Origin of the sequence: Exiguobacterium sp. s157 (assembly GCF_018618205.1) — a bacterium.
GTDB classification, from domain to species: Bacteria; Bacillota; Bacilli; order Exiguobacteriales; family Exiguobacteriaceae; genus Exiguobacterium; species Exiguobacterium chiriqhucha.
Genome location: NZ_JACSLQ010000003.1, coordinates 110,942 through 306,398, shown reverse-complemented (window position 1 = coordinate 306,398; position 195,457 = coordinate 110,942). Strand labels below are relative to the sequence as shown.

The following is a 195,457-nucleotide window of genomic DNA, read 5'->3' as shown; positions in this document are numbered from 1 at the left end:
ACTACTCTATCGGAGTTCTGTTCTGATTTTTCGGCAATAGTGTAAAATCGTATCGAGCAAAAACTGTCAATTTTATTTTAGCGTTCACAGAGAGTTAACTTTGAAAAAAACAGTTTTAATCAATGCATCTTTTTTGGTGGAAGTAGACGAAACGGAAGTACGTAAAGATTTTGGGATGATTGATCAAATTGCGAATGAGCTGTGTCATGATCAAAAAATCAGAATAGATACGAATGAAGTGAATGTGGAATGGAAAAGTTCCTCCACGGTTGTCTTGGACCCAGGTTTAATGAATTGTGGACAATGCTCAACTTGTGGACGATGGACAACAGACAGAGAAAAAAGTGATCCATTGTTACAGTTGTGTAATGGAGCAACTTTCGAAGGGAAACTGCTGTGTGATGACTGTTTACCAGAAGATCACAGGTGGTCTTTTTAGTATGGAGGTAATTTAATAATCTATTTTAATTTATCGAAATTTATATTATTAAATAAAAGATAAAAACGTATAATAAATCCAAGGATAAAAATTACATATTTTTTAAGGGGATGCGACTGTGAAAAAGCTGATGATATCAAGTCTGATTCTAGTATTAGGAACTGTGATGGTTGGCGCAATTATTTTATTTCAATTCAAACCGTTTGAATTCACAACTAATAAGAGTTCAGATACAGCTTTAGTTCAAGATAGGATTGTAGAGTTGTCAGAGCTAGCAACATTGAAATATGAATATAGCCATGTCATTGTGAGTCGCACTAATAGAGAGGTCTCTTTAATAGGATTATCGGACATCAAATTCGCTGAAGCAATCAAACTAATCGAGTATTCCGGATATTTGAAAGCCGGAACTGACTTTAGCAATATTAAATTATCTTACGATGACAAAGATGAACGTATGTTGGTGCAAGTGCCAAAGTCTAAAATTCTCGATAATGTTGCTGAAACGGAAAATACTAAAGTAACAGACATCAAAGGAAACATTTTTTCTGACTACCCTTCCCAAACGATTATGGACGAGATTACAAAGGATAAAGAAAAAGTTGAAGAGAAGAAAGTAAGTCAAGGCTTTTTAAAAGAAGCAGACAAAGCAACGGAAAAATTGTTGATTTCATTTTTGAACTCTAATGGATATGAGAATGTTACCATCGAATTTTATTGAATAGATCAAAGAATTGAGTCATCGATTATTGATGACTCAATTCTTTTTAAAATTCGCTGATGTACTCAAAATCTAGCCTCATATTTTTAGAATTGAGTAAATTAGTTAGAAAAATGAATGATTCGATGTCTTATTGCTGTCTAAAAACCGATGTGATAGAATCACATAGCAAATGATTATCATTATCAATTATCGAAAACGGGGAGACTTCAACCAATGAACAATATCGAATTATATAAAACAGCCTTTATTAACGGACTCGATGTCGAGCCAGACGCGTCATTCGAAGAATTGAAGCTCGGTGTCACGAAAGAGTGGGATTCGATTGGCCACATGACATTGATTGCAGAACTCGAGGACGCGTTTGACGTCGATCTCGATGCGGATGTGATTACAGATTTTAACACGTATCAATCCGGCATCGACTTATTGAAACGCTTGGGTGTGGACTTCGGACAATGAAGCGCTTCGACACGATCGAGCAATATGGAGAGCGTACCGCGATCTACGCGGATCGCGCATATTCCTACGAAGAGATGATCGAGGCGGCCGACGCAATCGCGCGTGAGGTCAGCGATCGAACGCTCGTCTTTTGTTTATGTGCCAACAAAAAAGAGTCAATCTTCGGCTACGTCGGGTTTCTCCGCGGACGCATCGTGCCACTCCTGTTGGATGCAGCGATTCAATCGGAACAGCTGCAGCACTTAATGGATTGCTACCGACCGACGCACATCTGGGCGAATCGGGAGCATGATTTATTAGCGCAGGAGATGGACACGACTTACGAATACGGGGACTATGCGCTGTTCGCCTGTCCTCAAGTAATGGAGCATGAATTGCATGACGAGCTCGCGCTCCTGTTGACGACATCCGGCAGCACGGGCAGTCCGAAACTGGTACGCCTCAGCTACGACAACCTGCTCCACAACGCGGCATCGATCGTGTCGTACTTAAATATCAATGAAGACGACCGTCCGATCACGACGCTGCCGATGAACTATTCGTACGGTCTTTCCATCATTAACAGCCACCTCGTGTCTGGGGCGACCATCGTGGTGACGGAAGCGTCCGTCATGCAGAAGGAATTTTGGCAGTTGTGCCGCGATCAGCACGTGACGACGTTCGGCGGCGTCCCATTCATCTATGAGATGTTACGCCGGCTCAAGTTCGAGACGATGGAGCTGCCGAGTTTGACGAAACTGACGCAAGCCGGAGGGAAGTTGAATCCGGATGTAGCGAGTGCGTTTACTGACATCTGTGAACGAAAAGGCATTCAGTTTTTCATGATGTACGGTCAAACGGAAGCGACGGCACGCATGTCGTATTTGCCTCCTGACCAGAATCGCGAGAAGGCGGGTAGCATCGGTATCACCATCCCAGGCGGTGAATTGACACTTCGAAATGAAGCAGGTGAACGTATTTCTTCCCCGAACATCGTCGGAGAGTTGATGTATCAGGGAGTAAACGTGTCGCTCGGGTATGCCGAGGCGTTATCCGATCTCGCGAGCGGAGATGAGAACGAGGGCGTCCTGCAGACGGGTGATTTGGCGTATATGGATGAAGACGGCTATTTCTTTATCGTCGGCCGCATCAAGCGGATGATTAAGATGCATGGGAACCGGATTAGCCTCGATGAAGTGGAGGACCTGTTACGAGCACACGGACATGAGTGTGTCTGTACAGGGACGGATGATGAGCTGTACGTGTACACGTTGCACGATGACCGTCCCGCCATCAAACAAGTCATCAAGGACATGATGCATACAAGAGGGGTGACGATTCTACAAATCGATGCCATTCCCCGGAACGAATCCGGAAAGATTCTGTATGCCGCATTACCGAAACGAGAGCTCGTCACCACCTGAACAAGCAAGTGAGTGAAGCCTTTGTTGAAAGCTGTATAAGTTTAGAATAATCAGGTGAAGATATGACGTTTATTTCAATCGAGTTTTTACTGTTTCTCGCCATTTTAGTGGCGGTATATTATGTGGTGCCGCATCGCTTCCGATGGGTACTGTTACTGGCGGCCAGCTATTTGTTTTATGCGACGCTCAGTATCCAGTTCATCCCGTTGTTGCTCGTGAGTACAGCCTTTACGTTCGTCACGGGACTCCTGATTGAACGACAAGACGAGAAGCGACAGAAGAAACGCCTCATGATGATCGGGGTCTCTACCCTGGTATTGTTCCTCGGCTGGTTCAAATACTTTAACTTCGTGAACGACTCGTTGCGCACGATGGCGACATCGATGGGGTGGAACTACGACATCCCGTATCGAGATGTCGTCTTGCCGCTGGCGATTTCGTTTTATACGTTCCAGGCCATCAGCTATCTCGTTGATTTGTATCGCGGGAAGCTGAAGGCCGAGCGGCATTATGGCTATTTCTCGATTTACTTCGCCTTCTTCCCGCAGCTCGTGGCGGGGCCGATCGAGCGGGCCAAGAAATTGCTCCCTCAATTCAAAGCGGAGCAACGGTTCGACAATGAACATGTCAGCTATGGAATGAAGCGGATTGCCTGGGGCTTCTTCAAGAAGACGCTCATCGCCGACCGGTTGGCGCCGATGGTCGCGAGCGTGTTCAGTCAGCCAGACCCGACCGGCTCCGAAATCGTGCTCGGGACGATGCTGTTCTCGCTTCAATTATATGCCGACTTTTCAGCCTGCAGTGATATCGCCATCGGGACAGCGAGACTATTTGGCATCAAGTTGACGGAGAATTTCCGACAGCCTCATTTCGCGGTATCAATCGCCGACTTTTGGAACCGATGGCACATCTCGCTCTCCATGTGGCTCCGAGATTATATCTTTATCCCGCTATGCAAAGGGAAAAAGAAACGACATCAAATCTATGTCGCCATCATCATCACATTTTTGGTGAGTGGTATCTGGCACGGGGCCGCCTGGAGTTTCGTCTTATGGGGTCTGATTCATGGCCTGTACCGCGTGTTCGGGGACGCGACGAAACATCAGCGGGAACAGATGGCGTCCTTCGTTCGATTGGACCGGACGCCCGAGCTTCATAAATGGCTGAAGATTGCGGTCACGTTCCAGTTGGTCTGTTTCTCGCGCGTCTTTTTCGTATCTGACTCGGTCGCCCAAGCGTTTCACCATGCCCGGTTGTATGTGACACCTTCGTCATGGGCACCGGTCGACATGCTGAAGGCACTTGAATTATTCTCATTACTCGATTTACTCGTGTTCCTTTTCTTCTTTACGACCGTCCACGTGTTTCAGTACATCGAACGGAAGAAAGGATCGACGTGGGATTGGTTGGCCGAGCGTTCGGCTCTCACGAATGTGGCGATTCAACTGTTCGTGATCGTATCGGTGCTCGTGTTCGGTGTGTCGAGCGAAGGCTTTATTTACGGTGGGTTCTAAGTGAAAGGAATGGCTATGAGAAGTGTATGGATGAAAATAGCGGTAGTCATCGGGATTGTTGTCATCTTGTTGATTCCGCTCAACAACTTTGTCAAACAGTCGTGGGCGTACAATAACAACCGCGGTGTGTTGGCGTTCCAAGACAATCCGTCCTCGTTGGATATCATCAACTTAGGGACGTCTCACGCGATGTTCGGCTATGCGTTCAAACCGCTCGGTCTATCGCATCTCGATTTAGCGTTGCCGAGCCAAACGATTGAATACGACTTGAAGATGTTGAAACAGTACGACGAACATCTGCGTCCGGGTGGGGTCGTCATCGTCTCGCTCTCGCAAATCACGTTTAGCAATGCGGAGATTGGCCGGAAAGAAAACTATTATCAGGTGTTGGACCGGGAAGACATCGAACCGGTCAGTACGTTTGATTACTATACGTACACGTCGATTCCTGCATTGAACAGTGGGAGCGTGTATACGGCGCTGTCGCGAGAGATTCGCGATTTCAGATGGGAGTCTCATAAACCGTGGGTGAACAATGGCCAGAATTATTCGGAACGAAAATACGAGATGGTCGAAGCGCAGTATAAACAGGCTGTGGAGAATCGTGACATCGAGCAGAATATGGAACGATTGAAAGAAATCATTGCGTATTGTCAGGCGAAAGACTATCGCGTCGTGTTGGCGATGGAGCCGGTCCACGCATCCTACAACGCCTATTTTGATCAAGTGGTCATGGACCGACTCGTTTATCAACATCTGGCCTCGCTCGAGTTGGACGTCCCGTTCTTAAACTATATGGATGACGAACGGTTCATCCATCAGCGTGAGTACTTTCATAATCCAGATCATTTGAATGGGAAGGGGAGAACGCTCCTATCTTCTCTCGTCTATGAGGATTTGAAACGACTCGGCTATCTATAAGAAAAGGAAATCTACAGCAGCGTAGATTTCCTTTTTATGTGGTCGCAGATCACGTGTGGATCTCGCTTATCAATGGATGCGTGTTGCCCTTAAGCCATATATGTCGTGCACCGGCCGTCGATTTTGCTGATTTGTTGAACGAGATTCAAACACTCTCCTTCCTTAGCGCGTTTTGCGAATTCGTTGAACGGTGAACATCCCAATCGCTAGGACGATGGCAAGACCAATCCATGTGAAGACGTAGATCAATGGCGACCCAGTCGTCCCGAGGGTCACCTCGTTTTGAAGCATAGTGACGTTATCCGCCTCGGCGATGATGTCGGGTGTATAATTGAGCGTGCGGATGAAGCCGATTCCGAACGTGGCGACAACATAAATCACATGGAGTGCTGCGGATAGAAGAAGAGCGAGTCTGATTGTTTTCAAAATGGTGCTCCTTTTTGGATATAATCATGTACAACGATAGTATAACTAGAATTGCCTAAACCTGACAGACAAGGAGTGAGACTGATCGAAACCGTTTATTTAGCAGGTGGCTGCCTCTGGGGCGTCCAAGCGTTCATCAAGACGTTACCCGGTGTCATCGAAACAGAGGCCGGACGGGCGAACGGGGCGACGGATACGCTTGACGGAGCATATGACGGCTATGCCGAATGCGTCAAAACGACGTTCGATCCGAGCGTCGTCACGATGAAGGAGTTGATGAATTACTTATTTGAAATCATCGACCCGTATAGCGTCAATCGCCAAGGCGAAGATGTCGGCGAAAAGTATCGGACCGGCGTCTATAGTGCAGACCCACGTCATTTGGAAGTCGCACGCACATTGATCGACAACCGAAGCGATGCGGACCGAATCGCGGTCGAGGTATTGCCGCTCACGAACTACATCCGAAGCGCGGATGAGCATCAAGACCGGCTTGAGCGATGTCCGGACGATTACTGCCATATCCCGAAGACGTTATTAGACAAGTACAAACAATAAGCCGACACGATGCCGTGTCGGCTCATTTGTTATGCCCGCTCGAGGACGTTCACGAGCAAGCGATGCACGACCTCATGGTCGCGCACATCATGCAGTTTGTAGTCTTTCCCGGGCAATGTGTACCACTCGGCCGCACCGACGTACGTGATGGCGAGCTCGAGCGTGCCGTCTTCCTGGCACGTCGTCCGTAATTCAAGTTCTCCACTGATGACGCCGACTTCCTCGGTCATGACGCCGTGAGTAGCTTTAAATACTGAAGATTGCTGGTTCATCGTAGACTCCTTTCTGAATCAATAGACGCAAGCATTGATGGCCGTTTGAAGGGCCGTCTTTTCTGTAGATTGGAGGCTGAGATCCCAGCGGCTCTTCGTCTCGACCCACATCTTCGCATAAGCGCAACGTGCACCGGTGCGTGTCGGTTGCCATGTTGACGGGTCTTGGTCCCCTTTTGAACGGTTCGAGCTGGCCGAGACGGCAATCAGCTGTGGTCCGGTCAAATCGTTGGCGAAGCTTTGACGTTTCGTCGTCGTCCAGCTGTTGGCACCTGAACGCCACGCTTCGGCCAACGGTACGACGTGGTCGATATCCAAATCAGATGGTGACGTGAACGTGATGCCGTCATAGTAACTGTACCATGACCCTGATGTGACCGGACAGTCACCGACGTACGAATCGGCGTCGCGTTTCAAGACGACTTGACGCGTGTCGCAGCCGTTCCCTTGTCCGCTCCAATGCGGGAACAAGTCACGGCTATAGCCGGTCATCGTTCCTTCAGTTTTAACGGTCAACGCGTTCAACTTCGTGAGCGCACTCGATTTCGATGGAATATTGGGCGGGAGTGCCGAGGCGGTCGGCGTCGTGAAGTGGAGCGACGTGGCGACCAAGATGATGGCGAATAAAGAACTGATGCATTTTTTAAGCATGTGTGTGCCTCCTATTATGTATGACGACTGAACGACGCGCATCGTAAACGCACGATGCACATCGACTATACATGGCAAGGAAGTGAGAAATACGCAAATTTACAAAAAATGAATCCAAAGATTATAAAAGTTGAGGTCAGGGACATGATACATGACATCAGACGTCCCGGCTTTAGCACTACTGGCATACGCGCAGGCACCAACTATTGGTATAATGAAGGCGGTTTGTAGTAAAGGACGAAGGAGTTGGGATGAATGAATCAAAAAGACATCGCGGCGATCCGCAAGCATTTCAAGTTGAATGCGGAAGCGGTCAAAATCGCTGACATTTATAATATTTATATTCGCCAAGACAGCAACGAGATTTTTTACGAGGAGTTACGCTCGTTCCCGTTTGTCGAGCAGGAGCACCAAGAACTGTTCCTCGCCAACTTCAAGAAAGTGCTCGGCGGCAAAATCGACGAGAAGCTATTCGAAGTGAAGTTCCAGCACCCTGAAACCGGGCAGGCCGATCATACGCAGACGTTGCTCTATGAGGCGCTTCGGACCGACGACATCGAAGAGTGGGCCGGTATGATGCAGCGGATCGCGCTCAAGATGGTCCAGGAGGCACCGTTTGAGAAAGATATGGTCGTCACGTTCATTCGCTTCAAATACAATAAGCCGACGCGTCGTCATTCTGAAGAGACAGAAATCGATATGCGTGACGAGGTATGGACGTCACGATTCATCCTATGCAGCATCAATCAGACCGAGCTCCCGAAACAGTCGCTCGTGTTCGACTATATCGAGCGGGAGTTCAAGTCGAATATCTTCATCAATCCGGTCATCAAGCTCGACGCCCCGATTGGTGGTTTCTTGTTCCCATGCTTCACGGACAATGCGGCCGACGTCAACCACATCTTATATGCGGCCCAGAAGGCACATCAACCGGACTTCGGCTTCATCGAGAACGTCTTGAACGGGACCGAGATTGTGACGGCGGTCGAAGAGAAGGCGATGTTCGAGGAGGTCGTCAAAACCGTCATCGGTGAAGAAGTGAACGTCGGGACGCTCGCTACCGTCTACGATGAAATCAACCAGATGATCCTGGCCGAAGCAGAGCGTGAGGATGAGGACGAGAGCGTTCCGATGATTGACGCCCGCACCGTCGAAATCGTGTTGAAAGCGAGCGGGATCGAGGACGTGACGACTGAGAAGGTCGAGCAGGCGTTCCAACAAGTCGTCGACGACCGTCAATATGAGATGAAGGCGAGTAGCGTCGTCCCCAAATACACGTCAAAGTCGATTAAAATCAATACAAAAGTGGCCAATATCTCGATTAGTCCGCAAGACTTGAAGTATGTGAGACAAGTGAACGTGAAAGGGAAGCGCTGCTTGTTAATCGAACTAGAAGAAGACACGGAAATCGAAGGGTTCAAATTGATTTCGGAAGAACTGTTGGACTGACGCGAAGCGGATGGGGAAGAGCGTGTACCCGTTAGGATGGCGGCGATTGCTGTCATCCAGTCGAGCCATCAGAGGATAAGCTTGCTTTTCTTCAGCTAGAAGACCGAGGTTCAGACAATTGTCTGAGCCTTTTTTTGTCAATCACGTGAGGATGGTTGAATTTCGGAACGGTTATCGGTATGATGCTCTTGAAAGCGTTCTCTCGGTGAGCCTTATTTTTTTAAAACTTATCGAAAGCGCTTTCGGTATGGGTGGGTACAACAAAAAAACCTCAACCCGGCTCCGCGTGGAGAGGTGTTGAGGTTGGAGTGATGATTATTTTTTTGCCTTGCTCACTTTCAACTTCTTGCCTTTGATCGGTGTCGATTCCATCGCCTGAAGGACGAGTGAACCTTTTCCGTTCAAAATGTCGACGTACGTCATCTGATCGTTGATTGTGATGATGCCGATATCGTCTGCCGTCACACCAGGGATTTTGGCGATCGTACCGACGAAGTCGATGGCGCGGAGTTTCTTCTTCTTCCCGCCGCTGAAGTGAAGCTTCATGATGTCTTGGTTGATGCGGGCCGTCTTGTTGTTGCGAACGACGCGTCGTCCGCTCAACTTCTCTTCGAACGCGGCTTGGTTGCGCGCGACTTGAGTTTCGGTCGGGGCATCCATCTCCGGGATGTCGAACTTGATGAACGCTTCGATGGCGCGAACGAACTTGCCTTCATGAGGCGTCGCGAGCGTGATCGCTTTTCCGGCGTTGCCGGCACGGCCTGTGCGGCCGGTCCGGTGCACGTAGCTCTCTTTTTCCATCGGCACGTCATAGTTGATGACGAGGTTGACGTTATCGACGTCAATCCCACGTGCTGCGACATCGGTCGCGACGAGATAGCGGAAGTTCCCCATCTTGAAGCCTTCCATGACGGCGAAGCGGTCTTCTTGCTCGAGGCCGCCGTGGAGGCGTTCGCACGAGTAACCGGCTTGGTCGAGTTTGCTGTACACCGTGTCGACATGTTCTTTCGTCCGGCAGAAGATGAGGCAGCTGTCCGGATTCTCGACGACCGTCACATCTTTCAGCACGGCGAGCTTGTCTTCGCGATGAACTTCAATCAGACGGTGCTCGATCGTCGAGGCGGTGACACCGCTCGATTCGATGGCGACACGGACTGGTTCGTTCATGTGCTTTTGGCACAAGCGCTCGATGTCGTTCGGAAACGTCGCCGAGAATACCATCGTCACGCGCTCGCGTGGCAATTCTTGAAGAATCGCCTCGACGTCAGCGAGGAAGCCACGGTTCAACATCTCGTCGGCCTCATCGATAATCAAGTAATCGATTTTATCGAGGACGAGCGTCTCCCGTTCGATGTGGTCCATGACGCGTCCCGGTGTCCCGACGACGATGTGCGTCTTCTGCTTCAATTCTTCACGTTGTTTCGAGAACGGTTCTTTCCCGTAGACGGCAGTCGCCTTGATGCGTTTGAAACGACCAATGTTCGTCATATCCTCACGGACTTGGACGGCGAGTTCGCGCGTCGGTGTGAGAATCAGCACTTGCGGCTTGTTCTCTTCCCATTCGATGAGTTCCGTTACCGGAATCCCGAACGCTGCCGTCTTCCCGCTGCCGGTTTGGGCTTTGACGACCAAGTCTTTGCGCTCAAGTGCGAGCGGGATGACTTTCTGTTGGACTTCGGTCGGTGATTCGTATTTCATGATGCCTAGTGCGCGTTGGATATCTTCGCTTAGGCGATAGTCAGAAAATTGTTGTTTACTCATAGTTAACCTCATTCTTTAGTGAAAACTTCTGCTTTAGAAAATTTCAATAGCATATTTGAATACAGTCCATTATAGACCGAATCCATGAAGGAAAGCGAATCGAAGTGGTTCAGCCAAAGTCCGGCTCCATCGGATTAGGCTGGATGATATACAAAATGAGTTCATCGTGTGAATCCCACAATCGTTCAATATCCGTTTCGTTTTGTTGAAGAAAAGCTGCCTTAAGTTCCGGACAGACGTAATGGACCAAACCTTCTTCTTGGGCGAGCGAAAACGTTTCTTCATCATCATATTGTAGAACAAGGGATTGCTGGCAAGCCGTACACTCACCGATTTCGTACCGGTGAAAACCGGATTTCACCTCATGAACGAAACATTCGGCACAATACGATTTAACTGGATCGCCGAAGTGACCAAATTCATCAGTTTGAACACATTCACGATTTTTTTGACAACGTACACATTGAGACATTACAGAACACGCTCCTTAACTCATCTACGTTCAAACGTAGCATGGGTAGAAGGTGGGTGCAACTACCACCTTGTAATATTTATATATGGGTATAAGAGAGGGTGAAGATGAATCATGGAAAATAAGCAGGATATGCTCGTCACAACACTGGGCCAAATGAGAAACATCGTCTTACATGACGGCATCGAGACAATCATCAAACCGATTCCCGATTCGGATGTCAGCGGGGATTTGGACCCGCGCGTGTTGGCCGTCATCAAGGGCTATGCCGCAGCCGAGCCAGAGACGTCATTCGACTTGGCGTCTGCCCGTGCCAGCATGGGCTGGCCGAACCGGGATGTGACGACGATGGACATCACGACAGACCACGTCATGATTCCGAGCGCTGACGGTGACATCCCGGCACGCCTGTATCGGCCGCGCACGGAAGAGGCGTTACCGGCCATCGTATTCTTCCACGGCGGCGGGTTCTTCGGCGGGACGCTCGATACGGTCGAGAACCCGTGTAAGTTACTGGCGGAGAAAGCGAACGCCCTCGTCGTCTCGGTCGACTACCGGCTCGCGCCGGAGCATCCGTTTCCGGCCGGATTGAACGACTGTTATCAGGCGGTCGAATGGGTATACGAGCAGGCCGACGAATTGAACGTGTTGCAGGATCGCCTCGCGGTCGCGGGCGACAGTGCCGGTGGGAACTTGGCGACGGCCTGTTGTCTGCTCGAGCGCTCGAAAGGGTTGAATCGGATTCACTATCAAGCGCTCGTCTATCCGGTCGTCAATCTAGGATCGATCCCGACAGACGATTATGAATGGAGACTCGACGACTATGAGATCAAGCAACACCACGACTTGATTCGTGGCGTCATCATGGCGCTCGGTGATTCGGACGGTTTGCTCAACCATGTGTACTTACAAGGCAAGACCGAGCTGACCGACCCGCTCGTCTCCCCGTTGTTCGCTGAGGATGTGGCGGGTCTTCCGCCAGCGCTCCTCATCACGGCCGAGTACGACTATCTGCGCCTTGAAGGCGAGGCGTATGCACGGAAACTGGCGCGCGCCGGTGTGAAGACACGATTGATTCAATACTGCGGGATGGACCACGCCTTTATGGACAAGCTCGGCGACTTCCCGCAAGCCGAAGACTGCATGACCGAAATCGCAAACGGAATGAAGGAGATGACATGATGAAAACTTACACATTGAACTGGGATACATATAAACAATTGGCACGGACAGCCGTCGCGGAAGGGGCCGTCCTGTTAAAGAACGAGCAGGCGACGCTTCCGCTCCAACATGGGACGACCGTCTCTGTCTTCGGACGGAGTCAATTCAACTACTATAAGAGCGGCACGGGTTCAGGTGGGATGGTCAACGTCTCGCACGTGACGAGTCCGCTCGAGGCGCTTCAGGCGACAGAAGGGATTCAGTTGAACGACTCGCTTCTCAAGACGTACGAGACGTGGGTCGAGGCGAACCCGTTCGACCAAGGCGTCGGCTGGGCCGGCGAACCGTGGTCACAGCCTGAGATGGCGGTGACGGATGAACTCGTCAAAGAAGCGGCGGAGCAGTCGGACGTGGCCCTCATCTTTATCGGGCGCACAGCGGGGGAAGACCGGGACAATACGGCCGACCCGGGCAGTTACTTGCTGACGGACATCGAACGGGCGTTGATTGAGAAAGTATCGAAGACGTTCACGAAGACAGCGGTCATCTTGAACGTCGGCAATATCATCGACATGGACTGGGCGTATCAACCGAGCGCGATCCTCTATGCGTGGCAAGGCGGACTGGAGGGTGGAACCGGACTCGTCGACGTGTTGACGGGCGCGGTCACGCCATCTGGGAAGTTGACCGATACGATTGCCAAATCGATTGAGGACTATCCGTCGACGAAAAACTTCGGACATGCCGACAAAGGGATCTATCAAGAAGACATCTATGTCGGCTACCGCTATTTCGAGACGTTCGCCAAGGACGCGGTGCTCTATCCGTTCGGCTTCGGCTTGTCATACACGACGTTCACGACCGACGTCGTGAGCGCGAGCGAACAGGACGGCGTCATCGACGTGTCGGTCGATGTCATGAACACCGGTGACGTGGACGGGAAAGAAGTCGCCCAGCTCTACGTCGAGAAGCCACAAGGCGTGCTTGGCAACCCGGCCCGCGCACTCGTCGCCTTCAAGAAAACGGGCTTACTCACACCAGGCGCGCAGGAGACGCTCACGCTCAGCGTCCCGGTCACGGACTTTGCGAGCTATGACGACAACGGGGCGACCGGGCACGCATCAAGCTTTGTTCTCGAGGCCGGCACTTACACGCTTCACCTCGGGACCGACGTTCGTTCGGCCCAACCGGTGTTCGCGTATGAAGTAAATGCCCAACAAGTCGTCGAGACGCTTAGTGAGAACATGGCCCCGGTCACTCCGTTCGACCGGATCAAGCCGGTCGTCGGCGAGCATGGTTATTTGGTCGAGTACGTGCCGACGCCGCTCCGAGCGGTCGATGTCGAGGCGCGCTACCTCGCCGAACGTCCGGTCACGCGCGACTACGCCGGTGACAACGGCTTTACACTGAAGGACGTTTATGCGGGCAAGGTCGAGCTCGATGCGTTCCTCGATCAATTGACGGATGAGGATCTCGCCTGCATCGTCCGGGGACAAGGGATGAACTCGCCGCGCGTGACGCCGGGGACGGCCGCCGCGTTCGGTGGCGTATCGGACCGCTTGAACGAGCTCGGCATTCCAGCGGCATGTTGCGCGGACGGTCCGTCCGGCATCCGGATGGACATCGGGACGAAGGCGTTCGCCCTTCCGAACGGGACGCTCCTCGCTTCGACGTTCAACGTCCAATTGGTGGAAGACCTGTTCGAGATGACTGGACTCGAGATGCGGAAAAATCGCGTCGATACGCTCCTCGGACCTGGGATGAACATTCACCGCAACCCGCTCAACGGCCGGAACTTCGAGTACTTCTCGGAAGACCCGCACGTGACCGGCAAGATGGCGATCGCCCAATTGAACGGGATGCATCGCGTCGGTGTGACAGGAACGCTCAAGCACTTCAGCGCCAACAACCAAGAGGCGCACCGTCACGATATCGACTCCATCGTCTCGGAGCGGGCGCTGCGTGAGATTTACTTGAAAGGGTTCGAGATGGCCGTCAAAGAAGGCAAGGCCACATCAATCATGACGACGTATGGCGCCGTCAACGGCGTCTGGACGGCCGGATTGTATGACCAGAACACGCGCATCCTCCGTGACGAGTGGGGCTTTGAAGGCATCGTCATGACCGACTGGTGGGCGAAAGTGAACCACCATGAAGACGAGCCGGCGAACCGTCAGAACACGGCGGCGATGGTTCAGTCGCAAAACGACTTGTATATGGTCGTCGACCGTCCGGACACGAACTCGTTCGATGACAACACGGGCGCGGCACTCGCTGCTGGGACATTGACGCGTGGTGAACTGCTCCGGAGCGCGGCGAACATCTGCCGTTTCGTCTTACAGTCACCGGCGATGGAACGCGAGCTCGGCATTCACGACGGCACGGTCGAGGTGATCGGTCTCGACGAGGAAGCCGGACAGGCTATCGACTTCGATGTGACGTATCGCCACCTTGAGAGCGGTGAAGCTGTCAGCCTGAGTGACGCCGACACATCGACAGGGAATACGCACGTCTTTGCCGTCTCGGTCGATGAGACGGGCACGTACGACGTGACGATTACGGCGAAATCGGACGCGGGTGAACTTGCCCAGATGCCGGTCACGTTGTTCGCCAACAACATCCCGGGCCCGACGTTCACGTTCAACGGGACGGACGGGGAATGGGTGACGCAGACGAAGCAAGTGTTCTTCTTGAACCAGCACAACTACTTGCAGCTCTACTTCGCACTCGGCGGTCTCGACGTGAAAGACATCACGTTCACGCTCGTCGACTCGTTCAGCATGAAAAACGGATGACCAACAAGAGCTCTTCATCGTATATGTTCGCCTGTCTTTCAAACATCACGAGATATTTTGTATAATGAGGTCAACATCTTGTGATTGGAAAGGGGGGGCGCATATACGTGGAAAATCGTTTGAGATTTTCTAAGTCTTCAATCACTCATGCAAAGCCAGTTGTCACAAGGGCGATCGTTTGCATGGGGCAGAACGGTTTATTTGATCGCTAGGTAATCTTTTACAACAATGGCTTTGCTTCCTTATTGTCGGATTTTCTATAAGGAGCGAGCAGATATGAAGTACGTAAATGCGCAACAGATTCTTCCGGAGAAGTTGCTTCAGGAAGTTCAACGATACGTCCAAGGGGAAACGCTTTACGTCCCCCGGACCGGTCAAGAAAAGAAGCGCTGGGGAACAGTCAGTGGTGGCAAACAGCTGCTTGAACAGCGGAATGAAGCGATTCGAACATCCTATGCGAAGGGGACTCGGGTTGACCAGTTGGCGGCTGACTATCATTTGGCTGTCACGACCATTCGAAAAATCGTTTACTCTTCAAATTAATCAACGGCACGTCGCATAGTTGCGACTGTGCCGTTTTTGTATAAAACAGTTCTAACTTGAAGTCGGTGCAATCTTGTCTTGTAAAATCCTTTACACTAAAAGAAGTCAGGATGGAGAAAGGATGACTGAACATGCTAGAGCGATTTATTGAAAACCACCAATTTAATTACATTCGAGAACAAGTCGAGACGATTCGAGATAGTCGAAAGAAAAGTTTACCGTCTTCCGTGTTACAAGCCGTCATTGATTTGGCCAATGCCAAAATTGCTTTTCTGTTTCCTGAAGCGACATCAGCTCAGCTTGCCATGTTGGATGTATCAAAGTTACAAACCGACGAAGCCTATGATGGGTTTATAGATGAGTTAAGACCTCACGTCCGGTCGTTTCCGCAAGTGTCGGAACAGCAAGTGAAAAAAATGTTTCCCAAACAGAAAAAACTAAGACTTCCAGACGCAGCGGAACTTAATGTGAATCGTATGTCCTACATGAGCTGGAACGACCTGCGTTCCAATCGGAAATATATCCTTTGCGAAAAGAATCATCAGCTGATTGGGATCGAGCTTAAGGCCAGCTCAAATGCGAAGAAAAATATTTGCGCTTTCTGTAATCAGTTGGCAGAAGTCTCGTATTGTGTCACCATCACAAAAGCAAAACAAGCTAAAAATCCTGACTATTATAAAGCGATTGGGACGTATATTTGTACAGACAGTGCCTCATGCAACGAGAACATGACGAATCTTGACGCCTTGATGACGTTCGTCGAAACGGCGTTGAAAGAGTAAACGGAGAATCGACCATGCGTCGATTCTTTTTTGTGGAGCTTAAAACCAAGCGCACTTTGTTGTCTTTACAAAACATATACAGGATTGACTCGGTGTTGAAAAAGCTTCTTAACAAATTTCCTTTAGTCTACAAAAGTCTAGAAACGCAGTACATATTCGGGAGGGACTAAGGAAATGAAGAAATCGATGAAAAAAGTGATTCCATTGGCGGTCGTGTCGACACTTGCATTTGGTGGGTTGATTGGGATGCAACAAAACGAGGACGAAGTACAGGCGAAAGAAGGAAAGAACGGCAAGGCGAAAAACGTCATCTTTATGATTGGTGACGGGATGGGTGTGCCATATACGACGGCACTCCGCTATATGAACGATACAGAAGGGGCAGATATGCCACAGACGGCATTCGACCCTCACTTGGTCGGATTACAGTCGACATATCCTGAAGATGAAGAAGAGAACGTGACGGACTCAGCGGCAGCGGCCACGGCGATGAGCGCCGGGGTGAAGACGTATAACAATGCCATCGCAGTCGATAACGATAAGACGGATGTGAAAACCGTCCTCGAGCAGGCAAAAGAGAACGGCATGTCGACGGGAATCGTCGCAACGTCTGAAATCACGCATGCGACACCGGCCTCGTACGGTGCCCACGAAGAAGAGCGCAAGAGTGAGAACGCCATCGCTAACGATTATTATGATGAGTTGATTAATGGGGAACATAAAATCGACGTCATGTTGGGCGGCGGAACCGACTTCTTCGAACGCTCGGACCGCAATATCGCGAAACAGTTCCAACAAGATGGATATAGCTATGTAAAATCGGCGGACGAGATGAAGCAGGATGACAATCAACAAGTGCTCGGTCTATTCGCCGAGGTCGGACTCGATAAGATGATCGACCGGGACGACAGCCAACCGAGCCTGGCGGACATGACGATGTCGGCGCTCGACCGCTTAGAGGACGACGAAGATGGATTCTTCTTGATGGTCGAAGGCAGTCAAATCGACTGGGCCGGTCATGACAACGATGTTGTCGGCGCGATGAGTGAGATGAAAGACTTCGAGAATGCGTTCAAGAAAGTCGAGGAGTTCGCGAAAGAGAACGGAGAGACGTTGGTCATCGTCACGGCGGACCATTCGACCGGCGGCTTCTCGATTGGCTCGGGCGGCAACTATAACTGGGATGCGGCTCCAATCCAAGCCGCGAAACGCACGCCGGACTTCATGGCGAAACAAATCGAGTCAGGAAAAGACGTCGAAGCCGTCTTGAACGAATGGATCGACCTCGACTTGACGGATGCGGAAATCAAATCGGTCCAGCAAGCTGCCGAGACAAAAGACGTGACGAAGATTGACAATGCGATTGAAAAAATCTTCGACGTCCGCTCAGGAACGGGTTGGACGACGGACGGTCACACTGGGGACGACGTGCCGGTCTATGCGTACGGTCCTCAAAAAGAGCAGTTCACGGGCATGATCGATAACACGGATCAAGCTGCTCACATTTTTGAGCTGTTAGAAAATCGTGGGAAAATCAAATAATAAAATCGGATTTATAGACGACGCGGACAGTTGCCGCGTCGTCTTTTTGGTTAGATTTAGCTTGTATGTAGCACTTTGATTGCGTGTCGCAACGTCTCGACGTCCTCGTTTCTCCAGCCGAGTCGATCCACGGCATTGATGAACTGACGTGTCGCTTTGATGAGGGCATCTTTCAATTCCTCAAGCGATACAGTCCCCATAGGCGTCTTAGCATGACCATCTTCTACAAAGGTGAGCTCAACTTCTGTGGCGGTCACCTTTTTAGTGGCTATCCGGATCGGGCCGTCCATGAATTGAAACGAGTATGTCTCATGCAATGGGGCGAATAAGAGGGCGCGGGCATTAGCAATCCACCAGTTCAAGACGACGGCGACGAAATCAGACCATCCTTGTCCCGGGAAATAAGCATAAGCATCGATGACGAAGGCAATATTGCCGATGATATGTGTCTCATAAATTAAAGAGTCGAGATCCACTTCGATTGAAACTTGACTGTTCATAAAAACTCCTATCAACGATCAGCACAGAAAAATACAATGAACTGAACCATAGTTGGGTAAATACTCGTATACATGGTATCACGACCAAATCGGAGGGATGACGATGAACACGCTCTACATGAAACAAAAGGTTTTCAGCCTGCGCGGACGTTTCACGATCAAAGATGCGGATGAGAACGATTTGTACTTCGTTGAAGGGAGCTTTATGAAGCTGCCGAAATCGTTCACAATCTCGGACAAAGACGGCCATGAGATTACGACGATCACGAAAAAGACGTTCAGTTTCTTGCCGAAGTTCTATGTCGATGTGGAAGGCCAAGAGACGGTCACGATTTCGAAAGAGTTTACGTTATTCAAACCGCGTTATACGATTGATGCGGTCGGAATCGATGTGCAAGGCAACTGGTGGGACATGGACTTCCAAGTGATGCAGAACGGCCAAGTCATCGGCAGCGTCCAAAAGAAATGGTTGTCATGGGGCGATAGTTACGAGATTCAAGTGATGGACGAGACGATGGAGCACATGCTCATCTCGATCGTCGTCGCCATCGATTGTGCGAAGTCAGACCAAGCCGCAGGTGCGAGCGCGGCGACATAAAGGGGATGGAACGATGGAGTTTTGGGATGTGTATGACGTGGACCGCAAGAAGACAGGGCGGACGTGGCAGCGGGGCAACCGTCTCGAGAACGGCGATTATCATCTCGTCATCCACGTCTGCATTTTCAATAAGGACGGACAGATGTTGATTCAGCAGCGCCAACCGTTCAAAGACGGTTGGGCGAACATGTGGGACATCACGGTCGGTGGTAGCGCCACGGTCGGCGATACGAGCCAACAGGCGGCGATGCGCGAGCTCGAAGAAGAAATCGGGCTGAAACTCGATTTATCGCACACAAGGCCTCATTTGACGGTCAACTTTGACGAGGGGTTCGATGATATCTATCTTGTCGAGGCAGAAGTCGACCTCGACGAGTTGACGTTACAGGAATCAGAAGTGAAGGCCGTAAAGTGGGCGGATGAGGCGACGATTCTCGACATGATCCGTTCAGGTGAATTCATCCCGTATCACGAACCGATGATTCCATTGTTGTTCGCGATGCGAGGCCAGTGGGGAGGAATCAATCATGTGGCAGCCGTACACGTGGATCAATGAACCAGACGAAGTAAATGCAAGTGAACACCTGACGTTCCAGACAGCACCCGACACCGACTTTTGGCGGAACACTCATTACGGATTCAACCGGATGACCGCACATGCTTTGGTGAAGAGCGTGTCGACCGAGCGGTTCACGTGCCGGGCGACGATTGAAATGGAGCCGAGCCATACATACGATCAGGCCGGCATCCTGCTATACGTCAACGACGACCATTGGCTCAAGACGTCCGTCGAGTATATCCCGGACGGACCATCACACCTCGGGGCAGTCGTTACATCCTTTGGTTATTCGGATTGGTCGACGCGTGATTTCCCGAACAAGGACATTCACGGACGGTTGACGTTCGAACTCGTCTATACAGATGGCGATGTTGAGGTGTTCTTTGAATACGAGGATGGTACACGTGAACAGTTGCGGATTGCTCATCTCCATGACGTGTCGACGTTACGCGTCGGACCGTACGCTTGCAGTCCGGATACGGAGGCACCTGGGTTCAAAGTCACGATTTCAGATTGGACCGTTACGGAAGCATCGACTTGAGTCATCGGTCGATGCTTTTTATCAAAATTAGGCGAGAATGCTCCCGCTTCTAAACGTCGCGGGCGAAGCCCTAGTGAAAGTGGGCTATGAATCGCCAACCTCTCTTTTGGGTATAAATACCTAAGGGAGGTGAACATCTTGTTGAAGCATAAAGCGTATAAATTCCGGATCTATCCGACAACGGAGCAGGAGATTCTGATTGCCAAGACGATCGGTTGTTCACGCTTCGTCTTCAACCACTTCTTGACGAAGTGGGAAGAGACCTACGAGGCGACAGGAAAAGGACTGTCCTACGGTTCCTGTTCGAAAAAAATCCCTGTACTCAAGCAAGAGTTCGACTGGCTGAGGGAGGTCGATAGTACATCTGTCCAAACCAGCGTCAAACACCTCGCCGAAGCGTTTGACCGCTTCTTCAAGAAGCAGAACGAACGGCCCCGGTTCAAATCGAAACGGAACCCCGTCCAATCCTATAAGACGAACATCCAAGGCAAGTCTCAACTTCCTGAGGTGTCGATCGTCGGCAACCGGCTTAAGCTGCCGAAGTTGAAGTGGGTCCGGTTCGCCAACTCGAAACAAGTCGAGGGCCGAATCCTCAGCGCCACGATCCGACGGAACGCGACGGGCAAATACTTCGTCTCCCTGTGCGTCGAGCAGGAGATCGACGAACTGCCAAAGACCGGCTCAACCGTCGGCGTCGACGTCGGACTGAAGCATTTCGCCGTCCTGTCCGACGGCACGGTGTACCAAAACGACCGCTATTTTCGCACGCTCGAGAAGAAACTGGCGCGCGAGCAACGAAAACTCTCCCGTCGTCAGCTCATCGCCCTGAACAAGAACATCAAGCTGTCCGAGGCGAAGAACTACCAGAAACAAAAACGCAAGGTCGCCCGCATCCATGAGAAGATCGCGAACAAACGTACCGACTTCCTGCACAAAGTGTCGACCGAGATCGTCAAAAACCACGACGTCATCGGCATCGAGACCCTGCAGGTGAAAGACATGCAACAGGACCGCAAGTTCAGCAAAGCCATCTCCGATGTCAGTTGGTCGGCGTTCTTCCACATGCTCGAGTACAAGGCGGACTGGTACGGCAAGACCGTCGTGAAGGTCGGGAAGACCTTCGCCTCGAGCCAGCTCTGTTCAAGTTGCGGCCATCGACATAGAGACGTGAAGCATCTCGGTCTGCGTGAGTGGACATGCCCGGGTTGCGGGACCCACCACGACCGCGATGTGAACGCAGGACTGAACCTCAAACGAGAGGCCGAACGCATCCTCGCCTCTTCAACCGTCAGGACGACGGGGCTAGCCTGATCAGGTTTCGACTGTTAGGTCGGATCACTCAGGAATCCTCCACCCCCAAGCGAAGCGTAGGTGGGGGTAGTTCAAGTCATTTTCATTTCACTTTAAGAAAATGGTTGAATCGAGACATGGAAAAAATTTATAATAAGATTAACGAAAGCGCTTTCGGAAAGCGGTTTCAATTTGTACGTCACTAAAAGAGGCAAGGTCGATTGCGTCGTCCCTGCCTTCATTCATGCCAAGGGAGGAAATGTAATGAAGAAATGGGTCGCACTTGCACTCGGGACCGGTCTTGTCTTGTCAGCCGCACAAGGCGCATCTGCCGAAAAGCCTGAGAAAAAAGACAACACGAAATGGAAGCTCGTCTGGTCGGATGAGTTCAACAAATCAGAAATCGATCAGACCAAATGGAACTTCGATACGGGGAACTGGTTGAAGGATCAAGACGGTACGCCGGTCACACCGGGTTGGGGAAACAATGAGAAGCAATTTTACACGGACAAAAACGAAAACGCTTTCGTAGAAGACGGGAATCTCGTCATCCGTGCGAAAAAAGAACAAGTGACAGACGAACTTGGGTCATACGATTACACGTCAGCGAAGTTGACGACCAAAGGTAAGTTCAGTCAAACGTACGGCCGTTATGAGATGCGTGCGAAGCTCCCGACCGGCAAAGGGCTATGGCCGGCGTTCTGGATGTTGCAGGAACAGGACCGTTACGGCGCCTGGGCCGCGTCTGGCGAAATCGACATCATGGAATCATGGGGCAGTCAGCCTGACAAGGTCGCCGGAACGATTCATTACGGCGAGAACTGGCCGAACAATAAATATACCGGTAAAGACTACCACTTTGAAGAAGGCGACGGCATCGACAAATGGCATACATATGCGGTCGAGTGGGAGCCAGGCGAGTTGCGTTGGTACGTGGACGGGAAATTGTATCAGACACAAAACGATTGGTACTCGAAAGGGTTGAACCAAGCGACGAAATACAGCTATCCGGCACCGTTCGACCAAAACTTCTATTTGATTATGAACTTGGCCGTCGGCGGCTGGTTTGATGGAGACGTCGATGCGACGACACCATTCCCGGCTGATATGAAAGTCGATTACGTTCGCGTCTTCGATTTGAAGAACCGCGACTATCGCGAAGCAGTCGAACCGGTGTATACGGATGAAACGATTGTGCTTCCGGATGGAGCGAAACAACCGTCTGAAGACGGCAACCTCGTCTACGATCAAGACTACACAGAGCCAATCACGACCGTGACAAACGGTTCGCAGGCGCTTGACCCTGTGAATTGGAACTATGTGGCGCTACCGGACTTCGGTGGGGCTGGATCCATCGACGTGATTGAGCAAGCTGGTTCGCGCTTCGCGGATATCTCGATCACGCAAGCGGGCAGTCAGCCTTACTCGCACCAATTGATTCAAAACGTGTCACTCGGCAAAGGCGGTCACTACAAAGTGTCGTTCGACGCGAGTGCCGACTCGGCCCGCTCAATCGCTGTCAAAGTCGGCGGTGGACCAGACCGTGGTTACGCTAAATATTCGGATGAAGGTTCGTTCGATTTGACGACCGACGTCCAGACGTACTCGATGACGTTCGACATGACGGAAGACACGGACCTCGCGGCACGCCTCGAGTTCAACGTCGGCCTCAGCACGGCAGGCGTTCAAATCGGGAACGTCCGCGTCGAACAGACACCGCGCGAAGCGCTCGACCCGAACGCGACGAAATCGGCGCTCGGAGACGGCAACCATGTCTATAACGGCACGTTCGATCAAGGGGCAATGGACCGCTTGACGTACTGGCAGTTTGACCCAGGCGCAACGAAAGGCACAGGTACGGTTGATGAGGAAGCTCGTCACTTCGAGTTCGTGACGAACGCGAAGAAAGGGCAACCGGCAACGCTCGTCCAAAACGGCATTCAATTGACGGAAGGCCGTGAGTACGTGCTTCGGTTCAACGCGAAGTCGGAACGCATCAAATCGCTTCAAGTCGGCTTGAATGGATTGGACGGACAAGCGTATCTCCCGCTCCAAGACGTGGCGTTGACGCGCGACTTCCAATCAATTGAAATCCCGTTCACGATGGAACAAGAGTCGGATTTGTTGAGCCAACTCCAATTCGTGCTTGGTTCGGCTAAAGGTGAAATCACACTCGACGATGTGCAATTACTGGATGTGACACCGGTCGATGTTGATCCATCACCTCTCAAGAACGGTTCATTCACTGAAGGATTGACGCATTGGGGCTCGTACGTCCACTTTGACGCTCAAGCGGCGGTCGAAGCGGTGAACGAGGCGGCTCAATTGTCAATCACGCAAGAAGGACAAGAGCCGTGGAGCGTGCTCATGGAGCAGGGTGGTCTCGAGTTGCATGCAGGTCAAACGTACGTCGTGCGCTTCGATGCTTCGTCGACAGTAGCCCGTAACATGGAAGTGACGATCGAGAACGCGGCGTACACACGTTACTTGAGCGAAATCGTCCAAGTTACTCCTGAGACGAACACGTATGAGTTCGAGTTTGTCATGGGCCAGACAGACATGACAGCTATGAAATTCTTGCTCGGCCGCACGGAAGGCTCGCCGCTCGGCGCGCACGATGTGACGATCGACAACGTCAGCGTGACCGTAAAATAATCGAAAGCAAGAGCGCCTCGCATGCGAGGCGCTCTTTGACGTTTTAAGATTCTCGTTTCCGGCTGATCAACCGTGCCGTCCTGAGCAAGGACGGGAGCAGTTTCCGACGCTTGCGGATGGCCAAATATCTGGCTTCCCACGTCGGTGTGAACTTTCGTTTGAATTGACGGAGCCCGCTGAACGGATAGATGTAACTGATGTTCTCGAAGATGTCGGCCGCAATCCGCTCCGGCCAGTACGCGAACGGTTGCTCCCCGACCGAAGCGAGCGGCGCCATGCCGAGGCCGACATGGGCGTAGTTGTTGGCCCGTGCCCACTCGATCACGTGCAGAATCAGCACTTCAATCGAGCCGGGCGGAGCGTCAGCCCCAGAGCGCATCAAATCGATGGAGACGGTGTCGCGGCCCCGTAGCAAGGTGATGAAGGCGACGACGGCACCCGTCTCATCCCGGAGGAGCGCCAGCGGATAGTGCGCGAGCGCCTGTTCATGAAAGAACCCGAGCGAGAAGCCTTTCTCGCTTCGATTGCCGAGCCAGTCGTCCGAGATGCGGCGCAGTGACGCGATCAGCTCGGGCGACGGGTCCATGACGATATCGGCCGTGTAGCCCCGCTTCGTGAATTGGTTATGGAGCGAGCGCATGTTGGCGCGTTTTTTGCCGGTGAGCGAGAACGTGGCGACGTCGACCGTCGCCTCTTCACCGAGCTTGAAGAACGTGAATCCGGCGTCGTGCAGGCGCGGCATCCAATCCGGAGTGACTTGATAAAAGAGCGGGATATAGCCGAGGCGATCCGTCTCTTCGATAAAGGCGAGCAAAAGGTGTGACGCGGCGTCTCGCGCGCCTTGCACATCTCCGAGGACGATAGCGTGATTGCCGGACACGGCGAACAAGAGACACGCCTCGTCGTCCGGGCCATAATAGACGAGCTTGTCGTTCATATAGGCCAAATCGAACGCGCTCGTCGTCGCATGGGTGGCTTGAAACGCTGCGAAGCGGGACGGTTCGAACGACGTGCCGAGCTTCGGACGTTTCAACCGGTTGAACAGGGTGAGCATGCCGATCAACAACAGTCCGGACAAGACGACGGCAGCGATACTCAATCCGGCGGCTGCGTCCGGGTCGAAGAAAATCGTGTCGGTCTGACTGAACGACTGCAGCAGGAACGCGTGCGTGCCGACGTAGAGGCCGACATAGGCGATGTTGCGCACGAAACGGCTGACGGTCACGATAGAGCGATAGCGCTTGTGCTGGGTCCGGGTCAACCAGACGAACAGGGCGAACCCGCCGACGACGAACGCTTCAAACAGGTTGAAGCCGCGCGCGATGACACCGATACCGGCGACGACACAGGCGACCCCGACGAGCCAGAGCACACGCTTCGTCCGAATGTACATCCCGAACGTGGTCAGTAGCGTCAACAGACCGGCCGTGAACAGCGCGAGCGTGCCAATCCACTGTAACCAGAGGGCGGTCGAATAGAGCGGTGACACGCTCGGTAACAGCGTCTGGAACCACAAGACGAGGCTCGTCATCAATGCGATCAGGCTTCCGGCGAGCCGTCCGGTCTTGGCGAGTGTGCGCGACACGATGCGCCAGACGACGGTTCCGATTTCATAAGACGACCCGATGATCGGCTTATACTCGATCTGTTTGACGACCTGGTCCCCGAAGACGAGAGCCGCCAAGAACAGGCCGATCATGAACGGGACGATGAAGTAGACAAAGCGATAGACGATCAAAGAAGACAAAACAATCTCTTGGTCGATGCCGAGCTGGGTCATCCCGACGAGGTATAATAGATCAAACGAACCAACACCACCCGGGACGAGCGAGACGACCCCGACGATAGTCGCGACGATGAAGACACCCATCATGGCTGTGAGCGGTGCTTCGCCTCCGAGCAAATGCAGGGCATACAAGGCGACGAGTCCGGCCGTCACCCATTCGGCGAGCGACGTCGCGATATAGCCGAGCAATGTCGTCCAATCTAAGTTCGAGCGTTTCCGCGTCACGTATATGTAGAGCGGCAGGACGGCGAGTGTCGCGAGGAGCACGGGCCAAATCCATTGTTTCGTTCCGGTGAGCACGCCGGCCGGGAAAAGTCCGATGAGCACTCCTGCGGCAAGCAGCGACAAGCCGCTGATGAGCGTCGGGGTCATCCAACCGATGGCCCGGAGCAAACGCTTCGTATCCGTATACGGTCGATACAGCGACGTCCGGAGCGCGATGCCGATGACGCCGCCAAACCCGATCATGCCGTTCATCGCGTTAGTGATCCATGCCGCGCGAAGCAGCTTCGAGAGCGGGAGCTGGACGTCGAGCGAGCGCAGTAGAAAGTAGTCGTATCCGGTCATCGTCAAAACGGCGACGAGTCCGAGTCCGATCAAGGCAATCTGTTCGAAGCCCGTCAACGCCTCTAACGTTTGAAACGCCGCGGCGAGCGACAGGTTTTGGAGCTCCTGACCGCTCTGATAAAGAATCAATCCAATCAATAGGAATGGAAGCAACCATTTCAGTTGTTTCCAGGAAAATCGCTTTTGCATCGTATGTGCTCCTTCTGACAAACTCTCGAAATCTTGATTAGCTAAAGTGTACTCAATTGAGTCGTGTAATCATAGTACGAGTCAGACGGGAAGACGGATTCAAAATAAATGAGATTCGTGAATCGCGGGAATGTAGACTGTAAACGCAAGAAATAGGATGAGTGAACGAAAATCAATCTGATACAGTGGAACAAAGGGGGTGACGAGATGCTGACGTTTGAAGAGAAGTGGGAGAAAGTGCTCGCCTGTGACGCGACATATGACGGACAGTTTTATACCGCGGTCAAGACGACCGGGATTTACTGTCGGCCCTCGTGCCGCTCGCGGAAGCCGAAGCGGGAGAATGTCGATTTTTATGAGACGAAAGCGGAAGCGGAGTCGTCTGGCTTTCGGCCGTGCAAACGATGTCAGCCCGAGGTCGACCGTAGTCCGGCGAGCGCGCTCGTCCATGACGTGACGGCGTTCGTGCTCACGCATTACAAATGGCCGCTCAAGCTTGAGGAGATTGCCGAGCACGTCAGCTTGAGCCCGTTCTACGTCGAGCGGACGTTCACGCAAGCGACGGGCGAGACGCCGCGCCGTCTGCTCGAAAAGGTTCGCATCGACAAGGCGGCCCATCTGTTGCGGACGACGGACATGAGCAATCTCGCCATCTGTTATGAGGTCGGCTTTCAAACCCCATCCAACTTTTATCGCGTCTTCCGACGGCTAAAGGGTTGTTCACCGAGCATGTATCGAAAGGGGGGAGCCGATGAGTCGCTCATCGTTCGAGATTCACGTCACCGCTCCGTTTGATTTTCAACAATGTCTGCAGTTTTTGCGACGCTCCGACGATGAAGTGATGCATGTCGCCCGCGAAACGTCCGTCTCCAAGCTGTTCGACGTCGACGGACGGTTGCTGCTAGGGGATATCATGGAGACGGCTCATGGCCTAGTCATCGCGTTCCCGGAAGACGACATCACGAGCTCGGAACAGGAACACGTGGAACGATACGTCCGCGACTGGTTCGACCTCGACCAAGACGTCGCAGCGTTCGTGCGAATGGCCGAGACGGATGAACTGTTGCGTCCGCTCGTCCGAGAGTACGAGGGGCTACGTCTGATCGGCTTCCCCGATTTGTTCGAGGCGCTCACGTGGGCCGTCATCGGCCAGCAAATCACACTGTCGTTCGCCTATACGCTGAAACGACGGTTCGTCGAGAAGTACGGACAATCCCGGGAAGTGGACGGCATGACGTACTGGGCGTTTCCGAACCCTGAGACGATTGCGCTGCTTGAGTCGAGCGACCTGAGACAGCTCCAGTTCAGCACCCGCAAAGCAGAGTATATCATCGGCATCGCCCAGGAAATGACGGACGGACGATTATCGACACGACAGTTGCGTAACGAGTCATCCGACGTAATACATGGACGGCTGCTGAGTTTGCGCGGTGTCGGGGAGTGGACGGCCTCGTATGTCCGGATGAAGTGTTTCCAAGATCCGACGGCGTTCCCGGCTGCGGATGCTGGTCTGCATCAGGCGTTGAAGCATCATCTTGGGCGAAGCGACAAGTTGACGGCAGACGAAGTGAGGCAGTACGGGGAACGCTTTGCCGGGTGGGAAGCGTATGCCACATTCTATTTATGGAGGTCATTGTATGGAGACGTATAGACTGGACTATGTGAGTCCGATTGGGATTCTGGAGATTGTCGGGACAGAGATGGCCATCCGTTCCATCCTGTTCGTCGAACGTACTGACGTCTGCTTTGAAGCGGGTGAGACGACACCGGACGTGTTGAATACGTGTTACCGAGAAATCGAGGAGTACTTCAACGGACGTCGCCAATCGTTCACGTTCTCGTTTGAAGTCGAGGGGACGGTGTTTCAACAGGACGTGTGGCAGGCGCTGGTCATGATTCCATACGCCGAGACGACCTCGTATCGCGAACTGGCCGTGACACTCGGCCGGGACCGCGCCGTGCGGGCCGTCGGCAGTGCCAACGGGCGCAATCGATTGAGCATCGTCATCCCGTGCCATCGCGTCATCGGATCGAACGGGACGTTGACGGGCTATGCGGGCGGCCTCTGGCGAAAGGAATGGCTGCTTCGACACGAGCAAACAAACGCATATCCGAGCCTGGCAAAAAAACATCTACCCCTCCATATCTGATACAATGGAGAAGTCCTATCGTGACGTCTGAATCGACGTAGTGGTCTAGGACGATTCTCGTCATTTAAGGGCGATTATTTGGAGGGTACCATGATAAAATTACTAGCAGATTCAACTTGTGATTTATCCGATGAGATTTTAGCAAAATATGAGATTGGCGTCGCGCCGCTCATCATTACGATTGACAATAAATCGTACGAGGACCGTGTCGACATCCAGCCCGATGAGTTTTACGGAATGTTGGAAGCGCTACCGGAATTCCCGACGACGGGGATGCCGAGCCCGGCGACATTTATGAAGTTGATGGAAGAGGCCGTCGAGAGCGGACATGATGAGATTCTATGTATCTGTATGTCGAGCGGGACGAGCGGGTCGTATCAATCGGCCGTGCTCGGAAAAGAATACTTCGAAGAGGCGCATCCGGATTCGACGGTGAAGATTCATATCGTCGACTCACGTTCGATGAGCCACGGGAGCGGCTGGTTGTTAATGAAGAGCGCCCAGATGCGTGAAGCTGGGGCGACGTTCGAGGAGCTCGTAGATTTCAACGAGAAGTATAAGCTGAAAGTGAAGCACTTCTTGTCGGTCGACGACTTGGACCACTTGATTAAGAGCGGCCGCATCTCGAATGCGAGCGCCATCATCGGCAAGCTGTTGATGGTCAAGCCAATCATGAGCATGAAGAACGGCAAAGGGGCCATCGTCGCGAAAGAACGGGGAACGCGTAAAGTGCTCAAGCACTATACGGACGAGTTCATCAAACGTTGCGATAAGGACATCACCAATTTCGTCATCATCGGCTATACGTCAGATCAAAAGATTGCAGAGAACTTGAAGGCGAAGATTCAAGCCGAATCCGACTTCAAAGGTGAGATTTACCTCATGCAGATGGGCGTCTCGGTCGGGACGCACGTCGGCCTCGGAGCCATCTCAATGTTCTTCGTAGAGAAATAAAACGAAAGCCGTCTCATCTGCGAGACGGCTTTTTCTGTGGATAACGTTATCCACAGGTAGGGACGGACCAGACACGTTCCACGGACCAAGAGTTATCCACAATATCGAGGCGATAGACGTCGGGATTGCTGAGATTGCGCCACGTGTCGAAGTCATAGCGGTTATCCACATGTTGAAGAAGCAACGCGAGCAGGTTTCCGTGCGTCACGAGGACGGTCGTGCCGTTTATGTCGTCGAGAGGGTCGATGACGCTCAAAATCCGGTCCGTCGCATCTTGACCCGACTCGGCGCCCGGCAAACGGAACGAGGTGTCGGTGAACGAATGGCGGAGCAGTTCGAACCAATCGTCGCGCGGTTCAAGCGAGAGGATGCGTTCGCGCAACTTCGGATTCGTCTCGATGGTCAGCTGCTTGGATGTGGCGAGCGGTGCGATCGAGGCAGTAGCTCGCGTATAGTCGCTCGAGATGATGCGGTCGACGGGAATGTCTCGAAAGAAGTCAGCGAGGGCGAGTGCTTGTTGTTCGCCGGCTTCGGTGAGTGGGGCGTCCGGCTCTTGGCCAGTCGCCGAGCAATGACGGATGAGATAGAACGTAGACATGGAGTTCCTCCTTGATCATTTTTATGCAGAAGATAATAATGAAATATATGTAAAATAAAATACTGGTATTGAAATTATTTGAATTTAGTATAAATCATGTTGGAGGTACATATGACTCATTTTACAGAACAACTCAAAAATTCGTTAGAAAAGGGGTTCATTGATAAGCATCATCATCACGTGAGTCCATTTAAACCTGAGTTATTAATGAATGAAAAACATAAACGACAAGATGTACTCACTTCGCTTCTAGACGAACTAAAGGGATGCCAATCTTTCTTATTCTCTGTTGCGTTTATTACGGAAGCTGGCTTAGCTACGTTAAAATCTACGCTTTCCGACTTACATGACAAAGGTATCCGTGGAAAAATCATGACCTCAACGTACCAATACTTTAATCAACCTAAAGTCTTTAAAGAACTATTAAAACTGAAGAATGTAGATATTCGCATTTCAGAAGTTGAGGCATTCCACTCTAAGGGATACATTTTTCAACACGAAGAGTACTACTCATTAATTGTTGGAAGCTCTAATTTGACGTCTGGAGCGTTAAAGACAAATTACGAGTGGAATCTGAAGTTGACCTCTCACGAGAATGGAGAAATTGTCGGACACTTCCTCGATCAGTTTGAAGAAATGTGGAGTGTTTCAGTTCCATTGACACTTGAATGGATTTCAGCTTACGAACGTTCGTATCGTCCAGTCTTTGGAGAACGTGTAGCTGAGTTTCCAGACTCGTATGGAGTAAATCGATTAAAAGAAGCGTTACAAGTAGAACCTAATTCGATGCAACTAGCAGCTTTAAGTGGGATTGAGGCCGTTCGTGCGCATGGAAATACAAGAGCGCTCGTCGTATCAGCGACGGGCACGGGAAAAACATATTTAGCCGCTTTTGATGTTCGTCGCTATCGACCGAAGCGAATGCTATTCGTAGTGCATCGCGAACAGATTTTGCAAAAAGCAAAGAATGATTTTCATCGAGTCATTGGTGGTGATGAAAGTGATTTTGGTATCCTGTCAGGTTCGAGCCGAGCAATGGGGGCCAGGTATGTCTTTGCAACGATCCAAACAATTTCTAAACAAGAAACATTAGATCAGTTTGACCGAGACGCATTTGACTACGTATTGATTGATGAGAGTCACCGAGCAGGAGCGGTTACATATCAACGAATTATAGAACATTTCACACCACAATTTTTATTAGGAATGACAGCAACTCCTGAACGTTCAGATGGATATGATTTATTTAAGTTGTTTGATTACAACATTGCATATGAGATTCGGTTACAAGAAGCGCTTGAAGAGGACATGTTGTGTCCTTTCCACTATTTTGGAGTGACAGATCTTGAAGTGAGTGGAAATCAAGTTGAGTTTGATGTATTCACTCAGCTCGTGTCAGAGGAACGTGTAGAACGGATTATCGAGAAGATTGATTACTATGGTTTTTCTGGAGAGCGTTTATGTGGTTTGATGTTCTGTAGTTCAAAACGAGAAGCGAAACGACTTTCTGAGGAATTGAATCATCGAGGTTTTAGAACATGTGCTTTAACGGGAGATGATTCGCAAGAAAAGAGACGAGTTGAAGTGACTAATTTGGAAGAGGGTCGTCTAGATTACATTTTAACAGTTGATATATTCAACGAAGGTATTGATATTCCAAGCATTAATCAAGTCGTCATGTTGCGACAGACAGAATCAAGTATTATTTTTATTCAACAACTAGGACGGGGATTAAGAAAACACAGCTCAAAACAATACGTGACCGTTATCGATTTCATTGCTAACTACAAAAATAACTATTTGATTCCAATCGCTTTATCCGGAGACCGCTCTCAAAATAAAGATTCGATTCGGAGAAAAGTAATCGATCGTAGCTATATTTCTGGCACGTCGACCATTAATTTTGAGGCCATCGCAAAAGAGCGAATTTACGAATCGATTAATCAAGCAAAACTAACGGACTTAAAAGTGTTAAAAGAGGCTTATCACAATTTGAAAAACCGTTTAGGCCGACCTCCGATGCTAAGTGATTTTGTTGAACATTATTCAATGGATCCAATTGTTATTGGAACAAAGAAGGGTCATTACGGTGCCTTTTTGAATATAGTGGAGCCTGATCTCCCTGATCTTCCTTCCATTCATTCGAAAGTTCTGTTGATGGTGACCCAAGAGTTATTATCAGGAAAACGAGTACATGAGGCATTGTTAATGCAACTTCTGTTGGAGCAGGAAAGTTTGAACAAACAAGATTTTATTCATCGCTTGCGTGAGCAGGGCATACGAAGTGATAAAGCTACCATTCACTCTTTAGAAAACGTATTATCACTAAACTTCTTTAAAGATGCTGATCGATTGAAATATGGAGGACACGCCTTAATTTCTTGGGAAGGTGAGGTGTATAGATTCTCATCTCATATGCACTCTTTACTAAAAGATGAATGGTTCACTCAGCTGTTTAAAGATGTATTAACAGCTTCCTTAGCTAGAGGTCAACGATACGATCAAACAAAACCATTAACCCGACTTGAAAAGTACACGAGAAAAGATGCTTGCCGCCTATTAAATTGGGATAAAGAAGAACAATCGACGATATATGGCTACAAAATAAAACATCAAACTTGTCCGATTTTTGTCACATACCATAAGGGTGAAGACGTTGAAGCTAGCGTCAATTATGGAGACTCCTTTATTAATCCAGAAGTGTTTCATTGGTATACGAGAAGCAGAAGAACGACAAAATCGGAAGAAGTACGTAAAATCATTGAAGCACAGGAAAGAGAAATCGATATTCATCTCTTTGTGAAAAAGGATGATGATGAAGGCGGAGATTTCTACTATTTAGGTGAAGTCAAACCGGATCGCGAATCTGTTCAAGATACGACAATGCTGAATCAAGACGGACAGGAATTGTCTGTTGTTACGATGAACTTACTCCTCCAAGAACGTGTCGATCAGCAAATTTACGACTACTTACACGAACAAACGCATTAATAAAAGCCGAGACGTGATGGTTACACGTTCTCGGCTTTTATCGTTTGATTGATGACGTCGTTGACGGCAGGAATATCTGCTGGGGCCCACACAAGGGAATGTAAGTTATCGCGTTTTAACCAAATTAACGCATCGTGTTCTGTCGCGGTAGGCGTTCCTGATTTTAACTCAGCACGCAATGAAATCAATTGAATGATGAACGTTTCATATTCATGTACATGTTCATTAATCACTTCGTGCGCAGTGATTTCGCAAGCTAACTCTTCAGAAATCTCACGTTCAAGTGCTTCTTGCAAATTCTCACCGTCTTCAACTTTTCCACCAGGAAACTCCCACATGTTTGGAATCATCATATTTGTTGAGCGAAGGGCGCAGAGAATTTCTTGATTTTCATTTTCAATCACTGCTGCAACTACTTTTACTTTCTTTTTCATTATAGCTACCTCATTCTCTTAAGTATTGATTGTATTCATCATAACATCTCTAGTTCCGCGAGATGACTTCGTTAGAATCTCTAAAAGTTTTCCGTACTTAACCCTTATCAAACATCACAAAAGCGTTATAATCAATATAACAATTATAAACGGGGCGAGTCGGCGAATGGGGATTTACCGAATCGTCTCATACACAAATCCAGGGGAGAAGGATGGGGTTTTCATGAGCAGTGTTCAAAAGAGAACAGACGTCATTTTGATTGGTGCAGGCATCATGAGTGCGACGCTCGGGTCGCTCTTTAAAGAGCTCGTACCAGAGTGGGAAGTCAAAGTGTTTGAGAAGCTCGGAAGTGCAGGGGAAGAAAGTTCGAATGAATGGAACAATGCTGGGACGGGGCATGCCGCCCTCTGCGAGTTGAACTATACGACCGAGAAGCCGGATGGCACGCTCGACATCTCGAAAGCGATCAACGTGAACGAGCAGTTCCAAATCTCGCGTCAGTTTTGGGCGCATCTCGTCAACAAAGGCTTGATTCAAAATCCGGAAGCGTTCATCCGTTCGATTCCACATATGAGTATGGTCCAAGGCGAGAACGATGTCCGCTTCTTGAAGAAACGTTTGGAAGCGCTAACAAATAATCCGTTGTTTGAAGGGATGGTTTTGTCGGATGACCCGGAACAACTCCGTGACTGGATGCCGATTGTCATGGAAGGACGTTCCGTCGATGAGCCGATTGCGGCGACGAAAATCGATTCGGGTACCGACGTCAACTTCGGTGCGCTTACACGTATGCTGTTTGACCATTTGACCGGCCAAGGCGTCGAGGTCAACTACAAGCATAGCGTCGAGGACGTGAAACGGTTGGCGAACGGATTGTGGGAAGTGAAAGTGAAAGACATCGAGGCGAACACGATCGAGACGCACACGGCGCCGTTCCTGTTTATCGGCGGCGGTGGCGGCAGCCTACCGCTCCTTCAAAAGACAGGCATCCCGGAGTCGAAGCACATCGGCGGATTCCCGGTGAGCGGTCTGTTCCTCGTCTGTAAGAACCGTGATGTCATCGAACAGCACAACGCGAAAGTATATGGCAAAGCGAAAGTCGGCGCACCGCCGATGTCGGTGCCGCACCTCGACACGCGCTTCATCGAAGGGCGCAAAGAGTTGTTGTTCGGACCGTTCGCCGGCTTTACGCCGAAGTTCTTGAAGACGGGCTCAAACCTCGATCTCATCCAATCGGTCAAACCATACAACGTCGTGACGATGCTCGCGGCTGGGGCGAAAGAGATGCCGCTCACGAAATATTTGATTGAGCAGGTGCTCTTGTCGCACAACAAACGGATGGACGAGCTCCGCGAATTCATTCCGACCGCGAAGAATGAGGACTGGGAAATTGTCGTCGCCGGACAACGCGTCCAAGTCATCAAAGACACGCCAGACGGTAAAGGGACACTCCAGTTTGGAACGGAAGTCGTCAGCGCCGAAGATGGGTCGGTCGCAGCACTTCTCGGTGCGTCACCGGGCGCATCGACGGCCGTGCACGTCATGTTAAAAGTACTCGAGCAGTGCTTCCCAAGCCGGATGCCGGAATGGGAACCGAAAATCAAAGAGATGGTGCCGTCTTATGGCGTATCACTCTCCGATCACCCGGAACTGTTCAAGACGATTCACGAATCGACAGCGATGGCGCTCGGCCTGAAAGAGAAAGGCGTCGTCCACAATTAAGCGAGTACAAGCGAGGATATGTTCATATTCTCGCTTTTTCTTTGTGATTGTAAGACAATTAATCCATATATTGGTTAATAGTAAGTAGGGGTCTACATAAAAATAGGAGGTGCTACATGAATAAAATCATTCTTTCTGAATGGGAGCGTATGAAATACGGTGATTATGTCGACAAACTTCGAGAGTACCCGGACTGTTTCGAGTATTGTGTGGTTCCCAACTACGAAGACCATATGGAGATCGCACAGACGGAATGTATCCAGTTGGGCGATTGTTTCGCAGTCTTGATGAGGCGTGCGGATCACTATATCCTTGTTGCCATCCTGTTCGATGTCGAATGGGAAACGAGACAAGTGTTAGAATGGCTTGACCGCTGGGAAGTGCGTTGCATGAGACCGACAACAGAGACGCTTCTAATCTCACACGCGAATGATGTGATTGAACAAATCAAATTCAAAGACCATCCACTTCTCTTGATTGAAAAAGGATTGAAGACATTGCTTGTGGATCCCGAAGAGCTCGTTGATGTGGCGGATGTGTATGATCAGTATAAGAAAATCAATAACACAGGGCTCGCGGAAGATGTCATTGTCGAGAAGAAATGAGGAGGGGGATTAGTGATGCAGAAGAACATTGAGGAACTGGTTCAGTTAAAAGGGGAAGACTCCTATTTTAGACCATTTGTGGTGGAGTCTCCGGATTCAAAAGGGAATGTGTTTATCGTCGGCATCAACCCAGCCACACCTATGGAAGTGACAGACTTCGAAGATACTAACGAATATATCGACCTGATTTATAATCGAAGTCAATTCATGGAACGGATGCAGAAGCTTCGAATCCGAGACGGAAAATCACGACTCTCTAAGACGCGGGTCGGTTTGAACGCATTCGTGAAAGATTTGGAAGCCAAATCTAGTGGAGTGATTAACGTGGTTGAAACGAACATGAATGCATTGCCTACAAAATCTGCAAAATGCTTGTCTTTACCAAAAAACAAACAAGCAGCAGTATACGGTGCACAAATCTTCAAAAAGGTTTTCTTCCACTACAAACCTAGCGTAGTGATTGTCCACAGCAAGCAAGCACTTGGCGAATTGATGGCGTTATTGGAAACAGAAAAGCTGAACCCCTCTGTAACCTTCAATCCTAAAGTACGATTGGTGGATTGGATTTCAGCCGGGCCAATCACTTTCACATATGAAGATGGAACAAGCGGAACGATTTTCTGCTCCAAGCACTTTATGTACCACGGACATGCGGGACAAAGCTTCCAGCCGCTGAAAGAACAGGTGCTGGCCGTCTTTAAACAATAAAAAAAGACCTCTTCGCACGGAAGGGGCCAATCAAGTAGTGGCGACAGGTTCTTCGCTCAAATAAGCAGCAATTTGTTGATCGATAATTTCTTCCGATAATTCAAGCGCGAGCGAAAGTTCTTTCACGAGGATCGTTTTAGCGTTCTCTAGAATCTTACGGTCCTGTTCATATAACTTTTTGTTCAACAAGAGAGCTTCGCTTTGGCGGCGAGCAAGCGTGTTGATGACTTGAGCGATGTCGTGACGGTTACCCGAGTGCACGACGTTCAAGAATTCGCGATTGCGGTTGTTCGGATGGGGATTCCATTCGACACCCGGCGAGCGGAACGATTCGAGGATCTCTTTTGCTTCTTTCGCTTCAAGGAGCGTCAACATCATCACTTTATCACTATCGACGGGGATACTGATTTGCAACTTCTGTGCGTTATTGATGGGATGGAGCGTGTAGTACGACTTCGTCTCACCCGCGACCGTCATGTCGGAAATGTCGTCAATGCGGCAAACTCCGTGGGTCGAATAGATGATTAAATCACCAGTTTTGAACAAATCGATCACCTCTTCCTTTCATCAAGTATAGTAGTTCATGACACGAAATGTCAACTCGGTTGACATTTGAGGTGAGATATGACACAAAAAAATCTCTCCCAATCGTTAGGAGAGATTACAAATTCCAGTCGGCTTTCAACAACATTTTCAGTTGTCGGAATGCGTCGTCACCGAGTGATTCGGCTATTTTTTGTTCGAGTTCGGCTTTCAGTGCCTCGTTCTGTTCGTAGCAACGGACTCCGAGCTCGGTCAGCTCGATACATTTATCTTTTCGACTCGTCGGATGATCGGTCACCGTGACGAGGTCTTTGGCTTTCAAGTTCTTGATGAGCTTATGGATCGCTTGGCGGGAGATGTGGACGTTGCGTGTCACTTCGGCAATGGTCGGCTTCGTCTTATAGATGCGGGCGAGCACGTACCATTCGGAGTTGGAGATGTAGATGTCATGTTGCTCGTTCCAAGCCCGTTCGCTGATGCGACGGATTTGGTCGTGACGCTCGCTTAGGAGATCGAGAAGTCGTGTCGTCGGTTCTGTTGGAGTCAAATTGGTCACTCCTATTCGTTTTTGTCGTTCCTAACTATACAAAAGCCGATGTGTCGCGTCAATGCGCAAACGAGATCGTCATCCTCCAATAAGATTTACTGATTTAGGGAACAGAAAAACAGAGGAGGGACTTTCATGCCGACACGTACTGACTTGTTTCAACGCTATAAACAACATATTCTCGAACTGCCCGACCTGGAGGAAGCGACACTGAAGAGTGAACCGTTCTTACTCGAGGAGGACCCGAACAAGCAACTCACGATTTACTATGCACCGTTCGAATACGTTAACGCGCAGGCCAAAGTCGTCATAGCAGGGATTACGCCAGGACTGTATCAAATGCGGCAATCATTCGAGGCCATCCGCGATTTGGCGGACGCGCCCGACGAGGAAGCGCTCCGAGCCGTCAAACAACGGGGCAGTTTCTCGGGACCGATCCGCAAGAACTTGGTGACGATGCTCGACGACTTGGAGTTGCATCACCACCTCGGTCTCCCGACGACGCTCGACTTATTTGGCGAGGCGAACCATCTTGTGCAGAATACGGCGGTGCTACCGTATCCCGTCTTCTATAAAGGGAAGAACTACAACGGGTCGAGTCCAGACATGTTGAAGACGGACTTGTTCCGGTCTTATGTCGAAGGCAGCTTCGCCGACGAGATGGCCGTCCTCGAGGACGCACTCATCTTGCCGATGGGCATCAACGTCCGTCGGGCCGTCGAGACGCTCGTCGACAAGGGCATCATCGCGCCAGAACGCGTCGTGAGCGGATTTCCCCATCCATCAGGGGGGAACGGCCATCGGCATCGCATCTTTGCCGAAAATCGTGAATCGATGCGGCGCCATATCGCTGACCATTTCAAACAGCACCCGTTAAAGTGAACCGCCCCGTGCGGTTCTTTTTTTGTGAAGCACCTCACCTGACAAATTTGCTTTAGTTCGCTAAAATGGGGTACGAGGTTGACCCAGTTTTCCCATAAGAGAAAGGAACCGTCTATGATCACGTTAACGAATGTCAGCAAACAGTTCGGCCGCGACGCAGCCGTCCGTGACGTCTCGCTTCAGATCGAGCGGGGCGAGGTCTACGGCATCATCGGCGCGAGCGGGGCCGGCAAGTCGACGCTGCTCCGGTTGATGAACCTGCTCGAGACACCGGATACAGGGCAAGTCACGGTCGATGGGGACGAATTGACGAGCTTATCGAGTCGACAGCTACGCGAGAAGCGCCACGTCATCGGCATGATTTTCCAACAGTTTAATCTCGTCGCGAACAAGACCGTCTATGACAATGTGGCCGCTTCACTGAAGCTGGCTGGCCGGCCGCGCTCGACGCATGAGGCCCGGGTGCTCGAGTGCCTTCGTTTCGTCGGGCTCGAGTCGTTCAAAGATAAATACCCGGCACAGTTGAGCGGCGGGCAGAAACAGCGCGTCGCCATCGCGCGGGCGCTCGCGAACGAACCGCACGTCTTGTTATGTGATGAGCCGACGTCGTCGCTCGACCCGAATACGACGGCTGAAGTGCTCGGCGTGTTAAAGTCGATTAACGAGCGGCTCGGCGTCACCATCGTCATCGTGACACATGAGATGGACGTCATCAAACAAGTGTGCGACCGCGTGACCGTCATGACGGACGGTTCGGTGTATGAGACGATTGATGTCATTCCGAGTGGGGTCGCAGACATCGATGACAATCCGTCCTGGTTCGTCGATCAACTGAAGAAGGCAGGTGAACCACATGCCTGAGGTGCTCCTGCAATATCAGACCGAGATTTGGCAATCGATCGGCGAGACGTTCATCATGGTCGGCGTCTCGATTCTCGCGGCCGTCCTCCTCGGCCTGCCGCTCGGGACGTGGCTCTATTTGTCACGAAAAGGGCAACTGCTCGAAAATCGGGCCGTCTTCTCCGTGCTCAACTTGATCGTCAATATCGTCCGCTCGTTCCCGTTCCTGTTACTCGTCGTGTTTTTGATTCCATTTACGCGGCTCATCATTGGAACGGCCATCGGGACGGCGGCGGCAACCGTGCCGCTCGCCATCATCGCCATCGCCCATTACTCACGACTCGTCGAGCAGTCACTCCTTGACGTACCGCGTGGCGTCGTCGAGGCGGCCGTGTCGATGGGGGCGTCCATCAAAGACGTCATCTTCAAGTTCTTGTACGTCGAGGCTCGTTCCGGTCTCGTCCTCGGGCTTACGACGTCAATCATTAGCTTCATCTCGTACTCGACCATCATGGGGGTGGTCGGGGGCGGTGGCATCGGCGACTTTGCCATCCGCTACGGCTATCAACAGTTCAAGACGGAGCTGATGATGTACATGATTTTGATCATGCTCGTCTTCGTCCAGATGATTCAGTTCACCGGTACGACGGTGGCTCGGCTCATCGACAAACGCTAATTACCTAAAGAAAGAAGGAGAACTTTATGAAAAAATTATTGGCGCTTTTCGCCTCACTCACACTCGTCCTCGCGGCGTGTGGGAACGATTCCGAAACGAACACGACGGAAGCCCCGTCAAACGAGCCGCAGACGCTCAAAGTCGCATCGCTCATCCCACCGATGACGGATATGCTTGAAATCGCGAAAGAGCAACTCGCAGAAGACAACATCGAGCTCGAAATCGTCGTCCTCGGTGACAACGTCCAACCGAACACAGCGCTCGCAGCAAAAGAAGTCGACGCGAACTTCTTCCAACACGTCCCGTACATGGAAGAGTTCAACCGCAGCAATGACGCTAACCTCGTCCCAATCGAACCGATTTACTTCGCCAACTACGGTGTCTACTCGAAAGAGTATGACAACATGAACGACATCCCGGAAGGCGCGACAATCGCCATCGCGAACGACGTGTCGAACATCGACCGCTCGCTCTCATTGCTCGCGCAACACGATGTGATTAAGCTCGGTGAGAAGAACGGGTCGTATTACACGCAAGCCGATATCACAGAAAACCCGAAGAACCTCAAGTTCGAGGAAGTCGATTTGCTCATGCTCGCGCGTGCGTACGATGACGTCGATGCGGTCCTCATGACGCCGGCCTATGCGGCGCCACTCGGCTTGACGCCGAAGAGCGATGCCCTCTTGACGGAAGGTGTCGAGAACGACTTCGCCATCACACTCGTGGCCCGTGAAGACAACAAAGACGAAGAAGCCATCCAGAAACTCGGCGAAGCACTCACAAGTGACGAAGTCCGTGCGTTCTTGGAAGAAAATTACGAAGAAACGGCGATTCCGGCGTTTTAACGAGAAAAGATTGAGCCCAGACGGCTCAATCTTTTTTAGTATTCCTCGTATTCTCTCGGGTCTTGATTATCGATGCGGCCGTCTTGCTTCGTCAGGGCGTTGAGCGTCTCCATCTCGTCCTCGGTCAATTCGAAGTTGAAGACGTCGAGGTTCTCTTTTTGGTGCAACTCGCTCGACGAACGAGGGAGCGGGATGACACCGAGTTGGACGTGCCAACGCAGAATGACTTGGGACACGGTCTTGCCTTTTTGTCTTGCTAGTTCCGCGATCGTCTCGTCATGCGTGACAGTCCGGGCTCGGCTCAACGGACTCCATGCCTCAGTGATGATGCCGCGCTCTTTGTCAGCTTGACGCTGTTCTACTTGGGAGAAGTATGGGTGGAGCTCGATTTGGTTGATGACCGGTGTCTCACCCGTCTCCTCAATCAAACGGTCGAGGTGCTCAGGCATAAAGTTCGAGACGCCGATGGAGCGGATCCACCCGTTCTCTTTCGCTTGGATGAGTGCGCGCCACGCCTCCACGTATTTGTCTTGTTTCGGGTTCGGCCAATGTAACAGGAACAAGTCCCAATAGTCGAGGTTCGCCCGGTAGAGCGACTCACGAATCATCTCGAGCGCATCGTCGTAGTCGAAGTATTGGGCGCGAAGCTTCGACGTCAAAAACAGTTGCTCGCGCGGGATGCCGGATTGCCGGACGGCTTCGCCGACCGTTCCTTCATTGTCATAGCGAATTGCCGAATCGATGAGACGATAGCCGTTGCGGATAGCGCTCGTGATGGCGTCGACGCCCGGTTCACCTCGTAAATAAACGGTGCCGAGCCCGATTGCCGGAATCTCGTAGCCGTCATGTAGTTTGATGGTTGGGATGTTCATGAAATGCCTCCTCATTCAAAATCCGTTCTCTTGTCCGATATTCCACTTTCCCGGGGAATCAAACGTTTGAATCGGTCGGAGTTAATTAAAATGGAGTTGCCTATTTTCCTGTTTTTGGGGTAATTGGCATGAGGTGATGGGGATGAAGTGGTGGTGGATGTTCGGGATATTGGCCATTGGAGGAATGATGTTCGTCAATGAGGCTTGGTATGGAAACTCGGCGGCGTTTGGAACGGCGACCAGTATGATTATCGTGGCGTTGATTGGCCTAAAGAGTTTAGAAAACCGATATCGGATAAGAATGGGAGTCATCTTTTCATTATTGATTGCTGAAGCGATTTACTTTGGGTTGCCGAGTTATTCAGTCGCCGAGGCGGAACATACTTTGAAACATTCACACTGATACGGAACAAAGCCCGAAAACACGCTATCTTACGCGCTTTTGATTTTGAGTTGGTGTTTGTTTGGTGTTTAAAGATAATAAACGAAAATTAATGATGAAATACAAAACGGCCCTTTTTACACTTTCTGTTAGTGTTTGGATGAGCACCATTTTTTTATTATAGCTTGGAGGGTTTCGTTAAATAGTTGAGTTATTCACACATTCGCGACAAAATGTTAAACAAAACTACCTGTTTAGGTGATTAGGATGATAGCTGTTTGTTAAACAAACTATTTGAGCCTATGGCGGATATTCCAAAAAAAAACGGTAACTGGATCATGTTGTTCCATAATCTTCATTAGCTTTTGTTTAGTAATTGGAGCAAATTCTGAGTAACGCCAATGGATAATGTGAAAGAGTACACTTAAACTAACTACTTTTCTAAAGCCTGCTGAATAAAGAATGTACAATATAATGAATTTTTGTGATTGTATGTCGATGTTCGATAATATATAAGAGTTATTCCGTAAAACAGTTGGTTTTGTTTTGCTGTTCTTTTATAATTTTTCACTTTTACAATAGAACTTGATTCGAATCAATTTTTATTTCATAGAAACATCCTAGACTAGAGTCATCAACAAGGAATACAAATGAAAATGAAATTGGAGGGAATCAACATGCAAAGATATATATTAAGTAAAAAGAATTCCATTACACTGATCAGTGCAATTTTGATTGCACTTGCATTCTTCGGACGATTTTCCTTAGACAACATGGCCATTTTCAATTGGTCGCTCATCATTGCATCCATTCTTGGTGTGGCGCCGATTGCAATCCAAGCCTATCAGGCATTAAAAGTAAAAGTTGTCAGTATTGATGTTTTAGTTACCATTGCAGTTATTGGAGCAGTATTGATTCAAAATTATGAGGAATCAGCCATCGTTACTTTCTTATTCTTATTTGGTTCTTACTTGGAGCAGCGTACCTTGAACAAAACACGTTCTGCCATTAAAGAATTAACAGAGCTGGCACCAGAAAGTGCTTTAAAGCAAATGGAAAACGGAGAATTTGAAGAAGTAGATGTCGATGATGTAGACGAAGGTGATATTTTATTAGTTAAAACGGGTGCAAAAGTTCCGCTAGATGGAACAGTGTTAACTGGTGAAGGTCACATTAATGAAGCAAGTATTACTGGAGAATCTCTACCTGTAAGTAAAAAGGTTGATTCTGAAGTATTTGCAGGATCTATCTTAGAAAATGGAACGATCCAAATTCGAGCTGATCGTGTTGGAGAAGATACAACATTTGGTAGAATTATCGAATTAGTGGAAGAGGCACAGGATTCCAAATCAGAAGCAGAACGTTTCATTGACCGATTCTCAAAATACTATACACCAGCTGTGTTAGTCCTTGGTTTTATTGTTTGGTTTTTCTCAAAAGATATTGAACTAGCTATCACGATTCTTGTTTTAGGATGTCCAGGTGCATTAGTTATCGGGGTTCCTGTATCCAACGTTGCCGGTATCGGAAACGGTGCACGTAATGGTGTCCTCTTAAAAGGTAGTGAAGTTATCAATGACTTTAGCAGAGTAGATACTATCGTTTTTGATAAAACAGGAACATTGACAGTAGGAAACCCTGAAGTTGCCGAAAAAGAATTTTACGGAAAAAATACTGAAGAGGTTCTAGGATATTTAGCAAGTGTGGAGCGTGAATCGGACCACCCACTAGCGAAAGCTGTCCTACAGGATATTGGCGAGATAACTTTCTCTACTGTTGAAGAAACCGAAGTCGTTAAAGGTGGCGGAATTGTAGCAAAAATAGGTGTTCATCGTATAGCCGTTGGTAACGTAGCTTTAATGGAAAAGAAAAATGTGAAATTAAGCGAAAAAGCTAAAAAAGACGTCGAACGCTTTGAGAAAAATGGGAATTCTCTTGTGTTAACTGCGGTCGACGGAGAATTAAACGTTCTGATGGGTATTCGGGATCAAATCCGCCCAGGTGTTAAAAAAGATCTTCAAAAACTGAAAAAACTAGGGGTCAAAAACCTTGTCGTTCTTTCTGGGGACAACCAAGGAACCGTAGATTTAGTTGCTCGAGAACTTGGGTTAACAGAAGCACATGGTCATATGCTACCGGAAGGAAAATCTGCTTATATCGAAAAAATGCAAGCAGAAGGCGGGATCATTGCCTTTGTCGGTGACGGAGTGAATGATAGTCCTTCACTAGCCTTAGCAGATATCGGAATTGCCATGGGAAGTGGAACAGATGTTGCAATTGAAACATCCGATGTTGTTTTAATGAATTCTGACTTTAGTCGTTTACCACACGCATTAGGCTTAACAAAATCAACTTCAAGAAACATGAAACAGAACATTACCATAGCAGTTGGTGTGGTATTAGTCTTACTTGCCAGCCTACTATTTGGTGAATGGATGAATATGTCAATCGGGATGTTGGTTCACGAAGCAAGTATCTTAGTAGTCATTTTGAATGGTATGAGATTGCTTCGATACCGTTTGAGAGAATAATTTTAATAGAAAGCAGTCTTGATGAATGATAAAGGGGAAGTATTCAGGTAGGAAGAACAAAATACTCCCCTACTTTTTCTTAAAACTTGATTTGCATCAAATTCATTTCGTTGAACCTGAACTATACTTAAATTGTAAAGAAGAAGAGGGAAAACAAAAAAATAAAAGATAAGATGAAAGGAGAAATAATTCATGCAAAAAGCAGTTATTCAATTAGAAACATTATCTTGTCCATCTTGTATGCAAAAGATTGAAAATGCGGTGAAAGGATTAAACGGGGTTAATCACGATAGCTTAAAAGTATTATTTAATGCCAGTAAAGTAAAAGTAGATTTTGATTCAGAAACGATCACCATTAACGATATCGAAAAAGCCATTGAAGACTTAGGATATCCAGTCGTCAAATCAAAAGTAAAATCGGCCTAAGACCAAAAAACCACAAGAAAGAGGGAACGAATAATGTCTGAACAGACATTTAACGAAGTAATAACAAACCATTTTGAAAAGCTGGATTTATACACCACTGCAATTACACGGGCCCATGGTAAGAATCACCCAGAAGCCTTTGAAGTACGTGAATTGTTTGAAACAATTAGTGGAAAAGTAAAAGACGCAGGTACGAACAAACCTGACTTAGATGCTGAATTTGCTCAATTACGAAAAATCACAGACAACTACACCATTCCTGGAGATGTATGTGAAACGTATGGAGGCACATTCGAGATGTTATCAGAAGTAGATAAAGCATATCAGGCTTAAAGTAACTCAAAAACAAAAGAATAGATTGGTTTACGGTCGTTAAAAAATGAAGGGGGAAATGATTTATGCAAAAAGCAACGATTCAATTAGAAACCTTATCTTGCCCATCTTGTCTCCAAAAGATTGAAAATGCGGTGAAAGGAATAAACGGTGTGAATCAAGATAGCTTGAAAGTAATGTTCAATGCAAGTAAAGTAAAAGTAGATTTTGATTCAGAAGCAGTCGCTATTAACGATATCGAAAAGGCAATTGAAGACTTAGGATATCCTGTTGTCAAATCAAAGGTAAAACCTGCTTAATCGAGTGAATAGAAAGGAAGCCTAGGATGCCCTCTTAGGCTTTTTATAAAAGGAAGAGGTTATTTTGGAACAAAACCAATGTTGTCATCACCAACATGGACATGCAGAATGTATTCGTATTGTCCCCATTTTCAACCATTTGGAAGACTCACAAATGGATTTGATTGCGGAATCTGCCAAGACACTTCATCTTAAAAAAGGGGAAATGTTATTCCGTGCAGATGAGGAAGATGATACCTTATATATTATCAATTCAGGTAAGGCTCGGATTTACCGCTTATCGGATTCTGGAAAAGAACAACTTGTTCGCATTTTAAATCCTGGTGATTTTACAGGTGAAGTCGCCATTTTCCAACCTGGAAGTATTCATGAGAATTATGCGGAAGCACTACAAAATACATCTATTTGTTTAATTAAACGAGGTGATTTACAGAAGTATTTGGTGGAATATCCGCAGATCTCATTAAAAATACTGTCAGAAGTAACGATGCGTTTAAAGGATTCTGAAAAACAAACCACACAAGTAGCGATTGAAAATGTAGAAACCCGCATTATATCCTTTTTAGCTGAGAATATTGAAAAGGGAAGTGGCAATAGTCCAACGATTATCTTACCAATGTCCAAAAAGGATTTAGCCTCGTATCTTGGTACCACACCAGAAACAATCAGCCGTAAATTTACTACTCTAGAAGAACTTGGATTGATTAAACAGTTACCGAAAAAGAAAATTAAAATAATGGATTTAGATCAATTGTTACTTCATACTAAATAAATATAAGCAGAGTAGCGTGCCATCATTAACGTGTTAAGTTTAATAGTACAAAACATAAAATAACAAACATTTTAGCAATCCAATTAGCATATAAAATGGATTGCTAATTTTTGTTGATTTAACAATGTTTATCTACAAAAAGAAAGAGAAATGGCTACTTATTTGGCACTTAATTTTATAATTCATCCCATAAAATATCACCTCCATACAAATTAGTTTCCCCCATTTGTTGGAAAATATTATAGTGTGCTGCAAACGGGTACACGAGGCAATTTCGAGTGTGCTGTAAGGTTAGAAAAATCCTTGCAGTACATTTTTTATAGAAAAGTGTACTTTAAGAGAAATAGTTGGTGTTTATCCGGTGTTTTAATTTGCAAAAAGGGTCCAAACGAAAATGTACAATACACAATCAGATTGCAACAAAACCCCATTTCATGCGGGTTTGAGGCACGTTCTTAAACAATACGAAACTACTTTTTACGGTTTGAAAAAGAGAACACAAGAACGTGACATATGTGAATGATCTCGGTGTATCGGACAGGGGATGGAACCCATTTCGACCGAATCGCGTCTACTTGTTTGAAATCGATTCTGGAGACAAAATCTTGTTTCTACCAGACTCGGGAGAAATTATAAAAACGCGTCCTCCAATATGAGGACGCGTTTCCTATTAGTTGCGAATCATATAATCGAAAGCACCGAGTGCGGCAGTCGCACCAGATCCCATCGAGATGATGATTTGTTTGTAGGCGCTGTTCGTGCAGTCGCCTGCTGCGAACACGCCTGGGATGTTCGTCGCACCGTGACGGTCGACGACGATCTCACCGAAGTTGTTGCGTTCGACCGAGTCGAGCCAGTCCGTGTTCGGGACGAGTCCGATTTGGACGAAGACACCTTCGAGTTCGACGTGATGCGTCTCGTTCGTCTCACGAGACAAGTACGAGATGCCGTTCACTTTGTCCGTACCCGTGATTTCTGTCGTCTGTGCGTTCGTGACGACGGTCACGTTCGGGAGGCTGTGGAGACGGTCTTGAAGCACTTGGTCGGCTTTGAGTTCAGAAGCGAACTCGAGCACCGTCACGTGTTTAACAATCCCAGCGAGGTCGATCGCTGCTTCAATTCCAGAGTTGCCGCCACCGATGACTGCGACGCGCTTGCCTTCGAAGAGAGGGCCGTCACAGTGCGGGCAGTAGGCCACACCTTTGTTTTTGAACTCAGCTTCACCTGGGACGTTGACGTTACGCCAGCGTGCACCAGTCGACAGGATGACGCTCTTACTCTTCAAGACGGCACCATTCTCAAGTTCGACTTCGACGAGGTCAGTTTTCTCAAGACGCTTCGCGCGTTGGAGATTCATGACGTCGATGCCGTATTCTTTCACGTGCTCTTCCAAGCTCGCGACGAGTTTCGGGCCTTCCGTGTAAGATGTGCCGATGAAGTTCTCAATCCCCATCGTGTCCATCACTTGACCACCAAAGCGTTCCGCGACGATGCCGGTCCGGATGCCTTTACGAGCCGCGTAAACCGCTGCGCTCGCACCAGCTGGGCCGCCACCGATGACGAGGACGTCATACGGGTCTTTGTTGTCAAACGCCGAAGCGTCAGGACCAGTTCCGAGTTTCGCCAAAATCTCTTCAAGTGACATGCGTCCGTTGCCGAACGCCTCACCGTTCAAGAAGACGGTCGGGACAGCCATGATCTCTTTCGCTTCCACTTCTGCCTTGAACGCGCCACCGTCGATCATCGTGTGTGAGATGTTCGGGTTGAGGACGCTCATGACGTTGAGTGCCTGGACGACGTCCGGGCAGTTGTGGCAACTGAGGCTGATATACGATTCGAAGTGGTACGTGCCTTGAATGTTTTGAATCTGTTTGATCGCATCCGCGTCCACTTTCGGCGCCCGGCCGCTCACTTGGAGCAACGCGAGGACGAGTGACGTGAACTCGTGACCGAGCGGGATTCCTGCGAAGACAATCCCTGTCTCTTCAGACGGGCGGTTCACGCTAAAGCTTGGTGTGCGTTCGAGTGTGACATTCTCGACCGAAATGCGTGACGACATGCTCGCGAGTTCGTTCACGAGGTCGAGCATCTCTTTTGAGACCGCGTCGTCTCCAGCGCTGACACGGAGGACGACATCGCCCTCCATGAGCTGGAGATATTGGTCCAACTGTTGTTTAATATCTGCTTCTAACATGAAATCCGCTCCTTACAACTTGCCGACGAGGTCGAGGCTCGGGCGAAGTGTTGCAGATCCTTCTTCCCATTTCGCCGGGCAAACTTCGCCTGGGTTGTTGCGGACGTATTGTGCCGCTTTGACTTTGTTAACGAGTGTGCTCGCGTCACGGCCGATGCCGCCTGCGTTGATTTCAACTGTTTGGATGACGCCGTCTGGGTCGATGATGAACGTACCACGGTCAGCAAGGCCATCTTCTTCGTTCAAGACGTCGAAGTTACGTGAGATTGTGTGTGATGGGTCACCAATCATGATGTACTCGATTTTACCGATTTTCTCAGACGTTTCGTGCCATGCTTTGTGCGTGAAGTGTGTGTCAGTCGATACTGAGTAGACTTCGACGCCGAGGTTTTTAAGTGTCGCGTATTCGTTTTGAAGGTCTTCAAGTTCAGTCGGGCAGACGAATGTGAAGTCAGCTGGGTAGAAGCAAACGACGCTCCATTGACCTTTGAAGTCGTTGTCCGATACTTCGAGGAATTCACCTGTTTGGAATGCTTGTGCTTTGAAAGGTAAGATTTCTTTGCCGATTAATGACATGGGATATGTCCTCCTTGGTTTTTTACTCTAGTGGGATTCTATCTCTACTAGAATAATTATAATGTAATACTAACTTCATATAACCCGCCAAAAATGTCAAGGCGTTTGCATGGTTGGTAAAAAGTTGATATATCAACGGTAAATGGATAATACGCATGGTAAAAGGGAAGAAAACGGTTACAAAATAAATGTGAGTTTTTTTCAATAACCTATGCAAAAAAAATAAAACCTTACTCATAGACATAGATTTGCTGAAGAAATGAACACATGATTCTCGTAATAAATCGTCATATTATCAATTACAAATAAAAAACCTCAATCTAAAGCAGATTAAGGTTGTTGAATCTTATTGATGATATGTTGATTAAATCCTACTCTGTCTATACCTTTATGCAGGCGAGCGTGACAGTTCGGACAAACTGCTACAACCTGGTCCGGTTGCGACAAGCCGTCATCGGATTCTTTGTAGAGCGAGTGGGGCTCGAGATAAGGTCCGTTTTCCGTTTCAAACGGAGCTGGTTGCCCACAAGCTTCGCAACAGTTATTGGCACGAGCCAGCACATAATAATGAAGCGCTGCTGTTTGTTCGCGAACTTGTAACTTTCGAGCGGACATACTTAAACCAGTTGCTCGTTTTGGGTCGCGAGATGCAATTTCCTCTAACTCTTCAATTGATTTATAGCGCATCGTCGATGAGAACTGATGGGCTTCTTCCTGAATTACATGCAGTGGTTCAAACGCAAAGACGATCACTTCTCGTTGATTGTGATATTTATCAATTCCAAATTGAATATCGAATCCAATTAAAATGAGTTGATCGACAAAGCGATAAGTCCCTCGTCCGAGTGATTCAAATAAATAAACGTCTTCACCATTTTCTACATGGTTAAGGAGCGCTTTATTTCCGAAAGAAAACGATTGATTCCCTTCCTGTCCTTCTCCGCTGTAATAGTAGAGACCGTCATCTTCATTCCAGCCATTTTTATAGCCAAACTCTTTGTCCATTCCACTATCGAATATAAAGATGAGTTTATGTTTGTTTGGGGTACTAATCCCTCGTTGTCGACTTCCACCATAACGATCGTGAAGTTCAGAGCGTTTATACAACTTATTTTTTTCGAACAGCATATGACACCTCATTCCCAAGAATTTCTTCTACGTTAAATTGTATCACGTCTCCATACGAATAAATGAAAAAGACAGAGGTCGCCCTCTGCCTTTCCATTATTCAGCCATCAACGCACACACCGCATTCGAATAGGCGACCGGGTCTTCAATCGGTAGCCCTTCGATAAGGAGCGCTTGCTGATAGAGCAAATCGGTATACTGTTTCGCTTTCGCTTCATCTTCCTTGTAGATGCGCTGTAACGTCTGGAAGATGGCGTGGTCGGCGTTCACTTCAAGCACTTTTTCCGCTTTCATGCCGCCGCCGTTCGGCATCGTGTTCAAAATCTTCTCCATCTCGATCGAGACGTCGCCGGCGACCGTCAAGCAGACCGGATGTGACTTGAGGCGTGTCGAGGCGCGCACTTCTTTAACACGGTCGCCCAGTTCTTGTTTCATGAAGGCGAACAAGTCCTTGTTGTCCTCGTTAAGAGAATGGGCCGCCTCGTCATCGAGCCCGAGGTCACCGCTCGCGATCGACTTGAACTCTTTGTCGTCATACGACTGGAGCATCTTGATGGCGAACTCGTCGATTTCTTCGGTGAAATAGAGAATCTCGAACCCTTCTTCTTTCAAGCGTTCCGCCTGCGGCAACAGTTCGATCCGATGAATCGATTCACCCGTCGCGTAATAGATGTACTTCTGGTCGTCTTTCATGCGTTCGACGTATTCTTTAAGCGTGACGAGCTTGTTCTCGTTCGACGAGTGGAACAGGAGCAAGTCTTTCAACTCGTCCTTGGCGGCACCGAACTGGTCGTAGACGCCGAACTTGAGCTGACGGCCGAACGACTCGAAGAACTTCTCGTAGTCTTCGCGCTCGTTTTGGAGCATCTTCTCGAGCATGCCTTTGATTTTCGACTTAACGTTCTTGGCGATGACGCGGAGCTGTCGGTCCTGCTGTAGCATCTCCCGGGAAATGTTGAGCGACAGGTCTTCCGAGTCGACCATCCCTTTGACGAAACCGAAATAGTCCGGGAGCAGGTCAGGCGACTTCTCCATGATCAAGACGCCGTTCGAGTACAGCTCGAGTCCTTTCTCGAACTCTTTCGTGTAATAGTCGAACGGGACCGTCGATGGGATGTAGAGAATCGACTGATACCGGATGGAACCGTCGACGTTCAAGTGGAGGTGTTTGAGCGGCTCGTCGAAGCCGTAGCGTTTCTCGTGATAGAACGCCTTGTAGTCCTCCTCCGAGAGCTCGCTCTTCCGTTTGCGCCAAATCGGCACCATGCTGTTGACCGTCTCTTCTTCGACGTAATCCTCGTACTCGTCCGAGTCTTCTTTTTGACGGTGCTTCGTCACGTCGAGCTTAATCGGATAGCGGATGAAGTCCGAATGCTTCTTGATGAGCGAACGGATCTCGTACTCTTCGAGGAACGATGAGTACGTCTCGTCGTCCGTGTCAGCTTTCACGTGCAACGTGATCTCAGTCCCGATATCGGTCTTATCCGTCGGCTCGATCGTGTAACCGTCTGTGCCTTCCGACTCCCACAAGTAGCCTTGTTCACTGTCGACCGAGCGGGTGCGGACCGTCACACGGTCGGCGACCATGAACGCCGAGTAGAAACCGACCCCGAACTGGCCGATGAGGCTGTGGTCTTCTTCCATCTTCGTCGCCTGCTTCATCGCGAGCGAGCCGCTCTTGGCGATAATCCCGAGGTTCGACTCGAGCTCGTCGGCCGTCATCCCGATTCCGGTGTCGCGGATGGTGATCGTGCGGGCATCTTTATCGAGCTCGATTTTAATGAAGTAGTCGTCCTTGTTGAAGTCGATTGCCTCATCCGACAGGGCCCGGTAATACATCTTGTCGATGGCGTCACTCGCGTTCGAGATGAGCTCACGGAGGAAGATGTCCTTATGCGTATAGATTGAGTGGACCATCAACTCTAAAATTCGTTTCGATTCGGCTTGAAACTGTTTCTTTGTCATGATCGTTCTCCTTTTTGTTTTTTCATTTTTGGCACTCTAGATATAGGAGTGCTAACACTATTGATTATCCTAATTTTTAGGAAGATGTCAACCCGGTACAAACAAAAGATTGACGCGGGGCTCGGATTCGCCTATAGTTGAGTACATGCGATGAGCTGGTCTATGTAAGACGGCGGACATTCCTTCGGGAGCACGTTGTGGAGCGTGGTTCGACGCGGTAGACTTTTCGAGAGCACCTCTAGTGAGAGGTGCTCATTTTTTTGTATATGGGGGATTATGATGCAACTACATACCATCCATCACGTGGCGATTATCGCCTCAAATTATGACGAGGCGAAACGGTTCTACATCGATATCCTCGGTTTCGACGTCATCCGCGAGCATCATCGTCTGGACAAAGGCGACCACAAGATCGACCTGCGGCTCGGCGCGTACGAGCTCGAGCTGTTCATCAAACCGGATAGCCCGAAACGGCCGAGCTTCCCGGAGGCGTGCGGATTGCGTCATCTCGCCTTTAAAGTCGACGATATCGAGGCGGTCGTCGCCGAACTGAATACGCACGGTGTCACGACGGAACCGATTCGGTATGACACGTTCACGGGCGAGAAGATGACCTTCTTCTTCGACCCGGACGGTCTGCCGCTCGAACTGCACGAATAAAGCCCCTTCACGCGAAGGGGCTTTTGTTATGAGCGCACATACGACAAGAGCATCTCTCGCAACACCCGTTGTTGGATGTGCGGTTCGATATCGTCCTCTAAATAACTGATGTGAGACTTCAAAATGATATTGTTGCCGAACGTCCCGAACGCGTTGATGATGGTGACGACGGTCGTTTTCACATCGATGTCGCCTCGAAGCGAGCCGTCCGTCTTCCCATGCTCAATGAGCGGTTCGAGCGTCTCCATGATCTCGCGCTGTAGTCCGATGTAGTTATCGATTCCGGGAAGGGGACTTACGACGAACGAGGCATAACTCTCGAACGCCTCACGGAAGCGAGAGTGACTCGTCCGTTTCATTTGTTGGTCGAGCAAGTAGTCAATGATCGCCTCGAGTCGCGAGTACGCATCTCCCGTCCGGCTCGTCAATTCCTTGAACGCGTCGAGCGTCGGTGCCAAGTTACGGACAGCCGCTGCGACAATCAATTGATCTTTTTTCGGGAAATAGCGAAACAGTGTCGCGACCCCGATTTCGGCGGCATCAGCGATATCCTGCATTTGGACGCGCTCGAATCCGTCTTTCAGAAACAGGGTTTCAGCCTGACTGATGATGCGATTTAATCGTTCTTCTTTGTTTTGTTGACGTTTACTCATATCATCACCTCTTTGTTCTCTTGTCATTATAACGCTTTGAAGCAGTTTCGTTGAGAATCGAATGTGCATCGACTACTATTATGATAGTTAGACTATCATAATTTAAGATTGGAGCTGGAACAATGCGGTTAACGGGGAAAGTAGCGGTCATTACGGGGGCAGGCAGCGGTATGGGTGAAGAAACGGCCAAACTGTTCGCACGCGAAGGAGCGACGGTTGTCGCGACAGACATCAATGTAGACGCGGTGACACGTGTCGTCGAAACGATCCGGGCGAACGGAGGAGAGGCGCTCACGCTTCAGCACGACGTCACTTCGCGCAGTGATTGGGAGAGAATTTATGATGAAGTGCAATCGGTGTGCGGGAAGCTCGATATTCTCGTCAACAATGCGGGCATCGCGCTTGCAAAACCGTTCTTGGAACAGACCGAGGACGACTGGTCACGGACGTATCGAATCAATATCGATGGCGTCATGCTCGGGACGCAGTATGCCATCCCGCTCATGGAGCAAAATGGCGGCGGTTCAATCGTCAACATCTCGTCAATCTCGGCGCTCACCGGTATGGCCGGGGCAGGTGCCTATACGGCTTCAAAAGGGGCCGTTCGCTCACTTACGAAGGCTGCGGCCGTCGATTACGGGAAGCACAATATTCGCGTCAACTCGGTCCATCCGGGCTATATCGTGACGCCGATGAGCGCGCCGCACATGGAGCACCCGGACTATAAACAGCATTTCCTGAATCAAATCGCTTTGCCGAATCTCGGTCGGGCTGAAGAAGTGGCGACGGCCGTCCTCTTCCTCGCGTCGGATGAAGCAAATCACATCACGGGAATCGAACTTCCGGTCGATGGGGGCGTCACAGCAAAATAAGCTATACCACTCGTTCAGGTCGGAGGAATTTTCCTCTGACCTTTTTTTAAATTATTTTTCGAAAAAACCATATTAGAGATAGACAAATCGAGAGTTTCCTAAAATAATGAAATGAAGTGATTTTTTGTAGTTAATTGTTGGAACCTTCAAGCCATTATCACGTATACATGAATTGACGGATCCGTCGGTTGAAGCTTTGGACATATAGAAATGAGGAGAACAGATGAAAGCAACATGGAAACAAGTTTTATCATTCGTCACGGTGCTCATGCTCGTATTGGCATTGATTCCACCACAAGCGAGTGCGGACGCTGGAGCGGGGATGCAAGAGGCGAAGACGCTCAGCCCAGGAGTAGAAGTCACGTTCGAAACCGGGACAGACGCCACGAATACATACTGGTTCAAAATGGAACGGGGGACTCCATCGGCGATGACGCATATGGAAGTTCAGTTCGATTCGACGAAGCTCGCGAACATCTCGGTCTATCCAAGCGCCGATTTGGCCGCAAAAGATGAAACGTTCGAGCAGTATCGTTCGAGCGCGACACAAGAAGAGGGACAGCAAACGGCGACGATTCGTTTCCCGTATGCATGGGAAGGCCCGTACTACATCAAAGTGGAGTATCTCCCGATGATGGAAGAAGAAACGGTGTCGCCTTCAGACATCAAACTCGTCTACAACCCGGTCAAATTGCCGGTCAAGTATGAAAACATTGAGACGGAGGCGGGCATGTGTGCCGTCGAATCGATTTTAAATCCGGCACCAGAGCGCGACTCGATGTTGAAACTCATCCGTCGCATTCAGACGGAAGTGTTGGCACAATCGGAGTCAGGCAACGATTTGGCCGCCTTGTACTATCGGACGTCGCCATACCTCATCAAAGCGATGGTGAAAGACGGCGCGAAACGCCAACAAGCGTACAACGATTTGAAGGCATTACAGCCACTCATGAACGCGCTCGTCGACCGGAAATCATACACGCTCACGCAAGCGGATGAAGCGGCCATCGAACGGTTACAGACGCTCGTGACGTCAAGCGTGCCGACAGCATTGCAAGCAGAAGTCGACAAGGTAGCAGCTAAGCTTGGAACGGGTACGCTTGCCGGAACACCGCTCCAAGATGTAATGGGTAAATTCGGGGTATCGATTGAAGTCGATGACGCGCCGCGTTATATCGTCAAATACAAATCGTCACCGAGCAAGTCGCTCGGTAAGATGAACGCTTTATCGAACGTCTCAGCAGAGAAAGTCGATCTTGGTCGCCCAGGTGACCACTTCGCGGTCGTCGACGTTGAAGCGGCGAGCACGAAAACGCAAGCGACAGCCAAGTCGACGCTCGAGCGTGACGCGAACGTCGAGTTCATCGAGCCAGTCCAGACGTATCAAGCGTTCATGGCCGACACGAGTTATGACTATCAATGGTCACTCAATTCAAAATCGGTATTGGCGCCGTTCCAAGATGCTGGAATCGGTATTGACGCTTACGAGGCACTCAACTTACCGGCTCGGTCAGTCAAAGTGGCCGTGCTCGATACGGGTGTCGATTATCGCCTCCTGGACTTTAAAGGACGTGTCGATATCGCCAACGAGAAGAACTTTGTCGACCCGAACGGGGAAGGCAGTGCCATCGATGACCACGGCCACGGGACACATGTCGCCGGCGTCATTGGTGCGATTCAAAACAACGGGACATCGATGCGCGGCATGATGCCGGCCGTTTCGATTCTCCCGGTCAAAGTGCTTGACGCGAGCGGTTCTGGAGACACAGAACAAATCGCGCTCGGCATCAAGTATGCGGTCGATGCGGGTGCCAAAGTCATCAACATGAGCCTCGGCGGCAGCGAAAGTCGGACAATCGGCTACATGTTGAAGTACGCATATGACCGTGGTGTCGTCGTCGTGGCGGCAACCGGGAACGACGGCGATTCAAGCCTGTCATACCCAGCTTCATCGAAATACACGATCTCGGTCGGTGCGACGAACACGTTCGGCATCGTCTCGGATTACTCGAACCACGGATACGGCGTCGACGTCGTGGCACCGGGAACGAAAGTCGCGAGCCTCGTGCCAAACGGTAACGTCGTCTATATGGACGGAACGAGCATGGCGACACCGCACGTCTCGGCCGTCGTTGGTTTGTTGTTATCGACGCGTCCGACACTCAAAGTGGAAGAAGTACGTCAATTGCTCCATCGCACAGCGGAACCAGTCGCCTTCTCAGGCGGCGATGCGACCGAAGGTATGAGCTATGAAGACGGACTTGACTATTTCATGGAAGATTCGGAAGAAGAGCTTCCGTTCAACTATGATTACATCAGTGGCTACGGCAAAGTGAACGTGCATTATGCGGCTTCGATGCTACGTCTCTACGCCAAGCCAGGGATCGTCCGTGACAATTCGACCGTGTTTTCCGCTAGCGTGCAGAGCGGGACGAACGTGACGGTCTATAACGGCGAGAAACGTCTTGCGACAGGAACGTCGAAACAGGCTCGTGTCGCCTTGAACATCGGGGCACAAAAAGCAGGCACGACACTCCGTGTCGTCTATAGCAACGGCAAGCTCGTTTCGAGCGAACGTCTCCTTGTCACAACAGGAGCTCGTCCGAAACAGCCGGTCGTCACGACACCGCGTGCGAACGCGAAACAAGTGACCGGTCGCGCCGACGCTGGAATGACGGTCATCGTGCGTGATGCGAAGCGCCGCGTCATCGGGAAAGGGACGACTGGACTCACAGGATCGTTCGTCACGAAGACACGCACGCTCAAAAAAGGAGAGCGTCTCTCGGTTCATATCGAAGATGCGAAAGGCCGCGCCAGCCAGATGAAGCAAGTCATCGTCAAATAAGTGCGCAAGCAACAAGGAGTTCGCCGCGGCGAACTCCTTGTTTTGTTTTCTACTCGAGGATGCCGAGGAGCTCCATGACCAATAAAACGAACAGTCCGGAACCGAGCACGGCCGCGAAGAAGACGAGCACGGCGTACTCTTTTTGTTTCAAGATGGCCCACCATCCGGTCACAAACGCTCCGAGCCCGAGGACGGAGAACGTGGTCATATAGCTGAGCCGAAGCATGTTCGCAGCGTTGTCGCTCCAAAGCGCCGAGTGGAAGGCCGTATCGAAGTTATCGAGCAGGAGGAACGGCACGTACATGGCCAGGAACAAGCCGATGAGGATGATCGACCACTTGCCGACTGAGGTACGAGGGAACAAGGCGCCATTCATGACGATTCACCTCTTTTCGTTGCGAAATCATCTGTACAGAACTATTCCCGTTTTGACGAAAAGTTGACGGATTTCGCTGAAACGCCATGATATAGTCGAAATGAGAGAGCGAGGGGACGAGGTTGGAACAGTTCAAGCTGAGACGAATTTGGGAAGACGTGTTGGAAATAGAAGTCGTATTGACGCTGAAAGGGAAATGGTGCGAGGTCACGGTGGACGAGTATGTACCCGCATCCGACATCGACACGCTGATCTCCACTTTATCCGTGTTCAATGTACACAATGGGAAGTCGCCCCAGACGTGGACACTCGATGTCCCGCAAGTCCACGTCTCCTTGACGTTCGAACTTGCGAATGGGCGAGGCACCGTCCAAGTCAACGCCGTGGTCGAACAAATGAAAGGCGATGGCGGGGACATGAAGGCGACCTTTTCGTTCGAGACGACGATGGGGCAGATGGATGATTTGCAGCGACAACTGTCTGTTTTCTTGGCGCGCGAAACCGACCTGGTCGAATCGCTTCGTCCGGAGTAAGTAGCCAGATCAAAGTGAGAAAGCGGGTGCAAAAAGTGAAAACTCAATTCGAGATGGAACGGATTTGGATGGACGAGACGGAGCTGTTCTATCAGATTAGGCTTCAGCTCCATACATCTGTCTGTTCGAGCAATCAAGATGTATATATGCAGGACGAGACACCGCAAGAACTGATTGACTCGATCGTTGGCTTCAATAACACTTGGGGGAAGGAACCCGTGATTTGGCAGTTATTGGACCCGGATGCGGTTTATCAAAAAATCAACCTCACGTTCACGCTGATTGATCGGACAGGCACGATTCAAGTCGACGTCTTCATCCATGACGAGTGGCCACACGATCCGTTCGACCACTTTCATGCGACCTTCAAGTTCAAGACGACAATGGGGCAGCTCGATGATTTAAGCGCCCAACTCAAACGTTTCATCCATCGTGAGACCGACCATGTCGCATCGCTCTATGAACGATGACAAGCCCAGACAAAAGCGTCTGGGCTTGTTTTAATACCATTCTTTCGGTTCGTAATTCAATTCGCGGAACAACTGCTCGCGCTCTTTCTTCGACAGGTCGCGCCATTGTCCGGGCGGGAGCTTGCCGAGCGTGATGTTCATGACACGTACGCGCTGAAGCCGGTACACCTCGTAGCCGAGCGCTTCACACATGCGACGGATTTGGCGGTTGAGTCCTTGCGTCAGCGTGATGTTGAAATCGAACTTCGACAGTTGGTGGACTTTACACGGCAACGTCTTCTGGCCGAGGATTTTGACGCCGGCTTCCATCTGTTCGACGAACTCCGGGGTAATTGGCTTATCGACCGAGACGATGTATTCTTTCTCGTGCTCGCCCTCGGCGCGAAGGATTTCGTTGACGATATCACCGTCGTTCGTCATCAAGATGAGCCCTTCCGAGTCTTTATCGAGACGGCCGATATTGAAGATGCGTAGCGGGTGGTTGACGAGGTCGACCAAGTTGCCCTTGACCTTCTTCTCGGTCGTGCTCGTGATCCCGACCGGTTTATGGACGGCGATATAGACGTTGTTTCGTGCGACACGGGCGGCCGAACCGTTGACGAGCACTTCGTCTCCTGGGTTCACTTGGTCCCCGATTTTCGCTTTCTTCCCGTTGATGGTGACCCGTCCTTCTTCGACGAGACGGTCGGCTTGACGGCGGGACGCCTTGCCGGATTCACTGATGAATTTGTTGATACGCATAGATCCACGTCCTTTTTTTGGCTTCGTCCTCTCACTATAACGTATTTTACATGTGCCTGAAAGCGGGAAACGACCGAGTAGAGAGGATGTGGCACGATGGATCAGGCATGTGTGCTATTGCAAGACGCAATTCGATTTCAACAAGCGCTCATGACGTCGTCGTTTCAGGCGGAACTGATTGATGGCGCCTCGCCGATCTTATGGTACGGGCGGCCGACGGAGCAACAGTGGCTTACCGTCGGGACGAACCCGTCGCGCGGCGAATTTTATGAACAGGACGGCACCGTCAGAAGTGGGGAATCGCAAAAGTTCTATTGGCGTGACGAATCACTCGATACCTACTTGCAAGATGAAAGTGCGCTCGAAGCGACGCTTGACTATGCTGCGACTTACTTTGAGGGCGGACGGGCGACGACGAGTTGGTTCGGCAAACCGGGCGGGGCGAAGCTCGAGGCTCTGCTTGAGGGCATGGGACGCTCATTCTACGATGGGTCGGCACTCCATATCGACTTCTTCAAATATGCGACGTCGCGTCAGATGGGCCAATTGCAGACGGGACGCCAGTGGATGGAGCACCCGACATCGCTCGATTTGCTCGAACGGACGATTCGTTATGTGACCCCGTCCCGTTTGATCGTCCTGGGGCGGGATAACTGTGCGGCATTTACTGGGTTCACGCACAGTGAACGGCTCGACGCGTATCCGAGTGCCCGGTTCGAACTCGGTTATCACATGACGCTCGGTATCCCGATAATCGGGTTACATTTCAAACCGTCTGAAGTGTTCGTCGGTCTCGGGAACGGTCGAGACGCGTTCGGGCTTCACCATGGCTCGTATGCGAAACGGGAGCATCTGATGCAAATCGGGGCGGCCATCGAAGCGAGCGCTCGTCGTTATTTTGGCTGAACGTCAAGCTTTGGCGGCTGGACGCGTGTGATACTGCCCCAAAAGTTGAACTCGTTGAAATCGATATAGCGGATGTCGCGGGAGCGGTTATCGAGCACCTCGAGCAAGATGACGTCTGGAAAGCCGGGCTTGTGGAAGATGATGTACCCGATTCCGGTCACGGAGTGATTTTTATAAAATCCGTTCGCCATATTCAAGATGAAGGGGCGGTCGGCCGCGAGTTCACGCTCGAATGTCGACCATTTCCATAGATAACGTGAGCTGCTGTGCCCTTTGTAGCCGTAATGGGCCCATAGTTTCGTGACGATCGTACTGATTCGAGTCGGCGGTGTGCCTTTCTCGTCTTTGAACTGATGGGCGAGCGCAATCTCACGCGCGTCTCGTTGAATCTCGATTACGTCCTCTGGGATGCGCTCATAGCCAAGGTCATGGTAATAGCGGAAAATGGCCGTCATCGAGGTGAGCGTACAATTGTTCTTGCCCCCGCTGAACGCTTTTTGAAGCAACACTGGAACCCCGCTGATGCGCTTCTCGCTTTTGACCGTCCAATGGCCGTGATAGCGGTCGTTCACGTAGGCCTTAGGGTCGATGATTCCAGCGTAGCCTTTCTTCGCTACTTCGAGCTGTCCGGCATAATGTTCGTCCATGACGCACCTCCCTTTTTCTTTATTATACAAACAACGCCCGTCCTCTGGAATGAGAGAACGGGCGTGTCGTCGTCAAAAGATGAGATGGGCGATCCCGACGATAATCGGTAACGTGATGATCGTCCGCAACAAGAAGATGAGAACGAGATCGAAGAACGAGATTGGCAATTTTGAGCCGAGCAACAATCCACCGACCTCAGTCATGAAGATGAGCTGGGTGACGGACACACAGGCGATGACGAATCGCGTCAACTCACTCTCGATGCCGCTGCCGAGCACGGCTGGTAAGAACATATCGGCGAATCCGACGACCATCGTTTGGGCCGCGGCCTCTGCTTCTGGCACTTGCAACAGCATGAGAATCGGTTCGAACGGTTTGCCGAGAATCGTGAACAACGACGTGTGTTCGGCGATGACGAGCGCAATCGTTCCGACGGCCATGACGACCGGCAAAATGCCGAGCCACATGTCGAGCACGTTTTGGAACCCGTCCTTGAACGTGGCGCCGGCGCCTTTACTCGATTTTGATTTGAGCAACGCTTGACGCAGTGCCCAGACGCGCATCGGGACGTTCGCCGGCACCGGTTCTTCCGGTTTCAACTCCGTCTTCTCATACGCCGTGTCAGGCTTGCGAGACAACGGATAGATGCGCGGCATGATGAGCGCGGCGACGATGCCGGATAGGATGATAGTTCCGTAATAATGCGGGAAGTAGGCGTCGAGCTCCATGTACGACAAGATGACAATCGTGAACGTGATCGAGACGACAGAGAACGTCGAGGCGATAATCGAGGCTTCTCGTTCATTATAGAGAAGTGAACATCCAGCCGGCAACAACTCGTTGTAATTTTCTGAAAAAAAGAAAGCGTTCTCAAGAGCGAACTATTCGTATTCTCCGGCTCACTTTAGTATGATGACGGCGAGTCTTACAAAATCGAGATATTCACCATATATACTTTAGGAACGGAGCGATACAGATGAGATTAAGTGTATTGGATCAAGCGCCGGTGACATCCGGACATACGTCAGAACATGCGTTACAAAGTGCGGTCGAACTGGCCCAATTGGCAGAAGAGCTCGGCTATTACCGGATGTGGATGGCCGAACATCACGGTGGCATGTCGTTTGCCAGCTCGGCACCGGAAGTCGTCGCGGCTTATATTGCGGCCAAAACAGAACGAATTCGTCTTGGGTCAGGTGGGATTATGATGATGCACTATTCACCCCTCAAAATGGCCGAAGTGTTCAAGACGCTCAGCGCGCTCGCACCGGGCCGCATCGACTTCGGAGTCGGACGGGCACCGGGTGGGGACGCCAACGCCATCTACGCGATGTCGCAAGGGCAAAAACCGATGATGGACGGCCTGTATGAAAAGCTCGGGGCGACGCTCCAACTCATCAACGATGAGGCGCCGGAAGAACGATGGTATAAGAATACGCCGGCAGCGCCGACGGGTGTGAAGCTCCCTGAGGCATGGCTCCTCGGGTCGAGCGGGAACAGCGCCATCCAAGCAGGACGGATGGGGCTCGGCTATTCCTTCGCTCAATTCTTCAATGGGGAGCTGAGTGTCGCGGCGCTTGACGCGTATCGTCAGCACTTCACCCCGTCCGCTTTCATGGAGAAGCCGGACATCAACGTCACGTATCTCGTCACGACGGCCGAGACGGAAGAAGAGGCCGAGTATTTGGCACGTCCATCCGATCTATCGCGCCTGTTCTTGATGAAAGGCCAGCTCCGCCAATTGATGAGTCCGGAGGCGGCACACGACTATCCGCTCACCGAAATCGACAAGATTCAAATCGCCAACAACCGAAAAATCCATCTCGTCGGGACACCGAAGCAGATTGCGACGCAACTGCAGGAAGAATCAGCCCATTATGGATTTGATGAGGCGATGATTTGCAGCATCCAGCATACACAAGAGAGCCGCTTGAACGTCTATCGGTTGCTCGCCAAAGAACTTCTATGACGAACACTGCACCGGTCCTAACGGGGACCGGTGCAGTTTTTGATTAGAGGAACAGTTGCATGAGCACGAACAAAGCGACAAGCCCGCCAAGCGAGAAGGTAAAGAAAACGGCGACCGAACGTTCGTGATTGCGTAAGATCGTATACACCCCCACGACGAACGCACCGAGTGTGGCGGCGATGGCCAACATCGATACGATAGCCGCCCACGTGTTGTCGAATAACGTGTCGAAGTTGAACGGTTGAGCGGATTGGACGATGAGAGCAGACACGAGTAAGAGCACGAACACCGCAAGCAACAAGAGGACCGACCATTTTCCGGGCCGTGTCTGTGGATAGACGTTTCGACTGAGCATGATGGTTCACCTCATTTTTGCGACTTTTACTTATCTATACCCGATTATGGCCGGCTCATTGAAAATATCTTTCCCTTTTTTTAAACGGTTTCGTGAACAAGACCGGCTAAAACCACTAAACTAGAAGAAACGGAGATTGCCTGGAGGTACAGTATGCAGCAGATGAAGATCGACCCGCACTATTTGTTTGATGTGTTCGTTCACTTATACCGGATGGTGTTTTTGATGGAAGTGATGCCTGAGGGATATCGTTACGCACGCGTCAGTGAACAGGGGAAACTGGCGTCCTCGCTCCCGGACGATGTGAGTGGCTTGTATTTACATGATATGTATGCGGTCGATGTCGCCAACGAGTTAATCGTGCATTATGACGAAGTCGTCGCGACGCACGCACCGGTCTATTTCATGTCACAAATGAATATCGAGACCAATACCGCCCGTTTTGCTTCCTCGGTTCTCATGCCGCTTGAAGATGAGGCGGGTAACGTGCGCTATGTATTAGGGCTGACGACCGATTTGTCGGAAGAGGCAGAAATGAAGCTATTGAGTAGCATCGAGAACATCGATTATTTGACCGGGATGCCAAACTTGATGAAAGTGAAGCTCGAACTTGAGAAACTGTTCGTGCAACAAGAGGCCGCGGAAGCGACGAGTGTCATGCGCTTGCACATCAATCGCTTTAAAATCATCTTATCTCTTCAAGGTGTGGAACAGTCCCATCGCCTGATTAAAGAGATGACGCGGCACTTATCGGACCTGTTGCCGAAAGGATCGATTATCGGACGCGTAGACGGTGAAGATTTTATCGCTGTGCTGCCCCACACCTCAATCGAGACAGCGACGATACATGGGGAACGATTGCTTGCCGCTATCGCGGCATACACGTACCAAGTGGCCGAGACCGAGTTCGCTTTATCCGGTTGTCTCGGAATCAGCGCGGGGAGCGAGGACGCCGACCGGGTCATCATGAATGCGTCAACGGCGCTCCTCGAAGCGAGACAAGCGGGCAAGCAAATTATCAAAGTGTACGAAAAGGACGATTATGTCCAACATTATATCGATGAGATGACGATTGAGATGGAACTCATCAAGGGACTGAAAGCAGATGAACTGAGCGTCGTCTATCAACCGAAAGTTGGCTGTCAGGACGGGATGGTTCATTTTGAGGCGCTCGTGCGGTGGCATAGTGCGGCGCTCGGTAACGTCTCACCGGAAACGTTTATTAAGATTGCCGAAACGTCGCTCTTGATTGAAGACATTACCGGGTTCGTTTTCGACCGCGTCTGTCGTGACATGATCGAGCAACCGGACCTGTTTGCAGGGCGACGTGTCGCGGTCAACGTATCCCCGGTGTTGTTTCGGCAAGACTATATCAAACAGTTATTACAGGTGCTCGCGACATACGGGTTGAGACCAGAACAGTTCGAGTTTGAGATCACGGAACATACGCTTATGCAAGAACCGCTCCTTGGCATTCAGACGGTCGACTATTTGAAAACGAAAGGCTTTCGCGTGTTGATTGACGACTTCGGCGTCAGCTACTCTTCCCTCAATTACTTGAAGATGTTTGAGATTGACGGCATTAAAATCGACCGCTCATTCATCAGTCAATTAGATAAAGACAACGGCCTGAAAGAATATGAAATCGTCAAATTGATTGTCTCACTCGCTAAAAAATTGAATTTAGAGGTCACGGCCGAGGGGGTCGAGACGGAAGCACAGTATCGGGTGATGGAACAGCTCGGGTGTGATGAGATTCAGGGGTATTTCTTCAGTCGTCCGCTCCCGCTGAATGAGCTCCAACAGGCACTCGATGCGCTCGTCTATCAACATGCGGCGCTACGGCAACTCGAGTTGGCCACGACTTCTCCGTCGACGGTACTTGATGAACAAGAAGCTGAGCGATTGAAGACGATTCTGCGCCTTGAGATTTTAAACACTCCGCGAGAGGAGCGCTATGATCGGATTACGCGACTTGTCGCGCGCACGCTGAACATGCCGGTCGCGCTCATCTCGATTTTGACGACAGACCAACAATGGTTCAAGTCCTGTGCGGGTCCCTTGCTTGAGAGCCCACACGTGGACCGGGAATGGACGCTGTGTGATCGAGTCGTGACTGGCCAATCGTCGGTTGTCATCGAGGATGTGCAGACGTCTGAGGCCGGGACAAACAATCCGTTGCTTGAAAACCTCGGTTTTTATGCCGGTGTTCCGCTCACGACGCGAAGCGGACATGTCATCGGCACGCTTTGTGTGACGGACGAACGAGCTCGCACGTTTGACGAGGCAGCGTTGCAGTCGCTTGAAGATTTCGCGCGTTGGGTCATGGCTGAAATCGAATTGACGGAACAGGCACGGGCCCAGGCCCAACGTCAACAGACGCTCGAGTCACTTTATGAGGTGACGGCACTTCATGAACCGTTCGGCAATAAACTAAAACGGATTCAGACGGTGCTCCGCGGCTGGATCGGCTATTCCCATGCCGTCGTCTTCTCGACGGAGTCGAAACATCGCGTCTTATCCGAGGACGGGGAAGGCAAGCTCGACTGGACGAGTGATGCCCTGCAACAACTTCATGCTTTGACGACAATCGGGCACCAAAAATTAGGTCGTGCCGAACTTGTGATCGATGGAATCGAGTTTAGCTCGATGATCAGTCTGCCGTTGTCCAATGATGGCAAGACGTTCGGCTGGGTCGTGTTCTTGGCTGAACAGGGCAGCTTGAACGACGTGGTCGACACCGCGACAATCAACGAGATGACGGATACGGTTTTGCTCGTGACCCGGTGGATGGAGAACGAGATTCGGCGCGAGCGGAAGCATCAAGAAGTCATCGAACTCATCACGCAAGACAGTCTGACGAAACTGGCGAACCGTCACTCGTTCATGACCGACTTGCGACAAAAGATGAACCGGAAGCAATCGGTCGTGCTGTTGTTCATCGATTTGGATGACTTCAAACAAGTGAACGATTCCTACGGTCATCTGATTGGGGACGAAGTGCTCATCGAGACGGCACGACGCATTCGCTCGTTCAGTCAAATGCATGACGGGAAGGCGTATCGCTTCGCAGGCGACGAGTTTTTAATCGTCATCGATGCCGAGCAAGAAGGGATTGCCACAGACCGTTTTGACGAGTTGAATCGCCTCATTTCCCAGGAAATGAACGTCGGAGATGGCTTGTCCTTGCGGTTGTCGGCCAGTATCGGCGTCGCTTGCTCACAAGACCACGCTTCGCTCGATGCGATGATCCATCACTCGGATGCGGCGATGTATGTCGCCAAAAAATGCGGGGGAGATGGCTATTACGTGTACGACTCACATCAAGAAAATTGATACGGAGGCATTTAAAGTATTACAGATGAAGGAGGGGGCCAATCATGCAGTCACTTAAACAGCATTCGGACCGATTTTGGTATATGGACCCGGTCGCGGAGACCGACCGTCCCATTTTAGGGGCTGTCGTCGGCGACGCCCATACGCTCATGATTGATGCGGGGAACTCTGAGGCGCACACGAATTTATTTCTAGACGCCTTGACCGAACGGGGCATCAAACGACCGTCAATCGTCACGTTGACGCATTGGCATTGGGATCATATCTTTGGATTGTCGGCGCTAACCGACATTGTCTCCGTCGCAAGCACGGCGACAAAAGCCGGGATGGAACGGTTGCTGCCCTATGCGTGGGACGATGCTTCCTTAGCCGACCGGGTCGAAGACGGACGAGAGATTGCGTTTTGTGCGGAAGCGATCAAACTCGAATATGGTGCGGAGCGGTCGATGCGCGTCGTCTTACCGACGCTGACGTTCGATGATACGCTCACCCTCGACCTCGGCGGGGTACACGTCATTCTGAAGCACGTTGGTGGAGATCACGCTGCTGATGCGGTCGTCGCTTATGTGCCAGAGGAAAAGGTGCTGTTTTTAGGGGATGCCCTCTATGCGAACTTGTACGCGCCGTCTTGGAGGATGACCCCGGCACGGACATTGCGTCTCTTAGAACTACTCGATCAGTTTGAGGCCGAGGCGTACGTCTGGTCGCATGGCCAAGTCGTGACCCGTCCCGAATATGAGAAAGACCGAGACGTTTTACGCCATTTGGCCCGAATCACCACTAATTTCCCAGGAAATAAAGAAGCGATAACCGCTCAGTACGAGCGTTTGACAGGTCGGGCCGTCGACGAGGAAGTGCAAGAGCTGATCTCGTTCTTCGTGAACGGTTCGAGCGAGGGACGGTGATGGACATCATACGGATTCACGACGAGGCCGAAGCATTTCAACAGTTTTTGACGAGTCGATTGCGGATGTTCAATGACACCCACTCGGTGCACCATCGTGAGATCCGCAACGCGGACGTGCCGGTCGTCCAGCTGAAAGTGGAACAGGACGGGGACGTAATCGCAGGATTGTTCGGGAGCGTCTATTGGGGCTGGTTCGACTTGGACCGGCTCTGGGTCGCGTCAGAACATACGGGGACCGGCCTAGGGAGCCGTCTGCTCGAGGAAGGGGAGCGGTTTGCCCGTGACCTCGGAGCGACGCGTGTCAAGTTGACGACATTCTCGTTTCAGGCGAAGGCATTTTATGAACGCTTCGGCTATGAAGTCGCCGGTGTGCTCCGTGATTATCCGCCGGGTTCGGACTACTATATGATGACGAAACGGTTATAAAAAAGGCGACTCGCGCGAGTCGCCTTTTTCAATATACTTTATCCCCGTTAAAGATTGAGTTTTTCACCATGACGTAATCGACAGTGCGCAATGCATCGAGATTGTCCCCACCCGAGTAAGAGATGGCCGATTGGAGGTCTTGTTCCATCTCGGTCAACGTGTCTTGGAGCGCCCCTTTATGCTCGACGAACACTTTCTTGCCTTCGACGTTTTTCCGTTCCCCTTTTTGGAATTCAGAAGCCGACCCGAAGTATTCTTTGAGCAATTTTCCGTCTTGTTCGAACGCCTCACCCGGAGACTCGTCGTGTCCGGCGAACAGCGAACCGATCATGACCATCGATGCCCCGAAGCGAATCGATTTGGCGATGTCTCCATGTGTCCGGATGCCCCCATCCGCGATAATCGGCTTTGTCGCCGCCTTGGCACACCAACGGAGCGCGGCGAGTTGCCACCCGCCAGTGCCGAAGCCCGTCTTGATTTTCGTGATACAGACTTTACCTGGTCCGATGCCGACCTTCGTCGCATCCGCCCCGGCATGTTCGAGTTCTCGGACCGCTTCTGGTGTCCCGACATTCCCGGCGATCACGAACGAACCTGGAAGATGGTGTTTGATATGTTGAATCATCCGGATGACCGCATTCGAGTGGCCGTGGGCGATATCGATTGTGATGAATTCCGGCGTATGTCCGGCTTCCGCGAGCATCTCGACGAAGCGATATTCGTCCTCTTTCACACCGACACTGATCGATGCATACAAACCGCGTCCATGCATATCTTCAATGAACTGAAGTCGCGTCTCTGGGTTAAAGCGATGCATGATATAGAAATAGCCGTTCTCGGCGAGTGATAACGCCACTTTCTCATCGATGATCGTTTGCATGTTGGCTGGAACGACCGGCAGTCGGAACGTGAAGCCTCCGAGCGTCACGCTCGCATCACATTCAGATCTGCTGTCGACGACACATTTTGCGGGAATTAATTGAATATCTTCATAATCAAATACTTTATCCATGTTGTCACACCCCTATTTACGAACAATTTGATTTGTTGATTGGTAAATACTTCGCCCATTCGGTAATGTAACTTAAATCGAGATATATGTCAAAGGAATATGGTGATAGAAGGTAAAAATTCTTTATGATTTTCGTTTAATTGTATTTAATGTTCGTGTTTAGATGATAATTTAAAATGTTTCACGTGAAAAAAGACCGCTTTAAGAGCGGTCTTCATACACAACGTATTGATTGCGCCCGTTGGCTTTCGCCTGATAAAGGGCCAAGTCTGCCTGTTTAAGCAACAATTTCGTCGACATGCCAGCACGGTACGGGGCCACACCGATGCTTGAAGTCGTGACGAACGAATGGTTTTCTAGTTGCCATGGGTGTTGTAGGGCGGTGATCAGTTTTTCGGCCACCCGTTTTGGTGCGTCTGCTTCTGTGTAGCGGATGAGCACTGAGAATTCGTCACCGCCGAAGCGGGCGATCACATCTTGGTTGCGCAACACGTCGGTCAAACGAGCGGAGAATTGGCGCAGCAACTCGTCACCGATGTCGTGACCGAGCGTATCATTGATTTGTTTGAACCGATCGATGTCGAGCGACAAGATGGCGAGTGCCTCGTCTTCTTCTGTGAACCGTGCTAACGTCTCTTCTAAATAGGTAAGGAAGTAGCGCCGATTCGGCAAGTCGGTCAACGTATCATGATAAGCCAAATGCTTAAGCTGCTTCTCGAGCACTTTTCGTTTCATGATTTCACGCGTGACGGTCAAATAATGAAGTAGTTGCCCGCTGTCGTCATAAATCGCTTGAATCTTCGTCTCGAGCCAAATCCAACGGCCATCTTGATGCAGATGTCGGAATTCGAGCGTGAGTGGCTCGCTCGTCGCCGTCATCATCCGAAGTTGTTGTCTAACCGGTTCGACGTCGTTCGGATGGATGAAGTCGAGCGTGTTCTTGCCCTCATAGAAAGAAGGGGCATATCCGAGCACGGTTTGATGGGATGGCGAGGCGTAGCGAACTTGTCCGTCACGCTCGAGAATACAGACGAGGTCGCTCATGTTCTCCGTGATGAGACGATATTGCGTCTCGCTCTGATGAAGCGCCCGCTCCATCTCACGCTTCTCAGTCACGTCGCGCAACAAGGTCATGACGGCAGTCGTTCCTTCATAATTGATTAACAGGCTGCCGATATCCATATGCAGCTTTCGTCCAGCCGGGGTGACGAGCACGACCTCGGTGTCTTGGACCGGATCGCCTTGGCGCAACGCATGAAGGCGTGCCTTGGTCGTCTCATGATATTCCGTGGCGACGAACGTGAAAATCGATTCATTCTCGATATACCTCTCGCCAATCGTTTCTAGCGCCAAGGCGTTGGCATATAGAATCACACCGTCTTTATGGACAATAATGCCTTCAGGAATCGTTTCAATCAATTGGCGATAACGACGTTCGCTCTCCTGGGTCGCCCGTTCGGCATTCTTCTCCGGCGTATGGTCGATAATGATGGCGAACAGTCCCGTGATGTGTCCCCCGACCTCGATCGGGATGTTCAAGATGGCCAAATCAAGCCAGTCGCCCGTCTTTTGAGGTGCGGTCATGCCGTATTTATGCGGCGTTCCGGACAAGGCGAAGCGGAGGCCCTCATCGACAAGGTCCCGTTCCGACTCGGGTAGCCATGACAGAAAAGACTGCCCCAACAAGTCGGCTTCCTCGTAGCCAGTGATTTGCGTGACGGCAGGATTGACCGATTGGACACGTAATGCGTCGTCAAGAACGAAGATGCCGTGAGGTGAATAGCGTTGGAGCGATTCGTGTTGGTCTTTCAAGATAGACAGCTCGAGTTCACGACGTTTCCGGTCCGTCACTTCTCGGACAACCGAGATGACGTGCGTGCAGGCACCCGACTCATCGAAGACCGGCGTCACCTCGGATTCATAGTAATGAACCGGCAAGCGAATCTCGTGTGAGACGGACGATGTCGTATAAGACGGTTCGGCCAAGCGATAGTCCTCGAAGACGAGACTTTTTCGTTCGCGGACGGCCTGGTCATAATGGCGTGTGACGAGAGTGGCCGTCTCGGGCGGAACCATGTCCTCGACACGTTTCCCGATATCGGCATCTGTCCAGCCAATCGCCTGTCGTCCCGGTTCATTTACAAATAAGTAGCGATAAGTTGAACCGTCCACTTCCATAAAGAAGACAAAATCTGAAATTTTGTCGAACGTACGGAGCAGGACGGAGGAATAGTGTTGGATGGTCTGGTCGGCGTGCATCATGTCCCTCATTTCAATCAAAAACTTTTCGGCGCGTCATTTTCATATTACCGCAAGTTGAGACAAAATGTGTGAACATTCCAAAAAGACAGGACTGTGAAAAGTCCTGTCAGGCTGCTCGTTTCATTTCGGTCCGCTCGCGGCGGCCGTTCATCAAGTAGTAGAGGAGCACGGTGAAGCAGGCCACACCGGAAAGCAACAGATACAGCGTTGAGAAACCGGTCAACGGAATGAGCAATCCGATCAAGTAAGGGCCGAATCCAAGGCCTGCGTCGAGCGCGATAAAGAACGTCGACGTGGCCATGCCCATCCGATGGGGGTCCGCAGCCTTGACGGCGATCGCCTGCGTGCCGGACTGGATGTTGCCGAAGCCGAGTCCGATCAATGCCCCAGCGAGTAACAGCATGACGGCGTTGTTCGCTTGACTCAAGACGAGCATGCCGATGGCGAACAGGACGATAGCCGGATACATGACGACATTGGCGCCGCGTGCATCCATCAGACGACCCGTGATCGGGCGCGAGATGAGGACGGCAATCGAATAGACGAGGAAGAAGATACTCGCGGCTTCGACAAGGTCGAGCTCGCTCGCATAGAAATTAATATAGGATAGCACGCTCGAGTAGCTGAGGGCGGCGACGCCGATGATCAGCGCGATCGGTAACGCCTTCGGTTCGACAAATGCACCGAGCGAAAACCCTCGGATGACTTGCGGATTCTCAGCTTCAGGCACCTTCACGAACAAGGCGCTCCCGAGACTGATGAGACCGACGATGAGACAGGTGAGAAAGATGACCGAGAAACTCGTGTATTGGCTCATCATCAAACCGACGAACGGTCCGATGGCGGTGGCGAGCGTCGAACTCATGCTGTAATAGCCGATGCCTTCACCTTTTCGGGAGCCGGGAATGACTTGGGCGACAATCGTTCCCGTCGCCGTGCTCGACAGTCCCATCCCGAGACCGTGGACAAAGCGGGTGAACAGTAAGAAGCCGATGCCAAAGTCGAGGAAATAGAGCAAAATCGTAGCGGTGAAGAACGTGAGGCCGATTAGGAGCGTCTTGCGACGTCCAATCGAATCGATCAAGCGCCCGATAAAGAGTCGCCCGACGAGGGTCCCGATAATGAAGATGCCGGTGACAAGGCCAGCCTCGCTCGTCGAAGCCCCATATGCCGAGACGGCGTGGACACCAATCGTCACCATCAATAAGAAAAAGATGAGCGTTAAGAAGAAGTTGACGAGAGAGATGATGAGGAAGTCTTTCGTCCATAGTTTTTGTGCGGTTAAATGCATCTGCCACCCGCCTCCTGTTTCATTTGATTATAAATAGTTAATAAACATAACTAAAGCAGTATAACAAACGAAGAGGGGTTTGTCCGAACAGACGCATTCTAATCAAAAAACCGATTCGCTGAAGCGAATCGGTTACGTCAAGCATTTATTGGCGGTCCCAGAACCGGCCCTTTGCGATGCCGTCGATAAACGTATCGAAGCCATCGAGGCTATGTTGTTTGAACGTGTATACACCTGGCTGGTCCGTCTTCACGCGGCAACGGTCGAGCACTTCATCATGATGCAGATGCAACGCGAGCGGTTTGAAGTGTTTATACGTGTTCTCGATGAACTCGAGCACGTCGTCTTCGACCGAGGTCGCGGTGCTGACGAGGAAAGCCGCATCGAACAGGCTCGAGTCGACCGTGTCGTATGTCTCTTTCACTTTAAGATCGCCGAGCGTATATGATTTCTTGCCGACGAGGCTGTAATTGACCTTATGATCGGCGAGCGCTTGCACCCACGCCTTCACTTGCGCGGCATCGACGTCTCCGGCCAAGAGGACGGCGACGCTCTTCGTGTCCGGCTTCGCAATCGTATTGGCCATGCTGAGCGCCGGTGAGGCTTTGTCTGAGACGACTTCGTTGTTCTCGGCCGGGAGGTCGACCCCGAGGTTGTCAGCGACGACCGAGGCGAGGTGACGGTCGATTCGATTCAACAGGTCGACGGCATTCTCTTTGACCATGTCCGACTCACATTTACCGAGCTCGAAGCTGCAGGCATCTTGGATGTGTTGCTTTTCGACGTCGGTCATGCTGTTATAAAACATCTTCGCTTGTGAGTAGAAGTCGAGGAAGCTGTCGCTCCGGCCTCGAATCTTATGACCGTCGACTTTCTCTTGATAGTGCTCGAACCCGCCTTGGTCGGCTGGGACGGGCTCCGGCTGATTGTTGTTAAGCGCGTTTTTATGGTAGCTCGTCTGTCCTTTATGGACAGCCATCTGATGCATGCCGTCGCGCTGGTTATTATGGAACGGACAGACCGGTTTGTTGATCGGGATTTGATGGAAGTTCGGTCCCCCGAGACGTGACAGTTGCGTATCGGTGTACGAGAACAGGCGCCCTTGCAGGAGCGGGTCGTTCGAGAAGTCGATTCCCGGAACGAGATGACCAGGGTGGAACGCGACTTGCTCGGTCTCAGCGAAGAAGTTGTCGACGTTGCGGTTAAGCATCATCTTCCCGACAAGTTTGACGGGCACATCTTCTTCCGGCCAAAGTTTCGTCGGATCGAGAATATCGAAGTCGAACTTGAACTCGTCTTCTTCGGCGATGACTTGAAGCCCGAGCTCCCATTCCGGATAATCGCCTTTATCGATCGCCTCGTACAAGTCGACGCGGTGGAAGTCAGCGTTCTTACCGAGCGCTTTCTGCGCTTCGTCCCAGACTTGTGAATGAACACCGAGTTTTGGTTTCCAATGGAACTTGACGAAGTGTGCCTTGCCTTCTTTGTTGACGAGACGGAACGTGTGCACACCGAACCCTTCCATCATGCGAAGGCTACGCGGGATGCCCCGGTCGCTCATCGCCCACATGATCATATGGGCCGTCTCATGGTTTTGTCCGACGAAGTCCCAGAACGTGTCGTGGGCGCTGCCGCCTTGAGGTACTTCCGTGTGCGGCTCCGGTTTCACGGCGTGGACGAGGTCCGGGAATTTGATGGCGTCTTGGATGAAGAAGACCGGCATGTTGTTCCCGACAAGGTCATAGTTGCCTTCGTCGGTATAGAACTTGGTCGCAAAGCCACGGACGTCGCGCACGGTGTCCCCAGACCCACGCGAACCTTGAACCGTCGAGAAACGGACGAACACCGGCGTCACTTTCGACGGGTCATTCAAGAAGTCGGCTTTCGTATACTCGGCGAGCGACTCATAAACCTGAAACTCCCCATGCGCCCCGACGCCTCGTGCGTGCACGATACGTTCAGGAATCCGTTCGTGGTCGAAGTGCGTCATCTTTTCGCGGAAATGGAAATCCTCGATCAATGTCGGTCCGCGACGTCCGGCTTTGAGCGAGAATTCATCCTCCGCCATCTTCAATCCTTGGTTCGTCGTGAGCCCGGCTTGTTGCTCGTTATCGATCATATGTTGTTTTAACTGCTCTTCTTTCTTGTTCCCCATATTCGTGCCTCCCCTTTAAGTATACGTCCACGCCGTAAGCCACATTTTGGCCTACTTTACGAATGTTCCCTAACACTTCAAGAAAAAACCCCCATTTTTGAAATGGAGGTTAGCGTAACATCGATAAGGTTTTCGTCTTGCCGTCCGACAGTTTGTAGCGCACGACATAGTGGCGTGACGTCGTCTGGACCGTGGCGGACGTGATTTTGGTTGTCTTCTCGCCGATATGAATCAGCGTCAAATACTCGACTTGCTTGCCACGCTTTGTCGTCACGACTTGATTGCGGCGTTGCCAGTCGTAGTCCCGATACGACACATAACTCGCACCGACGGCGACTTTCGGCGTCGTGCCGACCTCGAGTTGTAACAGATGGATCGAGCGGTTCTCGTTGTCTTTATACATGGCATGACGGCTGCCGCTCGAGACGCGATTCAAACCGGTCCCGAGATGGAATCGCTGGACGAACGAGGTCGTGGTCGGGCTGGTGATGTCATCGTATACGAGCACCGTCCCGTCGCGGTCGTAGGCGATACGACGCGTGTGCGTCATCCCGTTACCGAGCAGCCCGCTCGTTCCCGCGGCCGTCCATTGCGTCGACGCGGCACCGACCGATGTGATTTGGCTTCTCCGCAAGTTGTTCGTCGTCAAGTTAAAGCTCTTACCTGCCACATGGACGGTGTTGTGGGCCGCGGCCTGCATGACGACGCTGCGCTCGGGACGGTTCGTATAGGCGTAGCGTCCGCTCTCGACGAGGAAGTCGCGGCCATAGCCGTACAGGTCAATCGACAAATCGTCGGCGTGCTTATGGATGTTGCTATGATAGCCGGCCGTCATCATCACTTGGACTGCGTCCCGGAATGGACCAGAAGCCCCGCCCCAATGTTGACGGAAGAAGGCGTACTGGTTCGATAGCTTACCGACCCGTGTCGACGGTTGGGTTCCCGATTTCCCTTGTGTCATCGCGTAATTCAAGTGCGGATAGCGATTGATATACGGAATCGCGTCCGTGCGGTGCGTGATGGACGGGGTGTCGCCAAACATCGGCAGGGTCCCGTTCGGTTTCAACATATACGTCAGCGCGCTCGGCATATCTTTGACGTCACGCATCCGGCTCGATAGGGCGAAGCGGTTGGCGGCCGCCCAGTCGTTGAACCGGGCGAGCGTGTCGTACAGATAGATTTGATAGAACGGCGAGTGCTCGAGATGGACGCCGTCCGTGCTTAAGCTGTGGTTCAACTGCTGGGTGAGCCGGTTCGTCGCGAGAGAGCGCCAGGCCGAGGAACGATAAAAGCTCCGATGTGTCTCCGCGACGGCGGTCAAGGCCATATCTTGGAACATGCCGTGATTGTTGTTCGGTTTATAAAAGCTTGGCGTCGCCAGCAGTGTCGCGTGTTCATACAGTGTCTTGGCGAACAGCTGCGAGAAGGCCGGATCGGTGTTCACCGCGGACGAGCGGAATTCATTCCAAAAATTGAGCAAATGGAACGTCCGGATGGCGGTGCCATGGTCGTGATACGGCCAACGGTAGCGTGTATAGTTCGCAGCAGGGTATTGCTTGGTCCAACTCGTGACGATTCGCTTCCCGTAGCGGAGATAATCGTCTCGTCCGGTGGCGGCATACGCTTGCGTCAACTGGTTCAACGTCGTGAAGTAATGGATTTGAAACTTGAATGACGTCGAATCGACCGCAGGGACGCTGACATCAAAACGGTATGTATCGATGTTCGGGACACGCAACTGATAGGGCGGGGACGGGATATACCAATTCCCCTTCATGGCGGCGTCGGCCCGGGCGATGGCCGTCTTAGCGGTCAACTCATCGTAATAGTAAGGCGTCTGTCCCCGGGTGAGCGAGCGCATATACTCGTGCGTCAGCCGTGAGTAGGTCGAACCGGAAAACGTCGTCAGCGACAAGTTCGTCGCCACTAGTGTGACGGCTTTCTTTTTTACGTAGTAGATGGTTCTTCCGTCTTGAATCTTATAATAGTGACCGGACGTACTGAGCGCCTTGAACCGCTTTGCCGCGCGCAACGTTCCTTTCGGCTTGAGCGTCTTTCCGACAAATTGATAAAGCGTCGTGCCGGTAGGCGCACTCACCTCATAAGGTGAAATTGATGCGGCGTCGACCTGTCGCGGCGTCAAAGTGGCACCGATCATAACCAGAAGTAGGCATAAAAGCATCCATCGTTTCATAACGTCTTCCTTTCTCCGACCGTTCAACGGTTACATGTATACAATTAGTATACAATTATATATTTAGCCAAAGAAAGGAAAATTCGTACTATCTTTTTGGATGAATCAGGTTATAACGCGGCCCAGACACTCTGCTTCAAGACGATACGTTGGACCGTTTCGGGATTGAGATCATATTTCGTTGAAACGGTTCGGGTCACTTTCGCTTTCAAGTCAGGGTCGTCCGATTGCTCGGCCTCGTAGACGCGATTCCAGACTTGCCAGACGCGCGCTTCCTTGTCCGACAGTTGCGTGTCCCATTCTTTCTCTTTCAATTGCCAGCCGAACGACATCTCCTCATAGGCGCCGGGTTGGACCGTACTCGCCAGGCTCCAATCGCCTTCAGGGGCAAATACGGCTTCGCCGAGTGGTGATTCGGTACCGATATAGGCTTCGTGATCATAAAAACGGAGGAGGGCGGCTTGGAACGTATCACGCGCCGTCACCTCGTCCATGACATCCTGACTGATGGACTGGAGCGTCTCGACGTCAGGTTGTCCGTGGACCACGATGTCATACGTATAGCGGACGGCCTCGTCTTCTGTCACAGCTTGTCTCGTTTCAATCGTGTAGCGTTGCTCGTCGTCTGTTGCCTCTGCTTGCGTGACGGTTTCCTCTGGCGTTTCTTCGGCCGGCTCATGCGGCCAGACGTAGACGGTCAAGGCGATGGCAGGGATGAAGAGAAGACCGCGCCTCAGGCGATACACCCATTTTGGTTTTTGTTTTGTTGTCATTTCACTCACTCCAATGCGTATGTATAAAAAAATCCCCTGATGTCAGGGGATTAACGTGTCCGATCTAATCGTACGATTCGAGCATCTGGATTGTCGATGCCGCGGACCAACTCGCTCAAAATTTTAGAACCTAACATGCTGTAGACCGTGCCGTTGCCCCCATATCCGAGTAAATAGTAGAGGTTCGGACGGTCCGGATGTTCCCCGATAAAGGGTAGCTGGTCGATTGACTCACCGAACAGGGCCACCCAGGCGTATTCAACTGTCAAATCATACATCGGGAACAGAGCTTCGACTTCTTGGCGCAACCGCTCGGCCCGTTTTTGAATGAGTGCCTCGCTATGCGGGGTCTCTGCTTTTTCTTCATCGAGTCCGCCGGCGATGATGCGGCCGTCGACGGTCGTCCGTAAATAGAGGTACGGCCGTTTCGTTTCCCAAATGAGCGCCTGACCTTCCCACTCGCCGAAATCAGGGACGGGATTCGTCGCAATCGCATAAGAACGGTTGAGTTCGATCCGATGCGTGTCGAGGAGCGGGGCCGGACGATAGCCGGTCGCGAAGATGACGTGGCCCGCTTTGAACGTTCCTGTGGGAGTCAAGACGAGCCAGTCGTCTCCGTCGGCGACGACTTCTGTGACGTCCGTCTCTTCGAAGATGGGGACGTTTTGGGTCGACAAGTAGCGGACGACCTGACGGCTGAGCGTGAGCGGATTGACCTCGGCATCGCCGTTCGTAATCAAGCCGGCCGGTTTATCGAACGGATAGCGTTCTTGTAACGCCTCCCGGTCGAGCCATTCGGCCGCGAGTCCGTGTTTCGTCAGCATCTCATACTCCCGTTCCAATTTGGAGACATCTGCCTCGCTGCTGGCGAAGCAGAGACTGTCACGCCGGATATAGACGTCCTTGGCGTCAACCGTCCCGGCGACCTCGTCGAGCGCATCGACCGCCTCGGCACACAGTTGATAGAAGCGGACCGCGTCCGCTTCACCGATTTGTTCGGCCAGTTCGTGCAACATGATGTCGTTCGAGTATTGAATGAGCCCTGTGTTCGCTGCCGTACTCCCGGCTCCGACTTTCCCTTGGTCGATGACGGCGAAATCGACAACGTCCTTGTAAAGCGTATAGGCTGTCAGCGTTCCCGACATGCCCGCGCCGATAACGAGTACGTCGTAGCGCTCTTTCTTGATTGGTTTTTGTAAGACGATCTGTTCCGATTCTGTGGTCGGCCAATATAAGTTCCCGTTGTGCATCTCCATGACGTCATCCTCCGATAATCAGCATCTTCTAATTAATCCCCGAATTTCACGAATGAAAACGCAAAAGGCCGCAGACAATCTGTCTGCGGCTTGCGTATTCGATTCGATCGTTATTTTTTGATGACGACCGTGTTCGCGGATGCGCCTTTCGTGTAGCTGATCCGTTTCACATTCTCTGCGCCACGGATTTCAGCCAAGTTCGTTCCATCGACAATTACTTCTTTGACCGTGGCGCCGTCGAAGTCGATGATGGCACCGGCTTCTTTCGGTTTCACTTGAACGACGATGTTTTTAAGCGGGTCACCTGTCAATTCTGTGTAGGCGCCGCGTACGAAGATGCCGTTCTTGAAGTTCGTGCCTTTGCCGATCGTCACGCCGATGAAGTCATCTTGGAGGACGAGGCGTGCAGCCTTGTGGTTCTCGACCGTGTAACGCGTCAATTCCACTTCTGGCTCCGGAGTGAGGTCGATTTGTGCGAGGACCGGATCGTGGTCACTGGCGCGACCCGACATTTCCGTGAAGTCAGCGTTGACGTGAATCATATCAATTTCGGTCGTCGCCGCTAAACGGTTTGACACGAGGATATGGTCGAGCACTTGCGAGTTCCCTTGATAGACGTACGAGTAACGGTCGACAGCTGGGACTTTCTCGACCATGTTCGTCATCAAGTCGCCTTTGAAGATTTGCATCGCATCCGAGAATTCGAAGTCGTTGAAGTCACCGAGGGCGACGACGTTCGCGTCAGGGTTGTCCGTTTTCACGTCAGCGACGAAGTCATGGACGATTTGAGCGATTTGTTTCCGTTGGACTTCACTGCCGAGCACGACCGGCTGTTTCGAGCCGAAGAAACCAGTGTCGCCACCTTTCGAGTTCCAGTGGTTGGCGATGACGACGACGTTCTCGCCTTGGAAGTCGAACTGGGCCGCGAGCGGTTTACGTGAGCTGTTGAACGCCGGGTTGAGCGGGTCGATCCGGCCCGGGTTGTGCGTCAACTTGCCATTTTCATAACCGACAGCCGTCGTCGCGTCACCGGCAGGGATGCCTTCTGTGAGCGAGACACGTTCCGGGTCATACAAGAAGCCGACGCGGATGTTGGCGTTCGGTGCGCCGCCGTCTTTATTGTACTCAGGGTCGATGTTGACGTACTTGTACGACTTGCCGCCGATTGAGACGATATTGTCAATCAAGCGTTGGTAGCTTTGGTCGGCCGCAGAATCGCCTGTGCCTTCCCCGTTGTTATCTTGAACTTCGGTCACACCGATGATATCCGGGCTGTTCAATTCCTCGACGAACGCTTTCGCGAGTTTGAGGGCTTTCTCATCTGACGTCTCTTTGACGTTGTTCGAGAAGTTCTCGAGGTTGTAAGAGGCGATCGTCAATTTGTCCTCTTCAGCTTCGATGAACGTCGTCTCACGCTTGGCGTCACCTTTGATGAAGGCAGCCTTCATCTCATCAAGACCTGCTTGAATCTTATAGTTGCCGTACGAGTATCCAACGACACCGACGATCGGGCCATTGAAGCGGTCACCGGTCGCGACATCGAAATCACGAGCGTCGGCATTCGGTTCGAGACGGAATTGAATCCGTTCCGGGTTGGCATCATCTTTTTTCAACAGAATACCACCGTTGAACGTCTCGGTCGGTGTTGCTTCGAACACGGTCACGAGGTCGCCGTTCTGTTGCGGTGATACCGATTTGAGGTTGCCCGTCTCGACGCGCATCCCTTCAAGGCTCTCCCAGAAGTCGATGGCATCTTTTTCCGGATTGAAGACGGCGAGGGCATCGCTGTCGATGAACTCGGTCGGCAAGTTCGACGCGTCGATTTTCACCGGCGTCGGGAGTGTGACACCGCTCTTGACGACGTTGACACTTCCGTTGCGTGTATCGATTTGCGTCATCTTCATATCCGTCTGTTGACGGTCGCTGTAGCCTTCGATGGCGTACTCGCTGACGAGACCTTTCACGTTGACAAGGTCACCGACTTGGATGCCCGCGATCGAACGGCCACCATACAAGATGATCCCTTCTGACGTGCGTGCATCTTGGTCGGCTTCCATGTCAGGCGTTTGGATATAGTAATACGTCGTACCCATCGAGACGAACGAGTACGTGACGACGCCTTCGACGCCTTCAACAGTCTGTCCGTTCATCGGTGACGTGTGGCTTGCGCCTTGGATGTCATGGATGCGGATTTTGTCCGTGATTTTATAGTCGAACGTCGTCACGGCGCTGAACGCATCACCCGATTTGACGGCAACTTTGAGCGTTTTCGTCTCCTCGATGCGGACTGGTGACGTATAAAGGGTACCGTTCACTTTCGGGTCCGACCCGTCGAGCGTGTAATAGATGTCAGCGCCCGCTGTCGTCGTCGAAAGTGTCACGTCTTGTGGACCGACGAACGTGCCCGCACCTGGCTTCGCTGTCGCCGGACGGAGTACCGATGCGTCGATGACTGTGTCAGATACGTCGCGCGGAATGATTTGATACGTATTATCGAACTGTTGCACGATACCCGTGATCGACGAGTAGTTGACGTCCGTCTGTAAATCGAGAATGCCACGCTCATCACGCACGACGAACTCTTTCGTTCCATCCGTCGCCGTCAAGTTTTGCCCGCTACCTGAGAGGGTGACGTTATTGACGGTGACGAGTTCAGACTCGACGTCCTCATTGATTTGTTCGCCAGTGAGGACTTGCGCAGCTGGGACGCTCGCCGCTTGTTTTGACACGACGACGGCGCTGTTCAATTGAAGCAATTCACGATACGAACCGATGGCACCCGTGACGACGACTTCATCACCGACGTTGACGGCAAGTGACGTCGGACGGACCGAGAGTCCGCCTGTCGCATCTTGAATCGAAATCGTGTTGGCCAGTTTCGCCGTGACGACTCCTTTAATCGTGACCGTTTCACCTTCGGCTTTCGTACGGGCGTCACTGATTGAAATCGGAGTGACCGGCGCCGGTGGTTCTACCGTACCGCCATCGCCGTAGTCGACGCCTTGGAACGTGTGTGATCCGAGGTTCGTGAACGTATCGATTGGTTGTGTGTTCCATTCAGTGGCCGGGTCGAACGCATCCGCGCCGTTCGCATCCCCTGTCGTGACCGTATCTTTCCGAACCAACGACTGGTCAGCCGTGGCGACCGTCGTTCCCCATTTCGTACCCGGATCGAATCCGACTTGACCGAAGACGTCGAGCACCGTGTCCCCTTTTTTCAAGACGAGCGTGTCGTCGCCGTTAAAGTTCGTCACACCGCTTGTCGTGTTCGACTTCGCTTTCAAGGCATCACTCGCGCTGGCGTTGACGATGACATACGTGCCACCTGGCTCGAGCGTACCTGTCAAGTTGAGGGTCGTGCCTGGAGCCGTACCGCCGTTTGAATACAGTTCAAGTTTATAGGCCGAGAGGTCGATGGCCGCATTCGTTCCATTGAACAGTTCAATCGCTTTATTGTTGCTCGAGCCTTCAACGTATTCCGAGATGAACAGGTCTGAAGCGTTCAGCGTCTCTGCGTGTACGTTTGCCGCGATTGGCGTCATGCTGCTGACGATGAGTCCGGCTGATAAGGCGAGTCCGGTCATTTGTTTGAATGAACGTGCTTGTGGTTTCCCCATGTGTTAGTCTCCCTTTGATTATGTAGATAACCGATACGATGTCCCAGTTCGTGTGGTCACTTGCTTGAGCGGATGCCCCCTTTAGGCCAAAACGAAATGATAGCGCTTACATTACTCGACTTGACGTAAGGAAGTTGCGTTCGTACTCCCTCCATCGATTGACGGATTTCACTATCATTTACCAACTTTTCAACTACATGTTAAACATAACCAAGCAGACGTCAGAACTCAATCCACTTATTGCGAAGTTCATATTACAGTTTGATTACAGACTTGAAGAGAACTGAGCAAGTAGGCAATCGGGTTGACGGGACGCCCCCCAACTCTTACAATTCATTAATACAATTAAGTGTATCGGTTAACTGTGGATTAAATGGGGAGGAAACGAATGACGACAATTACTTATCCGGTCATCCCGGGAGCGGGCGCGTTTTATTATGAAGGAAATGATATCGGCATCTTGTTATGCCATGGCTTTAACGGGACGCCTCAAAGTGTGCGTGACGTCGGAATCGCCTTGATGGAGAAAGGATTCACCGTCTTCGCACCGCGGCTCAAAGGACATGGGACGGATCCGGAAGAGTTTCGGCAATCGACACGCCGCTGCTGGTATGAGTCGATGGAAGCCGGTATCCGTCTCTTGCGTGAGCGATGTCGACACGTCATCGTTGTCGGGCAGTCAATGGGCGGGACGCTGGCGATGAAGGCCGCTTTGGCCGGACAGGCCGATGCGATCGTCACCATCAATGCGGCGTTGTCCGTGCCAGGCTATGCCTGTCACGCCACGGACGATGTCTGTCGTTTCATTGATGAAGACGAACCGGATATCTGTGCACCAGGCGTGTACGAGATTGTCTACGACAAAGTGCCGACGTCAGCCATTCGAGAATTACTCGCGCTCATCGAGGAAGTGCGACCGATGGCGGCCGAGGTGACCGTACCGACGTGCGTCATCCATTCGGCCATCGATAATGTCGTGCCGCCCGAGGACTCGATGTGGTTGTACGAGACTGTTCAAGCCCCAAAGCAACGAGAGGTGCTCGAACAGTCGTACCATGTGGCGACGATGGACCATGACCGGGAGCGGTTAGCGGACGTCATCGGCGCATTCTGTGAACAAGTTGCGACAGCCCCGAAAATGTAGTCTCCGGACTACATTTTTTATATCTCATTATTTGCAAACGCTTGCACAAGTGCTATTCTAGGATTAGATTCATCCTAAAACAGGTATTGCTGTTCAAGTATATAAAATATAAATGATGAGATGTAGGAGGCAAGCGGCGTATGGAGTCAATGGTCAGCAGAGAACAAGTGGCGAAAAAAACGGTTACCCGCACGTGGTGGAAAGAAGCAATCGCGTATCAGATTTACCCGCGTAGCTTTAAAGATTCGAACGGAGACGGGATTGGGGATCTCCGCGGTATCATTGACAAGCTGGATTACTTAGAAGACCTGGGGATCGATGTGATTTGGATTTGTCCGATGTATAAGTCCCCGAACGATGATAACGGATATGATATCTCGGACTATCAAGACATCATGCAAGAGTTTGGGACGATGGAAGACTTTGACGCCTTGCTCAAGGCCGTCCATGCCCGTGGAATGAAATTACTGTTAGACCTTGTCGTCAACCATACCTCTGACGAGCATCCATGGTTCGTCGAATCAAAAAGTTCGAGACACGACCCGAAGCGGGACTGGTACATCTGGCGTGACGGAACGGATGAGGCACCTCCGAACAACTGGGCGAGTATCTTTGGGGGCTCGGCGTGGGAATACGATGAGACGACCAAGCAATACTATTTGCACGTCTTCTCTAAAAAACAGCCAGATTTGAACTGGGAAAACAAAGACGTACGTGATGCCGTCTACGATATGATCAACTGGTGGCTCGACAAAGGAATCGATGGTTTCCGAGTCGACGCGATCAGCCACATCAAGAAGATGCCAACTGAGACGATGTTGCCGTCTCCAGACGGCAAATCGTACGTCACGGCGTTCTCGATGTATTCGAATATCGACGGCATCCACGATTATCTTCAAGAGATGAAACAAGCGACGTTCGCCAATTACGACATCATGACGGTCGGCGAAACGAACGGGATTGAACCGCAAGCGGCCGACTTATGGATGGGGCCGGACAACGGGGCGATGAACATGGCATTCCACTTTGACCATGTCGACATCATGCGCAAGTCACGCCTGGCACCGCTCGATGTCGTCGAATTGAAACGAATCTTTGACAAGTGGCAACAAGGCCTGCTCGAGACGGGATGGAACGCTCTCTATATCGAGAATCACGACATGGTGCGCGCCGTCTCGCTCGTCGGGGATGAGAACCATTACTGGCGCGAAAGCGCGACCGCCCTCGGCATGATGTATTTCTTCATGCACGGGACACCGTTCATCTATCAAGGACAGGAAATTGGCATGAAGAACGTGCCGTTGCCATCGATTCATGACTATGACGACGTGGCGACGAAAAATGAATACTTCGAACGGATCGCCAACGGAATGAGTGAAAACGATTCGATGCAACAAGTGTGGGGGACGTCACGCGATAACGTCCGCACCCCGATTCAATGGGATGCGTCACCGCACGCTGGTTTCTCGACGGCGACGCCATGGATGCCGATCCATGAGGAGTATGAGACGCTCAACGTCGACGCTCAATCGAAGGATGCCCATTCGATTCTGTCGTTCTATAAGGCGATGATCCGTCTCCGTCGGACGGAAGACACGTTCACATACGGCAGTTACCGCGATTTGTTGCCAGAACATCTGCAAGTTTTCGCCTATGAGCGCACGTTCGAACAACAGACGTTTTATGTCATCGTCAACTTGACGGCGAACCCTGCCGAGACGACGCTGCCTGGTCTCGACAAGGCGACGCTCGTATTGACGAACGAGATGGACCCTGAGACGATCGAGACGGACACGTTTATGCTGCGGCCGTTCGAAGCAAGACTATATCGTTGCTCATAAAACCGAAAGCATTTTTCTGCTTATGACAGAAGAATGCTTTTTTGTCATTAATGGAAAGTATTAGGTAGTGATATGTTTGAAAATAAAAGAGAATAAAAATTAAAAATGTCATTAAAAGGAAAATTATTTACTTTAAAAGTCACTGAATGAATGTGAAAAAAATATGAAAAATTCACGTTTCTTCTTAATAGATTCAGTTGAATCTAAAAAAGGCAAGTATCGAGACGTGAAAGTCTCTATAAATTGCTTTATACTTAGAATTAACAAAGAATCGTCCTGGCAATAAAAATATTTTACTCGGTTTCGTTTGTTGATAAAACGAAGGGAATCAGACACTAAAAAGCTACCTACTCCTACAAAAGGAATCAACAATCATAATTGTAAATATTTTACTTTTTAGGGGCGGTTAAGAAGCAAAGGAGGGAACACATTGTCTGTATTGCACTGGGTGATCTTATCCCCATTTCTATTCGGGCTCATCATACCGTTGTTGTTTAAGTATGTACCAAAAATCCATGTGGGTTGGTTTGTCTGGCTGTTGCCGACGGCACTCTTCATTTACTTCATGAATCGATTACCGGCAATCTCATCTGGAGAAGTCGTCAGTGAGAGCGTCAGCTGGATTCCTGAGTTAGGGATTGAATTTACAGCGTATTTAGACGGTTTGAGCATGTTGTTCGTGTTGTTGATTACGGGAATCGGATCGCTCGTCGTCCTGTACTCCATTTTCTACTTGTCGAAACAAGAGCGACTCGGTAACTTCTACCTCTATTTGATGCTCTTCATGGGAGCGATGCTCGGTGTCGTCTTATCGGATAACTTGATCGTCCTTTATGTGTTTTGGGAAGTGACGAGCATCGCATCGGCGCTATTGATCAGTTACTGGTTCCACAAGGACAAGTCGACGAAAGGTGCTCAAAAGTCGATGTTGATCACCGTGGCGGGCGGATTGGCCATGCTCGGAGGATTCATTTTACTGTTCCAAATGACAGGTACGTTCAGCATCCGTGAAATTATCGCGAACGTCGATGCCGTTCAAGCAAGTCCGCTCTTCATTCCAGCGATGCTCTTAATCTTGCTCGGCGCATTCACGAAGTCGGCGCAGTTCCCGTTCCACATCTGGTTGCCGGACGCGATGGAGGCACCAACGCCGGTCAGCGCCTATCTTCACTCGGCAACGATGGTCAAAGCAGGAATCTATCTCGTCGCCCGGATGACGCCAGTGTTCGGCGGTTCGAACGTCTGGTTTTGGACGCTCTCGCTCGTCGGACTCTTTACACTGTTATGGGGCTCGATCTCAGCTGTCCGTCAAAAGGATTTAAAAGGGATTCTCGCCTTCTCGACGGTCAGCCAACTCGGGCTCATCATGTCGCTCCTCGGCGTCGGCTCGGCTGCGCTCACGGACGGGGCAGACGACCCGATGTATACACAAGCGATTCTCGTCGCAGTCTTCCACTTGTTCAACCACGCGACGTTTAAAGGGGCGCTGTTCATGGCGGTCGGTATTATCGACCACGAGACCGGGACACGCGACATTCGAAAGCTCGGTGGATTGATGACAGTGATGCCGATCACCTTCACAGTCTCGCTCATCGGTCTCGCTTCGATGGCAGGACTTCCACCGTTCAACGGTTTCTTGAGTAAAGAAAAGTTCTTCACGGCGATGCTCAGCGTTCGTGACTTCGAGGCGTTTGATGTCGGTTCGTTTGGGATAATGTTCCCGATCATCGCCTGGATCGCGAGTATCTTCACGTTCCTCTACAGTTTGATTATGTTCTTCCGCACGTTCCGTGGGAAGTTTGAACCGAGTAACTATGAGCGGACCGTGCACGAGGCACCACTCGGGATGTTGATTAGTCCAATCATTCTCGTCGTCCTCGTGATCGTCTTCGGTTTGTTCCCGAACTTGTTGTCGTACTCGATCATTGAGCCGGCTAAACAAGCCATCTTACCGACTTACTTGCCGGAAGGGGAACAGTTCGTCGTCAACATTAAACTATGGCATGGCATTAACACAGAGCTTTTGATGACGCTTGGTGTCGTCTTGGTTGCTTCTCTGTTGTTCTATGTGATGGGGCGTTGGACGAAACTCGCGATCTATAACCGCGAGCGTGACCCGCTCAACTGGCTCTACGACAATGCGCTTACAGGACTCACATCCGGCTCGCAGTGGATCACGCGTCTCCAAATGACAGGGCGGTTGCGGGATTACTTCGCCTATATCTTCACGTTCATGTTGCTTCTCGTCGGGTATACGTTCTGGCGCTTCGACGCATTCGCCATCGATACGTCGAACACGAGCGTGATTGAGCCGTTCATGTGGATTTTGATTCCACTGCTCATGGCGGCAGTGATTAGCATCCCGTTCTTGAATCATCGAATCACCGCGGTCATCGTCGTCGGGGTCGTCGGTTTCTTGCTAGCACTTTTGCTCATCGTGTTCCGGGCGCCAGACCTCGCGCTCACAAAGTTGCTCGTTGAGACGGTCACCCTCGTCATCTTCATGCTCGCGTTCTATCACTTGCCAGAGTTGCGCAAAGAAAAGTTCACACCGCGCTTGAACATTAGTAACATGCTCATCTCGGTGAGTGTCGGTGTCATGATGACGCTCGTCGCTTTCAGTTCGATGGCGCTTGGTAATTCGTCAGGGTACGTTTCGATTTCTGAGTATTTCCTAGAAAATGCAAAAGAGCTCGCTGGAGGCTATAACGTCGTCAACGTCATTCTCGTCGACTTCCGAGGTCTCGATACACTACTTGAGGTACTCGTACTCGCCGTGGCCGCGCTTGGAGTCGTCACATTGATTAAACTGCGCTTGAAAGGAGGAGAAGATGTATGAATAAGCAAGTGAAACCGAATAACTTGATGCTTCGCAACGTTACTCGAGTGGTCACATTCATCTTGTTTACGTTCTCGATTTACTTGTTCTTCGCCGGGCATAATAATCCCGGTGGAGGCTTTATTGGTGGATTGATGACGGCAAGCGCACTTCTCCTTCTCTATTTAGGATTTAGCATGAGACGGATTAAAAAGGCTGTGCCTTTTGATTTCACGACGATCATTGCTGTCGGTTTGCTAGTCGCGCTAGCGACGAGTGTGTCGAGCATGTTTTTCGGCCATCCGTTTTTGAGCCAGTTTTATGAGTACGTGCAGTTGCCTGTACTCGGGGAGACGGGGGTAGCGACTTCGCTACCGTTTGATTTAGGTATTTATTTAGTCGTCGTTGGTATGGCATTAACGATTATTTTAGCGATTGCGGAGGATGATGCGTAATGGAGATACTCATGTCAATTACGGTTGGTGTCCTCTTTATGATCGGCACTTACCTGTTACTGTCGAAAAGTTTATTACGAATTGTACTCGCCCTCATCATATTGTCGCATGGCGCACACTTCTTGCTTCTGACGATGGGCGGGCTACAAACGGGCGGTCCACCGCTCTTGAATTTGAACGTGGAGACGTTCACCGATCCTTTGCCACAAGCGTTGGTGCTAACGGCAATCGTGATTAGTTTTGGAATGACGTCCTTTTTACTTGTCCTGTCTTATCGGACATACAAAGTGTTTCGGACAGACGACTTAGATCAGTTAAGGGGGTCGCCTGATGAGTAATCTACTCGTACTTCCATTTCTTATCCCGTTTGTGATGGGAGCGGTCATGATTCTGTTTTCTAAGAACATCGGTCTACAGCGCGTTTTGAGTGGACTGACCGCCCTGTCCATGCTCGGCGTCGCCATCTACTTGGTTCGCGTCGTCATGACAGAAGGGATTGTCGTGTTAGAAGTTGGTGATTGGTCCGCACCGTTTGGAATCGTCCTTGTCGCTGATTTGTTTGCGGTGACGATGGTGCTCATGTCGGCTATCGTCGGTCTCCTCTGTCTCTTGTTCGCGTTTCGGACAATCGCGCCGGAACGTGAGAAATTCTTCTTCTACCCGTTTTACTTTTTCCTATTAACGGGTGTGAACGGAGCGTTCTTGACGGGAGACATCTTCAACTTGTTTGTCTTCTTCGAAGTCATGCTGATCTCGTCTTACGTCTTGATTGTGATGGGCGGGACGAAGTACCAGTTACGTGAATCTCTCAAATACGTCGTCATGAATATCTTCGCGTCCATCTTGTTCGTCGCGACAATGGCCTTCACCTATGCCGTGACGGGTACGCTGAATATGGCGCAACTCGCTGAGCGCGTGGCTGAGCTCGAACAAGTCGGGGTGTTGAATGTGATTGCGATGTTTTACTTCATCGTCTTCGGGATGAAAGGCGCGCTCTTCCCCCTCTACTTCTGGTTACCGCGTTCATACTTCGGGCCACCCGCAGCGGTCGCCGCATTGTTCGGCGGACTGTTGACGAAGGTTGGGATTTACGCGATTATCCGGACGTTCACGCTCATCTTCCCGCACAATCAAGAGTTCACCCAACCAATCCTCATCTGGGTCGGGGCCATCACGATTGTCATCGGCGGTCTCGGAGCGGTCTCGAACTTCGACTTCAAGCGGATCTTGTCGTACCATATCGTATCGCAGGTCGGTTATATGGTCATCGGTCTCGGGCTATACACGAGCCTTGCGATTGCTGCGGCGATTTACTATATCGTCCACAATATCATCGTGAAGACGGCACTTTTCCTGTACGCAGGGACGGCGCAGCGGATTACGGGTACGACCGATTTGAAGCAAATGGGTGGATTGTTGAAGACGCACCCGCTCCTCGGGTGGATGTTCTTCATCACCGGAATCGCCATTGCGGGAATACCGCCGTTCAGTGGGTTCATCAGCAAGTTGTCACTCATCGTTTCTAGTTTTGAGACAGAGCAATATCTCGTCGGCGGGATTGCACTCGCCGTCGGGATGCTGACGCTCTTCTCGATGATCAAGATTTTCATGTACGTGTTCTGGGGTGAGCAAAAGCACACGACAGCCCAAGGGAAGACGAAAGTCGGAGCGTTGTTGCTCCCGGCCGTCCCGCTCGTCATTTTGACGACGGTGCTCGGGATTGCGGCGCAACCGATCCTCTCGTTCTTCCTTGATGCATCAAATCAGTTGTTGGACCCGTCGATTTATATTGATTCGGTCTTGAGAGGAGGGGGAGCATGACGTTTCAAATCGTATTGAACACGGCCATCGCCATTTTGTGGGCGGTGCTTTGGAACAGTTATACCGGAGTCGATTTCCTGCTCGGTTATCTCGTCGGGGTTTTCATCTTATATGTCCTCCGGCACTTCCTCCACTTTGATTTTTATATGCGCCGGGTGATTGCCGCATTTAAACTACTCGCCCTGTTCATTAAAGAGTTGATTCTATCCAATATCGACGTCGTGAAAGTGTTGCTCAGTCCAAAGTTTGAGATTGAGCCTGGGATTATTGAAGTGTCGACAGAACTAAAGAGTGGCTGGGAGCTGACACTGCTCGTTTCCCTCATCAGTTTGACACCTGGTACGATTGTCATGGACTTTTCGGAAGACAATAAATCGCTCTTTGTCCATTCGATCCATGTACCGGATAAAGAAGAGATGATCCGAGAAATCCATGAAACGTTTGAAAAAGCCATCATGGAGGTGACACATTGATGTTTAACGTGTTGCTCATGATCTCGTTGATCCTCATGTCATTCGCGCTCGTTATTTCGTTTGCTCGAATCATCAAGGGACCATCCCTTCCAGATCGCATCGTCGCCCTCGATTCGATTGGGATCACCTTGATTGGGATGATTGGGATTCTAATGATTCTCCAAAAGACGATTGCATACGCGGAAGTCATTTTGATGATTGGTATTTTGGCGTTTGTCGGGACGATTGCCTTATCGAAATTCATAGAGAGGGGGAATATCTTTGACCGCGATTGAATGGTTGATTGCGATTTTATGTTTGATTGGCGGCTTTCTCAGCTTCATGGGCGGAATCGGACTTATTCGTTTCCCGGACGTGTACGGTAGGACCCATGCGGCTGCGAAAAGTGCAACGCTCGGTGTCATGACCGTCATGACGGGGACATTCCTCTACTTTTTGGTTATAGAAGGCATGTTCTCCGGGAAGATTTTATTGACGATTTTGTTCGTCTTTTTGACGGCGCCGCTTGCTGCACTCATGATGTCTCGGGCAGCCTATTTAACCGGAGTTCCGTTGTCTGAACTTACGACGCAAGATGATTTGAAGAAAAAGTACCCCGATGCCCAAAAAGATGTAAAGTAGACCTTGTCAGAAACCGAATTGCTGAGGAGGCGCGCCATGCATCAAATTCAAGTTGAAAATGAAAGTGTTTCGTATCGAGTGACGATTGTCGAGGCCGACCGGGCCTTCCTTATCCTCGATGTTCATGGTCGGCGCGAGGTGGTGACGACGGCGAACTATATTTCCTTTGCGCGCGACCTCACTACGGCCCATCGGCGATTGAGTGGGGTGGCTCAGCTCTTGAACGTCCAAGGCGAAGAAGTATTGAACATCGAATACCTCGGTGGTCACGTCGATGTTCAGCTGATCGGAGACGCTGGTATCCGAACGCTTACGACCGATCAAAGTTATATGACACCTGTGCTTGCTCAAATCGGGATCGTGGAATAGATTGTGACAAACGCGGGAAAAGAGCATATGATAGAGGTTGACTATACGGAAAGGGGTGTCGGGTATGGATGGCACGAAACGCGCGGACATTCGCCCAGGGCTCCACGTCCAGATTGTCCTAAAACAAGATCAGCGGAGTGGGAAGTTGACGTCAGGCGTCGTCAAAGACATTTTGACGAACTCGCCGCGTCACCCGCACGGCATTAAAGTACGCTTAAGCGATGGACAGGTCGGTCGGGTGAAAGTGATCGAAGCTGGAGGTGAATAACATGACTGAAAAGAAATTAAGTTTTCAAGAGGCGATGAAGCAAAAACTCGCTGAAAAGAAACAAAACGAGACGAAAGTGCCGACAGGACTTCGTGGGACGAAGCAGAAACCGTTGACGAACCAGTTGACGAAGAAGCCGAACAACCAGAAGAAACGGACAGGCGTTTAACAAGCAGCCGCTCAATGAGCGTCTGCTTTTTTTATTTCCCAAATGAATAATGAAAGGAAGCTGGTATTTTCTATACATTCAAATCTATTTACAAAGCGAATAGTTTGAAACAAGTTGAATGAGGACGTCAAAAAAAAGTAGGGAAATAAAGATTTATTATTTCTTTCAGATAACTTTGTAAGCGCTTTAAATAAAGCTATAACTCACCTTTTGTTATATAACATATGAAATAAGTGTGAACTGACCTATAAAAAAAATTATTGATAATTGTCAGAATCTTTGTATAATTCAGAACTAAGACATCATAAAATTTTTAAACAACTTTAGATTCACACAACAGGGAGGAACTTACTTATGGAAGCCGTGCAAAGCATGTTACAAGGAAGCGTCGATTACATGAACAACATCTTATGGACTTATGTTCTGATCGTCGCGCTCGTCGGAGCCGGGATTTACTTTACAGTGAGGACACGCTTTATGCAGTTCCGTTACTTAAAAGAGATGTTCCGGGTCGTCGCTGAAAAACCGGAGGTCACAGACAGCAAGAGCATCAGTTCAATGAAATCGTTCTTCATCGGAGCAGCCACACGAATCGGGACGGGTAACTTGGCTGGTGTCACCGTCGCCGTGACGGTAGGTGGACCAGGAGCGGTCTTCTGGATGTGGATTGTCGCGCTTCTCGGTGGAGCGACAGCGATGATTGAGAGCACGCTCGCACAAGTCTATAAAGTAAAAGATGACGTCGCGTACCGCGGCGGTCCAGCATACTACATTGAAAAAGGACTCAACAACCGGGCCCTTGGTATCGTCTTCGCCGTCTTAATCGCGGTGACGTTCGGTCTCATCTTCAACTCAGTGCAATCGAACACGATCGCGGCCGCGTTTGATAACGCGTTCGGCATCGATGCCGTCGTCGGTGGAGCCATCCTCGTCGTCTTGACTGGATTGGTCATCTTCGGTGGTGTACACCGTGTCGCCAACTTCTCGGCAATCGTTGTACCGATTATGGCTGGATTGTACTTGGCCATCGCCGCTTATGTCGTCGTCGTCAACATCACAGAAATCCCAGGCGTGTTCGCGATGATCTTCCAGAGCGCATTCGGTCTTGAGCAAGCGTTCGGTGGATCGGTCGGAGCAGCCATCTCGATGGGTGTACGTCGCGGTCTCTTCTCGAACGAAGCAGGTATGGGTTCGGCACCAAACGCGGCAGCAGCTGCTGAAGTTTCACACCCAGCGAAACAAGGTTTCCTTCAAGCGCTCGGCGTCTTCTTGGACACGTTGATCGTCTGTACGGCAACAGCGGCCATCATCCTCCTCTCAGACAGCTATGCTGCCGGTAACGGAGAAGGAATCGTCATGCTTCAAAATGCATTGAGCGAACAAATCGGATCGTGGGCGCCAGCGTTCGTAGCTGTCAGTGTCTTCTTGTTCGCCTTCAGTTCAATCGCAGGTAGCTACTACTACGGTGAAACAAACATCGAGTTCATCAAGAAGAGCAAAAACGCAGTTCTTGGTTTCCGCCTTGCGACAATGGCGTTCGTCTTCATCGGAGCGGTCGCAAGCCTCGGCTTCGTCTGGAGCTTGGCTGACTTGTTCATGGCAGGGATGACGTTAATCAACATTGCAGCCATCACATTGCTTGGTGGCGTCGCCTTCAAAGTCCTTCGCGACTACGAAGAGCAGCGTGCCCAAGGGCTCAACCCACGCTTCTCGGCCCGTAAACTCGGCATCGAGAACACGGAATGTTGGGACGTCGAAGAAGAAGAAGTCGCACAAGGTGCAGTCCAAGCGGCTGCTGCCGATACGACAAAAGGTTAATTCGTTCAATATGCAACAACAGGGGCCCTGCGCATCGGGGCCCCTGTCTTTTTATGCTTGTTGACGGATCGATTCAACATTTTTCTCGGCGGGTTTCGCGTTCAAATGGACGTACGTCCCGGCGACGAACAAGGCGCCTCCGACGATGTTGCCAAGCGTGGCAAACAAAAGATTGTTCAACGCCAGCCCGAGGTTGATCGCCTCAGATGGGGCGTAATAGAGCGCGAGCCCGAAGATGCCCATATTGGCAATCGAGTGCTCGAAACCGGCGGCGAAAAAGACGACGACCGGGAGCATCGTGAGCATAATCTTCGCAACGTCATTTTTCGTCTTCAACGGCATAAAGATAGCGATACAGACGAGGATGTTGCACAAAATCCCTTTCAAGAAAATCGCGAGTACGTCTCCGCCCATTTTTTTCGCGGCGACGACCGATAACAGGTGGTCGGCACTGACGTCGCCCATGCTATGGGCACCGATGACGAGCCCGACGAGGATGAGCGCACCGACGAGGTTACCGAGCCAGCTGATGCCCCAGACGGCCGTCAAATCGCGCCAGTCGACACGTCCGCGTTTCGCGCCCGTATACAAATACATCGTGTTGCTCGTGAACAGTTCGCCGCCCATCCAGACGATAAAGACGAGCGCGACCGAGAAACTCATCCCGGCGAACAGCATCGTACCAGGTACATCAATGAACATATTCCCGACCGAAAAGGCAAAGACGACCCCAATCCCGATTAGAAAACCAGCGACGATGGAACGGAGTGCGTAGTGACCGAACGCATGACGCAACAGCGTCGCTTTTTTATAGGCGGCTTCTTCCATATACGCGACAGCTTGTTTTTCCATTTGAACACGGCCTCCTTTAGACAACTTAAGTCTAGGAGGTCCAACAAAAGTTTGCAATTGTTTTCACAAACTTTTTTGAAAGCCGTTTCAACTGTTCACATCGTTGCCACGAGTTCGACTTTCATGCGGTCGGGATCCTCGAAATAAAGAGCGATATAGTTCGGACCACCGGCATAAGGGAAGCGGTCGGCATAGAGCTCCGTGAATCCGTGCTGAGGCAATTCCGAGCGCAGTCGCTCGAGTTGCTCCAATGACGCGGCATGAAAGGCGAGGTGGTTCAACCCTGTCTTTTTACGATGATACGGAGGATCGAGATGTGCGGTCTCGGTTTGGACGAAGACGAGATACGTATCGCCGAAACGATAACTCCTTCCTTCTTCCCATTGTTGGTAGACGGTATAGCCGAGCTCAGTGAGGAGCCAGTCCCACGCCACGAGGCTCTTGTTCAAATCAGAAACGTACAGTTCGACATGGTGTAGCATCGGTCTCATCCTTCCGTCGGACGTTTCAAATTTGTCCGTTTAGTATAATGGTTATTATATAACGAATGCAGGGGGAACCATATGGACAACACGGGGCTTGTCTCGAACATCTTGATCGCGGGGAAGACCGGGGTCGGCAAGAGCGCTTTTTTAAATTACATTTACGGGCGTAATGTGGCCGAGTCACGTGCCGGCAGCCCAGTGACGGCCGAAGGGCTGCATGAATATGAATACTATGACCTTGAGCGAGGCATCTTGTTCCGGTTCTTCGATACGTGGGGACTTGAGGCGGACCGATCCGACGAATGGCATGAGGCGGTCCTGTCCATCGTCAATCAACGGGAAGGTGCACTCGATATCGCCGATTGGTTCCATACGATTTATTACTTACTGTCCATCAACTCGGGACGCGTCGAGGCGTACGAGTTAGAAGCCATTTTAAAACCGCTCTATGCGAAGCGAAGCAACGTCACGATCATCTTGACGAACTATAACCCGGACAGTGCGATGAACGTCGAGAAGGCGGAGGCGATGGAAGCAGTCCTCATGCGTGAGCTTGAGATCCCGCGAGACGCCATGATTCGCGTCAACAGTGTCGAAAAGAAGTTGCTCGGTGGACAAGTCGTGCCGCATATCGGCTACGATGACGTCTGGAAGCGGAATCGAACAAATCTATGGAAAGACGTCGAACGAAAACTGCCACTCAATTTGACCCGTCATTTATTGACTGAGCTAGAGGCGTGGCGTACCCGAAGTTACCGATCCGCTGAGATGATTCGCATGATCACGCCACAAGTGATGATCAGTTGGAAAGCCCGTCAAATCGAAAAAGACTTGGAACAAACACTCGAAGCGGCCGCCGAGACCACAGAGGCCGCGATGGCCCAAGGTGTTCGTCACTACATTCAACTGATGGAGCGTTATCCGCTCGTCGGTGCCCCGTCTGACCTTGTGTTCAAAACACGCCGGGTCGAGCTCGGGTTTGACTATTCATTCAATCGCACCGTTCGGAAGATGGTGCTCGGGATGATCCCGGGCGTCCATTTCATCTATTGGGCGTTCAAACGGAGGACGGCGGAGCGAGGTATCAAAAAAGCCGTCAATCAGCAATACGAGTTGGTCAAACAGACGATTGAGCTGGATGTGCGCCGTGGTTTCGAGGAAGAGATGCGACGGCTTGGCCGAACGCTCAATCAATGAGGAGGAACTGACATGGAGAAAAAAGTCCCATTCAATTTGGATACGTACGATTTAAAAGAAGAACTCGACCGGTTGCGCGGAAAAGTAAAAAAACCGAACATCTTGATCGCGGGAGCGACCGGGTCGGGCAAGAGTTCCGTCGTCAACCACGTCTTCGGTCGTGACTTGACGAAAGTCGCCGCCGGCGAGCCGGTGACGCGCGGGATCCATCAGTTCATGAGTGACGACATCGCCATCGTGCTTTATGACAGTGAAGGGTATGAGATTGGGAGTGCCCGGCAACAAGCATATGCTGATGAAGTCATCGGTTTCGTCGAACGGGCCCAGACGAAAGGGGCGGCCGAACAAATGCATCTTGTCTGGTATGCCATCAACGCCTCGATGAAACGGGTCACGCCGCTTGATCGGGCGCTCATTAAACAATTAAACGAAGCGACGTCGGTCGCGGTCTTGTTGACGCAAATCGATCAAGTCGACCTAGATGAACTGACGGCGCTCCGGAATGAACTGGCGGACGTCGTCCCGGAACAGGCCGTGTTCCAAGTCAGTGTCGCTGAAGAGCTGTTGAATGACCAAGAACTTCGGAACCATCTCGATTGGGAGCGTCTCGTCACCTGGTCTGTCGAACAACTCGACCAATCGCTCCAAGAAGGACTGCTCATGGAGATCCACGCAGAGAGCGAGGCGATGCTCAAGCTGAAACGGAAGAAAGCGAACCGGATCATCTCGGGTTATGTCGCCAGTGCCGGGACGGCGGCGGCGGTCCCGCTCCCATTCGCCGATGCGATCGCGCTCACGCCGATTCAAGTGACGATGAGCGTTCACTTGTTCCGTTATTGGGGTGTGAAAGCGAATGACGATATGTTGAAGACGCTGATTGGGAGCACCATCATCCCTCAAATCGGTCGGGCGCTCTCGAAGACGATTTTATTGAACGTCATGAAGTTCTTTCCTGGGGCGAACGCGGCGGCGAGTGTCATCAATGCGACTGTCGCGTCAGGCATCACCTGGGCGATCGGACTTGCCATCAACGAAGTTGCGTACCGGAACGCGATGGACTCATCGAAAACAATCGAGCAACTGCTTAACAGTGACTTCGGCTCGCTATTCGAGCAGTTCATGGAGCAAAATCCAGTAACGAAAAAGAAACCTTGATTCGACACGTTTGATAAACTGGTCGAGACAAGACAAAGGGGGAGACGGAATGAAGAAACGCATTTACATTACGAGACGGTTACCGGAAGAAGCAGTGGCGCCACTGCGAGACAAGTACGAGGTCCGCATGTGGGAAGAAGAAGCGAAGAGCGTCCCGCGCGACGTCTTGTTGAAAGAAGCGGCGTCAGCGCATGCGCTCTGGACGATGCTCAGTGATACAATCGACCGGGAAGTGATTGAACAGGCCTCGCAACTCGAAGTCATCTCGAACTTGGCGGTTGGCTATAATAATATCGATATTGGAGCGGCCAAGGAACGCGGCATCGTTGTGACGAACACGCCGGACGTGTTGACAGAGACGACGGCCGATCTCGCGTTCGGATTGATGATGATGACGGCACGTCGGCTCGGGGAAGCAGAACGCGATTTACGAGACGGAGAATGGAAATCGTGGACGCCGATGGGTTACGTCGGGATGGACTTGTACCGGGCCAAACTCGGGATCATCGGCATGGGTCGAATCGGGGAAGCAGTCGCACGTCGGGCCCGCGGCTTCGACATGGATGTGTTGTACCATAATCGGACGCGTCGCCATGAATCGGAATCGATGTATGGCTTCGTCTATGCGGAACTCGACGAGTTGCTCGAACAGTCCGACTTCGTCGTCGTCCTCGCGCCGCTCACCGAAGAGACACGTGGGATGTTAGGCGCAGAGCAGTTCGCGAAAATGAAAGAGACAGCGGTCTTCATCAACGTCGCCCGTGGCGAGATTATCGATGAGACGGCGCTCTATGAAGCACTGAAGGAACGGCGGATTTGGGCGGCGGGACTTGATGTGTTCGCTAAAGAACCGGTGGCGATGGACCATCCACTCTTGACGCTCCCGAACGTGACGACGTTGCCGCATATCGGCAGCGCCTCCATCAAGACAAGGCTTGCCATGATGGCGCTCAATCGGGAAGCCATCGTGAACGTGCTCGAAGGAGAAGAGCCGAAAAACCGATTAACGTAAAACAAGGACCTGACCGGGTTGTGGTCAGGTCCTTGTTGCATCTTGGTTAGAAACGGCGGATATTGTCTGGATCTTCGTAATCGTTTCGGAGGGCCCGATCATCGAGTCCACGCAACTTGTTCTCACGGTCAGTCAACTCGGATTTTTTATCCAATATGTCCTGCTCGGGGTCGACGGCCCGGTTTGGATTGTCGGTCGTCGATTCGTTGAACGGTTTCGAATCGATTTCTACACCATCAGACGTATGGCGATCGTCCCGGTTCGCGTCACGATGTTTCGGGTCATTATATGGCTCCGAATCAATCTCCACACCATCGGACGTGTGATGATCTGAGCGGGTCGAACGGGTCGTGTCAGATTTCGGATCATTATACGGCGTCGAATCGATTTCAAGCCCATCGGCCGTATGGTGGCCTTGGTGACTCGTATCGTGTCTCGAGTCGGTATAAGGTGACGAATCGATCGTCAGCCCTTCATTATGACGACGCTCGAAATCTTCATCCACATAGATTAAAATCTTTCCAGCCTCGACATCGCTGTAGTGGCGCTTCACCTCGTCTTCGCTCAAGCCCATATTGCGAAGTCCGGCATGGACGTCCTCATGTCCGCTCAAGAAAGCCCGTACCTTATCAAACCAGCCGGCGTGGTGTGCTGCTTCGGTATGGACGTCCGTTTGACGACGCAAAATCGAGACGTTATCTTCATGTTTGGCGACGACATAGATGTCTGAGTCTTTATAGCCCTTCGCACGCAACTCCTCGACTTTTCCGAGTGCCGCGTCCTGTGTGTCATACATGCTGATAAACCGTTTCTCACTCATCTTCGTTTCCTCCTTATAATCGCCGGTGGTCTTCTAGACCGGAATGTCCGCGGACGATCGGGTCCTCTTTCGTACCGCGAGGTTCTTCGTCGTGATCATTGAATGGCTTCGCGTCGAAGGCGATGCCATCCGCTTCTTCCCCTTTATCATGGTCGAGTTCACTATCTTTCTTATACATATTCGGATAGCGTTCGTATGAGTGTTTATCGATGTAAAGCAATAATTTGCCGGCATCGATCGACGTATAATACTCTTCAGCCTCCGCATCACTGAGTCCCATGTTCCGCAATTCATCACGAATGCGGTCACTGCCGTGAAGGAACGCTTTCACACGGTCCAGCCAGTTGACATCACGAATCCCCGATTCGGCGTTCACATCGGTATGGTAGCGCAAGGCGGAAATTTCCCCGTCCCGCTTGGCCACGACATGCATGTTTTTCTCTGCTTCCCCAGCTTGTTTGAGTTCATTCACCTTATCCATGACTTCTTGCTCGTTATGGAACAACCCAATAATTTTACGATCCGACATGTTGTGCCTCCTTCGATTTCGTTTCATTTTTAATTGACGTCACGCTATTAGTAATTTCCGTTCTAGCAAAGGTTCAAACAAAAAACGCCATCTCCTAGAGAGAATGGCGTGATCAATAATAAATCATTAACGTCTCATTGCCGAGGTGGCACCGCGTGTTCTTCCAAACGAACTCGACGAGTGTCCACATGGCCATGAATCCACTGATCGCGAGCAGAATGAGTGCATACACAGGCGTCAATTGAATCAAGAACGACCATCCGAGCGAGAACAGGATAGGTTGGGTCAATAACACGAAACCGACGTACAGGGCTATGATGAGCAATGCGAAGACAATCCGTCGTCCTAGCGTTTGGAAGTGGTGACGGAAACGGGTCAATAGGCCAAAGATGGCACCGGTCAATAGAACAGGGAGGACGAAGCCGAAATAATCGAGCGGGTAAGGCGTAGCGGGTGCCGTGAACAAGCGCAGACTGAACACATCATCCATTACAAGCAATAAGTTGGCGTAGGCGAATGCCAAAATCATACCGAGTAGCCAACCGAATTGATTCCAGACGCGACGAGATGACTTGATTGCCTCAATTTTCGTATAGGCTAAAAAGGAGACATCACGCATCTCGACATCCTGGAGCTTGACTTGAACTTCGTTGAGCCGCTCAATCGCCCAATCGAATTCCCGATTCGCCTGCGCTTTCTCATGAGGTTTCAATTCATCCGTCGTCTCAATCATCATATGGTAGCGACGTTGGTATTCTTCGTTTGTCGCCGGTTGTTCAATTAAAAATCGAGCATAGTCGTGCGGGTTTTGTTTCGTGAGTCCTTCGAGAGGCTGCCCGTTCTTTTCCGCCTGTTGAATATAGCCGGCTAAACTGTCAAGCAAGCGATCGGCTTGCTGCTTGTCATCTAATAAGTCGTTTAAATGCGTACGGACTTGATCGTAAAACTGTTGAACGACCGGGTCGTTCGATACGTGTGGTTTCAGAAAAATTCCTCTCTTCTTGATAAGTTGTTCATACTGGTGGTTTGTCATTATGGGTCAAGGTCAGCGATTCAAAATCGCCTTGCTCGATACTGCGGATGAGAATCTCACTTCCGCCCATGTTAGTGGCCAAAGGGATGGAATAGACATCACAGAGACGCATCAAGGCACTCACATCAGGTTCGTGCGGTTGAGCCGTCAATGGGTCACGGAAGAAAATAATCATGTCCATCTCACCCCGGGCGACGGCGGCACCGATTTCTTGGTCTCCGCCGAGCGGGCCCGACTGAAAGCAATGGACGGGCAATCCTGTCGCCTCGGCAATGCGCTTACCGGTCGTGCCAGTGGCGAACAGATGATGTTTTTCCAAGACATGAGCGTAGGCTTTCACAAGTACGATTAAATCATCTTTCTTCTTGTCATGGGCAATTAGGGCGATGTTCATCTTACTTCCTCCTCCAAAAGACTTCTTCTTTTAATTCGTATCACATTTGACCTAGAAAGACACGCCTTCTTTCTTTAAGAATGCTTTCTGAAAAAGCTGTTTTCCCATCAAGTCTTTATCGGGAAATAGGAAATGGCAAGGTTTAAAGAGATGAAAATGTTGGTATTTATACAAAGAGTCAAATAAATGAAATCATTTTTAAAAAGAGATGGGAGGAAGATGTTAGATGAACGATACTACTTATAATTTCAACACGTTCATGTCATGGCTGCCTGAGCTTTTGCTCGCATTGCTTATTCTTGTCGTCGGATTCATTTTGGCGAAAGTTCTAGAAAACGTGACGCGCAAAGCGCTTCGCAAAGCACGCCTTGACGATCGTGTCGGTGTCAAACAAGAAGGGGAACCTGGAAAACCGGGTAAAGAGGAGAAACGATGGACGCCTGAGCGGATCATCGGAAAAGTCGTCTTCTTCGGCGTATTGCTTCTCGCATTTTTAATCATCTTCGAATTCATGAACGTACCGGCTATCACACAACCGTTCAGTCAAATCTATGCTGGCTTCTCTGGGTTGATCACAGGGGTCATCAAAGCGGGTCTCATCTTGCTCGTCGCATGGATTATCGCGACGCTCTTGAAAAAAGGTATTCAAATGGCGGGTCATCGCCTCAACTTGAACAAGTTGATGGAGAAGACGGGCCAAGAGTCGACGAGCGTCAATCAGACGAAATGGGTCGACACGGTCGCCAATATCGTCTTCTACCTCGTCTTATTGTTAGCTCTTCCGGCGGTGCTTGATGCGCTTGGGTTGCGAGGCATCAGCGGACCGTTTGAAGACTTGTTGAACAGTTTCCTCGCCTTCATTCCGAAACTTGTCGCGGCTGCACTCATCTTCGCGATTGGTTATATCGTTGCGAAAATCGTCCGTGACATCTTGACGAAGTTCTTGGAAGCAGCAGGTCTTAACCGCTTCGCTGAAAAACTGCACTTGTCAGACTACGTAAAAGGGTCAAGTCTCGCGAAAGTGGTCGGTACGATCGTCTTCATCTTGATTATGATCCCGGTCACGATTTCAGCGCTTGAAGCGCTCGATATTCGCGGAATCTCGGATCCAGCCATCTCGATGCTCAACGACGTCTTGGCAATGATTCCAAATATCATCGTGGCCATCGTCTTGATTCTCGCAGGTGTCTTCCTTGCTAAATGGTTGAAAGGCGTCGTCGTGTCTCTCCTTGAGAACTTAGGCGTCAACTCACTCGCTAGTAAGATGGGTCTCGGTGGTCGCTCGTCGTCATCGACATCGATCGCACAAGTGATCGGAACAATCGTTCAAATCATCATCATCTTGTTGTTCGTATCGGAAGCCCTTCAAGTCGCAAACCTCGACTTTATGGCTTCGCTCGCGACAGCCATCTTCGCATACTTGCCAATGGTCATCGCAGCCATCGTCATCTTGGCGGTCGGTTTCTGGCTCGCGAACATGGCAGAGCGTCTCGTCGGCAGTGTGCTCGTAGATGGAGCTGGCCAACCGAGCGTCCTGCGCCACGTCGCGAAGTACGCGATTCTTGGAATCGCCTTCTTCATGGCCATCAGCCAACTTGGCATTGCGCCATTGATCGTCAATACGGCATTCTTGCTCATCCTCGGTGCAGTTGCGCTCGCCTTCGGCCTTGCCTTCGGTCTCGGCGGACGTGAGACAGCAGCTCGCTACTTGAAGAAAGCTGAGAAGCGAATCGATGAGACAGAAGTGTCAAAAGAAGGTCTCGAGCAAGAGAAAGCCCAAATGAACCAAGAAGCCGAGGCTGCGAAGCGACAGGCGAAACAAGGTATGGAGCAGTCGAAGCGTGAAGCGGATCAAACGAAACAAGAGTTGAAACGTGAAACGAATCGTCCGCAAGCCTCACAATCTGACGTGACGAACGTGGACGGTCCAGAACCGAACCCGTTCCATGAAAACGTCACGCCAGATCAAGACAATCGTTCACTTGATGACAACGAAGGTCCACGTCGTCCGTAACGGTGAAGGACGGGTCCCTAAAAAGGGGCCCGTTTTTGTATTTCTGTAAAAAAGTGTCACTTTTGTCGATATAATAAGAAAGAGGTCGACGAAAAGGCAGGAGTGAGGGGAAGATGTACCAACGATTTCAACACACATTAATCATGAATTACATATGGGGTTCAGGCATCGCCGTGTTCGGTGTCGGGGGGCTGTTCATTTTTCAGACGCTCGATTTATCCAAGACGGAGATGCTCATCCTCTTGGCTATCATGGGGCTGTCCGGGATGATGATGATTGGGCTTGAACTGCTTCTTTATCGACGTCACATCCGACCGATCCGTCGTGTGTTTCAAACAGAGACACCAACGTATGAGGAGCTTCAACAGGCGTTCGATCAAACGAGTCACTTTCCTACGTTGACGGTGAAACGGATTCTCGGTCCGCATTTGTTCGGTTTGTCCGTGCCGGCGATGAGTATGACGGCACTCGCCATCGAACAAGGGTGGATTGACTTGCCGTATCGGTTGATTGGCTTGGCGGCGTTCGGTGCTATTTTAATCGCCATCTTGCATGCGTTGATTGAATTCTTTTTGACCTATCGCTCGGTTGAACCGTTGTTGCTTCAGTTGCAGGAGATGAGCGGAAACTTGTACGGGCGGCCGCTCCAAGCGACGTATCGCTCCATTAGCGTCCGGACGAAACTATTGATCAGCATGCTCGTCATCGGTGTGTTCCCGGTCGCATTGTTCATCCTCGCGTCCGGGGTGCAACTGTCGACTGTCAATCAGGTCGATGCATACTGGCAGTGGGCGGCTGTGATTTTAGTCGTTATCATCGGGGTCGCGACGTTTAGCAGCTTTTTGCTGTATGACAACATCAAACGTCCAATCAGTGCATTAACCGAAGGGGTCGCCGCGTTAGATGCCGGACGATTGAATCAGATTGATAACCCTTACTCGGATGAGTTCGCCCAACTCGTCACGGGCTTTAATCAGATGGTCACGAACGTCACGTATCGAGATGCGGAAAACGAGCAACTGTTGAACAGTCTGTTCGTCTTGTTCGCTGCAACACTCGATGCCCGGGATTCGTATACGGCCGGGCATTCCGAGCGAGTCGCCGCCTATTCTGTCGAGTTGGCACAGGCGCTCCAGTTGCCGGCCGGACAAATCGAGCTGCTCCGCAAATCGGCGCTACTCCATGATATCGGGAAGATTGGTATCCGTGACGATGTGTTGTTGAAGGAAGGGAAGCTGACGGATCATGAGTTCGCGCAAATTCAAGAACACCCGACCATCGGAATTCATATTTTGAATCAAATTTCCCTACCGGCTGCGTTACAACCGATATTGGCAGGTGTCCGGTCCCATCATGAACGGATTGATGGGCGCGGATATCCGGATCGGTTGGTCGGAGAGGAGATTCCGCTCTTCGGTCGTATCATGGCAATCGCCGACGCATATGACGCTATGACCTCTGACCGTCCATATCGGGACGGGATGCCAGTCGAGAAGGCTCTATCGATTTTAGAGAGTGGTCGCGGTACACAGTGGGATCCGGCGTTCGTCGATGTATTCATTAGGTTACGACGTCAGGCCATCTCTGCTTAAACAAACAGGTCCGCCCCACAATTGGGCGGACCTGTTTGTTAAAGGAACGTTTCAATGAGATACACCCCGACGATGCCGCCGATGACGACGAGCATCAAGTTGACCCGAAGGAATGCGAGCGTTGCGGCGACCACCCCACCCGCTAAAGCGGACGTAAGACTGGTCGTTGCCTGCAGGATGCCCGGGAAAATGAGACTGGCGAGCACCGCATAAGGCGTGAACAGTAAAAATCGCTTCAAGAACGGCGGCAACTTGATGTCCCGGAGCCAAAGCAGCGGAACGAGCCGCGGGATGTATGTGACGAACGCCATGGCCAGGACGAGCAAAAACAGACTGATCATGCCTCATCCTCCTTGTATACCAAAGCGCCGATGCCGGCTGCGACCATCGTGGCCAAGATGATGCTCAAACCGGACGACAGCGGGATGAATGGAGAGACGCCGAAGTAGAGAATGGCTTGAGTCAAGACGGCGATTGCAGCCACGACGATGACCGGTTTGCGGGTAAGGGATGGGACGAGTAGGCCGATGAACATGGCGTACAAGGCGATGCCCATACTCGCTTGGACCGAGGCGGGCAAGCCGAAGGCGAGAAAGACGCCAATCCATGTTCCGACGTTCCAAGCTAAGAAGGCGATTAGGTTTAGCCCGAGCACAAAGTGACCGCGCGTCGACTCGTCACGCGTCGAGGCGACACTGAACGTCTCATCGGTCACGCCGAACGCGATGGCGGCCAGAAATCGATTCGAGGTCGTCTCGAGACGTTGGGACAACGACGCCGACATGAGGAAGTGCCGTAAGTTCAGGATGAACGTCGTCAAGATAATCTCCCAATACATCGAACCGGCCATGATCAGTTGGACGCCAATAAATTGACTGGCGCCGGCAAAAATGAATAATGACATGGCGAGCGTGATGACGTTTGGCATATCGAATGATTTCGCAAGCAGCCCGAAAGCGATGGCAATCGGGATATAGCCGACAGCGACCGGTATACCGGCCCGCATGCCGGAACGGAAGGCGTCCTTATTCGGGATCGGTGTCATTTGTGAGACCGGAGTTGCCATGAGACCCCCTCCATTTCAGAGATGATTAGTTGTGGATTCGAGATTGGGTCACGCTTTCCTGCTCGAACTCGAAAAAAATAGGGTATATATAGGCGATAAGGAGTGTGAATATATGAGTCGTGCAGAAGAATTTATCGCATCGTATCACCGGATCGAGGATCATTTGAGTCGCGAGATGGGGGACGGCCAGCATTTCAGTTTCAGCAACATGGTCAATCGTCTTGCCAAACATAACCCAATCATTGAACGTTACAAAGAAGATTTACATCAAATGAGCCAATTGCGAAACGCCATCGTCCACGAGCGGCGCGAGCCAGATTTCATCATCGCGGAACCACATGACTCCATCGTCAATTTGATTCTCGAAGTGGAGAAAGAACTCCTCCATCCGCGTCAAGTCATCCCGCTGTTCCGTAAAATCGTGACGACGTTCAACGCCGATGGCTCGCTGGTCGCCGTGCTCGGTGAGATTCGAGACAAGAATTATTCGCAGTTCCCCGTCTATAACCAAGACGGGTCGTGGCGAGGGTTGTTGACGAAAAAAGGAGTGACCAGTTGGCTCGCCGAAACGGTCGACGGGCCACATGTGTCACTCGAAGGCGTTCAAGTCAAGGACGTACTCCATCACGACCCGCACCTGCGACGGTACCGGTTTATCGCGCAAGAGACGTCGGTCATCGAGGCGCACCATCATTTTATCAGTATGAAGGACGGCGTCCGTCTCGATGCCTTGCTCATTACCGAGACGGGACAAGAAAATGAGCCGTTACTCGGGATTATCAGACCACAAGATATTTTATACGTCATCGGTTGAGGCGCCGTGCTCGATGGCGACCTCATATTGGGTGACCGTGTTTCCGAGGACGATGGGCTTCACTTCAGAAGTGCCATCGTCCCGTTTTTTGTGGGCATGTTTATACGCACCGCTATCGCGCCAATTCTCAAAGCTCGCCGCGTCGCGCCACGTCGTCATGATGACGACCTGATCCTTCGTCTCATCCGATGTATCCGTCAACACTTGCATCCGGACGAATCCATCCATCGACTCGATGCCTTTCGTCGTTTGGAAACGAGCGGTGACCGCCTCAACTTTCCCTTTTTCAACGTCTAGTTTGTTCATGACAATCCACATGCACATGTCCTCCTCTGCGATATCGTACGCGTTCATTATACATGGAACACGATCGATGCCTCGCTCGAGATGCTCGCATCAACGTGTGGCCCACCACTCCTCGAACGTCCAATTTTGTTGTTTCATCGTCGTCGCTTCTTTCACACCGACGTACCGGAGATGCCATGGCTCGTAGTTGTAGCCGGTGATTTTCTCTTTTCCTTTCGGATAGCGGACGATAAATCCGTAACGGTGTGCCTGTTGGAGCATCCATTTGCCTTCTGGGGTCTGGTCGAACGAGGCATAGAGTCCCATCTGCATGCGTGCACTCGTCATATCGACGGCGAGACCGGTCTGATGCTCACTATATCCAGGACGGGCGACATATTTTGAGGCGTACGCTGTGCCTCGCGTGTTGACCCAATATATGTAGAGTGATTTCTGGCTGGCGTAGGAGCGATAGGCGCTGAGGGCATACAACGTGTGGCCTTCTTTTCGCCCGGCGTAATAGAGGCGGGCTAGCGCGTGAGCGGCTTCAGCGGCCATGAGGGTTCGCTCGCTTCCTTTCGTGTAGACGGTCGGGATGGTCAACGTGACGAGTTGCCGCGAACGATACGTGCTCGAGAGGCCGTGTTGTTTATTGACGAGTCGAATCCGTTCCGCAGGCGCAAGTTTCGGGATGCCAGCTTTTAAGTTGCTCGACGGGGTATAGTAGCGTGTACCATCGATATAAACGTTTGACCAACTGCGATTATACATCGTGTAACGGACAGGTGTGTTCGTGGACAGCGTCTTGGCGACCGGGGACGTTTGCATGGCCCGCCAGTACAGTTTCGTCGTTTTAATCGTGTAGCCTGGCTGGGGTGACGGGGTTGCGGCGGAAGTCGATATGACGGGAAAGATGAGCATCAAGACGAGGAGTACATGGATGAGTTTCATAAGGATGACCTCCTTTTTGCTGGATAGTCTTCTTTTCCCGGTTTTTAAGGAGATGAAAAGAAGAGAAATTGGGGAATAGTGAACAGGACTGTCTCCGCCTCTTGACCTGCTTCCTGTACTGCGCGAGCCGGATGTGATGGAGAGCGGGAAGTAGTACACTGAATGTAAGAGGATGGTTGAGACTAGAAAGGAGTGAACGTATGGAACTCATTTTTGGTTTACCGTTATTGTTGCTCGTCTTGTTCTTCGCCTTTTTGTATTTCAACATCAAAGGGTTATCGAACATGTGGAAAGACTATGATCGGACGAAATCGATGATGCCGCTCGGGTTCTTTATCGTCGGGATTATCGGAATCTTCACCGGCGTTTGGACGTGGCTCGTCATCTTGATCTACTATGCAGTCCGTCCGAAAGCCTGACCTGACACCGTGTGCGAAAGCGCATGGTGTTTTTTTGTTATACTGGGGGTGAGGTGTTGTCATGGAGAAATTGATCAAGGCGTGGTTCATCATCACGCTCATAACGTTTGTATTATTCAAACTCGGCGAGACGATGACTGCCGCCTATACAGAAACGGCGGGTGAAGGGAATCCCTACGTGCTCGTCTTGCTCATCGGTTGGCCGTTCGTCCTGTTGTTCATCTGGATTACGATTCGGCTTGCTCGGCGTGCGGTCGAATCGGTTCATCGCCTGGGACGAGTCGGTCTTTTAGCCGGGAGCCTCGTGATGGCGGGAATCGGTCTATATATCAACGCCGGTCAAGCGGCTTCGCTCCGGGCTGGAATCCGTGCTTCTGAGAATGCGGCGTACGCCTCAGGATGGAACCAGTTCACGAACATCATTTATGCGAACCAATTGACGTTTTTCGTCTTGACGGTCAGTTGCATGGCAATCGGGGTAGCGTTTTCCTTCGTCACGCGAAAACAAACGAACGAGGAACGGCTCAACTAGCCGTTCCTCGTTCTTGTTCACTGCAATTTGTTTTGATAGAGACGAGCGTACCGGTCGGCCGCGATGATGGCATCGGCCACTTGTTCAGCGGTCACATCGAACCCACTATGAATCGTCTCACCTTCCGCCGTTGCCGCTTGACCGACTTTTAGGATGTCTTCACGGGAAGCGTCTTTCAACTTCACGTCTTCGAGTGTGACCGGCAACTCGAGCGCCATATACAAGGCGACGTAGCGGTCGAACTCTTCCTGCGTTCGGCCTTCGAGCGCAAGTTGGACGAGTGTGCCGAACGCGACTTTTTCCCCGTGCGTCAAATGGTGGATGTCTCCGTGGAGGGCGGTGAAGCCGTTATGAATGGCGTGGGCCGCTGCGAGCCCGCCGCTTTCAAAACCGAGACCACTTAGAAGTGTGTTCGCCTCGACGACGGACTCGAGTGCCGGAGTGACGACTTTGGCCTTCACCGATTCATAAGCAGGGATTCCGTAATCGAATAGCACCTCTTCGCAGCGTTTGGCGATGGCTTCCGCGGCAATCGTCGGGACACCACCCGCCATCGTTTTGCCACCGAAGGCGAGGACGCTCCGGACTTCGACCCATGTCGCGAGCGCATCGGCAATCCCCGAGGCGAGGAATCGGGCCGGGGCCTCGGCGATCAATTTCGTATCGACGAGGACCAAATCCGGGTTCTTTTTATAGAAGCGATAGCTTTCAAAGTTTCCTTCATCCGTATAGATGACGGACAAGGCGCTCGTCGGGGCATCCGTTGAGGCGATGGTCGGGACGATGACGATGCGGGCATCGAGTTCGTCGGCGACAGCTTTCGCCGTGTCGAGCGTTTTTCCGCCGCCCATTCCGATGACGAAAGCAGTATGGCTCTCTGCTGCCGTTTTGGCGATCCGTTCAATCTCGTGACGGGACGCTTCCCCGACAAAATCGGCCTTTTCTGCGTTCACGCCGCTCGACTTGAGTGAATCGGTCACCCGTTCCCCAATCAAGCGCCAGACGATGTCATCGGCAATCAAGAGAGCCTGTGATCCAAAATGGCTAACGTGCTCCCCGATGCGATCGATTGTATTTTTTCCTTGCACGTACTTGGCCGGACTGATAAATACGCGTTCTGACATATTCAACATCCTTTCTAAAGTAACAGTGACGACAGGACAACAGTAGGTTTGTTCCCGATACAGCCCCTCCTTCAAACAGTCCTACATGTGACATCTCGGTGAAACTGCTTTGGGCTTTCTTCACAACCCGCCAATAATCACGAGTAACACTATCAAAGCGACGACGGCAAGAAATCCCCAGTCGAGTACATGCTTCATCACGGTCATTCCCTCCTGCCAGCTGATGAGACCAGTATAGACGGTGGATTGATTTCTGCCGTTCTAAAAATAGGACCTGGTCAAAAAAAGAGTAGCGTTAAGGGTTACAAGGTTTGAATGAACTCACAGCGGGAACAACTCTTTCGTATGCTTAATTTAGAAGGAGGAATTTGCAATGTCTAAACATGTACTGATTGTCACGACGTCTGCGAATCAACTGGAGAACGGTCACGCGACAGGGCTTTGGCTCGAGGAGTTTGCTGCACCGTATCTTCAATTCGAGAAACAAGGTTATAAAGTCACAGTAGCGAGCATCGAAGGTGGAGACGTGCCAATCGATGCGAACAGCCTAGAAGGCGATTTGCCGCAAGAGGTGTTGGATACGAAACACCTGTTGAAAGATACGGCGCGACTCGATCAAGTGGCCAATGACACGTATGACGCAGTCTTCCTTCCGGGAGGACACGGTACGGTCGTTGATTTCCCGAACAGTGAAACGTTACAGCGTGTCATCCGTGATACGTATGAAGGCGGAAACGTCGTCGCGGCCGTCTGTCATGGACCGATTGGACTCGTCAACGTTAATTTGAGCAACGGAGATCCGCTCGTCAAAGACAAGCGCGTTACAGGATTCACGGATGCCGAGGAACGCGAGATGCAGCTTGACTCAGCGGTACCTTTCCTCCTTGAATCGGCGATGCGCGAGCGCGGTGGAAAATTTGATGGCGCAGACAACTGGGCTGTCAACGTAACGGTCGATGAACGTCTCGTTACCGGACAAAATCCGCAATCTTCAGAACAAGTCGGGGCAGAAATCGTCAAATTGCTCGGATAGTCCCACAGACAGCTTAGGTTACTCCTAAGTTGTCTTTTTTTCGGACATATGTCCTTTTCAAGCCTTCTCATCTCACGTAAAGTCAGACGAGGAGATAGGAGGAAATCGGATGGGTCTGTTATTTGCCGTGCTTTCAGGCACGTTCATCGCATTGCAAGGGATTTTTAATGCCAAGCTCGGCTACGCGGTCGGTGCTTGGGTGTCGGTCACGGTCGTTCACCTCGTTGGCCTTGTACTTGCTCTTCTCATTTATGCGTTCAAGCGGGATGCAGACATGACGGCGTTTCGGCGCGTACCTTGGTACTATAGCTTGGGCGGTCTGTTTGGGGTGTTTGTCGTTTTCGGAGAACTGACTGCTATTCAACAGCTCGGTGTGACTTGGGCGATCTGCGTCTTGCTCGTCGCCCAATTGATCGGGGCGTTTTTGATTGATGTGAACGGATGGTTTGGTGTGAAACGGAAACCGCTCAACCAAGGTCAGCTCACAGGACTTGCCTTGATGGTCGCCGGGATTGGCATTTACACGTTCACGTAAGGGGGAGACGGATGAAAGTAGAGGCAGCACTAGAACGACTCGGGTGGGTCCACCTGTTCTCGGAACAAACATTAGAGGCATCGACGATTGTGACGTATCCGTCCGGAGCGATGCTCTGCACGAACGATAACCCGATCGAGTCTCTCTTCGTCGTGTTAGAAGGGCGTGTCAAAATCTATACGTTGAGCGAGGAAGGCAAGTTGCGCTTGCTCCGTTTAAAGATGGCCCCGACATTGATTGGGGATATCGAATACGCCAGCGGACGCAACGTACTCCACACGGTCGAGGCCGTCGGGGCAGTAACCTGTCTGCGCGTGCCGTTTGATGTTCTCCGCACGCATAACCGAACGATCGAGTTCACGGAGCATCTTCTGCGCGGCGTATCTGAGAAACTGTTCATCGAGGCGAATGCCTCGTCGAACCATCTCATGTCGACACTCGAAGAACGATTAGCGGGATATCTCGTCTCGCTCAGCGAATCAGGGAACGACTTGTTCCAAGACGAGATGAGTCAGTTGAAACGAAAAGAAGTGGCGGAATGGCTCGGGACGAGTTATCGTCATTTGAATCGGACGTTACAATCGTTCGCGGATGAAGGACTCGTCGAAAAGACGCGGACAAAAGTAACGATTTTAGATGCGACTCGATTAAAAGAACGTGCCAATGGCATGTTGTACGAATAAGGAGGCAACTCATGATAGTAGGAATCATCTGTTCGGCGGTAGCCGGCGCATTTATTAGTGTACAAGCTGCAGTCAATGCCAAAATGAACGCCCATCTGGGGGCATGGGCGACAACGGTGCTCGTCTTCATTGTCGGCTTGCTTGGATCGCTTGTCCCACTCGCTTTGTTCGGTGGTAATGTTCACGGCGTATTCGAAATCTCGCCGATATACGCGCTCGGCGGGTTGCTCGGGGTCGGTGTCGTCTTCTGTGTGATGCGAAGCATTCAATTGCTCGGACCGACGCTATCGGTGTCCATCATTCTCGTATCTCAGTTGATATGGGCGCTCGCCGTCGACCTAACGGGAGCGTTCGGGATGCAACAGTTGTCACTGTCCCCAGGGCAGGTCATCGGGTTGATGGTGTTGCTCTTAGGCGTCATCGTCTTCAAACAATCTCAAGCGGCGGCCCTGCATCAGGAAGCCGCACCCGAAGCCACTTCACGTTGAAGGGGCTTTTTCTCGAGTGAAACGGGTACAGGTGAATAACAAATCTCTGATATGATGAGATTGTAGTACGAAATATACGCAGAGGTGATGAAAACAGTGGATTCTTCCATAGTGATCGATTTACTGATCGTTTTATTCTTGATTGTGTTGAACGGGATTTTCGCGATGACGGAAATCGCACTGATCTCGTCCAAACCGGCCAAACTTGAAGTCGAGGCGAGCCGTGGTAAACGCAGTGCCGAAATCGCACTCAAGTATTCAAAAGATCCGACCGACCTGTTATCGACTGTCCAAGTCGGAATCACATTGATCGGTATCATCAACGGGGCTTACGGGGGTGCGCGTTTCTCGGCGCCGCTCGCCGATGTGTTCGCCAATCTTGGCATGAGTCCCCAGTACGCACCGACCGTCGGTTACGTCGTCGTCGTCACGATTATTACGTATTTGTCGCTCATCATCGGTGAGCTCGTGCCGAAACGGATTGCGCTCGTGGCTCCGGAAAAAGTCACGATGGCGATCATTCCGGCACTCGACTTATTTAGTAAAGTGATGCGACCGTTTATTTGGATTTTGTCGAAGTCGACACTTTTCCTTTTCAAATTGCTTGGCTTGAAAGCGGAGCAATCGAGTGGTGAGACCGAGCTCGAAATCAAGCAACTCTTGTTCGAAGGAGCCCAGCAAGGGGCATTCGCACACGAGGAAGTGCAACAGGTCGAGCGTGTGTTTGCGTTCCATGACCAGCTGATTTATGAATTGATGCAACCGCGGACGACGCTGGAATGGGTCGACCTTGAAGACGATATGGACGATATCAAGAAATCGATTTATGAGAGTAAACACAATAAACTCCCGGTCGGGCGCGATACGCTCGACGAGTTCGTCGGTTATATCGATGTCCGTGACATTTTGACATTATCGACGCTTCGGGAGCCCTCACAAATTTTGAAGCGAATCAAACAACCACTCATCGTCCCAAAACAGCGAGAAGCGAGCCAAGTGTTGCAGATGATGCAAAAGAATGGCGTCGAAATCGCCTTCGTGCTCGATGAGTACGGCGGATTCCTCGGGATGGTCACATTGTTCGATATTCTAGAAGAAATCGTCGGCGAAGTGATGATTGAAGAAGAAACACCGGAAGTCGTGCGCCGTGAAGACGGTTCGTACTTGGCCGATGGTTTGCTCGGGGTTGAGGATTTGAAGCGGACGTTCGGAATTCGAGACAATCGTTTTGATGAAGGGCGTAACTCGTATCATACTCTTGCCGGACTTGTTATTTATGCGCTCGGCGATTTCCCAAAACGGGGAGACGTTGTCGAAGCATATGGTCTTCGATTCGAGGTCGTCGATATGGACGGCAAACGTGTTGACCAAGTGCTCGTATCGATGTTGCCTGAACAAACAAAAGAAGACTGACGCCGCGGCGTCAGTCTTCTTTTTTAGGCGCGTTCCATGTCTCGAATGCCGCCTGCATGAGGACGCGGGCGGTATGAAGCATCGCCCGTTCGTCCACATCGAAGCGGGGATGATGATGAGGGAAGACGGCACCGACTTCCGGGTTACCGGCTCCGGTGAAGAAGAAGCTGCCCGGTACGTGTTGCATATAATAGGCAAAATCTTCTCCGACCATGAGCGGGGACATTTCGATGACGCCATCGGTGCCAACGACGCGAGCGGCGCTGCGACGGACGTGATCGGTCTCGATAGGATGGTTGATCACGGCGGGGTAGCCCCGGATATAGTCGAGCTCGTAGTGCGCTTCGCTCGCCGAACAGATATGGGTGATAGTCCGCTCCATCTCGGCGATGATGCGTGTTTGCGTCTCTGGTGTGAACGTCCGTACCGTGCCAGACAGCTTCGCTTCATCGGCGATGACGTTGAATGCCTGACCGGCAACGAACGTGCCGACAGTTAAGACGGCCGGTTCGAGCGGGTCGATGCGACGACTGATTACTTGTTGCAACTGGCTGACGATATTGGTTCCGACCATGACGGCATCGACCGTGTGTTGCGGGATGGCCCCGTGACCACCTTTGCCTTTGACGGTCAGTTCGAAGCGATCAGCCGCGGCCATGATCGGTCCCGTCTTCACACCAATCGTCCCGTATGGAAGCGGGGTCCAAATATGAGAGCCGTAAATATAATCGACACCGTCAAGACATCCATCTTCGATCATCGGTTTGGCCCCACCTGGCGCGAGTTCTTCCGCGAACTGGTGAATGAGGACGACATCTCCCGGAAGGTCGATTTCCGTGAGTGCTTTCGCAAGGACGAGCAACGTCGCCGTATGCGCATCATGACCGCAAGCGTGCATCGAGCCATTCACTTTCGAGCGGTACGGGACGTCCTTTAAATCTTGAATCGGCAAGGCGTCAAAGTCTGCCCGAAACGCGATGGTCGGGCCTTCGCCGCCATGAATGCGTGCGACAACACCGTTGCCACCGACATGTTCGCGCACATCGAGGCCGAGGTCGCGCAAATAAGCTGCAATCGTCCGAGGTGTCTCTCGTTCTTCGAATGAAAGTTCGGGATGTTGATGGAAGTGGCGGCGGAGCGTCACCATCTCGTCGTATAGCTCCGTCAAGCGTGAATCGAGGTCAGTCACAAGCATGATTTACACTCCTGTCCGTTGATCATTTTTGGTTGAAGCAAGGTCCATACGTCGTGTGAATTCAAATCGTCGAGAATCGGACGATGTAATAAGGTTTGCGCTTCGTCAGCCGTCACCCATCTGGCATCACTGTGCTCCTCGGAGAGGGTGACGGTCGTCGCGACCGGGTGAGCTAAATACGTCATGATGACGACTTGACGATCCGGGGCGGTCAAAAACGTCGTGGCGTACAACAATTGCTGGACCGCCACATGCAAACCGGCCTCTTCGAACACTTCCCGTTCAAGAGCGCGTTTGAGCGACTCGCCAAAGTCGAGTTTACCTCCGACGAGTTCCCACGTGCCGGGATTGACCTCGTCATCATCAGCTCGTTTGATGATGAGAATGTGGTCGTCTTGCACAATCACCGCTTTCACGGCAACAACGATGGTAGGAACGGACATGATGACACTCCTTTGTATGAATTCGTGAGAGAACCCACAGCATATATGAATCATTTTCTACATATTCCCTAAGTTATGCTTATGGTATACGACAAAAGGGAATTAATACAGGAGAAAATCATGAAATGAGGTGTCGAAATGGGTTGGATTATCGCAATCGGTATCATCGTTGTCTTGGCGTTCATCTATTTTTCGATGTACAACGGACTCGTCAAATATCGGAACTGGGTCGACGAGGCATGGGCACAGATTGATGTGCAGCTGAAACGGCGTTACGATTTGATTCCGAACTTGGTCGAAACGGTGAAGGGCTATGCCAAGCATGAGCAAGAGACGCTCGCAAAAGTTGTTGAGTTACGGAATCAACTCGGTTCGAAGACGAGCCGTCAAGAACAGATGGAAGTGAACGATCAATTGAGCGGCGCATTGAAGAATTTGTTCGCACTCCGGGAGGCATACCCAGATTTGAAAGCGAACGAGAATTTTAAGATGCTCCAAGAAGAATTGACGCAGACGGAGAATAAAGTCGCCTATTCACGGCAGTTATATAACAATACGGTCATGAAATATAACACGAAAGTCGAATCGGTCCCGACGAACATCATCGCCTCCGTCCATAATTTCGAAAAACGCGACATGCTCGAAGCACGTGAGGAAGAACGCGAAAACGTGCGTGTCTCATTCTAATGGATTGGGGTGGCGACGATGATCCTGTATGAACAAATTCGTAAAAATAAAATCAAGACCGTGTTCATCGTGGCCGGATTCGTCCTTCTCGTCTTGGCCGTTGGAGTGGTCATCTCATATTTGAACTATGGTGATCCGCTCCCAGGCCTCATCTTCACTCCGGTGTTCTCGTTGTTTTATATCGGGATTGTCATCATGTCGAGCACGAACATCGTCATGAAGATGAACCATGCCCAAGAAATCACCTCGGTCGACCAGCACCGATTTCTGTGGCATACGGTTGAGAACATGGCCATGGTCGCGCGTGTCCCGATGCCGCGCATCTTTATCATCAACGATGCGTCACCGAATGCGTTCGCGACCGGCCTGAAACCAGAGAAAGCGGCCGTCGCCGTGACGACCGGACTGCTCGATCAGTTGACGCGAGAAGAAGTCGAAGGCGTCATCGCCCATGAAGTCGCCCATATTAAAAATTACGATGTGCGATTGGCGACGGTGACGCTCGCCCTCGTCTCGGTCATCGCCATCATGAGCGATATCGGCTCACGGATGCTCTTCTTCCGAAGTGTCGGTGGCCGCCGCGACAACAACCAAAACCCGATTTTTATGATCGTCGGGCTGGTGTTATTGATTCTTGCGCCGCTCATTGCCACACTCGTCAACTTGGCCATCTCGCGAAATCGCGAGTTTTTGGCGGATGCGAGCGGGGCCGAGTTGACGCGTAATCCGGATGCGCTCGCGTCGGCGCTAGAGAAAATCGCGAATATCCAAACACCGGTGAAGGAAGCCTCTCGCGCCTCGGCGTCGCTCTACTTTTCAGACCCGCTTAAGAAAAAGCTGAGCGGTCTGTTCTCGACGCACCCGAACCCGGCTGAACGGATTGCCAGACTTCGCAGCATGTAGCCTATAACGAAGGTCCTCTTTTTAGAAGAGGGCTTTTTTGTACGTGAATAGGATCAACTTAATTCGCAAATTCAGTTTGTATCAATATTAAATGGGAATGATAGTAAAAAGAGGATGAAATGGAGGAGATTCCATGTTTGAGTCGGCACTCGAGTTAGGCATTGTCCTATTTTTATTGATTTATTCCATCACGGTTTCGCTCATGTTGATGTCAGCCAAGAAGAGCTGAGTGAACGACAATTTTATTAACATATGAGCCAAGACAGCAAAAAGCCACCTCGTGCGCGAGGTGGCTTTCGTCAGTTACCCGGCGCGATGGCTCCGGAGTTTTTCAATCTCTTCGAGGACGAATTGGACGTTCGTTCCGACGATGACTTGAATGTGGTTCGGGCTGACAACCTTGATACCAGGGATGCCCGCTTTCTTGATTTGGGCTTGGTCGACCGTATCCATGTCTTTCACATCGACGCGGAGACGTGTGACGCATGACTCGATGCCTGTGACGTTTTGATCGCCACCGAGACCATCGTAAATCATCACTGCCATCGCTGAATATTGACCGCCGGCAGCGACTGGAGCCGTCTTCGTTTCGCCTTCAGGAGTCGTTTCCGTTGCGACTGCGTCAACCGCTTCGTCTGACTCACGGCCTGGCGTTGCCAAGTTGAGCTTGACGATCATGAAGCGGAAGATGACGTAGTAGATGGCACCGAAGACGAGACCTTGAACGAGCAACATGTACGGCTGGTTCGCGAGCGGTAACCGTGAGCTGAGGACAAAGTCGACAAGACCGGCGCTGAAGCCGAATCCGGCCGTCCATTGGAACGTCGCCGCGATGAAGAGGGAAACCCCTGTCAAGACCGCGTGGACGAGGTAGAGAACTGGTGCGAGGAACATGAACGAGAATTCGAGCGGTTCCGTGACACCTGTGAAGAACGATGCGAACGCTGCGGCGAGAAGGAGCGAGGCCGCTTGTTTTTTACGTTTTGTTTTCGCTGTATGGTACATGGCGAGGGCTGCTGCCGGAAGACCGAACATCATAATCGGGAAGAACCCGGCTTGATAGCGTCCAGTAATCCCTTTCACACCTTCACCTGACCAGAAGTTACCGATATCGTTAATGCCGGCCACATCGAACCAGAATACCGAGTTCAAGGCGTGGTGAAGACCAGTTGGGATTAACAGACGGTTGAAGAAGCCGTAAAGGCCTGCCCCGATTGCACCCATTTTAGAGATCGTTTCCCCAAATCCGACGAGTCCTGTGTACACGACCGGCCAGACGAAGTAAAGGGCGACCGAGACGAGGATCATCGAGAATGCCGTCATGATTGGCACGAGACGCTTCCCACTAAAGAAGGCGAGTGCATCTGGTAGCTTCACATGACTGAAGCGGTTGTACATTTGAGCGGCGACGATACCTGACAAGATACCGACGAACGCGTTGGCAATCTTACCGAACGCTGGGTTGACGGCTTCGACGTCGACACCTTGGAACAAGGCGACCGTTGCCGAAGACAAGAGTGTCGTGACCGTGAGGAAGGCGACAAGTCCGCTTAGAGCGGCTGAGCCGTCACGGTTTTTCGCCATCCCGAGGGCGACCCCGACTGCGAAGAGAATTGGAATGTTATCGATGATCGCTGAACCGGCTTTGATCAAGAATGCGGCGGCGATGTTTTCAGAACCCCAGCCGACCGGGTCGATCCAGTAACCGATCCCCATGAGAATGGCCGCTGCAGGAAGTACGGCAACCGGCAACATGAGGGAACGTCCGAGACGTTGTAAAAAGTTCATCATTGTGAATATCCTCCTTTTTGATGGTGTTGATCTTGCAAGCGTTGAATGTGGAGCGTGATGTAACCAAGCTCTGATTCGGGCAAGACGATGCCGTATAAGTCTTCCATTTCGTTTGCGACGTCAGACGCACATGCATAGGCAGACGAGAACTTCGTTTGAATCATCTGAAGCATATCTTCGTCGATCGTATGGTGATCGTAATGGTTGACTCGATCCATGACGAATCGTAAATGAGTTAATAAGCGTTGATAGGATAAGTCATCTTCTTCTATAGATAGATCGAGCCGTCTCGAAATCGATTGAATCATGTCACGTACGATTGTCGTCTGTTTGACCGTCTTGCGTAAATCACCTCCCTTCACTTTTAATGTATGGATGTGCAGCGCGATGAAGGCCGCCTCATCTTTCGGCATCTTCACGCCGAGTTTGTCCTCGATGAGGTGAAGCGCCCATAACCCGATCTCGTATTCGTTGCGATATAAAATCTTAATCTCGTTCAACAGCTTGTTGCGGAGCGAGATGCCTTCTTGCTCGCGCTCGATGGCAAACGAGATATGATCGGTGAGCACGATATGGATGTGTTCGTTGAACGTCGTCTCGAGCCGTTTTTCCGCATGCGAAATGATTTCTTCTGAAATCGTGAAGTGCTCAATTGGAATCCGTGTCAGCAGTTGTTGAAACTTATCATTCTCCGACATGACGAACAGCTTTTCCACCTTATGCGGATTGACGATATCGTTGCGAGCCTTCTTGAACGCGACGCCTGGTCCGATGGCGATCTTCTCTTCGCCCTCGTCCGAGACGATGACCGCGTTGTTGTTTAAAATCTTTTTAATTTTTAACATGTGTCCTCCTAACGAGGAGTCATTGTTCCGCTTGAGCGACGACGGTTTTCCCGGGAAGCGATGGGCCTCCTGCATGGAACGAATACGGGTGCTCTAACGTGCTCCCGTTTGTGATGACCATCGGAGTGACCGTGTCTTTACCGGCTCGCTGGATTTGTTCCAAGTCGGCCGTCAACAGTGGCTGTCCGGTCGTGACCGTGTCACCGACTTTGACGTGGACGTTGAATGGGCTACCCGCGAGTTCGACCGTATCGAGTCCGACATGAATCAAAATTTCAGCTCCGTCTCCCGAACGGATACCGATCGCGTGCTTCGTCGGTGCGACTTGGATGATGGTTCCATCTACCGGTGCGACGACCGTTCCGTCCGTCGGCATGATGGCAATCCCGTCGCCCATCATCTTCTCGCTGAAGACGGGGTCGGTCACTTCCTCAAGTGGAATGATGTCTCCTTCCACGGGTGCGTAAAGTGTCAGTGTATGTCTCTTCATCCACTTATTCAATAACATGTTCGATTCATCCTTTCGCTTGAAAAATGATTGTGAAAAAACAAAACAGGCATGGAGTATAGACGGGTGGCGTGAGCCTTTCGTCTTACCCCATGCCTGATCGAATCAGTCACATGTGATCATTATTCGTTTCGTCACCCTCAAGATAGCACGCCGATGTATAGATATCAAGACCTAATTTGAAAGCGTTCTCTAGAAATTTTACTTCTTCGAAAATCTGTTGTATAGTTAGGGCGAAACTGAATGAGAAAGGTGTTGCATGTTAATGAGTGAGGTTGTATCTGCCTAACGAACTGAAAAATGTTGGATGACGCGTCTTTTTGTCATGCCTTCATGTTCTGTTACAGATACCGCCATTCATAAACTGCCAGACACCGGTCTGTCTTTTTGCGTTGGTCGTCATCGGCCGACGCTTTTTGTTTGCGCGGTATCTCCATCACAAAATAAGGAGACTCCATCATGAATGAACAAACATTAGACAAACTACAATACAACGACTTGATTCATCACGTCGAACGATACTGCATCAGCGGATTCGGACGCAACTTGTTACGAAACCAGCGTCCGACGAGCCATCTGCAAACGGTGAAAAAACGGCTTCAAGAGACATCGGAAGCACGCGCGATTCTCGACGCGACGTCACACGTCCCCTTTATCGGGGTGTCTGCTATGGAACCGCTCATCGGTAAAATCAGCCGTGGCATCCAGCTCGAGGCAAGCGAACTCGAAGCCGTCGCCGAATTTTTCCGCGGGGCCCGTAAACTGAAGCGGTTCATGGCCGAGCAGGCGTTCTTTGCCCCGCTCTTGTCCCTTTACGCGGGAGAGATGAGCGAGTGGCGCAGCATCGAGGAAGACATCGTCCAATCGATTCGTGGGGGACGGGTCGTCGACGAGGCGTCCAAAGAATTGAAACGCGTCCGCAAACAAATCGACATTCTCGAAGGACGGATCGAGGAGCGGTTGAGCAAGTTCTTGAAGAGCGCTGCGAACCGGGAAGCGATTCAAGACGGCTTTGTGACGAAGAAACAAGATCGATTCACGATTCCAATCAAAGCGTCATATAAACATAAAGTCGCTGGGACAATCATCGACACGTCGAGCCGAGGGACGACGGTCTTCATCGAACCAGAGGCGGTGGCGAAGTTGAACGCGGAACTCGTCGTCAAACGAACGGAGGAAGCGGTCGAAATCTATCAAGTTCTCGCCACGCTCACCGGCATGGTGGCGGAAGCGTTGCCGACCATCGAGGCGACGCTTGATGTCATCGCCCAATACGATATGGTGTTCGCGAAAGGGAAGTATAGCCAAGCCATCGATGGCATCGCCCCTCGCGTGAACGCGGTCGGGAAAATCCGTTTGAAACAAGTCCGCCATCCACTCCTCGAACGGGCGGTCCCTCTCGACTTCTCGCTCGGGGACACGTACCGCGGTCTGATCATCACCGGACCGAACGCCGGCGGGAAGACGGTCGTCTTGAAGACGATTGGTCTGCTCAGTTTGATGACGATGAGCGGGCTTCATATCCCGGCCCATCCGGACACGGACATCTCGACGTTTGACGACGTATTCGTCGATATCGGGGACAACCAGGATATGGGGTCGGCGCTCAGCACGTTCTCGGCCCATATGCATAACGTGGCGAACATCATGCAGAAGGCCGGGAAACGGTCGTTACTATTATTCGATGAGATTGGAAGTGGGACCGAGCCGAACGAGGGAGCGGCCCTCGCCATCGCGATTTTGGAAGAGGCATATAAACGAGGCTGTCTCGTCGTCGCCTCGACCCATTACGGCGAAATCAAGGCGTACTCCGAGACGCATCCGGACTTCATGAACGCGGCCATGCAGTTCGACCCAGACACGCTCGAACCAAAATATCGGTTGTTGATCGGGCAGTCCGGCGACAGCAACGCCTTGTTCATTGCCCGGAAAATGAAATTGCCCGAATCGATTTTGAAGCAGGCGGCCCGCTATATGCACGACAAGACGTACGACCAGTCGCTCGTCGATCCGGCACGTCTGACGCAAGCAGTCGTCTCATCCGTCATCGAACCAGATCAAGTTCTGTCAAAAGGGGACCGGGTCCGCCTGCTCGAGACGGATCAAGTCGGTCTTGTCTATGCGATGGACGAATCGTTGCGCCAAGTCACCGTGTATGTCGACGGTGTCTTCAGTGAGCAACCGCTCCGCCGAGTTCGACGCGAGGCGAAAGCGCTCGACTTGTATCCAGCTGGTTATAACCTGGAAACGTTATTCATCGATTACCGGGACCGGAAAGAAGCCCATGACTTTGCTCGCGGTTCGAAGAAGGCGCTCCGTCGCGTCGAGAAAGAGATTCGGGCGCGACAACGTGCCGAACGAGGCGAATGAGTGTATCCGGGAAGACACTCGGGTAAGGAACAAGGACCGGGAGTCATCACGTACAGTTCGGCTTTCGGGTAACGTGTCGGAGGTGACTGGATGTTTTGGTTAAGCTTGTTGTTCGCCATCGGATTTGCCTTGATTCACTACTTTTCAGGACAGTTGATTCACGTGCGCGAGACGCCGCGGAGCCGGTTTCTGTCACTCGCCGGCGGAGTCGCCGTCGCGTATGTGTTTCTTCATCTCTTGCCTGAACTGAACGAATATCAACAAGAACTCGAAGGACATCTCGAGAGCGGACTGTTCGCTTCAATCGAGAATCATATCCTCGTCGTCAGCATGCTCGGTCTGGCAGTGTTTTATGGCTTGGAACGGTTGGCCACGCAAATGAAACGGCGTGGCAACGGCAGCGTTTTTTGGATTCACATGGCGTTGTTCATCGTCTACAACTTCAGCATCGGCTACGTGCTCGCGGAGAGCGAGTTCGATACGGCATGGGCAATGACACTCTACTTTGTCGCATTAGGGATTCATTTCATCACGGTCGACCAGGGTCTGAGGCATCACCATCAGGAGTCGTACGACAGGCGAGGCCGATTGTGGTTGTCGTTGGCCGTGCTTGCCGGGTGGAGCGTCGGCGCATTTTCAGCGCTCCATGAAGTGACGCTGTCGATGATTGTCGCGTTCTTGGCCGGGGGGATTATTTTGAACGTCATGAAAGAAGAGCTGCCAGAAGAACGAGACAGCAGCTTTCGTGCGTTTGCTGTCGGGCTCATCGGATACGCTTTACTGTTATTAGCCATATGAAAAGGCAACCTTCGCGGTTGCCTTTTTGCTTACAGTGAATTGGTGCTCTGATTGTCTACGTTATCATCGGCCGCAGGTGTGTCCTCATCTTGGTTCGGGCCACCGAATTGACCACCGTGATGAGGGCCATGCCCGCCTCCGTGACGTCCACCGCCAAAGCCGCGCATGTCGCCTAAGTCGTCGTAACTCGTGATGTCAGCAAAACGTTCTTCGTGGTCGGCGAGAATCGCGTCGGCCTCATCTTGCGTCAAGTCACCTGATTCAACGGCTGCCTCAAGTTTCGCTTCATGAGAAGTGATCATCGCCTCGATGAACTGTTCAATGGTGATCCCTGTTTCTTCCGCGAGTTCAGGAAGCGATTGTCCTTCTTCGCGCGCTGCTTCCACGTCGGCTTCGGTCAACCCGAGCGCCTCGAGCAAAGCGGCCTGACCGGCTGCCCGATTACCGAACATACCCCGCTCGCCTCGTTCCCCGCGTTCGCATTGGGTCGTCGTTTCCGTTCCGTCGGTCGTTGTCGTGTCGTTCGTGGCGGCATAGACGCCGGTTCCTGAGACGGCAAGTAGGCCGGCCAGGGTGATGGCTAATTTAGATGTCTTCATGTCAATCTCCTCCTTTACTACCTCAAGTGTAGGACGTGGGTGATCAAAAGTTGTGAGGGAATTGCAAGGTTTCTGCAAATTGTCTTTGGGAAATGATGGGTTCGTTTCGCGATGCGATATAATGGGGTTGGAGGCGATAAAGATGAACGTACTCGTAGTCGAAGATGAACCGAAATTAGCGGACGGGCTCGCCCGCTTTTTAACGTACGCGGGGTTTCACGTCAGTGTGGTCGGCACACTCGCCGAAGCGAAGCGGCAGCTCGAGCAACCGTTCGATGCGGTCCTGCTCGATGTTCGTCTGCCGGACGGGGAAGGTTGGACGCTCATCCCGAAATTGAAGACGCTCAAGCCGCGACCGGCCATCATCTTGGCGACGGCACGAGGAGAGGCGGATGACCGTGTGTTCGGCCTCGAGCTCGGGGCCGACGATTATTTGGTCAAACCGATCGTGTTAAAAGAACTCGAAATTCGCCTGAAACGTCTCGTCAAACAGACGGACGAGATCTCGTTCGGCGACATGATGGTGGACGCACGATCCCGTACGGTGACCGATCACGGCCAAGCGATTCGGATGACCAATAAAGAATACGAGTTGCTCCTCTTCTTCTTGAAACATAGTGGAGAAGCGCTCGATCGCAACCGCCTACTTGACGAGGTGTGGGATTATACGTTCGCCGGGGACACGCGCACGGTCGACACGCACGTCAAACAGTTGCGTGACAAATTGCCGACGATGAAGCGGTACTTGAAGACGGTGCATCGCGTCGGTTATCGATTGGAGGAAGTCCGATGAGCCGGTTGATGAAGAAGTTGCTTTGGACCGCGATCCTCCCTCTCGTCGTCATGGCGGTGCTCACATTTGGTCTGACATCACTCTTGATTGGGCGTTTCGCGGAGACGGAGAGCTATGACCAACTCGAGCGTGAAGCGGACATCGTGTATGAGGCGCTTGTGGATGGACGCGGCATACCGGGTCAACTCGATGTTCTCGTGTTTCAAGACGGGGAAGCGGTCAATCTTGATCGTGGGGGCAGGATGCGTCGACATATGTCGCCAGCCCTCGATCCAGACTCACTTTCTGAACGAGATGAGGTCAGTGTGAACGGGGCGCGGTTATTGACGTTCCTTCGGGAAGAAGGGGATGTGCAAATCGTGACGTACGCACCCGTCCCGCTGTCGAATCCGCAGTTTCGTCAAATCTACGTCATTCTCGGGAGCGGGTTCTTGCTCGCGCTCATCGTCGCCGTCGGTGTGACGTATTGGATGGGGCGGCGTTTGACGTCCCCGCTCGTCGAGTTGAAGCAGGCGACCGCAGCCATCATGTTGGGCCGGCATGACATCACACTGCCGCCTGTCACCGACGACGAGATTGGCGATTTGACGGAAGCGGTCCGTCAGATGAACACATCACTCGAAGAGAAAGAACGGATGCAAAATACATTCATCTCAGGGGTTACGCACGATGTCCGGACCCCGCTTGCCATTGTCCGGAACGAGGCCGAAATGCTTGAACTCGGTGTCGTCAAACAAGAAGACGTGGCGGCGACGGGTCGCAGTTTAACCGAGGAAGTCGATCGGATCGATCGGCTCGTGAGTCAGATGCTCGAATACTCCAAACTATCCGCGGGCAACGTGACACTTTCGGTCGAGTCCGTTCGTTTGGATGCATTGATCAAAGAGACTGTCTCGCGGATGGATGAATGGTTCCGTCATAAGGAAGTGACGGTCACACTTGAACTCGTCGAGGACGCGGTCGTCCAGGCGGACCGATTGGCGATGGAGCGTGTGCTGTCGAACTTTCTTCAGAACGCGTATCACGCCAGTCCACTAGGAAGTGTGATCACGATCAGGCTCTCCGAGCGACGGCTTGAAATCGAAGACGAAGGGCCGGGCATTGCCGAGACGATGCGCGCCAACATCTGGGATATGTATGTGAAAGGGGACCGTTCGAACGGTCACGGACTTGGTCTGGCCATCAACAAGCTGTTGCTCGAGGCTCAAGGACTCGTTTACGGAGTCGAATCGAGAGAGGGAGAGGGGGCGTTGTTTTGGATCGAATGGGACTAAATTTATTTTTGCGGGGTGTCCGCTTAGAGCGAGATCGGATTGAAAAGCCAGGGTACCCGTTCTCGCTACCGATTTTTGATGGATTTGATGAATTGACGCTGACGAAGCCAGTCACGTTCTTGGTTGGTGAGAATGGGAGTGGAAAATCGACGTTGGTCGAAGGGATGGCCATCGCCGCCGGATTCAATCCGGAAGGTGGGGCGACGACGTTCCGTTTTGAGACCGAGGCAACGCATAGCCCGTTGTTCGAGGCGCTCCGTCCGATTCGGGGCGCGTACCGGCCGAAAGACGGATTTTTCCTCCGGGCCGAGACGGCATATCAATTGTCGAGTTATGTGGATGAGATTGCCCGGACGTCGCCCGACCCGGAACGGTTCTATGCGTCTTACGGCGGTCGATCGCTCCATGAGCAATCGCACGGGGAGGCGTTCTTGTCGCTCATGCTCCATCGTTTCCGGGATGGCGGGCTCTATATATTGGACGAGCCTGAGGCCGCCTTGTCCCCCATGCGGCAGTTGACGATGCTCGCGCGGATGCATGAACTCGTCCAATCGGGCAGTCAATTCATCATCGCGACCCATTCACCAATCCTCATGTCGTATCCTGACGCCGACATCCTCCAAGTCGAGACGGGACTCCGTCCGACGACGTTCGATGAACTCGAGCACGTTCGTGTCATGCGCGACTTCCTAGCGGCTCCGGAACGGATGCAACGCATCCTGTTCGAGGATTAGACGGTGAAATAAGAAAAGAGCGGCCGCGGCCGCTCTTTTCTTATGACTTCGTGACTTTGCGCAAGACGATGATGGCGAGACTGACGCCACCGGCAATCAACATATACGTGAGAATCTCCATCCAAGCTGTCATCAGACATCCTCCTCCGCGAAGACAGCCAAGTCCCCTTGAGGCATGGCGACGAGTAAGAAGTGTTCGCCTCCGAGCGGACGGGCGTCTCCGGCCTGCCAACTTTCATACTGTTCGTGATAGCCGTTCACGAACAGGACGGCTCCAGATTCAAATGTCAGTTCAAGATGGGGATTGTCTTCAGATAACAGGATGGAACGGACGCGTTCACGTCGGAGTCCGACGAGGTGATGGAGTTGTTCATCTTCGTTGAACAACGGTCCCGATGAATGGACGTACCAAGGTCCTTCAATCGAGAGCCACGACTCGTTGCCGTCTCGGTTGAAGTAGAGTAGATGATGATTGGGGCCAGAACCGAAGTCGATTCCGACGAAGGAAGATGCGTTAAACAAATGCTGTAAAATCCGTGTTGCTTCAAGATGTTCGGTACGGGTCACGCTTCCACCTCGCTTAAATGGGTTAGTTAATTCCATCATTCCACGTTACTTCGCTAAAGTAAATGAAAGGATTATGTGAAATCACTCATATCAAAAGTACAATCATCATGCGCAAGTTCTTGTGGTAAATATTTCAAAGTAATTGAAAGTTTGGTAAGTGATTCAATGAATTTCGGCAAGTTACCCGTGATTCGACTTATAATAAAAAGTATAGGTGAATCGATTTAATGAAACGAGGGATAATCATGGTTTATGGCTTGTTGATTGGCGGCATCGTCCTCATCACCATCGTCTTCAACATCCTTCGGTTGATGACGACCCCCGTCCTGAATCGCTGGTTGCTCGCTGGGTCGAGTAGCCTCGTCGTGATTTGGCACGGAGTATTGTTCGATTTTTATGATTTACATTGGTCGGTGCTGTTATTGATTATGACAGGACTCATTTGTTTTCATTGGAAAGGCATGACTGTTGCCATCATGGTCAGCTGGCTCCTCGTGTACAGTCAATCCGGGACGTTATCCTTTCCACTCTTGCTCAGTTATATCTTCTTCGGCCTAGGTGCAGCGCTTCTTTTCGGCTATGTCACCCAGTTGAAACGAGAACGATCAGGACGATTGCGCATGTTGACGGCGAGTTCTCGACAATTGAACGTGTTCCGAGAGGTCAGTTTCACCATGCAAGACACGCTCGACCCGGACCGGTTGCTCCAAACAATTTTAACGTCAGTGACGGCTGGGCACGGTCTCGGCTTTAACCGATCGATCATTTTCTTCGCCGATGTGGAAAAAGATAGTATTTACGGGGTCATGGGAACGGGTCCAATGAACCCGGAAGATGGTTTTCAAATTTGGGAAGAAATCACTCGGCAACATTATGATCTCCAAGGACTGATTGACGAGAAAGAGACGGACTCGACACACGATGAGCAGTTGAACGAACGGATTCGGAAAATGACGATCCCGTTTCATGGAGACCATCTGTTCAAGCAGACACTCGACTCGGGACGGCCGCTCCACGTCTACGCGAGCATCACCGACGATCCGGTGTTGCGTATGTTACATACCGATTTACAGATGGACGAGTGTACGATTTTCCCGCTCCATCACCAAGGAATCCCATACGGACTTCTCGTCATCGACAACGTCGTCAATAAGAAACCGATCACCCCTCAAAAAATGGACAGTGTTCGACCAATCGCGGAGCAAGCTTCACTCGCATTGCATCAGACGATGCTGTACCAACGCATCGAGACGTTGGCGCTTCGTGACGGGTTGACGCGTCTTAAAAACCATCGCTCGTTCGAACAAGATTTGGATGTCTTGTTCCGGGAGTGCGAAACGGACGAGCTGTCACTGATTGTGATGGATATTGACCATTTCAAGCATTTCAACGACACAAACGGTCACTTGGCTGGAAACGAGTTACTCACGCGGCTCGCGAGTGTCATTCGACGAAGCGTGCCGGATGAACAGATGGCGTATCGGTTCGGTGGCGAAGAGTTTGTCGTTCTCTTGCCGCAGTTCGACGAAGTCGAGGCGTCCCACGTCGCGGAGACGATTCGTGCGGCCGTGCTCGGCACCAACTTCATGTACGGGGAGCGACAACCAGGTGGTCAGTTAACGCTGAGCTTCGGTGTCGCTTCGAAGCACACGCTTCACGAACAGTCACGCGAACGGTTGATTGAGTGCGCCGATCAAGCGTTGTACGCGGCCAAATCACGAGGGAAAAACCAAGTCTGCCGCTGGGAAGGGGTGCCGCTATGACCGAATTCAGTGTCATGATCATGACCGTCGCCTTTATAGCGACCATCTTGTTTACGAGCCGTCCAAGTTATCGGTTTGTGACGGGTAGTGTGGCCAACCGACACGCGGAGGCACTGGGCGTCTCGCTGAAAGACGTCTCATTCTCGTTCGACCAAATGGTGTATTTCATCGCCTTGCCGACAACGATTCCCGAAGTGCGGGATGCGATGAAAGAAGAGCTGGTCGTCGAACCGTATTATGAGTCGTATTTCTTTCCAGAAGTGAACGGCGTGCAAGTCTCGGTTAAATCAGGGTCCGCCGTGATTCCTATCGCCTATTTGCCGATTGACGACTTCAGCCTTCCCGTGTTGGATCGACACTTGGAGGCCGGCAAGGTTAATGAACGCGTCAACCGAACGATTCGGGCACACATGATCGTTCATGAGCGTACGCTCGAAGCGATTCGAGACGAGGTGTACCATCACATTCATGAAGACCGCCTGGCACAATAAAAGGGTTTCCATCACAGACTCGTGGTGGAAACCCTTTTTTCACTGCGCTAACATGTGAAACCGTGCGGCCCCAATCAAGTTGGCCTCGTTGAAGTGGGCACACGTCTCGAGATCGATGTGGAACGTCCCGAACGCGTCACAGAGCGCATCCAAGTGTCGTTTGATGCCGTCTCGGACTTCCGGACGGCGACTGATGCCACCACCGATTAAAATCCGCTCCGGGTCGAGTCCGAATTGAAGATTGTACATGCCGATTGCGTTCCAGCGATAGAAGCGCTCTAATTCCGTTTGGATGACCGGATCGGTTTGAAGCGCGAACACGTCTTTTCCGGTAAGTGGACGACCGAGCTGTTCGCTGCAACGCTTGACGAGGACGGCCGTCGAACCGATGGCGCTCCATGTTCCATCTGGATGCGGCAAGTTCGGGTCCAAAATCCAGTACCCGTACTCACCGCCGTGGAAGTGTGACCCGACCATGATGACGTCCGAGTCGACGAAAGCACCACCGATGCCTGTACCGATGACCACGGTCGCATAACGTTTCACGGATGCGGCCGCACCGTTCCATCCTTCTGCAAGTGCTGCCGCATTGGCATCGTTCAAGACGGTGACCGGTAAGTCGTAACGGTCTTCGAACGCCTGTAGAAACGGACGATTGTGGATATACGGCAATGCGCTGATGCCATGAATCAAACCGGTCGTCGAGTCGACGGAGCCGGGCGCACTGAAGGCGATTCCGTCGAGCGGGGACTCGACGGTCGCTTCGTTAAAAATCACATCGACTTGATCAAGCAAGCCGTCCCACGTCGCTGGGGTTGGGACGTGTTTGTTCGACAGGAGGTTGCCGTCGGCTTGGACGACTCCGTATTTGATACTGGTACCACCGATATCGATGGCTAAATAATGTTGCATGTCTTGTTTCCACTCCTTATGGCAAGAACGCGGCCCCGATGACGCCAGCGTCGCCATGCAGTTGCTGCAGGACGAGGGGGGTCGCTCCTCTCAAATGAGGGTATACTCGCATCGCGACCGCGTCTTGTAACTGATTCCAGTATAACGGAGCCGAAGCCGTCACGCCTCCTCCAAGAATGATGACGTCAGGATCGACCGTGTGGATGATATTGGCGAGACCGGTCGCTAAATCCTCGACGAACGTGCTGCGTTCGATTTCGTCTGTCAAAAGCGTCATCGAATCAGTCATTCCTTTAGTGCGGGCACGTTCGTGAAGTGCCGTTCCACTCGCATGCGTCTCAAGCGCTCCGACGTTCAGCGTCGGATGTGCTGGTCCGTCCGTACGAATGATCATATTGCCGACTTCTCCGGCGCTACCATGAGCCCCGCTAATCAAATTTTGCTTATAGACGAAACCGCCGCCAATACCTGTGCTGACCGTGACGTAAAAGACGGAGTCGACATGACGACCAGCCCCAAATTTCGCTTCGGCGAGCGCTGCCGCATTGGCATCATTCTCTAACGTGACAGGTAGGCCGAGCAGAGTGCATAGCGGCTCCACGATTGTCTGATGGTGCCAGTTCGGGAGGTTCGGCGGGGTCAAGAACGCACCTCGTTTTAAGTCGAGCGGACCCGGTGCCGCGATGCCGACGTGCGTGATGTCATATTCGAGTTGGAATCGTTCGACGGCAAGCTTGATTTGGTTCAACAAGGTGTCGAGCGCAAGGTGCGGCTGTGTCTTCAATTTATATTGTTTCTCGAGACGCCCTTCTGTCGACACGACGGCGATTCGTGTGTTTGTGCCGCCCAAATCGATGCCGATGCGGGCTTTTTGTTTCGTTGGAGAGGATACACCGGTGACGAGGCACGTGGCCGTTCCGTCTAACTGAAATGACTGACCCGCTGGCAAAAGCAACGTCGCACCGATCTCGAAGGCCGAACCGTCAATCTCAAGTGTCCCTTCGACGACCGAGAGCAAACGGAACGTGTCCGTCGAGACGGATTCTTCGCGTTCGATCGTCCATTTTTCGACGAAGAAATACGGATTGCGCGTCAACTGCGTTCGGAAATGATCCAGTGACAGGGCAGGTTCCACATAGTCGAGATGGGGTGCGAAGGAGGCAAGGGTACCTTGATTGACGTGGAGATCACGTGTGCGGCCCGTCGTCGGTTCAGTGCGTCCGTAATCATAGAGACGGTACGTCGTATCCGAACTTTGTTGAATCTCGAGAACAGATACGTCTTTCGTCAAAGCGTGGACAGTCCCGGCCGGCACGTATAAAAAATCGCCGCGGCTGACAGGTTTTCGAATTAAACCGGACATGACATCACCAGCTTCGAGCGCCTGTTGTAACGTCTCTTTCGACTCGAACGTATGCCCGTAGATGATTTCTCCCCCTTCTGGCGCGTCGAGGATGTACCAGCATTCATTCTTTCCATACGGTTGACCCTCGAGCGACTGCGCGAGCTCGTCATCAGGATGCACTTGAATCGATAAATCATCGTTCGGGTCAATCCACTTGATCAATAACGGAAATACAGGTGAGTTAATGCCGAACAGTTCTGGATGCGTGGCATAAAGGTCGTCTAGCGTTGTCCCAATATGCGATCCGGCAGACACGACGGAACTGCCTTGCGGCAACGCCGAGGCGGTCCATGCTTCGCCGATCGAGACTTCATCAAAACAAAAACCAAAACGCTTTAAGCGGTCGCCTCCCCAAAGACGATATTGATAATGCGGCTGTAACGGGATGATTTTCATCGTCAATTCCCTCACTCTCATTTATTATCGTATACACTTTTAAATTTAAAAACTAAACAAACTTTAAATCAAGTATAGACATGAAATTAATCATGTGTATAATAAAAGTTGTAAACGATTTCAAAAAAGGAGTGGTCGAACATGAAGAAGGTATTACTTGCTTGTAGTTCAGGAATGTCGACGAGCCTGCTCGTCACGAAAATGCAACAGCACGCGGCGTCAATCGGGGACGAAGCGAAAATTTGGGCAGTCGGTCAAGACCAGGTTGGTAAGGAGATGGAAGAAGCGGACGTCATCCTCATCGGACCGCAAATGCGCTTTTTGCTCGATAAATTGAAAGCGCAAACATCGAAGCCGGTCGAAGTCATCGACATGATGGCCTACGGAACGGCGAATGGGAAAGCAGCGTATGAGCAAGCAATCAAATTGATGGGGTGAGGTCATGGAAGGAACGGAAGAGTTAACGTTAGAACAGATGGCGTTCATGATGATTTTGCATAGCGGGAACGCTCGGAGCACGATTCAAGAAGCAATCCAAACGTATAAGAACGGTTCCTACGAAGCGTTTGAAGCGCAGCTAGCGACAGCACGTGAACAGTTAAAAGAAGCGCATCAGACGCACTTCGGTCAAATTCAAAAAGAGGCGAACGGGGAGAAGACGGACATGTCACTGTTGCTCCTTCACGCCGAAGACCATCTCATGTCGACTCAGACGATGCTCGATTTGACGGCAAGCCTGATCGAGATGATGGAGCAAAAGATTGTAAATCCTAATCAAGAAGGGTGAATCCTATGTCACAGGACAACAAAATGTTCTTATTGATCAGCAAGTTGCTCATGCCGATGGCGACTTACTTGAACAACAGTCGGTATTTGCAAGTATTACGGGATGCGTTCATGCTCGCGTTCCCGATTACCATGTTCGGTTCAATCGTCGTCGTTATTGCCAACTTGCCGTTCTTAGACAAGTTCATGTCGGAAGGGACGCTGAATGCGTTCAAATCGTCACTCGGTAACGCCCCATCGGCCACGATGGGAATCATGTCAATCTTCGTCGTTTTCGGTATTGGCTATTATCTTTCGAAAAGTTACAACGTCGAAGCCGTCTTCGGTGGGGCGATTTCGCTCGTATCGTTCCTCTTGTTGACACCGTTCCTCATTGAAGTCGAAGGAATGACAGAAGCGGTCGGTAACGTCCTCCCGCTTGATCGTCTTGGCGCCAAAGGAATGTTCCTCGCCATGATTACAGGTTTCCTCTCAGGTGAGATTTATCGATTCGTCGTTCAAAAGAACTGGACGATCAAAATGCCGGACGGCGTACCGCCGGCGGTTGCGAAGTCGTTCTCGGCGCTCGTTCCGGCCTTGTTGACGCTCACAGTCTTCTTGCTCCTCAACATTGGTGTGACGAGCTTGTTCAATACGAACTTACATGACGTCATCTTCAACGTCGTGCAACAGCCGCTCGTTAAATTGGGTAACGGTCTCGTCCCAACGTTGATCGCCATCTTCTTCGTCCAATTGTTCTGGTTCTTCGGGTTGCACGGACAAGTCATCGTCAACTCGGTCATGGATCCGATTTGGAATACGTTGTCGCTTGAAAACTTGAACGCGTACACGGCGACCGGAGATGTGCCGAACATCATCAGTAAACAGTTCGTCGAAATCTATACGGTCGGCCTTGGTGGCTCCGGCTCGACGCTTGCCGTCATCGTAGCGATTTTGTTGTTCTTGAAATCGAAGCAGTTGAAACAAATCGGGAAACTGTCACTCGGACCAGGGATTTTTAACGTCAACGAACCGGTCATTTTCGGTCTGCCGATCGTCATGAACCCGCTCATCATGATTCCGTGGATTGTCGCCCCACTCATCACGGTCACGGTCACTTACTTTGCGATGTCGACAGGGCTCGTCCCGCCGCCGACAGGGGTCGCGGTACCTTGGACCGTCCCGATGTTCATCAGCGGGATGATGGCGACGAACTCACTTGCCGGAGGTTTGCTACAACTCGTCAACTTCTTGATCATCTTGGCGGTCTGGTTCCCATTCCTTAAATTTATTGACCGTTTGAACTTGAAGAAAGAACAGGAAGAAGCCGCTAACCATAAAGACGAAGCGGTATGAATGAGAAATAGAGAATAAGGGAGAGAAAGTTTATGACGAACCCGACAGAAACGAAAACATCAGCAGCAGTGACGTATCAATTCCCGACCGATTTTTGGTGGGGGACGGCCTCTTCGGCGACGCAAATGGAAGGTGCGGCGTTTGAGGGAGGCAAAGGCTTAAATATTTGGGATTATTGGTATATGCAACAGCCGAACCGATTCTTCAATGGCGTCAGCGCGACGGAGGCGTCTAACTTCTATCATTTGTACGAGCAAGACATCGCACTCATGAAGGAGCTCGGACATAACACGTTCCGTTTCTCAATCTCGTGGTCACGTCTATTCCCAGAAGGCGTCGGTGAGGTGAATGAAGAGGCGATCACGTTCTATAACAATGTGATTAATTGCCTCATCGATCATGACATCGAGCCGTTCATCAACTTGTATCACTTCGACATGCCGATGGCGCTTCAAGACCGAGGCGGCTGGGAGTCACGTGACGTCGTCGACGCTTACGTACAGTTCGCGAAGACGTGTTTCGAACTTTTCGGAGACCGTGTGACGACATGGTTCACCCATAACGAACCGATCGTACCGGTCGAAGGCGGCTATTTGTACGATTTCCACTATCCGAACGTCGTCGATTTCAAGCGTGCCGTTCAAGTCGCTTACCATTCGATCATATCGAGCGCGCTCGCCATTCAGGCGTACCGGGAGCGGGAACAGGCCGGTCAAATCGGAATTATCCTGAATTTGACGCCGTCGTATCCGCGCAGCCAACATCCGGCCGATCTGAAGGCGTCACGCTTGGCCGACGCGATCTTCAACCGCTCGTTCTTGGACCCGTCCGTGCTCGGGACGTTCCCTGAAGAACTCGTCGACGTGTTACAGGAACAAGGCGCGATGCCGGAGATGCAACCTGGAGACTTGGATCTCATTCGGGCGAATACGATCGACCTCCTTGGCATCAACTACTATCAACCGCGTCGGGTCAAGGCAAAGGCGTCGCTACCGAATCCTGATGCGCCGTTCCTACCCGAGAATTTGTTCGACTTCTATGAGATGCCGGGTCGCAAGATGAACCCGTATCGTGGTTGGGAAATTTATGAGCAGGGCGTCTATGACATCTTGATCAACTTGAAAGACAACTACGGTAACATCCCGTGTTTCATTTCTGAGAACGGGATGGGCGTCGAAGGAGAAGAACGTTACCGTGACACCGACGGCAGCGTCCAAGACGACTACCGGATCGATTTCATTCGCGAGCATTTGAAATGGACGCATCGGGCGCTCGAAGAAGGTGCGAACGTGAAAGGGTACCATTTATGGACGTTCATGGACAACTGGTCATGGAGCAACGCCTATAAGAACCGCTATGGGTTCGTCGGTGTCGACTTGGCGACCCAAGAGCGGACCGTTAAAAAGTCTGGTCACTGGTTCAAACAAGTGATTACCAATCATGGATTTACAGAATAATAGGAAAAGCTGACAAGGACCTACTCTTTGTCAGCTTTTTTTGATATATTATTTGTATATGTCTATACATGAGGTGGAATATGTCTACAAAGAAAAAACCAAAATATGAATCGATTGCGGATGAGATTCGGCATCGGATCAATGAACAGGCTTATGAACTCGAAACACCGCTCCCAGATGAGATTCAATTGGCAGAAGAATTTGGTGTCAGCCGTATGACGATGAAGCGCGCTCTCGAAATTCTCGTGATGGAAGGCTTGATTTATCGGAAGCGTGGCAAAGGGACGTTCATCTTGCCGGCCAGTTTCCAAAAAGAACGCATCAACATCATCAGTAAAGAGACGAGAGGATTGACGCAAGTCATCGGCGACCGCAGTTTGCGCAGTGAAGTGCTCGATTTCGAAGTGAAGTTCCCGACCCAGGAAGTCGCCGACCATTTGATGATTGAGCTGACGGAACCAGTCTATGAGATTCGTCGTGTCCGCTATGTGGACGAAGAGCCGTATGTCATCGAATTGACGTACATGGTCGCCAATCTAATTACAGGACTGTCGCGTAAAATTTTAGAGAAGTCGGTCTATAGCTACATCCAACAGGAGCTCGGTTACACGATCACGAGTTCACACAAGATGATTCGAGCCGACAAGCCTGACGAGTACGACCAACGCTACTTGAAGAATGACATTACCGACCCAATCATCGAAGTCGAACAAGTCGTTTACTTGAGTAACGGGAAGCCGTTCGAATATTCATTCGCCCGGCACCGCTATGACAGGTTCGTTTTCTCTTCGGTCAATATCGTTCGATGACGTCGCCTGAAAAGGCGACTTTTTGCGAAGGAGGTTCGAATGGACGTTCACATTGAACAAGCCGGGTATGAACGCGGTGAGTCGGTCATTGAGGACATCGAATTTGAGGTCCGACCGGGCGAAATCGTCGGGATGATTGGGTCGAACGGGGCCGGGAAGAGCACGACGCTCGCCTGTCTCACCGGAACAATCCCGTGGATGCGTGGAACGGTGAAAATCGACCGCTACGCCTATATCCCCGAGCAACCGGTTTACTATGATTATTTGACGCTCGAGGAACATATCGCTCTCGTATTGGAATTGACGAGTGTTCACACTCGCGAGCGGACAGACGAATTGCTGCGTCTGTTTCGGCTCGAGACGGTCCGGTACGACTATATCGCCTCGTTCTCAAAAGGGATGAAGCAAAAAGCGATGATTCTGTTGGCGCTCATCCAAGAGGCGAAGTTTCTCCTTGTCGATGAGCCGTTCGTCGGACTCGACGCGACGACGACGATTCAGTTGCTTCGTTTACTTGAAGCGGAACGCCGTCAAGGCACCGGGGTGCTTCTCGTCACCCACGTCCTCGATACGGCAGAGCGGTTATGCGACCGCTTCGTCTGGATCGATGACGGACGCATGCTCGCAAGTGGGACGAAAGATGAATTGCGTCTCAGCCTGCAAACCGAAGGCGAGTCGCTGTTCGATATGATGGAAGATGTGGTTATGCGATGAATGAACATCAGCTGTTTGCTAGACGTGTCCGCACCCATGTGACCAAGCAGTGGAAGACGTGGCGGCTCATCTTGGATTGGACAGTCGTTCTGTACGGCGTCATTCCGTTCGCCATCTTTCTCGGGTATCAATACCGATTGCTTTGGCAAGGCGAAATCGAGGGGGTGAGTCAGGTGCCGACGCTCGTTTGGGCGCTTGGAATTGGAATCGTACTCCTTAGAAATCAGTTTTTCGTCTGGGTCGAACGGGCGGACGTGACGCTGGTGGCCAAACGTTCTTTGGTTCGCAGGTTGAAGCACGATTCGTTGCTTTATCACGCCATCAAACTAGGTTCAACGCTCCTCTTTGTCCTATTGATGTTCATCCCCGTGCTTTGGCTTGACGGTTGGCCCGTTGTCTCCATATCCGCATTTGGGATCAGCCTCCTGTTTTTGACCGGGCTTCATACGTGGATCCGTTATCAATTGACGGTCCGGCGCAGCCATTGGATGTTACGAGTTACGGTCACGTGTGTGACGTTCGTTTGTATGTATGCGCTCCTCAGCGATTCGCCTTTAGGGGCGGTCGTTCTCGGCAGCGGCCTCGTGGCGGTTGCGATATATGTGGGAGAGGGGTGGGTGACGCGTCATCCATTTCTTAGCCAAGAACTCGAACGTAGTGAGGCGCTGCGTACCGCTTTTGACCGGGCATTATTATCCACGTCGGGCGCCATCGAGAAGCCGAGCCGGCGCAAGCGTCCGCTCTATCGACCGAGACCGAATCGGTTTGGGACCGCCCGGCGTACGTCGGCCATCTTACTCTATATACGGACGCCGCGTCATCGGAACTTATGGCTACGTCTCATCCCGCTTGCCGTCACAGGGATGCTCCTCGTGCCGAGCTGGTTCAAGTTGCTCATCCCGCTCTACGTCGGCTATGTGATGTGGCAAGAACGACAGGCGTTCAAACAAGAGATGGAGCGTCATCCATTTTTCCGCGCCATCCAAGAAAGGACAGATTTATGACTGAACAAGACTATGAACGATTGCTTCAAATCGAGACGGCGAAACCGCAACAAGGGTTCCCGGCCTCGGCCGAATACCACCGCTATGAACCGACTCCTTATGAGGCGCTCGACTTGTTGCGTGACGCCTATCCGCTCGCGGCCACGGACACGGTCGTCGATTTCGGTTCGGGGAAAGGGCGCCTCCCGTTTTATCTCGCCTATACGTTCCGAGTTCGGGCCATTGGCATCGAGATGGATGGCGGCTTCCACGAAGCGGCACTTGAGAATTGGATGAACTACGCCAAGAAACACCGGACGCGTGGCAGTGTTCAGCTCGTCCGCGGCTACGCCGAACAGTTTGAGGTGCCGGCTGAGGCGAACCGCTTTTACTTCTTCAACCCGTTCTCGGTGAACGTGTTCCGGCAGGTCGTCGCGAATATCATCGACTCGGTCGAGCGAACGCCGCGTCCGGTCGATCTCATCCTCTATTATCCAGCCGATGAGTACTTACATTTTCTGAACGACGAGACGCCTTTCCGCTACGTACAGGACGTTCGCTTGCCGTTAAAGAATCTCCATGAGCGCTTTCTTATTTATCGTTTTGATATGATGGAGTCATCTTGGTAAATGGGGAGTGGATCATCGTGAAGAAAGAAGATATTTTAGATGCGTATCGTTGGCGTCAAGCGACGAAAGAGTTCGACGCGGACCGCAAAATCGATGAGGAAGATTTCGAATTCATTCTGGAGACGGGTCGCTTATCACCGAGTTCGTTCGGCTTCGAGCCTTGGCAGTTCGTCGTCATTCGTCGCGAAGACTTGCTCCGGAAGATCAAAGACCACGCGTGGGGTGCCCAAGGACAGGCGTTAACGGCGAGCCATTTCGTGTTGATCTTGGCGCGGACGCCTGAAGCGATGCGCTACGACTCGGACTACATCCGTCATATCGTCACGGACGTCCAAGGACGGACCGAGGACGAGTACGCCCTTCGGGTGAAACGGGTCCGTGAGTTCCAAGAACAAGATTATCGACTGTTGGACGACGAGCGTGTGTTCCAAGAATGGATTAAACGCCAGACGTATATCCCGCTCGGCAACATGATGACGGCCGCCGCACAGATCGGCGTCGACTCATGTCCGATCGAAGGGTTCAATCAAGCGGAGATTGACGAATTATTGATCTCGGAAGGGGTCATGGAACGAGGTGCCTGGTCGCTCTCGGTCATGGTCGCATTCGGACATCGGGCCCGTGACTTCGCGCCGAAGACACGCCGTGACTTTAATGAGGTCGTCAAATACATCGGATGAAAAAAAGCTCAAGCGCCGAGGCGCTTGAGCTTTTGCTTATTTCCAGTCGGTGATGCGGTCGATTGGGAAGCGGACCGATTGGTAACCGTCTTCCGCGGCTTTTCCGATTGAGAGGAGCATGACAGGAAGGTAGCGCTCTTTCTCGAGGCCGAACGCTTCCGCGATGTTCGCTTTGTCATAACCACCGATCGGGTTTGTGTCGTAGCCGTGGGCACGGGCGACGAGCATGAGTTGCATCGCGACGAGACCCGAGTCGAGCAAGATGCTGTCTTTGACAGACTCTTTCGGTGCGTCTTTGAAGATGCCTTTGATCATGTCGACTTGACGGTCGCGGACTTCTGGTGGCATGAGGCCACGCTCGACGGCCGTATCAAAGATCTCTTGTGTGTAATCGGCCATCTGGTAGTCGGCAAAGATGGCGATAACGGCTGATGACGTCTCGACTTGGCGTTTGTTGAAGCTTGCGAGCGGAAGGAGTGTGTCTTTACCTTCTGCGCTATCGATGACGACGAAGCGCCACGGTTGCAGGTTGAGTGATGACGGTGCCGTCGTCGCTTCCTCCAGGATTTGTGTCATCTCTTCTTTTGAGATTTTGACATTCTCATCATAGACGCGAATCGAGCGGCGTCCTTTGAGGATTTCCATAAAGTCTTTCTGTGTTGTCGTGTTCATATAAGGGTCTTCCTTTCATGTTGAATGTTGGTTTGTAACGTATTTAAAAGTTCGAGTAACTGTCGTTGCTCCTCTACCTTCATGTTTACAAAAAGACGGTCCGATAAGCACTTCTTTTGCTCGGTCCAATGTGCAATCCGCTCCCGACCGACATCGGTCAAATCGACAAAGATGACCCGATTGTCTTGGAGGCAGCGTTCGCGCGTGATCAAGCCCTGTGTCTCGAGCTGTTTCAAATGACGCGTGATGGCGGCATGATCGACGCCGACCCGTTGTTGCAGTTCACGCTGACGCAAAGGGCCGACGTGATGCAAGTTGCTCAAAATATCGAAGCGGGTCGAGCTGAGCCCGTCCATTTCCGTATCGAACAGTTGGGCCAGTTCTTTTTGTACGGTGATGACGTGGTAGAGAATCTCATCGCTGAGCGAACAGGCGTCGCGCATCGGGTATCCTCCTTCAAAAAACTAATTGATGAATCAATCATTGATAGCTCACACAATGTATACTAATCGGTTTTGAAATAGATCGCAAATAAAAAGTTTCAAAAAACTGTTGTCAAACTGTTATATAATAGTCTATATTAAAGTCAACTGATATATAACAATTGAATGGAAGGATGTGACGGCTTGGAACATTACAAACAAGTAGGTACTTATCACGTACATGAAACGTTGCTCGACTTCATCTCGGCTCGTATATTGCCTGACGAAGAGGCGCACCGACAATTTTGGCCTGGGGTCGGGCGCCTACTCGATGAGTTCATTCCTCGGAATGAGTCACTGCTTCACGAACGTGAGTCGTATGAGCGACTATTACAGGAATGGTACAGCGAGCACAAGCAAGCCTTCGACCTGGAAGACTATGAGCGTTTCCTTCGGTCCATCGATTACATCGAAGCGACCGTCCCTGATTTCAGCATCGACGTTTCAGGTGTCGATTCAGAGGTTAGTAGGCAAGCCGGACCACAGCTCGTCGTTCCGCTCGACAACGCGCGCTATGCGTTGAACGCGGCGAACGCCCGCTGGGGAAGTCTGTATGACGCCTTGTACGGAACGGACGTCATCGACGAAGAGGACGGGAAAACGAAGTCGAGTGGTTATAATCCAGTCCGAGGTGAAGCGGTCATCGCCTACGCCAAACAGTTTCTCGACGATACATTTCCGCTCCGGGAGGGCTCGCACGAAGAAGCGAACGGCTATCTCGTGTCAGAGGGCAGGCCATACGCCATCATCGAAGGGAACCGCATCGCGTTTCAAGACGATTGTCTCGTCGGCTATGTCGGGGAAACGAGTGATCCGAATAAGCTCTTGCTCGTCCATAACGGGATTCACGCCGAGTTGCAGTTTGACCGGGACCACCCAATCGGACGGGTCGATCGAGCAGGGCTCATTGACATCGAACTCGAGTCCGCCTTGTCTGCCATCGTCGACTGTGAAGACTCGGTTGCCGCTGTTCGGGCGGAAGACAAGGTCCACCTTTACGCGAACTGGCTAGGCCTGATGGACGGGACGCTCGAAGCAACATTCACGAAAGGAGGTCGGCCGCTCACTCGGAAGTTGAACCCTGACCGGAAGTATGTCGGGAAAGACGGGCGTGAAGTCACGCTTCCGGGCCGATCGCTCCTCTTTATTCGAAACGTCGGGCACTTGATGACGACAGACTTGATGCTCGACGCGGAAGGGCGTGAAGTACCGGAAGGGATCTTGGACGGGATTTTCACTGCGCTCATCGCGAGCCGCCATCTTGATGCCAGACGAAATTCCCGCGAACGCTCCATCTATATCGTCAAACCGAAGATGCATGGATCTAAGGAAGTCGCGTTCACGAACGACTTGTTCGATGCGATTGAAGATGTACTCGAGTTACCGCGTCACACGCTCAAAGTCGGCGTGATGGACGAGGAGCGACGCACGTCGCTTAATTTGAAGAACTGTATCGAGCAAGTGAAGGAACGCATCGTCTTCATCAATACCGGATTCCTCGACCGGACGGGCGATGAGATTCACTCCTCGCTCACGCTCGGACCGATGCGCAAGAAAGGCGAGATGAAAACATCGGAGTGGCTCGATGCTTATGAACGTCTGAATGTCCAGATCGGGCTTGACGCAGGATTCCATCAACGCGGGCAAATCGGGAAAGGGATGTGGGCGATGCCCGATCGGATGCGCGACATGATGCGTGAAAAAAGCAATCATGTCCGGTCCGGGGCGACGACGGCTTGGGTGCCGTCCCCGACGGCGGCCACGCTTCATGCGCTGCATTACCATCAAGTCGATGCGTTTGACGTTCAGCGTGAGTTGGCGAATCGTTCGTTTAATCCAGCAACTGAGCGAGGGCGTCTGCTCGAGGTACCACTCGCCACGCGTCTCTATACAGATGAGGAAGTGAACGAGGAACTCGAGAACAACCTGCAAGGGTTGCTCGGTTACGTCGTCCGTTGGGTCGAGCAAGGTGTCGGCTGCTCGAAAGTGCCCGATATTCATCATGTCGGGTTGATGGAAGACCGAGCAACGCTTCGTATTTCGAGTCAACATGTCGCCAACTGGCTATACCATGGAATCTGTAGCCGTGAACAAGTCGAAGTGACGCTTTACCGGATGGCCGAGGTCGTCGACGCGCAAAACGCGGAAGATCCGCACTATCGTCCGATGACGCCAGATGTAGACTGCTCCATCGCCTATCAAGCGGCGAAAGAGTTAGTGTTCGAAGGCGATGCATCACCAAATGGATATACGGAACCGATCCTGCACCGGCGCCGCCGACAGTTTTTACAACAAGTGACATTAGAACCGAATTTAAAAGGAGGAGCATCATCATGACAACGAAAAAAATCGAAAGCGAACAGTTGATTGAACGTTGGGTCGTCCGTCGGATCGTCTCGGGGGAATCGACAGCGGCGCTCGCTAACACGGCGTTCGTCTATGGGAACGATTTGATGCGCCTCGTGCTCGACCGGGCCGACGGGTCGCTCCAAATCATGAGAGAGCCGGTCGAAGAGGTCGTCATATTCCGTAAACCAGAAGATCGTGACGAAGAAAACGTCTGTCGTTGCTGCGGGATGGAGCACTCGTCATTCAAAGCGGCGCTCGAATGCTGTGCATACTTGGATTAAGCTTGCATTATCTGTTATATAACAAACGATAAATATATAAATTAATATAATACAGGAGGAATGGATATGAATGAACAACAAATGCAACTAGAGGATATGTTACAGTCGGAACGGTTTAACGGGGTCGAACGTCCATATGGGGTCAAAGACGTGATGAGGCTTCGGGGGTCTGTCCTAATCGAGCATACGCTCGCGACAAAAGGAGCGGAACGGTTATGGGAGTTACTCCACGAACGAGACTACGTCCACGCGCTCGGCGCGTTGACGGGGAACCAGGCCATCCAGCAAGTGAAGGCGGGTCTCGAAGCCATCTATTTGAGCGGATGGCAAGTCGCCGCCGATGCGAACTTGTCGGGACACATGTACCCGGACCAAAGCCTATACCCGGCTAACTCGGTGCCGAGCGTCGTCAAACGGATTAACCAGGCGCTTCAACGGGCCGATCAAATTCAAACGGCGGAAGGGAAAGGCGATACGCATTGGTTCGCCCCGATCGTCGCTGACATGGAAGCCGGTTTCGGCGGTGTGCTCAACGTGTTCGAGTTGACGAAGGCGATGATTGAGGCGGGTGCAGCCGGCGTCCACTTGGAGGATCAACTCTCTTCAGAGAAGAAGTGCGGTCACCTCGGCGGCAAAGTGTTGCTCCCGACACAGACGGCCGTGAAAAACTTGATTGCCGCACGTCTCGCGGCAGACGTCATGGGGGTGTCGACGATTATCGTCGCCCGGACCGACGCCCACGCCGCGAACTTGATTACGAGCGACATCGACCCAATCGACCATCCGTTCATCGTCGGTGACCGGACACCGGAAGGGTTTTACCGCACCGAGGCAGGCATCGAGCAGGCAATCGCGCGTGGTCTTGCCTACGCACCGTACGCCGACCTCGTCTGGTGCGAGACGTCCGAGCCCGATTTGGATGAGGCACGCCAATTCGCAAATGCGATTCACGCGAAATATCCGGGCAAACTGCTTGCTTACAACTGCTCACCTTCGTTCAACTGGAAGAAGAAGCTGTCAGACGAGGAAATCGCAACGTTCCAACAAGAAATTGGTGCGATGGGGTACAAGTTCCAATTCGTCACGCTCGCTGGTTTCCACTCGCTCAACTTCGGAATGTTCGAACTCGCACGCGGATACAAAGCCCGCGGGATGGCTGCCTATTCCGAGTTGCAGCAAGCTGAATTCTCGGCGGAGCAGCATGGCTATACGGCGACACGTCACCAGCGCGAAGTCGGGACCGGGTACTTTGATGAAGTGTCACTCGTCATTTCTGGAGGCCAGTCGTCGACGACGGCATTGGCCGGATCGACCGAGGCAGAGCAATTTGAAACGCCTTCCCATTAATCGACGCCCCTCACAAAATGAGGGGCTGTTTTGTGTCCAAATTTGGAACGCGGCAATCCCGTTCACCTAAATGTGACGTATTTCACATTTTTGTCGTCAAACTCTTGCTACGCTAAACATGTCAAAACGAATATGGAGGTTATGACAGATGACACAGACATTCACGGGCGATACGCACGTATCTGAAATCGTCAAACAATGCCCGCAAGCAGCAGACATCTTCAAACGGAACCGAATCGATTTTTGTTGTGGTGGCAACCGACCACTCGCTGAAGCGACTGACAAATCGAAACGGTCGACAGAAGATATTTTAGAAGAAGTCAATGCGCTCTATCAACGCAAGCAAGAGATGAACGAGAAGAGCATCGATTGGGATGCTGCTTCTTCATCGGAATTGATTGAGCACATCATTTATAAGCATCACCAGTTTTTGACGGACGAATTGCCACAGCTCACACCATATGTGACAAAAGTGTTCCGGGTTCACGGACAAAACCATCCGCACCTCGGACGCATTCATCAACTGTTCAATCAATTGAAAGTGGAACTTGAACAACATATCGTCAAAGAAGAGACGGAAGACTTCCCGACGTTGCTTCGTCATGAGACGGCACCGACAGCTGAAACGAGACGGGAGCTTGATGACATTTTGGCTTCGCTCGAGTCAGAACATGCAGCAGCGGGTGACATCTTGAAAGAGCTTCGGCACATCACGAACGACTATACGCCGCCTGAAGGTGCGTGTGGGACGTATCGTCTTGTCTATCAACGGTTAGAAGCGCTCGAATCGGATACGTTCGAACATATTCATCTCGAGAACAACATTTTATTCCCGCGGGCGCGCACGTTCGCTTAATAAGGGCACACCTCTACTGACGTAGGGGTGTATTTTTGTGACGTTTGATACAGATGGGAGGCGAAGCAATCGCTACGATAAAAGAGAAGCAAAGGAGTGATCAATCATGAAACGGGTGAGTGGAGTCATCATAGGGATGGCAGTCGCCTTATTACTAAGTCAAGTCTGGTCGAGTTCAGATTCGGAGGACACCGTGACCATCCTAGCAGCGGCAAGCTTAGGACCGGCTTTGGAAGAGGTCGAGCGACAACTTGAAGCGGAATTCGATGGGATTGATGTTCGGGTCGTGACGAACGGGAGCGGCGCTTTGCGAGCACAAATCAATCACGGGTCTCCGGCAGATATCTTTTTAGCCGCGAGCGTTGACGATGTCGACCGATTACAAATCCCGATTCTAGAGCGGGATATGTTCTTGCATAACGAATTGTGGCTCGTAACACCGAAAGGGAAACCGTGCGCGGAGACGTGGCACGACTTAAATACATGTGCTCGCATCGTCATCGGTGATCCGATCAATGTCCCGGCCGGTCGTTACGCAAAAGTGGCGCTCGAAGGGGAAGATGTGTGGGAGGAAGTGGAGCCGCGAGTCATGTTCGCCCAAAACGTGAGACAAGTGCTGACGCTCATCGAACAAGGTGACGCCAATGCGGGATTCGTTTATAAAACGGAACTCACGACGGACATCGAGTCGATTCAGTCGGTCCCATTTGAAGCGACGGGTGCGATTTCGTATCCGGCAGTTCGCTTAACGCATGATCCATACGTCCGCGATATCTATGCGCGTTTGTTTGATAATGAGATCCAAGCTCACTTTTTGGCGAAAGGATTTTCCAAATGACGCAATCTCCACTTCAACTCACATTCGAAGTCGGGATGATGGCGACGGTGAGCGCCTTCGTCCTCGCCTTCGGAGCGGCCTATTTCATGCATCACCGTCAATTTAAAGGAAAGCGGCTGCTGGAGACAGTGTTTTTACTGCCGCTCATCTTGCCACCGACAGTCATCGGGTTATACGCCTTGATGGTCCTCGGGAACAACGGGATCGGTGGGTTCTTGCCCGTCACCATCTTGTTCACCAAACAGGCGAACGTCATCGCGTCCGCCTTGGCCGCGTTTCCGCTCATCTACCAAACGATTCGTCTCGGGCTCAAACAACTCGATGCGGAATGGTATGAGGCCGGACGCGTGCTCGGCGGGTCAGAGCGTCAACTGTTCACCTACGTGACGATTCCGCTGCTGTTACCCGCGTTGACGAGCGGCTTCGTCCTCGGCTTCGCCCGATCAATCGGCGAGTTTGGGATTACGATGATGATTGCCGGAAATATCCCGGGCGAGACGATGACGCTCGCCACAGCGATTTATATGGCGACAATCAACGGAGATATGACCCAGGCACTCGTCTGGAGTGGATGGTTGGTTGGTTTGGCGTTTTTAGTCCTATGGCTGAGCGAACGTTACGGCAAACGTCAATATTAGTCGATCACAGCGACTTTTTTCACATAAGACCGGTTCGGAGTATTTAAGATACTTGGGCCGGTCTTTTTCCAAATGTGGACGTGGTCCCCGACAGCGATTTGTTCGAACGTCGCCTTTACTTGAAACTTGAACCAACTTACGTCTTCCGGTTCACTTTGCGCGAAAAGAGTGTCAGGAGAGAGCGTGGCTTCTTCTGCAGTGATGCCGCTGATGACGAGTGCGGTGCGGTCAGACTCATTTATTTCAATCACATATCCTTCGACGTCTGGCTCGGTCGTCGCCCGGTTAGCGAAGACAAACCCGATGGAAAAGACGACGAGCATGGCCACGATGGTGAGGAATAACATGATTTTAAGCGATGATTTCATAAGGGAACGCCTCCTTCGTTCATTATTCTGTCACGTCTCGAATCGCTTATCTGTGAAAAAAGTAACAGTTAAGTCGAGATGTCATCTTTATGATGAAACTATGAAGTCGCTCGGAAAGAGAAGGGGGAACACATATGTCCGATCGTTATTTTTATTCGACCGCCGCAAAGTGGTCGTTCGTAGGATTCACCGTCTTGGTGCTCTCGACATGGATCGCCTCGGCAGGATTTGAGCACGTGGACATGGCGCTGTTCGGCTACTATATCGCCGCCGTCATTTGCATGATTGGGATGGTCGTCCGCTTGACGTTATTTTTTGCACGGCCGGCCACCTCACAAGTATTGAAGCGGAGCCTCAAACAAATGAAGGCAGAAAAGAAACGGGCCAGCAAGGCCGTCGCCGCCACGACCGTCAACAATATTGTCTTACAGAAGTTCATCTGGGAACGTGGCTGGTACCGCTGGACCCAACATATGTTGATTGCCTGGGGATGTCTCGGGTCGTTCGCCATCACATTCGGGCTGACGTTCCAATGGATGCGGTTTGATTTGATTGATATCGAGACGTATCAGATTGTCGTCTTTAACATCCCGACCATCAAGATGGCTGCGCACGGGTTGTTCGCGGAGCTCGTCTATAACGGGTTGAACATCACCGCGCTCATGTTGCTCGTCGGCGTGCTCATGGCACTCTATCGCCGGATCAACGACCAGGACGTGAAAGTGACCCAGCGGTTCGAATTTGATATTTTACCGCTCCTCATGTTGCTCATCGTCACTGTCTCGGGGTTGTTGTTGACCGTGTCGTATGTATTCTTCGGAGGCTTCATCCATCACGAGCTCGCCTTGTTCCATCAATTGACCGTCATCATCTTTTTATGTTACTTCCCGTTCGGTAAACTGTTCCACTTGCCGGTCCGACCGATGGCGGCCAGCGTCCCGATGAACTACCGGGAAGTCGAAGCGGATGAGACCCGTGTCTGCGCCGGGTGCGGGACACGTTATGCGACGGACAATCAAGTCGAGGACGTCCAAGCGATTTTGCAAGCACAGACGATCCAGCTCGGGCTCAGTGACGGGACCCAGCTCTCCGATTACTGCCAACCGTGTCGACGTTCGATGCGTGTGAAGATGCAATTGAACTTGATGAACGGACAGTTACCGACACACCCGGTCGATACGAACACGGGCATGTCGATGCCAGGATTCGGCCGACCGAAGGAGACGAAAGGTGAGGCAAAAGATGAGACACCTGTGCGTTAAGTGCGGCGAACCGACCGGCACGCTTGAAGAGATTGAACAAGTGAAACAATTGCTCGAGGGGTCGGACCAACTCGTGAAAGTCGATGCGGCGCACACGGTCCAAGACCTCTGTCACGCCTGTCGTCGTCGCGCCCGGCTCGATTCGGCGCTCGGACGGCCCGGAAGTGACGGGATGCATTATCCGCTTCAAACGATTAACGGCTATCACGTCAGTGGATTTTCAAAACGAAGAGCGGAAACGTTCTATGGAGGGGAAGACGATGAGTGACTTTTTAACGTCGCCAGAAGTACAGAATTTAATCAAACCGGGTGAAAAGTTGATCACGACCCACTGTTGTTACTGTGGCATGCAGTGCGGCATGCATATCCGGGTCGATGAGAAAACCGGGGCCGTCAAAGGCGTTGAACCACGCTACGATTTCCCGGTCAACAAAGGAAAACTTTGTCCGAAAGGCGTCACGGCCTATCAAACGATCGAACATCCGGACCGTATCATGACTCCGCTCATCAAACGGAACGGCAAGTTTGAAAAAGCGACATGGGAAGAAGCGCTCGACGTGATCGAAGCGAACTTTAAACGCATTCAACGAGAGCATGGGAAAGATGCGGTGTCCGTCTTCGGCGGCGTCTCGATGACGAATGAAAAATGTTACCTCGTCGGGAAGTATGCCCGGGTCGCACTCGGCACACGGTTCATCGATTACAACGGTCGCTTCTGCATGTCGTCAGCTGCCGGCGGTTTCTTAAAGACACTTGGGATTGACCGCGGGGCGACGCTCCCGTGGACGGAGTTCGAGCATGTCGACACGTTCTTTGTCGCCGGTTCAAATATCGCCGAATGTCATCCGACGACGACGCAACATATTTGGAAGGCGAAAGACAAAGGCGCGAAAATCATCGTCGCCGATCCGCGTGAGATTCCGATGGCGCGTGTCGCGGATGTCCACCTCGATTTGAAACCGGGGACGGATGCGGCGCTTGCGATGGGACTGCTCAACTTTTTAGTCGAACACGATTATGTTGATCAAGCGTACGTGGATGAGCGTTGCGATAACTATGAAGAGTTGAAAGCGTCGGTCCGAGACTGGACGCTCGAACGGACGAGTGAGGTGACCGGTGTCGCCATCGAAAAACTCGAGAAGGCCGGTCATATTTACGGGAAGAGCCCACGTTCGGTCATGTTGTTCGCCCGCGGCGTCGAACAACAGTCAAAAGGCGTCGACAATGTCTCGCTCTATACGTCGATGGCGCTCTTACGAGGCATGATTGGGAAGTTTGCTTCGGGCGTGGCCACGATGACGGGGCAAGGGAACGGGCAGGGTGGACGAGAACATGGACAAAAAGCAGACCTGTTACCAGGATACCGGAAATTAACTGACCCGAAAGCCGTCGAATATGTGAGCGGGGTTTGGGGCATCGATCCTTCCGAGATGCCAAAACCAGGTGTGTCCGCGTTCGAAATGTTCGATGAGATTCAAGCGGGAACGATTCGGGCGATGCACCTCATGTGTTCGAACCCAGCCGTTTCGGCACCGAACCTTCCGTACGTATGGGACAGTTTCAACAAACTCGATTTCTTCGTCGTCAGTGACTTCTTCATGTCGGAATCTTGTGAGTTCGCTGATGTCGTCTTGCCGGCTTGTTCGTGGGCCGAAGATGAAGGGACGACGACGAACCTAGAAGGACGTGTCATTCGGATCCGGAAAGTGCGCGAACCGCTCGGAGACTCGCTCCCAGACTGGGAAATCATGAAGCGGATCGCTGAACGGATGGGACGCGGACAGTACTTCCCGTACGAGACGGCGCGTGACATTTGGGAGGAGTTCCGCATCGCGACGAAAGGTGGAGCGGCTGACTACTCTGGGATCACATGGGAACGAATCGACGACGAGTATGGTGTCTTTTGGCCATGTCCGTCCGAAGATCATCCCGGCACACCGACGATGTTCAAAGAACGGTTTGGAACGGCGAACGGAAAAGCGAATTTGCCTGTCGTCACGTATCGGCCGGCCGGTGAATATGCGAATGAAGAATATCCGGTCACGCTCACGACAGGTCGGGTCGTCTTCCATTACTTGTCGGGCAATCAGACGCGCCGTGTCGACTTCTTGAGCACGATGTCAAAACTGCCGTTCGTGGAGATCCATCCGGAGTTGGCATCAAGTTATAGCCTTCAAACGGGCGACAAAGTCGAACTCCGCACACGTCGCGGATCGATGGTCGTCGAAGCACGTTTGACGAAGGCGATTCGAAAAGATACGGTCTTCGTCCCTTATCATTGGGGCAAGGAGCTCGCCATCAATCAATTGACGAACCCGTGTCTCGATCCGATGTCACGCATGCCGGAGTTCAAGGTATGTGCGGTACAAATGAAAAAGTTACCGGCCAACACCCCGTTACACATTAATCCGTTGACGGTCCCGCTCGGATCAAGCGTGCCGTTCATGGCGGACCATGCGATTGCGACGAGCTGTCACGTCATGGATGAGGAGGTTCATACGAAATGAATAAGGTCATGTATTTAGAGTTTGAACGTTGTATCGGCTGTCGGGCCTGTCAGGCAGCTTGCCGCGAATGCGGGGACCACGAGGGGCTCGAGCGCAACTATGTGGATTATATCGATTTCTCGGAGAACCGTCAGACGTTCCCAATGATCTGTATGCAGTGTAAAAATCCGGCTTGTGCTCAAGTGTGTCCGGCCAATGCGATTCAAATCACGCCAGAGGGCGTCGTGTTATCGGCTTCGGAAGAAAAATGTATCGGCTGCCGAAACTGTACGTTCGCTTGTCCGTTCGGGATTCCGAAGTTCGACTTTGAGAAGAATAAGATGTATAAGTGCGACATGTGTTACGACCGCTCCAAACATGATATCGCGCCGATGTGTGCGTCGGTTTGTCCGTCGGATGCGATTCGCTTCATCGACCATGACGAGATGATGCAACTCCGTCGTCAACGCGTCCAAATGAACATGATCGAAGGGAAAAAGCCTTCGCAAGACGATAAATGGAATTACGTCCCTGAATTCTTTGGCGTCTATTCCGATTGAGATGGAAAGGAAGATGACTTATGTCAAATGAATCAAAAGACCGGGAACGTTTATCCGCACTCGTCGATAACTTGAGTCGGGCCGATGACGTGAAACTGAATCGACGGGCGTTCATCAAATCAACGTTCGGCGCAGGCATCGCACTCGGTCTCGCGACCGTCCCGTTCAATATCGCGGCCTTCGTTCGAAGCGAGCCGAGAACCGACCGTCAATTCATCACGACGGTCGAGGCGCTAGAGCGCGGGAAATCACTCGAATTTGAATATCCGGGTACGGAACCATCGTTGCTCGTTCATTTAAAGAATGGTGAGTTCGTTGCCTATAACAACAAATGCACCCATCTGCAGTGCCCAGTGTTTTACGTAGAGGAGGAGGACGTACTCCTCTGTCCGTGCCACCGTGGTTACTTCGGTGTCGACGGCCAACCACAGGCCGGTCCGCCGCAGCGGGAACTCCCTAAAATCTTGCTTGAAATCGAGAACGGGAAGATTTTTGCGGTCGGAAGAGAGATTCATCATGGGGCGTAACGGTTGGAGTTTAATCGGATTGGTCATATTGCTCGGGACGAACATGGTACTCTTGCAATATACAATTGAGAGCTACATGGTGTATGATCATGCCTCGATGCGACTGTATATGATCATCGCTGTCATCAATGTCGGATTGATCGGCTTATTATATCGATATTGGAAAAAAATTGAATATCGTACGAAAGAATAGTCCTCCCCTTGAAACGCTTCCAAATGTTGATTGCGTTTCGAGGGGGTTTGTGTTTAGAATGAAGGCAAGCTTTAATATGGCGCAACGTGTTTTAAGGAAGGTCGGTGGAAATGGCTCATTCAAGTAAAGCGATGGTGCTCGAGGAAACAAAAAAATTGGCACATCGAATCATTCATGTCCCAAAAGGCGGTTTTCTGTTCCGAGAACAAGAAGACGCAGCTGAATTTTATATTGTAAAGAGTGGACTGATCCAAATTTCGAAATTGACGGAAAATGGAAAAGAATTGACGTTACGTTGTTTAAGCGCTGAGGCTTGTTGCGGAGAGTTGACGTTATTCGCAATCGAACCAAAATATTTATTTAACGCCAAGGCGTTAGAAGATAGTGAAATTTACGCGGTCAAAATCGAGCGTATTGAAACGATGATTTTGTCGTCGAACCCGGAATTCGTCCGCGAGTTCATGGTCATGATCAACGAACATATGCGGAAACAGCATACGAAATTTAGAGACTTGGTGCTGAACGGGAAAAAAGGAGCGCTCTACTCGACGCTCATTCGTATGGCGAACAGCTATGGGGTGGAAGTCGAAGACGGCATTCTCATCGACTTGAAACTGAAAAACCAAGAGCTCGCCAACTATTGCGGGACATCGCGTGAACGCGTGAATCGCATGTTGAACGAGCTCGCCCAAGAAGGGATTATTTCACTCCCTTCCCGTCAAATCATTATCCATGATCTCGACCGGTTGAAACTGCTCAACCATTGTGAGGACTGTCCGGTCTCGGTCTGTGTCATCGATTGATCACATTACGGCGGCAAGCGATAGCTCGCCTTCAAAATGCTCCAATCCATCGGCCTCGATTGTACAGGCCGATACATAAAACTCGCCATCTTCCATCAATTCATAAGACCGGAGCACGCCTTCGGCTAGCTTGATCCCGTTGGCACGGACCTCGACGACGACACCTTCCATCGAGCGGACACGCGCTGCAGATAAAAAGTCGAGCCATCGTTTGAAATGGCGATAAACGGTGACCGTTGTCCCGTCCCCTAAGTAACCGATAACTGCCTGGGCGTCATCGATCGTCACGTCATGGTGAGTGTCGATCCGAACGAGCAAGGTGTGCAGCGCTTCTAGTTCTTCTAACGGACTTTCAAGTGGGAATGTGATATCGAGCCCCGTCTCGGTGAACGCAGCCTCGGCGATCGCGACGCCGAAGACACGGAACACGTGGGCCCCGTCTTGACTGAAGAAATATGGTTGTAGCGCCAAGCGAACTTCGGACGCACAGTGGATTTGAATGAGATGTGACAAATTAATCCCTCCTCTATTCCTTATCGTAAGGAATCGGGGAGGGTTTTTCTGTGTTCAATGTCACAGAAACAAAAGATAGGCGATTTTGTCACAGATTGATGACAGGGTGAGAAAAAAACTCAAGATGCGAAATAAGTGTGAAAGAAGGCACACTTTTTTAAGGGGACGGCCGATAGGATGGGATTAGGGTACGAATTGAACCGTTAAGAGGAGGAATAGACCATGCAACAATTAGACAAAGGGTCACACGCACTCGCCGAGTGGAAGCCAGAGGATGTGGGATTTTGGGAAGGAACGGGAAAACAAGTCGCCAATCGGAACTTGCTCGTCTCGGTCCCGGCACTGACGCTTGCATTCATCGTCTGGCAAATGTGGTCGGTCGCGGCCGTCCAATTGAATTCAATCGGGTTTAGCTTTACGCAAGGCCAGTTGTTCACGTTGGCCGCCCTACCTGGACTCGTCGGGGCGACGTTGCGCTTTTTCTATACGTTCGCAAACAGTATATTCGGCGGTCGGAACTGGACGATCTTCTCGACATCGATTTTGTTGTTGCCGCTCCTAGGCATCGCCTATGCCGTTCAAAACGTTAATACGCCGTATTGGGTATTCATGATTTTGGCCGCACTTTGCGGACTAGGCGGCGGAAACTTCTCGTCATCAAACGCCAACATCGGCGCGTTTTATCCGAAAGCGAAAAAAGGGACGGCGCTAGGGATTAACGGAGGCATCGGGAACTTGGGCGTCTCGCTCGTCCAATTGATCACACCGCTCGTCATCACGACAAGTATTTTCGGGTTCATCGGCGGGAACGCCCTCGTGACCGAGACCGGCGAAGAGATTTGGCTTCAAAACGCCGCGCTCCTTTGGGTCGTGCCGACCATCATTTTGACGGTCTGCGCATACTTGTTCATGGATAACTTACCGACCGCGCGTCAATCGCTTCGTGAACAGGCGAGCGTGTTTAAAGACAAACATTTTTGGATTCAAACGTTGCTCTACACGGCGGCGTTCGGTTCCTTCATTGGATATGCCGCAGCGTTCCCGATGATTTTAAAGTTAAAGTTCCCTGAGTCGGACTTGATGGCGCTCGCCTTCCTTGGTGCATTCCTTGGCGCCTCTTCGCGTCCGTTCGGGGGCTGGATCAGTGATAAGATCGGAGCGGCCAAAGTGACATTAATCGTGTTCGGAATCATGGCGCTCGGTACGATCAGTGTCATCATGGCCATCACGAACAGCAACTTGACGATGTTTTTCATCTCCTTCGTCGTCTTGTTCATCGCAACAGGACTCAACTCTGGAGCGACGTTCGCGATGATTCCCCACGTGTTCGTGGCGACGAAGACACCGGCCGTCGTCGGATTCTCGGCAGCGTTTGCTGCTTACGGCGCCTTCTTCATTCCGAAGATGTTCGGTTGGTCGCTCGAGCTCGTCGGTTCGTTCAACGGTGCGTTGTTCGTCATGCTAGGGCTCTATGCGATCTCGATTGCCACCACAATTTATTATTACTTGCGCAGCGGTGCTGAAAAGCCGATTCGCTGACAAATCGACGCAGGGACTGTGAGGGTCCCTGCTGTCGTTGATGGATAGAAAGGATGAACCAAGATGACACCATGGACCGATCGACGGAGACGACCGTTGGAAGACTTACGCATCTCAGTCATTGATAAATGCAACTTTCGTTGCCGATACTGCATGCCGGAAGAGGCGTTCCGCCACCACCAATTTTTAAAACGAGATGAGTTGTTATCGTTTGACGAGATCGAGCGCTTCGTTCGCATCATCGCCCCACACGGCGTGAAAAAAGTGCGTCTGACCGGGGGCGAACCGCTACTCAGGCCGAATCTCGATGAACTGATTCGCCGCCTTCGCGCGGTCACGACCATCGAGACGATCGGGTTGACGACGAACGGCGTCTATTTAGAACGGATGGCGAAAGTTTTGAAGCAAGCTGGGCTCGACCGGGTCAACGTCAGTCTAGACGCCCTATCGGCCGAGACGTTCGGGATGATGAACGGACGCGGCACGTCGCCCGAGACGGTATTACGAGGAATCGATGAGGCGAAACGGCAAGGGCTCGAAGTGAAAGTGAACATGGTCGTCCGAAAAGGCTGGAACGATCATGAAGTCGCCCCTATGGCCGCGTATTTCAAAGAACGGAACATCACACTCCGTTACATCGAGTTCATGGATGTCGGCACGGCGAATGAATGGAACGTCGAACATGTCGTGTCGTCTGAATCGATTCTTGAGGTGTTGAAACAACGAAATGGATTACTTGAACCGCTTGCACCCGAAACACTAGGAGAAGTCGCACAACGTTACCGTTACACGGATGGGGCGCAAGTCGGCTTCATCTCTTCGGTCAGCCAACCGTTCTGCGGAACGTGCACGCGAGGCCGCCTATCGAGTGATGGCAAATGGTACACGTGCCTGTTCGCAGAAGACGGGACCGATATCCGCGAATTGCTCCGCAGTGGGGCGAGCGATGAATTGATTGCCATGACACTGAAAATGGTATGGGAAATACGGGACGACCGCTATTCGGAAGAACGGTCGCGAACTGGGAGTCGGACACGTAACCGGATTGAAATGAGTTATATCGGAGGATGAAGACGATGCAAGCACACAACCATGTACATCAAAACACACAGCGTGTCCGGGCAGCGATTTTAACGATCTCGGATACGCGAACACTCGATACGGACGTGTCAGGCGAACATATTTGCACGCTGTTAAAAGAAGAAGCACATACGGTCACATACCGCGAGATCACGAAAGATGACCCATTTGAAATCGAAGCGGCCGTTAGACGAATGGTCGACGAAAAAATGGACGTCATCTTGACGACCGGGGGAACGGGCATCACGAAACGGGACGTCACTATTGAGACGATTCGACCGCTGCTTGACCGGGAAATGGTCGGCTTCGGCGAGTTGTTCCGTTATGTCAGCTTCACGGAAGATATCGGACCGGCGGCGATGTTGTCGCGAGCTTTAGCAGGACGCATCGGGGATACGATCATCTTTTCGATGCCAGGGTCGCGAGGCGCCGTCGACTTGGCGATGACTCGCTTGATTCTCCCTGAGCTCTCCCATATCGTCTGGGAAGCGACACGATGATTGGGATCGTCTTGGCAGGCGGGAAGTCACGTCGGTTCGGGTCTCCCAAATGGAAAGCCCGTTATGAGGACGTCTCGTTTGAAGACCGGGCACGACAGACGCTTAGTACCACGACGACGTCCCAATGGAGCGTCGTGCCGGCCGGACAGTCGATGACACCCTATCAACTCGAAGACGACAGGGAATGGTGCGGCATGGGGCCGCTCGCTGGCATCGTCACCGTCATGCGGCACGTCCCGGCTGAATGGTATGCCATCTGTGCGTGTGATACACCTTTGTTGCCGCCGACCGTTTATGAACGGCTTGCGATAGAACGAGGGAATCAGCCGGTTGTCGCCTACGCCGACAATCGAATCCATCCGCTCATCGCCTTGTATCCCCGCTCGATACTGTCCCAGTTCGAAGCCGCGTTACGTCGAGGCGAACGGGCGGTCATGCCTCACTTGACAGAGGCGACAATCGTCTCGTTTGCTGAACGGGACTGGTTTAAAAATGTGAACACACCGAGAGATTATGAAGAAGTGCTAGGAAAGGAAGTGGAGTAATGGAAAAGGGATCGACGCTATTTCGTAAGCCGCTCGCCGTTGACGAGGCGGTCGCACGCGTCGAAGAAGCGACGGGGAGAGGTCGGACGGAAACGGTACCGTTGTATCGGACGAACGGACGGATTTTAGCGCTGGATCTCGTCGCGACGCATGACGTTCCGGCGTTTGACAAGTCGCCGTATGACGGTTTTGCTGTCCGCTCCGCGGACTTGTTGACTGCGAACCGCGATGAACCGGTGACATTACCCATTCAATACGTTCAGGGAGCTGGACACGTCGGAGAACCGCTCCGCGCCGGCGAGGCGATTCGCATCATGACCGGGGCAAAAATTCCAGACGGAGCCGATGCGGTCGTCATGCTCGAGCTCGTACAAGCGGATGAACGAGTCGTGACGTTCAAACGACCGGCCCGTGATGCCAACATCTCCTATCGCGGGGAAGATGTGGCGGCAGGAACGCATATCGTCGGACGAGGCACCCGCATCAATCCAGGCGTCATCGCCTTGCTCGCAACGTTCGGCTATGAACAAGTCGACGTGTACGTGAAACCGCACATCACCGTGTTCGCGACTGGAGACGAGCTCGTCGAACCGGGGCGGAAGAAAGCCGACGGGCAAATTTATAATTCGAATGCGTATATGATTCTTGCCCAAATCGAGGAGCTTGGCGGCATGGCAACGTATGGCGGCATCTTGCCGGATACGTTCACTTCGACGAAGCGGGCGGTCGAAGAAGCGCTTCAGACGAGTGATGCCATCGTCACGACAGGCGGGGTATCGGTCGGCGATTTCGATTATTTACCGGATGTGTATGAGGCGCTCGGAGCGACAGTACTGTTTAATAAAGTCGGGATGCGGCCAGGATCCGTCACGACGGTCGCGCATGTCGAAGGTCGGCTGTTGTTCGGTTTATCCGGCAATCCGTCTGCCTGTTTTGTCGGCACGGAACTGTTTGTCGGTACGTACATGAAGACGTTGTTCGGACAAACGGAACGTCCTGTCATTTTGGCGGAACTCGGTGTCGATTTCCCGAAACCGAATCCGTTCGACCGCTTCGTCCGTGGACATGTGACGATTGATGCGACCGGGCAGACGGTCGTTCATCCGAGCGGTAAAGATAAGTCGGGCATCGTCTCCTCGCTCGCGACGTGTAACGCGTTGATTCATCTGCCAGGCGGGACGAGAGGGTTTCAGAAAGGAGACACGGTGCGATGTCGAATCATCGATCGGCTTTGATTTTACAAGTGGTCGGCTATCAAAATAGCGGCAAGACATCGTTCGTCTCCGAGCTGACAACACGCTTGTCGGCGACGGGGCTCCGTGTCGGCGTCATCAAGCACCACGGTCACGGAGGATCGTTCGACTTGCCGATGACTGACTCGCACCGTCACGCGTTGGCCGGTGCCGTGCTATCGAGTGTGATTGGTGAGGACGGGACGTTGATCGAGTGGCAAGCGGTCGATACGTTTGAATTGCTCCTCAACTGGTACGAGGCGCACGTCGACATCGTGCTCATCGAAGGATACAAACGGAAAGATTATCCGAAAGTGGTGCTCGTGCGAGACGGGCATGAACAACCGGTCGATGTGACGAACGTGATTGCACGCGGAGACTCCATGGCAGACAAGGACCGGTTGATGCGTTCAGTGGAAAGGTGGATGGAGGATGAAATGGTATCAAGTGAATGAACATCCGCTCGAACCGATGGCACTTTACGAAACGGTCCGGCATCGAAACGTCGGGGCGGTCGTGCTGTTTATCGGGACGGTGCGAGAAATGACTGGTTCCAAACAGACCGAACTCTTGGAGTATGAATCATACGTGCCGATGGCCGAGAAGATGCTCGAACAAATCGCGAAAGAAGTGGCGGAACGTTGGCCTGGTGCGTTGACGGCGATCCATCACCGGATTGGACGACTCGATATCATGGAAGAAGCGGTCGTCATCGCGACGAGTTCTTCCCATCGCGCCGACGCCTACGAGGCGAATCGTTACGCCATCGAACGGATCAAAGAAATTGTCCCGATTTGGAAACGGGAGCATTGGACCGACGGCACGAAATGGATGGGTGATCAAAAAGAACAACACCCAGGACGCCCGGAAGGAGTGACGTACACATGATTGAGGTATTATGTTTTGCCCACGTGGCAGAAGAGTTGGCGGTCCGGTCCTATACCGTTTCAGCGCCACAAACAATCGCCGCCTTGCGAGCGGATTTGGCCGAGCGGGGCGTGTCAGGAGCGGAACGTCTCATGTTCGCGGTCAATGAGCGCTATGAGACGGACGAATACACGGTTGCAGACGGGGACACGGTCGCCGTCATTCCAATGGTGAGCGGAGGGTAAACGATGGAATTGACACATATGAACAACCAAGGGCGGGCGAGGATGGTCGATGTCTCGGATAAACCGGAAACGACACGTACTGCTCGGGCCCGTACATCAGTTGAACTGAGCGGTGAACTCAAACAACTCATCACGGATGGGGGTCTTGCAAAAGGGGATGTACTCGCTGTCGCTCAAGTGGCTGGCATCATGGCCGCCAAAGAGACGAGTCGCATCATCCCGATGTGTCATACACTCGCCTTGAAAAAAGTCGATTTGACGTTCGAATGGGACGGGACACAGCTCATCATCGAGTCGTTTGTGAAGACGAAAGGCGATACCGGTGTCGAAATGGAGGCGTTGACAGCAGCAATGGTCGCCGCCTTGACCGTGTACGATATGACGAAAGCAGTCGATAAAGGCATCGTCATCGGACCGACATACTTGCTCGAGAAACAAGGCGGGAAGTCAGGGGACTACATCCGATGACACCTGTCCCAGAACGTTACGCGCGGCAGGCCCGGTTCCACGGCATCGGGGTGGAGGGCCAAGAACGTCTGATGGAGAAACGCGTGCTCGTCGTCGGTCTCGGCGCGCTCGGGGCGGCCGTTAGCGATCAACTTGTTCGGGCCGGCGTCTCGCTCATCCTCGTCGACCGCGACTATGTCGAGGTGACGAACTTACAACGACAGACGCTCTATACGGAACAGGACGCACGTTCCGAGACGCCGAAAGCGGTCGCAGCGCTCGAACGCCTGCGGGCCATCAACTCAGACGTTGAGTTGGACGCGCAAATCGCCGATGTCTCGTGGGATTGGCTTCGGCCTTTGCCGTCCGTTGATCTCATCTTGGACGCAACCGATAACGTCGAGACGCGTCTTCTATTGAACGATTTCGCACTCGAACGTGGCATTCCGTTCTTGTTTGCCTCTTGCGTCGGGGCATACGGCATGAATTATACGGTGATGCCGGGAGACGCGCCGTGTCTTCGTTGTCTCATGCGTCATTTGCCGCTAGCCGGGCAAACGTGCGCGACAGCGGGGGTGGTAGCGCCAATCGTTCAACATGTGGCAAGTCGTCAAGCCGTTGAGGCATTGAAATATTTGACGGGGCGTCATGAAAAGATGGAACGTCGACTCTTGATTGAAGATATGTGGGAAAACCAGTCACAGCGACTAGATGTCGCACGTCTCGTCGATGTGTCTTGTCCTTCTTGTCAAATTCACGACTATCCGAGCCTCGTCCCGAATCGGCAACAGACAGCACTCCTCTGTGGGCGTGACGTCGTCCAAGTCCGTCGGTCCATCGAAGGGCTTGAACCAATCGCCCATCAACTCGAGCGTGCGGACATCGCTGTAAAACAGACACCGTTCACATTAGAATGGCGATGGCGGAATCATCGGATGCTTTTATTTAAAGACGGTCGTGTGCTCGTCCATGGAATTGATGACGCGAACGTCGCAATCGCGATGGTCGATGAGTGTCTTGGCGCATAAAAAAGTGTCCCCCGAAAAGCGGAGGACACTTTTTTGGTTAGCGTGGGATTGTAAGCACTTGCCCGACGCTAATCAAGCTGACGTTCGTAATATTGTTGGCGGCTGCAATCTTAGCGACAGTCGTGTTATACATCGTCGCAATCTTGTAGAGCGTATCCCCTGATTTTACCGTGTATTTCACCGTAGTCGTCGGTGGTGTGACGGTTGTACCTGGGATGATCAGTACTTGTCCGACATAGATGGAGTTGACGTTCGTAATATTGTTGGCGGCTGCAATCTTAGCGACGGTCGTTTTGTACAAAGTGGCGATCTTATAGAGCGTGTCACCCGATTTAACCGTATACTTGACGGTCGTCGTAGGTGGAGGAGTTACAGTGGTACCCGGGATGACGAGCACTTGTCCGACATAGATGAGACTGTAGTTTGTAATTTTGTTGGCCGCAGCGAGCGCAGCGACTGTGACGTTGTAAGCTCGGGCGATGCTATAAAGGGTATCGCCTGATTTGACGGTATACGTTTTGCTGGTAGATGTGTTTTGGTAAGCGAGCAATTGCGAGACGGTGACGAACTTGTAGCCTTTCGCTTTCAACTGGGCAATCATCGTCGGCAAGGCGAGTGGTGTACCTGGAGCGCCGGCACCGGTGTGCATCAAGACGATTGAGCCTGGTTTGATGTTCGCCTGTACTTTCGTATTGATTTGGCTAGCAGTGACTCCTTTCCAGTCCACGGTATCGATGTTCCATTGAATCGTATAACCGTAGCCGGCAGCGCCGACTCCGCTCAACACGGCGCTATTGACGGCGCCGAACGGTGCCCGGAAGATTGGTTTTGTCTTTTTGCCAGTAAGCGATTTAATGAGCGCTTCCGTCCGATCAAGTTCTGATTTCATTTGCGTGGCGGTCAACTTTGTGAAGTCTGGATGGGTATACGAATGGTTACCGAGTTGGTGACCTTTAGCTGCGATGTTTTTAATGTATTGAGGATGGTTATTGGCGCCTGATCCAGTCAAAAAGAAAGTGGCTTTGACGTTGTTCTTGGCAAGTATGTCCAAAATCTTATTCGTATTCGCACCATCCGCCCCGTCATCGAACGTCAACGCGACAACTTTACTCGTCGTATTCACGCTCGTGATGAATTTCGAAGCGGCGGCGTCAGCCGATTTTGGATAAGCGACTAAAGGTGCCAACATGATCAACAAGGCCATCAACACACGTACAAACTTGCTCTTCATTATGGTTTCGCCTCCATTCTTGGGTGTATGTATCTTGATGTTAAGGCTTTCCATATATTGAGCTGTGTATATATTTTATATACCCCCTTTTAGTGGTAAACATCGTCTAACCCTAAAAATAGGGAAAGGAATTTTTGGAGAATGACTCTCAATATTTGTGTTCGATTTATGAGTGACAAACGTGTCAAATATCACACAATCCTCACACATTTCCTAAAAAAGGGTGCTATCATGAACAATGTGTGAGGAATGTAAGTGATTGAATAGGGGGATTCAACATGAGTAAATCAATGAAACGGTTCGGGGTGGCATTTGGTCTCGTCGGTCTATTCGTCCTTGGGGCGTGCGGAGCCGATGAAACGGCCAGTGGTACGGAGACGGTGCAGTCGATGGAACCGGTAGAAGCAGAATTAAACGTTCCGGCCACGGCGGACAAAGACGAGACGGTCACGTTGGCGGTTCGCGTCACACAAGACGGTGAAGCGGTCGATGATGCCGACGAGATTAAGTTCGAGGTCTGGAAAAATGGTGCCAAGGAAGAGAGTGAGATGACGAAAGCGTCGCTCACAGAAGATGGAGTCTACGAGGCGGAGACGACGTTTGTCGAAGAAGCAGTTTACACGGTGCAAGTCCATGTGACGGCCCGTTCGATGCATACGATGCCGACGACTAACGTTACGGTCGGCCATCCGGAGACGGCGGCCGAGGCTGAGTCTGAAGCTGAGCAAGACCATCACAACCACGCGGGAGCAGACATTGTCCTTGATCCGACTCAAGCTGTCGCCAATGAAGTCCAACCGTTCACAGTCAACGTCGAAATTGAGCATGAGGCGTTGACGGGTGCGGACGTCCAACTCGAAGTGTTCAAAGACGGAGCGGACAAGCACGACTGGGTGAAGCTTGATGAAACGGAAGGCGGAAGCTATGAAGGTGAGCATACATTCAAAGAGTCAGGCATATACAACGTTCAAGTCCACGTGACGAAAGGACACGACATCCATGAACATATCATGGAGACGGTCGAGGTCAAATAAAAAAATCGATCGGCCGCGGCCGATCGATTTTTCTTATGCGTTCTGATAGAGTGACTCGACTTGCTGTTGAAGCGATTCGTTCTCGAGGAACTCGTCGTACGTCGCTTCTTTGTCGACAATCCCGTTCGGCGTCACTTCGATGATGCGCGTGGCAATCGTCGAGATGAGCTGATGGTCATGCGAGCTGAAGAGGAGTACGCCTTTGAACGTTTCGAGACCGTTGTTGAGCGCTGTGATCGACTCGAGATCCAAGTGGTTCGTCGGATCGTCGAGGACGAGGACGTTCGAGTTCGAGAGCATCATTTTCGAGAGCATGCAACGCACTTTCTCTCCCCCTGAGAGGACAGATGCTTTCTTCATGACTTCTTCGCCTGAGAAGAGCATACGTCCGAGGAAACCGCGAAGGAACGTATCCGACTCGTCGGCTGGTGAGAACTGGCGTAACCAATCCAAGATGCTCTTATCCGAGCCTTCGAAGTATTCCGAGTTGTCTTTCGGGAAGTACGACTGTGTCGTCGTCACGCCCCATTTGACCGTACCCGTGTCCGGTTCCATCTCGCCCATGATGATTTTGAAGAGAGTCGTAATGGCAACGTCCGAACGGCCGACGAATGCGACTTTGTCCGTCTTGTTGAGTGAGAACGTGACGTTGTCGAGTACTTTGACGCCATCAATCGTCTTCGAGACGTTGTCGACGTAGAGCACGTCGTTCCCGATTTCACGTTCCATCGAGAAACCGACGAACGGATAGCGACGTGATGATGGACGGATATCGTCGAGCGTGATTTTATCGAGCAACTTCTTACGCGACGTCGCTTGACGCGCCTTCGAGGCGTTCGAGCTGAAGCGGGCGATGAAGTTTTGAAGTTCTTTGATTTTCTCTTCTTTTTTCTTGTTCTGGTCGTTGGCCATACGTGAAGCGAGTTGGCTCGACTCGTACCAGAAGTCGTAGTTACCGACGTACAATTGAATCTTCCCGAAGTCGAGGTCGGCCATGTGCGTACACACTTTGTTCAAGAAGTGACGGTCATGGGATACGACGATGACGGTGTTCTCAAAGTTGATCAAGAACTCTTCGAGCCATTGAATCGCCTTGAGGTCAAGACCGTTCGTCGGCTCATCGAGGAGAAGAATGTCAGGTTTGCCAAACAATGCTTGAGCAAGGAGGACTTTGACTTTCTCGCCACCTGTGAGCTCGCTCATGAGCTTGTGGTGTGACGCGTCCGTGATGCCGAGTCCTTGAAGGACCATGGCTGCTTCTGATTCGGCTTCCCAACCGTTCATCTCGGCGAATTCGCCTTCGAGTTCAGCCGCGCGCATACCATCTTCGTCAGAGAAATCTTCCTTCATATAGATGGCGTCTTTCTCTTTCATGACTTGATATAAACGCTCGTGGCCCATGATGACCGTCTCGAGTACCGCTTGGTCTTCGTACGCGTAATGGTCCTGTTTGAGGACGGCGAGGCGTTCGCCAGGCGAGAAGCTGACGTCACCTGTTGTCGTGTCTTGCTCACCGGCAAGAATTTTTAAGAATGTTGACTTCCCGGCGCCGTTTGCGCCGATCAAGCCGTAACAGTTGCCTGGTGTGAACTTGATGTTCACGTCTTCGAACAACTTGCGGCCACCGAATTGGAGACTTACGTTATTTACTGTAATCATGTATAGGATCCCTCGTTTTTCTGATTTGTTTACGACGTGTATTGTATCACGTTTTTTGAAAACGCGCAGTTGTGGGGAAAATGAAACAAACGTTGACGAGATTCGTATAGCTTGGTAAGGGGGAATTCAAATGAAAACATCGCTATCCATTCGCGAGGCATGGTCGAACTATTATCGGAAAGACTTTCTGCGCCTGTGGATGCTATTCATCATCACGGGCATCGGATCGTACTTCTTGTTTCGATCGGTCATCGCACCTAATCAAATAGACGAGATTTTAGCCCAGCTCGGGGATACGTTTGAATCGAGGGGATTGACGTTCGATTCGAGCGCGCGCGAGACGATGATCGCCTTGTTCGTGAACAATACCCGTGTCACGCTGTTTGCATTTCTATTCGGGTTGATCCCACTCTTCATTCCATACGTGTTCGTCGTCATCAACGCCGCGGTCATCGGCCTGGTCGCCATGCTCGTCGGGTTCGCTGGCGAATCTGTGATTCGGGTCATCGTGCTCGGCATCTTGCCGCACGGGATCACCGAGATCTCGGCCATCTTACTCGGAGCGGCGATGGGGTTATCGCTTAACCGTCATGTGTGGAAGAAGCTGCGCGGGAAAGAGACGGACGTCACATTCAAGGCGCTGTTTCTCGCTGGGGTGAAGACGTTCGTGTTGATTGCGGTTCCGCTCCTTGCGATCTCCGCTGTCATCGAGGCGTACGTGACCCCATTGTTATTACAGTGAAAAAGCCATCAACGATGGCTTTTTCAATTGAAGTGAGGTGTTGTCTCAACGCAACGGAGCGGGACGATGCCTTCTGCCGTGAAACGACAGTTCAATTGCCACACTTCCAGTCCATCCACGGTCGCGTCGCGAAGCCGTTGGCGAATCAAGGTGTCGTGTCTTCGGTTCGGATGACCGGTGAAGACGGGCGCGTCGTACAAGAAGACGTATAACAGCACGGCCCGACCGGTTTCCGGCAAGGTCGAGATGAGCGCCTCCAAGTGGCGGAGGAATCGTTTCGTCTCGACGGGCGCCTTGACCGCGTCTCGTGAAACATGAGGCATCGGCGTCACGAACAGTTCGGCGAGCGGGGTCTTCACTTCCATGTACACGCCATCGACGTTGAAGTCGAGGCGTGACGAGTCGATGAGGACTTCACGCTCCACGTGTTGGGCAGACGGGAAGACGTCGAGTTGTGTCGAGGACAATAGATGGGCGACATGGTCGTTGACTTGTCCTTGATGAATCCCGATCCATTGATTGTCCGTGTCCACTGAGATCGCCTCGACCGTGAACCGAGTCCGGCGTGTGGAAATCGGTGCCTCTGAGACGAGACATGGCACACCGTCAAAGACGAGGTCGCCGATTCGCCCCGTGACCGGACAGTGACACGCGACGATTTCATCGTCGAGCAAGACATCCATGATGAAGCGGTTGCGCCGCTTGACGATCGTGCCTTCCATCAACGGTCGTTCGAAACGGATCATCGTCAGTCGACGCGGGTGACCGTCGTGTCGAGCTCGAACGTGACGTTGCCGGCCAAGGCGCGCGAAATCATACAGCCGTCCTTCGCTTTTTTGGCGATCCGTTCGACGAGCGTGATGTCACGGTCTGTCGCCGTCTGTGGCACGTTGATGTTTGTCGCGTAGCGAATCGTCTCGTAGGTGAAGACACCGTTCGTCACGTCGACGATGCCTTCGGCGTCGATGGTGATGCCTTGGTGTGGCAGTTCGCTTCGACCGAGCATGGCCGCGAGCGTGATGATATAGCACGTCGCCGCAGCACCGAGCAACATCTCATCCGGGTTCGTGCCGACGCCGGGCCCGTCCATTTCCGGGGGAATCGATATCTGTGTCTTTAACCGTTCGGCCTCGATTGTTCCGACGTCGTTGCGTCCGCCGGTCCAATCGAGGTTCATTTGAAACGTATGCTTCATAAAAAATCGCCTCCAATGTCTCTATTCTAGAAGAGAACGATTGGAGGCGCATGTGTTATGCTCGCGCGCGTTCAGCGAACGTGCGGAGCGTCTGGATGATGACGTGGGTCGCTTTTTCCATGTTGTTGACGGAGACGTACTCGAACTTGCCGTGATAGTTCTCACCGCCCGTGAAGATGTTCGGGGTCGGGAGTCCCATATACGACAGTTGCGAACCGTCCGTACCACCGCGAATCGGTTCGATTTTCGGTTCGATTCCAAGTTCGCGCATGACGTCGGCGACCGTATCGACGATGTATTTCACTGGCTCGATTTTCTCGGCCATGTTGTAGTATTGGTCGTCCATTTTTAAGTCAACGCGAGCTTCGCCGTACTTCTGTTTCCATTCGACGACGAGCTTTTCAAGCAACGCTTTGCGCGCCTCGAACTTCGTGCGGTCGTGGTCACGGATAATGTATTGCAACGTCGTCGTCTCCACGTCGCCAGAGAAGCCGTTCAGATGGAAGAAGCCTTCGTAGTCGCTCGTATGCTCTGGGGCCTCATCAGCCGGAAGGCGGTTGTGGAACGCCATCGCCAATTTCATCGAGTTGACCATCTTGTTTTTGGCACTGCCCGGGTGGACGTTCGTCCCATGGAACGTGACCGTGGCACCAGCGGCGTTGAAGCTCTCATATTGGAGTTCGCCGAGGGGACCGCCGTCCATCGTATAGGCGAAGTCGGCGTTGAAGCGAGCGACGTCGAACTTGTGCGGGCCGCGTCCAATTTCTTCGTCCGGTGTGAAGGCGATCCGGACCGGTCCGTGCGGAATCTCCGGATGGGCCAATAAGTATTCGACCGCAGTGACGATTTCGGCCATACCGGCTTTGTCATCGGCACCGAGCAAGGTCGTGCCGTCTGTCGTGATGAGCGTATGTCCGACATAGCCGTCGAGCTCCGGGAAGTCACGCGGCGACAAGATGACTTGGAGCGCCTCGTTCAAGACAATATCGCCACCCTCGTAATGTGCGACGAGTTGCGGGTTGACGTTCGTCCCGGTGAAGTCGGTCGCCGTATCGACGTGGGCAAGTAAGCCGATCGTCGGTACATCATGGTCGACGTTACTCGGAAGTGTCGCGAACAAGTAGCCGTATTCATCCGTCTCGACGTCTGCGAGTCCAATCGCTTTCAACTCGGCCTCAAGATGACGAATCAAGTCCCATTGTTTCGCCGTCGACGGTGTCGTCTCACTCGTGAAGTCGGACTGTGTATCAATTTTTGCATACGTGATTAAACGTTCAATCAATTTCGATTGCATGGTCTACCTCCTCTGATCAATCTGTTCTCAATTAGTGTAGCATGAGAGCCGTTTTGAAAAGTATCGAAATTGTTTGAAAATAAAAAGAGAGGCGCGAAGGCCTCTCCGTGCCCGAGTTCTTCCCAAATCAAAACAGAAGAGGAAGTAGAAACGGTAACATGAATGATGTGAAGATGGCAGACAGACCCATCGCCGCTCCGCCCGTGGCCCCTGACAGTGGATGTTCCGTCGCGGCTTGGGCCGTTCCGATGCCGTGGCTGAGCGTCCCGAGCGCAAGTCCACGCGTGAACGGGTCGGTCACGTTGAAGCGCGTGAGAATCGTCGGACCGAGCATGGCCCCGAGAATCCCGCAAGCGACGGCGACCGAAGCGGCGAGTGCAGCGTCACCTTGTAATTGCCGTGCCAATTCTAAGGCAATCGGTGACGTTACTGATTTGACGGACAAGGCGAGCAAGACGTGATCCGTCAATTTGAGCGCGGTCCCTAAGCCAACAGCAACGAAAATCGTCGACAGCGTCCCGAACATGATGGCCCCGAGCGCCCGTTTCGCACGTGCGAGCAAGATGGGCAAGTTGCGATAGAGCGGCAATCCGAGTGCGACCGTAGCTGGTCCGAGCAGCGTCGTGATGGCGTCTCTGGCCGGGGCATATGTCTCGTACGTCTGTCCGGACAAGAGCAACACCACAATCAATGTCGCCGTACTCAAGAAGACGACGTTCGTAAACGGGGACGCCCATTTAAAGGACAGTTTGCGGCTGAACATGTAGACTCCGATGGTGACGAGCACCCAAAATAACGTCATGATGCTTCACCTCGTCTTCCGGAGATGAGGGCGGTAACGATGAGACCGACGAATAGACTGATGATCATGGCGGCAAAGAGCGGCACGCCTTCCACCTTTAATAAATCACTGTACGACATGAGTCCGACCGCGATCGGTATAAAGAAGAAGGCGAGATGCTTCGTTAAAAAACCAGCGCTGTCTTCAATCCACTCGACACGAATCAATTTGGTCATCAATAAGAGCAGTAAGAAAACCATGCCGATGACGCTCCCAGGAACTTTTAAATCAAGCGTCGCGACGATCCAATTGCCGAGTGCGCTCAAGCCAAACAAGAGCGAAAGGCCGATTACCCATTTGATAAGACGTTGCATATGTGACACCCTTTCGCGAATAAGTTCAAAACGTATGGATTCTCTCAAACTTTATCATCTAGGTCAAGAGAGAGGCGATGACAAAAAAGAGAATGGGTACGTACGTTCGCTGTGATACACTATGAGCATCCTATATAAACGAGGTGTGGAGATGGAACTACAAGCGGTAAAGCAGTTTATACAAACACATGGGATTAAGGACGGGAACGAAGTCTTGGCAGCATTCACGAAACGGATCAACTTGAAGCTCGTACCACGGACTGCTCGAGAAGAAGTGGCCATCGGACATTCAAAATTTGGCGGTTACCCAGATTTACCGAGTGTGTCGGACCATCCGGGAGAAAACTTGACGTTTTTAGCGCAATTTCGCTTGAGCGACTTCGTAGGCTTCGAGTCGGTCGAGGCGCTTCCGAAACAAGGATTGCTCTCTTTCTTTTATGATATGGAGGAACAGCCTTGGGGTGATGCGGATGAACGTCATCTTTGGCGAGTTTTCTACACCGAAACGACGACACTTGAACGGGTCCGGATCGGCGAGGCGCTCAATGAACGGGCCGTCGCGTTCGAGGAATCCTACGCACCGAACGTTGATACGTTATTCAATCTCATGACTGAAGACGAGTACATCGCCTTAGAAGAGTTGTTCGATGAAGGCGAGGTGCACGCGATCGGCGGACATCCGGACGAAGTGCAAAACGATGTGTTCGAAGAAGTGGAAGACACGTACGGTGACCGTTTCAGCGATCCGTTCCTCCTTTTCCAAATGGACTCGACAGAAGAGCTCGACGTCATGTTCGGTGACGCGGGTATTCTCTATTTCTTGATCCCGACCGATGCGCTCCGAGCCAAACGGTTTGAAGAGACCGAAATCATCATGCAATGCCATTGAACACAAAAAAGAGAGTTGGCCAATGTCCACGGTCAACTCTCTTTTTGAATTATGCTTGTTTTTTCTTACGGAACCGTGCGAAGAACTCATACACGATTGGGACGATGAGGAGCGTCAACAGCGTCGAACTTGTCAATCCGCCGATGACGGTCACACCGAGACCTTTCGAGATCAAGGCGCCGCCTTCGAGGCCGAGGGCGAGCGGTGCAAGGGCACCAATCGTCGCGAGCGCCGTCATGAGGATCGGACGGAGACGCGTACCGGCTGCCTCGAGCAATGCATCACGCGTCGAGAGACCGGCTTCTTCTTTATGAATGACGCGGTCAATCAAGACGATGGCGTTCGTGACGACAATCCCGATCAACATGAGCGCACCGATCAAGGCAGATACCGAGATGGTCTCACCTGTGATGAGGAGGGCGACAAGTCCCCCGATAATCGCGTAAGGGAGCGAGAACAGGACGACAAACGGCGTGACGGCACCACCGAACGTGATGACGAGCACCAAGTAAACGATGGCGACGGCCGCGAGCATCGCGAGACCGAGCTGGGTGAACGATTCTTCAATCTGTTCAGTGACACCACCGACATCATACGAGACGCCAGCCGGAAGCTCGATGTCAGCCACACGTTCCTCGATGGCAGCCGAAGCTTCCGTCGCTTTGTCTGTACTGAGTTCGACGTTGACACGAGCTAATAGTTTTCCATCGCGCTGGACGAGCGTGTCTGGTGTCGTGCCTTCCTCAGCTTCGATGAAGTCCGAGATTGGACGCGGTCCGAACGGCGTCGTTACTTCTTGTTCTTGCAACTCGTCAATGCTGTCGTACGTGACTTGTTCGGTCGGGATGACGACGTCGAGTTGTTTGTCATCAATCGTCACCGTCGAGAGCGGGCTCTCTTGCGCTTGGAACTGACCAATCGTCTGTGCGAGCTGAGCGGCCGAGACGCCTGCCTCAGCAGCAGCTTGTTGGTCGACGTTGAACGTGTACTGAACGTACGATTCACGCAAATCTGACGTTGCTTGACGGACATAGTCCGTTTCTTCTTCAATCGTCTCGATGAACGTCGGGACGATGGCTTCTAAGTCTTCGAGCGAGTTGGCATAGACGTTGTACGTCACACCGCTCGTCCCGGCACCGCCAGTGAAGTCTTGTTCTTTCCACTCACCGCCTGTGGCGAGTTCGTTCAAGCGTTCGACATCGGCGATTTTGACGTCAGCAAAGTCTTCCGTGTCCGGATCATACTGGACGATGAAGATTCCTTGTTTATTATTGCCAGGGTTGAGCGGGTTCTCACCACCGACCGTGAATTGAACGTCGGTCGCGTTCGCTTGCTCTTCCATGAAGTACGTCTCGGCAACTTCAGCTGCCGCGATTGAATCGTCAAGGGTTTGACCCGGTTCTGGGTCGAACGTGACGAAAAGCGTCTTCTCAGACTCTTGGTTCAAGAAGTTGACGCCGATGGCTGGGACGAGGGCGAAACTTCCAATTAGGAGTGCTGTCGCGAGACCAAAGACGACGAGTTTATGGTTGAGCGACCAGTTGAGGACGCCGCGATACCATTCGGCAAGCTTTCCGGGACCTTCTTCCGGTTTCAACTTGTCGCGGTTCTTGAAGAACGAGTCGGCCATCATCGGAACGACCGTGATCGCGACGAGAAGTGACGCGAGCAAGGCGAAGACGACGGTCAATGCGAACGGCAAGAACAGTTCACCAACGAATCCAGTAACGAAGCCTAGCGGTAAGAAGACGGCGATTGTGACAATCGTCGAAGACGCGATTGGGACGAACACTTCTTTCGTCGCAGCGATAATCAGTTCTTTGCCGCGCAATGTCTCGTTCGAACGTGTGAGGCGACGGTAAATGTTCTCAATGACGACGATGGAGTCATCGACGACCCGCCCGATGGCGACGGTCATCGCGCCGAGCGTCATGATGTTGAGCGTGATGTCGAGCTGTTTCAAGACGATCAACGCCATCAAGAGCGAGAGCGGGATGGAGATGACCGCAATAATCGTCGAGCGGAAGTTACGAAGGAACACGAGAATAATCAAGATGGCGAACAGACCACCGAGTAACGCTTTCGAGACCATCGTCTCGACCGATTCTTCAATCGGTTGGCCTTGGTCGAGCGTGACTGTGACGTTGGCCGTGTCATAGTCGGCTTCGAAGTCGGCGAGCACATCTTTGACGGCGTTGACGACATCGACGGTGTTCGCGTCTTGCGTTTTCGTCACTTGAATCCCGATGGAACGTTCCCCGTTCGACCGTGAAATCGATTCCTCGACGCCGCGGTCTTCAATCGTCGCGAGTTCGCTCAAGGCGACGGTCGGTACGGTTGTCGGGACGTTGGCAGGTGGGACGGCACCTGGCACTTCAGTCGGGACTTGTGGGGTCTCGCCAGTCGGAAGTTCCGTTGGCGCACCTGGCACCGGCTGTTCCGTTTGTGCGGGTGAGTACGGGATTTGGAGGTCGCGGAACGCTTCGAGCGTCTCCGACTTCCCGTCGATGACGACGGCTTGTTCCGTATCACCGAGTTCATATAGGCCGAGCGCGATGCGGGCATCGTTCGCTTGAATCAACTGTTTGACCGTGTCTTCCGTCAAGTTGTATTCGGCGAGTGCCTCCTCATCGAACTGAAGCTCGACACGACGAATCTCTTGTCCGGCGATTTGGACGGTCTGAGCGCCTTCGACCCCTTCAAGGGCCGGTTGTAACTCATCTTCGACCAATTTCGTCAATTCGGCCAAATCGAGACTCTCATCTGAGACGGCTGCCCCGATGACCGGGAATGCGTCAAAGCTGAGACGCGACACTTGCGGGTCTTGGACGGCTTCCGGCAACTCGACGTTGCTGAGCGCGTCTTTGACGAGTTGTTCAGCTTCTTCCATATCAGTGCTGAAATCGTAATCGATTTGAATGTTTGAAGCGTTCTGGAACGAAGACGATCGAACTTGTTCGACGCCGTTCAAGCTCTTCAAGCGTTCTTCGAGCACGGTACTGACTTCGTCGAGCACTTGTTCAGGTGAAGCGCCTGGGTAAATCGTCGTCACCGAGACGGTCGGTGTCGTGATGTCAGGCAACGTTTCTAGTTTCATCGTCAAGCCGGCGAAAATTCCGGCGGCCGTCAAGATGATCGTCATCAACCAGACTGCGAACTTGTTGTTGACGGAGAAGGACGTGATTTTCTGCATGGGGTTCATTTCTCCTCTGATGGGTTAGTCTGTTTTACCCGAATCGATGTTCCGGGCTCGCTCGATCAAGCGAGCGATAATGTCTTGTTTTAGGGCGGGAGGGGCGACGCCGACGTTAAAGTGCTCGGACATCATCATCCCTTCGAGTGCATAACGGATAATCATCGTCTCGACGGGGTCGCTCGTCTGTTGAAACGCTGAGAAGAACGTGTCGAGGTCGTGCTTCCACCGTTCGGCGTATTCCTGGTCGACAGCGAATAGCGTCAAGAAGGCAATCATTTTCTCGGCGTCGATGTGAATCGGTGAACGCTCGGGATGGAGTTTCGTCTCGTCAAACAGGCGAACGAACGCTTCGACAGGACCGTTGCCGTCGGCTTGAAGCGACTCGTACAACTCGTTTTGCTCGGTTTGAAGCCGTTCGACGATTGCGGTCAACAGCGCTTCTTTGGATGGATAATGATATAGGAGACCACCTTTCGAGACGCCAGCCGTCTTGGCGACTTCATCTAATGTAAGATGATGTACACCATGCTCCATGATGATATCCGTCGCGGCATCCAACAATTTCTGTTTCGTGATCATTGATCGGTTTGTCATGTCATACCTCCTTTCTGTACCGACCAGACGGTTTGTTCTCTTTTACTATAGGGGGATAGTCATTTTGAAGTCAAGGCATGATGATGTTAAAACTGTTAAGTTATGTGTTTATAACTATGGTAAACGATTTCAAAAAAAGGTTGACGTGAGAATGATTATCAGTGATGATAGTAACTGAGAGTAATTATCATTACCAATATTAGAGATGAATAAGTGGGGGATTATGAAATGAACAAAAAGTACATGGCACTTGGCCTTTCGGCTGCGCTCACGACATCACTTCTTGCGGCTTGCGCCAGCACAGAAGAAACGACGACTTCAAGCGACAACGAGACAGCAGAAGAGTCAAAAGTCGTCAATGTTTACTCGAGCCGTCACTATGATGTAGATAAAGAGCTTTACAAGCAGTTCGAAGAAGAGACAGGCGTGAAAGTCAACGTCGTCGAAGGGAAAAGCGATGAGTTGCTCGAGCGTTTGAACACAGAAGGCGACAACACGGAAGCCGATCTCTTCATCACAGCGGATGCAGGGAACTTGTATCAAGCGAAAGAAGCAGGACATCTGCAAGCGGTCGATAGCGACGTGCTTGAGTCAAACGTCCCTGAGAAATACCGTGACACAGACAAAGAATGGTTCGGTCTCACGAAGCGGGCCCGTGTCATCGTCTATGCGAAAGACCGCGTGAAACCAGAAGACTTGTCAACGTATGAAGCACTCACAGAAGAACAGTGGAACGGCAAAGTTCTCGTCCGTCCGTCTGAGAACATGTACAACATCTCGCTCCTCGCCTCGTTCATCGAAGTGAACGGTGTCGACCAGGCAAAAGAGTGGGCGAAAGGTATGGTCAATAACTTTGCACGCGACCCACAAGGAAACGACCGTGACCAAGCGAAAGCAGTCGTGGCCGGTGAAGGTGATGTCGCCATCATGAACACATACTATATGGGTCTCATGTTGAACTCGGAAGACGCGGAAGAGAAGAAAGTGGCTGAGCAACTCGGCGTCTTCTTCCCGAACCAAGACACGACGGGGACACACGTGAACATCTCAGGAATCGCGATGACAAAAGCATCGAAGAACTCAGATAACGCGAAGAAACTCATGGAATTCATGTCTGATCCGTCAGCACAAGAACAGTTCGCTAGCGCGAACTATGAGTATCCGGTCAACGAATCGGTTGAACCGAACGAACTCCTCCAATCATGGGGTGAGTTCAAAGAGCAAGACATCAACCTCTCGGCACTTGGAGAACATCAACAAGAAGCCATCCGTCTCTTCAACGAAGCGGGCTGGAAATAAGAAGACTTCGGCTTGAACAAACGTTCAGGCCGAAGATTTTTGCGTTTCTCGACAAGCTAGCGGTACAACGAGAGCGTTGAACCTGATATGATGGGACAGGAAGTGACTGAACGAAAGAACGGGAGTTGTACGACATGAACTGGTACGCGCTGAAACGACAACTGAATGGATGGGCCATCCTCAGCTTTATCGCGCTGGTGTTCATCGTCCTGCCAGGCGTCGTCGTCTTGGTCGAACTGTTCGCACCGGTCAACGACAACTGGCAACACATCCGCGAGTACTTGTTACCGACTTATGTGCGCAATACGCTGTTCATCATGCTCGCGACCGGATTGTTGACGACCATCATCGGGACGAGCTTGTCTTGGTTCGTCACCGTCTATGATTTTCCGTTCCGTCGGTTCTTCAAATGGGCGCTCATCTTACCGCTCGCCATCCCACCTTATATCGGTGGATACACGTATCATGGAATCTTGAACTATACGGGCGTCATCCAGACGACGCTGCGCAATGAGTTCGGTATCACCGTCGACCAGACGTACTTCAACATCATGACGATTCAAGGGACGGTGTTCATCTTCACGCTGTTCTTGTATCCATACATTTATACGATCACGCGGGCCTTCCTGCACAATCAATCGTCCTCGATGATTGAGAACGCCCGCATCCTCGGCCGCGGCTCATGGGACATCTTCTTCACTGTCGTCATCCCGATCTCGCGCGTCGCCATCATCGGCGGGGTCAGCCTCGTCTTGATGGAAGTATTGAACGACTATGGGGTCGTCAAATACTTCGGGATTCAGACGTTCAGCACGGCCATCTTCAGTACATGGTTCGGGATGAAAGATACGTCCTCGGCGCTCAAACTCGCCGGGACGCTCATGATTCTTGTTATCGCCATCTTGACGATGGAACGGCTCGTCCGGGGGCGGAAGCAGTTCAGCTATGCGACGACAAAAGTGAAGCCGCTTAAACCGAGACAATTGACCGGGTGGCACCGCTACGCCGTGTTCGGCTATGTGGCGACCATCTTCGCCGTCGCGTTTCTCATCCCGTTCGTACAACTCGTCGCTTGGACGGTATTGACGTTCGAGCAAGTGTTCACGGCCGAGTTTTTCCGCCTCGTCTGGAACACGGTGAGCGTGGCGTTCATTGCGACCGTGATCATTCTCGTGTTCGCGCTCATCATCGCGAACTACACGCGCCTGTTCCCGTCGAATATGACACGCGTCATCTCGAAAGTGACGACGCTCGGTTATTCGATCCCGGGAGCGGCCATCGCCATCGCCGTCATCACGTTGTTCTTGCTGCTTGATGAGTGGGTGTTGAACGTGGCGCTCGCTTTGGACTTAGGCCAGACGTTCGTATTCAGAACGACACTCATCATGCTCATCTTCGCCTACGTCATCCGCTTCCTCGCCATCGGCTATAACTCGATCGAGAGTGGATTTGAGAAAGTCGGGAAGTCGTTCACGGAAGCGTCACGCATGCTCGGGTGGGGGACGGTACAGACGTTCTTCCGGGTCGATATCCCGATGATTAAAGGGGCGATCATGAGCGCGTTCATCCTCGTCTTTATCGATATTATGAAAGAATTGCCGCTGACGCTGTTTTTACAGCCATTCAATTTTTCGACGCTCGCCACACAGGCGTTCAAATATGTCAGTGACGAGAAGATACATGAGGCAGCGCTCGCCTCAATCGTCATCGTGCTCATGAGCGGACTGTTGATCTTTGTGTTCCATAAGGTGCTTGATAAGGAGGCCGACTAATGTTTGTTCAAATCAACGATTTACACTTCAGCTATAAAGGTGCGCAAGCCGAGACGATTAAAGGATTCTCAATCTCGATCACGAAAGGTGAAATCGTCTCGCTTCTCGGTGACAGCGGTTCTGGGAAGAGTACGATTTTACGCCTCATCGCAGGGCTTGAGATGCCGAATCAAGGCGTCGTCGTCGTTAACGACTGTGTCTGTTGCGACGATTGCCAGTTCATGCCGCCTGAACAGCGTGGTGTCGGGATGGTGTTCCAAGACTATGCGCTCTTCCCGCATATGACCGTTGAGAAGAACATCCGCTTCGGTCTGCATAAATTGAGCCGGAAAGAGCGGAACGAGCGTGTCGAAGAGATGCTGACGCTCGTAAACCTGTCCGAGTTCCGTCACCGCTATCCGTATGAGCTCAGTGGTGGTCAGCAACAGCGTGTCGCGCTCGCGCGTGCGCTCGCACCGAAACCATCGCTCCTCATTTTAGATGAGCCGTTCAGCAACTTGGACACGTCGCTCCAACATCGCATTCGGGACGATTTGCGCCGCCTCCTCAAACAGACGGGGACGACGACGATCTTCGTTACCCACGATGAAGAGGACGCGGAGGCGCTCGCTGACCGTATCGTCTATCTCGGCGAAGGCAAAATCAAAAAACAGATCATGACGGAGAACAATAAGACGTTCAACCCGCAGATTCCGTGTTTCGTCTAAACGAAAAAGCATTCCTCATCGAGGGATGCTTTTTTGCTTGAAGTTGCAAGTTGATAAAAAGCACCCACAGATGGCGGTCTGTGGGTGCTTCGATCATCACTTCGTCTGTGCGGAAGGACTCGACTCGTTCCCGAGTTGATCGATCGCTGTCACGTAATACGCTGCCTGCTCGTTCGTGACTTCGATGCTCTTCCGGGCGTGCGACGGGATACTTTCGATATGTGTCGCTTCACCGTCGACCATTTCGTAGACGCGATAGCCGATGACGGCGTCGTCACGGACGGCGTGCCACGTCAATAAGTTCCCGCGGAGTTCGACGCTCGTCGGTGCGTCGAGTTCGACTGTCGACTTGATCTCGCTATCGACGAGTTCGGTGTAGACGACGAAACGTTGGTCATAGCCGCCGTCTCCGAAGGTGCCGGAACACGTGATCAAGTTCAAATGCCGACTCGACGTAGCACCGAAAATTGCTTCGATCGGGGCGTTGCTCGTGTCATAACTCTCTGTCTTTGTGACACGAAACCGCAACGTGTTACCGGTCTCGTCGATAATCGTCACGGCATCGCCTGTCTTCAGCTGATCGAGTTCATAGAAGACGGCGGGGCCGGTCTTGCTGTCGACGTGTCCGGCGATGACGGCGTTGCCTTTACTGCCGGGTTTGACGCCCGGTTCGAACCAACCGACTTGGTTCTCGTCTTTTGGGACGCCCATCTGTCCATTGTCGAGCACACCGACTTGTTCAATCGCGGTGTCGACGTCAACGGTTGGGATTTGAAGTTGGACGGGTGTCGCGGCCTTGGCACTTTCCTCTTCCTCGGCTAATCGGAGCTTCTTCACCTCTTCCTGTAGAAGTGAGAATTCAGCCGATAAATCTGGGCTCTCCTCTATTTGTTTTTCTTCTACAGGTGGTGACGACGATTCTTGGGCGCTCGTCCACGTCCAGAAGCCAAAACAAAAGAGAGAGAGCGCCAGAAACAAATGGCGCTTGTTCATGGGGCTCCCTCCTTATTGATTATTGAACAGATTGTTTACGGTTACGAAGCGTTACAAAGGCGAGCAAGATTCCGCCAAGTACAGCAAGGCCAGCGTAGAGCGTGTTCATTGATTGTTCTTGTGCACCACCGAGACCTGTTTCAGGCATCTCTTCAGGCATTGTTGTTTCAGCGAACTTGTCAGGCATTTGTGTCACGATCGCGTTACCGAGTGTCTCACCAACACCGAACATGAACGCGTATCCTTCACGGAATGACATCCAAGCGGCATCCGCGTCACCAGCTACATACTGATCGAACGTTTGAAGCACGAGGGCCTCATGTTGTTTGATGGCTTCTTGGCCAGCTTCTTGTGGCAAGTTACCTTCTGTCGCTGCATCGAGGAATGTGCTGAAATCGACAGCGAACTGGTCGAGCTTCATGCGTGCTTCTTCAATTTTAGCTTCATCGCCTTCGAGTGTAGCGGCAACGATGTCACCTTGGGCTGTGATGTGGTTCCCGTTCCATACTTTTTCGAATTGGGCCGCACCTTCATCACCGTAGACTGAACCGATGGCTGCTTTGAAATCGAGTGTGTTCTGATCTTCAGCCCAGCTCACGTAGTCGAAGTCTTCTGCTTGATCGTAGCCTTTTTGCATGCCGATTGCTGCGAGTGCGAAGTGTTCACCAGCAAGGCTGTTCAATGTTGAACGAAGCTCGACGGCTGGTGTGTCAGCAGCAGTTTCAAATTTGTCAGGCATCTGTGTGACGATTGCGCCTGAGAGGGCTTTACTGATGTCGAACATGAGCTTGTACCCTTCACGGTACGTCATGTATGCCGACTCGTAGTCACCTGCGACATAGTTGTCGAATACTGAGAGAACTTGGTCTTCGTGAAGCTCAAGTACGTCAGCAGCAGCGTCTTTCGGTAAGTTACCTTCTGTTGCTGCATCAAGGAATGTTGAGAACTCTTCGACGAATTCGTCGACCTCAGCTTCAGCGTCAGCACGAAGCTCTTTGTCTTCTGATTTAGCCGCTTCAACGAAGTCAGCTGAGTAGTCGTTGTGACCAGCGAAGATGTCTTCGAACTGGGCTGCGCCCTCATCTCCATAAATTGAAGCGATGGCCGGTGTCATGTCGAGTGCGTTTTGATCGAGTGCCTTCATCGCGACTTCAGCGTCTGGTGCTCCATCATATGCTTTCATCATCGATGTGACGGCTAAGACGTAATGCTCAGACAGTAATTGGTCGAGCGTGGCTCGTAAGTCACCTGCTGGTGTGCTTGCTGTCGGTGCGTGATCCGCTGCCTGTGCATTCAATGGTACGAGTAAGCCGAGTGCGAGTGCCGGTGCTACAATCTTGTTCATTGTTTTCTTCTTCATGGGTAATCGCTCCTTTTTTTGAGTGGTTGTCGTTGTTTACACCCATCTAACGGAGCGGTTCAAAAAATGGATCACTCTTTTTTTATTTTTTTTCGTTTTTTTGTTGAAGTGTGCGATAAACCCCTGGTGCGACGCCATATTTTCGTTTAAAGATACGATGAAAATATGGATAGGAGCGGAATCCGGACAGCTCGGCAATCCGTTCGAGAGAGTGTTGGGTATACTGCATCTGTTCTTCGGCGAGCTGGAGTCGAATCGATTGAGCATAGGCGACAATCGTCATACCGGTCACTTCTTTAAATAAGTGGACGGTCCGCGATACACTGAGCCCGACCGCGTCGGCGACGTCCGCCACTTTGAAGTCGCTTGTAACGTTTCCTTCTATATAACGCATCATGCGTGACACGACAGGTGGTCGCACGTTTGCTTGCACTTCTTGGACTGAACGGTCGAGCATGAGGAGCAAGGCTTCAATCAGTGTTTCAATCAAGTCCGGACTTTGTTCAGTCGTCGGGCGTCGCGCCTCTTCGGTGATATGCTGCCAGAGTGACAACAAGCGAGGGTCGATCGAGATGGACGTGATGCGGGAACGATCGACCGCCACCCACCATGCATCGAGGGTCAGACCGTCACAGAAAAGATGATAATCCCCGCTTGCCGGGGTATCGACATGCAGTTCGTACGCGTCACCAGGTTTAACGAGCAACAGGTCGCCAGGCCGTGCCGTATACGTCTTCCCATTGACGACGATGCGCGCCGTGCCTTCTGTTTGCAAGCGAATCAAATACGTCTCCAACCGATTGGGAAAAGGAAAAGTATAGGTCGTTGTATGATACGAATAGCCACAAAAGCCAATTTCCATCGAATCATCCTTTCTTAATAGCAAAATCGTGCATATTTTCATCATATCATGGATAGAAATCAAGGCGACGAGCGGGTACGATGAAATCGACAGAACGTATGAGGAGGATGAAACATGAAACAATGGTGGAAAGAAGCGGTCGTCTATCAAATTTACCCGCGTAGCTTTAATGACTCGAACGGTGACGGGATTGGGGACATCCCTGGAATCACTGAGAAGATGTCGTATTTGGCGGAACTCGGCATCGATGTCATCTGGCTATCGCCGGTGTACGATTCACCGAACGACGACAACGGATACGACATCCGCGATTACCGGGCCATCATGGATGAGTTCGGAACGATGGACGATTTCGATGCGATGCTCGAAGAAGCGCATCGTCACGGCATCAAAATCATGATGGACCTCGTCGTCAACCATTCGTCGGACGAACACCAATGGTTCATGGAATCGCGATCCTCAAAAGACAGCCCGTACCGAGACTACTACATTTGGAAAAAAGGCGAGAACGGTCAGCCACCGACGAACTGGGGTGCTTTCTTCGGAGGGAGTGCGTGGCAATACGATGAGGCAAGCGACGAATACTACTTGCACCTGTTCAGCAAAAAGCAACCAGACTTGAACTGGGAGTCAGAGACGTTGCGCCGTGAAGTATACGATTTGATGACGTACTGGCTCGATAAAGGGGTCGATGGTTTCCGGATGGACGTCATCAACATGATCTCGAAAGATCCGAGCTATCCAGACGGGGAGACGCGTGGGACAGGTTATGGGGACGGCACACCGTTCTTCTTCAACGGACCGCGCATCCATGAGTTCATGCAGGAGATGAATCGTGAGGTCTTGTCGAAATACGATACGATCACGGTCGGTGAGATGCCTGGCGTCAGCGTCGATGAGGCGAAGCTATATACGGGAACAGACCGTGATGAGTTGAACATGGTGTTCCATTTCGAACACGTCGACGTCGGCAACGGCAGTTTCGGCAAATGGAACCCGACGGACTGGAAGTTGACGGATTTGAAGACAATCTTCTCGCGTTGGCAGGAAGGTCTTGAGGAAGATGGCTGGAACAGTCTCTATTGGAGCAACCATGATCAACCGCGAGCCATCTCACGGTTCGGGAACGACTCGGACGAATACCGTGTCGTCTCCGGTAAGATGCTGGCGACGCTCCTGCACATGTTGAAAGGGACGCCTTACATCTATCAAGGTGAAGAGTTCGGGATGACGAACGTGGCGTTCGACTCGATCGATGAGTACCGCGATATCGAGACGCTCAACGCGTATCGGGATTACACGACGAACGGACTGTTGACGCATGATGAGATTTTCCGCGGCATTCACGCACGTGGGCGCGACAACTCACGGACGCCGGTCCAGTGGTCGGCCGAGGCGCAAGGCGGATTCACGTCCGGCACGCCTTGGATCGGGGTCAACCCGAACTATGTGACCGTGAACGCGGAAGCGGCACGACGCGATCCGGACTCGCTCTTCCATTACTATCGCCAATTGATTCAGCTCCGGAAACAACATCCGATTGTCGTTTACGGGAAGTATGAGTTGTTGCTGCCGGACGATGAAGCGGTATACGCCTTCACACGTACGTTCGAAGGCGAGACGTGGCTCGTGCTCTGCAACTTCTCAGCTGAGACGGTGACGCGGGAGCTGCCGTATGACGTGACAGAACGCGTCATCGGCAACATGGAACCAATCGAGCCGTTCACGCTTCGTCCGTACGAAGCGCAAGTGTATAAAGTGTGACGAAAAAAACTCGCCTCCTTGGCGAGTTTTTGTTGTGTCGTTAGTAAAGATGACCCGTTTCGGGAATAGGGATAGTAGAGTCTGACCGAAAGGGGGAAACACGATGAATACGTTAATTGCTTATTCGACCCGCTACGGGACGAGTGAGAAAGTTGCTCATTTGTTGGCGGAGCGGCTTCCAGGAGACGTTCACATCCAAAATGTAGTCGAGCAGCCGGATGTCGAGTGGGAGACGGTCGATCATGTGATTGTCGGCAGCTCGATCCGGATGGGCAAAATTCAAGACGAGATGACGGCTTGGCTGCACAGGAACGAAACCCAACTGCTCAAACGACCGCTCGGCCTCTATTTATGTGCCGGTACGCCGACTGCGGCCGAACGGCAACGAGAACTCGAGGATGCTTATCGAGAAGTGTTGCGGGCACATGCTTATTTCGTCGAAGTCGTCGGCAACGGCTATGATTTCGAACGAATGGGCTTTCTCGACAAAGCCATCGTCCGCATGATGGCGAAACAGACGGTGAGTTCACTCAATTTAGATGAGGCGATGCTCGATGAACTCGTCGAGTCGGCTCAAGCGTCATTGCGTACGCGATCGGAAAACCCATAAGCGAATAAATCATGGGCCTCGATCGGGCTACTCGTGGAGATGAGTACATCTCCACTTTTTTGTTCGCCTTCAATCCGACGGAGCATGACGTTCGTCAATTGCCCGCCGACTTTCAACGCGACCGGGGCCGAGTTACGGCAAATGACGTCCTCGATCGTGACGTGATCGGTCCGGTTATCGCCGCCGAACAGTTCGATGTCGGCCCGTCCCGAAGTAAACCCGCTCGCCGCAATCCGTTTCAAGCGGACGTTCCGAGACTTGTATTGAACGGCGAGCGCCGGATTTCCACGATAGTCATATTCAGGATTCCCAATCGCCGTGAACCCGTGAATGAACACGTCTTGATACGCTGATATGACGAGGCTACGCGCAGAAGACTTCTTATAAAGACTCGAACGGACCGGCTCCATCGAGACGAGGTTCGTCCCTGAAAGGAAGCGTGCCGTCTTCGACTGCGGATCATCAGCCAAGTGGTGGCTGATGTGCCGGAAGTTGAACGAGCGATTATCGTGATATGAGAAGTGTCCGAATATGTGGACGTCGTGAGCGGCTGAAGACGTCCCGTGCGCCTTCACTTCGACGCCCCCGAAGCAACCCTCGCTCATATTGTTGACGAGTGTGACATGGCGTGACCCGTCATCAATCTCGATTCCGTTCGAGTTCGAGAATCCATGGGCATGGGTGCGTCCGTGTGGATGATGACAATAGCAGTTCGTGATATAGATGGCGTCACTATGGTGGGTCGTGATGCCATCGTCGCCATAATTCGTCGCCTCGCAATGATCGAGCCACACGTAGCGGCTGCCTTTTTTGGCGCGTAATCCGTCTCCCAAGTAATGATAGTGGGGTGCAGTGATATCAAAGGCATGCAGTCCCGCGTTTTTCGCCGTGACGTGATGGATCCAACCGAATTTGACGTGTGCGAACGTCAACGCGCTCGAAGCGGTATCGCCACTCGACGTCCGGTCGACGTCACCGAGGCGCTCCACGTTCCAGTCGAGCGTCAAATGTGCGACTTCGATATGGTGGTTGCCGGCGAAGGGAGTCGCATTTCGAAGTAATCGTCGATGTTTCGGTGCCCGGTCTGAGAGCTTGATGATCGTTTCCTGCTGGCCGGCCCCTTCGAGCACGCAGTTCGACGGGATACGGATGCCGCGGACGATATATACGCCGGCCGGCACGTGGACGTGGCGGCTCGACCTGAGGGCGAGCCGAAAAGCGAGCGTGCAATCCGTCTGCCCATCCCCGATGGCGCCATAATCGGTGACGTCGACGTGCTGACGCGTCATTTGTCTCAAGTTCAAGTGCTCGGCGTCGAGCCGGCGCATCCACACCGGGCGGACGATTCCTTCTACTATTTCAAGCGGCAACGAACTCGTCACTGGAACGATACGCTCCGTCATTGGCAAATGGGAGAGATAAGTTTTTGCTTGATCGGGATAGGCCGTACGTCGAGTCGCCTCATGCCAATCGAGTGTTTCCGTCAGTAACTTATCAAGTGCCCAATTCGAATGCTGGGCGATCGTGGCGGCAATGTTCGAACGGTCAATGTATGCTGTCATATGGTTCATCCTCCTAGCGTTCACTACAATTGGATGTACCCGTTTTAGAAGTATTTTTAGCAAACCGAAGTATTTAGTAGACAGAAGCATTTATCCATGATATATTCTATATGTGCTTAATTAAGAATAGCTGGAAACATAATTCACAAAACGCTTTGGATTATTTTTCGTTTAAGATAATCCTAGAGGTTTGTGATTTTTTATTGGTCAGTTTTTTCTAGTAAGGCACTACTAGAACGCACAGCGTTTATTTCAGGAGGGTTCATTATGAACACAGGTAAAGTAAAATGGTTTAACTCAGAAAAAGGTTACGGCTTCATCGAAATGGAAGGCGGAGACGACGTATTCGTACACTTCTCAGCAATCCAAGGCGACGGCTTCAAGACACTTGAAGAAGGCCAAGCAGTAACTTTCGAAATCACTGACGGAGCTCGTGGACCACAAGCTTCTAACGTTGAAAAAATCTAATCTTCCTTTCTAAGGAATTTTATAACCTGCTCGCTTCGGCGAGCAGGTTTTTTGTTGTCCGCGTGTTTAATCACTTGCCCCGGGGGAATCAATATACGAGTGACTACCACAAGGAGGTTTTTCAGAATGGATGCAATGCAAACGGCAAAACAGATTTTAGATCATAGTAACGTAGGGACAATGGCAACGGTTTATAAAGGGAAGCCGCACAGCCGTTATATGACATTTTTCCATGATGACTTGACGCTCTACACCGCAACTTCGAAAGAAACGGATAAAGTGGATGAACTGAAAAATAATCCGTATACGCATATTTTGATTGGCTATGACGGGGACGGCGTCGGGGATACGTACCTCGAGATTTTAGGCGAGACGAGTGTATCTGACGATGAATCGATGAAAGAAAAGGTATGGAACGAGAAACTCGAAGGTTGGTTCGACGGTCCGGATGATCCAAAACTCGTCATCTTAAAAATCTCGCCGCAATCGATGCGCGTGATGAATAAAAAAGGACAGCCGCCTCAAGAAGTGAACCTGTAATTCAAACAAAGACGTCCCGAGTGGGCGTCTTTTGTAATTGACCAATTTCCAAAAAGTGACTGACCTGTGACACACATATGAACGAAACGTGAACTTTTGTCCTAACCTATGTGAAAAGATGAACATGGATGGTATATTGTGAATGTAATCACATATAAGTCATCATTCACTCATTCTAAGGAGGAATTATCATGTTCACAAAATTTTGGCAGAACCACAACGTCGCCACCGGTATTTTGACAGTCCTTCGCGTCTGGCTCGGCTATCACTGGCTCACAGCAGGTTGGGGCAAAATCACAGGCGGATTTGGTTCAGAAGGATATCTTCAAAACGCAGCTTCTCTCGCCACGGGTGATCACCCAGCCGTTGCCGGTTGGTGGGCAGCATTCCTTGAAAACTTCGCCATCCCGAACGCAGCCTTGTTCGATGTGTTGATCCCATACGGTGAATTCCTAGTCGGTCTTGGACTCTTAGTGGGTGCCCTCACACGTAGCGCAGCCTTCTTCGGTCTCGTCATGAACATGGCGTTCTTGCTCTCAGGTACGGTCAGCACGAACCCGACGATGTTAATCGTCTCAGTCCTCATTCTCGTCGCAGGCTACAATGCTGGTAAACTTGGCGTCGATGGATTGTTCCTTCGCAAGTTCGTGGAAACAAAAGTCATGCATCGTTCACCAAATCGTCAAATAGCGTAACGACTTTATGACGTTCTCCTGTGACAAACCTCACCACTTTCGGCTACGATGAACGTAGCATCGATTGAAAAGGAGAACGAATATGAACGCGACACATTTTAAATGGCTCGGATACACAGAAGGAGTGTCTTTCTTACTCTTGTTGCTCATCGCGATGCCGCTCAAGTATTTGGCGGGCATGCCGCTCGCTGTCAGTATCGTCGGCGCGGCCCATGGTTTCCTGTTCGTCGCTTACGTGGCGGCAGCCGTCTATATGGCATGGCGTTTCAACTGGGGCTTCAAAGTGTTGGTCCTCGCCGTCATGGCGTCGGTCATCCCACTCGGACCGTTCTTGTTAGAGAAACGCGTCCTTCCATCAACAGAAAAGACATCGAACTGAAAAACGTTCGATGTCTTTTTGTGTTCACGCACTTTCTGCTTTCGCTGACACATTTGCTTTTTCGGCAGAGATGTCGTGACGGATCCGATACATCGCGAACAACGTGATGGTGAGCAGGCAGAGCATACAAATCGTATAGAGTGAAGCGACCGGCATCCATTCGCTCAATAGGCCAAACACGATGAATCCGAACGGTGTGATGCCCATGGCGAGGGATTCGAGAACACCGATCACGCGACCGAGATAACCTGGTTCCGTGTTCGTCTGTAAATAGAGCTGAATGGGGATATTGATGCGGATGATGAAGAATCCGCTTAAACGGATGTGGGGAGAAGTTAATCCCGTTTATACGTGAAGCCGTCGAAAAGCTCCCAGAAGGATTCTACCGGACGCATTTGACCGAACTATTACAAAAAATCAAGGGCTGACGCGTCAGCCCTTGAACGTTTGAATGAGTGTCCCTTTGCCGTCCTCGACTTGAATCGAGGCGTGGGCACCGTTGATGAGTGTCATTTGCGGCGGGACGTGCCCGCAATCGATATCGTAAATGACAGGTACGTCGAGCAATTCCTGCAGTTCCGTATACACGTCTTCTGCCGTGTAGCCTTGGACGGGCTGTTGGGCCGCACTGCGCCCGAACAAAATGCCAGACGTATGATCAAACCAACCGGCCCACTTCATTTGAAGCAGGGTCCGTTTGAGTGCCGTAACATCGAGCTCGGCGTTCTCGAAATACCAAAGAATCGGCTCCCCGTCCAAATGGGTCTGGTGGAACGTGGCGACATCTCCATACGGTGTGCCGATGGTATGCAACAAGACGTCGATACAGCCGCCGAGCAATCGTCCGGTCGCCTCTGTCCCGCCGAGTGATTTCCACTCCGTCGGTTCGGTCAAATGATAGACGTGCGGGCTTGGGTTCTCATGCTGCCACTCTTTTTGGAACTGTTCCGAGGCGAGCTGGATGACCGTCTCGCCTTCTTTTGCTGATACGACGTCGAGCCAACGCGAGCTTGTCGCGTCCCATTCTTCGCCGCGTAGGTCGACAAGGTTCGTCCCGTGGGCCGAAGCGATACCGGTCTTGAGCGTGTACACGAATAGGAATAAGCTGACGTCAGAATAGCCGAGCATCCATTTCGGTGGGAGCGCGTCCCAGTCGATAGCGTCTAGCAACTCAATCAAGAGGACGCCGCCCCATGGCGGGATAATCAAATCGATCCCATCATCGTGGAACAACCGCGTCAATTCATCGGCCCGGACTTTTGCCGGTGCCGATTTCGCCTTGTCTTGCGTCCAGACCGATGACTCGAATTGGAGCGTGAACCCATGGCGGGTGAATGTCGCCTCGGCCTCATGGAGCAGTCCATGTAATTCAGCGGGAACGCCAGACGAAGGGGCCGTCACACCGAAGTGATGTCCGGTCAATTGTGGATAACGAATCATGTGAGCCTCCTGTGGATAAGTGATAGATGGGAATGCGGGAACGGGTTATCCACATGTGGACAATTATTTTTGACGCATACGTTCTGCGTGTTGGATGCCCCAAGCGTTCATCGTCTCGAGCACCGGAATCAACGTCTTCCCATACTCGCTCAAGCGATAGTCCACACGAGGCGGAACTTCGGGATAGACGGTGCGGATGATGATGTCGTGCTCCTCTAAATCGCGAAGCTGTGCCGTCAAAATCTTTTGACTGATATTTGGGAGCGAGCGTTTCAATTCGCTGAACCGTAACGTGTCCCCATTAATGAGCGCGAGTAAAATCGACGGTTTCCATTTCCCCGTGATCAGCTCGAGCGCGGTATCGACTTCGCAACTTGAAATCAATGGCATCAGTCTCACTCCTCTCTACAGTATCCTTGAGGTAACTATACCACCTTTTTGTGCCGTCTTCTGTCGATTCTACTTAGCGGGTATACTGAGAAAGAGGTGATCAAGGATGAACTTAACAAACATTAAACTCGGCGCCGTCACATTGCGCGTCAACGATTTAGAAACGATGAAAACATATTATGAGCGCGTCATCGGAATGGATGTACTCGAGACGACCGAGAATCGTGTCACGCTCGGAACGAGTGAGGTGGCGCTCGTCGTCTTACATGAAGTGAGCGGCGTGCGTCCGAATCCACGAACAGCTGGCTTGTTCCATATGGCGATTCTATTGCCAAACCGTGTCGAACTCGGACGGATCCTTCGTCATTTGATTGAACAACGGATTGAAGTCGGACAAGGCGATCATTTGGTCAGTGAGGCGTTCTATTTGAGCGACCCGGAAGGTAACGGCATCGAGCTCTACGCCGATCGTCCCCGCGAGCAGTGGGAATATGAAGCGAACGGTCATGTGAAGATGTCGACGGACCCAGTTGAATATGAATCGATGCTCGAGGCGGCGGCCGACCGTCCGTTCACGGGTCTTCCGAACGGGACGACGATGGGGCATGTCCACTTCAAAGTACGTTCCCTAGAAGCGGCAAAATTATTCTATCAAAATCGTCTCGGTTTCAAGGTGACGACCGATTCGTATCCGGGCGCCTTATTTTTAGCGGCCGACGGGTATCATCACCACATCGGCGCGAACGTCTGGGCCCGACCAAGCCAGCCGATGGGACAAGAGGCCGGTCTGGAGGCGTGGACGCTCTTGGTCGATACGGCCACGAATCGCGAACTCGGCGGGACGACATCGGAGTGGTCGCTTACCGATGACGACGGCATCACGGTCAATATAAAAAGCGTGGACTAATGTCCGCGCTTTTTTAGCGTGCTGAAATTTTCTTTTGACTTGAATCAAACGAGAGGCGAATGCCGCGCTTTTGATACGCTTGTTCGACACGTTTTGAATTGATACTGAGCTCAAGATGAGCGAGTTTCAAGTGTTCAAGTTCTGGCACCGTGACATCGAGACGGACGAGCTCCATGTTGCGCTCGGCCTTTTTACGTGTGCGTCTCAAGTTACGGGGCACTTCTTCTGACGTCAGTGCCGCGATCGTTTCATTGATCAATTGTCGTTTGTCGCCTTTGACGCTGAGCGCCGTATAGAGCTTATCGAGCGAACCGAAGCGTTTGATTAACTGGACCGATTGACTTTCGTCTAATCCGGCCACAGGTGGAATCCCGTCTGAACGGTCTCCTGTCAATGCTTTGACTGCTGAGAGCTGTTTTGGCTTCAATCCCTCGTACAATGCCGCAATCTCCTCAGGGCGAATCTCGAGATGTCGCTTGAGCGGGAGTGGGCGATTGTCTTTGATGTCGCAACGAGCCTGCATTTGTTGCAGCTCTTGCGTTTGAAGCCAGACGGTGATGCGTGGGCTCACGAGCTGAAGCAAGTCCTTGTCTTTCGTCATAATGACGACAGGGGCGCTACAGCTGAACTTCCGAGCGATATGAGCAATCAAATCTTCACCTTCATAGCCTTCGACTTGATATTGCGGAATGCCGCTCTCTTCAAGCAATTGGCGCATGAGTTCCATTTGTGCTTTCAACTCGGGTGGTGTCTGGCGGCGACGGCGTTTATAGCCTGGATAGAGCTCGCGGCGCCATAATGTTTCACGTGAGACGTCCCACACGACGACGAAATGAGTCGGACGATGTCTGCGTAGAATCGTCCGGATGAGGCCGGTCATACCGATGACGGCACTCCGATCGTTTTTAGATACCTCGCGTCCTTTTTTCGTTCGGCTCGCGGCGGCACCATAGTAGGCACTGGCCAGCATGGAGTTTCCGTCAATTAAAAATAGTTTACGTTCCATGCGTAACCTTCTTTCTGTAGTTGTTGGACCGAACATTGATGAACTGTTCGGTGATGTTGTGTCAATGAGTGACACGCACTCAAATTAGCAACATATGTGCAGTATATCACGACAAGACATGAAAATATAGCGACAGTTCGACCGCTCCACGAAAAGCCCTCCCCGAAAAATCGGGGAGGGCGGTCCATTGAGTCAGTCGAGTTCAGGTTGAATCTCGTCTTTATGGGCTAAAATCAAATCGACGAAAACGACGCGGTGATTGTCGATTTCACGGACGATCAGTTCATGTTCGCCCGGTAAGACGAACCGTTCACCGGTGCGGGCATTCGCTTTTTGCGATAAGACGAAGCCGCCGATTGTATCGACGTCATCTTCGATTTCGATGCCGAACCGTTCTTCAATCTCTTGCGTCAAGACGAGACCGGACAAGCGGTAATGACCGGGTGTGACCTCGGTGATTTCAGCCTGTTCGTCACGGTCGAACTCGTCACGAATCTCTCCGACGATTTCCTCGAGGATGTCCTCGATCGTGAGAAGACCGGCCGTACCGCCGTACTCATCGATGACGAGACACATCATCGTCCGCGCGTTCTGCATTTTCACCATCGCTTCTTGGAGCGGTGTGAATTCCGTCACGAGCGGCAGCTGATGAATGAACGTCTCGAACGGGGCATCGCTTTTGACGAGTTGAGCGGTGAATAATTGTTTGGCATTGATGAAGCCAAGCACGTCATCGCGGTCGCCATCACGCGTGACCGGATAACGGGTGTATTGATGTTCTTGGACGGTAGCGATAATCGTCTCAATCGAGTCTTCTTCGTCGATGGTCACCATGTTCATTCGTGGGACCATCGCGTCCTTGGCGATCCGTTCGTCGAAGGAGAAGATGTTTTGAACGTAGGCGAGCTCATTCTCGTTAATTTCTCCGCTGCGGAAGCTCTCGGTCATGATGATCTTAAGTTCTTCTTCCGAGTGCGCCGTTTCTTGCGCGGTCGTCTGCACGCCGAACAAGCGCAACGTCAACCGGGCCGTCCCGTTCAACACATGGATAAACGGATACAGTAATTTCGTGAAGAAATAGAGCGGTCGGGCGACGAGTAACGTCAAGCGTTCGGCTTCATGCACAGCAAGCGTTTTCGGGACGAGTTCCCCGATGACGACGTGTAAGAAGGCAATCAGCAAGAAGGCAATCAAGAAAGATAGGATGGTCGCGAGCGACGATGAGACGTTCAAGCGGTCGACGAGCGGTTGAATCATCCCTTCGATTTGGTCCGCGCCAATCCAGCCTAGCCCGAGGGCAGCGAGTGTGATGCCGAACTGTGAGGCCGATAGCGAGTCATCGAGATTCTCAATCACTTTCTTGGCGACAGCGGCCCGTCGGTTCCCCTCGAGCACGAGTTGGTCGAGTCGGGCCCCACGCACTTTGACGATGGAGAATTCGGCTGCCACGAAAAAGGCGGTCATAAAAATGAGCAAGGCGACGATCAATAAGCTGAGTAACATGGGACTGTCCAAAAATTCCCCCAAAAATCGGGGAGTCACCTCCATTAACGTTAAGTCGTATGTCGTTCAGGAGAATCCCTGAAAACGAATAGTTTGTTTCAGTATAGTGGATTTACCAAAAATATTCAAAAAACAGGCGGAAAGGTTTCGACAAGAGGGGAATGAGGGAACTACAAATCGAGAAGAGACGAAGGAGGAATTGATATGGCTAACTATCCAGAACTAAAAGGAAAAGTCGCGGTCATCACCGGGAGTTCGAAAGGACTCGGGCGCGCCATCGCGGAACGATATGCGAAGGAAGGGGTTCATGTCGTCTTGAATTATCGTAGCAGCGAGGACGAGATGAACAAAGTCATTGAAGGCATCGAGGCTGCTGGCGGGAAAGCGGTCGCGGTCAAAGGGGACGTCGCCGAAGAGGGTCTCGCCGAGAAGATGATTGAAACGGCCGTATCGGAGTTCGGGAAGATGGACATTTTCGTCAACAATGCCGGCGTACAGGTCGAGGCGAAGACGCACGAGATGGAGCTCGATAACTGGAAGAAAATCATCGACACGAATTTGACGGGAACGTTCCTCGGTGTACGTGCCGCCCTCAAATACTTTGTCGACCATGAGATTCAAGGGAACATCATCAACATGTCATCGGTGCACGAAGTGATTCCACGTCCAGGCTATACGCATTATGCGGCGAGTAAAGGTGGCGTGAAGATGTTCACGAAATCGGTCGCCCTCGAGTACGCACCGAACAAAATTCGTGTCAATGGCATCGCACCAGGCGCCATCGACACACCAATCAATGAAGAGACAATGCAAGACCCTGAAGAGAAGAAAGGGCTCGAGGCGCTCATCCCGACTCATGAGATTGGTCGTCCGGAACAGATTGCGGCCGTTGCGGCATGGCTTGCTTCAGACGAGTCATCATACGTCACCGGCGCGACGATTTTCGCGGACGGAGGCTTGTCGCTCTATCCATCATTCGGTCCTGAAAATAAAGTGCAATGATAAAAGGGAGGCTCCGCGTCAAGCGGCGTCTCCCTTTGTCTATTAACTGCTTAGTTGATCTTCCGCCGCGTATTTCGGCAAGATGATGGTGAATGTCGAGCCGTGGCCGACGCTCGAATCGACGCGAATCGTTCCGCCGTGTCCTTCGGCAATTTCTTTACAGATGGCCAGGCCGAGGCCCGTGCCACCGATTTTACGACTGGCCGAGTTGTCGACGCGATAAAACTTGTCGAAGAGTTTCGGCAGCGCCGACGTCGGAATGCCGATGCCGGTGTCTTGAATCGAAATTTCGATGACATCGGACTTGTCATTCGTGACACAGACGGCGACTTTTCCGCCTTCTGGTGAATATTTGATCGCGTTGTGGAGCAAGTTCGTGAACAGTTGACTCAAGCGATCCCGATCACCGTATACATATAGATTCGTATCACATTCGAGGTCGAGCTGATGATGTTCACTCGCACCTTGATGGATGGCGATCGTTTCTTTTAAAATCGTATGCAAGCTCTCGGGTCGGCTATGGTACGTCTGTTTTCCGGACTCCATCCGTTGCACATCGAGCAAGTTGGAAATCAAGTCTTCGAGACGGAGCGTCTCTTGGTGAATCATCCCTAAATATTGATCGATGCGCTCCGCGGGCATCGTCCGATAGCGAAGCAGCTCGGTGAAACCG

Annotated in this window: 198 protein-coding genes and 1 pseudogene (1 of these 199 only partly in view); 126 read left to right on the top strand and 73 right to left on the bottom strand. The window is 51.6% G+C overall.

Features of this window, described 5'->3' with window-relative positions:
* Positions 1 to 557: 557 nt before the first annotated feature.
* The 5 genes from KNP67_RS08740 to KNP67_RS08720 all read left to right on the top strand — a co-directional run bounded on the left by KNP67_RS08740 (position 558) and on the right by KNP67_RS08720 (position 5,460).
* The gene (locus tag KNP67_RS08740; RefSeq protein WP_214756497.1) at positions 558 to 1,160 is read left to right on the top strand and encodes a DUF4230 domain-containing protein; all 603 of its coding nucleotides are present in this window, start codon (positions 558 to 560) and stop codon (positions 1,158 to 1,160) included.
* Between the two features lie 216 nt (positions 1,161 to 1,376).
* Entirely contained in the window at positions 1,377 to 1,622 is a 246-nt protein-coding gene (locus KNP67_RS08735) for an acyl carrier protein (protein ID WP_131472074.1), read from the top strand.
* Positions 1,619 to 3,025, top strand: a complete 1,407-nt coding sequence (locus KNP67_RS08730) for an AMP-binding protein (RefSeq protein ID WP_131472071.1) — start codon at positions 1,619 to 1,621, stop codon at positions 3,023 to 3,025. The genes KNP67_RS08735 and KNP67_RS08730 overlap by 4 nt, the downstream gene beginning before the upstream one ends.
* Positions 3,026 to 3,087: 62 nt before the next feature.
* Entirely contained in the window at positions 3,088 to 4,539 is a 1,452-nt protein-coding gene (locus tag KNP67_RS08725; RefSeq protein ID WP_131472069.1) for an MBOAT family O-acyltransferase, read from the top strand.
* A 30-nt stretch (positions 4,540 to 4,569) separates the two neighbouring features.
* Entirely contained in the window at positions 4,570 to 5,460 is an 891-nt protein-coding gene (locus KNP67_RS08720) for a hypothetical protein (RefSeq protein ID WP_242678992.1), read from the top strand.
* A gap of 162 nt (positions 5,461 to 5,622) precedes the next feature.
* On the opposite strand, the gene KNP67_RS08715 is transcribed toward KNP67_RS08720, so the two are convergent.
* On the bottom strand, positions 5,623 to 5,886 hold the full coding sequence (locus KNP67_RS08715) for a hypothetical protein (protein WP_214756496.1): 264 nt from the start codon (positions 5,884 to 5,886) through the stop codon (positions 5,623 to 5,625).
* An 84-nt stretch (positions 5,887 to 5,970) separates the two neighbouring features.
* On the opposite strand from KNP67_RS08715, the gene KNP67_RS08710 reads away from it, so the two are divergent.
* Positions 5,971 to 6,444 (top strand): peptide-methionine (S)-S-oxide reductase, encoded by a 474-nt coding sequence (locus KNP67_RS08710; protein WP_214756499.1) that lies wholly within the window; start codon positions 5,971 to 5,973, stop codon positions 6,442 to 6,444.
* Positions 6,445 to 6,473: 29 nt separating this feature from the next.
* On the opposite strand, the gene KNP67_RS08705 is transcribed toward KNP67_RS08710, so the two are convergent.
* Together KNP67_RS08705 and KNP67_RS08700 are read right to left on the bottom strand one after the other, a co-directional pair.
* Positions 6,474 to 6,716, bottom strand: coding sequence for a hypothetical protein (locus KNP67_RS08705; protein ID WP_214756495.1), 243 nt, complete (start codon positions 6,714 to 6,716; stop codon positions 6,474 to 6,476).
* Positions 6,717 to 6,734: 18 nt separating this feature from the next.
* Positions 6,735 to 7,367 (bottom strand): HNH endonuclease family protein, encoded by a 633-nt coding sequence (locus KNP67_RS08700; RefSeq protein WP_214756493.1) that lies wholly within the window; start codon positions 7,365 to 7,367, stop codon positions 6,735 to 6,737.
* A gap of 255 nt (positions 7,368 to 7,622) precedes the next feature.
* Between KNP67_RS08700 and KNP67_RS08695 the strand changes: the two genes are divergently transcribed.
* Complete coding sequence (locus KNP67_RS08695; RefSeq protein WP_214756492.1) at positions 7,623 to 8,816, top strand: DUF4317 domain-containing protein; 1,194 nt, start codon at positions 7,623 to 7,625, stop codon at positions 8,814 to 8,816.
* A 315-nt stretch (positions 8,817 to 9,131) separates the two neighbouring features.
* Here KNP67_RS08695 and KNP67_RS08690 read toward each other — a convergent pair whose 3' ends face one another.
* Positions 9,132 to 10,577 (bottom strand): DEAD/DEAH box helicase, encoded by a 1,446-nt coding sequence (locus tag KNP67_RS08690; RefSeq protein WP_214756491.1) that lies wholly within the window; start codon positions 10,575 to 10,577, stop codon positions 9,132 to 9,134.
* Between the two features lie 109 nt (positions 10,578 to 10,686).
* On the bottom strand, positions 10,687 to 11,049 hold the full coding sequence (locus tag KNP67_RS08685) for a hypothetical protein (RefSeq protein WP_214756490.1): 363 nt from the start codon (positions 11,047 to 11,049) through the stop codon (positions 10,687 to 10,689).
* 114 nt (positions 11,050 to 11,163) lie between these two features.
* On the opposite strand from KNP67_RS08685, the gene KNP67_RS08680 reads away from it, so the two are divergent.
* The 5 genes from KNP67_RS08680 to KNP67_RS08660 all read left to right on the top strand — a co-directional run bounded on the left by KNP67_RS08680 (position 11,164) and on the right by KNP67_RS08660 (position 17,872).
* Positions 11,164 to 12,231 carry an alpha/beta hydrolase gene (locus KNP67_RS08680; protein WP_214756489.1) on the top strand — a complete coding sequence of 356 codons (1,068 nt, stop codon included), beginning with the start codon at positions 11,164 to 11,166 and terminating at the stop codon, positions 12,229 to 12,231.
* Positions 12,231 to 15,005: a glycoside hydrolase family 3 C-terminal domain-containing protein gene (locus tag KNP67_RS08675; protein ID WP_214756488.1), complete on the top strand. Its 2,775-nt coding sequence runs from the start codon at positions 12,231 to 12,233 to the stop codon at positions 15,003 to 15,005. The genes KNP67_RS08680 and KNP67_RS08675 overlap by 1 nt, the downstream gene beginning before the upstream one ends.
* 276 nt (positions 15,006 to 15,281) lie before the next feature.
* On the top strand, positions 15,282 to 15,548 hold the full coding sequence (locus KNP67_RS08670; protein ID WP_214756487.1) for a CD3324 family protein: 267 nt from the start codon (positions 15,282 to 15,284) through the stop codon (positions 15,546 to 15,548).
* A 131-nt stretch (positions 15,549 to 15,679) separates the two neighbouring features.
* Entirely contained in the window at positions 15,680 to 16,330 is a 651-nt protein-coding gene (locus KNP67_RS08665; RefSeq protein ID WP_034780360.1) for a FusB/FusC family EF-G-binding protein, read from the top strand.
* A 174-nt stretch (positions 16,331 to 16,504) separates the two neighbouring features.
* The gene (locus tag KNP67_RS08660; protein ID WP_029596419.1) at positions 16,505 to 17,872 is read left to right on the top strand and encodes an alkaline phosphatase; all 1,368 of its coding nucleotides are present in this window, start codon (positions 16,505 to 16,507) and stop codon (positions 17,870 to 17,872) included.
* A 56-nt stretch (positions 17,873 to 17,928) separates the two neighbouring features.
* Here KNP67_RS08660 and KNP67_RS08655 read toward each other — a convergent pair whose 3' ends face one another.
* The gene (locus tag KNP67_RS08655) at positions 17,929 to 18,372 is read right to left on the bottom strand and encodes a hypothetical protein (RefSeq protein WP_029596418.1); all 444 of its coding nucleotides are present in this window, start codon (positions 18,370 to 18,372) and stop codon (positions 17,929 to 17,931) included.
* A gap of 103 nt (positions 18,373 to 18,475) precedes the next feature.
* Between KNP67_RS08655 and KNP67_RS08650 the strand changes: the two genes are divergently transcribed.
* From KNP67_RS08650 to KNP67_RS08630, 5 genes are all read left to right on the top strand, one after another.
* Positions 18,476 to 18,970: an LURP-one-related/scramblase family protein gene (locus tag KNP67_RS08650; RefSeq protein WP_214756485.1), complete on the top strand. Its 495-nt coding sequence runs from the start codon at positions 18,476 to 18,478 to the stop codon at positions 18,968 to 18,970.
* Positions 18,971 to 18,983: 13 nt separating this feature from the next.
* Positions 18,984 to 19,526, top strand: a complete 543-nt coding sequence (locus KNP67_RS08645) for an NUDIX hydrolase (protein ID WP_214756484.1) — start codon at positions 18,984 to 18,986, stop codon at positions 19,524 to 19,526.
* Positions 19,498 to 20,070, top strand: coding sequence for a DUF1349 domain-containing protein (locus KNP67_RS08640; RefSeq protein WP_214756483.1), 573 nt, complete (start codon positions 19,498 to 19,500; stop codon positions 20,068 to 20,070). The genes KNP67_RS08645 and KNP67_RS08640 overlap by 29 nt, the downstream gene beginning before the upstream one ends.
* 138 nt (positions 20,071 to 20,208) lie before the next feature.
* The gene (tnpB, locus tag KNP67_RS08635; protein WP_214715345.1) at positions 20,209 to 21,381 is read left to right on the top strand and encodes an IS200/IS605 family element RNA-guided endonuclease TnpB; all 1,173 of its coding nucleotides are present in this window, start codon (positions 20,209 to 20,211) and stop codon (positions 21,379 to 21,381) included.
* Between the two features lie 243 nt (positions 21,382 to 21,624).
* Positions 21,625 to 24,015 (top strand): carbohydrate binding domain-containing protein, encoded by a 2,391-nt coding sequence (locus tag KNP67_RS08630; protein ID WP_214756482.1) that lies wholly within the window; start codon positions 21,625 to 21,627, stop codon positions 24,013 to 24,015.
* A gap of 43 nt (positions 24,016 to 24,058) precedes the next feature.
* On the opposite strand, the gene mprF is transcribed toward KNP67_RS08630, so the two are convergent.
* Complete coding sequence (mprF, locus tag KNP67_RS08625; RefSeq protein WP_214756481.1) at positions 24,059 to 26,557, bottom strand: bifunctional lysylphosphatidylglycerol flippase/synthetase MprF; 2,499 nt, start codon at positions 26,555 to 26,557, stop codon at positions 24,059 to 24,061.
* A gap of 207 nt (positions 26,558 to 26,764) precedes the next feature.
* Here mprF and KNP67_RS08620 point away from each other — a divergent pair, with 207 nt between their 5' ends.
* The 4 genes from KNP67_RS08620 to KNP67_RS08605 all read left to right on the top strand — a co-directional run bounded on the left by KNP67_RS08620 (position 26,765) and on the right by KNP67_RS08605 (position 29,661).
* Positions 26,765 to 27,352, top strand: coding sequence for a bifunctional transcriptional activator/DNA repair enzyme AdaA (locus KNP67_RS08620; RefSeq protein ID WP_021067899.1), 588 nt, complete (start codon positions 26,765 to 26,767; stop codon positions 27,350 to 27,352).
* Positions 27,309 to 28,208, top strand: coding sequence for a DNA-3-methyladenine glycosylase family protein (locus KNP67_RS08615; RefSeq protein WP_214756480.1), 900 nt, complete (start codon positions 27,309 to 27,311; stop codon positions 28,206 to 28,208). The genes KNP67_RS08620 and KNP67_RS08615 overlap by 44 nt, the downstream gene beginning before the upstream one ends.
* Complete coding sequence (locus tag KNP67_RS08610; protein WP_214756478.1) at positions 28,195 to 28,707, top strand: methylated-DNA--[protein]-cysteine S-methyltransferase; 513 nt, start codon at positions 28,195 to 28,197, stop codon at positions 28,705 to 28,707. Before KNP67_RS08615 ends, KNP67_RS08610 begins: the two co-directional genes overlap by 14 nt.
* Positions 28,708 to 28,797: 90 nt before the next feature.
* The gene (locus KNP67_RS08605; RefSeq protein ID WP_029596408.1) at positions 28,798 to 29,661 is read left to right on the top strand and encodes a DegV family protein; all 864 of its coding nucleotides are present in this window, start codon (positions 28,798 to 28,800) and stop codon (positions 29,659 to 29,661) included.
* Positions 29,662 to 29,707: 46 nt separating this feature from the next.
* Here KNP67_RS08605 and KNP67_RS08600 read toward each other — a convergent pair whose 3' ends face one another.
* Entirely contained in the window at positions 29,708 to 30,259 is a 552-nt protein-coding gene (locus KNP67_RS08600) for a histidine phosphatase family protein (RefSeq protein ID WP_214756477.1), read from the bottom strand.
* A 111-nt stretch (positions 30,260 to 30,370) separates the two neighbouring features.
* On the opposite strand from KNP67_RS08600, the gene KNP67_RS08595 reads away from it, so the two are divergent.
* Positions 30,371 to 33,250 (top strand): DEAD/DEAH box helicase, encoded by a 2,880-nt coding sequence (locus KNP67_RS08595; RefSeq protein ID WP_214756476.1) that lies wholly within the window; start codon positions 30,371 to 30,373, stop codon positions 33,248 to 33,250.
* Between the two features lie 20 nt (positions 33,251 to 33,270).
* Here the strand turns inward: KNP67_RS08595 and KNP67_RS08590 are convergent, their stop codons facing one another.
* Positions 33,271 to 33,684, bottom strand: a complete 414-nt coding sequence (locus KNP67_RS08590; protein WP_214756475.1) for a (deoxy)nucleoside triphosphate pyrophosphohydrolase — start codon at positions 33,682 to 33,684, stop codon at positions 33,271 to 33,273.
* Positions 33,685 to 33,907: 223 nt separating this feature from the next.
* Here KNP67_RS08590 and mqo point away from each other — a divergent pair, with 223 nt between their 5' ends.
* The 3 genes from mqo to KNP67_RS08575 all read left to right on the top strand — a co-directional run bounded on the left by mqo (position 33,908) and on the right by KNP67_RS08575 (position 36,720).
* Positions 33,908 to 35,407, top strand: a complete 1,500-nt coding sequence (mqo, locus tag KNP67_RS08585) for a malate dehydrogenase (quinone) (protein ID WP_214756474.1) — start codon at positions 33,908 to 33,910, stop codon at positions 35,405 to 35,407.
* Positions 35,408 to 35,523: 116 nt separating this feature from the next.
* Entirely contained in the window at positions 35,524 to 36,012 is a 489-nt protein-coding gene (locus KNP67_RS08580) for a hypothetical protein (RefSeq protein ID WP_214756473.1), read from the top strand.
* 15 nt (positions 36,013 to 36,027) lie between these two features.
* Positions 36,028 to 36,720: a hypothetical protein gene (locus KNP67_RS08575; RefSeq protein ID WP_214756472.1), complete on the top strand. Its 693-nt coding sequence runs from the start codon at positions 36,028 to 36,030 to the stop codon at positions 36,718 to 36,720.
* Positions 36,721 to 36,750: 30 nt separating this feature from the next.
* Here KNP67_RS08575 and KNP67_RS08570 read toward each other — a convergent pair whose 3' ends face one another.
* A complete protein-coding gene (locus tag KNP67_RS08570) occupies positions 36,751 to 37,275 on the bottom strand; it encodes a CarD family transcriptional regulator (protein ID WP_214756471.1) in 525 nt (174 codons plus the stop codon).
* 106 nt (positions 37,276 to 37,381) lie between these two features.
* The gene (locus tag KNP67_RS08565) at positions 37,382 to 37,810 is read right to left on the bottom strand and encodes a MarR family winged helix-turn-helix transcriptional regulator (RefSeq protein WP_131472028.1); all 429 of its coding nucleotides are present in this window, start codon (positions 37,808 to 37,810) and stop codon (positions 37,382 to 37,384) included.
* A gap of 135 nt (positions 37,811 to 37,945) precedes the next feature.
* Here KNP67_RS08565 and KNP67_RS08560 point away from each other — a divergent pair, with 135 nt between their 5' ends.
* The 4 genes from KNP67_RS08560 (at position 37,946) to KNP67_RS08545 (ending at position 41,053) form a co-directional block, all read left to right on the top strand.
* Positions 37,946 to 38,692: a hypothetical protein gene (locus tag KNP67_RS08560; protein ID WP_214756470.1), complete on the top strand. Its 747-nt coding sequence runs from the start codon at positions 37,946 to 37,948 to the stop codon at positions 38,690 to 38,692.
* A 114-nt stretch (positions 38,693 to 38,806) separates the two neighbouring features.
* Complete coding sequence (locus KNP67_RS08555) at positions 38,807 to 39,553, top strand: methionine ABC transporter ATP-binding protein (protein ID WP_214756469.1); 747 nt, start codon at positions 38,807 to 38,809, stop codon at positions 39,551 to 39,553.
* Positions 39,546 to 40,208: a methionine ABC transporter permease gene (locus KNP67_RS08550; RefSeq protein WP_029596402.1), complete on the top strand. Its 663-nt coding sequence runs from the start codon at positions 39,546 to 39,548 to the stop codon at positions 40,206 to 40,208. The genes KNP67_RS08555 and KNP67_RS08550 overlap by 8 nt, the downstream gene beginning before the upstream one ends.
* Before the next feature lie 26 nt (positions 40,209 to 40,234).
* The gene (locus KNP67_RS08545; RefSeq protein ID WP_214708255.1) at positions 40,235 to 41,053 is read left to right on the top strand and encodes a MetQ/NlpA family ABC transporter substrate-binding protein; all 819 of its coding nucleotides are present in this window, start codon (positions 40,235 to 40,237) and stop codon (positions 41,051 to 41,053) included.
* 35 nt (positions 41,054 to 41,088) lie between these two features.
* On the opposite strand, the gene KNP67_RS08540 is transcribed toward KNP67_RS08545, so the two are convergent.
* Positions 41,089 to 41,925 (bottom strand): aldo/keto reductase, encoded by an 837-nt coding sequence (locus tag KNP67_RS08540; protein ID WP_131472018.1) that lies wholly within the window; start codon positions 41,923 to 41,925, stop codon positions 41,089 to 41,091.
* Positions 41,926 to 42,067: 142 nt separating this feature from the next.
* On the opposite strand from KNP67_RS08540, the gene KNP67_RS08535 reads away from it, so the two are divergent.
* The 6 genes from KNP67_RS08535 to KNP67_RS08510 all read left to right on the top strand — a co-directional run bounded on the left by KNP67_RS08535 (position 42,068) and on the right by KNP67_RS08510 (position 46,668).
* The gene (locus tag KNP67_RS08535; protein ID WP_211780193.1) at positions 42,068 to 42,328 is read left to right on the top strand and encodes a hypothetical protein; all 261 of its coding nucleotides are present in this window, start codon (positions 42,068 to 42,070) and stop codon (positions 42,326 to 42,328) included.
* A gap of 656 nt (positions 42,329 to 42,984) precedes the next feature.
* Positions 42,985 to 44,838: a heavy metal translocating P-type ATPase gene (locus KNP67_RS08530; protein ID WP_214756468.1), complete on the top strand. Its 1,854-nt coding sequence runs from the start codon at positions 42,985 to 42,987 to the stop codon at positions 44,836 to 44,838.
* A gap of 192 nt (positions 44,839 to 45,030) precedes the next feature.
* Entirely contained in the window at positions 45,031 to 45,264 is a 234-nt protein-coding gene (locus tag KNP67_RS08525) for a heavy-metal-associated domain-containing protein (RefSeq protein ID WP_029333960.1), read from the top strand.
* Between the two features lie 33 nt (positions 45,265 to 45,297).
* A complete protein-coding gene (locus KNP67_RS08520; protein WP_128123856.1) occupies positions 45,298 to 45,597 on the top strand; it encodes an iron-sulfur cluster repair di-iron protein, ric in 300 nt (99 codons plus the stop codon).
* A 65-nt stretch (positions 45,598 to 45,662) separates the two neighbouring features.
* A complete protein-coding gene (locus KNP67_RS08515; protein ID WP_026907428.1) occupies positions 45,663 to 45,896 on the top strand; it encodes a heavy-metal-associated domain-containing protein in 234 nt (77 codons plus the stop codon).
* A gap of 64 nt (positions 45,897 to 45,960) precedes the next feature.
* A complete protein-coding gene (locus KNP67_RS08510; RefSeq protein WP_029333958.1) occupies positions 45,961 to 46,668 on the top strand; it encodes a Crp/Fnr family transcriptional regulator in 708 nt (235 codons plus the stop codon).
* A gap of 670 nt (positions 46,669 to 47,338) precedes the next feature.
* On the opposite strand, the gene ahpF is transcribed toward KNP67_RS08510, so the two are convergent.
* From ahpF to htpG, 4 genes are all read right to left on the bottom strand, one after another.
* Positions 47,339 to 48,862, bottom strand: coding sequence for an alkyl hydroperoxide reductase subunit F (gene ahpF, locus KNP67_RS08505; protein WP_214712447.1), 1,524 nt, complete (start codon positions 48,860 to 48,862; stop codon positions 47,339 to 47,341).
* Positions 48,863 to 48,874: 12 nt separating this feature from the next.
* The gene (gene ahpC, locus KNP67_RS08500; protein ID WP_021067918.1) at positions 48,875 to 49,438 is read right to left on the bottom strand and encodes an alkyl hydroperoxide reductase subunit C; all 564 of its coding nucleotides are present in this window, start codon (positions 49,436 to 49,438) and stop codon (positions 48,875 to 48,877) included.
* A 330-nt stretch (positions 49,439 to 49,768) separates the two neighbouring features.
* On the bottom strand, positions 49,769 to 50,566 hold the full coding sequence (locus tag KNP67_RS08495) for an SRA domain-containing endonuclease (protein WP_131472006.1): 798 nt from the start codon (positions 50,564 to 50,566) through the stop codon (positions 49,769 to 49,771).
* Between the two features lie 96 nt (positions 50,567 to 50,662).
* Entirely contained in the window at positions 50,663 to 52,531 is a 1,869-nt protein-coding gene (gene htpG / locus KNP67_RS08490) for a molecular chaperone HtpG (protein ID WP_214756466.1), read from the bottom strand.
* Between the two features lie 279 nt (positions 52,532 to 52,810).
* Between htpG and gloA2 the strand changes: the two genes are divergently transcribed.
* Complete coding sequence (gene gloA2 / locus KNP67_RS08485; RefSeq protein WP_214756465.1) at positions 52,811 to 53,191, top strand: SMU1112c/YaeR family gloxylase I-like metalloprotein; 381 nt, start codon at positions 52,811 to 52,813, stop codon at positions 53,189 to 53,191.
* A gap of 26 nt (positions 53,192 to 53,217) precedes the next feature.
* Here the strand turns inward: gloA2 and KNP67_RS08480 are convergent, their stop codons facing one another.
* Positions 53,218 to 53,844: a TetR/AcrR family transcriptional regulator gene (locus KNP67_RS08480; RefSeq protein ID WP_138860184.1), complete on the bottom strand. Its 627-nt coding sequence runs from the start codon at positions 53,842 to 53,844 to the stop codon at positions 53,218 to 53,220.
* Positions 53,845 to 53,966: 122 nt separating this feature from the next.
* Between KNP67_RS08480 and KNP67_RS08475 the strand changes: the two genes are divergently transcribed.
* Complete coding sequence (locus KNP67_RS08475; RefSeq protein ID WP_214756464.1) at positions 53,967 to 54,716, top strand: SDR family NAD(P)-dependent oxidoreductase; 750 nt, start codon at positions 53,967 to 53,969, stop codon at positions 54,714 to 54,716.
* Between the two features lie 223 nt (positions 54,717 to 54,939).
* Complete coding sequence (locus KNP67_RS08470; protein ID WP_131472000.1) at positions 54,940 to 57,561, top strand: S8 family peptidase; 2,622 nt, start codon at positions 54,940 to 54,942, stop codon at positions 57,559 to 57,561.
* Between the two features lie 49 nt (positions 57,562 to 57,610).
* Here the strand turns inward: KNP67_RS08470 and KNP67_RS08465 are convergent, their stop codons facing one another.
* On the bottom strand, positions 57,611 to 57,937 hold the full coding sequence (locus KNP67_RS08465; protein ID WP_214756463.1) for a hypothetical protein: 327 nt from the start codon (positions 57,935 to 57,937) through the stop codon (positions 57,611 to 57,613).
* A 122-nt stretch (positions 57,938 to 58,059) separates the two neighbouring features.
* Here KNP67_RS08465 and KNP67_RS08460 point away from each other — a divergent pair, with 122 nt between their 5' ends.
* Positions 58,060 to 58,470, top strand: a complete 411-nt coding sequence (locus KNP67_RS08460) for a hypothetical protein (protein ID WP_214756462.1) — start codon at positions 58,060 to 58,062, stop codon at positions 58,468 to 58,470.
* Between the two features lie 35 nt (positions 58,471 to 58,505).
* Positions 58,506 to 58,940: a hypothetical protein gene (locus KNP67_RS08455; RefSeq protein WP_214756461.1), complete on the top strand. Its 435-nt coding sequence runs from the start codon at positions 58,506 to 58,508 to the stop codon at positions 58,938 to 58,940.
* A 30-nt stretch (positions 58,941 to 58,970) separates the two neighbouring features.
* Here KNP67_RS08455 and rluF read toward each other — a convergent pair whose 3' ends face one another.
* A complete protein-coding gene (gene rluF, locus KNP67_RS08450; protein ID WP_021067926.1) occupies positions 58,971 to 59,681 on the bottom strand; it encodes a 23S rRNA pseudouridine(2604) synthase RluF in 711 nt (236 codons plus the stop codon).
* A 96-nt stretch (positions 59,682 to 59,777) separates the two neighbouring features.
* Here rluF and KNP67_RS08445 point away from each other — a divergent pair, with 96 nt between their 5' ends.
* The gene (locus KNP67_RS08445; RefSeq protein WP_214756459.1) at positions 59,778 to 60,587 is read left to right on the top strand and encodes a hypothetical protein; all 810 of its coding nucleotides are present in this window, start codon (positions 59,778 to 59,780) and stop codon (positions 60,585 to 60,587) included.
* On the opposite strand, the gene KNP67_RS08440 is transcribed toward KNP67_RS08445, so the two are convergent.
* Positions 60,575 to 61,234 carry a C39 family peptidase gene (locus tag KNP67_RS08440; RefSeq protein WP_029596392.1) on the bottom strand — a complete coding sequence of 220 codons (660 nt, stop codon included), beginning with the start codon at positions 61,232 to 61,234 and terminating at the stop codon, positions 60,575 to 60,577. The genes KNP67_RS08445 and KNP67_RS08440 overlap by 13 nt on opposite strands.
* A 72-nt stretch (positions 61,235 to 61,306) precedes the next feature.
* Positions 61,307 to 62,044: pseudogene (locus tag KNP67_RS08435) on the bottom strand (YjiH family protein); the annotation flags it as partial.
* Between the two features lie 167 nt (positions 62,045 to 62,211).
* Here KNP67_RS08435 and KNP67_RS08430 point away from each other — a divergent pair.
* Complete coding sequence (locus KNP67_RS08430; RefSeq protein ID WP_131471992.1) at positions 62,212 to 63,204, top strand: LLM class flavin-dependent oxidoreductase; 993 nt, start codon at positions 62,212 to 62,214, stop codon at positions 63,202 to 63,204.
* A gap of 43 nt (positions 63,205 to 63,247) precedes the next feature.
* Here the strand turns inward: KNP67_RS08430 and KNP67_RS08425 are convergent, their stop codons facing one another.
* On the bottom strand, positions 63,248 to 63,559 hold the full coding sequence (locus KNP67_RS08425) for a hypothetical protein (RefSeq protein WP_029596390.1): 312 nt from the start codon (positions 63,557 to 63,559) through the stop codon (positions 63,248 to 63,250).
* Positions 63,560 to 63,712: 153 nt separating this feature from the next.
* Here KNP67_RS08425 and KNP67_RS08420 point away from each other — a divergent pair, with 153 nt between their 5' ends.
* From KNP67_RS08420 to KNP67_RS08410, 3 genes are read left to right on the top strand one after another with little or no spacing between them, the layout of a single operon-like run.
* On the top strand, positions 63,713 to 66,895 hold the full coding sequence (locus KNP67_RS08420; protein ID WP_214756458.1) for an EAL domain-containing protein: 3,183 nt from the start codon (positions 63,713 to 63,715) through the stop codon (positions 66,893 to 66,895).
* Between the two features lie 44 nt (positions 66,896 to 66,939).
* Positions 66,940 to 67,800 carry an MBL fold metallo-hydrolase gene (locus tag KNP67_RS08415; RefSeq protein WP_131471986.1) on the top strand — a complete coding sequence of 287 codons (861 nt, stop codon included), beginning with the start codon at positions 66,940 to 66,942 and terminating at the stop codon, positions 67,798 to 67,800.
* Positions 67,800 to 68,228, top strand: a complete 429-nt coding sequence (locus tag KNP67_RS08410; protein WP_051627766.1) for a GNAT family N-acetyltransferase — start codon at positions 67,800 to 67,802, stop codon at positions 68,226 to 68,228. The genes KNP67_RS08415 and KNP67_RS08410 overlap by 1 nt, the downstream gene beginning before the upstream one ends.
* Positions 68,229 to 68,256: 28 nt before the next feature.
* On the opposite strand, the gene guaC is transcribed toward KNP67_RS08410, so the two are convergent.
* The 8 genes from guaC to KNP67_RS08370 all read right to left on the bottom strand — a co-directional run bounded on the left by guaC (position 68,257) and on the right by KNP67_RS08370 (position 82,788).
* On the bottom strand, positions 68,257 to 69,240 hold the full coding sequence (gene guaC, locus KNP67_RS08405; protein ID WP_029596386.1) for a GMP reductase: 984 nt from the start codon (positions 69,238 to 69,240) through the stop codon (positions 68,257 to 68,259).
* A gap of 201 nt (positions 69,241 to 69,441) precedes the next feature.
* Positions 69,442 to 71,499 carry a PAS domain S-box protein gene (locus KNP67_RS08400; protein WP_029596385.1) on the bottom strand — a complete coding sequence of 686 codons (2,058 nt, stop codon included), beginning with the start codon at positions 71,497 to 71,499 and terminating at the stop codon, positions 69,442 to 69,444.
* Positions 71,500 to 71,608: 109 nt separating this feature from the next.
* Positions 71,609 to 72,793 (bottom strand): MFS transporter, encoded by a 1,185-nt coding sequence (locus KNP67_RS08395; RefSeq protein WP_131471984.1) that lies wholly within the window; start codon positions 72,791 to 72,793, stop codon positions 71,609 to 71,611.
* 145 nt (positions 72,794 to 72,938) lie between these two features.
* On the bottom strand, positions 72,939 to 74,948 hold the full coding sequence (locus KNP67_RS08390) for a catalase (RefSeq protein ID WP_131471982.1): 2,010 nt from the start codon (positions 74,946 to 74,948) through the stop codon (positions 72,939 to 72,941).
* Positions 74,949 to 75,057: 109 nt separating this feature from the next.
* Positions 75,058 to 77,142: a heparinase II/III family protein gene (locus KNP67_RS08385; protein WP_214756457.1), complete on the bottom strand. Its 2,085-nt coding sequence runs from the start codon at positions 77,140 to 77,142 to the stop codon at positions 75,058 to 75,060.
* 110 nt (positions 77,143 to 77,252) lie between these two features.
* Positions 77,253 to 77,915, bottom strand: coding sequence for a hypothetical protein (locus KNP67_RS08380; protein WP_021067942.1), 663 nt, complete (start codon positions 77,913 to 77,915; stop codon positions 77,253 to 77,255).
* A gap of 50 nt (positions 77,916 to 77,965) precedes the next feature.
* Entirely contained in the window at positions 77,966 to 79,171 is a 1,206-nt protein-coding gene (locus KNP67_RS08375) for an NAD(P)/FAD-dependent oxidoreductase (RefSeq protein ID WP_214756456.1), read from the bottom strand.
* A gap of 110 nt (positions 79,172 to 79,281) precedes the next feature.
* A complete protein-coding gene (locus tag KNP67_RS08370; protein ID WP_214756455.1) occupies positions 79,282 to 82,788 on the bottom strand; it encodes a chitobiase/beta-hexosaminidase C-terminal domain-containing protein in 3,507 nt (1,168 codons plus the stop codon).
* Between the two features lie 388 nt (positions 82,789 to 83,176).
* Between KNP67_RS08370 and KNP67_RS08365 the strand changes: the two genes are divergently transcribed.
* The 13 genes from KNP67_RS08365 to KNP67_RS08305 all read left to right on the top strand — a co-directional run bounded on the left by KNP67_RS08365 (position 83,177) and on the right by KNP67_RS08305 (position 94,585).
* Entirely contained in the window at positions 83,177 to 83,932 is a 756-nt protein-coding gene (locus KNP67_RS08365) for an alpha/beta hydrolase (RefSeq protein WP_021067946.1), read from the top strand.
* 140 nt (positions 83,933 to 84,072) lie between these two features.
* Positions 84,073 to 85,773: a glycoside hydrolase family 13 protein gene (locus tag KNP67_RS08360; protein ID WP_131471974.1), complete on the top strand. Its 1,701-nt coding sequence runs from the start codon at positions 84,073 to 84,075 to the stop codon at positions 85,771 to 85,773.
* Between the two features lie 430 nt (positions 85,774 to 86,203).
* A complete protein-coding gene (locus KNP67_RS08355; RefSeq protein ID WP_131471972.1) occupies positions 86,204 to 88,612 on the top strand; it encodes a Na+/H+ antiporter subunit A in 2,409 nt (802 codons plus the stop codon).
* Positions 88,609 to 89,046, top strand: coding sequence for a Na(+)/H(+) antiporter subunit B (locus KNP67_RS08350; protein WP_214756454.1), 438 nt, complete (start codon positions 88,609 to 88,611; stop codon positions 89,044 to 89,046). The genes KNP67_RS08355 and KNP67_RS08350 overlap by 4 nt, the downstream gene beginning before the upstream one ends.
* Entirely contained in the window at positions 89,046 to 89,384 is a 339-nt protein-coding gene (locus KNP67_RS08345; protein ID WP_131471970.1) for a Na(+)/H(+) antiporter subunit C, read from the top strand. Before KNP67_RS08350 ends, KNP67_RS08345 begins: the two co-directional genes overlap by 1 nt.
* Entirely contained in the window at positions 89,377 to 90,867 is a 1,491-nt protein-coding gene (locus tag KNP67_RS08340; RefSeq protein WP_131471968.1) for a Na+/H+ antiporter subunit D, read from the top strand. Before KNP67_RS08345 ends, KNP67_RS08340 begins: the two co-directional genes overlap by 8 nt.
* Positions 90,864 to 91,340 (top strand): Na+/H+ antiporter subunit E, encoded by a 477-nt coding sequence (locus KNP67_RS08335; protein ID WP_131471966.1) that lies wholly within the window; start codon positions 90,864 to 90,866, stop codon positions 91,338 to 91,340. The genes KNP67_RS08340 and KNP67_RS08335 overlap by 4 nt, the downstream gene beginning before the upstream one ends.
* Positions 91,340 to 91,615 carry a Na(+)/H(+) antiporter subunit F1 gene (locus tag KNP67_RS08330; RefSeq protein ID WP_131471963.1) on the top strand — a complete coding sequence of 92 codons (276 nt, stop codon included), beginning with the start codon at positions 91,340 to 91,342 and terminating at the stop codon, positions 91,613 to 91,615. The genes KNP67_RS08335 and KNP67_RS08330 overlap by 1 nt, the downstream gene beginning before the upstream one ends.
* Positions 91,602 to 91,961 carry a monovalent cation/H(+) antiporter subunit G gene (mnhG, locus tag KNP67_RS08325; protein ID WP_131471961.1) on the top strand — a complete coding sequence of 120 codons (360 nt, stop codon included), beginning with the start codon at positions 91,602 to 91,604 and terminating at the stop codon, positions 91,959 to 91,961. Before KNP67_RS08330 ends, mnhG begins: the two co-directional genes overlap by 14 nt.
* Positions 91,962 to 91,997: 36 nt before the next feature.
* Positions 91,998 to 92,330 carry a hypothetical protein gene (locus KNP67_RS08320; protein WP_131471959.1) on the top strand — a complete coding sequence of 111 codons (333 nt, stop codon included), beginning with the start codon at positions 91,998 to 92,000 and terminating at the stop codon, positions 92,328 to 92,330.
* Between the two features lie 64 nt (positions 92,331 to 92,394).
* On the top strand, positions 92,395 to 92,598 hold the full coding sequence (locus tag KNP67_RS08315; protein ID WP_021067949.1) for a YwbE family protein: 204 nt from the start codon (positions 92,395 to 92,397) through the stop codon (positions 92,596 to 92,598).
* 1 nt (position 92,599) lies between these two features.
* Positions 92,600 to 92,767, top strand: coding sequence for a hypothetical protein (locus KNP67_RS08310; protein WP_021067950.1), 168 nt, complete (start codon positions 92,600 to 92,602; stop codon positions 92,765 to 92,767).
* Between the two features lie 354 nt (positions 92,768 to 93,121).
* Positions 93,122 to 94,585, top strand: a complete 1,464-nt coding sequence (locus tag KNP67_RS08305) for an alanine/glycine:cation symporter family protein (protein WP_029596374.1) — start codon at positions 93,122 to 93,124, stop codon at positions 94,583 to 94,585.
* A gap of 51 nt (positions 94,586 to 94,636) precedes the next feature.
* Here the strand turns inward: KNP67_RS08305 and KNP67_RS08300 are convergent, their stop codons facing one another.
* Both KNP67_RS08300 and KNP67_RS08295 read right to left on the bottom strand, forming a co-directional pair.
* Positions 94,637 to 95,437, bottom strand: coding sequence for a formate/nitrite transporter family protein (locus KNP67_RS08300; RefSeq protein ID WP_214756452.1), 801 nt, complete (start codon positions 95,435 to 95,437; stop codon positions 94,637 to 94,639).
* A 95-nt stretch (positions 95,438 to 95,532) separates the two neighbouring features.
* Positions 95,533 to 95,919 carry a VOC family protein gene (locus KNP67_RS08295; RefSeq protein WP_214756450.1) on the bottom strand — a complete coding sequence of 129 codons (387 nt, stop codon included), beginning with the start codon at positions 95,917 to 95,919 and terminating at the stop codon, positions 95,533 to 95,535.
* A gap of 81 nt (positions 95,920 to 96,000) precedes the next feature.
* Here KNP67_RS08295 and KNP67_RS08290 point away from each other — a divergent pair, with 81 nt between their 5' ends.
* The 3 genes from KNP67_RS08290 to KNP67_RS08280 are packed head-to-tail and all read left to right on the top strand — an operon-like array spanning position 96,001 to position 99,286.
* Positions 96,001 to 97,119 carry a GTPase gene (locus KNP67_RS08290; protein WP_214756449.1) on the top strand — a complete coding sequence of 373 codons (1,119 nt, stop codon included), beginning with the start codon at positions 96,001 to 96,003 and terminating at the stop codon, positions 97,117 to 97,119.
* A 12-nt stretch (positions 97,120 to 97,131) separates the two neighbouring features.
* The gene (locus tag KNP67_RS08285; protein ID WP_214756448.1) at positions 97,132 to 98,274 is read left to right on the top strand and encodes a YcjF family protein; all 1,143 of its coding nucleotides are present in this window, start codon (positions 97,132 to 97,134) and stop codon (positions 98,272 to 98,274) included.
* Between the two features lie 49 nt (positions 98,275 to 98,323).
* Complete coding sequence (locus tag KNP67_RS08280) at positions 98,324 to 99,286, top strand: 2-hydroxyacid dehydrogenase (protein ID WP_214708328.1); 963 nt, start codon at positions 98,324 to 98,326, stop codon at positions 99,284 to 99,286.
* A 46-nt stretch (positions 99,287 to 99,332) separates the two neighbouring features.
* On the opposite strand, the gene KNP67_RS08275 is transcribed toward KNP67_RS08280, so the two are convergent.
* The 4 genes from KNP67_RS08275 to KNP67_RS08260 form a co-directional block, all read right to left on the bottom strand.
* Positions 99,333 to 100,106, bottom strand: coding sequence for a YflT domain-containing protein (locus KNP67_RS08275; RefSeq protein WP_214756447.1), 774 nt, complete (start codon positions 100,104 to 100,106; stop codon positions 99,333 to 99,335).
* A 13-nt stretch (positions 100,107 to 100,119) separates the two neighbouring features.
* On the bottom strand, positions 100,120 to 100,635 hold the full coding sequence (locus KNP67_RS08270) for a YflT domain-containing protein (RefSeq protein ID WP_029596367.1): 516 nt from the start codon (positions 100,633 to 100,635) through the stop codon (positions 100,120 to 100,122).
* A gap of 112 nt (positions 100,636 to 100,747) precedes the next feature.
* Positions 100,748 to 101,668 carry a hypothetical protein gene (locus KNP67_RS08265; RefSeq protein WP_242678989.1) on the bottom strand — a complete coding sequence of 307 codons (921 nt, stop codon included), beginning with the start codon at positions 101,666 to 101,668 and terminating at the stop codon, positions 100,748 to 100,750.
* The gene (locus tag KNP67_RS08260) at positions 101,649 to 102,062 is read right to left on the bottom strand and encodes a methylglyoxal synthase (protein WP_034780495.1); all 414 of its coding nucleotides are present in this window, start codon (positions 102,060 to 102,062) and stop codon (positions 101,649 to 101,651) included. The genes KNP67_RS08265 and KNP67_RS08260 overlap by 20 nt, the downstream gene beginning before the upstream one ends.
* 226 nt (positions 102,063 to 102,288) lie before the next feature.
* On the opposite strand from KNP67_RS08260, the gene KNP67_RS08255 reads away from it, so the two are divergent.
* Both KNP67_RS08255 and KNP67_RS08250 read left to right on the top strand, forming a co-directional pair.
* Positions 102,289 to 104,076, top strand: a complete 1,788-nt coding sequence (locus KNP67_RS08255; protein ID WP_131471949.1) for a mechanosensitive ion channel — start codon at positions 102,289 to 102,291, stop codon at positions 104,074 to 104,076.
* Positions 104,077 to 104,189: 113 nt separating this feature from the next.
* Positions 104,190 to 105,668 (top strand): HD domain-containing phosphohydrolase, encoded by a 1,479-nt coding sequence (locus KNP67_RS08250; RefSeq protein ID WP_214708332.1) that lies wholly within the window; start codon positions 104,190 to 104,192, stop codon positions 105,666 to 105,668.
* Between the two features lie 38 nt (positions 105,669 to 105,706).
* Here the strand turns inward: KNP67_RS08250 and KNP67_RS08245 are convergent, their stop codons facing one another.
* Both KNP67_RS08245 and KNP67_RS08240 read right to left on the bottom strand, forming a co-directional pair.
* On the bottom strand, positions 105,707 to 106,009 hold the full coding sequence (locus KNP67_RS08245) for an AzlD domain-containing protein (RefSeq protein WP_131471719.1): 303 nt from the start codon (positions 106,007 to 106,009) through the stop codon (positions 105,707 to 105,709).
* Positions 106,006 to 106,734, bottom strand: coding sequence for an AzlC family ABC transporter permease (locus KNP67_RS08240; protein ID WP_214756446.1), 729 nt, complete (start codon positions 106,732 to 106,734; stop codon positions 106,006 to 106,008). Before KNP67_RS08240 ends, KNP67_RS08245 begins: the two co-directional genes overlap by 4 nt.
* Before the next feature lie 112 nt (positions 106,735 to 106,846).
* On the opposite strand from KNP67_RS08240, the gene KNP67_RS08235 reads away from it, so the two are divergent.
* Entirely contained in the window at positions 106,847 to 107,548 is a 702-nt protein-coding gene (locus tag KNP67_RS08235; RefSeq protein ID WP_214756445.1) for a CBS domain-containing protein, read from the top strand.
* Here the strand turns inward: KNP67_RS08235 and KNP67_RS08230 are convergent.
* Positions 107,531 to 107,866 carry an antibiotic biosynthesis monooxygenase gene (locus tag KNP67_RS08230; protein ID WP_029596360.1) on the bottom strand — a complete coding sequence of 112 codons (336 nt, stop codon included), beginning with the start codon at positions 107,864 to 107,866 and terminating at the stop codon, positions 107,531 to 107,533. The genes KNP67_RS08235 and KNP67_RS08230 overlap by 18 nt on opposite strands.
* 78 nt (positions 107,867 to 107,944) lie before the next feature.
* Positions 107,945 to 108,784, bottom strand: coding sequence for a M15 family metallopeptidase (locus KNP67_RS08225; RefSeq protein WP_214756444.1), 840 nt, complete (start codon positions 108,782 to 108,784; stop codon positions 107,945 to 107,947).
* Positions 108,785 to 108,984: 200 nt separating this feature from the next.
* Here KNP67_RS08225 and KNP67_RS08220 point away from each other — a divergent pair, with 200 nt between their 5' ends.
* Both KNP67_RS08220 and KNP67_RS08215 read left to right on the top strand, forming a co-directional pair.
* On the top strand, positions 108,985 to 109,203 hold the full coding sequence (locus KNP67_RS08220; protein WP_034780509.1) for a hypothetical protein: 219 nt from the start codon (positions 108,985 to 108,987) through the stop codon (positions 109,201 to 109,203).
* 61 nt (positions 109,204 to 109,264) lie between these two features.
* Positions 109,265 to 109,735 carry a hypothetical protein gene (locus tag KNP67_RS08215; protein ID WP_034780511.1) on the top strand — a complete coding sequence of 157 codons (471 nt, stop codon included), beginning with the start codon at positions 109,265 to 109,267 and terminating at the stop codon, positions 109,733 to 109,735.
* A 17-nt stretch (positions 109,736 to 109,752) separates the two neighbouring features.
* Here the strand turns inward: KNP67_RS08215 and KNP67_RS08210 are convergent, their stop codons facing one another.
* A complete protein-coding gene (locus tag KNP67_RS08210; protein WP_131471713.1) occupies positions 109,753 to 110,859 on the bottom strand; it encodes a glycerol dehydrogenase in 1,107 nt (368 codons plus the stop codon).
* A gap of 373 nt (positions 110,860 to 111,232) precedes the next feature.
* On the opposite strand from KNP67_RS08210, the gene KNP67_RS08205 reads away from it, so the two are divergent.
* From KNP67_RS08205 to KNP67_RS08185, 5 genes are all read left to right on the top strand, one after another.
* On the top strand, positions 111,233 to 111,892 hold the full coding sequence (locus tag KNP67_RS08205) for a type 1 glutamine amidotransferase domain-containing protein (protein ID WP_131471711.1): 660 nt from the start codon (positions 111,233 to 111,235) through the stop codon (positions 111,890 to 111,892).
* 109 nt (positions 111,893 to 112,001) lie between these two features.
* Entirely contained in the window at positions 112,002 to 112,427 is a 426-nt protein-coding gene (locus KNP67_RS08200) for a DMT family transporter (protein ID WP_131471709.1), read from the top strand.
* Between the two features lie 11 nt (positions 112,428 to 112,438).
* On the top strand, positions 112,439 to 113,110 hold the full coding sequence (locus tag KNP67_RS08195; protein ID WP_114164987.1) for a Crp/Fnr family transcriptional regulator: 672 nt from the start codon (positions 112,439 to 112,441) through the stop codon (positions 113,108 to 113,110).
* 11 nt (positions 113,111 to 113,121) lie between these two features.
* A complete protein-coding gene (locus KNP67_RS08190) occupies positions 113,122 to 113,598 on the top strand; it encodes a DMT family transporter (protein WP_131471707.1) in 477 nt (158 codons plus the stop codon).
* A gap of 87 nt (positions 113,599 to 113,685) precedes the next feature.
* Positions 113,686 to 115,011 (top strand): hemolysin family protein, encoded by a 1,326-nt coding sequence (locus tag KNP67_RS08185; RefSeq protein WP_131471705.1) that lies wholly within the window; start codon positions 113,686 to 113,688, stop codon positions 115,009 to 115,011.
* A gap of 10 nt (positions 115,012 to 115,021) precedes the next feature.
* On the opposite strand, the gene KNP67_RS08180 is transcribed toward KNP67_RS08185, so the two are convergent.
* Positions 115,022 to 116,206, bottom strand: a complete 1,185-nt coding sequence (locus tag KNP67_RS08180; protein WP_052090255.1) for a M20 metallopeptidase family protein — start codon at positions 116,204 to 116,206, stop codon at positions 115,022 to 115,024.
* A complete protein-coding gene (locus KNP67_RS08175; RefSeq protein WP_131471703.1) occupies positions 116,197 to 116,649 on the bottom strand; it encodes an NUDIX hydrolase in 453 nt (150 codons plus the stop codon). The genes KNP67_RS08180 and KNP67_RS08175 overlap by 10 nt, the downstream gene beginning before the upstream one ends.
* A 138-nt stretch (positions 116,650 to 116,787) precedes the next feature.
* Between KNP67_RS08175 and KNP67_RS08170 the strand changes: the two genes are divergently transcribed.
* Both KNP67_RS08170 and htpX read left to right on the top strand, forming a co-directional pair.
* Positions 116,788 to 117,336 (top strand): LemA family protein, encoded by a 549-nt coding sequence (locus tag KNP67_RS08170; protein ID WP_034780526.1) that lies wholly within the window; start codon positions 116,788 to 116,790, stop codon positions 117,334 to 117,336.
* Between the two features lie 21 nt (positions 117,337 to 117,357).
* Complete coding sequence (htpX, locus tag KNP67_RS08165; RefSeq protein ID WP_034780909.1) at positions 117,358 to 118,239, top strand: zinc metalloprotease HtpX; 882 nt, start codon at positions 117,358 to 117,360, stop codon at positions 118,237 to 118,239.
* Positions 118,240 to 118,542: 303 nt separating this feature from the next.
* Here the strand turns inward: htpX and nagE are convergent, their stop codons facing one another.
* Genes nagE through KNP67_RS08150 form a run of 3 tightly spaced genes read right to left on the bottom strand, consistent with a single transcriptional unit; the run spans position 118,543 to position 121,383 of the window.
* Positions 118,543 to 120,030: an N-acetylglucosamine-specific PTS transporter subunit IIBC gene (nagE, locus tag KNP67_RS08160; protein WP_029596350.1), complete on the bottom strand. Its 1,488-nt coding sequence runs from the start codon at positions 120,028 to 120,030 to the stop codon at positions 118,543 to 118,545.
* Positions 120,027 to 120,875 carry a PRD domain-containing protein gene (locus KNP67_RS08155; protein WP_214756443.1) on the bottom strand — a complete coding sequence of 283 codons (849 nt, stop codon included), beginning with the start codon at positions 120,873 to 120,875 and terminating at the stop codon, positions 120,027 to 120,029. Before KNP67_RS08155 ends, nagE begins: the two co-directional genes overlap by 4 nt.
* Positions 120,876 to 120,894: 19 nt before the next feature.
* Complete coding sequence (locus KNP67_RS08150; protein WP_214756441.1) at positions 120,895 to 121,383, bottom strand: PTS sugar transporter subunit IIA; 489 nt, start codon at positions 121,381 to 121,383, stop codon at positions 120,895 to 120,897.
* A gap of 459 nt (positions 121,384 to 121,842) precedes the next feature.
* Here KNP67_RS08150 and KNP67_RS08145 point away from each other — a divergent pair, with 459 nt between their 5' ends.
* Positions 121,843 to 123,753, top strand: coding sequence for an endonuclease MutS2 (locus tag KNP67_RS08145; protein ID WP_214756440.1), 1,911 nt, complete (start codon positions 121,843 to 121,845; stop codon positions 123,751 to 123,753).
* A 90-nt stretch (positions 123,754 to 123,843) separates the two neighbouring features.
* Complete coding sequence (locus KNP67_RS08140; RefSeq protein WP_058765330.1) at positions 123,844 to 124,551, top strand: hypothetical protein; 708 nt, start codon at positions 123,844 to 123,846, stop codon at positions 124,549 to 124,551.
* Positions 124,552 to 124,580: 29 nt separating this feature from the next.
* Here KNP67_RS08140 and KNP67_RS08135 read toward each other — a convergent pair whose 3' ends face one another.
* Positions 124,581 to 125,150 carry a hypothetical protein gene (locus KNP67_RS08135; protein WP_214756439.1) on the bottom strand — a complete coding sequence of 190 codons (570 nt, stop codon included), beginning with the start codon at positions 125,148 to 125,150 and terminating at the stop codon, positions 124,581 to 124,583.
* 142 nt (positions 125,151 to 125,292) lie between these two features.
* On the opposite strand from KNP67_RS08135, the gene KNP67_RS08130 reads away from it, so the two are divergent.
* The 3 genes from KNP67_RS08130 to KNP67_RS08120 are packed head-to-tail and all read left to right on the top strand — an operon-like array spanning position 125,293 to position 127,951.
* On the top strand, positions 125,293 to 125,943 hold the full coding sequence (locus KNP67_RS08130) for a response regulator transcription factor (protein ID WP_131471693.1): 651 nt from the start codon (positions 125,293 to 125,295) through the stop codon (positions 125,941 to 125,943).
* Entirely contained in the window at positions 125,940 to 127,217 is a 1,278-nt protein-coding gene (locus tag KNP67_RS08125) for a sensor histidine kinase (protein WP_131471692.1), read from the top strand. The genes KNP67_RS08130 and KNP67_RS08125 overlap by 4 nt, the downstream gene beginning before the upstream one ends.
* Positions 127,208 to 127,951, top strand: coding sequence for an AAA family ATPase (locus KNP67_RS08120; RefSeq protein WP_131471691.1), 744 nt, complete (start codon positions 127,208 to 127,210; stop codon positions 127,949 to 127,951). Before KNP67_RS08125 ends, KNP67_RS08120 begins: the two co-directional genes overlap by 10 nt.
* Positions 127,952 to 128,083: 132 nt before the next feature.
* Here KNP67_RS08120 and KNP67_RS08115 read toward each other — a convergent pair whose 3' ends face one another.
* Entirely contained in the window at positions 128,084 to 128,518 is a 435-nt protein-coding gene (locus KNP67_RS08115; protein ID WP_131471690.1) for a hypothetical protein, read from the bottom strand.
* Positions 128,519 to 128,745: 227 nt separating this feature from the next.
* Between KNP67_RS08115 and KNP67_RS08110 the strand changes: the two genes are divergently transcribed.
* Together KNP67_RS08110 and KNP67_RS08105 are read left to right on the top strand one after the other, a co-directional pair.
* Complete coding sequence (locus KNP67_RS08110; protein ID WP_131471689.1) at positions 128,746 to 130,281, top strand: sensor domain-containing diguanylate cyclase; 1,536 nt, start codon at positions 128,746 to 128,748, stop codon at positions 130,279 to 130,281.
* The gene (locus KNP67_RS08105) at positions 130,278 to 130,772 is read left to right on the top strand and encodes a hypothetical protein (RefSeq protein WP_131471687.1); all 495 of its coding nucleotides are present in this window, start codon (positions 130,278 to 130,280) and stop codon (positions 130,770 to 130,772) included. Before KNP67_RS08110 ends, KNP67_RS08105 begins: the two co-directional genes overlap by 4 nt.
* A gap of 39 nt (positions 130,773 to 130,811) precedes the next feature.
* On the opposite strand, the gene KNP67_RS08100 is transcribed toward KNP67_RS08105, so the two are convergent.
* Positions 130,812 to 131,684 (bottom strand): ROK family protein, encoded by an 873-nt coding sequence (locus tag KNP67_RS08100; RefSeq protein ID WP_165569426.1) that lies wholly within the window; start codon positions 131,682 to 131,684, stop codon positions 130,812 to 130,814.
* A 16-nt stretch (positions 131,685 to 131,700) separates the two neighbouring features.
* Complete coding sequence (locus tag KNP67_RS08095) at positions 131,701 to 133,485, bottom strand: type I phosphomannose isomerase catalytic subunit (RefSeq protein ID WP_165569425.1); 1,785 nt, start codon at positions 133,483 to 133,485, stop codon at positions 131,701 to 131,703.
* A gap of 141 nt (positions 133,486 to 133,626) precedes the next feature.
* Here KNP67_RS08095 and KNP67_RS08090 point away from each other — a divergent pair, with 141 nt between their 5' ends.
* From KNP67_RS08090 to KNP67_RS08050, 9 genes are all read left to right on the top strand, one after another.
* The gene (locus KNP67_RS08090) at positions 133,627 to 133,923 is read left to right on the top strand and encodes a PTS sugar transporter subunit IIB (RefSeq protein WP_021067999.1); all 297 of its coding nucleotides are present in this window, start codon (positions 133,627 to 133,629) and stop codon (positions 133,921 to 133,923) included.
* Positions 133,924 to 133,927: 4 nt separating this feature from the next.
* A complete protein-coding gene (locus tag KNP67_RS08085) occupies positions 133,928 to 134,272 on the top strand; it encodes a PTS sugar transporter subunit IIA (RefSeq protein ID WP_021068000.1) in 345 nt (114 codons plus the stop codon).
* A 23-nt stretch (positions 134,273 to 134,295) separates the two neighbouring features.
* Positions 134,296 to 135,606 carry a PTS cellobiose transporter subunit IIC gene (gene celB, locus KNP67_RS08080; RefSeq protein WP_058765536.1) on the top strand — a complete coding sequence of 437 codons (1,311 nt, stop codon included), beginning with the start codon at positions 134,296 to 134,298 and terminating at the stop codon, positions 135,604 to 135,606.
* Positions 135,607 to 135,638: 32 nt separating this feature from the next.
* The gene (locus tag KNP67_RS08075) at positions 135,639 to 137,063 is read left to right on the top strand and encodes a glycoside hydrolase family 1 protein (protein ID WP_029596336.1); all 1,425 of its coding nucleotides are present in this window, start codon (positions 135,639 to 135,641) and stop codon (positions 137,061 to 137,063) included.
* A gap of 80 nt (positions 137,064 to 137,143) precedes the next feature.
* Positions 137,144 to 137,872, top strand: a complete 729-nt coding sequence (locus tag KNP67_RS08070; RefSeq protein WP_131471682.1) for a GntR family transcriptional regulator — start codon at positions 137,144 to 137,146, stop codon at positions 137,870 to 137,872.
* 39 nt (positions 137,873 to 137,911) lie between these two features.
* Complete coding sequence (locus KNP67_RS08065) at positions 137,912 to 138,586, top strand: ABC transporter ATP-binding protein (RefSeq protein ID WP_029596334.1); 675 nt, start codon at positions 137,912 to 137,914, stop codon at positions 138,584 to 138,586.
* A complete protein-coding gene (locus KNP67_RS08060; RefSeq protein ID WP_214756438.1) occupies positions 138,583 to 139,590 on the top strand; it encodes an ABC transporter permease in 1,008 nt (335 codons plus the stop codon). The genes KNP67_RS08065 and KNP67_RS08060 overlap by 4 nt, the downstream gene beginning before the upstream one ends.
* Positions 139,587 to 140,198 carry a class I SAM-dependent methyltransferase gene (locus KNP67_RS08055; RefSeq protein WP_021068006.1) on the top strand — a complete coding sequence of 204 codons (612 nt, stop codon included), beginning with the start codon at positions 139,587 to 139,589 and terminating at the stop codon, positions 140,196 to 140,198. Before KNP67_RS08060 ends, KNP67_RS08055 begins: the two co-directional genes overlap by 4 nt.
* Before the next feature lie 17 nt (positions 140,199 to 140,215).
* Entirely contained in the window at positions 140,216 to 140,878 is a 663-nt protein-coding gene (locus KNP67_RS08050) for an NAD(P)H-dependent oxidoreductase (protein ID WP_214756437.1), read from the top strand.
* 36 nt (positions 140,879 to 140,914) lie between these two features.
* On the opposite strand, the gene KNP67_RS08045 is transcribed toward KNP67_RS08050, so the two are convergent.
* Both KNP67_RS08045 and KNP67_RS08040 read right to left on the bottom strand, forming a co-directional pair.
* Entirely contained in the window at positions 140,915 to 141,550 is a 636-nt protein-coding gene (locus KNP67_RS08045; protein WP_034780571.1) for a nitroreductase family protein, read from the bottom strand.
* Positions 141,547 to 141,993, bottom strand: coding sequence for a MarR family winged helix-turn-helix transcriptional regulator (locus KNP67_RS08040; RefSeq protein WP_029596329.1), 447 nt, complete (start codon positions 141,991 to 141,993; stop codon positions 141,547 to 141,549). Before KNP67_RS08040 ends, KNP67_RS08045 begins: the two co-directional genes overlap by 4 nt.
* A gap of 183 nt (positions 141,994 to 142,176) precedes the next feature.
* Between KNP67_RS08040 and KNP67_RS08035 the strand changes: the two genes are divergently transcribed.
* From KNP67_RS08035 to modB, 6 genes are all read left to right on the top strand, one after another.
* Complete coding sequence (locus tag KNP67_RS08035) at positions 142,177 to 144,369, top strand: malate synthase G (RefSeq protein WP_251130832.1); 2,193 nt, start codon at positions 142,177 to 142,179, stop codon at positions 144,367 to 144,369.
* Positions 144,366 to 144,662, top strand: coding sequence for a hypothetical protein (locus KNP67_RS08030; RefSeq protein WP_029596327.1), 297 nt, complete (start codon positions 144,366 to 144,368; stop codon positions 144,660 to 144,662). The genes KNP67_RS08035 and KNP67_RS08030 overlap by 4 nt, the downstream gene beginning before the upstream one ends.
* Before the next feature lie 66 nt (positions 144,663 to 144,728).
* Positions 144,729 to 146,009 carry an isocitrate lyase gene (gene aceA / locus KNP67_RS08025; protein ID WP_370448610.1) on the top strand — a complete coding sequence of 427 codons (1,281 nt, stop codon included), beginning with the start codon at positions 144,729 to 144,731 and terminating at the stop codon, positions 146,007 to 146,009.
* A 148-nt stretch (positions 146,010 to 146,157) separates the two neighbouring features.
* Positions 146,158 to 146,865, top strand: a complete 708-nt coding sequence (ric, locus tag KNP67_RS08020; RefSeq protein WP_021068013.1) for an iron-sulfur cluster repair di-iron protein — start codon at positions 146,158 to 146,160, stop codon at positions 146,863 to 146,865.
* Positions 146,866 to 146,971: 106 nt separating this feature from the next.
* Complete coding sequence (gene modA / locus KNP67_RS08015) at positions 146,972 to 147,703, top strand: molybdate ABC transporter substrate-binding protein (protein ID WP_214756434.1); 732 nt, start codon at positions 146,972 to 146,974, stop codon at positions 147,701 to 147,703.
* The gene (gene modB / locus KNP67_RS08010) at positions 147,700 to 148,341 is read left to right on the top strand and encodes a molybdate ABC transporter permease subunit (protein WP_214756432.1); all 642 of its coding nucleotides are present in this window, start codon (positions 147,700 to 147,702) and stop codon (positions 148,339 to 148,341) included. The genes modA and modB overlap by 4 nt, the downstream gene beginning before the upstream one ends.
* On the opposite strand, the gene KNP67_RS08005 is transcribed toward modB, so the two are convergent.
* Positions 148,338 to 148,709, bottom strand: coding sequence for a DUF3221 domain-containing protein (locus KNP67_RS08005; RefSeq protein ID WP_214756431.1), 372 nt, complete (start codon positions 148,707 to 148,709; stop codon positions 148,338 to 148,340). The two genes, modB and KNP67_RS08005, sit on opposite strands and share 4 nt — an antisense overlap.
* A 134-nt stretch (positions 148,710 to 148,843) precedes the next feature.
* Here KNP67_RS08005 and KNP67_RS08000 point away from each other — a divergent pair, with 134 nt between their 5' ends.
* The 7 genes from KNP67_RS08000 to KNP67_RS07970 all read left to right on the top strand — a co-directional run bounded on the left by KNP67_RS08000 (position 148,844) and on the right by KNP67_RS07970 (position 154,540).
* Entirely contained in the window at positions 148,844 to 149,971 is a 1,128-nt protein-coding gene (locus KNP67_RS08000; protein ID WP_114164959.1) for an MFS transporter, read from the top strand.
* Positions 149,952 to 150,239: a hypothetical protein gene (locus KNP67_RS07995; RefSeq protein WP_114164958.1), complete on the top strand. Its 288-nt coding sequence runs from the start codon at positions 149,952 to 149,954 to the stop codon at positions 150,237 to 150,239. Before KNP67_RS08000 ends, KNP67_RS07995 begins: the two co-directional genes overlap by 20 nt.
* Entirely contained in the window at positions 150,232 to 152,478 is a 2,247-nt protein-coding gene (locus KNP67_RS07990; protein ID WP_034780591.1) for a molybdopterin oxidoreductase family protein, read from the top strand. Before KNP67_RS07995 ends, KNP67_RS07990 begins: the two co-directional genes overlap by 8 nt.
* Entirely contained in the window at positions 152,475 to 153,017 is a 543-nt protein-coding gene (locus tag KNP67_RS07985; RefSeq protein WP_015880388.1) for a 4Fe-4S dicluster domain-containing protein, read from the top strand. The genes KNP67_RS07990 and KNP67_RS07985 overlap by 4 nt, the downstream gene beginning before the upstream one ends.
* A 20-nt stretch (positions 153,018 to 153,037) precedes the next feature.
* Positions 153,038 to 153,544 (top strand): QcrA and Rieske domain-containing protein, encoded by a 507-nt coding sequence (locus KNP67_RS07980; protein WP_034780593.1) that lies wholly within the window; start codon positions 153,038 to 153,040, stop codon positions 153,542 to 153,544.
* Entirely contained in the window at positions 153,534 to 153,737 is a 204-nt protein-coding gene (locus tag KNP67_RS07975; protein ID WP_214756430.1) for a hypothetical protein, read from the top strand. The genes KNP67_RS07980 and KNP67_RS07975 overlap by 11 nt, the downstream gene beginning before the upstream one ends.
* 110 nt (positions 153,738 to 153,847) lie before the next feature.
* Complete coding sequence (locus KNP67_RS07970; protein WP_034780597.1) at positions 153,848 to 154,540, top strand: Crp/Fnr family transcriptional regulator; 693 nt, start codon at positions 153,848 to 153,850, stop codon at positions 154,538 to 154,540.
* Here KNP67_RS07970 and KNP67_RS07965 read toward each other — a convergent pair whose 3' ends face one another.
* Positions 154,541 to 155,053, bottom strand: a complete 513-nt coding sequence (locus tag KNP67_RS07965) for a hypothetical protein (RefSeq protein WP_214756429.1) — start codon at positions 155,051 to 155,053, stop codon at positions 154,541 to 154,543.
* A gap of 222 nt (positions 155,054 to 155,275) precedes the next feature.
* Here KNP67_RS07965 and KNP67_RS07960 point away from each other — a divergent pair, with 222 nt between their 5' ends.
* The 10 genes from KNP67_RS07960 to KNP67_RS07915 all read left to right on the top strand — a co-directional run bounded on the left by KNP67_RS07960 (position 155,276) and on the right by KNP67_RS07915 (position 162,536).
* Positions 155,276 to 156,592 carry an MFS transporter gene (locus KNP67_RS07960; protein ID WP_211781932.1) on the top strand — a complete coding sequence of 439 codons (1,317 nt, stop codon included), beginning with the start codon at positions 155,276 to 155,278 and terminating at the stop codon, positions 156,590 to 156,592.
* Positions 156,593 to 156,655: 63 nt separating this feature from the next.
* A complete protein-coding gene (moaA, locus tag KNP67_RS07955) occupies positions 156,656 to 157,663 on the top strand; it encodes a GTP 3',8-cyclase MoaA (protein ID WP_214756428.1) in 1,008 nt (335 codons plus the stop codon).
* A 5-nt stretch (positions 157,664 to 157,668) separates the two neighbouring features.
* A complete protein-coding gene (locus tag KNP67_RS07950; RefSeq protein WP_114164944.1) occupies positions 157,669 to 158,172 on the top strand; it encodes a MogA/MoaB family molybdenum cofactor biosynthesis protein in 504 nt (167 codons plus the stop codon).
* Positions 158,169 to 158,717: a molybdenum cofactor guanylyltransferase gene (locus KNP67_RS07945; protein ID WP_214756427.1), complete on the top strand. Its 549-nt coding sequence runs from the start codon at positions 158,169 to 158,171 to the stop codon at positions 158,715 to 158,717. Before KNP67_RS07950 ends, KNP67_RS07945 begins: the two co-directional genes overlap by 4 nt.
* Positions 158,717 to 159,952: a molybdopterin molybdotransferase MoeA gene (locus KNP67_RS07940; protein WP_214756426.1), complete on the top strand. Its 1,236-nt coding sequence runs from the start codon at positions 158,717 to 158,719 to the stop codon at positions 159,950 to 159,952. Before KNP67_RS07945 ends, KNP67_RS07940 begins: the two co-directional genes overlap by 1 nt.
* The gene (gene mobB, locus KNP67_RS07935; protein WP_214756425.1) at positions 159,928 to 160,404 is read left to right on the top strand and encodes a molybdopterin-guanine dinucleotide biosynthesis protein B; all 477 of its coding nucleotides are present in this window, start codon (positions 159,928 to 159,930) and stop codon (positions 160,402 to 160,404) included. The genes KNP67_RS07940 and mobB overlap by 25 nt, the downstream gene beginning before the upstream one ends.
* Positions 160,382 to 160,837, top strand: a complete 456-nt coding sequence (locus KNP67_RS07930; RefSeq protein WP_015880399.1) for a molybdenum cofactor biosynthesis protein MoaE — start codon at positions 160,382 to 160,384, stop codon at positions 160,835 to 160,837. The genes mobB and KNP67_RS07930 overlap by 23 nt, the downstream gene beginning before the upstream one ends.
* Positions 160,834 to 161,061, top strand: a complete 228-nt coding sequence (locus KNP67_RS07925) for a MoaD/ThiS family protein (protein ID WP_015880400.1) — start codon at positions 160,834 to 160,836, stop codon at positions 161,059 to 161,061. Before KNP67_RS07930 ends, KNP67_RS07925 begins: the two co-directional genes overlap by 4 nt.
* A gap of 3 nt (positions 161,062 to 161,064) precedes the next feature.
* Positions 161,065 to 161,529 carry a cyclic pyranopterin monophosphate synthase MoaC gene (gene moaC / locus KNP67_RS07920; protein ID WP_214756423.1) on the top strand — a complete coding sequence of 155 codons (465 nt, stop codon included), beginning with the start codon at positions 161,065 to 161,067 and terminating at the stop codon, positions 161,527 to 161,529.
* Positions 161,526 to 162,536 carry a ThiF family adenylyltransferase gene (locus KNP67_RS07915; RefSeq protein WP_214756421.1) on the top strand — a complete coding sequence of 337 codons (1,011 nt, stop codon included), beginning with the start codon at positions 161,526 to 161,528 and terminating at the stop codon, positions 162,534 to 162,536. The genes moaC and KNP67_RS07915 overlap by 4 nt, the downstream gene beginning before the upstream one ends.
* A 37-nt stretch (positions 162,537 to 162,573) precedes the next feature.
* Here the strand turns inward: KNP67_RS07915 and KNP67_RS07910 are convergent, their stop codons facing one another.
* Complete coding sequence (locus KNP67_RS07910) at positions 162,574 to 163,767, bottom strand: LysM peptidoglycan-binding domain-containing protein (RefSeq protein ID WP_214756419.1); 1,194 nt, start codon at positions 163,765 to 163,767, stop codon at positions 162,574 to 162,576.
* A 278-nt stretch (positions 163,768 to 164,045) separates the two neighbouring features.
* On the opposite strand from KNP67_RS07910, the gene KNP67_RS07905 reads away from it, so the two are divergent.
* Positions 164,046 to 164,801: a FixH family protein gene (locus tag KNP67_RS07905; protein ID WP_131471667.1), complete on the top strand. Its 756-nt coding sequence runs from the start codon at positions 164,046 to 164,048 to the stop codon at positions 164,799 to 164,801.
* 33 nt (positions 164,802 to 164,834) lie between these two features.
* Here the strand turns inward: KNP67_RS07905 and KNP67_RS07900 are convergent, their stop codons facing one another.
* Entirely contained in the window at positions 164,835 to 166,460 is a 1,626-nt protein-coding gene (locus tag KNP67_RS07900; RefSeq protein WP_024370935.1) for an ABC-F family ATP-binding cassette domain-containing protein, read from the bottom strand.
* Positions 166,461 to 166,590: 130 nt separating this feature from the next.
* Here KNP67_RS07900 and KNP67_RS07895 point away from each other — a divergent pair, with 130 nt between their 5' ends.
* On the top strand, positions 166,591 to 167,202 hold the full coding sequence (locus tag KNP67_RS07895) for a stage II sporulation protein M (protein ID WP_214756418.1): 612 nt from the start codon (positions 166,591 to 166,593) through the stop codon (positions 167,200 to 167,202).
* Between the two features lie 23 nt (positions 167,203 to 167,225).
* On the opposite strand, the gene KNP67_RS07890 is transcribed toward KNP67_RS07895, so the two are convergent.
* From KNP67_RS07890 to KNP67_RS07870, 5 genes are all read right to left on the bottom strand, one after another.
* Positions 167,226 to 167,948 carry a DNA/RNA nuclease SfsA gene (locus KNP67_RS07890; RefSeq protein WP_214756417.1) on the bottom strand — a complete coding sequence of 241 codons (723 nt, stop codon included), beginning with the start codon at positions 167,946 to 167,948 and terminating at the stop codon, positions 167,226 to 167,228.
* Positions 167,949 to 167,950: 2 nt separating this feature from the next.
* The gene (locus tag KNP67_RS07885; protein ID WP_214756416.1) at positions 167,951 to 168,397 is read right to left on the bottom strand and encodes an SACOL1771 family peroxiredoxin; all 447 of its coding nucleotides are present in this window, start codon (positions 168,395 to 168,397) and stop codon (positions 167,951 to 167,953) included.
* Between the two features lie 55 nt (positions 168,398 to 168,452).
* The gene (gene pepT, locus KNP67_RS07880) at positions 168,453 to 169,691 is read right to left on the bottom strand and encodes a peptidase T (protein WP_214756415.1); all 1,239 of its coding nucleotides are present in this window, start codon (positions 169,689 to 169,691) and stop codon (positions 168,453 to 168,455) included.
* A 127-nt stretch (positions 169,692 to 169,818) separates the two neighbouring features.
* A complete protein-coding gene (locus tag KNP67_RS07875; RefSeq protein ID WP_214756414.1) occupies positions 169,819 to 170,493 on the bottom strand; it encodes an LrgB family protein in 675 nt (224 codons plus the stop codon).
* The gene (locus tag KNP67_RS07870) at positions 170,490 to 170,846 is read right to left on the bottom strand and encodes a CidA/LrgA family protein (RefSeq protein WP_214756413.1); all 357 of its coding nucleotides are present in this window, start codon (positions 170,844 to 170,846) and stop codon (positions 170,490 to 170,492) included. The genes KNP67_RS07875 and KNP67_RS07870 overlap by 4 nt, the downstream gene beginning before the upstream one ends.
* A gap of 151 nt (positions 170,847 to 170,997) precedes the next feature.
* On the opposite strand from KNP67_RS07870, the gene KNP67_RS07865 reads away from it, so the two are divergent.
* The gene (locus KNP67_RS07865) at positions 170,998 to 171,735 is read left to right on the top strand and encodes a YwqG family protein (RefSeq protein ID WP_214715151.1); all 738 of its coding nucleotides are present in this window, start codon (positions 170,998 to 171,000) and stop codon (positions 171,733 to 171,735) included.
* 49 nt (positions 171,736 to 171,784) lie between these two features.
* Here KNP67_RS07865 and KNP67_RS07860 read toward each other — a convergent pair whose 3' ends face one another.
* Together KNP67_RS07860 and KNP67_RS07855 are read right to left on the bottom strand one after the other, a co-directional pair.
* Positions 171,785 to 174,928: an efflux RND transporter permease subunit gene (locus KNP67_RS07860; protein ID WP_214756411.1), complete on the bottom strand. Its 3,144-nt coding sequence runs from the start codon at positions 174,926 to 174,928 to the stop codon at positions 171,785 to 171,787.
* Positions 174,929 to 174,952: 24 nt separating this feature from the next.
* Positions 174,953 to 175,525, bottom strand: a complete 573-nt coding sequence (locus KNP67_RS07855) for a TetR/AcrR family transcriptional regulator (RefSeq protein ID WP_058765396.1) — start codon at positions 175,523 to 175,525, stop codon at positions 174,953 to 174,955.
* A gap of 228 nt (positions 175,526 to 175,753) precedes the next feature.
* Here KNP67_RS07855 and KNP67_RS07850 point away from each other — a divergent pair, with 228 nt between their 5' ends.
* The 3 genes from KNP67_RS07850 (at position 175,754) to KNP67_RS07840 (ending at position 179,303) form a co-directional block, all read left to right on the top strand.
* Entirely contained in the window at positions 175,754 to 176,824 is a 1,071-nt protein-coding gene (locus KNP67_RS07850; protein WP_021068046.1) for a Fe(3+) ABC transporter substrate-binding protein, read from the top strand.
* 134 nt (positions 176,825 to 176,958) lie between these two features.
* Positions 176,959 to 178,596, top strand: a complete 1,638-nt coding sequence (locus KNP67_RS07845; RefSeq protein ID WP_214756410.1) for an ABC transporter permease — start codon at positions 176,959 to 176,961, stop codon at positions 178,594 to 178,596.
* Positions 178,596 to 179,303: an ABC transporter ATP-binding protein gene (locus KNP67_RS07840; protein WP_021068048.1), complete on the top strand. Its 708-nt coding sequence runs from the start codon at positions 178,596 to 178,598 to the stop codon at positions 179,301 to 179,303. The genes KNP67_RS07845 and KNP67_RS07840 overlap by 1 nt, the downstream gene beginning before the upstream one ends.
* 96 nt (positions 179,304 to 179,399) lie before the next feature.
* Here the strand turns inward: KNP67_RS07840 and KNP67_RS07835 are convergent, their stop codons facing one another.
* The 3 genes from KNP67_RS07835 to KNP67_RS07825 form a co-directional block, all read right to left on the bottom strand.
* The gene (locus tag KNP67_RS07835; RefSeq protein ID WP_214756409.1) at positions 179,400 to 180,296 is read right to left on the bottom strand and encodes a class F sortase; all 897 of its coding nucleotides are present in this window, start codon (positions 180,294 to 180,296) and stop codon (positions 179,400 to 179,402) included.
* Positions 180,297 to 180,315: 19 nt separating this feature from the next.
* On the bottom strand, positions 180,316 to 181,656 hold the full coding sequence (locus KNP67_RS07830; protein ID WP_214756408.1) for a globin family protein: 1,341 nt from the start codon (positions 181,654 to 181,656) through the stop codon (positions 180,316 to 180,318).
* A gap of 82 nt (positions 181,657 to 181,738) precedes the next feature.
* The gene (locus KNP67_RS07825) at positions 181,739 to 182,518 is read right to left on the bottom strand and encodes a helix-turn-helix domain-containing protein (RefSeq protein ID WP_035385701.1); all 780 of its coding nucleotides are present in this window, start codon (positions 182,516 to 182,518) and stop codon (positions 181,739 to 181,741) included.
* Positions 182,519 to 182,632: 114 nt separating this feature from the next.
* Here KNP67_RS07825 and KNP67_RS07820 point away from each other — a divergent pair, with 114 nt between their 5' ends.
* Together KNP67_RS07820 and KNP67_RS07815 are read left to right on the top strand one after the other, a co-directional pair.
* A complete protein-coding gene (locus KNP67_RS07820) occupies positions 182,633 to 184,282 on the top strand; it encodes a glycoside hydrolase family 13 protein (RefSeq protein WP_131471653.1) in 1,650 nt (549 codons plus the stop codon).
* Positions 184,283 to 184,385: 103 nt separating this feature from the next.
* Complete coding sequence (locus KNP67_RS07815; RefSeq protein ID WP_214709715.1) at positions 184,386 to 184,892, top strand: flavodoxin domain-containing protein; 507 nt, start codon at positions 184,386 to 184,388, stop codon at positions 184,890 to 184,892.
* Here the strand turns inward: KNP67_RS07815 and KNP67_RS07810 are convergent.
* Positions 184,856 to 186,454, bottom strand: coding sequence for a glycoside hydrolase family 55 protein (locus KNP67_RS07810; RefSeq protein ID WP_214756407.1), 1,599 nt, complete (start codon positions 186,452 to 186,454; stop codon positions 184,856 to 184,858). The genes KNP67_RS07815 and KNP67_RS07810 overlap by 37 nt on opposite strands.
* 267 nt (positions 186,455 to 186,721) lie before the next feature.
* On the opposite strand from KNP67_RS07810, the gene KNP67_RS07805 reads away from it, so the two are divergent.
* From KNP67_RS07805 to KNP67_RS07790, 4 genes are all read left to right on the top strand, one after another.
* Positions 186,722 to 186,922 (top strand): cold-shock protein, encoded by a 201-nt coding sequence (locus tag KNP67_RS07805; protein WP_016507985.1) that lies wholly within the window; start codon positions 186,722 to 186,724, stop codon positions 186,920 to 186,922.
* A gap of 126 nt (positions 186,923 to 187,048) precedes the next feature.
* Positions 187,049 to 187,462, top strand: coding sequence for a pyridoxamine 5'-phosphate oxidase family protein (locus KNP67_RS07800; RefSeq protein ID WP_131471649.1), 414 nt, complete (start codon positions 187,049 to 187,051; stop codon positions 187,460 to 187,462).
* A gap of 191 nt (positions 187,463 to 187,653) precedes the next feature.
* Positions 187,654 to 188,157: a DoxX family protein gene (locus KNP67_RS07795; RefSeq protein ID WP_029596303.1), complete on the top strand. Its 504-nt coding sequence runs from the start codon at positions 187,654 to 187,656 to the stop codon at positions 188,155 to 188,157.
* 82 nt (positions 188,158 to 188,239) lie between these two features.
* On the top strand, positions 188,240 to 188,536 hold the full coding sequence (locus tag KNP67_RS07790) for a DUF3817 domain-containing protein (RefSeq protein WP_029596302.1): 297 nt from the start codon (positions 188,240 to 188,242) through the stop codon (positions 188,534 to 188,536).
* Between the two features lie 24 nt (positions 188,537 to 188,560).
* Here the strand turns inward: KNP67_RS07790 and KNP67_RS07785 are convergent, their stop codons facing one another.
* The 3 genes from KNP67_RS07785 to KNP67_RS07775 form a co-directional block, all read right to left on the bottom strand.
* On the bottom strand, positions 188,561 to 188,770 hold the full coding sequence (locus KNP67_RS07785) for a hypothetical protein (protein ID WP_242678974.1): 210 nt from the start codon (positions 188,768 to 188,770) through the stop codon (positions 188,561 to 188,563).
* Between the two features lie 198 nt (positions 188,771 to 188,968).
* Positions 188,969 to 189,976, bottom strand: a complete 1,008-nt coding sequence (locus KNP67_RS07780) for a S66 family peptidase (RefSeq protein WP_214756406.1) — start codon at positions 189,974 to 189,976, stop codon at positions 188,969 to 188,971.
* 63 nt (positions 189,977 to 190,039) lie between these two features.
* Positions 190,040 to 190,366, bottom strand: coding sequence for a winged helix-turn-helix transcriptional regulator (locus tag KNP67_RS07775; protein WP_214756405.1), 327 nt, complete (start codon positions 190,364 to 190,366; stop codon positions 190,040 to 190,042).
* Between the two features lie 106 nt (positions 190,367 to 190,472).
* On the opposite strand from KNP67_RS07775, the gene KNP67_RS07770 reads away from it, so the two are divergent.
* Positions 190,473 to 191,273, top strand: coding sequence for a VOC family protein (locus tag KNP67_RS07770; protein ID WP_214756404.1), 801 nt, complete (start codon positions 190,473 to 190,475; stop codon positions 191,271 to 191,273).
* Between the two features lie 13 nt (positions 191,274 to 191,286).
* Here the strand turns inward: KNP67_RS07770 and KNP67_RS07765 are convergent, their stop codons facing one another.
* Both KNP67_RS07765 and KNP67_RS07760 read right to left on the bottom strand, forming a co-directional pair.
* On the bottom strand, positions 191,287 to 192,279 hold the full coding sequence (locus tag KNP67_RS07765) for a 5'-3' exonuclease (RefSeq protein ID WP_021068063.1): 993 nt from the start codon (positions 192,277 to 192,279) through the stop codon (positions 191,287 to 191,289).
* 192 nt (positions 192,280 to 192,471) lie between these two features.
* Entirely contained in the window at positions 192,472 to 193,794 is a 1,323-nt protein-coding gene (locus KNP67_RS07760; protein ID WP_035385700.1) for a hemolysin family protein, read from the bottom strand.
* Positions 193,795 to 193,986: 192 nt separating this feature from the next.
* Between KNP67_RS07760 and KNP67_RS07755 the strand changes: the two genes are divergently transcribed.
* A complete protein-coding gene (locus KNP67_RS07755) occupies positions 193,987 to 194,784 on the top strand; it encodes a glucose 1-dehydrogenase (RefSeq protein ID WP_029596296.1) in 798 nt (265 codons plus the stop codon).
* Positions 194,785 to 194,826: 42 nt separating this feature from the next.
* On the opposite strand, the gene KNP67_RS07750 is transcribed toward KNP67_RS07755, so the two are convergent.
* Positions 194,827 to 195,457 carry the 3' portion of a HAMP domain-containing sensor histidine kinase gene (locus tag KNP67_RS07750; protein WP_029596295.1) on the bottom strand. The gene runs 1,325 nt beyond the window's last position, so the window shows 631 of its 1,956 coding nt (coding positions 1,326–1,956); the start codon falls outside the window, past its right edge — the gene reads right to left on this strand; it ends in the stop codon at positions 194,827 to 194,829.

Bases quoted from the DNA above. Each gene is read 5' to 3' on its own strand.
- KNP67_RS08735 (WP_131472074.1), top strand. From the start codon at position 1,377: ATGAACAATATCGAATTATATAAAACAGCCTTTATTAACGGACTCGAT.
- KNP67_RS08730 (WP_131472071.1), top strand. From the start codon at position 1,619: ATGAAGCGCTTCGACACGATCGAGCAATATGGAGAGCGTACCGCGATC.
- KNP67_RS08725 (WP_131472069.1), top strand. From the start codon at position 3,088: ATGACGTTTATTTCAATCGAGTTTTTACTGTTTCTCGCCATTTTAGTG.
- KNP67_RS08720 (WP_242678992.1), top strand. From the start codon at position 4,570: ATGAAAATAGCGGTAGTCATCGGGATTGTTGTCATCTTGTTGATTCCG.
- KNP67_RS08705 (WP_214756495.1), bottom strand. From the start codon at position 6,716: ATGAACCAGCAATCTTCAGTATTTAAAGCTACTCACGGCGTCATGACC.
- KNP67_RS08700 (WP_214756493.1), bottom strand. From the start codon at position 7,367: ATGCTTAAAAAATGCATCAGTTCTTTATTCGCCATCATCTTGGTCGCC.
- KNP67_RS08695 (WP_214756492.1), top strand. From the start codon at position 7,623: ATGAATCAAAAAGACATCGCGGCGATCCGCAAGCATTTCAAGTTGAAT.
- KNP67_RS08690 (WP_214756491.1), bottom strand. From the start codon at position 10,577: ATGAGTAAACAACAATTTTCTGACTATCGCCTAAGCGAAGATATCCAA.
- KNP67_RS08685 (WP_214756490.1), bottom strand. From the start codon at position 11,049: ATGTCTCAATGTGTACGTTGTCAAAAAAATCGTGAATGTGTTCAAACT.
- KNP67_RS08680 (WP_214756489.1), top strand. From the start codon at position 11,164: ATGGAAAATAAGCAGGATATGCTCGTCACAACACTGGGCCAAATGAGA.
- KNP67_RS08675 (WP_214756488.1), top strand. From the start codon at position 12,231: ATGAAAACTTACACATTGAACTGGGATACATATAAACAATTGGCACGG.
- KNP67_RS08670 (WP_214756487.1), top strand. From the start codon at position 15,282: ATGAAGTACGTAAATGCGCAACAGATTCTTCCGGAGAAGTTGCTTCAG.
- KNP67_RS08665 (WP_034780360.1), top strand. From the start codon at position 15,680: ATGCTAGAGCGATTTATTGAAAACCACCAATTTAATTACATTCGAGAA.
- KNP67_RS08660 (WP_029596419.1), top strand. From the start codon at position 16,505: ATGAAGAAATCGATGAAAAAAGTGATTCCATTGGCGGTCGTGTCGACA.
- KNP67_RS08655 (WP_029596418.1), bottom strand. From the start codon at position 18,372: ATGAACAGTCAAGTTTCAATCGAAGTGGATCTCGACTCTTTAATTTAT.
- KNP67_RS08650 (WP_214756485.1), top strand. From the start codon at position 18,476: ATGAACACGCTCTACATGAAACAAAAGGTTTTCAGCCTGCGCGGACGT.
- KNP67_RS08645 (WP_214756484.1), top strand. From the start codon at position 18,984: ATGGAGTTTTGGGATGTGTATGACGTGGACCGCAAGAAGACAGGGCGG.
- KNP67_RS08640 (WP_214756483.1), top strand. From the start codon at position 19,498: ATGTGGCAGCCGTACACGTGGATCAATGAACCAGACGAAGTAAATGCA.
- KNP67_RS08630 (WP_214756482.1), top strand. From the start codon at position 21,625: ATGAAGAAATGGGTCGCACTTGCACTCGGGACCGGTCTTGTCTTGTCA.
- mprF (WP_214756481.1), bottom strand. From the start codon at position 26,557: ATGCAAAAGCGATTTTCCTGGAAACAACTGAAATGGTTGCTTCCATTC.
- KNP67_RS08620 (WP_021067899.1), top strand. From the start codon at position 26,765: ATGCTGACGTTTGAAGAGAAGTGGGAGAAAGTGCTCGCCTGTGACGCG.
- KNP67_RS08615 (WP_214756480.1), top strand. From the start codon at position 27,309: ATGAGTCGCTCATCGTTCGAGATTCACGTCACCGCTCCGTTTGATTTT.
- KNP67_RS08610 (WP_214756478.1), top strand. From the start codon at position 28,195: ATGGAGACGTATAGACTGGACTATGTGAGTCCGATTGGGATTCTGGAG.
- KNP67_RS08605 (WP_029596408.1), top strand. From the start codon at position 28,798: ATGATAAAATTACTAGCAGATTCAACTTGTGATTTATCCGATGAGATT.
- KNP67_RS08600 (WP_214756477.1), bottom strand. From the start codon at position 30,259: ATGTCTACGTTCTATCTCATCCGTCATTGCTCGGCGACTGGCCAAGAG.
- KNP67_RS08595 (WP_214756476.1), top strand. From the start codon at position 30,371: ATGACTCATTTTACAGAACAACTCAAAAATTCGTTAGAAAAGGGGTTC.
- KNP67_RS08590 (WP_214756475.1), bottom strand. From the start codon at position 33,684: ATGAAAAAGAAAGTAAAAGTAGTTGCAGCAGTGATTGAAAATGAAAAT.
- mqo (WP_214756474.1), top strand. From the start codon at position 33,908: ATGAGCAGTGTTCAAAAGAGAACAGACGTCATTTTGATTGGTGCAGGC.
- KNP67_RS08580 (WP_214756473.1), top strand. From the start codon at position 35,524: ATGAATAAAATCATTCTTTCTGAATGGGAGCGTATGAAATACGGTGAT.
- KNP67_RS08575 (WP_214756472.1), top strand. From the start codon at position 36,028: ATGCAGAAGAACATTGAGGAACTGGTTCAGTTAAAAGGGGAAGACTCC.
- KNP67_RS08560 (WP_214756470.1), top strand. From the start codon at position 37,946: ATGCCGACACGTACTGACTTGTTTCAACGCTATAAACAACATATTCTC.
- KNP67_RS08555 (WP_214756469.1), top strand. From the start codon at position 38,807: ATGATCACGTTAACGAATGTCAGCAAACAGTTCGGCCGCGACGCAGCC.
- KNP67_RS08550 (WP_029596402.1), top strand. From the start codon at position 39,546: ATGCCTGAGGTGCTCCTGCAATATCAGACCGAGATTTGGCAATCGATC.
- KNP67_RS08545 (WP_214708255.1), top strand. From the start codon at position 40,235: ATGAAAAAATTATTGGCGCTTTTCGCCTCACTCACACTCGTCCTCGCG.
- KNP67_RS08540 (WP_131472018.1), bottom strand. From the start codon at position 41,925: ATGAACATCCCAACCATCAAACTACATGACGGCTACGAGATTCCGGCA.
- KNP67_RS08535 (WP_211780193.1), top strand. From the start codon at position 42,068: ATGAAGTGGTGGTGGATGTTCGGGATATTGGCCATTGGAGGAATGATG.
- KNP67_RS08530 (WP_214756468.1), top strand. From the start codon at position 42,985: ATGCAAAGATATATATTAAGTAAAAAGAATTCCATTACACTGATCAGT.
- KNP67_RS08525 (WP_029333960.1), top strand. From the start codon at position 45,031: ATGCAAAAAGCAGTTATTCAATTAGAAACATTATCTTGTCCATCTTGT.
- KNP67_RS08520 (WP_128123856.1), top strand. From the start codon at position 45,298: ATGTCTGAACAGACATTTAACGAAGTAATAACAAACCATTTTGAAAAG.
- KNP67_RS08515 (WP_026907428.1), top strand. From the start codon at position 45,663: ATGCAAAAAGCAACGATTCAATTAGAAACCTTATCTTGCCCATCTTGT.
- ahpF (WP_214712447.1), bottom strand. From the start codon at position 48,862: ATGTTAGAAGCAGATATTAAACAACAGTTGGACCAATATCTCCAGCTC.
- ahpC (WP_021067918.1), bottom strand. From the start codon at position 49,438: ATGTCATTAATCGGCAAAGAAATCTTACCTTTCAAAGCACAAGCATTC.
- KNP67_RS08495 (WP_131472006.1), bottom strand. From the start codon at position 50,566: ATGCTGTTCGAAAAAAATAAGTTGTATAAACGCTCTGAACTTCACGAT.
- htpG (WP_214756466.1), bottom strand. From the start codon at position 52,531: ATGACAAAGAAACAGTTTCAAGCCGAATCGAAACGAATTTTAGAGTTG.
- gloA2 (WP_214756465.1), top strand. From the start codon at position 52,811: ATGCAACTACATACCATCCATCACGTGGCGATTATCGCCTCAAATTAT.
- KNP67_RS08480 (WP_138860184.1), bottom strand. From the start codon at position 53,844: ATGAGTAAACGTCAACAAAACAAAGAAGAACGATTAAATCGCATCATC.
- KNP67_RS08475 (WP_214756464.1), top strand. From the start codon at position 53,967: ATGCGGTTAACGGGGAAAGTAGCGGTCATTACGGGGGCAGGCAGCGGT.
- KNP67_RS08470 (WP_131472000.1), top strand. From the start codon at position 54,940: ATGAAAGCAACATGGAAACAAGTTTTATCATTCGTCACGGTGCTCATG.
- KNP67_RS08465 (WP_214756463.1), bottom strand. From the start codon at position 57,937: ATGAATGGCGCCTTGTTCCCTCGTACCTCAGTCGGCAAGTGGTCGATC.
- rluF (WP_021067926.1), bottom strand. From the start codon at position 59,681: ATGCGTATCAACAAATTCATCAGTGAATCCGGCAAGGCGTCCCGCCGT.
- KNP67_RS08445 (WP_214756459.1), top strand. From the start codon at position 59,778: ATGGATCAGGCATGTGTGCTATTGCAAGACGCAATTCGATTTCAACAA.
- KNP67_RS08440 (WP_029596392.1), bottom strand. From the start codon at position 61,234: ATGGACGAACATTATGCCGGACAGCTCGAAGTAGCGAAGAAAGGCTAC.
- KNP67_RS08430 (WP_131471992.1), top strand. From the start codon at position 62,212: ATGAGATTAAGTGTATTGGATCAAGCGCCGGTGACATCCGGACATACG.
- KNP67_RS08425 (WP_029596390.1), bottom strand. From the start codon at position 63,559: ATGCTCAGTCGAAACGTCTATCCACAGACACGGCCCGGAAAATGGTCG.
- KNP67_RS08420 (WP_214756458.1), top strand. From the start codon at position 63,713: ATGCAGCAGATGAAGATCGACCCGCACTATTTGTTTGATGTGTTCGTT.
- KNP67_RS08415 (WP_131471986.1), top strand. From the start codon at position 66,940: ATGCAGTCACTTAAACAGCATTCGGACCGATTTTGGTATATGGACCCG.
- KNP67_RS08410 (WP_051627766.1), top strand. From the start codon at position 67,800: ATGGACATCATACGGATTCACGACGAGGCCGAAGCATTTCAACAGTTT.
- guaC (WP_029596386.1), bottom strand. From the start codon at position 69,240: ATGGATAAAGTATTTGATTATGAAGATATTCAATTAATTCCCGCAAAA.
- KNP67_RS08400 (WP_029596385.1), bottom strand. From the start codon at position 71,499: ATGCACGCCGACCAGACCATCCAACACTATTCCTCCGTCCTGCTCCGT.
- KNP67_RS08395 (WP_131471984.1), bottom strand. From the start codon at position 72,793: ATGCATTTAACCGCACAAAAACTATGGACGAAAGACTTCCTCATCATC.
- KNP67_RS08390 (WP_131471982.1), bottom strand. From the start codon at position 74,948: ATGGGGAACAAGAAAGAAGAGCAGTTAAAACAACATATGATCGATAAC.
- KNP67_RS08385 (WP_214756457.1), bottom strand. From the start codon at position 77,142: ATGAAACGATGGATGCTTTTATGCCTACTTCTGGTTATGATCGGTGCC.
- KNP67_RS08380 (WP_021067942.1), bottom strand. From the start codon at position 77,915: ATGACAACAAAACAAAAACCAAAATGGGTGTATCGCCTGAGGCGCGGT.
- KNP67_RS08375 (WP_214756456.1), bottom strand. From the start codon at position 79,171: ATGGAGATGCACAACGGGAACTTATATTGGCCGACCACAGAATCGGAA.
- KNP67_RS08370 (WP_214756455.1), bottom strand. From the start codon at position 82,788: ATGGGGAAACCACAAGCACGTTCATTCAAACAAATGACCGGACTCGCC.
- KNP67_RS08365 (WP_021067946.1), top strand. From the start codon at position 83,177: ATGACGACAATTACTTATCCGGTCATCCCGGGAGCGGGCGCGTTTTAT.
- KNP67_RS08360 (WP_131471974.1), top strand. From the start codon at position 84,073: ATGGAGTCAATGGTCAGCAGAGAACAAGTGGCGAAAAAAACGGTTACC.
- KNP67_RS08350 (WP_214756454.1), top strand. From the start codon at position 88,609: ATGAATAAGCAAGTGAAACCGAATAACTTGATGCTTCGCAACGTTACT.
- KNP67_RS08345 (WP_131471970.1), top strand. From the start codon at position 89,046: ATGGAGATACTCATGTCAATTACGGTTGGTGTCCTCTTTATGATCGGC.
- KNP67_RS08340 (WP_131471968.1), top strand. From the start codon at position 89,377: ATGAGTAATCTACTCGTACTTCCATTTCTTATCCCGTTTGTGATGGGA.
- KNP67_RS08335 (WP_131471966.1), top strand. From the start codon at position 90,864: ATGACGTTTCAAATCGTATTGAACACGGCCATCGCCATTTTGTGGGCG.
- KNP67_RS08330 (WP_131471963.1), top strand. From the start codon at position 91,340: ATGTTTAACGTGTTGCTCATGATCTCGTTGATCCTCATGTCATTCGCG.
- KNP67_RS08320 (WP_131471959.1), top strand. From the start codon at position 91,998: ATGCATCAAATTCAAGTTGAAAATGAAAGTGTTTCGTATCGAGTGACG.
- KNP67_RS08315 (WP_021067949.1), top strand. From the start codon at position 92,395: ATGGATGGCACGAAACGCGCGGACATTCGCCCAGGGCTCCACGTCCAG.
- KNP67_RS08310 (WP_021067950.1), top strand. From the start codon at position 92,600: ATGACTGAAAAGAAATTAAGTTTTCAAGAGGCGATGAAGCAAAAACTC.
- KNP67_RS08305 (WP_029596374.1), top strand. From the start codon at position 93,122: ATGGAAGCCGTGCAAAGCATGTTACAAGGAAGCGTCGATTACATGAAC.
- KNP67_RS08300 (WP_214756452.1), bottom strand. From the start codon at position 95,437: ATGGAAAAACAAGCTGTCGCGTATATGGAAGAAGCCGCCTATAAAAAA.
- KNP67_RS08295 (WP_214756450.1), bottom strand. From the start codon at position 95,919: ATGCTACACCATGTCGAACTGTACGTTTCTGATTTGAACAAGAGCCTC.
- KNP67_RS08290 (WP_214756449.1), top strand. From the start codon at position 96,001: ATGGACAACACGGGGCTTGTCTCGAACATCTTGATCGCGGGGAAGACC.
- KNP67_RS08285 (WP_214756448.1), top strand. From the start codon at position 97,132: ATGGAGAAAAAAGTCCCATTCAATTTGGATACGTACGATTTAAAAGAA.
- KNP67_RS08280 (WP_214708328.1), top strand. From the start codon at position 98,324: ATGAAGAAACGCATTTACATTACGAGACGGTTACCGGAAGAAGCAGTG.
- KNP67_RS08275 (WP_214756447.1), bottom strand. From the start codon at position 100,106: ATGAGTGAGAAACGGTTTATCAGCATGTATGACACACAGGACGCGGCA.
- KNP67_RS08270 (WP_029596367.1), bottom strand. From the start codon at position 100,635: ATGTCGGATCGTAAAATTATTGGGTTGTTCCATAACGAGCAAGAAGTC.
- KNP67_RS08265 (WP_242678989.1), bottom strand. From the start codon at position 101,668: ATGACAAACCACCAGTATGAACAACTTATCAAGAAGAGAGGAATTTTT.
- KNP67_RS08260 (WP_034780495.1), bottom strand. From the start codon at position 102,062: ATGAACATCGCCCTAATTGCCCATGACAAGAAGAAAGATGATTTAATC.
- KNP67_RS08255 (WP_131471949.1), top strand. From the start codon at position 102,289: ATGAACGATACTACTTATAATTTCAACACGTTCATGTCATGGCTGCCT.
- KNP67_RS08250 (WP_214708332.1), top strand. From the start codon at position 104,190: ATGTACCAACGATTTCAACACACATTAATCATGAATTACATATGGGGT.
- KNP67_RS08245 (WP_131471719.1), bottom strand. From the start codon at position 106,009: ATGATCAGTCTGTTTTTGCTCGTCCTGGCCATGGCGTTCGTCACATAC.
- KNP67_RS08240 (WP_214756446.1), bottom strand. From the start codon at position 106,734: ATGGCAACTCCGGTCTCACAAATGACACCGATCCCGAATAAGGACGCC.
- KNP67_RS08235 (WP_214756445.1), top strand. From the start codon at position 106,847: ATGAGTCGTGCAGAAGAATTTATCGCATCGTATCACCGGATCGAGGAT.
- KNP67_RS08230 (WP_029596360.1), bottom strand. From the start codon at position 107,866: ATGTGGATTGTCATGAACAAACTAGACGTTGAAAAAGGGAAAGTTGAG.
- KNP67_RS08225 (WP_214756444.1), bottom strand. From the start codon at position 108,784: ATGAAACTCATCCATGTACTCCTCGTCTTGATGCTCATCTTTCCCGTC.
- KNP67_RS08220 (WP_034780509.1), top strand. From the start codon at position 108,985: ATGGAACTCATTTTTGGTTTACCGTTATTGTTGCTCGTCTTGTTCTTC.
- KNP67_RS08215 (WP_034780511.1), top strand. From the start codon at position 109,265: ATGGAGAAATTGATCAAGGCGTGGTTCATCATCACGCTCATAACGTTT.
- KNP67_RS08210 (WP_131471713.1), bottom strand. From the start codon at position 110,859: ATGTCAGAACGCGTATTTATCAGTCCGGCCAAGTACGTGCAAGGAAAA.
- KNP67_RS08205 (WP_131471711.1), top strand. From the start codon at position 111,233: ATGTCTAAACATGTACTGATTGTCACGACGTCTGCGAATCAACTGGAG.
- KNP67_RS08200 (WP_131471709.1), top strand. From the start codon at position 112,002: ATGGGTCTGTTATTTGCCGTGCTTTCAGGCACGTTCATCGCATTGCAA.
- KNP67_RS08195 (WP_114164987.1), top strand. From the start codon at position 112,439: ATGAAAGTAGAGGCAGCACTAGAACGACTCGGGTGGGTCCACCTGTTC.
- KNP67_RS08190 (WP_131471707.1), top strand. From the start codon at position 113,122: ATGATAGTAGGAATCATCTGTTCGGCGGTAGCCGGCGCATTTATTAGT.
- KNP67_RS08185 (WP_131471705.1), top strand. From the start codon at position 113,686: ATGAAAACAGTGGATTCTTCCATAGTGATCGATTTACTGATCGTTTTA.
- KNP67_RS08180 (WP_052090255.1), bottom strand. From the start codon at position 116,206: ATGCTTGTGACTGACCTCGATTCACGCTTGACGGAGCTATACGACGAG.
- KNP67_RS08175 (WP_131471703.1), bottom strand. From the start codon at position 116,649: ATGTCCGTTCCTACCATCGTTGTTGCCGTGAAAGCGGTGATTGTGCAA.
- KNP67_RS08170 (WP_034780526.1), top strand. From the start codon at position 116,788: ATGGGTTGGATTATCGCAATCGGTATCATCGTTGTCTTGGCGTTCATC.
- nagE (WP_029596350.1), bottom strand. From the start codon at position 120,030: ATGATGAACTTTTTACAACGTCTCGGACGTTCCCTCATGTTGCCGGTT.
- KNP67_RS08155 (WP_214756443.1), bottom strand. From the start codon at position 120,875: ATGTTAAAAATTAAAAAGATTTTAAACAACAACGCGGTCATCGTCTCG.
- KNP67_RS08150 (WP_214756441.1), bottom strand. From the start codon at position 121,383: ATGTTATTGAATAAGTGGATGAAGAGACATACACTGACACTTTACGCA.
- KNP67_RS08145 (WP_214756440.1), top strand. From the start codon at position 121,843: ATGAATGAACAAACATTAGACAAACTACAATACAACGACTTGATTCAT.
- KNP67_RS08140 (WP_058765330.1), top strand. From the start codon at position 123,844: ATGTTTTGGTTAAGCTTGTTGTTCGCCATCGGATTTGCCTTGATTCAC.
- KNP67_RS08135 (WP_214756439.1), bottom strand. From the start codon at position 125,150: ATGAAGACATCTAAATTAGCCATCACCCTGGCCGGCCTACTTGCCGTC.
- KNP67_RS08130 (WP_131471693.1), top strand. From the start codon at position 125,293: ATGAACGTACTCGTAGTCGAAGATGAACCGAAATTAGCGGACGGGCTC.
- KNP67_RS08125 (WP_131471692.1), top strand. From the start codon at position 125,940: ATGAGCCGGTTGATGAAGAAGTTGCTTTGGACCGCGATCCTCCCTCTC.
- KNP67_RS08120 (WP_131471691.1), top strand. From the start codon at position 127,208: ATGGGACTAAATTTATTTTTGCGGGGTGTCCGCTTAGAGCGAGATCGG.
- KNP67_RS08110 (WP_131471689.1), top strand. From the start codon at position 128,746: ATGAAACGAGGGATAATCATGGTTTATGGCTTGTTGATTGGCGGCATC.
- KNP67_RS08105 (WP_131471687.1), top strand. From the start codon at position 130,278: ATGACCGAATTCAGTGTCATGATCATGACCGTCGCCTTTATAGCGACC.
- KNP67_RS08100 (WP_165569426.1), bottom strand. From the start codon at position 131,684: ATGCAACATTATTTAGCCATCGATATCGGTGGTACCAGTATCAAATAC.
- KNP67_RS08095 (WP_165569425.1), bottom strand. From the start codon at position 133,485: ATGAAAATCATCCCGTTACAGCCGCATTATCAATATCGTCTTTGGGGA.
- KNP67_RS08090 (WP_021067999.1), top strand. From the start codon at position 133,627: ATGAAGAAGGTATTACTTGCTTGTAGTTCAGGAATGTCGACGAGCCTG.
- KNP67_RS08085 (WP_021068000.1), top strand. From the start codon at position 133,928: ATGGAAGGAACGGAAGAGTTAACGTTAGAACAGATGGCGTTCATGATG.
- celB (WP_058765536.1), top strand. From the start codon at position 134,296: ATGTTCTTATTGATCAGCAAGTTGCTCATGCCGATGGCGACTTACTTG.
- KNP67_RS08075 (WP_029596336.1), top strand. From the start codon at position 135,639: ATGACGAACCCGACAGAAACGAAAACATCAGCAGCAGTGACGTATCAA.
- KNP67_RS08070 (WP_131471682.1), top strand. From the start codon at position 137,144: ATGTCTACAAAGAAAAAACCAAAATATGAATCGATTGCGGATGAGATT.
- KNP67_RS08065 (WP_029596334.1), top strand. From the start codon at position 137,912: ATGGACGTTCACATTGAACAAGCCGGGTATGAACGCGGTGAGTCGGTC.
- KNP67_RS08060 (WP_214756438.1), top strand. From the start codon at position 138,583: ATGAATGAACATCAGCTGTTTGCTAGACGTGTCCGCACCCATGTGACC.
- KNP67_RS08055 (WP_021068006.1), top strand. From the start codon at position 139,587: ATGACTGAACAAGACTATGAACGATTGCTTCAAATCGAGACGGCGAAA.
- KNP67_RS08045 (WP_034780571.1), bottom strand. From the start codon at position 141,550: ATGAACACGACAACACAGAAAGACTTTATGGAAATCCTCAAAGGACGC.
- KNP67_RS08040 (WP_029596329.1), bottom strand. From the start codon at position 141,993: ATGCGCGACGCCTGTTCGCTCAGCGATGAGATTCTCTACCACGTCATC.
- KNP67_RS08030 (WP_029596327.1), top strand. From the start codon at position 144,366: ATGACAACGAAAAAAATCGAAAGCGAACAGTTGATTGAACGTTGGGTC.
- aceA (WP_370448610.1), top strand. From the start codon at position 144,729: ATGAATGAACAACAAATGCAACTAGAGGATATGTTACAGTCGGAACGG.
- ric (WP_021068013.1), top strand. From the start codon at position 146,158: ATGACACAGACATTCACGGGCGATACGCACGTATCTGAAATCGTCAAA.
- modA (WP_214756434.1), top strand. From the start codon at position 146,972: ATGAAACGGGTGAGTGGAGTCATCATAGGGATGGCAGTCGCCTTATTA.
- modB (WP_214756432.1), top strand. From the start codon at position 147,700: ATGACGCAATCTCCACTTCAACTCACATTCGAAGTCGGGATGATGGCG.
- KNP67_RS08005 (WP_214756431.1), bottom strand. From the start codon at position 148,709: ATGAAATCATCGCTTAAAATCATGTTATTCCTCACCATCGTGGCCATG.
- KNP67_RS08000 (WP_114164959.1), top strand. From the start codon at position 148,844: ATGTCCGATCGTTATTTTTATTCGACCGCCGCAAAGTGGTCGTTCGTA.
- KNP67_RS07995 (WP_114164958.1), top strand. From the start codon at position 149,952: ATGAGACACCTGTGCGTTAAGTGCGGCGAACCGACCGGCACGCTTGAA.
- KNP67_RS07990 (WP_034780591.1), top strand. From the start codon at position 150,232: ATGAGTGACTTTTTAACGTCGCCAGAAGTACAGAATTTAATCAAACCG.
- KNP67_RS07985 (WP_015880388.1), top strand. From the start codon at position 152,475: ATGAATAAGGTCATGTATTTAGAGTTTGAACGTTGTATCGGCTGTCGG.
- KNP67_RS07980 (WP_034780593.1), top strand. From the start codon at position 153,038: ATGTCAAATGAATCAAAAGACCGGGAACGTTTATCCGCACTCGTCGAT.
- KNP67_RS07975 (WP_214756430.1), top strand. From the start codon at position 153,534: ATGGGGCGTAACGGTTGGAGTTTAATCGGATTGGTCATATTGCTCGGG.
- KNP67_RS07970 (WP_034780597.1), top strand. From the start codon at position 153,848: ATGGCTCATTCAAGTAAAGCGATGGTGCTCGAGGAAACAAAAAAATTG.
- KNP67_RS07960 (WP_211781932.1), top strand. From the start codon at position 155,276: ATGCAACAATTAGACAAAGGGTCACACGCACTCGCCGAGTGGAAGCCA.
- moaA (WP_214756428.1), top strand. From the start codon at position 156,656: ATGACACCATGGACCGATCGACGGAGACGACCGTTGGAAGACTTACGC.
- KNP67_RS07950 (WP_114164944.1), top strand. From the start codon at position 157,669: ATGCAAGCACACAACCATGTACATCAAAACACACAGCGTGTCCGGGCA.
- KNP67_RS07945 (WP_214756427.1), top strand. From the start codon at position 158,169: ATGATTGGGATCGTCTTGGCAGGCGGGAAGTCACGTCGGTTCGGGTCT.
- KNP67_RS07940 (WP_214756426.1), top strand. From the start codon at position 158,717: ATGGAAAAGGGATCGACGCTATTTCGTAAGCCGCTCGCCGTTGACGAG.
- mobB (WP_214756425.1), top strand. From the start codon at position 159,928: ATGTCGAATCATCGATCGGCTTTGATTTTACAAGTGGTCGGCTATCAA.
- KNP67_RS07930 (WP_015880399.1), top strand. From the start codon at position 160,382: ATGAAATGGTATCAAGTGAATGAACATCCGCTCGAACCGATGGCACTT.
- KNP67_RS07925 (WP_015880400.1), top strand. From the start codon at position 160,834: ATGATTGAGGTATTATGTTTTGCCCACGTGGCAGAAGAGTTGGCGGTC.
- moaC (WP_214756423.1), top strand. From the start codon at position 161,065: ATGGAATTGACACATATGAACAACCAAGGGCGGGCGAGGATGGTCGAT.
- KNP67_RS07915 (WP_214756421.1), top strand. From the start codon at position 161,526: ATGACACCTGTCCCAGAACGTTACGCGCGGCAGGCCCGGTTCCACGGC.
- KNP67_RS07910 (WP_214756419.1), bottom strand. From the start codon at position 163,767: ATGAAGAGCAAGTTTGTACGTGTGTTGATGGCCTTGTTGATCATGTTG.
- KNP67_RS07905 (WP_131471667.1), top strand. From the start codon at position 164,046: ATGAGTAAATCAATGAAACGGTTCGGGGTGGCATTTGGTCTCGTCGGT.
- KNP67_RS07900 (WP_024370935.1), bottom strand. From the start codon at position 166,460: ATGATTACAGTAAATAACGTAAGTCTCCAATTCGGTGGCCGCAAGTTG.
- KNP67_RS07895 (WP_214756418.1), top strand. From the start codon at position 166,591: ATGAAAACATCGCTATCCATTCGCGAGGCATGGTCGAACTATTATCGG.
- KNP67_RS07890 (WP_214756417.1), bottom strand. From the start codon at position 167,948: ATGATCCGTTTCGAACGACCGTTGATGGAAGGCACGATCGTCAAGCGG.
- KNP67_RS07885 (WP_214756416.1), bottom strand. From the start codon at position 168,397: ATGAAGCATACGTTTCAAATGAACCTCGATTGGACCGGCGGACGCAAC.
- pepT (WP_214756415.1), bottom strand. From the start codon at position 169,691: ATGCAATCGAAATTGATTGAACGTTTAATCACGTATGCAAAAATTGAT.
- KNP67_RS07875 (WP_214756414.1), bottom strand. From the start codon at position 170,493: ATGACGTTATTTTGGGTGCTCGTCACCATCGGAGTCTACATGTTCAGC.
- KNP67_RS07870 (WP_214756413.1), bottom strand. From the start codon at position 170,846: ATGCAACGTCTTATCAAATGGGTAATCGGCCTTTCGCTCTTGTTTGGC.
- KNP67_RS07865 (WP_214715151.1), top strand. From the start codon at position 170,998: ATGGAACTACAAGCGGTAAAGCAGTTTATACAAACACATGGGATTAAG.
- KNP67_RS07860 (WP_214756411.1), bottom strand. From the start codon at position 174,928: ATGCAGAAAATCACGTCCTTCTCCGTCAACAACAAGTTCGCAGTCTGG.
- KNP67_RS07855 (WP_058765396.1), bottom strand. From the start codon at position 175,525: ATGACAAACCGATCAATGATCACGAAACAGAAATTGTTGGATGCCGCG.
- KNP67_RS07850 (WP_021068046.1), top strand. From the start codon at position 175,754: ATGAACAAAAAGTACATGGCACTTGGCCTTTCGGCTGCGCTCACGACA.
- KNP67_RS07845 (WP_214756410.1), top strand. From the start codon at position 176,959: ATGAACTGGTACGCGCTGAAACGACAACTGAATGGATGGGCCATCCTC.
- KNP67_RS07840 (WP_021068048.1), top strand. From the start codon at position 178,596: ATGTTTGTTCAAATCAACGATTTACACTTCAGCTATAAAGGTGCGCAA.
- KNP67_RS07835 (WP_214756409.1), bottom strand. From the start codon at position 180,296: ATGAACAAGCGCCATTTGTTTCTGGCGCTCTCTCTCTTTTGTTTTGGC.
- KNP67_RS07830 (WP_214756408.1), bottom strand. From the start codon at position 181,656: ATGAAGAAGAAAACAATGAACAAGATTGTAGCACCGGCACTCGCACTC.
- KNP67_RS07825 (WP_035385701.1), bottom strand. From the start codon at position 182,518: ATGGAAATTGGCTTTTGTGGCTATTCGTATCATACAACGACCTATACT.
- KNP67_RS07820 (WP_131471653.1), top strand. From the start codon at position 182,633: ATGAAACAATGGTGGAAAGAAGCGGTCGTCTATCAAATTTACCCGCGT.
- KNP67_RS07815 (WP_214709715.1), top strand. From the start codon at position 184,386: ATGAATACGTTAATTGCTTATTCGACCCGCTACGGGACGAGTGAGAAA.
- KNP67_RS07810 (WP_214756407.1), bottom strand. From the start codon at position 186,454: ATGACAGCATACATTGACCGTTCGAACATTGCCGCCACGATCGCCCAG.
- KNP67_RS07805 (WP_016507985.1), top strand. From the start codon at position 186,722: ATGAACACAGGTAAAGTAAAATGGTTTAACTCAGAAAAAGGTTACGGC.
- KNP67_RS07800 (WP_131471649.1), top strand. From the start codon at position 187,049: ATGGATGCAATGCAAACGGCAAAACAGATTTTAGATCATAGTAACGTA.
- KNP67_RS07795 (WP_029596303.1), top strand. From the start codon at position 187,654: ATGTTCACAAAATTTTGGCAGAACCACAACGTCGCCACCGGTATTTTG.
- KNP67_RS07790 (WP_029596302.1), top strand. From the start codon at position 188,240: ATGAACGCGACACATTTTAAATGGCTCGGATACACAGAAGGAGTGTCT.
- KNP67_RS07780 (WP_214756406.1), bottom strand. From the start codon at position 189,976: ATGATTCGTTATCCACAATTGACCGGACATCACTTCGGTGTGACGGCC.
- KNP67_RS07775 (WP_214756405.1), bottom strand. From the start codon at position 190,366: ATGCCATTGATTTCAAGTTGCGAAGTCGATACCGCGCTCGAGCTGATC.
- KNP67_RS07770 (WP_214756404.1), top strand. From the start codon at position 190,473: ATGAACTTAACAAACATTAAACTCGGCGCCGTCACATTGCGCGTCAAC.
- KNP67_RS07765 (WP_021068063.1), bottom strand. From the start codon at position 192,279: ATGGAACGTAAACTATTTTTAATTGACGGAAACTCCATGCTGGCCAGT.
- KNP67_RS07755 (WP_029596296.1), top strand. From the start codon at position 193,987: ATGGCTAACTATCCAGAACTAAAAGGAAAAGTCGCGGTCATCACCGGG.